205 protein-coding genes (1 of these 205 cut by a window edge) are annotated in these 230686 nt (G+C 67.9%); 106 read left to right on the top strand and 99 right to left on the bottom strand.

The features are described 5' to 3' along the window. A protein-coding gene (tkt, locus tag NJ1_RS11280) for a transketolase (RefSeq protein ID WP_067691504.1) crosses the window boundary here: on the bottom strand, positions 1–142 show its beginning. It extends 2000 nt beyond the left edge of the window; 142 of the gene's 2142 nt are visible here — the first part of the coding sequence; its start codon is at positions 140–142; its stop codon lies off the left edge, out of view. A 522-nt stretch (positions 143–664) separates the two neighbouring features. Between tkt and NJ1_RS11275 the strand changes: the two genes are divergently transcribed. Further along, a complete protein-coding gene (locus NJ1_RS11275; protein ID WP_422615749.1) occupies positions 665–1609 on the top strand; it encodes a heme o synthase in 945 nt (314 codons plus the stop codon). 463 nt (positions 1610–2072) lie between these two features. Here the strand turns inward: NJ1_RS11275 and NJ1_RS11270 are convergent, their stop codons facing one another. Both NJ1_RS11270 and NJ1_RS11265 read right to left on the bottom strand, forming a co-directional pair. Continuing rightward, the gene (locus NJ1_RS11270) at positions 2073–3920 is read right to left on the bottom strand and encodes an NERD domain-containing protein (protein WP_067691498.1); all 1848 of its coding nucleotides are present in this window, start codon (positions 3918–3920) and stop codon (positions 2073–2075) included. A 217-nt stretch (positions 3921–4137) separates the two neighbouring features. Continuing rightward, a complete protein-coding gene (locus NJ1_RS11265) occupies positions 4138–5745 on the bottom strand; it encodes an FAD-dependent monooxygenase (RefSeq protein WP_067691495.1) in 1608 nt (535 codons plus the stop codon). Positions 5746–5832: 87 nt separating this feature from the next. On the opposite strand from NJ1_RS11265, the gene NJ1_RS11260 reads away from it, so the two are divergent. Continuing rightward, positions 5833–6438, top strand: coding sequence for a TetR/AcrR family transcriptional regulator (locus tag NJ1_RS11260; RefSeq protein WP_067691492.1), 606 nt, complete (start codon positions 5833–5835; stop codon positions 6436–6438). A 15-nt stretch (positions 6439–6453) separates the two neighbouring features. Here NJ1_RS11260 and NJ1_RS11255 read toward each other — a convergent pair whose 3' ends face one another. Both NJ1_RS11255 and NJ1_RS11250 read right to left on the bottom strand, forming a co-directional pair. After that, complete coding sequence (locus tag NJ1_RS11255; protein WP_067691490.1) at positions 6454–8346, bottom strand: SEC-C metal-binding domain-containing protein; 1893 nt, start codon at positions 8344–8346, stop codon at positions 6454–6456. Positions 8347–8454: 108 nt separating this feature from the next. After that, positions 8455–9420, bottom strand: coding sequence for a quinone oxidoreductase family protein (locus tag NJ1_RS11250; protein ID WP_067691488.1), 966 nt, complete (start codon positions 9418–9420; stop codon positions 8455–8457). Between the two features lie 80 nt (positions 9421–9500). On the opposite strand from NJ1_RS11250, the gene NJ1_RS11245 reads away from it, so the two are divergent. Beyond that, positions 9501–9851 (top strand): hypothetical protein, encoded by a 351-nt coding sequence (locus NJ1_RS11245; protein ID WP_067691485.1) that lies wholly within the window; start codon positions 9501–9503, stop codon positions 9849–9851. A gap of 63 nt (positions 9852–9914) precedes the next feature. Next, on the top strand, positions 9915–10622 hold the full coding sequence (locus NJ1_RS11240) for a GntR family transcriptional regulator (protein ID WP_245717333.1): 708 nt from the start codon (positions 9915–9917) through the stop codon (positions 10620–10622). A 109-nt stretch (positions 10623–10731) separates the two neighbouring features. Here the strand turns inward: NJ1_RS11240 and NJ1_RS11235 are convergent, their stop codons facing one another. Beyond that, the gene (locus tag NJ1_RS11235) at positions 10732–11181 is read right to left on the bottom strand and encodes a PTS sugar transporter subunit IIA (protein WP_067691479.1); all 450 of its coding nucleotides are present in this window, start codon (positions 11179–11181) and stop codon (positions 10732–10734) included. A 4-nt stretch (positions 11182–11185) separates the two neighbouring features. Further along, entirely contained in the window at positions 11186–11416 is a 231-nt protein-coding gene (locus tag NJ1_RS11230; protein ID WP_084477979.1) for a PTS sugar transporter subunit IIB, read from the bottom strand. A gap of 112 nt (positions 11417–11528) precedes the next feature. Here NJ1_RS11230 and NJ1_RS11225 point away from each other — a divergent pair, with 112 nt between their 5' ends. The 5 genes from NJ1_RS11225 (at position 11529) to nagB (ending at position 16805) form a co-directional block, all read left to right on the top strand. Further along, on the top strand, positions 11529–12749 hold the full coding sequence (locus tag NJ1_RS11225; RefSeq protein WP_067691476.1) for a PTS transporter subunit EIIC: 1221 nt from the start codon (positions 11529–11531) through the stop codon (positions 12747–12749). Next, positions 12749–13012 carry an HPr family phosphocarrier protein gene (locus NJ1_RS11220; RefSeq protein WP_067691474.1) on the top strand — a complete coding sequence of 88 codons (264 nt, stop codon included), beginning with the start codon at positions 12749–12751 and terminating at the stop codon, positions 13010–13012. Before NJ1_RS11225 ends, NJ1_RS11220 begins: the two co-directional genes overlap by 1 nt. Beyond that, a complete protein-coding gene (gene ptsP, locus NJ1_RS11215) occupies positions 13002–14657 on the top strand; it encodes a phosphoenolpyruvate--protein phosphotransferase (RefSeq protein WP_067691471.1) in 1656 nt (551 codons plus the stop codon). Before NJ1_RS11220 ends, ptsP begins: the two co-directional genes overlap by 11 nt. A 211-nt stretch (positions 14658–14868) precedes the next feature. After that, positions 14869–16035: an N-acetylglucosamine-6-phosphate deacetylase gene (locus NJ1_RS11210; RefSeq protein WP_067691468.1), complete on the top strand. Its 1167-nt coding sequence runs from the start codon at positions 14869–14871 to the stop codon at positions 16033–16035. Continuing rightward, positions 16023–16805: a glucosamine-6-phosphate deaminase gene (nagB, locus tag NJ1_RS11205; RefSeq protein WP_067691466.1), complete on the top strand. Its 783-nt coding sequence runs from the start codon at positions 16023–16025 to the stop codon at positions 16803–16805. The genes NJ1_RS11210 and nagB overlap by 13 nt, the downstream gene beginning before the upstream one ends. Positions 16806–16911: 106 nt before the next feature. Here nagB and NJ1_RS11200 read toward each other — a convergent pair whose 3' ends face one another. Next, on the bottom strand, positions 16912–17838 hold the full coding sequence (locus tag NJ1_RS11200; protein ID WP_067691463.1) for a helix-turn-helix domain-containing protein: 927 nt from the start codon (positions 17836–17838) through the stop codon (positions 16912–16914). Between the two features lie 38 nt (positions 17839–17876). On the opposite strand from NJ1_RS11200, the gene NJ1_RS11195 reads away from it, so the two are divergent. Further along, positions 17877–18242: a DUF4345 family protein gene (locus NJ1_RS11195; protein WP_084477976.1), complete on the top strand. Its 366-nt coding sequence runs from the start codon at positions 17877–17879 to the stop codon at positions 18240–18242. Positions 18243–18316: 74 nt separating this feature from the next. On the opposite strand, the gene NJ1_RS11190 is transcribed toward NJ1_RS11195, so the two are convergent. Beyond that, entirely contained in the window at positions 18317–20374 is a 2058-nt protein-coding gene (locus NJ1_RS11190; protein WP_245717332.1) for an NAD(+) synthase, read from the bottom strand. 163 nt (positions 20375–20537) lie between these two features. Between NJ1_RS11190 and NJ1_RS11185 the strand changes: the two genes are divergently transcribed. Then, entirely contained in the window at positions 20538–21413 is an 876-nt protein-coding gene (locus tag NJ1_RS11185) for a class I SAM-dependent methyltransferase (protein WP_067691460.1), read from the top strand. Between the two features lie 48 nt (positions 21414–21461). Here the strand turns inward: NJ1_RS11185 and NJ1_RS11180 are convergent, their stop codons facing one another. Continuing rightward, entirely contained in the window at positions 21462–22436 is a 975-nt protein-coding gene (locus tag NJ1_RS11180) for a COX15/CtaA family protein (protein ID WP_157573898.1), read from the bottom strand. Positions 22437–22672: 236 nt separating this feature from the next. Here NJ1_RS11180 and NJ1_RS11175 point away from each other — a divergent pair, with 236 nt between their 5' ends. Beyond that, positions 22673–23137: a DUF6194 family protein gene (locus tag NJ1_RS11175; RefSeq protein ID WP_067691457.1), complete on the top strand. Its 465-nt coding sequence runs from the start codon at positions 22673–22675 to the stop codon at positions 23135–23137. A gap of 21 nt (positions 23138–23158) precedes the next feature. On the opposite strand, the gene NJ1_RS11170 is transcribed toward NJ1_RS11175, so the two are convergent. The 4 genes from NJ1_RS11170 to mptB all read right to left on the bottom strand — a co-directional run bounded on the left by NJ1_RS11170 (position 23159) and on the right by mptB (position 27195). Beyond that, on the bottom strand, positions 23159–23629 hold the full coding sequence (locus NJ1_RS11170) for a nuclear transport factor 2 family protein (RefSeq protein WP_067691454.1): 471 nt from the start codon (positions 23627–23629) through the stop codon (positions 23159–23161). Between the two features lie 163 nt (positions 23630–23792). After that, positions 23793–24572 carry an ABC transporter permease gene (locus tag NJ1_RS11165; RefSeq protein ID WP_067691452.1) on the bottom strand — a complete coding sequence of 260 codons (780 nt, stop codon included), beginning with the start codon at positions 24570–24572 and terminating at the stop codon, positions 23793–23795. After that, complete coding sequence (locus NJ1_RS11160; RefSeq protein WP_067691449.1) at positions 24569–25501, bottom strand: ABC transporter ATP-binding protein; 933 nt, start codon at positions 25499–25501, stop codon at positions 24569–24571. The genes NJ1_RS11165 and NJ1_RS11160 overlap by 4 nt, the downstream gene beginning before the upstream one ends. Next, the gene (mptB, locus tag NJ1_RS11155; RefSeq protein ID WP_067691446.1) at positions 25498–27195 is read right to left on the bottom strand and encodes a polyprenol phosphomannose-dependent alpha 1,6 mannosyltransferase MptB; all 1698 of its coding nucleotides are present in this window, start codon (positions 27193–27195) and stop codon (positions 25498–25500) included. The genes NJ1_RS11160 and mptB overlap by 4 nt, the downstream gene beginning before the upstream one ends. A 332-nt stretch (positions 27196–27527) precedes the next feature. Between mptB and NJ1_RS11150 the strand changes: the two genes are divergently transcribed. Both NJ1_RS11150 and NJ1_RS11145 read left to right on the top strand, forming a co-directional pair. Further along, positions 27528–27983, top strand: a complete 456-nt coding sequence (locus tag NJ1_RS11150) for a DUF5990 family protein (RefSeq protein ID WP_067691443.1) — start codon at positions 27528–27530, stop codon at positions 27981–27983. Between the two features lie 59 nt (positions 27984–28042). Next, positions 28043–29395, top strand: a complete 1353-nt coding sequence (locus NJ1_RS11145) for a TIGR01777 family oxidoreductase (protein ID WP_067691440.1) — start codon at positions 28043–28045, stop codon at positions 29393–29395. A 116-nt stretch (positions 29396–29511) separates the two neighbouring features. Here NJ1_RS11145 and NJ1_RS40415 read toward each other — a convergent pair whose 3' ends face one another. Next, a complete protein-coding gene (locus NJ1_RS40415; RefSeq protein WP_245717331.1) occupies positions 29512–29682 on the bottom strand; it encodes a hypothetical protein in 171 nt (56 codons plus the stop codon). Between the two features lie 300 nt (positions 29683–29982). On the opposite strand from NJ1_RS40415, the gene NJ1_RS11135 reads away from it, so the two are divergent. From NJ1_RS11135 to NJ1_RS11065, 15 genes are all read left to right on the top strand, one after another. After that, positions 29983–31296, top strand: coding sequence for a helix-turn-helix domain-containing protein (locus NJ1_RS11135; protein ID WP_157573897.1), 1314 nt, complete (start codon positions 29983–29985; stop codon positions 31294–31296). Continuing rightward, positions 31296–31877, top strand: coding sequence for a GNAT family N-acetyltransferase (locus NJ1_RS11130; protein ID WP_067691430.1), 582 nt, complete (start codon positions 31296–31298; stop codon positions 31875–31877). Before NJ1_RS11135 ends, NJ1_RS11130 begins: the two co-directional genes overlap by 1 nt. A 152-nt stretch (positions 31878–32029) precedes the next feature. Next, complete coding sequence (locus tag NJ1_RS11125) at positions 32030–32623, top strand: TetR/AcrR family transcriptional regulator (RefSeq protein WP_067691427.1); 594 nt, start codon at positions 32030–32032, stop codon at positions 32621–32623. 124 nt (positions 32624–32747) lie between these two features. Beyond that, positions 32748–34490, top strand: coding sequence for a pyruvate dehydrogenase (locus tag NJ1_RS11120; protein ID WP_067691424.1), 1743 nt, complete (start codon positions 32748–32750; stop codon positions 34488–34490). Positions 34491–34508: 18 nt separating this feature from the next. Next, entirely contained in the window at positions 34509–35081 is a 573-nt protein-coding gene (locus NJ1_RS11115; RefSeq protein ID WP_067691421.1) for a peptide deformylase, read from the top strand. A 157-nt stretch (positions 35082–35238) separates the two neighbouring features. Further along, on the top strand, positions 35239–36099 hold the full coding sequence (locus NJ1_RS11110; protein WP_157573896.1) for a helix-turn-helix transcriptional regulator: 861 nt from the start codon (positions 35239–35241) through the stop codon (positions 36097–36099). Then, complete coding sequence (gene sufB / locus NJ1_RS11105; RefSeq protein ID WP_067691416.1) at positions 36096–37553, top strand: Fe-S cluster assembly protein SufB; 1458 nt, start codon at positions 36096–36098, stop codon at positions 37551–37553. The genes NJ1_RS11110 and sufB overlap by 4 nt, the downstream gene beginning before the upstream one ends. Then, positions 37553–38734 (top strand): Fe-S cluster assembly protein SufD, encoded by a 1182-nt coding sequence (gene sufD / locus NJ1_RS11100; RefSeq protein WP_067691413.1) that lies wholly within the window; start codon positions 37553–37555, stop codon positions 38732–38734. The genes sufB and sufD overlap by 1 nt, the downstream gene beginning before the upstream one ends. 82 nt (positions 38735–38816) lie before the next feature. Further along, the gene (gene sufC / locus NJ1_RS11095) at positions 38817–39590 is read left to right on the top strand and encodes a Fe-S cluster assembly ATPase SufC (RefSeq protein ID WP_067691410.1); all 774 of its coding nucleotides are present in this window, start codon (positions 38817–38819) and stop codon (positions 39588–39590) included. Positions 39591–39602: 12 nt separating this feature from the next. Continuing rightward, on the top strand, positions 39603–40856 hold the full coding sequence (locus NJ1_RS11090) for a cysteine desulfurase (protein ID WP_067691407.1): 1254 nt from the start codon (positions 39603–39605) through the stop codon (positions 40854–40856). Between the two features lie 3 nt (positions 40857–40859). Next, positions 40860–41369, top strand: coding sequence for a Fe-S cluster assembly sulfur transfer protein SufU (gene sufU, locus NJ1_RS11085; protein WP_067691404.1), 510 nt, complete (start codon positions 40860–40862; stop codon positions 41367–41369). Continuing rightward, on the top strand, positions 41362–41799 hold the full coding sequence (locus NJ1_RS11080; protein WP_067691401.1) for a metal-sulfur cluster assembly factor: 438 nt from the start codon (positions 41362–41364) through the stop codon (positions 41797–41799). The genes sufU and NJ1_RS11080 overlap by 8 nt, the downstream gene beginning before the upstream one ends. A gap of 165 nt (positions 41800–41964) precedes the next feature. Further along, complete coding sequence (gene lexA / locus NJ1_RS11075) at positions 41965–42624, top strand: transcriptional repressor LexA (protein WP_067691398.1); 660 nt, start codon at positions 41965–41967, stop codon at positions 42622–42624. Positions 42625–42708: 84 nt separating this feature from the next. Next, positions 42709–43164 carry a DUF4189 domain-containing protein gene (locus NJ1_RS11070; protein ID WP_067691395.1) on the top strand — a complete coding sequence of 152 codons (456 nt, stop codon included), beginning with the start codon at positions 42709–42711 and terminating at the stop codon, positions 43162–43164. A gap of 204 nt (positions 43165–43368) precedes the next feature. Next, complete coding sequence (locus NJ1_RS11065; RefSeq protein WP_067691392.1) at positions 43369–43992, top strand: hypothetical protein; 624 nt, start codon at positions 43369–43371, stop codon at positions 43990–43992. Here NJ1_RS11065 and NJ1_RS11060 read toward each other — a convergent pair. Both NJ1_RS11060 and NJ1_RS11055 read right to left on the bottom strand, forming a co-directional pair. After that, positions 43989–44465, bottom strand: a complete 477-nt coding sequence (locus NJ1_RS11060; protein WP_067691389.1) for a hypothetical protein — start codon at positions 44463–44465, stop codon at positions 43989–43991. The two genes, NJ1_RS11065 and NJ1_RS11060, sit on opposite strands and share 4 nt — an antisense overlap. Next, positions 44434–45657, bottom strand: a complete 1224-nt coding sequence (locus NJ1_RS11055) for an erythromycin esterase family protein (RefSeq protein WP_067691386.1) — start codon at positions 45655–45657, stop codon at positions 44434–44436. Before NJ1_RS11055 ends, NJ1_RS11060 begins: the two co-directional genes overlap by 32 nt. An 82-nt stretch (positions 45658–45739) precedes the next feature. Here NJ1_RS11055 and NJ1_RS11050 point away from each other — a divergent pair, with 82 nt between their 5' ends. Then, positions 45740–46468, top strand: a complete 729-nt coding sequence (locus NJ1_RS11050; RefSeq protein WP_067691383.1) for a TioE family transcriptional regulator — start codon at positions 45740–45742, stop codon at positions 46466–46468. A gap of 127 nt (positions 46469–46595) precedes the next feature. Here NJ1_RS11050 and NJ1_RS11045 read toward each other — a convergent pair whose 3' ends face one another. Continuing rightward, entirely contained in the window at positions 46596–48431 is a 1836-nt protein-coding gene (locus NJ1_RS11045; protein WP_218025167.1) for a protein kinase domain-containing protein, read from the bottom strand. A 122-nt stretch (positions 48432–48553) separates the two neighbouring features. Here NJ1_RS11045 and trpM point away from each other — a divergent pair, with 122 nt between their 5' ends. From trpM to trpA, 3 genes are all read left to right on the top strand, one after another. Further along, positions 48554–48718, top strand: coding sequence for a tryptophan biosynthesis modulator TrpM (trpM, locus tag NJ1_RS38930; RefSeq protein WP_157573895.1), 165 nt, complete (start codon positions 48554–48556; stop codon positions 48716–48718). A gap of 204 nt (positions 48719–48922) precedes the next feature. Next, positions 48923–50176 (top strand): tryptophan synthase subunit beta, encoded by a 1254-nt coding sequence (gene trpB, locus NJ1_RS11040; RefSeq protein WP_067691376.1) that lies wholly within the window; start codon positions 48923–48925, stop codon positions 50174–50176. Then, on the top strand, positions 50173–51006 hold the full coding sequence (gene trpA / locus NJ1_RS11035) for a tryptophan synthase subunit alpha (RefSeq protein WP_067691373.1): 834 nt from the start codon (positions 50173–50175) through the stop codon (positions 51004–51006). The genes trpB and trpA overlap by 4 nt, the downstream gene beginning before the upstream one ends. Before the next feature lie 71 nt (positions 51007–51077). On the opposite strand, the gene NJ1_RS11030 is transcribed toward trpA, so the two are convergent. After that, positions 51078–52055, bottom strand: a complete 978-nt coding sequence (locus NJ1_RS11030; protein ID WP_067691370.1) for a fused (3R)-hydroxyacyl-ACP dehydratase subunits HadA/HadB — start codon at positions 52053–52055, stop codon at positions 51078–51080. A gap of 219 nt (positions 52056–52274) precedes the next feature. On the opposite strand from NJ1_RS11030, the gene NJ1_RS11025 reads away from it, so the two are divergent. Next, the gene (locus NJ1_RS11025; protein WP_067691367.1) at positions 52275–52775 is read left to right on the top strand and encodes an HD domain-containing protein; all 501 of its coding nucleotides are present in this window, start codon (positions 52275–52277) and stop codon (positions 52773–52775) included. Here NJ1_RS11025 and NJ1_RS11020 read toward each other — a convergent pair whose 3' ends face one another. Further along, a complete protein-coding gene (locus tag NJ1_RS11020; RefSeq protein ID WP_067691365.1) occupies positions 52776–53360 on the bottom strand; it encodes a GNAT family N-acetyltransferase in 585 nt (194 codons plus the stop codon). It lies immediately after the preceding gene. A gap of 75 nt (positions 53361–53435) precedes the next feature. After that, positions 53436–54347 carry a non-homologous end joining protein Ku gene (gene ku, locus NJ1_RS11015; RefSeq protein ID WP_067691363.1) on the bottom strand — a complete coding sequence of 304 codons (912 nt, stop codon included), beginning with the start codon at positions 54345–54347 and terminating at the stop codon, positions 53436–53438. 573 nt (positions 54348–54920) lie between these two features. Between ku and NJ1_RS11010 the strand changes: the two genes are divergently transcribed. Both NJ1_RS11010 and NJ1_RS11005 read left to right on the top strand, forming a co-directional pair. Further along, entirely contained in the window at positions 54921–55628 is a 708-nt protein-coding gene (locus tag NJ1_RS11010) for a TetR/AcrR family transcriptional regulator (protein WP_067691361.1), read from the top strand. A gap of 19 nt (positions 55629–55647) precedes the next feature. Continuing rightward, a complete protein-coding gene (locus NJ1_RS11005) occupies positions 55648–56787 on the top strand; it encodes an FAD-dependent oxidoreductase (protein ID WP_067691358.1) in 1140 nt (379 codons plus the stop codon). Positions 56788–56794: 7 nt separating this feature from the next. Here NJ1_RS11005 and NJ1_RS11000 read toward each other — a convergent pair whose 3' ends face one another. Further along, positions 56795–58279, bottom strand: a complete 1485-nt coding sequence (locus NJ1_RS11000; protein WP_245717330.1) for a PucR family transcriptional regulator — start codon at positions 58277–58279, stop codon at positions 56795–56797. A gap of 439 nt (positions 58280–58718) precedes the next feature. Between NJ1_RS11000 and uraD the strand changes: the two genes are divergently transcribed. The 15 genes from uraD (at position 58719) to alc (ending at position 74371) form a co-directional block, all read left to right on the top strand. Then, entirely contained in the window at positions 58719–59255 is a 537-nt protein-coding gene (uraD, locus tag NJ1_RS10995) for a 2-oxo-4-hydroxy-4-carboxy-5-ureidoimidazoline decarboxylase (RefSeq protein WP_067691352.1), read from the top strand. Beyond that, entirely contained in the window at positions 59252–59551 is a 300-nt protein-coding gene (gene uraH / locus NJ1_RS10990) for a hydroxyisourate hydrolase (protein WP_067691350.1), read from the top strand. Before uraD ends, uraH begins: the two co-directional genes overlap by 4 nt. Before the next feature lie 3 nt (positions 59552–59554). Then, complete coding sequence (gene pucL / locus NJ1_RS10985) at positions 59555–60427, top strand: factor-independent urate hydroxylase (protein ID WP_067691347.1); 873 nt, start codon at positions 59555–59557, stop codon at positions 60425–60427. Between the two features lie 16 nt (positions 60428–60443). After that, entirely contained in the window at positions 60444–61313 is an 870-nt protein-coding gene (locus NJ1_RS10980; RefSeq protein WP_067691344.1) for an FAD binding domain-containing protein, read from the top strand. Continuing rightward, positions 61313–61786, top strand: a complete 474-nt coding sequence (locus NJ1_RS10975; RefSeq protein WP_067691342.1) for a (2Fe-2S)-binding protein — start codon at positions 61313–61315, stop codon at positions 61784–61786. The genes NJ1_RS10980 and NJ1_RS10975 overlap by 1 nt, the downstream gene beginning before the upstream one ends. Next, positions 61783–63132 carry an 8-oxoguanine deaminase gene (locus tag NJ1_RS10970; protein WP_084477971.1) on the top strand — a complete coding sequence of 450 codons (1350 nt, stop codon included), beginning with the start codon at positions 61783–61785 and terminating at the stop codon, positions 63130–63132. Before NJ1_RS10975 ends, NJ1_RS10970 begins: the two co-directional genes overlap by 4 nt. Next, on the top strand, positions 63129–65465 hold the full coding sequence (locus NJ1_RS10965; protein WP_174557067.1) for a xanthine dehydrogenase family protein molybdopterin-binding subunit: 2337 nt from the start codon (positions 63129–63131) through the stop codon (positions 65463–65465). The genes NJ1_RS10970 and NJ1_RS10965 overlap by 4 nt, the downstream gene beginning before the upstream one ends. A 118-nt stretch (positions 65466–65583) precedes the next feature. Next, positions 65584–67032, top strand: coding sequence for an NCS2 family permease (locus tag NJ1_RS10960; RefSeq protein ID WP_067691340.1), 1449 nt, complete (start codon positions 65584–65586; stop codon positions 67030–67032). A 1-nt stretch (position 67033) separates the two neighbouring features. Next, a complete protein-coding gene (locus NJ1_RS10955) occupies positions 67034–68185 on the top strand; it encodes an XdhC family protein (protein ID WP_084477970.1) in 1152 nt (383 codons plus the stop codon). Positions 68186–68203: 18 nt separating this feature from the next. Further along, a complete protein-coding gene (locus NJ1_RS10950; RefSeq protein WP_067691338.1) occupies positions 68204–68584 on the top strand; it encodes an allophanate hydrolase-related protein in 381 nt (126 codons plus the stop codon). After that, positions 68581–69378 carry a hydroxypyruvate isomerase family protein gene (locus tag NJ1_RS10945; protein ID WP_067691335.1) on the top strand — a complete coding sequence of 266 codons (798 nt, stop codon included), beginning with the start codon at positions 68581–68583 and terminating at the stop codon, positions 69376–69378. The genes NJ1_RS10950 and NJ1_RS10945 overlap by 4 nt, the downstream gene beginning before the upstream one ends. Then, positions 69375–70250: an NAD(P)-dependent oxidoreductase gene (locus tag NJ1_RS10940; RefSeq protein ID WP_084478003.1), complete on the top strand. Its 876-nt coding sequence runs from the start codon at positions 69375–69377 to the stop codon at positions 70248–70250. Before NJ1_RS10945 ends, NJ1_RS10940 begins: the two co-directional genes overlap by 4 nt. A gap of 79 nt (positions 70251–70329) precedes the next feature. Then, positions 70330–72132 carry a glyoxylate carboligase gene (gcl, locus tag NJ1_RS10935; RefSeq protein ID WP_067691332.1) on the top strand — a complete coding sequence of 601 codons (1803 nt, stop codon included), beginning with the start codon at positions 70330–70332 and terminating at the stop codon, positions 72130–72132. After that, on the top strand, positions 72129–73304 hold the full coding sequence (locus NJ1_RS10930) for a glycerate kinase (protein WP_245717329.1): 1176 nt from the start codon (positions 72129–72131) through the stop codon (positions 73302–73304). The genes gcl and NJ1_RS10930 overlap by 4 nt, the downstream gene beginning before the upstream one ends. An 11-nt stretch (positions 73305–73315) precedes the next feature. Then, on the top strand, positions 73316–74371 hold the full coding sequence (gene alc, locus NJ1_RS10925; protein WP_067691329.1) for an allantoicase: 1056 nt from the start codon (positions 73316–73318) through the stop codon (positions 74369–74371). 1054 nt (positions 74372–75425) lie between these two features. Here the strand turns inward: alc and NJ1_RS10920 are convergent. Together NJ1_RS10920 and NJ1_RS10915 are read right to left on the bottom strand one after the other, a co-directional pair. After that, complete coding sequence (locus NJ1_RS10920; RefSeq protein ID WP_067691326.1) at positions 75426–76913, bottom strand: HNH endonuclease signature motif containing protein; 1488 nt, start codon at positions 76911–76913, stop codon at positions 75426–75428. 308 nt (positions 76914–77221) lie between these two features. Then, positions 77222–78781: an MFS transporter gene (locus tag NJ1_RS10915; RefSeq protein ID WP_067691323.1), complete on the bottom strand. Its 1560-nt coding sequence runs from the start codon at positions 78779–78781 to the stop codon at positions 77222–77224. A 90-nt stretch (positions 78782–78871) separates the two neighbouring features. Here NJ1_RS10915 and NJ1_RS10910 point away from each other — a divergent pair, with 90 nt between their 5' ends. Beyond that, positions 78872–79303: a MarR family winged helix-turn-helix transcriptional regulator gene (locus NJ1_RS10910; RefSeq protein ID WP_218025166.1), complete on the top strand. Its 432-nt coding sequence runs from the start codon at positions 78872–78874 to the stop codon at positions 79301–79303. Here NJ1_RS10910 and NJ1_RS10905 read toward each other — a convergent pair. Together NJ1_RS10905 and NJ1_RS10900 are read right to left on the bottom strand one after the other, a co-directional pair. Next, complete coding sequence (locus tag NJ1_RS10905; RefSeq protein ID WP_067691320.1) at positions 79241–79789, bottom strand: MepB family protein; 549 nt, start codon at positions 79787–79789, stop codon at positions 79241–79243. The two genes, NJ1_RS10910 and NJ1_RS10905, sit on opposite strands and share 63 nt — an antisense overlap. A 63-nt stretch (positions 79790–79852) precedes the next feature. Beyond that, positions 79853–80971 (bottom strand): lycopene cyclase family protein, encoded by a 1119-nt coding sequence (locus NJ1_RS10900; RefSeq protein WP_067691317.1) that lies wholly within the window; start codon positions 80969–80971, stop codon positions 79853–79855. 88 nt (positions 80972–81059) lie between these two features. On the opposite strand from NJ1_RS10900, the gene NJ1_RS10895 reads away from it, so the two are divergent. Further along, entirely contained in the window at positions 81060–82010 is a 951-nt protein-coding gene (locus NJ1_RS10895; RefSeq protein WP_067691314.1) for a hypothetical protein, read from the top strand. 76 nt (positions 82011–82086) lie between these two features. Here the strand turns inward: NJ1_RS10895 and NJ1_RS10890 are convergent, their stop codons facing one another. Then, complete coding sequence (locus NJ1_RS10890; RefSeq protein ID WP_067691310.1) at positions 82087–82851, bottom strand: SDR family oxidoreductase; 765 nt, start codon at positions 82849–82851, stop codon at positions 82087–82089. Positions 82852–83459: 608 nt separating this feature from the next. On the opposite strand from NJ1_RS10890, the gene NJ1_RS10885 reads away from it, so the two are divergent. Further along, positions 83460–83798 carry a DUF732 domain-containing protein gene (locus tag NJ1_RS10885; protein WP_169813128.1) on the top strand — a complete coding sequence of 113 codons (339 nt, stop codon included), beginning with the start codon at positions 83460–83462 and terminating at the stop codon, positions 83796–83798. Between the two features lie 1251 nt (positions 83799–85049). On the opposite strand, the gene NJ1_RS10875 is transcribed toward NJ1_RS10885, so the two are convergent. Further along, positions 85050–86033: an NAD-dependent epimerase/dehydratase family protein gene (locus NJ1_RS10875; protein ID WP_245717328.1), complete on the bottom strand. Its 984-nt coding sequence runs from the start codon at positions 86031–86033 to the stop codon at positions 85050–85052. Positions 86034–86195: 162 nt separating this feature from the next. Continuing rightward, positions 86196–86762 carry a TetR/AcrR family transcriptional regulator gene (locus tag NJ1_RS10870; RefSeq protein ID WP_067691294.1) on the bottom strand — a complete coding sequence of 189 codons (567 nt, stop codon included), beginning with the start codon at positions 86760–86762 and terminating at the stop codon, positions 86196–86198. A gap of 100 nt (positions 86763–86862) precedes the next feature. Here NJ1_RS10870 and NJ1_RS10865 point away from each other — a divergent pair, with 100 nt between their 5' ends. Continuing rightward, complete coding sequence (locus tag NJ1_RS10865) at positions 86863–87786, top strand: NmrA/HSCARG family protein (RefSeq protein WP_067691286.1); 924 nt, start codon at positions 86863–86865, stop codon at positions 87784–87786. 478 nt (positions 87787–88264) lie between these two features. On the opposite strand, the gene NJ1_RS10860 is transcribed toward NJ1_RS10865, so the two are convergent. The 3 genes from NJ1_RS10860 to NJ1_RS10850 all read right to left on the bottom strand — a co-directional run bounded on the left by NJ1_RS10860 (position 88265) and on the right by NJ1_RS10850 (position 91105). Continuing rightward, on the bottom strand, positions 88265–88783 hold the full coding sequence (locus tag NJ1_RS10860) for a hypothetical protein (protein WP_157573894.1): 519 nt from the start codon (positions 88781–88783) through the stop codon (positions 88265–88267). Positions 88784–89091: 308 nt separating this feature from the next. After that, positions 89092–89919: a hypothetical protein gene (locus NJ1_RS10855; RefSeq protein ID WP_067691271.1), complete on the bottom strand. Its 828-nt coding sequence runs from the start codon at positions 89917–89919 to the stop codon at positions 89092–89094. Between the two features lie 307 nt (positions 89920–90226). Next, positions 90227–91105, bottom strand: coding sequence for an oxidoreductase (locus NJ1_RS10850; protein ID WP_067691265.1), 879 nt, complete (start codon positions 91103–91105; stop codon positions 90227–90229). A 434-nt stretch (positions 91106–91539) separates the two neighbouring features. Here NJ1_RS10850 and NJ1_RS10845 point away from each other — a divergent pair, with 434 nt between their 5' ends. Beyond that, a complete protein-coding gene (locus NJ1_RS10845) occupies positions 91540–92901 on the top strand; it encodes an NAD(P)/FAD-dependent oxidoreductase (RefSeq protein ID WP_174557066.1) in 1362 nt (453 codons plus the stop codon). Between the two features lie 152 nt (positions 92902–93053). On the opposite strand, the gene hpnE is transcribed toward NJ1_RS10845, so the two are convergent. The 3 genes from hpnE to NJ1_RS10830 form a co-directional block, all read right to left on the bottom strand. Beyond that, positions 93054–94493, bottom strand: coding sequence for a hydroxysqualene dehydroxylase HpnE (hpnE, locus tag NJ1_RS10840; protein ID WP_067691261.1), 1440 nt, complete (start codon positions 94491–94493; stop codon positions 93054–93056). Positions 94494–94620: 127 nt separating this feature from the next. Beyond that, complete coding sequence (locus NJ1_RS10835; protein ID WP_067691256.1) at positions 94621–95859, bottom strand: cytochrome P450 family protein; 1239 nt, start codon at positions 95857–95859, stop codon at positions 94621–94623. A 9-nt stretch (positions 95860–95868) separates the two neighbouring features. After that, positions 95869–97173 carry a cytochrome P450 family protein gene (locus NJ1_RS10830; RefSeq protein WP_067691251.1) on the bottom strand — a complete coding sequence of 435 codons (1305 nt, stop codon included), beginning with the start codon at positions 97171–97173 and terminating at the stop codon, positions 95869–95871. Between the two features lie 999 nt (positions 97174–98172). Between NJ1_RS10830 and NJ1_RS10825 the strand changes: the two genes are divergently transcribed. Further along, positions 98173–98991 (top strand): SigB/SigF/SigG family RNA polymerase sigma factor, encoded by an 819-nt coding sequence (locus NJ1_RS10825; protein WP_067691246.1) that lies wholly within the window; start codon positions 98173–98175, stop codon positions 98989–98991. A gap of 130 nt (positions 98992–99121) precedes the next feature. On the opposite strand, the gene NJ1_RS10820 is transcribed toward NJ1_RS10825, so the two are convergent. Continuing rightward, a complete protein-coding gene (locus tag NJ1_RS10820) occupies positions 99122–99577 on the bottom strand; it encodes an SPW repeat protein (protein ID WP_157573893.1) in 456 nt (151 codons plus the stop codon). Positions 99578–99836: 259 nt separating this feature from the next. Beyond that, entirely contained in the window at positions 99837–100442 is a 606-nt protein-coding gene (locus tag NJ1_RS10815) for a helix-turn-helix transcriptional regulator (RefSeq protein WP_067691242.1), read from the bottom strand. Between the two features lie 543 nt (positions 100443–100985). On the opposite strand from NJ1_RS10815, the gene NJ1_RS10810 reads away from it, so the two are divergent. Next, positions 100986–101345, top strand: coding sequence for a MerR family transcriptional regulator (locus tag NJ1_RS10810; protein ID WP_245717327.1), 360 nt, complete (start codon positions 100986–100988; stop codon positions 101343–101345). Between the two features lie 41 nt (positions 101346–101386). On the opposite strand, the gene NJ1_RS10805 is transcribed toward NJ1_RS10810, so the two are convergent. After that, entirely contained in the window at positions 101387–101623 is a 237-nt protein-coding gene (locus NJ1_RS10805; RefSeq protein ID WP_067691233.1) for a DUF4190 domain-containing protein, read from the bottom strand. A 571-nt stretch (positions 101624–102194) separates the two neighbouring features. On the opposite strand from NJ1_RS10805, the gene NJ1_RS10800 reads away from it, so the two are divergent. Genes NJ1_RS10800 through NJ1_RS10765 form a run of 8 tightly spaced genes read left to right on the top strand, consistent with a single transcriptional unit; the run spans position 102195 to position 110425 of the window. Beyond that, positions 102195–103502: a glycosyltransferase gene (locus NJ1_RS10800; protein ID WP_067691231.1), complete on the top strand. Its 1308-nt coding sequence runs from the start codon at positions 102195–102197 to the stop codon at positions 103500–103502. Further along, positions 103499–104605, top strand: coding sequence for a polyprenyl synthetase family protein (locus NJ1_RS10795; protein ID WP_067691228.1), 1107 nt, complete (start codon positions 103499–103501; stop codon positions 104603–104605). The genes NJ1_RS10800 and NJ1_RS10795 overlap by 4 nt, the downstream gene beginning before the upstream one ends. Positions 104606–104619: 14 nt before the next feature. Continuing rightward, entirely contained in the window at positions 104620–106146 is a 1527-nt protein-coding gene (gene crtI, locus NJ1_RS10790; RefSeq protein WP_067691223.1) for a phytoene desaturase family protein, read from the top strand. Then, positions 106143–107141, top strand: coding sequence for a phytoene/squalene synthase family protein (locus NJ1_RS10785; protein ID WP_067691220.1), 999 nt, complete (start codon positions 106143–106145; stop codon positions 107139–107141). Before crtI ends, NJ1_RS10785 begins: the two co-directional genes overlap by 4 nt. Before the next feature lie 8 nt (positions 107142–107149). After that, the gene (locus NJ1_RS10780; protein ID WP_067691217.1) at positions 107150–107500 is read left to right on the top strand and encodes a lycopene cyclase domain-containing protein; all 351 of its coding nucleotides are present in this window, start codon (positions 107150–107152) and stop codon (positions 107498–107500) included. Beyond that, complete coding sequence (locus tag NJ1_RS10775; protein WP_067691214.1) at positions 107497–107829, top strand: lycopene cyclase domain-containing protein; 333 nt, start codon at positions 107497–107499, stop codon at positions 107827–107829. The genes NJ1_RS10780 and NJ1_RS10775 overlap by 4 nt, the downstream gene beginning before the upstream one ends. After that, entirely contained in the window at positions 107826–109415 is a 1590-nt protein-coding gene (locus NJ1_RS10770; protein ID WP_067691211.1) for an FAD-dependent oxidoreductase, read from the top strand. Before NJ1_RS10775 ends, NJ1_RS10770 begins: the two co-directional genes overlap by 4 nt. After that, positions 109412–110425 (top strand): DUF5914 domain-containing protein, encoded by a 1014-nt coding sequence (locus NJ1_RS10765; RefSeq protein WP_067691208.1) that lies wholly within the window; start codon positions 109412–109414, stop codon positions 110423–110425. The genes NJ1_RS10770 and NJ1_RS10765 overlap by 4 nt, the downstream gene beginning before the upstream one ends. 50 nt (positions 110426–110475) lie before the next feature. Here NJ1_RS10765 and NJ1_RS10760 read toward each other — a convergent pair whose 3' ends face one another. Then, a complete protein-coding gene (locus NJ1_RS10760) occupies positions 110476–110970 on the bottom strand; it encodes a DUF6764 family protein (RefSeq protein WP_067691206.1) in 495 nt (164 codons plus the stop codon). Between the two features lie 398 nt (positions 110971–111368). Between NJ1_RS10760 and NJ1_RS10755 the strand changes: the two genes are divergently transcribed. Then, on the top strand, positions 111369–112217 hold the full coding sequence (locus NJ1_RS10755; RefSeq protein ID WP_067691203.1) for a MerR family transcriptional regulator: 849 nt from the start codon (positions 111369–111371) through the stop codon (positions 112215–112217). Positions 112218–112552: 335 nt separating this feature from the next. Continuing rightward, complete coding sequence (locus NJ1_RS10750; RefSeq protein WP_084477967.1) at positions 112553–113329, top strand: ATP-binding protein; 777 nt, start codon at positions 112553–112555, stop codon at positions 113327–113329. Positions 113330–113332: 3 nt separating this feature from the next. Here the strand turns inward: NJ1_RS10750 and NJ1_RS10745 are convergent, their stop codons facing one another. After that, positions 113333–113515 (bottom strand): hypothetical protein, encoded by a 183-nt coding sequence (locus tag NJ1_RS10745; RefSeq protein ID WP_067691200.1) that lies wholly within the window; start codon positions 113513–113515, stop codon positions 113333–113335. 618 nt (positions 113516–114133) lie between these two features. Between NJ1_RS10745 and NJ1_RS38925 the strand changes: the two genes are divergently transcribed. After that, positions 114134–114310 (top strand): hypothetical protein, encoded by a 177-nt coding sequence (locus NJ1_RS38925; RefSeq protein ID WP_157573892.1) that lies wholly within the window; start codon positions 114134–114136, stop codon positions 114308–114310. 119 nt (positions 114311–114429) lie between these two features. Further along, the gene (locus NJ1_RS10740; protein ID WP_157573891.1) at positions 114430–114924 is read left to right on the top strand and encodes a hypothetical protein; all 495 of its coding nucleotides are present in this window, start codon (positions 114430–114432) and stop codon (positions 114922–114924) included. 12 nt (positions 114925–114936) lie between these two features. Here NJ1_RS10740 and NJ1_RS10735 read toward each other — a convergent pair whose 3' ends face one another. Together NJ1_RS10735 and NJ1_RS10730 are read right to left on the bottom strand one after the other, a co-directional pair. Beyond that, complete coding sequence (locus tag NJ1_RS10735) at positions 114937–115218, bottom strand: BON domain-containing protein (RefSeq protein WP_169813127.1); 282 nt, start codon at positions 115216–115218, stop codon at positions 114937–114939. Positions 115219–115417: 199 nt separating this feature from the next. Beyond that, positions 115418–115609, bottom strand: a complete 192-nt coding sequence (locus tag NJ1_RS10730; RefSeq protein WP_067691190.1) for a hypothetical protein — start codon at positions 115607–115609, stop codon at positions 115418–115420. 405 nt (positions 115610–116014) lie between these two features. Between NJ1_RS10730 and NJ1_RS38920 the strand changes: the two genes are divergently transcribed. Then, entirely contained in the window at positions 116015–116164 is a 150-nt protein-coding gene (locus NJ1_RS38920; protein WP_157573890.1) for a hypothetical protein, read from the top strand. 249 nt (positions 116165–116413) lie between these two features. Here the strand turns inward: NJ1_RS38920 and NJ1_RS38915 are convergent, their stop codons facing one another. The 13 genes from NJ1_RS38915 to NJ1_RS10670 form a co-directional block, all read right to left on the bottom strand. After that, positions 116414–116575 (bottom strand): hypothetical protein, encoded by a 162-nt coding sequence (locus tag NJ1_RS38915; protein ID WP_157573889.1) that lies wholly within the window; start codon positions 116573–116575, stop codon positions 116414–116416. 172 nt (positions 116576–116747) lie between these two features. Then, positions 116748–117959, bottom strand: coding sequence for a TetR/AcrR family transcriptional regulator (locus NJ1_RS10725; RefSeq protein ID WP_067691188.1), 1212 nt, complete (start codon positions 117957–117959; stop codon positions 116748–116750). 19 nt (positions 117960–117978) lie between these two features. Then, complete coding sequence (locus tag NJ1_RS10720) at positions 117979–118683, bottom strand: Rv1363c family protein (RefSeq protein ID WP_067691186.1); 705 nt, start codon at positions 118681–118683, stop codon at positions 117979–117981. Between the two features lie 10 nt (positions 118684–118693). Beyond that, positions 118694–119875: an MCE family protein gene (locus NJ1_RS10715; protein ID WP_067691183.1), complete on the bottom strand. Its 1182-nt coding sequence runs from the start codon at positions 119873–119875 to the stop codon at positions 118694–118696. Further along, positions 119872–120996: an MCE family protein gene (locus tag NJ1_RS10710; protein ID WP_067691178.1), complete on the bottom strand. Its 1125-nt coding sequence runs from the start codon at positions 120994–120996 to the stop codon at positions 119872–119874. Before NJ1_RS10710 ends, NJ1_RS10715 begins: the two co-directional genes overlap by 4 nt. After that, positions 120993–122099, bottom strand: a complete 1107-nt coding sequence (locus NJ1_RS10705) for an MCE family protein (RefSeq protein ID WP_067691176.1) — start codon at positions 122097–122099, stop codon at positions 120993–120995. The genes NJ1_RS10710 and NJ1_RS10705 overlap by 4 nt, the downstream gene beginning before the upstream one ends. Further along, positions 122099–123118, bottom strand: coding sequence for an MCE family protein (locus NJ1_RS10700; protein ID WP_067691631.1), 1020 nt, complete (start codon positions 123116–123118; stop codon positions 122099–122101). The genes NJ1_RS10705 and NJ1_RS10700 overlap by 1 nt, the downstream gene beginning before the upstream one ends. Then, entirely contained in the window at positions 123115–124137 is a 1023-nt protein-coding gene (locus NJ1_RS10695; RefSeq protein ID WP_067691173.1) for an MlaD family protein, read from the bottom strand. The genes NJ1_RS10700 and NJ1_RS10695 overlap by 4 nt, the downstream gene beginning before the upstream one ends. A 3-nt stretch (positions 124138–124140) precedes the next feature. After that, a complete protein-coding gene (locus tag NJ1_RS10690; protein WP_067691171.1) occupies positions 124141–125559 on the bottom strand; it encodes an MlaD family protein in 1419 nt (472 codons plus the stop codon). A gap of 9 nt (positions 125560–125568) precedes the next feature. Then, positions 125569–126432 (bottom strand): ABC transporter permease, encoded by an 864-nt coding sequence (locus tag NJ1_RS10685; RefSeq protein WP_067691169.1) that lies wholly within the window; start codon positions 126430–126432, stop codon positions 125569–125571. Between the two features lies 1 nt (position 126433). Further along, positions 126434–127348, bottom strand: coding sequence for an MlaE family ABC transporter permease (locus NJ1_RS10680; RefSeq protein ID WP_067691167.1), 915 nt, complete (start codon positions 127346–127348; stop codon positions 126434–126436). 1 nt (position 127349) lies between these two features. After that, entirely contained in the window at positions 127350–127538 is a 189-nt protein-coding gene (locus NJ1_RS10675; RefSeq protein WP_067691164.1) for a hypothetical protein, read from the bottom strand. Next, a complete protein-coding gene (locus NJ1_RS10670) occupies positions 127539–127763 on the bottom strand; it encodes a hypothetical protein (RefSeq protein WP_067691163.1) in 225 nt (74 codons plus the stop codon). A 177-nt stretch (positions 127764–127940) separates the two neighbouring features. On the opposite strand from NJ1_RS10670, the gene NJ1_RS10665 reads away from it, so the two are divergent. Then, positions 127941–128567, top strand: a complete 627-nt coding sequence (locus NJ1_RS10665; protein WP_245717325.1) for an SRPBCC family protein — start codon at positions 127941–127943, stop codon at positions 128565–128567. A 32-nt stretch (positions 128568–128599) separates the two neighbouring features. On the opposite strand, the gene NJ1_RS10660 is transcribed toward NJ1_RS10665, so the two are convergent. From NJ1_RS10660 to NJ1_RS10650, 3 genes are all read right to left on the bottom strand, one after another. Continuing rightward, positions 128600–130228, bottom strand: coding sequence for an acyl-CoA synthetase (locus NJ1_RS10660; RefSeq protein WP_067691158.1), 1629 nt, complete (start codon positions 130226–130228; stop codon positions 128600–128602). A gap of 96 nt (positions 130229–130324) precedes the next feature. Beyond that, positions 130325–131221: an oxygenase MpaB family protein gene (locus NJ1_RS10655; RefSeq protein ID WP_067691628.1), complete on the bottom strand. Its 897-nt coding sequence runs from the start codon at positions 131219–131221 to the stop codon at positions 130325–130327. Between the two features lie 284 nt (positions 131222–131505). Next, a complete protein-coding gene (locus tag NJ1_RS10650) occupies positions 131506–132294 on the bottom strand; it encodes an oxygenase MpaB family protein (RefSeq protein ID WP_245717324.1) in 789 nt (262 codons plus the stop codon). Between the two features lie 382 nt (positions 132295–132676). Here NJ1_RS10650 and NJ1_RS10645 point away from each other — a divergent pair, with 382 nt between their 5' ends. From NJ1_RS10645 to NJ1_RS10635, 3 genes are all read left to right on the top strand, one after another. Next, positions 132677–133900: an oxygenase MpaB family protein gene (locus tag NJ1_RS10645; protein ID WP_067691153.1), complete on the top strand. Its 1224-nt coding sequence runs from the start codon at positions 132677–132679 to the stop codon at positions 133898–133900. A gap of 135 nt (positions 133901–134035) precedes the next feature. Then, the gene (locus NJ1_RS10640) at positions 134036–134722 is read left to right on the top strand and encodes a TetR/AcrR family transcriptional regulator (protein ID WP_067691150.1); all 687 of its coding nucleotides are present in this window, start codon (positions 134036–134038) and stop codon (positions 134720–134722) included. Between the two features lie 324 nt (positions 134723–135046). Beyond that, on the top strand, positions 135047–135466 hold the full coding sequence (locus NJ1_RS10635; RefSeq protein WP_067691147.1) for a hypothetical protein: 420 nt from the start codon (positions 135047–135049) through the stop codon (positions 135464–135466). A gap of 108 nt (positions 135467–135574) precedes the next feature. Here the strand turns inward: NJ1_RS10635 and NJ1_RS10630 are convergent, their stop codons facing one another. Both NJ1_RS10630 and NJ1_RS10625 read right to left on the bottom strand, forming a co-directional pair. Then, positions 135575–136174 carry a TetR/AcrR family transcriptional regulator gene (locus tag NJ1_RS10630; RefSeq protein WP_067691143.1) on the bottom strand — a complete coding sequence of 200 codons (600 nt, stop codon included), beginning with the start codon at positions 136172–136174 and terminating at the stop codon, positions 135575–135577. Beyond that, entirely contained in the window at positions 136171–137916 is a 1746-nt protein-coding gene (locus tag NJ1_RS10625; protein ID WP_067691141.1) for an N-acyl-D-amino-acid deacylase family protein, read from the bottom strand. Before NJ1_RS10625 ends, NJ1_RS10630 begins: the two co-directional genes overlap by 4 nt. Positions 137917–138292: 376 nt before the next feature. On the opposite strand from NJ1_RS10625, the gene NJ1_RS10620 reads away from it, so the two are divergent. From NJ1_RS10620 to NJ1_RS10610, 3 genes are all read left to right on the top strand, one after another. Then, positions 138293–138898 (top strand): Rv1733c family protein, encoded by a 606-nt coding sequence (locus NJ1_RS10620; RefSeq protein ID WP_157573888.1) that lies wholly within the window; start codon positions 138293–138295, stop codon positions 138896–138898. Positions 138899–138962: 64 nt separating this feature from the next. After that, positions 138963–139895: an NAD(P)H-dependent flavin oxidoreductase gene (locus NJ1_RS10615; RefSeq protein ID WP_067691625.1), complete on the top strand. Its 933-nt coding sequence runs from the start codon at positions 138963–138965 to the stop codon at positions 139893–139895. Between the two features lie 165 nt (positions 139896–140060). Further along, a complete protein-coding gene (locus NJ1_RS10610; RefSeq protein WP_067691136.1) occupies positions 140061–140522 on the top strand; it encodes an SRPBCC family protein in 462 nt (153 codons plus the stop codon). Between the two features lie 93 nt (positions 140523–140615). Here NJ1_RS10610 and katG read toward each other — a convergent pair whose 3' ends face one another. The 3 genes from katG to abc-f form a co-directional block, all read right to left on the bottom strand. Further along, on the bottom strand, positions 140616–142841 hold the full coding sequence (katG, locus tag NJ1_RS10605) for a catalase/peroxidase HPI (protein ID WP_067691134.1): 2226 nt from the start codon (positions 142839–142841) through the stop codon (positions 140616–140618). A 67-nt stretch (positions 142842–142908) separates the two neighbouring features. After that, complete coding sequence (locus NJ1_RS10600; protein ID WP_174557069.1) at positions 142909–143325, bottom strand: Fur family transcriptional regulator; 417 nt, start codon at positions 143323–143325, stop codon at positions 142909–142911. Positions 143326–143665: 340 nt separating this feature from the next. Beyond that, on the bottom strand, positions 143666–145273 hold the full coding sequence (gene abc-f, locus NJ1_RS10595; protein WP_174557065.1) for a ribosomal protection-like ABC-F family protein: 1608 nt from the start codon (positions 145271–145273) through the stop codon (positions 143666–143668). A gap of 156 nt (positions 145274–145429) precedes the next feature. Between abc-f and NJ1_RS10590 the strand changes: the two genes are divergently transcribed. Beyond that, positions 145430–146059 carry a TetR/AcrR family transcriptional regulator C-terminal ligand-binding domain-containing protein gene (locus NJ1_RS10590; protein WP_067691127.1) on the top strand — a complete coding sequence of 210 codons (630 nt, stop codon included), beginning with the start codon at positions 145430–145432 and terminating at the stop codon, positions 146057–146059. Positions 146060–146372: 313 nt separating this feature from the next. On the opposite strand, the gene NJ1_RS10585 is transcribed toward NJ1_RS10590, so the two are convergent. Then, positions 146373–147365: a TIGR03557 family F420-dependent LLM class oxidoreductase gene (locus NJ1_RS10585; protein WP_067691125.1), complete on the bottom strand. Its 993-nt coding sequence runs from the start codon at positions 147363–147365 to the stop codon at positions 146373–146375. Position 147366: 1 nt separating this feature from the next. Next, the gene (locus NJ1_RS10580) at positions 147367–149100 is read right to left on the bottom strand and encodes a thiamine pyrophosphate-dependent enzyme (protein ID WP_067691619.1); all 1734 of its coding nucleotides are present in this window, start codon (positions 149098–149100) and stop codon (positions 147367–147369) included. A gap of 169 nt (positions 149101–149269) precedes the next feature. On the opposite strand from NJ1_RS10580, the gene NJ1_RS10575 reads away from it, so the two are divergent. Continuing rightward, positions 149270–150865: an FMN-binding glutamate synthase family protein gene (locus NJ1_RS10575; RefSeq protein WP_174557064.1), complete on the top strand. Its 1596-nt coding sequence runs from the start codon at positions 149270–149272 to the stop codon at positions 150863–150865. 181 nt (positions 150866–151046) lie between these two features. On the opposite strand, the gene NJ1_RS10570 is transcribed toward NJ1_RS10575, so the two are convergent. From NJ1_RS10570 to NJ1_RS10560, 3 genes are all read right to left on the bottom strand, one after another. Next, on the bottom strand, positions 151047–151319 hold the full coding sequence (locus tag NJ1_RS10570; RefSeq protein WP_067691122.1) for a GlsB/YeaQ/YmgE family stress response membrane protein: 273 nt from the start codon (positions 151317–151319) through the stop codon (positions 151047–151049). Between the two features lie 717 nt (positions 151320–152036). Next, the gene (locus tag NJ1_RS10565) at positions 152037–152483 is read right to left on the bottom strand and encodes an iron chaperone (protein ID WP_067691118.1); all 447 of its coding nucleotides are present in this window, start codon (positions 152481–152483) and stop codon (positions 152037–152039) included. A gap of 47 nt (positions 152484–152530) precedes the next feature. Further along, a complete protein-coding gene (locus tag NJ1_RS10560; RefSeq protein ID WP_067691613.1) occupies positions 152531–152887 on the bottom strand; it encodes a VOC family protein in 357 nt (118 codons plus the stop codon). A 235-nt stretch (positions 152888–153122) separates the two neighbouring features. On the opposite strand from NJ1_RS10560, the gene NJ1_RS10555 reads away from it, so the two are divergent. Continuing rightward, positions 153123–155921: an ATP-binding protein gene (locus NJ1_RS10555; RefSeq protein ID WP_067691611.1), complete on the top strand. Its 2799-nt coding sequence runs from the start codon at positions 153123–153125 to the stop codon at positions 155919–155921. Between the two features lie 91 nt (positions 155922–156012). Here NJ1_RS10555 and NJ1_RS10550 read toward each other — a convergent pair whose 3' ends face one another. The 3 genes from NJ1_RS10550 to NJ1_RS10540 form a co-directional block, all read right to left on the bottom strand. Beyond that, the gene (locus tag NJ1_RS10550) at positions 156013–156681 is read right to left on the bottom strand and encodes a respiratory nitrate reductase subunit gamma (RefSeq protein ID WP_067691108.1); all 669 of its coding nucleotides are present in this window, start codon (positions 156679–156681) and stop codon (positions 156013–156015) included. Positions 156682–156988: 307 nt separating this feature from the next. Next, on the bottom strand, positions 156989–158182 hold the full coding sequence (locus NJ1_RS10545; RefSeq protein WP_067691098.1) for a cation:proton antiporter: 1194 nt from the start codon (positions 158180–158182) through the stop codon (positions 156989–156991). Positions 158183–158187: 5 nt separating this feature from the next. Further along, positions 158188–158670 (bottom strand): cation:proton antiporter regulatory subunit, encoded by a 483-nt coding sequence (locus NJ1_RS10540; RefSeq protein WP_067691089.1) that lies wholly within the window; start codon positions 158668–158670, stop codon positions 158188–158190. Between the two features lie 469 nt (positions 158671–159139). On the opposite strand from NJ1_RS10540, the gene NJ1_RS10535 reads away from it, so the two are divergent. The 3 genes from NJ1_RS10535 (at position 159140) to NJ1_RS10525 (ending at position 162164) form a co-directional block, all read left to right on the top strand. Continuing rightward, entirely contained in the window at positions 159140–160006 is an 867-nt protein-coding gene (locus tag NJ1_RS10535) for an alpha/beta fold hydrolase (RefSeq protein WP_084477995.1), read from the top strand. A gap of 199 nt (positions 160007–160205) precedes the next feature. Continuing rightward, on the top strand, positions 160206–161363 hold the full coding sequence (locus tag NJ1_RS10530) for a fatty acid desaturase family protein (RefSeq protein ID WP_245717322.1): 1158 nt from the start codon (positions 160206–160208) through the stop codon (positions 161361–161363). Between the two features lie 207 nt (positions 161364–161570). Next, positions 161571–162164, top strand: coding sequence for a hypothetical protein (locus NJ1_RS10525; protein ID WP_067691086.1), 594 nt, complete (start codon positions 161571–161573; stop codon positions 162162–162164). Between the two features lie 108 nt (positions 162165–162272). On the opposite strand, the gene NJ1_RS10520 is transcribed toward NJ1_RS10525, so the two are convergent. Continuing rightward, positions 162273–162854, bottom strand: a complete 582-nt coding sequence (locus tag NJ1_RS10520) for a TetR/AcrR family transcriptional regulator (protein ID WP_067691082.1) — start codon at positions 162852–162854, stop codon at positions 162273–162275. 117 nt (positions 162855–162971) lie between these two features. On the opposite strand from NJ1_RS10520, the gene NJ1_RS10515 reads away from it, so the two are divergent. Next, positions 162972–163778 (top strand): class I SAM-dependent methyltransferase, encoded by an 807-nt coding sequence (locus NJ1_RS10515; protein WP_067691079.1) that lies wholly within the window; start codon positions 162972–162974, stop codon positions 163776–163778. Positions 163779–163880: 102 nt separating this feature from the next. Here the strand turns inward: NJ1_RS10515 and NJ1_RS10510 are convergent, their stop codons facing one another. Then, on the bottom strand, positions 163881–164876 hold the full coding sequence (locus NJ1_RS10510; protein ID WP_067691076.1) for a sigma-70 family RNA polymerase sigma factor: 996 nt from the start codon (positions 164874–164876) through the stop codon (positions 163881–163883). A gap of 41 nt (positions 164877–164917) precedes the next feature. Beyond that, positions 164918–165916, bottom strand: a complete 999-nt coding sequence (locus NJ1_RS10505) for a zinc-binding dehydrogenase (RefSeq protein WP_067691599.1) — start codon at positions 165914–165916, stop codon at positions 164918–164920. 368 nt (positions 165917–166284) lie between these two features. Between NJ1_RS10505 and NJ1_RS10500 the strand changes: the two genes are divergently transcribed. Further along, positions 166285–166536 carry a hypothetical protein gene (locus NJ1_RS10500; RefSeq protein WP_084477989.1) on the top strand — a complete coding sequence of 84 codons (252 nt, stop codon included), beginning with the start codon at positions 166285–166287 and terminating at the stop codon, positions 166534–166536. Positions 166537–166603: 67 nt separating this feature from the next. Here the strand turns inward: NJ1_RS10500 and NJ1_RS10495 are convergent, their stop codons facing one another. The 7 genes from NJ1_RS10495 to NJ1_RS10465 form a co-directional block, all read right to left on the bottom strand. After that, the gene (locus tag NJ1_RS10495) at positions 166604–167335 is read right to left on the bottom strand and encodes an anti-sigma factor (RefSeq protein ID WP_067691073.1); all 732 of its coding nucleotides are present in this window, start codon (positions 167333–167335) and stop codon (positions 166604–166606) included. Continuing rightward, positions 167328–167990 carry an ECF RNA polymerase sigma factor SigK gene (sigK, locus tag NJ1_RS10490; protein ID WP_067691070.1) on the bottom strand — a complete coding sequence of 221 codons (663 nt, stop codon included), beginning with the start codon at positions 167988–167990 and terminating at the stop codon, positions 167328–167330. Before sigK (NJ1_RS10490) ends, NJ1_RS10495 begins: the two co-directional genes overlap by 8 nt. A gap of 125 nt (positions 167991–168115) precedes the next feature. Further along, positions 168116–168913, bottom strand: coding sequence for a DUF1295 domain-containing protein (locus NJ1_RS10485; protein ID WP_067691067.1), 798 nt, complete (start codon positions 168911–168913; stop codon positions 168116–168118). Next, positions 168910–170193, bottom strand: coding sequence for an SAM-dependent methyltransferase (locus NJ1_RS10480; protein WP_067691064.1), 1284 nt, complete (start codon positions 170191–170193; stop codon positions 168910–168912). Before NJ1_RS10480 ends, NJ1_RS10485 begins: the two co-directional genes overlap by 4 nt. Beyond that, positions 170190–171464, bottom strand: coding sequence for a class I SAM-dependent methyltransferase (locus tag NJ1_RS10475; protein ID WP_169813126.1), 1275 nt, complete (start codon positions 171462–171464; stop codon positions 170190–170192). The genes NJ1_RS10480 and NJ1_RS10475 overlap by 4 nt, the downstream gene beginning before the upstream one ends. Further along, a complete protein-coding gene (locus tag NJ1_RS10470; protein WP_067691058.1) occupies positions 171461–172204 on the bottom strand; it encodes a DUF1365 domain-containing protein in 744 nt (247 codons plus the stop codon). Before NJ1_RS10470 ends, NJ1_RS10475 begins: the two co-directional genes overlap by 4 nt. Continuing rightward, on the bottom strand, positions 172201–173541 hold the full coding sequence (locus NJ1_RS10465) for an NAD(P)/FAD-dependent oxidoreductase (protein WP_067691055.1): 1341 nt from the start codon (positions 173539–173541) through the stop codon (positions 172201–172203). Before NJ1_RS10465 ends, NJ1_RS10470 begins: the two co-directional genes overlap by 4 nt. A gap of 346 nt (positions 173542–173887) precedes the next feature. Between NJ1_RS10465 and NJ1_RS10460 the strand changes: the two genes are divergently transcribed. The 7 genes from NJ1_RS10460 to NJ1_RS10430 all read left to right on the top strand — a co-directional run bounded on the left by NJ1_RS10460 (position 173888) and on the right by NJ1_RS10430 (position 201854). Next, positions 173888–174529: a fasciclin domain-containing protein gene (locus NJ1_RS10460; RefSeq protein ID WP_067691052.1), complete on the top strand. Its 642-nt coding sequence runs from the start codon at positions 173888–173890 to the stop codon at positions 174527–174529. Between the two features lie 121 nt (positions 174530–174650). Next, complete coding sequence (gene sigK / locus NJ1_RS10455) at positions 174651–175316, top strand: ECF RNA polymerase sigma factor SigK (protein ID WP_245717321.1); 666 nt, start codon at positions 174651–174653, stop codon at positions 175314–175316. Then, positions 175313–176065 carry an anti-sigma factor gene (locus NJ1_RS10450; RefSeq protein ID WP_067691038.1) on the top strand — a complete coding sequence of 251 codons (753 nt, stop codon included), beginning with the start codon at positions 175313–175315 and terminating at the stop codon, positions 176063–176065. The genes sigK (NJ1_RS10455) and NJ1_RS10450 overlap by 4 nt, the downstream gene beginning before the upstream one ends. Before the next feature lie 87 nt (positions 176066–176152). Beyond that, positions 176153–177649 carry a molybdopterin-dependent oxidoreductase gene (locus NJ1_RS10445; protein ID WP_084477964.1) on the top strand — a complete coding sequence of 499 codons (1497 nt, stop codon included), beginning with the start codon at positions 176153–176155 and terminating at the stop codon, positions 177647–177649. Positions 177650–177869: 220 nt separating this feature from the next. Then, positions 177870–201026, top strand: a complete 23157-nt coding sequence (locus NJ1_RS10440) for a non-ribosomal peptide synthetase (protein ID WP_084477963.1) — start codon at positions 177870–177872, stop codon at positions 201024–201026. After that, positions 201023–201265, top strand: coding sequence for an MbtH family protein (locus NJ1_RS10435; RefSeq protein WP_067691029.1), 243 nt, complete (start codon positions 201023–201025; stop codon positions 201263–201265). The genes NJ1_RS10440 and NJ1_RS10435 overlap by 4 nt, the downstream gene beginning before the upstream one ends. Continuing rightward, positions 201255–201854, top strand: a complete 600-nt coding sequence (locus tag NJ1_RS10430) for a fasciclin domain-containing protein (protein ID WP_067691027.1) — start codon at positions 201255–201257, stop codon at positions 201852–201854. The genes NJ1_RS10435 and NJ1_RS10430 overlap by 11 nt, the downstream gene beginning before the upstream one ends. A gap of 35 nt (positions 201855–201889) precedes the next feature. Here NJ1_RS10430 and NJ1_RS10425 read toward each other — a convergent pair whose 3' ends face one another. Both NJ1_RS10425 and NJ1_RS10420 read right to left on the bottom strand, forming a co-directional pair. Beyond that, positions 201890–202699, bottom strand: a complete 810-nt coding sequence (locus NJ1_RS10425) for an alpha/beta fold hydrolase (protein WP_067691024.1) — start codon at positions 202697–202699, stop codon at positions 201890–201892. A gap of 95 nt (positions 202700–202794) precedes the next feature. Then, complete coding sequence (locus NJ1_RS10420; RefSeq protein ID WP_067691022.1) at positions 202795–203439, bottom strand: TetR/AcrR family transcriptional regulator; 645 nt, start codon at positions 203437–203439, stop codon at positions 202795–202797. Positions 203440–203585: 146 nt separating this feature from the next. Here NJ1_RS10420 and NJ1_RS10415 point away from each other — a divergent pair, with 146 nt between their 5' ends. Both NJ1_RS10415 and NJ1_RS10410 read left to right on the top strand, forming a co-directional pair. Next, entirely contained in the window at positions 203586–203960 is a 375-nt protein-coding gene (locus tag NJ1_RS10415) for a nitroreductase family deazaflavin-dependent oxidoreductase (protein ID WP_067691019.1), read from the top strand. Positions 203961–204118: 158 nt separating this feature from the next. After that, a complete protein-coding gene (locus NJ1_RS10410) occupies positions 204119–204541 on the top strand; it encodes a pyridoxamine 5'-phosphate oxidase family protein (protein WP_067691016.1) in 423 nt (140 codons plus the stop codon). Positions 204542–204721: 180 nt separating this feature from the next. On the opposite strand, the gene NJ1_RS10405 is transcribed toward NJ1_RS10410, so the two are convergent. From NJ1_RS10405 to NJ1_RS10385, 5 genes are read right to left on the bottom strand one after another with little or no spacing between them, the layout of a single operon-like run. Beyond that, the gene (locus tag NJ1_RS10405) at positions 204722–205738 is read right to left on the bottom strand and encodes an alpha/beta hydrolase (RefSeq protein ID WP_084477962.1); all 1017 of its coding nucleotides are present in this window, start codon (positions 205736–205738) and stop codon (positions 204722–204724) included. Beyond that, positions 205735–206670 (bottom strand): glucosyl-3-phosphoglycerate synthase, encoded by a 936-nt coding sequence (locus NJ1_RS10400; RefSeq protein WP_084477961.1) that lies wholly within the window; start codon positions 206668–206670, stop codon positions 205735–205737. The genes NJ1_RS10405 and NJ1_RS10400 overlap by 4 nt, the downstream gene beginning before the upstream one ends. Further along, the gene (locus NJ1_RS10395) at positions 206667–208238 is read right to left on the bottom strand and encodes an ArnT family glycosyltransferase (RefSeq protein WP_084477960.1); all 1572 of its coding nucleotides are present in this window, start codon (positions 208236–208238) and stop codon (positions 206667–206669) included. Before NJ1_RS10395 ends, NJ1_RS10400 begins: the two co-directional genes overlap by 4 nt. Next, entirely contained in the window at positions 208235–209725 is a 1491-nt protein-coding gene (locus NJ1_RS10390; protein WP_067691014.1) for an MFS transporter, read from the bottom strand. The genes NJ1_RS10395 and NJ1_RS10390 overlap by 4 nt, the downstream gene beginning before the upstream one ends. After that, on the bottom strand, positions 209722–211140 hold the full coding sequence (locus NJ1_RS10385) for a condensation domain-containing protein (protein WP_067691585.1): 1419 nt from the start codon (positions 211138–211140) through the stop codon (positions 209722–209724). The genes NJ1_RS10390 and NJ1_RS10385 overlap by 4 nt, the downstream gene beginning before the upstream one ends. A 259-nt stretch (positions 211141–211399) precedes the next feature. Between NJ1_RS10385 and NJ1_RS10380 the strand changes: the two genes are divergently transcribed. Both NJ1_RS10380 and NJ1_RS10375 read left to right on the top strand, forming a co-directional pair. Continuing rightward, complete coding sequence (locus tag NJ1_RS10380) at positions 211400–212434, top strand: alpha/beta hydrolase (RefSeq protein ID WP_067691012.1); 1035 nt, start codon at positions 211400–211402, stop codon at positions 212432–212434. 42 nt (positions 212435–212476) lie between these two features. Further along, positions 212477–213736, top strand: coding sequence for a PucR family transcriptional regulator (locus NJ1_RS10375; protein ID WP_067691011.1), 1260 nt, complete (start codon positions 212477–212479; stop codon positions 213734–213736). Between the two features lie 28 nt (positions 213737–213764). Here NJ1_RS10375 and NJ1_RS10370 read toward each other — a convergent pair whose 3' ends face one another. Further along, positions 213765–214298, bottom strand: a complete 534-nt coding sequence (locus NJ1_RS10370; protein ID WP_245717320.1) for a hypothetical protein — start codon at positions 214296–214298, stop codon at positions 213765–213767. 313 nt (positions 214299–214611) lie between these two features. Further along, positions 214612–216072: an MFS transporter gene (locus NJ1_RS10365; RefSeq protein WP_176580406.1), complete on the bottom strand. Its 1461-nt coding sequence runs from the start codon at positions 216070–216072 to the stop codon at positions 214612–214614. A gap of 49 nt (positions 216073–216121) precedes the next feature. Between NJ1_RS10365 and soxR the strand changes: the two genes are divergently transcribed. Continuing rightward, positions 216122–216583 carry a redox-sensitive transcriptional activator SoxR gene (gene soxR, locus NJ1_RS10360; RefSeq protein WP_067691007.1) on the top strand — a complete coding sequence of 154 codons (462 nt, stop codon included), beginning with the start codon at positions 216122–216124 and terminating at the stop codon, positions 216581–216583. A gap of 39 nt (positions 216584–216622) precedes the next feature. Here the strand turns inward: soxR and NJ1_RS10355 are convergent, their stop codons facing one another. The 3 genes from NJ1_RS10355 to NJ1_RS10345 are packed head-to-tail and all read right to left on the bottom strand — an operon-like array spanning position 216623 to position 218777. After that, positions 216623–217360 carry an ABC transporter permease gene (locus NJ1_RS10355; protein ID WP_067691004.1) on the bottom strand — a complete coding sequence of 246 codons (738 nt, stop codon included), beginning with the start codon at positions 217358–217360 and terminating at the stop codon, positions 216623–216625. Further along, positions 217360–218103 (bottom strand): ABC transporter ATP-binding protein, encoded by a 744-nt coding sequence (locus NJ1_RS10350; RefSeq protein ID WP_067691579.1) that lies wholly within the window; start codon positions 218101–218103, stop codon positions 217360–217362. Before NJ1_RS10350 ends, NJ1_RS10355 begins: the two co-directional genes overlap by 1 nt. A gap of 11 nt (positions 218104–218114) precedes the next feature. Further along, on the bottom strand, positions 218115–218777 hold the full coding sequence (locus NJ1_RS10345; protein ID WP_169813124.1) for an LppX_LprAFG lipoprotein: 663 nt from the start codon (positions 218775–218777) through the stop codon (positions 218115–218117). 74 nt (positions 218778–218851) lie between these two features. On the opposite strand from NJ1_RS10345, the gene NJ1_RS10340 reads away from it, so the two are divergent. The 4 genes from NJ1_RS10340 (at position 218852) to NJ1_RS10325 (ending at position 221488) form a co-directional block, all read left to right on the top strand. Then, entirely contained in the window at positions 218852–219205 is a 354-nt protein-coding gene (locus NJ1_RS10340; RefSeq protein WP_067690999.1) for a PadR family transcriptional regulator, read from the top strand. Further along, complete coding sequence (locus NJ1_RS10335; RefSeq protein WP_067690996.1) at positions 219190–219858, top strand: hypothetical protein; 669 nt, start codon at positions 219190–219192, stop codon at positions 219856–219858. Before NJ1_RS10340 ends, NJ1_RS10335 begins: the two co-directional genes overlap by 16 nt. Before the next feature lie 102 nt (positions 219859–219960). Beyond that, on the top strand, positions 219961–220647 hold the full coding sequence (locus NJ1_RS10330; protein ID WP_169813123.1) for a DUF3592 domain-containing protein: 687 nt from the start codon (positions 219961–219963) through the stop codon (positions 220645–220647). Between the two features lie 43 nt (positions 220648–220690). Next, positions 220691–221488 (top strand): alpha/beta fold hydrolase, encoded by a 798-nt coding sequence (locus NJ1_RS10325; RefSeq protein WP_067690991.1) that lies wholly within the window; start codon positions 220691–220693, stop codon positions 221486–221488. A gap of 27 nt (positions 221489–221515) precedes the next feature. Here the strand turns inward: NJ1_RS10325 and NJ1_RS10320 are convergent, their stop codons facing one another. Then, positions 221516–222754 carry a fatty acid desaturase family protein gene (locus NJ1_RS10320; RefSeq protein ID WP_067690988.1) on the bottom strand — a complete coding sequence of 413 codons (1239 nt, stop codon included), beginning with the start codon at positions 222752–222754 and terminating at the stop codon, positions 221516–221518. 220 nt (positions 222755–222974) lie between these two features. Here NJ1_RS10320 and NJ1_RS10315 point away from each other — a divergent pair, with 220 nt between their 5' ends. Continuing rightward, positions 222975–223820: a DUF1206 domain-containing protein gene (locus NJ1_RS10315; RefSeq protein ID WP_245717319.1), complete on the top strand. Its 846-nt coding sequence runs from the start codon at positions 222975–222977 to the stop codon at positions 223818–223820. Positions 223821–224078: 258 nt separating this feature from the next. On the opposite strand, the gene NJ1_RS10305 is transcribed toward NJ1_RS10315, so the two are convergent. Further along, positions 224079–224741, bottom strand: coding sequence for a TetR/AcrR family transcriptional regulator (locus NJ1_RS10305; protein WP_067690983.1), 663 nt, complete (start codon positions 224739–224741; stop codon positions 224079–224081). A gap of 127 nt (positions 224742–224868) precedes the next feature. Here NJ1_RS10305 and NJ1_RS10300 point away from each other — a divergent pair, with 127 nt between their 5' ends. Next, positions 224869–225534 carry an SRPBCC family protein gene (locus NJ1_RS10300; protein WP_084477985.1) on the top strand — a complete coding sequence of 222 codons (666 nt, stop codon included), beginning with the start codon at positions 224869–224871 and terminating at the stop codon, positions 225532–225534. Positions 225535–225555: 21 nt separating this feature from the next. Here the strand turns inward: NJ1_RS10300 and NJ1_RS10295 are convergent, their stop codons facing one another. Further along, positions 225556–226122 (bottom strand): hypothetical protein, encoded by a 567-nt coding sequence (locus NJ1_RS10295; RefSeq protein WP_067690980.1) that lies wholly within the window; start codon positions 226120–226122, stop codon positions 225556–225558. A gap of 31 nt (positions 226123–226153) precedes the next feature. Beyond that, entirely contained in the window at positions 226154–226987 is an 834-nt protein-coding gene (locus tag NJ1_RS10290) for a hypothetical protein (protein ID WP_067690978.1), read from the bottom strand. A gap of 314 nt (positions 226988–227301) precedes the next feature. Here NJ1_RS10290 and NJ1_RS38910 point away from each other — a divergent pair, with 314 nt between their 5' ends. Beyond that, positions 227302–227973: a hypothetical protein gene (locus NJ1_RS38910; protein ID WP_157573887.1), complete on the top strand. Its 672-nt coding sequence runs from the start codon at positions 227302–227304 to the stop codon at positions 227971–227973. Positions 227974–227992: 19 nt separating this feature from the next. Here NJ1_RS38910 and NJ1_RS10280 read toward each other — a convergent pair whose 3' ends face one another. Together NJ1_RS10280 and NJ1_RS10275 are read right to left on the bottom strand one after the other, a co-directional pair. Further along, positions 227993–228817, bottom strand: coding sequence for an enoyl-CoA hydratase-related protein (locus NJ1_RS10280; RefSeq protein WP_245717318.1), 825 nt, complete (start codon positions 228815–228817; stop codon positions 227993–227995). A 164-nt stretch (positions 228818–228981) separates the two neighbouring features. After that, positions 228982–230298, bottom strand: coding sequence for a ferredoxin reductase family protein (locus NJ1_RS10275; protein ID WP_067690973.1), 1317 nt, complete (start codon positions 230296–230298; stop codon positions 228982–228984). 207 nt (positions 230299–230505) lie between these two features. Between NJ1_RS10275 and NJ1_RS40155 the strand changes: the two genes are divergently transcribed. Further along, on the top strand, positions 230506–230686 hold a 181-nt coding region (locus NJ1_RS40155; RefSeq protein WP_218025164.1), incomplete at its 3' end, for a hypothetical protein.

Here is a 230686-nt window from a genome sequence, read left to right as displayed (position 1 = left end):
TGCCGGGGTGTCCGTTGCCCGCGTTCTGCACCGCGTCCGCGGCGAGGACACGACCGGTGTTGACCGCTCTGGTATCCAGATCGGTCCAGTCTGCGGGGTAGTTCGCCTGAGTGAGGGCGCGGATGTCGTCTGTGACTGACACGACCGAGGTTCTCCTGACCTTCTCGTCAACGATGTGGGTTGTCGGCGGCTTGGTGGCGGGGTGGGTGCTCCCAAGGGCTTGCGTGGGCAACCCGAAGGTCTTGCAAGGGAACCGCAGGCGCACCGGTCTACCCACCACCCTAAGGGTGGGCGATTCTCTCCCACGCGGGAACCCATCTTCACCGTGGGCGGTGTCGTATGTCGTATCCGTGCGCGGACCTGTCCGTGATCCTCCACGAGACGGGTCGCGAACGGGTCTCGGACGCGATATCGCACGAGTGGCGCGGCGCACACCGGATGGCGCATCGGCCGGGACTCGCTGCGCGCCATGGGTGGACCTGGGCGAGAGCATGGTCCGCGTGGGTCTACCATGCTCTGTAGTAGTGGCTGCGCCGCCGGGCTGTGCTCAGGAGTCGGCAGAGCGCGCTGCAAGTCCAGACCAGGATCAGAAATGCACGGCGTGCGAGGAGAAACAGTGCGGATTGGGCAACAGCCGGGTGGCGCTCACGGCTCCTCCGGGACGGTGCTGGCCGACCGCATCACGGGCAGCGGGCCGCTGTCCGCAGGTGTGCGGCGCGTGTTCGCCTACATCGCGCTCACCAAGCCACGCGTGATCGAGCTGCTGCTCGTCGCGACGATTCCGACCATGCTGCTGGCCGATCGCGGTCACGCCGACCTCGGCCTGATTCTGGCGACGCTCTTCGGTGGCTGGATGGGTGCGGCGAGCGCGAACACGCTCAACTGCGTCGCGGACGCCGATATCGACAAGGTGATGAAGCGGACGTCCAAGCGTCCGCTGGCGCGCGAGGCCGTGCCCACCCGCAATGCCGCGGTCTTCGGCATCGCGCTGGGGCTGGGGTCCTTCGCCTGGCTGTGGTGGCAGGCGAACCTGCTCAGCGGTGTGCTGGTCGTCGCGACCATCCTGTTCTACGTCTTCGTCTACACCCTCGGCCTCAAGCGCCGCACCTCGCAGAACGTGGTGTGGGGCGGCGCGGCCGGCTGTATGCCCGCCCTCGTCGGCTGGTCCGCGGTGACCGGAAACATCGCCTGGCCCGCCATCGTGCTGTTCCTGGTGATCTTCTTCTGGACACCGCCGCACACCTGGGCGCTGGCCATGCGCTACAAGGAGGACTACAAGGCGGCGGGCGTGCCCATGCTGCCGGTGGTCGCCACCGAACAGGTCGTCACCAAGCAGATCGTCATCTACACCTGGCTCACCGTGCTGGCGACCTTCGCCCTGGCCCCCGCTGCCGGTGTGGTCTACGCCGCAACGGTTCTCGTCGCGGGCGCCTGGTTCCTGCTGATGGCCCACCAGCTCTACTCCGGCGTGCGCCGCGGCGAGCCGGTCAAGCCCCTGCGCCTGTTCCTGCAGTCCAACAACTACCTGGCCGTGGTGTTCTGCGGTCTGGCCGTGGATTCGGTCCTGGGCTGGAACACCCTGGGCCACACCCTCTTCGGCTGGTCCTGAGCCACCCGATCCTCGATACGAGACCGCCGCCGAGTCGAAAGACTCGGCGGCGGTTCTGTATTCGGGTTCGGCCACTCAGTGCGGCTTGAAGGGCCCGGCGGATCAGGAGTCGGCGGTCGAGGCAATCAAGACCATCACGTAGATGGCGACGCTGAGGGACAACGGGCAGAGGTGCGGGAACATCGGCCGCCGCACCAGGGTTCGCGGGGCCGCGCTCATCGCAGTGAGCTCGATCGGGTAGCCGGTGTCTCGTACGCGCCGCAGGGTGCCGACTCGTGCAGCGCCGAATCCTGGCACGTCGGCTTGTGCAACGAGGCATGGTGCGGCCTCGACTCATACGGTGTCGACAAGATTGCCGACCCCGGAGACCTGTACGCGAATCGGACCGCGCCCCTTCGGGAGAGCTATCGGTGCGCCTGGCCGACCGCAACCACCGGTGAAGTCGTTGGCGATGTCACCGGGCTCAGCGGAAGGGTGGGGGCTCGTCGCAGGGGGCGAGGGGGAAGCAGGCGGGGGCGGGGCGTTCGCTCGGGACGGTGGGGTCGGTGGTGGTGCTGGTGGCGCGGTGGGTTGTGGTGGTGGTCAGGGGTGCGGGGTGATCGTTGTCGTCGTTGCGGGTGCTGTGGCCGGAGCACATGACGGCGACGACGAGGACGAGCAGGAGCAGCAGCAGGGCCCCGAGGATGCTGAAGTCGCGGCGGGGGCGGCGGCGTCGGGCGGGTTCGGCGGCGGGGCGCTGGTCCGGCCAGACCGGGAAGCCGGGGGCCGCCGGTTGCGCGGGACCGCCGGCGTAGGCGGTGTGCGGGCTGGATTCGGAAGGTGCGGGGCCGTATCGGCCGGGTCCGCCCGGCGGCGGCATGCCCGGCTGCGCCATCGGTCGTGGGGGAGTGCCCGGTTGCTGCGGGCCGGAATAGGGTGGCTGCCCGCGTTGCGGGCCGCCGGGAGCGAGAGACTGCGGCGGGACGGGCTGATTCGGCGCGGCGGGCTGCCGGGGATCGGCGGACCGGCGGGACTCCGCTGGCTGCCCTGGGCCGCCCGCCGGGCGCGACTCGTCGGGGTGATGGGATTCGGAGCTGCCGGAGATCGCGCGGTACGCGGCGGCTGCCGCGGCAGCCCCTGCGGCGCCCGCGACCACGGCACCGGTGCGGGAGCCACGGCCCGACTTCTTCTCCTCGGGCGGAACCTGTTGTGCGGCGGAAGTGTCGCGGTCGGAACCGGGACCCGCGGCGGGCGGGTCCTGCGGACCCCGGCCACTGCCTCGGACGTTTTCCGCCTCACCAGCGCCCCCGGCTGCTGCGCCACCTCCCGCACCTGTGCCTGCGCCACCCGCGCCTGCAGGGGCTGTCGCGCCAGTCCGGGAACCGGCCTCATCACCACGGCCCGTGCCGGTATCAGCTTCCCGGCCGCTACCGGCACCGGTATCCCCACCCTGGCCTGCGGTGCGGCGCATGCCTGCGGCGGCGCCCGCGCCGAGGACGCCACCCGCGACCGCCGCGCCGGCAGCACCCCGAGTACCCGACGCGCCGCCGGTACCCGGTGCATCCCCGGCGCCCGGTGCACCGGCACCGGACCCGCTCGGCGAACCCGATCGCGGCGAATTACTCGCTGCGGGAGGCGGTTCCGGCTCTTCGGCGGACTGGATCGGCACCGACGGCACCACCACCGTGGGTGCGACCGACATGGGCGGCGGGGCGTTGCGCGCGGACTCCGGTGGTGCGAAGCCTTCGGCGACGAGGTCGGAATAGGTTGCGGCGGCGGCGAATCCGAGCGCTCCGAGCGCCTGGCCGACCTGCGCGGCGTCCCAGGAGGGGTCCGCGCCGTCGGCGATGGTCGTGAAGTACGAGCGCAGCGAGGACGGACCGTCGCCGATCAGTACGTCGATGCCCGGTGGCAGCGCGCCCTTCTCGAGCTTGACCCGGCTGCCGAGCTGGGGGACCAGCAGCACCAGGCCGCTGACCGGAACCTGCTCGCGTCCGGGTGCGGAGCGCAGCTGCCGGGCCAGGTCCGCGGTCTGACGCCGCACCCGCTCCAGCGGATCGGCATCGCCGTCGATGGGGGCGGGCTTGCCCTCGACCGTCCACGGTTCGTCCTGGGCGCAGGCGAGGGTGCCGGTCACGCGCTCGGTGAAACCGTGCACGCCCACCACCACGCAGGTCTGCGGCGTCCACACCACGACATCCGCGTCCTGACACTGCACGATCGCGATTCCGGGCACGGCGTGCGGCCCGCTCCACGACTTGAGCCAGTTCACGACGGTGCGTTCGGTGCTCGACAGCCGCGACGGGTCGTCGTTGCGGACCTTCACCAACATCCCTAGACCACCTCTGACCGATGCCTCTACCTGCCAGCCGCCCCGAACGGTCGCCGCGACAACCTTACGGTGTTCTCGTAACCGGTCGCGGTGAATCGTCCTGTGCGGCAGCAAGATCATTCTGCATGGTCCGCGACGCTACCGCGCCCGGGGCGTCTTTCCGTCCGATCGAGGATGAAAAGGACCAACCGGACGGGATGCGTCGAGGCGGCCGATCTCAGCGAATCAGCTCGCCCACATACCCGTCCGGTCGCACCAGGACCACGGCCGCGCCGGTGATCCCGTACGCCCGGTGCGCATGACCGGCGCCGTCCACGAGCACCTGGTCAGCCCCGTCCGCCGGTGAGTCCGCGGACCCGGCGGCAGCCACCCGCACCACCCGCGTCCGCGGCCATGTCGCGCCGCGACCGCTCTGCGACAGAGCCTCCGGGGCCGAGGCGGTCAGGACACCCCCCGATCCCACGGTTTGCGTTGCCGCATGCCGTGGTTCGTCGATGCCGCGCGCGACGGTCGACGGCGTGGTCACAGCCCTCGAGGTGGCGTCGCCGAACAGCAGCACGGTGGCATGCGGGCCGCGGAACAGATCGAACAGGCGCACAGTGCTCCCGTCGACGTCGATCAACGGCGAGTCCGGCGCTCGGTCCCCGGCTCGGAGCAGACCCGCGCCGTCCCCGGCGGACGCGCTGCGCGGCATCAGGTTCCGATAGGTGAGGTCCAGTTGGTGAGTGTGGTCGCGATCCATGGCGTCCGCCTCCCCGTTGACCGTCTTGTCCAGTAGTTCGGAGCTCACGCCGAGGATCTGGGCCGCGATGGCGCGGCGCTCGGTCTCGTAGGTGTCCAGCAGCGCCGCGGTCGCCGGGCTCGGATCGTGCAGTGCCGCTTCGAGTTTCCAGCCCAGGTTGTACGCGTCCTGCACGCCGGTATTGAGACCTTGGCCACCCGTGGGCGGATGCGCGTGCGCCGCGTCGCCCGCCAGGAAGACCCGGCCGATCCGGAAGCGTTCGGCCAGGCGGATATTCGGCCGCCACACCGTCGACCAGCTCAGATCGGTCAGCTCGATGTCCTCGCGGTGCGAGCGCAGGGTCAGGTAGTCCTGCAGTACCGCCAGGGTCGGCTCGGCCTCGCCGGTCAGTGGGGCGGCGAACTGGAACTTGCGCCCACCGGGCAACGGGGACATGACGATTCCCTCCATCGGCGACTCGGCCTCGGCGAACCAGTACCCGTTGCCGTGATCGAGCGCGTCGGCGCGCACATCGCCGAGCAGCATCCGAATCGATTCGTCGGTGGTGCCCTCGAAGGCGATGCCGAGCGCCTTGCGCACGGTGCTGCGCCCACCGTCGGCCCCGACCAGGTAGTCGGCCCGCACCGATTCCTCGACGCCCTCGTGCGAGAGCCGCACGGTGACGCCCTGCTCGTCCGCCGCGAAATCGACCAGCGCGGTGGCGAGTTCGACCTGCACGCCGAACTCCGCGAGCCGGTCGCGCAGCAGCCCCTCGGTATCGGATTGCCCGAGCACCCACGCATTCGGCTGCGGGATCTCTGGAGTGGGCTCACGCCATTCGCTCATTCGCCGCTCCATGACGAACTGCCCGCCCAGGAACACGTGCATGGCCGGCAGTCGCGTCCCGGCCGCCAGCACCGCGTCCAGCACGCCGAGATCGTCGAACACCTCGAGCGTGCGCGGCTGCAGACCGTCCCCGCGCGATCCGTCGAAGAAGCTCGCGCTCTGCTCGACGATGCGCACACGCACGCCACGCCGTGCGAGATCGATGCCGAGCGTGAGGCCGGTGGGGCCCGCGCCCGCGATCAGTACCTGCGGATTCATACCAACTCCATAAACTGAATTGAGATTCACTGAAGATGGATTCAGTATTGTGAGTGGTACGGTCCGCTGTCAAGGAGGTAGCGAGAATTGGCCGGACGTCGCCAGGAGAAGTCGGCGGAAACCGAGCAGGCCCTCAAGGCCGCCGCCCGGGATCTGTTCGCCGAACGCGGGTATCTCAATACGAAGATCACCGACATCACCGCGGCCGCCGGCCGGGCGGCGGGCTCGTTCTACAACCACTTCGCGAGCAAGGAAGAGATCCTGCAGGCGCTGCTGAAAGAGCTTGCCGAGGAGACCGATGCGGACGCGGACGATCCGGCGCACAGCGCGGACTTCACCGACCCGGACGCCGTGCGGTACCACATAGAGAGCTACTGGACCTGGGCCCGCCGCAACTGGCCGGTGCTGCGCGCGGTCGGCCAGGCCGCCATCGTGAGCGACGAATTCGCTCGTCTGGCAGCGCAGTTCGGCGTACAGCAGCGCACCGACATCGCCGACCACCTCGACACCTTCGCCCCGGCGGGAATCACGCTGCCGGGCTCGCCCGATGTCAGTCTCGCGATGATGTTCATGGTGACCACGAGCCTGTTGCAGGCGGTGGAGGAGGGCACGCTGGCGCTGTCCGACGGCGAGGCCGTGGACACACTGACCAGGTTCGTCTACCGCGGGCTGACCGCCCGCGACCTCGACTGACCCGATGCGGTGCGCTCACACCTCGGGCGACTCACGGACACTCTCGGGCAACTCACGGACACTGAGGAATTCGATGACGTCGGCTCCGTCGGCGTCGGAGTCCAGCAGCCGTAGCAACTCCGCGCAGCGATCTGCCTCGACCTCTTCCACGGACCCGACCAGCATCATCCCCGCCCCGACCGGAACCATTCGGCCGCAATAGAACTCACCAGCCGCCGCGGTGCTCGCATCGGCGGGCACGGTGTGCCGGTCGCCGGTGCGCAGATCCCGCAGCACGACGGTATCGCCCTCCCCGGCGGATTCGACCTCGAAGACCGATCGCCGTGCGTCGCGCCACCGCTCTGCCAGGCTCAGGTCCGCCTCCGGTAGCAGCTCCCCGCGCCGCCGCAGGAAATCCTCGAATCCGCCGCATTCGTCCAGCATCACGTCCACGACCAGCGGATCGTGCAGCACGGCCAGCCATTCCTCGTCGGTCTCCCAGTGCTCGGAGCGGATCTCGGCCAGTTCCTGGCGGACCGGCCACCAATCGACCTGCTCGCAATGCTCGATCGCCTTGAGATAGAGCAGCCGCGCCCGATCCGGCATCGAGAGTCCGCTGTTGCCCAGATGGCAGATCTTGTACTTGCGACCCGACCCGCACCAGCACCGATCGTTGCGGTCCAAATCGGGATGATCGGCCGCGATGATGGCCTGGACGATCAAGTAGGTCGGGGTCGAGGGTCCCTGGGTGGTCCGGTCCAGCAGGGCGATGGTGCGCGCAAGGTCGCCCCGATCGAACGCGTAGCGCGCCAGGTCCGAGGTCGCGGGTTCCCAGTGCGGATCGGCGGTGGTCGCGTCCTGGAAGTACTGCTCGGCCAGGGCGATCAGATCGTCGTCCTCGGCGGCCTTGCCCGCCAGCCACGCGGTCGCGGCCGCGAGCGTGGTCGTGCTGCGTGCTCGCAGGTGTTCGGCGGCCGCGATCACGGCGGACGGGTCGTAATCCGGATCGTCGGTGATCTCCAGATAGGCCGCCATGGCGACATCGGGATCGGAGAACGCCTGAATGCCCGCCACTCCCGCGTCGCGCAGGAACGCCGCTCGCTGGGTCGAGGGCACCGCGCGCAGCGCCCGGACCAGCACCGCGAAGGTCAGTACCGCGTACGCGCCGTCGTTGTCGAGCTGATACTGCGCCATGACGACGCGGATCTCCATCTCGGCGTCGAACTCGTCCCAGTCGAAACCCGTTCGCGCGATATGGATTCCGCGCACCACGAATCCGGCGGCGGCGACGAGCTCGCTGAGGGGAAGGGCCGGAGCGGTGCACAGGGCCGGATCGGCGTGCAGCAGCGCCCAGAGGACCTCGTCCACCTCGTGCGCCGACCCGGAGGGTAGATGCGCCTCGAGCGCCGCGGACAGATCCGGCGCCGACGGGGTCTCGCTCACCGCCCGCAGCCGGGGGACGCCGTTCGTCATCGTCACCGCGATGAGCGATCCCACGCCGAGCGGGGTCAGCTGCGAGGGATCGAGCATGAGCACTTCCTCGACGTGATCCTCGAGCCGTTGCCCGCCGAAGACCTCCGAGCCCAGACCGGCGAAACCCACACGCGCCCCGCCCAATCCCTCCAGTGAGGTGTCCTCGGTCCACAGGATCGGCCCGAGGTCGGCGTCGACCGCGACAACGCCCGAGGCGACCTCGGCGCGGGTGAGCCGGTGGGTCAGCACGCGACCCTCGAGCAGTGTGTCCAGTGCGATATTGCGGCCGTCCGGCAGCATGCCGAGTGCGGGGGAGTCGCAGTTCTGAACGAGGTCGAGCGCCTCGAGCCGATCACCCAGCCGTTCGCGCAGCAGCAGCGCGACCCACTCCTCGTCCCGGAGCGGTCCGTGCGTGCGCAATAGATCGAATGCCCTGTCGGACAGCGAATCGGCCACCTCTCGACGGTAGATCACCGAAGCGCGGGGTGGTCAGGACGAGTGTCCCGTCGGGGCTGGTTCGCACCCCGGTCCCACCGGCGTGTCGTGGGACCGGAGGAGCCCAGGTCAGGGCAGCAGCACGATGGACCCGGTCGTCTTGCGGCCCTCCAGATCCCGATGCGCCTGCTCGGCCTGGGACAGCGGATAGGTCGCGCCGACTCGGATCTGGAGTGTGCCGTCGGCGATGGCGTTCATGATATCGCCCGCGCGCCACAGCAATTCGGCCCGATCACGGGTGTAGTGCACCAGCGTCGGTCGTGTCACGAACAGCGAACCGCCGCCGCTGAGCCGCTGCAGATCGAACGGCGGCACCGGCCCGCTGGCCCCGCCGAACAGTGCCAGCATGCCGCGCACGCGCAGCGAGGCGAGGCTGGCCTCGAAGGTCGCCGCGCCGACGCCGTCGTACGCCGCCGCCGCGCCCGCGCCGTCGGTGAGTTCCCGCACCCGGGCGGGGATGTCGTCCTCGTAGCGCAGTACCTCGCTCGCGCCCGCCTCGCGCGAGAGCTTCTCCTTGTCGCCGGTGGACACGGTGGTGACCACCCGCACCCCGCGCGCGGCCAGCAGTTGGGTGAGGATCAGGCCGACACCGCCCGCGCCCGCGTGCACCAGCACCGTCTCGCCGGACTCGGGCCGATAGATCGATTCGATCAGGTAGTGCGCCGTCATGCCCTGCAGCAGTGCGGAAGCCGCGACCGACGACTCCACTCCCGAGGGGACCGGAATCGCCACGGCCGCGGGCACCGCCACCTTCTGGGCATAGCTGCCCGGCGCGGCCGCCCACGCCACTCGATCGCCGACCGCGAACTCGGTGACGTCCGGGGCCACGGCCGCGACCACCCCGGAGCCCTCCGAGCCCGGAATGTAGGGCCGCGCTACCGGATAGCGCCCGGTCCGGATGTAGGTGTCGATGAAGTTGACACCGATCGCCTCGGTCTCGACCAGCAACTGTCCCGGCCCGATCACCGGGTCGGGGACCTCCGCGGCTCGCAGGACTTCGGGACCGCCGATCTCGGACACCTCGATAGCGCGCATCTCACCGTTCTACACCCGCCGCGCTGTGACGTACGCGGCGGCTCATGGACTCCCGTTTACCCGTGGGTAAACTGCTTCTCATGAGCGCTACCGCCGCCCCGGCATCCGTCAAGCCGTCGCCGTCCGTCGTGGATTCGATCAAGGGATTCGTCGCCGACCACGGTGGTTCGGCCACCGCGGTGCTGCAGCCCATCGGCCGTGTCGGCGTCCGTGTCACTTTGATCGGCGCCGATGGCGTGCTCGGGGACCGGGTCGTCGGTGATCTGGAGACCGCCAAGGCTCTCATCGAGCTCGTCGAGGGGCTGACCGAGTCCGAGGAATGGGATCGCGAACTCGTCAACAAGGTCGATCCGGCCAAGGGTCACTGGGCGAAGATGGCCGGCTGGGTGGCCGGGCAGAAGCGATTCCCCAAGGCGCGCAACGAGAAGTAGCTCGACCATGATCCCGCGGTGTGCGGGAGGCCAGGACAAACAGAGGACGATGTGTCAGGGCGCGTGACTAAACAGGCTCAGTTGCGGTCGACGTTGACGACCCTGTGTGCCCAATTGCGCCCGGGCGAGATGCTGCCCAGCGAACGTCAGTTGTGCGACGACTATCGGGTCAGTCGCATGACGGTGCGCGAGGTGCTGGGCCAGCTCGAATCCGAGGGCGTCATCACCCGGATTCCGGGCAAGGGGACCTTCGTCGCGGAGCGGGTGGCGCGTTCGCGCCTGCACATGGCGTCCTTCAGCGACGATATGCGCCGCCTGGGCCGCACGCCGAGCACCGTGGTGCTGCACACCGATCACGCGGTGCCGCCGCCCGCGTCCACCAGCGCGCTGGGTCTGGGTGCGAACGACAAGGCGTATCACCTGGTCCGGCTGCGATTGGCCGACGGTTTGCCGATCTCGATCGACGACGGCTGGTACCACGGCGAGCTGCTGCCGGGGCTGCTCGATCAGGACCTCACGCAGTCACTCTACGGCCTGCTGGCGAGCGAATACGACTGTCCGATCGACCGTGCCGATCAGACGGTGCGCGCGGTGGCCGCGGACGAGCGTGGCGCGGGCTGGCTCGGTACCGATGCCGGTTCTCCGCTACTGGCTTTCGACCGCATGTCCTATTCGCGTGACCGCTGTGTCGAGCACTGTCAGTCCTGGTACCGCGCCGACCGATACCAGGTCTACATGACGGTGTCGGCCGACGGCGGCCAGAGTCAGTGAGTGCCGAACTCGTTGTGTCCCAGTATTTTCCGGTGACGGCAACCGCGCCTTGATCGTCGCGGTGCGCATCGGTCGCGCACCGCGCCGATCGGGCTCACACGGAGAACGCTCACGCGGAGAACAGGACCGCGCCCGTGGTGACCTCACCGGTCACCGGGTGCTGTGCCGAACCCGGCGCGGTGTCCATCACCACCACCGGCACCGAGGCGCTGAGCCCCAGGCGGCGAATGGCGTTGGGGGAGAAGGTGACCAGCGGGTCGCCGACATTCACGCGGTCGCCCTCGGCGGCCTGGACGGCGAACAGGTCCGGCTTGCCGACGGTGTCGATGCCGACGTGCAGCAGCACGCCCACCCCCTCGTCGGAGACGATGACGGCCGCGTGCGGGTGCAGTTTCACGATGGCGCCCGCGATGGGGGCGACCACGGTGATTTGCTCATCGGTGTCGGCGGGTTCGATCGCGACGCCGGAGCCGACCATTTCGGCCGCGAAGACCGGGTCGGGTACTTCGGACAGGGGCATGGCGCGGCCGTCGAGCGGCGCGAGGATCTGGGTGCTCATGTGTTCAGAGCAGATCGTTGATGTCTTCGGCCAGGGCGTCCGCGGTCGGTCCGACCACGACCTGAACCGCGTTGCCCGCCTTGAGGACCCCGTGCGCGCCCGCGGCCTTGAGGTCGGCGTCCTTGACCAGTCCAGCGTCCTTGACTTCGCAGCGAAGGCGCGTGATACAGCCCTCCACCTCGACGATGTTGTCGATTCCGCCTAGTCCGGCGACGATTCGATCGACTTTCGACATGATTCCTCCGTGCGTGTCGAGTGGACAAAACTGGTTATAACCAGTATTACTCTGGTTATAACCAGTCACCTTACATCCAGGTGACCCTATTCACAGACTGAGGACCACCGCTATGGCCGATCTCGCCCAGGGCCCGCGCAAGAAAATCGATCTATCCGGATTACAGAAGCTCGGCCGCAGCTTGATGCTGCCCATCGCCACGCTACCTGCTGCCGGTTTGCTACTACGGCTGGGCCAGGACGACATGCTCGGCCGCTGGACGGCCACCAAGACCGTCGCGGACGTCATCGGCGGCGCCGGCGGCGCACTGATCGACAACCTCCCGCTGCTGTTCGCCGTCGGTATCGCCATCGGCTGGGCGAAGAAGGCGGACGGGTCCACCGCCCTGGCCGCGGTCGTCGGTTACCTCGCACTCAACGGCGTGTTCAAGGCCATGTCCCCGGTCGTGCTGGACGGCAAGACAGACGCGAAAGGCGCGCAGGCGCTGGTGAACTTCGGTGTCCTGGGCGGCATCGTCATCGGCTTGACCGCCGCCATCCTGTGGCAGCGCTTCCATCGCACGCAGCTGCCGGACTACCTCGGCTTCTTCTCCGGACGTCGCATGGTCCCGATCCTGACCGCGTGCGCGGCCGTGGTGATCGGCGTGGCCATGTCCTTCGTCTATCCCGCCTTCAACTCCGGGCTGACCTGGCTGGGCAATACCGTGGCCGACAATGCCGTCGCCGGTGGCGGCGTCTTCGGATTCGCCAACCGCCTGCTGCTGCCCCTGGGCCTGCACCACATCCTGAACTCGGTGGTGTGGTTCGTGATCGGCGATTACAACGGCGTGCACGGGGATATCCCGCGCTTCCTCAACGGCGACCCGTCGGCCGGAACGTTCATGACCGGCTTCTTCCCGATCATGATGTTCGGCCTGCCCGCCGCCGCACTGGCGATCTGGCGAAATGCCAAGCCGGAGAACAAGAAGATGATCGGCGGCATCATGCTCTCGACCGGTCTGACCGCGTTCGTCACCGGTATCACCGAGCCGCTGGAGTTCGCGTTCATCTTCGTGGCATGGCCGCTGCTGCTCATCCACGCGATCTTCACCGGCTCGTCGCTGGCTCTGACGAACGCCCTGGGCATCCACGACGGCTTCACCTTCTCCGCCGGTGCCATCGACTTTCTGCTGAACTTCGGTAAGGCCACGCATCCGCTCCTGCTGATTCCGATCGGACTCGGGTACGCGGCCCTGTACTACTTCACCTTCAGTTTCATCATCAAACGCTGGAACCTGAAAACCCCGGGCCGCGAGGACGACGAGGCCGAAACCGAGAAGGAGAACGTGGCCTGATGATCACCCGTACCGCTGTCGTCGCGTCCGAGACCGGCCTGCACGCCCGCCCGGCCGCGCTGTTCGCCAAGGCCGTCACCGAATCCGGTGTGCCCGTCCGGATCTCCGTGGAAGGCAAGGATCCGGTGGCCGCGAACAGCCTGCTGCAGTTGATGACCCTCGGCGCCAAACAGGGCGACACCGTCACCCTGCACGTCGAGGACGGCGACGAGGCGGTTCTCGATCAGCTGATCACCATGGTGGAGACCGATCTTGACGCGTGAGATCCGCGGCGTCGCCGCCGCTCCCGGGATCGCGGTGGGGCCGGTGAAATGGCTCGCGTCCGCGCCGGTCACCAGCGCCTCCGATGCCCCCGGTAGTGATGTGGACGCCGAAATCGTGCGTGCCGACGCGGCTTTCGAGGCCGTCGCGGGTCGCTACTCCGCCCAGGCGCTGGACGCGAAGGGGCCCGCGGCGGACATTCTGTTCATGACCTCGGCGCTGGCCGCGGATCCGGCCCTGCTCGATCAAGTGCGCGCGGGCATCCGTGCCGGCGGCCCCACCGCGCACTCGGTCACCGAGGCCGTGACCCACTTCGCGGAGCAGCTCACGGCGCTCGGCGGCATGATGGCCGAGCGAGCCTCGGATCTGCGCGATGTCGGGCAGCGGGTGGTCGCCGAGCTGCTCGGCGTCGACCCGCCCGGGATCCCGCAGAGCGCAACGCCTTTCGTGCTCGCCGCGCAGGATCTCGCGCCCGCCGATACGGCGACGCTGGATCCGGCGACGGTGCTGGGGTTGCTCACCGTGGCGGGCGGGCCGACCTCGCACACCGCGATTCTGGCCAAGGCGCTGGGGATTCCGGCCGTCGTGGCGTGTCCGGACGCGGTCGAGATCGCCGAGGACGTCGAGGTGGTGCTGGACGGAACCGGCGGTCTGGTCGAGCTGGAGCCCGACGCCGGGCGACGGGAAGAGGTGCTCACGGCGAGGGCGCGACAGGCGGACGCCCCCACGGGCCCGGGTCGCACGGCCGACGGGCACGCGGTGCCGCTGCTGGCCAATGTGGGCAGCGCCGCGGACGCCCGGCTGGCGGTGGAGCTCGGGGCCGAGGGCGTCGGGCTGTTCCGCACGGAATTCCTTTTCCTCGGGCAGAAGTCGGCCCCGACCGTCCAGGAGCAGACTGAGCGGTACGCCGAGATCTTCCGGATCATGGGTGATCGTCCCGTCACGGTGCGCACCCTGGACGCGGGCTCGGACAAACCGCTGCCGTTCCTGAATCTGCCCGAGGAAGAGAATCCCGCGCTGGGCGTGCGCGGACTGCGGTTGAGCAGCGTCGATGAGGGGGCGCTGCTCGACCAACTCACCGCCATCGAGGCCGCCCGGGCCGCGACCGGGACTCCGGTGCAGGTCATGGCCCCCATGGTCGGCACGGTCCAGGAGGCCAACTACTTCGCCACCCGCGCCCGCGACGCCGGAATCGACACCCGCGGCATCATGGTCGAAATCCCGGCTGCCGCACTGCGTTCGGAGCACTTGGGCGCGGAGGTCGAGTTCTTCTCCATCGGCACCAACGATCTGTCGCAGTACCTGTTCGGCGCGGACCGCATGTCCTCGACGCTGGCGGCCCTGCACGATCCCTGGCAGCCCGCCCTCGCGGCCACCATCGCGGCCGTGGTCGCCGGCGCGAGCAAATCCGGGGTGAAGGTCGGGGTCTGCGGCGAATCCGCGTCCAACCCCGAATTCGCCTGTGTGCTGGTCGGTCTCGGCGTACACACGCTCTCGATGGCGCCGAGGTCCCTGGCGGGAGTGCGCGCCAGGCTCGCCGAGGTGTCCCTCGATCAGTGCGGAGCAGCGGCCGCCGCCGTCCTGGCGGCCCGCACCGCCGACGACGCCGTCCTCGCCGCGGGCGCCGCACTGGGACGGAACCGATGAGCGCGGAACCGCGTTCGACAAGCGTGCCCCGAACGAAGCGCCCGCCACACCCGGCCATCGAGCCGGATTCCAGTGTGGCGCTCGGGTCGCGCGTGGAACCTCGGGTGGGGGCGACGCCGGGGTTGAGCACCACGGTGCGGTCGGGGCGGGCCCTGCGGTCGCGGACCGAGCCGGATTCGAGCGCGGCGCTGGGGTCGCGGGTGGACCTGTCTTGAGGACGACGCTGCGCGGCCGGGTCGTCACTCTCACCGAGGCGGGCGAACTGGCCGACGGAGTGGTGTCGTTCCACGGGCCGCGACTCGACTACGTCGGCCCGGCAACGAGTTTCGACGGTGAGCTGCCGGAGCTTCCGGAACGCCCACCCGTGATCCTGCCCGGCTTGATCGACGTGCACTGCCACGGCGGCGGGGGATTCGGCTTCCCGGAGACCGACGCCGAGGGCGTCCTCGCGGCGGCGAGCTTTCATCGCGGGCGCGGCACCACCACCCTGGTGGCTTCGCTGGTGTCGGCGACCGAGGCCGAATTGCGCGAGCGCATGGACGTTCTCGCACCGGCGGTCGATTCCGGGCTGCTGGCCGGCATCCACCTCGAGGGCCCGTTCATCAGCGAACATCGGTGCGGCGCACACGATCCCGAGCGCATCCTGCCCGGTGATCCGGCCATGCTCGAGCGGCTCCTCGACTACGCGGACGGCCGCGTCGTCTCGGTGACGGTCGCCCCGGAGATCGACGGGTTCGATGCCGTCGCCGATGTCCTGGCCGAGGCGAATGTGGTGCTGTCGCTGGGGCATACGGTCGCGGACTACGACCGGGCGGTGCATGCCATGGCGCGCGGCCGGCGGGTGTCCATCACCCACCTGTTCAATGCCATGCCCGCACTCGCGCACCGCGACGCCAATTTCCTCACCGCGGCCATGGCGGCCGCCGGACGCGGCGACGTGGTGGCCGAGGTCATCGGGGACGGCGTGCACCTCGCGGACGGTGTGGTGCGCATGGTGTTCGACACCCTCGGCCCCGAGAACCTCGCGCTCATCACCGATGCCATGGCCGCGGCCGGACAGCCCGACGGCCGCTACCAGCTCGGTAGCCTGGATGTCGTGGTGCGGGACGGTGTCTCGCGCCTCTACGACCCGAACGGCGAGGGCGCCATCGCGGGCGGCACCTCATCGGCGTCGGACGTCCTGCGGCACACCGTCTTCGCCTCCGGTGTGGACCTCACCGCGGCGGCCACCGCGGCCGCCGCCACCCCCGCCCGCCTGCTCGGGCTCACCGACCGCGTCGGCGCGCTCCAGCCCGGCATGCAGGCGGATCTGCTCGTGACCGACCACCACCTGAACCCTCTGACCGTGTACAAGGATGGAACGCAATGGAACTCGTGATCACCGAGAGCGCGGCCGACGCCGGGGTACTGGCGGGCCGCATCATGGCCGACCATGTCCGCCGGGGCGCCCGCGCCATCGGTCTGGCCACCGGTTCCTCCCCGCTCGGGGCCTATCGCGAACTCATCCGCCAGCATCGCGACGAGGGCCTGAGCTTCGCCGCGGTGCGGACTTTCAACCTCGACGAGTACATCGGGCTGCCGCCGGCCCATCCCCAGTCCTACAGCCGGTTCATCCGCGACGAGTTCACCTCCCACGTCGACCTGCTCGACGCGAACGTCCACGGTCCCGACGGCAATGCCGCCGATATCCCCGCCGCCGCAGCCGAATACGAGCGCGCCATCGCCGACAGCGGCCCCATCGCGGTTCAGATCCTCGGTATCGGGGCCAACGGCCACCTGGGCTTCAACGAACCCGGTTCTTCGCTGCGCTCGCGCACCCGCGTCAAAACCCTCACTCCCACCACCCGTGAGGACAATGCCCGCTTCTTCGACGACGACCTCTCCCAGGTCCCCACCCACGTCATCACCCAGGGTCTGGGAACCATCGGCGACGCCGAGCATCTCGTCATGATCGCCACCGGATCCGGCAAGGCCGACGCCGTCGCCGCGGCGGTCGAGGGCCCGGTCTCGGCCTTCTGTCCCGCCTCCATCCTCCAGATGCACCCGCACGTCACGGTGCTCGTCGACCCGGACGCCGCCGCCGGCCTCCAAGCCGTCGACTACTACCGCTTCGCGGTCGCGAACAAACCCAGCTGGCAGAGCTTCTGAGCCGAAGACACGACTCCGGCCGAGTTCCCGGGCGTCGAGCACCTCGTCGTTCGCGGAGCGGAAGCAGGTCGGGGAACCGGTCTCCGGCAGCTCGGGTGAAACAGGCTCAGCGCCCTCCTGCGGACGCTGCGACCGCGCGGCCGCCGTACTGCTCGCCGATTCGCACGCGGATTCCCGCCTCCCGCAGACGGGTCGCCGACAGCCCGAACGTGGTGCGGAACCGGTCGGCAAGGTGAGAGGGGCTCGCGAACCCGGATTCGACCGCGGCGGTGGTGAGATCCCGCCCCTCGCCGATCAACGTCGCCGCGTGCATCATCCTGACCCACAATCGATAGCGCCGCAGGCTCGTCCCCGCCTCCTGCCGAAACAGGTGCAGGAAGCGGGATTCCGACAGCCCGACCCGCATCGCCAGCTCGCGAGCGGACAGTGATCCGGCCGGATCCCCGAGCATCCATCGCGTCACATCGGCTATGCGGGAATCGATTCCGCGCCGGTCTGCCGGTGCGGCCAGATCGATCCAGTCACTCGCGGCCGCCGAGAATTCGGAGGATCGATCGATCTCGGCTGCTGTCGTGCGCGCGGCACGGACCGCATCGTCCCCGCGGGCCGTGCGCTCACCGAACGACGGTGCGTCATCGAGGGACTCGACGTCCAGCAGCGCGTTGCCGCGCACCCGCAGGGTCTCCTCGGCGGTGTGCAGCCAGCGTACCGGCCCCTGGTTGTCGGTCATGAGGTCGCCGGCAGCCGATGCCCGGCGCGAGGCCGGGTCCAGATAGCAGAAGATCATCCGGCCACCGGCGCTGATCAGCTGATGCGTGGTGCGCGGGGGAATCAGGGCGGTATGACCGGTGAAGGAGCCGACCCCGGCGACCCGCACCGTGAAGGGCTCGTCCACGCCGACCGCCAGGCACCACACGGACCCGGAATGGGGTCCGAGATCGAGCGATCGTCCGGCGTAGAGTGCGTGCCCGGGCGATAGCCAGACGGTGGGGTAGCAGGTTCGTGGAAGCGCCGATACCGGTTCCTCGGCCACGCTGACCTCCTCGTTCGAATCGACCAGGAGGCAACCCGTTGGCCACTGTCACATCCGTCATCGTCGCCGTGTTCTTTCTCGGCATGGGCGTGTACGCACTCGCATCGCCTGCCGCGATCATGGCACCGTTCGGCATCGGGATGGAAGATCCTCGGGCCAGGTACGAGGTCCGGGCCGTGTACGGCGGGTTCGGCATCGCCATGGCCGGGATCCTCGCGATCGCCGCCACGCACGACGGTGAACTGCGCAGCGGGATCATGGCGACCGTCGGGGTCGCCCTGGGCGGCATGGCGGCGGGCCGGGCCGTCGCGGCGGTGCTCGACCAGCGCGTCGGCTGGTACCCCAACTGGTTCTACTTCGTCGTGGAGGCTGTCGCGGCGGCCGCGCTGCTGCTGACGATGTGACCGAGACGGCCCGGCGGCGAGGGGGTGCGCCGGGCCGAGTCTCGGGGCCCTGCTGACGAGCTGTGCCCGGGCGACTACCGATCCGGGACGTTGCGCTCGAGATCCGCGAGCCACGCCGCGGCCGAGGCGTCGCTGGGTGCACGCCAGTCGCCGCGTGGAGACAGCGAGCCACCGGACCCGACCTTCGGCGCATTGGGCAGCGTCGAGCGCTTGAACTGGCTGGTCTGGATGAACCGGCGCAGGAACACCGCCATCCACCGCTTGATCGCGGGCAGATCGTATTCGTTGCGCTGATCGGCCGACACCAGATCCGGCCACTGCCCCCGGGTGCGATCCCCCCAGGCGTGCTGCGCGAGAAACGCTGTGCGACTGGGTCGTTCGCCGAATCGCAGCAGGTGATACAGATGAAAGTCCTGCAGTTCGTAGGGTCCGATGGTGGCCTCGGAACTCTGCGCGGGCGCGTCGCCGTCGCCGGGAACCAGCTCGGGGGAGATCTCGGTCGCCAGCACCGAGCGCAGCACCTCGCTCGCGTCCGCGCCCAGATTCTCGGTCTCGATACTCCAGGCGACCAGGTATTTGATCAGCGTCTTGGGCACCGAGGCGTTCACGCTGTAGTGCGCCATGTGATCGCCCACGCCGAAAGTGCACCAGCCCAGGGCGAGTTCGCTGAGATCGCCCGTTCCGAGCACCAGTGCGTCGTGCATGTTCGCCAGCCGGAACAGATGCGAGGTGCGCTCCCCGGCCTGCACGTTCTCGTACGTGACGTCGTACTGCGGAACACCTTCCGCGGCTGGGTGTTTCAGATCTCGCAGCATCTGAGTGGCCGAGGGCCGAATATCGATCTCGTGCGCGCTCGCGCCGACCGCTCGCATCAGCCGGCGAGCGTCCTCGAGCGTGCGCGAGCTGGTCGCGAACCCGGGCATGGTGTACGCCAGCACATTCGAGCGCGGCAGCCCGAGTCGATCCATGGTCTTGGCCGCCACGATCAGCGCCACCGTCGAGTCCAGCCCGCCGGACACCCCGATCACCACCCGCTGCGAACCGGCGGCGGTCAAGCGCGTGCTGAGCCCTTCGACCTGGATCCGGTGCACCTCCGCGCACCGCTCGTTGCGACTGCGCGGGTCGGCGGGAACATAGGGGAAGCGCGGGATCTCACGTCGCAGCGGCACCACGCCGCCGGGCACCGGCGCCTCGAGCTCGATCCGCCGGAACCGTGCGAGCCGGTCCCGGAAGTCGTGCACGGTATCGGCGAAGCTCGTGGTCCGCAGCCGATCCGCGGCCAGCCGGCGCAGGTCGATATCGGCGGTGATCAATTGCGCGTGTTCGGCGAACCGCTCACCCTCGGCGAGCAGATCGCCGTTCTCGCAGACCAGCGCCTGCCCGTCCCAGGCCATATCCGTGGTGGACTCGCCGTGTCCCGCAGCCGAATACAGATACGCGGCCAGATACCGCGCCGAGTGCGACGTGCACAGATCGCGCCGATAGTCGGCCTTCCCGACGACGATATTGCTCGCCGACAGATTCACCAGCACCGTCGCACCGGCCAGTGCCGCGAACCCGCTGGGCGGCAGGGGGACCCACCCGTCCTCGCAGATCTCCAGGTGAAAGACGAACTCGTCGAGATTCGTCGCCGTGAACAGCAGATCCGCACCGAACGGCACCCGCTGTCCCGCGATCGCCACGTGATCGTCCAACGCCTCCCGCGCCGCGGCGAACTGGCGCTTCTCGTAGAACTCCCGGTAGTTGGGCAGATAACTCTTCGGCGCGGCCCCGAGCACCCGCCCCTGATGAATCACGATCCCGCAGTTGAACAATCGCCCCTGGGCGCGAACCGGAGCGCCCACCACCAGGATCGTCTCGAGCTCGACGCTCTCGGCGACGATCCGCTCGAGCGCCTCGCGCACCGCCGCGTCCAGCGCGTCCTGCTGGAACAGATCATCGGCGGTGTAGCTCGAGAGTCCGAGCTCGGGGAACACCGTCAGCGCCACGCCGTCCGCCGCTGCCCGCCGCGCCAGAATCAGCGTCTGCTCGGCATTGAACTCCGGATCCGCCACGCGCACCGGCGGCACCGCCACCGCGACCCGGGTGAATCCGTGCCGATACAGCGATCCGAACGGCAATTCCTGCGGCACAGCCGACCCCTTCCACCGAGGTGATCATGGTCGTTCGCAATCTACGACACCACCGGCAACCGGGCGGACCCGGCCACGCCGGGCGCGCCCGGACCGATCCGCCACGTGTGATCTCGAGGCGCAGATCCAGCATGTTGATCACGAGTTGCCGATAATGACCCATATGGCCGAGCGAAAAGCAAGTCGGACAGCGGTGCTGGTATGCCAGGGCCGGGCGGCGGCGAACGAACGCCTGGCGGTGGGGCGGTTCTCCGATCGGGTGGCGGTGCACCTGCTGACCGCCGCCGAGCGCGTGCCGGTGGAGCACGTGCGCGCCGCGCGCAAGCCCTCGGGATTCGGCGAACAGCTGGAATACGAATTGCTCACCGCGACATCGGAAGTGATGGCCACCCGCACCGTCATGATCGACGACGCGGTCCGCGACGCGGCCCACCCTCAGCTGGTCATCCTGGGCGCGGGTCTCGATGCCCGCGCCTGGCGCATGCCCGAACTCTCCGGCACCGCGGTCTTCGAGGTGGACCATCCCGCCTCCCAGCAGGAGAAACGCGAGCGCTTGACCAATCTCGCGCCCAAGGCCGCATCGGTCCGCTTCGTCCCGGTCGACTTCGCGGTGGACTCCCTGGCAGAGGCTCTCGCCGAGGCGGGTCACGACCCGGACCACCCCACCACCTGGATCTGGGAGGGCGTCGTGCCCTACCTGACCCCCGAGGAGGTCGCCGACACCGTCTCGAAGGTCGCGCGGCTCTCGGCGCCGGGCAGCCGCCTCGTCATCACCTATGGAACCCCTTCCCGCACAGCCAGTCTCGGGAGAAAGACCGTCGAGGCCCTACTAGCCCTGGCTCGGCATCCCAATCCGATGGCCGCCGAGCCGAACCGCTCGACCTGGCGACCCGCGCAGTGGCAGGCTCTGCTGTCGGGCAACGGCTTCGGTATCACCGACGACCGCGATCTGCTCACCGTCGCTCGCGACCTGGAGGTCCCCAGCTCCCAGGGCAAATCCCTCGCCGTCGGACGGGTCCTGGTCGCCGATCGCGACTGACCCCGATGTTCCGCCGAGCCGGCTCGTTCACCGGCAGTCGGGGCGCGGCTACGCGGGTTGGCCGACCGGCTCGTCCACGGTCGCGGGGACCGGTTCTCGGGTGCGCAACGAGGCCCACAGGGCAGCGGTGGCGGCGGTGCAGGCGGCAGCGCCACCGACGTGCACCGCGACGAGCGCGCCGGGCACATCGGTGAAGTACTGGACCAGGCCGACCAGAGCCTGGCTGCAGACCAGGGCGATGAGCACGATCACGCGGGCGCGGATGGCGCGGTTCATGCCGACGGCGGCCAGCCCGCAGGCCAGGCCGACCAGCAGTGCCAGGTAGGCGACCAGCAATTCGGCGTGCAGGTGGACCAGGGTGACGATCTCGACCTGCAGGCGCTCGACCGGCTTCTCGATGCTCTTGTCACCCGCGTGCGGACCGGCTCCGGTGACGAGGGTGCCCGCGATCAGCGTGCCCATGAGGGCGACAGCGCTCAGGATGGTCAGCAGCCGTAGGGGTTTGGGCACCTGAACGGTGTCGACGCCGTCGTCGGGCTCGCTGATCTTCGCGTACATCAGCACGGCCAGCCAGACCATCACCATCGAGGCGAGCAGGTGCACCGCGACGGTCCACCACAGCAGGCCGCTGCGCACGGTGATGCCGCCGATGACGGCCTGCACCACGGTGCCGCCGGGCATCAGCCAGGCGTAGAGGAGCACCTGGCGTCGCCGCCGTGCCCGGGTCACCGCGAGCACGATCGCCGCAGCGGCCAGGGTGACCACGAATGTCAGCATGCGATTGCTGAACTCGACGATCTGATGCAGCACCGGCACCTCGGCCACGGCCGTCGGCACGAAGCTGCCGGGGAAGCACTGCGGCCAGGTGGGGCAGCCGAGGCCCGAGGCGGTGACCCGCACGACGGCACCCGTGACCGAGATGCCGGCCTGGGTCAGAATCACCACGAATGCGATCAGTCGCTGCACCCGCAGTGAAGGCATCGGGAACAGATCGGCAAGTCGCTGGAAGGCGCGAGACAGCACGCACAGATGGTAGCGGGAGGGTATTCCGCCCGATGAACCGCCCTACTACAAAGCGTCGTGGGCGACTTCGGCTTTCGATGCGGCGGCACCGGTGCCGCGGCGCGCGGGGCCGGGGATTCGGTGTCCGCGCCCGGCGTCACCCGAGCTCGGAAACACTGATTTGAGAGTTTCCACGGATTCTCCCGCGATCTCGCGGGGAAAAGCTTCATGGGTGCTTCAATGACACGCTTGAACCCATGAGTATCGACGAGATCATCGAGTACATCGAGACGATGGGCGCAGTTCTGACCCTGCGGCCGGGCCCCGAGGACGGCTCGCCCGAGATCGCCTGGGGTGACGTCTTCTTCTACTACGCCCCGGACGGGCGGGTTCCCACCGCGACACAGCCCTTCGCGACGATCGTCACCAAGGACTACCCCGACGACACGACCTCACGCCTGGACCGTCCCGGTGCCTTCCGCCTGAACGTCAGTGCCGGAACGGAGGCCTACACACGGTGGATCGGGCACTCGCCCCGAGACGCCGCCGACCAGGACGCGAGTGTCGCGGACGTCCTGCTCCCGCACCCGGTCTATCGCAGCGCCGCCTGGCTCTCGGTGGTGAACCCGGCCGCCCGAACCGACTCCCCGATCAGGCAACTTCTGGGCGAGGCTCACGCCCGCGCCCGGCGGCGCTACGACCGCCGGGTCGAATCGCACTGAGACGCAAGTGATTCCGTTGCCCTAGACCAGTCCGGTGGCGTCGAAGACCCACGACATGTCCGCCGTCGCGAAGTCCGTGAGCCAGGACGCGGGCGCATGGGCCGATAGTGCGCTCATATCCCAGTAGTCCTTCCAGAGCGTGATCTTCCCGTCCCGGACCCGGTGGACGGTCACGAACTTCAGAACGGCGGATTCGCCGCTGTCCCAATGCCATTCCTCGTGATGCTCGTACATCACATCGGCGCCGTTGTCGAGAATCAGCCCGTCGAAATTCTGGTAGGAGGCCAGCGGCCCCAACCCGATGCGCAACCGCTTGACGATGTCCTCGGGTCCGCGTGCCGCGGCCGCCGGTCCCACCGGCATATCGAGATAGATGCAGTCCTGCGCCAGGTAGTCCCCGACCGAATCCCAGTCCCGCCGCGACAGTGCCCGCCACATGCCGAGTACCGGTTCGATGACCGGGTTGTCCTGTATTTCCTGATCGGCAACCATCGACGATCACACCCTTCCAGGCGGAGGAGACCCGCTCAGCCACCACGGCCGGTGGCGGACGCGATCTCGACCTCGACCCTCCAGAGACCACGGCGCCGCCCCTGCCCGGAACGATCAGTCCCGAAGGGCGGCACTCGCTCTCCGGCCGTGTGGCGGCGTGGCGTCAGTCGAATCGGAAGAAGCGCGTCGCCAGGTACCCGCTGACGCTCGCCCACGCCCCCAGCACCGCGATGCCGTACCAGTCGATGCTGGTGCGCAGCGCCTGGTCGAGACATTCGGCCAGCGCGCCGGAGGGAATGACGCGGGCGATGATGTCGACCGCGCCGGGCAGGTCGTCCACCATGACGAGACTGGCGGTGCCGAGCATGACGAACCACAGGATATTGGCCAGCGCCAGCACGATCTCGGCTTTGAGTGTGCCGCCGAGCAACAGGCCGAGCGCACCGAAAGTGACTGTGCCCAGCGCGATCACGAGCGCGCCGAGCGCGAGCCCGGTGAGCGAGGGTCGCCAGCCGAGCGCGAATCCGATGCCGCCCAGCAGGATCGACTGCAGCGCCACCACGATCAGCACCGCCGTGCATTTGCCCGCGACGATGCCCCAGCGGGGGAGCGGTGTCGCACCGAGGCGCTTCAGAGCTCCGTAGCGACGATCGAATCCGACGGCGATGGCCTGGCCGGTGAACGCGGTGGACATGACCGCCACCATCATCACCGCCGGAACCACGCGATCCACGCGATGGTCGCCGAGCCCGGTGATCGGCAGCAGGGTGAGCCCGATCAGCAGCGTGATCGGAATGAACATGGTCAGCAGCAGCTGTTCCCCGTTGCGCAGCAACAGGATCAGCTCGAGCCGGGTCTGCGCGGTCAGCATCCTGGCCCGGGTGGTGGGCTTCGGCGCGGGCGTGAAGGTGCCGGGCGCGAAACGGTTGGCGGTCTCGGTCATCCCCGAAGCTCCTTGCCGGTCAGTTCGAGGAAGACGTCTTCCAGCCGGCGCTGGTCGATGCGAATATCACTGGGCAGCACGTCGATTCGCGCGCACCAGGAGGCGACGGTGGAGAGCACCTGCGGTGTGATGTCACCCTGCAGCAGGTAGGAGCCGGGCGTGGTCTCGGTGGGGCTGAACCCTTCCGGCAGAGCTGCTTCCAGCAGCGTCAGATCGAGATTCGGTGGCGCGGTGAAGTTCAGCCGGCCCTCGGCGCCGTGCGAGGTGACCTCGGTGGGCGTGCCCTGTGCGACGATCCGCCCGTGGTCGATGATGACCAGCTGATCCGCGAGCTGCTCGGCCTCGTCCATCAGATGCGTGGTCAGCAGCACGCTGACCCCGTCGCGCCGCAGGGCGTCGATGAGTTCCCACACCAGATGCCGCGCCTGCGCGTCCAATCCGGCGGTCGGCTCGTCCAGGAACACGATCTCCGGCCGCCCGACCAGCGCGCACGCCAGCGCGAGCCGCTGCTGCTGCCCGCCCGAGAGCCGTCGATACGGGGTGCGGCGCGCTTCGCGCAGACCGAGCGTGTCCAGCAGCCAGTTCGGATCGATCGGATCCGCGGAGTAGGAGGCGACCAGATCCAGCATCTCCCCGGCCCGCGACCCCGGATACGCGCCGCCGCCCTGCAGCATGACGCCGATCCGCGCGCGCAACTGCTCGGAGTCCGCGATCGGATCCAGGCCCAGCACCCGCACGGTTCCGGCATCGGGGGTGACGAAGCCCTCGCACATCTCGGTGGTGGTGGTCTTGCCCGCGCCGTTGGGTCCGAGCAGCGCGAGCACCTGCGCGCGCTCGAGTTCGAAACTGATGCCGTCGACCGCGGTGATGTCGCCGTACCGTTTCACGACGCCATCGACGTGTACGGCGGGTCCGGAAGCTGCGGTCACGAAGAGACACCGTAAGGCGTGGGCTGCTGTGACCGAGCCGACACCCCCGGCTGATTGCGCCACGGCAGCACATTGCGGGTCAGGAAAATCAACAGCACCGCGACGATGACGACCGCGATCGCCGACTCCACGATCTGGAACACGTAGAAGTCCGCGCCGCGCGGCATCAGGATCACGCTCACCACCGCCGAGAACGCCACCGCGGGCACCCGGAACGCGGGCCGGTTCGCCCATGCCGCCAGCGGCACGATGGCCCACAGCAGATACCAGGGCTGCACCACCGGGAACAGCAGCACGATCGCGCCGAGCGACACGCCCATCGCGCCGATCGGATGCAGGCGTCCGGTCCAGGCGGCGACCAGCATGCGCAGCGTCACGAATCCCGCGATGGTGGCGGCGATCGGGCGGGTGATGCCCAGCAGTGCGGTGGTGTGATCGCCCAGGCCCAGCAGCACACCGCCGAATCCGGCGATGATGCCGAGCGCGGTCGGCACCGACATCCAGCTGCGCACCGTGGTGGCCGCGCCGAGGGTGTCGGTCCAGCCGAAGCCGAGCCCGCTGGCGGTGCTCACGAACAGGGTGGTGACCGCCGCTATCGCCCCGAGCATCGCGCCCGCGAGCAGGACGGTCCGCAATCCACCGCCCCAGCGTTTGGCCAGGCCCATGGTCACGAAGCCGAGCGCGATGATCGAGGTGATCTTGATAGATGAGGACAGCGTGATCACGACCGTGCCGAAAACCAACAGCGCCCAGGCTTTCCGATCGAACGACAGCGTCCCGTCGACCCGCGGGGCCTCGATCGCCCGCATGCAGAATTCCAGTCCCGCCAGCATGAGCCCGAGCATGAGCGCGTCATTGTGCACGCCGCCGACCAGGTGGAACAGCACCAGCGGATTGGCCGCGCCCAGCCACAGCGCGCTCACCGGGGCCACGCCGCAGCGCACCGACAGTCGCGGCAGCGCCCAGACGATCAGGGCCACGCCGGCCAGCGCCAGCAGCCGGTGCATCCATACCCCGGCGATGATGTTGTCGCCGGTCAGTTCCGCGATGCCGCGGCCCATCCAGAGAAACAGCGGACCATAGGGGGCGGGCGTCTCGCGCCAGATGTTCGGCACGTTGTTGGTCAGCACATTGTTGAGCCCGAGACCGTCGGCCGGGCCGACCGCGTACGGATCCAGGCCGCGCGCGGCGATCTCACTCTGCGCCAGATACGAATACACGTCGTTGCTGAACATCGGCGGCGCGACGCTGAGCGGAATGATCCACAGCAGCAGCGTGCGATCGAGCTGCGAGCGCGTCAGCCGGTGTCGCGGATTGCCGCCCCATCCGCCGATCGCGAACCGCCCCAGCAGCAGCCACGCCATCACCACCAGAACGGTGCCGATCATGCACATGGCCAGCGTCGAGGTGTGCGCGCGAGCGAAGAAACCCAGCACCCGCATTCCGGAGGTCGGATTCTGATGCACCGGCTGCGCGCCGACTCCGAGCGCCGCGATCGCCATGATCACCGCGCCGGTCGCGCCCAGCAGCCGGATCCGCATCAGCTGCAGGGTTTCTCGCCGATCCAGTCCCGGCACATCGGTTTCGGTGCTGTGCAGGACGGCGATCGTGTGGTCCGCGGCAGGCACGTCCAGTCCGAGTGCCCGGCGTCCGATCTCGATTACTCGGCGCCGCGCGCCCGCCACTACCGCCACGTTCGCAGAGCCTAGTCGGGCGTGGACCCCTCGACTCGGAGCGCATGGCTGATTCCGGCGGATTGCGTATCCCCCGCGACAGGGGGCTTCCGTCGAGTACGGCATACCCGCAGTACACAGCCGTGCGGTGGAGGTGGACGGCCGTGCGTCGGCGCAGGTGGACGGCTGCGCGTCGGCGCGGGGGACGGTGGTGCGGTGTAGAGGAGTACACCGCCGTGCGGCTGTGCGCGGCAGGGCGGGTCGGTCGGCCTCTGTTCACAGCCTCTGTTCACAGCCTCTGTTCACAGCCTCTGTTCACGACGATCGTCTCGCGTTCGTGCGAGCATGGCAGGGTGCTGCTCCGCATCGAAGGCCGTCACCTCCCCGGCCTGAATTGCCCGCCGTCGCCGACCTTCCCCGGCTACTCGAACATCCACATCGCCGTGCAACGCAAGGATCGCCCGCAGGAGCTGCTCGATCTGCAACCCGGTGACGCTCCGCAGGTGAGCTGGACGCTGGAAGCCGAACCCGCGGATACGTCCGCCGGAATCGTGCTGCGTGGGCCGTACATCCAATCCCGGGGCGGGCCGTTCGTCTATCTGAACTGGGGCGAACTCGCCGCCGACACCACGTTCACCATGTTCCGCCGCGCCAAACTGTGGCTGGACGCGATCGAGCCGGCGACGATGGCGGCGGCCCTGGACGTGGGCACCTTGATCGCCCGGCTCGACCTGACCGACGCCGAAGGCGAGCCGGTATGCGCCAGTGTCCGCCCGCCCCGCCTGGAGCTGAGCGTTCCGCAGTCCTGAGGGAGGCGAATGCCGCGTCGCCGCACCCGAATCGCTTCGCCGTCGTTACAGTCGGAGAGATGGGCCTGGAGTATTCGAGTGTCGTAGCCGCTCCTCGACAGGAAGTCTTCGATTGGTTCGCGCGGCCCGGTGCGTTCGCGCGCCTGACGCCGCCGTGGCAACCGGTCCGGCTCGCCGCCGAGGCGGAGTCGCTGGCGGACGGCACCGCCGTGCTCGAGCTGCCGGGTGGCTTGCGGTGGGTCGCGGAACACGAGTCCGGATCGTTCGCGCCGCCGAGCCGCTTCGTGGACCGGATCGGCGGCGGTGGCGGCCTGGCCGCACTGCCGGTGCGAACCCTGGTGCGCTGGCGGCACATTCACGATTTCGAGGCGGTCGACGCCACCCACACCGAGGTCATCGACAAGGTCGACACGATGGTCCCGGCCGCCCTGCTGCGGCCGATGTTCGAATACCGGCACCGTCAGCTCGCCGACGATCTGCGCGCGCACCGGCTCGCTGCCGCAGCGGGATTCGGCCCCGTGACCATCGCGATCACCGGGGCTTCCGGCCTGGTGGGGTCGGCGCTGACGGCATTGCTGACCACCGGCGGCCATCGCGTGATCAAGCTGGTGCGGCACACGCCCGCGGACGACACCGAACGCCGATGGGATCCCGTCGATCCCGATCCCGCCCTGCTCGACGGCGTCGACGCCGTGATCCATCTGGCGGGCGAGTCGATCGCGGGCCGCTTCACCGATGATCACCGTCGAGCCGTCCGGGAGAGCCGCATCGGCCCGACCCGCAGGCTGGCCCAGCTCATCGCCGCCGATCCGGCCCGGCAGCGAACTCTGGTGTGCGCCTCCGCGATCGGCTACTACGGCCCCGACCGTGCCGACGAGCTGCTCACCGAGGACAGCGATCGTGGCGACGGCTTCCTCGCCGACGTGGTCGCCGACTGGGAAGCCGCCACCGCACCCGCCGCCGAGGCCGGAGCCCGGGTCGTGAATGTCCGCACCGGACTCGTGCAATCCCCGCGCGGCGGCACCCTGCGCCTGATGCGCCCGCTGTTCACGGCCGGACTCGGCGGCAAACTCGGCAGCGGCGAGCAATGGCAATCCTGGATCGGGATAGACGATCTGATCGACATCTACCACCGCGCGCTGTGGGATCGATCCCTGTCCGGACCGATCAACGCCGTGGCCCCGAATCCGGTGACCAACGCCGACTACACCCGGGTGCTCGCGCATGTGCTGCACCGCCCGGCCGTACTTCCGGTGCCGAGCTTCGGCCCACGCCTGCTGCTCGGCGCGCAGGGCGTGCGGGAATTGGCTCTGGCCAGTCAGCGTGTCGACCCCGCCGTCCTGGCCGAAGCCGGACATCGCTTCCGATTCCCGGACCTGGAAGGGGCCCTGCGTCACATCCTGGGCCGCTGAGAATCGTTGCCCGGCACGCGGTGTCGCCCGCGTCGCGATATCGCCGCCCGACGGTCCCGGACGCGCAGCCGTCATGCCGCCCGGGCCACGCGGTCGTGGCCCGGGCGGCTTCTCCGCTAACGCTGACCGAGACCGGAGATCCGGCCGCTTCCGATCCGCGCGAAGGTGCTCTCCGGGCTGACCGTGACGATGTCGGCCCGTCGTACCAATTCCGATGGCACGCTGTTGCTCTGGAAGTGGGCGGTGCTCGGCACCACGACCGCGTCGATCGCGAGTCGGTTCACCATCACCAATAATCGGTGCTCCGGGCGGTCGGTATGCGGCCCGAAAACCACCGTCTTGCGTAACTCGTATCCCAAACGTGCCGCGAGACTTCGAATCTGAGCCTCGTCCCAGGCTTGCCGGGTCCCTGATATGTCGTGGCGGAGGTATCCGATAGCACTCGGTCTCGTCGTCATCCCGCCCCCTTTCTGCTCTCGGTTAGAGCGTGGCTAATCCGTACTCGCGAACCCAGCCACGAAACCGCAACAGAGGTAATACGCTTCCGATACGCAGCGTTGCAGCAGGGACCGGGGATAGCGATGATCGTGAGCAAATGGACTGGGAAGGAAGTCCGTGCGTTGCGCACCGCGGCTTTGCGGATGACTCAGGAGTCCTTCGCCGAGGCTGTCGGATTCGTCGCACCCACCGTCCGCAAATGGGAGCGGGCCACCGTGACCCGCCCCGTCGCCGGTGGATCGGCCGCAGCGCTGGACACCATGCTGACCCGGCTGAACGAGCCTGAGCGAGAACGCTTCCGGACCGCGCTCGATGCGACGGCGACCTCGGCCGAGCCGGCCCCCGCCCCGGCCCTCCCGGGCGCATCCCCGCTCGGTGTCCACCCGTGGGAAGTCGAAGACGACGTGAACCGGAGAGATTTCGCGATTCTGCTGGGCTCGGCGCTCCTGGCCCCGGCGCTGGTGACCGATACGGCGCACCTCGGGGTGAGCGATGCGAATCGTCTGGCCGCCGGCGTGATCGAACTCGCGCGGCAGGAACAGCGCGTCGGCGGCGCGACCCTCGTGCAGATCGCCATCGCCACCCTCGAACGCGCGAAAACCCTGCTCAATACCTGTGCTTTCGACGAACGCTCCGGCCAGGCGTTCATGAGCGCCGCCGGAAATCTCGCGGTGCTGGCCGGCTGGGTCGCCTACGACGCCGACAAGCACGAGCTCGCCCGCCACTGCTACGCCGACGCGTTCGCACTCGCCAATCAGGCCGACGACACCGCACTGACCGTGCACGCCTGCGTGAACGCGGCCCTGCAGTACGCCTCGCTCGGCCGCAAGGGTCTGGCCAATCCGCATATGGCACTGGTCATGACGTCCCGGGCGCGCGACCTCGTGCGCGGCGCCCCGCCGGGGCGTATCCACGCCCTGATCGCCACCCGTGAGGCGCAGGCGTACGGAGTGCTCGGCGATCGCGCCGGATTCCGCCGCGCGATCGCCACCGCGTGGCGTGAACTGGACTTCGCCGCTGCGAGCGAACCACTCGAATCCTGTCCGCAGTGGCTGGGATTCGTCACCCCGACCGAGGTGCGCTTCCACGAGGCGCTGGGTTTCGGCGACCTCGGTGAGCACTCGACCGCGGTCGCACTGGCCGCGCAGGTCGCCACCGAGCAGTCCGGCGCGCGCAATGCGGCGAACTACCGAGCCTGGTGGGCCACCGCCCTCGCGCGACTCGGCGATCTGCCGACCGCCACCGCGGAGGGCTTGGCCGTGCTGGCCGAGTTGGAGTCGCATTCCATCGCCTCGCCGCGCACCCTGCGCGTGCTGTTGCCCGTTCGCCACGCCGTCGGCGACGAAGCAGGTGATTTCGCAACCAGGTACGACGGCATTGCTCGACAGAAAGTCAGTGCGTGATGACCGCTAGCGATCTGCCCGAAAAACTGGAGTTCCACCGCTATTCGGCGCTCGAGGCGCGCCTGCTGCGTGGCGAGGTGGAGGCCGTGTTCCGCAGCTCCTATGCCGAGGCCATCGCCTCGGGGGAGCCCTTCGAATCGCCCGTCGCCTTCATGGCCAGGTTCGAGGCCTACACCTCCGTGAACCGGAGCGCGGGTTTCGAACTGGTGATGGCCCGCCTCGACGGTGAGCCGCTGGGCCAGACGTGGGGGTGGCCGCTACCGCCGAACGCGTCCTGGTGGAACCGATTCCAGCTCGACGAGGGCGATCTGTCGGCGTTCGTCGCCGAGAACGGCTCGCGCACTTTCGCACTCAGCGAGGTGATGGTGACTCTCGCGTTCACCGGCCGCGGACTGGCTCGCGCACTGCACGATACGATCCTCGGCGGCCGGACCGAGGAGCGCGCGACGCTCCTGGTGAACCCGGCCAACGAGCGCGCCTACCGGGCCTATCGGAACTGGGGCTGGCAGCGCGCGGGCACCCTGCGCCCGTCCTGGGAGGACGCCCCGCGCTTCGACGTCCTGATGCGTGACCTACGCTGACCGCCGCTGCCCGAGCGCAAGACGCTGTCCGCCACGGGCATTGACGGCAGCGGCTGCGAGTGTGCATACCGTGCAATGGTTTCGAACCTCGCATCCTCGATTCACAGCCGATTCGGCGCGCTGTTGTCGGACCCTGCTCATACGCTTGAGAGATGGTTTCGGAGTCCAAGCGGCGAATCGAGGTGGCCGCGGCCGGGCTGCTGGCCCGGCACGGCTACCACGGCTTCGGCCTGAAGAAGCTCAGCGAGGCGGCGGGTCTGCCGTACGGGTCGATCTATCACCACTTCCCCGGAGGCAAGGAGGAGATCGCCGTGTCGGCCATCACCGGCACCGGAGTCCTGGTGGGGCACATGATTCGTCAGGCTCCGGGGGACGTGTTCGGCACGGCCGCAGACCTGTTCGACTTCATGGCCGCGAAACTCGCCGAGTCCGACTGGGTGGAGGGCTGCCCGGTGGGAACGCCCGCCCTCGACGGCGGCAGCGACGTCGATCAGGTGCGCACCGCGTGCGTCTCTGCATTCGATGCAATGACAAGGGGTTTCGCGGAGCTGCTCGCCGAAATCGGTCTGCCGCCGGGGGAGTCGCACGAGCTGGCCACCACGGTGGTCGCGGCATACGAGGGCGCGACTGTGCTGGCGCGGGTGCGCCGCTCCGACGAACCGCTGCACACCGTCTCGGCCGCCATGGCCCGCCTGATCCGAATGAGCCTGGCCGGGGTCGCGGATCTCGAAGTGAATTCTCCCTAGGGACGCGGCAGACCGCCGACAAACTCGCAGCTATCGGCTACAGTCCGAACGTGGCCCCGTGGCCACGATCTTCCGCAGTACGCATGCTCGATTCCGCAGTCCGCAGGTGCTGGAACGGAGAGACATGGGCCGGAACTCGGTGGCCAGCCAACTGGTCGAGGTACTCGTCGCTGCCGGAGTGGAGCGGGTGTACGGCCTGGTCGGAGACAGTCTCAATCCGTTCGTCGACGCATTGCGGCGCACCGGCGGCATCGAGTGGGTGCACTGCCACAACGAGGAGAGCGCCGCCTTCGCCGCGGGAGCGGAATCGCTTCTGACGGGCAAACTCGCGGTCTGCGCCGCCAGCTGCGGCCCCGGCAACACCCATCTGATCCAGGGCCTTTTCGACGCTCACCGCAACGGCGCTTCGGTGCTGGCTATCGCCTCGCACATTCCCAGCCGGGAGATCGGCACCGGGTTCTTCCAGGAGACGCATCCGGAGCGACTGTTCGTCGAATGCAGTCACTTCTGCGAACTGATCAGCACGCCCGAGCAGATGCCCAGGCTGGCCTACATCGCCATGCAGACCGCACTGGGCGCACGCGGCGTCTCGGTGCTGGTGCTGCCGGGCGACGTGCTGCACGAGGACGCCGAAAACCGCGGCTGGCGTTCGGATCTGGTGGCCGGGTCCGCGACCGCGGTTCCACCCGCACCGCAGGTGGACCGGCTCGCCGAGGCGATCAACGACGCCGAGACGGTGACCCTGTTCGCCGGTGCGGGCGTGCGCGGCGCCCACCTCGAGGTCATGGAACTCGCCGCCAAACTCCACGCCCCGGTCGGGCACGCGCTCGGCGGCAAGGAGTGGATCCAGTTCGACAATCCGTACGACGTCGGCATGAGCGGGCTGCTGGGCTACGGCGCGGCCTACGAGGCGATGAACGAGGCCGACCTGCTGATCATGCTCGGCACCGACTTCCCGTACGACACCTTCCTGCCCCGGAACGGGCGCATCGCGCAGATCGATCGCGACCCCTCGCGCATCGGCCGCCGCGCGGCCATCGACATCGCGGTGCACGGTGACGTCGCCGCGACCATCGCCGATCTGCTTCCGCTGGTGCAGCAGAAGCCGAATCGCGCGTTCCTGGACGACATGCTGCGCCGGCACCTGTCCTCGCTGGAGAACGTGGTGGACGCCTACACCCACGACATCGACCACCACACTCCCATCCATCCGGAGTACGTCGCGGCCGTGCTGGACGAGATCGCCGCGGACGACGCCGTCTTCACCGTCGACACCGGCATGTGCAACGTCTGGGCGGCGCGCTATCTGAGCCCCAACGGCCGCCGCCGCATCATCGGCTCGTGGCGGCACGGCACCATGGCCAACGCGCTGCCGCACGCCATCGGCGCGCAGTCCGCTTTCCCCGGCCGCCAAGTGATTTCGCTGTCCGGTGACGGCGGTCTGGCCATGCTCATGGGCGAGCTCCTGACCGTGTGGCGGCATCGTCTTCCGGTCAAGATCGTGGTGTTCAACAATTCCTCGCTCGGCATGGTGAAACTCGAGATGCTCGTGGACGGCCTGCCCGACTACGGCACCGACCACGAGCCGGTGAACTACGCCGATATCGCCGCGGCCGTTGGCATCGCCTCGTTCCGGGTCACCGATCCCACGAAAGTCCGTGCGGCGCTGAGCGATGCGTTCGCCGAGCCCGGCCCCGCCCTGATCGACGTCGTCACCGATCCCAACGCCCTGTCCCTGCCGCCCAAGCTCGACGCCAGTCAGGTCAAGGGCTTCGCGCTGGCGGCGGGCAAGATCGTCCTGGCCGGCGGGGTGGGCCGCATGGTCGACCTGGCTCGCGCCAACCTCCGCAATATCCCGCGCCCCTGATTCCCTATCGTGTGACGAATGGCTGTCCGACCCATCCTCATCGCCGGTGACCCCCGGCTGAACACCCCGGCCGTCCCCGTCACCGAATTCGACGCCGAATTGGCCGCGTTCGTGCAGGAGCTGTTCGAGACCAATACCGCAGCCCGCGGGGCCGGGCTCGCGGCGAATCAGATCGGTGATCCGCGCGCGGTGTTCGTCTACGACCTGAGCTCCGATGGCACCCGGCACCGCGGCTATGTGGTCAATCCGGTGCTCGAGACCTCCGAGGTGCCCGAGACCATGCCCGACCCGGACTCCGATATGGAGGGCTGCCTGTCGGTGCCGGGGGAGTGGTATCCCACCGGCCGCGCGGACTGGGCCAAGGTCACCGGCGTGGACGTCGAGGGCAAGCCGATCGAGGTCGAGGGCACCGGTTATCTGAGCCGCTGCCTGCAGCACGAGACCGACCATCTGGCCGGTCATCTCTATCTGCACCGCCTGATCGGCCGCAACCAGCGAGCGGCCCGCAAAATGATCAAATCCAACGGCTGGACCGAACCGGGACGATCCTGGCTCCCCGGACAGGACGCCGACCCGTTCCACGACGAGTAGAGATCGGTCCACTGAACGCGTCGAATCGCGCTTTTCGGTACCCGTCGCTTGCGTAATTGGGCGCAGCCCTTCGCACTCGGGAGTGCAGCAGGTCACACTCGGCCGCATCACCGCTGGTCGAGCGAGATTGGTCAGGCAACCCTTACTGGAATGCGGAATGGAATTCCGTCACACTTGTGTTGTGAAAACCGTGGGTTTGCGGAGCTCGGAAGACGGGACCGGTCGCCGAAATGGCGTCCGGGCCGCTGCCGTGTCCGCTCCGGCGGGTGAGGGGCATACCCGGGAAGCCGTCGTCAAGCTGCTGCTGGAGGACGGGCCCATCACCGCTACCGAGATCGGCAAGCGGCTGGGCCTGAGTCCGGCGGGCGTGCGCAGGCACCTGGACGCGCTCATCGAGTCGGGCGAGGCACGTGCCGCCCGGTCCGCGCCATGGCAGCAGAAGGGCCGCGGTCGTCCCGCCAAGCAGTTCCAGTTGACGGCTACCGGTCGCGGCAAACTGGGCCACGCCTACGATGACCTGGCCGGCGCCGCGATGCGTCAGCTGCGCGAGATCGGCGGAGACAAGGCCATCACCGACTTCGCGCGCAAGCGGGTCGCAGCCATCGTGACCGGCATCGGCCGACTCGATCGGCCCGCGCCGGGCGAGGTGACCGACAAGGCGGAGGAGATCGCGGAAGCGTTCACCGATGCCGGGTTCGCCGCGACCACCCGGAAAGTCGGTGCGGGCGTTCAGATCTGCCAGCATCACTGCCCGGTATCGCACGTCGCCGAGGAATTCCCGGAGCTGTGCGCCGCCGAGCTGGAGGCCTTCCGGGAACTGCTCGGCACCCACGTGCAGCGACTGGCCACCATCGCCAACGGCGACTGCGCGTGCACTACCCATGTACCCCTGATTTTGACAGTTCCCTCGAAAGCCCAGCCCTCGAAAGCCGGGCCCTCGAAAGCCCAGCCCGCAAAAACCCCCGTTGCCCAGCCCGCAACGACTTCTACACACGACTCCGGAAGGAGTGCCGAATGACGACGAGCGCCGCGGTGAGCCGCGATACAGAAGCCGCCCAGGTTCCGCTTACCCAGGAAGAGACGATCGCCTCTCTGGGTAACTATGGATACGGCTGGGCCGACAAGGATGTCGCCGGCGCCAGCGCCAAGCGCGGTCTGTCCGAGGAGGTCGTGCGCGATATCTCGGCCAAGAAGAGCGAGCCCGACTGGATGCTCGACTTCCGGCTCAAGGCGCTGCGCATCTTCGACAAGAAGCCGATGCCGAGCTGGGGTTCGGACCTGGACGGCATCCACTTCGACAACATCAAGTACTTCGTGCGCTCGTCGGAGAAGCAGGCCGCCACGTGGGACGACCTGCCCGAGGACATCAAGAACACCTACGACAAGCTGGGCATCCCCGAGGCCGAGAAGCAGCGTCTGGTCTCCGGTGTCGCGGCGCAGTACGAGTCCGAGGTCGTCTACCACTCGATCCGTGAGGATCTCGAGAAGCAGGGCGTCATCTTCCTGGACACCGATACCGCGCTCAAGGAGCACCCGGAGCTGTTCCGGGAGTACTTCGGCTCGGTCATCCCGTCCGGTGACAACAAGTTCTCCGCGCTGAATTCGGCCACCTGGTCCGGCGGTTCGTTCATCTACGTGCCGAAGGGCGTGCACGTGGACATCCCGCTGCAGGCGTACTTCCGCATCAACACCGAGAACATGGGTCAGTTCGAGCGCACCCTGATCATCGTCGACGAGGATGCCTACGTGCATTACGTCGAGGGTTGCACCGCGCCGATCTACTCCTCGGATTCGCTGCACTCCGCGGTTGTCGAGATCATCGTGAAGAAGGGTGGCCGCTGCCGGTACACCACGATTCAGAACTGGTCGAACAACGTCTACAACCTGGTCACCAAGCGGGCCAAGGCCGAGGCGGGCGCGACCATGGAATGGGTCGACGGCAATATCGGTTCCAAGGTCACCATGAAGTACCCGGCCGTGTGGATGACCGGTGAGTACGCCAAGGGCGAGGTGCTCTCCATCGCGTTCGCCGGTGAGGGCCAGCACCAGGACACCGGCGCGAAGATGCTGCACCTGGCGCCGCACACCTCCTCGAACATCATCTCCAAGTCGGTGGCGCGCGGCGGCGGTCGTGCCTCCTACCGTGGCCTGGTTCAGGTGAACAAGGGCGCGTACGGCTCCAAGTCGACCGTGAAGTGCGATGCGCTGCTGGTGGACAACATCTCTCGCTCGGACACCTACCCGTACGTCGACATCCGCGAGGACGACGTGACCATGGGCCACGAGGCGACAGTGTCGAAGGTGTCCGCGGACCAGCTGTTCTACCTGATGAGCCGCGGCCTCACCGAGGACGAGGCCATGGCCATGGTGGTGCGCGGCTTCGTGGAGCCGATCGCCAAGGAACTGCCCATGGAATACGCCCTCGAGCTGAACCGCCTGATCGAGCTGCAAATGGAAGGAGCCGTCGGCTGATGACGGTCGAGAACGTTGTCGCCGCGGCGGAAGCCCGCACGCCGGCCATCAACAAGGGCGAGGTCTTCGCCTCGTTCGACGTGGACGCCTTCGAGGTGCCCTCGGCGCACGACGAGGCGTGGCGGTTCACCCCGCTGCGCCGGCTGCGCGGCCTGCACGACGGCACCGCCGTGCGTGACGGCAGCGCGGTCGTGGAGGTGACCTCCATCGAGGGCATCACCGTCGAGACCGTGGATCGCACCGACGAGCGCCTCGGCGCCGCCGGTACGCCCACCGATCGTGTTGCCGCACAGGCATACTCGGGCTTCGAGCAGGCGACGGTCGTGTCCATCGCGGCGGAAGCCGAAGTGGCCGACGCGGTTACCCTCACGGTCACCGGCCCGGGTGAGGGCAAGACCGCCTACGGGCACACCCAGGTCCGCCTGGGCAAATTCGCCGTCGCCAATGTGGTCATCGACCAGCGCGGCAGCGGAACCTACGCGGAGAACGTCGAATTCATCCTCGGTGACAGCGCCAAGCTGAACGTCATCGTCATCCAGGACTGGGCCGACGATGCCGTGCACGCCACCGCGCACCACGCCAAGCTGGGTCGCGACGCCACGCTGCGCCACACCAACGTCACCCTCGGTGGCGATCTGGTGCGCCTGACCGCGACCGTGCGCTACGACGGTCCCGGCGGTGACGCCGAACTGCTCGGTGTCTACTTCGCCGATGACGGCCAGCACTTCGAACAGCGCCTGCTGATCGATCACGCGGTCCCGAACTGCAAGTCGAACGTGCTCTACAAGGGTGCGCTGCAGGGTGATCCGACCTCGAATCGCGCCGACGCGCGCACCGTGTGGGTGGGCGATGTGCTCATTCGCGCCGCCGCCGAGGGCACCGAGACCTACGAGGCCAACCGCAACCTGGTGCTCACCGACGGCGCGCGCGCCGATTCGGTGCCGAACCTGGAGATCGAGACCGGCGAGATCGTGGGCGCCGGACATGCCTCGGCCACCGGGCGTTTCGACGACGACGAGCAGCTGTTCTACCTGCGCTCGCGCGGTATCACAGAGGAGGTGGCGCGGCGACTGGTCGTGCGCGGCTTCTTCTTCGAGATCATCCAGAAGATCACTGTCCCCGAGGTCCGGGAGCGGCTCGAGGCGGCCATCGAGGCCGAACTCGCCGCTGTGGGCGTATAGCGGCCGTCCACGATCAGCGGCTCCGCCGCCGGCCCGGCCCCCGACACCAACTTTCCCTCCCCCCTGAAGGAATTCGAATTCGATGACCACCCTGGAAATCAAGGACCTGCACGTCGAGGTCGCCAACCCGGACGAGTCCGGCGAGCCCATCAAGATCCTCAAGGGCGTCAACCTGACCGTGAAGTCGGGTGAGACCCACGCGATCATGGGCCCCAACGGCTCGGGCAAGTCGACCCTGTCGTACGCCATCGCCGGTCACCCCAAGTACACGGTGACCTCCGGCTCGATCACCCTCGACGGTGAAGACGTGCTGGAGATGACCGTGGACGAGCGCGCGCGTGCGGGCCTGTTCCTGGCCATGCAGTACCCGGTCGAGGTTCCGGGCGTCTCGGTCTCGAACTTCCTGCGCACCGCCGCCACCGCCGTGCGCGGCGAGGCCCCCAAGCTGCGCACCTGGGTCAAGGAGCTCAAGACCTCCATGGCCGAGCTCGAGATCGAGCCGACCTTCGTGGAGCGCTCGGTGAACGAGGGCTTCTCCGGTGGCGAGAAGAAGCGCCAGGAGATCCTGCAGCTGGGCCTGCTCAAGCCGAAGATCGCCATCCTCGACGAGACCGACTCCGGTCTGGACGTCGACGCGCTGCGCATCGTCTCCGAGGGCGTCAACAAGTACAAGGAGCGGGAGGACGGCGGCATCCTGCTGATCACCCACTACACCCGCATCCTGCGCTACATCGAGCCCGATTTCGTGCACGTGTTCGTGAACGGCCGCATCGTCGCCCAGGGCGGCAAGGAACTGGCCGACGAACTCGACGCGAACGGTTACGTGCGCTTCACCTCCGCCGCCGCTGCTGTTTAGGAGCCCCCGCCCATGACCACTACGGTGCCCGCCCTGGACGTCGCCCGCATCCGGGCCGATTTCCCGATCCTGAGCCGTACCGTGCGAGACGGCAAACCCCTGGTCTACCTCGACTCGGGTGCCACCTCGCAGCGGCCTACGGAGGTGCTGGACGCTGAACACGTCTTCCTGACCCAGCACAACGCGGCGGTGCATCGTGGTGCTCATCAGCTGGCCGAGGAGGCCACCGACGCATACGAGGACGCGCGTGCCGATATCGCCCGCTTCGTGGGCGTGGACGCACGCGAGATCGTGTTCACCAAGAACGCGACCGAATCGCTGAACCTGGTGACCTACTCGTTCTCCGACAGCCGGTTCCCGTACCACGTCGGACCGGGTGACGAGATCGTCGTCACCGAACTCGAGCATCACGCGAATCTCGTTCCGTGGCAGGAACTCGCGCGCCGCACGGGTGCGACGCTCAAGTGGTACGGCATCACCGATGACGGGCGGATCGATCTCGATTCGCTCGAATTGTCGCCCGCCACCAAGGTCGTCGCGTTCACGCACCAGTCCAACGTGACCGGTGCCGTCGCCGATGTTCCCGAAATGGTGCGCCGGGCAAAGGAAGTCGGCGCGCTGACCGTGCTGGACGCCTGCCAGTCGGTGCCGCACATGCCGGTGGACTTCCGCGAGCTCGGCGTGGATTTCGCCGCCTTCTCCGGGCACAAGATGCTCGGCCCGTCCGGTGTCGGGGTGCTCTACGGCCGCTACGCGCTGCTCGAGGAGACCCCGCCGTTCATCACCGGCGGTTCGATGATCGAGACGGTGACCATGGAGGCCACCACCTACGCCGCCCCGCCGCAGCGCTTCGAGGCCGGTGTCCCGATGACCTCGCAGGTCGTCGGTCTGGGTGCGGCCGTGCGGTATCTGGAAGCGATCGGCATGGACGCGGTCGCGGCGCACGAGCACGCGCTCGTCGGCGCCACGCTCGAGGGCCTGGCCAAGATCGACGGTGTGCGTATCGTCGGGCCCACCGACAACGTGAACCGCGGCGGCGCAGTATCTTTCGTCGTGGACGGCATCCACGCCCACGACGTGGGCCAGATCCTGGACGACGAGGGCGTCGCCATTCGCGTCGGTCACCACTGCGCCTGGCCGCTCATGCGCCGGCTCGGCGTCCCGGCCACCGCTCGCGCCTCCTTCGCCGTCTACAACACCCTCGACGAGGTGGACGCGCTGCTGGCCGCGGTGCGGAAGGCTCAGAGCTTCTTCGGAGTTGCATAGATCATGCGCATGGAGCAGATGTACCAGGAAGTCATCCTGGACCACTACAAGCACCCGCACCACCGCGGCCTCCGCGAGCCGTTCGGTGCGGAGGTGCATCACGTCAACCCCACCTGCGGCGACGAGATCACCCTGCGCGTGAACCTCGACGACAAGGGTGAAGTCGCGGACGTCTCCTACGACGGCCAGGGCTGCTCGATCAGCCAGGCGTCCACCTCGGTGCTCGCCGATCAGGTGATCGGCCTGCCGTTGCAGCAGGCCCTGAAGGTGGTCGAGTCGTTCGACAGCATGATCACCAGTCGCGGCACCATCGAGGGCGACGAGGACGTGATCGGCGACGGCATCGCCTTCGCCGGCGTCGCGAAATACCCGGCGCGCGTGAAGTGCGCCCTGTTGGGCTGGATGGCGTTCAAGGACGCCGTCGTGCGGATAGCCTCCGCGGAAGAGACCAAGTTGCCGGTGACCAACGCCGAAGATGTTGCGGCCGACGGGAAGACGAAGACCGATGAGTGACACCACCGAAACCCAGCCCGAAGCGGCCGAGGCCGTGCAGCCCGAGGCTGTCGCGTCCGAAGCCGGGCAGTCCGTCGCGGTGCCCGAGGGCACCGAGGTCGAGCCCACCGAAGAGGACATCAAGTTCCTCGAGGATCTCGAGGAGGCCATGCGCGACGTCGTCGACCCCGAACTCGGCATCAATGTCGTGGATCTCGGCCTGGTCTACGGCATGTCCGTCACCGAGGGCATCTGCAAGCTCGACATGACCCTCACCTCCCCGGCGTGCCCCCTCACCGACGTCATCGAGGACCAGTCCCGCAATGCCCTGGTCCGCAGCGGCCTCGTCGAGGACCTCCAGATCAACTGGGTCTGGATGCCCCCGTGGGGCCCCGACAAGATCACCGAAGACGGCCGCGAACAGCTCCGTGCCTTGGGCTTCACTGTCTGACAACGACTCCCGCGCGACCACAGCTCGCTGAGACGGACCGGCACCGAAAGGTGCCGGTCCGTGCTGTTTCCGGACGAGGGCGCATATCGGACGCGCGATCCCGGCCGCAGAATGCCCGCGGTGTCGGGGGAGAAGATGGCCGGTGTGGCGTCGTAGGATTCCTCGGTGACCTACGACGACTTCGACGGGTACGACCACCTCGATACCTCGACTCTGCCGCCGCGGCAGCAGGAGATTCTGTGCTCCATTCGGGATTGGGTGCAGCGGTACGGGTATTCGCCGAGCACCCGGGAGATCGGGGATGCGGTGGGGTTGCGGTCGCCCTCTTCGGTGTCCAAGCATTTGAGGGCGCTGGAGGATCGGGGATTTCTGCGACGCAGTGAATCGGTGACTCGGCCGATGGACGTGCGACTGTTCCTGAAGCCGTCGGGCCCGCGCGCGGATTCGGCGGATTCGGTGAGTGTGCCGGTGATCGGCGATATCGCGGCCGGCACGCCGATTCTGGCCGAGCAGCACACCGATGACGTGCTGTCGCTGCCCAGGGAACTGGTCGGGCGCGGGACGGTGTTCGGTCTGCGCGTGCGGGGCGATTCCATGACCGACGCCGCCATCTGCGACGGGGACATCGTGGTCATCCGTCAGGAGAGCGAGGCGCACTCCGGCGAGATCGTGGCCGCCATGATCGACGGCGAGGCCACGGTGAAGGTATATCGGCGTCGCAACGGCCATGTGTATCTGGAGCCGCGTAACGCCGCGTATGACGTCATCGACGGAGATAAGGCAGTTGTTTTGGGCAAGGTTGTATCGGTCATGCGTCGAATGTGACATCGGGCAAGTCTGGATTGGACAATACCGATTGGCTCGACCATGATTCGACCCGTTATCACTATTCATCACGGGGAGTATCGAATGTCGTTGCTGCGCAAGGCCGGAATGGGCCTCGCCATCACGTCGATGGCCGCGATGGGTGCTGTGGCTGCCGGACCCGCCAATGCGGCGGAAGGCGACCCGGTGTTCACCGCGGCCTCAGGCGACCTGTATGGCGCGCTGGCTCTGTCACGGAGCAGCGGAAATGTCGCTTATGCGGTCAATTACGGCAGCTGGGACAGTGCCGACAATGCGGCCGTGAGCAAGTGCGGTGGCGGCGACTGCCAGGTAGTGGTGCACTTCGCCAATGCCTGCGGTTCCGTCGCCCAGGGCGCCGACACCCGCTTCGGCTGGGCGTGGGCGCCGACCAAGGCGGAATCCGAGACCGCTGCGGTGGACGCGCTGGGCACGAGTGCCCCGGCGTTCCCGGACGCGGGTTCGTCTTCGCCGCGCAAGGGGAAGGTCATCCTCTCCGCGTGCACCGATAACGCGCACTGAGCCTGCCTCGACCGCAGGACGGTGAATCCCGGTCGATGTCGGCCGGATCCGAAGGCTTCGTGCCTCCGCATCCGCTCGGCATCGGCCGGGATTTTCCCGTTCCGGGGGAGCTCACCGTTGTTCGGCTGTCCGGGACTCGCCTGATTATGGTTGTCGAGATCGGTTTTCCAGCAACATCGCGCTTCGGGCAGAGATGATTCCGGTGTGGACGACAACACCTACGAGGACACCCGGTTCGCATTGCATGCCGCGGCGGAGCTCCTGATCGCGGGTCCGCAATACCGACGGTTCGGCAGCATTCGCATGCGCATCGTGCTGGGCGGCTTCAGCGGCTTCAAATGGCCCGTCTCGGTGACCGGCGCGGATCTGGTGTGGCCGCAGGGCCGGACTCGCCTGCACGGCACCTACAGCGCCCTGGCCCGCACCGCCGGATTCGAGGCCGACGCCCCGCCCGAGGGTCTCTACAGCGACGGCACCCGCATGGATCCCGACGAGTCCTTCACCGTCGATGCCGAGGCGGCGGCCGTCGTACACGACTGGTTCGCGGTCGGGGATACCGCGCTACGCAGATTCGCTGCCGAGCAGCCGGTGCTGTGGCCCGAGCATTTCGACCTGTCCGTCGCCATCGACGAAGTGAATTACGGTGTGTCCCCCGGTGATTGGGACAACCCGCAGCCTTATGCCTATGTCGGCCCGTGGACCCGCCGCACCGGCGATTTCTGGAATGCCTCGTTCGGCGCGATGCGGCCCCGCGCCGAAGTCGCCACCGTGGCGGGCCTGCTCGAGTTCTTCCGGGAGGGAAAGGAACGCGCGGCCCTGGACGACTAGTGCGTCGGCAGCCGATCGGTGGACCCCGCGGCCAGCGCCGCTTCGACGTGGTCCATCCCCGCCCGCACGCCCGCCCCGTAGCCGTCGTCCGAGAGCGCGTCGAGGCGCTCGCGCGCCGCGTCCAGATGGCGGTGCGCGGTCTCGAACGCCCCGAGCCGCCGGTAGTCGTCCGCCAGATTCAGATGCAGCGACGGATAGAAACCGCGCACGGTCAGGGCCGAATCCTGCTGCTGCGCGCGCTCGTCGGTGAGCAGGTCCGCCGCGTCCAGCGCCCGCACATCCCAGGTCAGGCCGTCGGCCGCGTGGTCGTGCAGGTCTGCCATGTAGTGCGCGAGCACGCACCGGTGCAGCGGATCGCCGTCACCGCCGATCGACGACCACAGCTGGGCCAAGGTCTCGCGAGCCTGCGCGGTATCCCCCTGCCGCCCAAGGGTTACCGCGTCATTGATTGCCGTCATCGTGGCGTCCGTCATGCGGCACACCGTAGCCCCGGGGTCCGACAGATTCAGGGCCTCGGGGTCCGACGGATTCGGTGTCGCCCGCATCGACGTGCAGCACCGCGTCGGCCGCGTCGATGATCGCTCGATCGAGAGGGAAATAACCCTGGGGCGGCGTGGTATCGGTGCGAGTGGTGCCGGAGCCGACCGAGGAGGGTGCGGCCAGACCCCATGTCGCGAAGCGTCCTCGGAGCGACGCCTCGTAGGTGCCCGGCGCGGGATCCGCCAACGCGAGTGTCTCGCTGCGCCCCAGGCTCCCGACGACGACGCCGTACGTTCCCTCGGCCACCGCGTTCACGATCGCCCCGGCACACGACCATTCGAGCCGTGCGTCCCCCAGATCCAGCGAGCTCGAATCCCGCCGCAGATGCAGATTGTGCGCATGGACCACCGTCTTGCCGCGCCGCGCCTCGATCCGCCGGATATCGAGCAGGTTCTCCGCCATGAGCGCATCCCTGGTGGCGAGCAGCAGTCCGATCCGCGCACCCTGATCCAGTCGCTCCGCCGCCCGCCGGTGATATCGCAGCAACGCGAGACCGGCGGTGAGATGCGTTTTCGCCCTTGACCATTCGGCCCGCGAGCCGGCCGCGATCAGCCCGGGCGCGCGGGCATACAGCTCGACGAGCAGATCATCCGCGATCGCGCGCAGCTGCTCGGCCTCGGCGGTGGCGCCGATCGACACGCTCGCGTCCAGAATCGCCTCGGTTCGGTTCCAGAGCTCGTCCGCACCGGCGAGTGTCGCGATATCGAGGTCGAGTCCCAGATAGTCGCGCGCGTACTCGAGATAGACCCGCGGACTCGGCGCCATGGTGTTCTCGGTGGGAATGTCGAACCCGTGGAACGAGAGCCGGTCCTGCGGCTGCCGATCCGCGTTGTACGCACGCATCCAGTCGACGAGCTGCCGATTCGCCTCGAGCTTCCCGAACTCGTGGGAGAACCCCGTGCTCATCGCCCCGTCGAGCGTCCCGATCCCGTTCCGGACGAAGTCGTCCACGACGAGCGCGGCCACCCGATCGGTCTCCAGCGCGATGGATCGGAACCCGTAGGCGGCCGACTGCGCGAACAGCTCGTTCCTGATCCGCCCGAACGCGGGCTCCTGATGCGTCGGCTCCCCGAGCCCCAGCAGTTCACACGAAAGCGGAATGAAGTCACGAATATCCTGGCTCATGAGCCTCAATCGTATCTTTGAAACAACGGTTGAGGGTTGAGTGGTAAACAGGGTGATCATTACCGTGTAAAGTCTCCAACCGGTGATAATCCTGCGTCCCGCCGAACTGGCGCACGAGCACGGCCTCTCCGCTCAGGCCGTGCGCAACTACGAGCGGGACGGCTTCCTCCCTCCCGCTCGTCGCACCGCCAGCGGCTATCGCATCTACACCCGGGTGCACGCCGCCGCCCTGCGGACCTACCTCGCCCTGATCCCCGCCTATGGGCACTCGCGTGCGGGGCGGATCATGAACGCCCTGCACCAGGACGAACTCGATGGCGCTCTGACCCAGATCGACCGCGGCCACGCCCAATTGCTCCAGGACCGCGACACTTTGGCCGTGGTGCGCAGCGCGGTGAACCACCTGCTGGCCGAACCCGCTTCCGGTCCGGACCCGGACCGCTCCTCGCAGCCCGGTCCCCGGACCATCGGTGAACTCGCCCACCGCCTGCGAGTCACCCCCGCCACCATCCGCAACTGGGAGGAGGCCGGAATCCTCACCCCTGCCCGCGATCCCGCGACCGGCTACCGCCTCTACCGCGCGAACGACCTGCGCGACGCCGAACTGACCCACCTGCTGCGGCGGGGCGGCTACCCGCTCGACCAGATCGCCACGGTCGTCGCCCAGATCCGAACCGCCGGTGGCACTGCGGCATTGGCCGCCACCCTGGGTGACTGGCAGCGAAAGCTCACGGCCCAGAGCGTGTCCATGCTCGATGCGGCCACCCACCTCGCCCACTACCTGAACCTGCCCGATCGCCTCGAACCCTGACGAACCGATCACGCCACAGGAACAGCCCAACTCGACCCAGGTAGCTGTGGTGTCGGACGTGCGAGGACCGGGGTGGGATCGACGTGGCGGGGAAGGTCCCGCCCAGCCGCAGCACCTTCGGGGACGTCTACCGGGGAATCATGGTCACGACGGTGCCGTCGACGTCCGCGGCCAGGTACGCGCCGCCGTAGTCGTCCGTCAGGTACACCATGACCGTCGGCTTGTCGTCGTTGAACGTCCACGCCGGATCGACGATCACGTAGCGCAGTGTCGGCTTGGGGACGTTGAGCTTCTGCTCGGCGGTGGCGAACAGGGCGGGCAGCGCGTCCCAGTTGATCGATCGCAGCTTCACGGTCTTGTCGTCGCCGAGTGTGCCGCCGGCTCCGTCTCGCTTGCCGACGCCGTTGCGATAGGAGAACTGGTCGTAGAGTGTCGGCTGCCCTTTGACCGGCGCGCCGGTGTCGGCGTACGTCGGATAGAACGTCGCGCGCGTGAATTCCTCTCCGCCACTGGCCTGTTCGAGGGCGGTGATCGCCTGGCGGATGCCGGTGGGGGTGAGCAGGTCCCCGGCGCCCTGGGTGCCGCTCGCCGGAGGTGTGCCCGCCCTGCTGGTGCCGATGACCGTGCTCGGCGGCGCGGTTCCGCTCAGCACGGTCGGCGGTGTCGAGATGTCCTTGTTCCCACCGGAGTCGGGCCACAGCGTGACGGCCGCGACCACGACGGCCGCGAGGAGGACCGCGACGCCCGCGAGAATCCATGGTCCTCGCGACGGGCCGCCGGGACGAGGAGCCGCATAGGGTGGCGGCGTATTCGACGTCGTGCCGGGGGCCCGGCCCCACTCCGGCTGCCCGGCCGACCCGTGCGGTGCGGTCGGTGCCCACTGGTGTTGCCCGGTCGAACCGTGTGCCGCCGCGGCATCCCACGGCGCCTGCCCGGTCGATCCGTGCGACGCCGAGGCGCCCCACTTCGACTGTCCGGTAGCCCCATTGGTCGAACCAGGCGCCCAGTTCGCGGCCCCGGCGGAGCCGTGCGGTGGCGTTGCCGGCCACTCCTGCTGCCCCGAGAGGTATTGCGGGCCGGACCGGTCCTGCTGGGCGGCCCCACTCGGATGCGGGGTCGGCGGCCAGTCGAGCTGGGCGGTCGCGCCGGCTGCCGCCTGAGTGAGCAGGCGATCCACGTGATCCGCCGACGGCCGCCGATCCGGGTCCGACACCAGCAGCGCAGTCAAAGTCGTGGTCAGCGACCCGGCCCGGCGCGGCGCGGGAACCTCGGCCTGCAACACCGCCGCCAGCGTGCCGACGGTGCTGTCACGCCGCATCGGGTGGTAGCCCTCCACCGCGAAGTACAGCACCAGCCCGAGCGACCACAGATCGGAGGACGGATTGCCCTCCTGTCCGCTGAGTCGTTCCGGCGCAACGTATTCCAGTGATCCGACCAGATGCCCGGTGGCGGTCAGGCCGGTCATCTCCTGGATGGCGGCGATGCCGAAATCGGTCAGCACCGGTGAACCGTCTTCGCGCAGAATCACATTCGCGGGTTTCACATCACGGTGCAGCACCCCGACGGCGTGCGCGGCCCGCAGCGCCGAGAGGATCCCGCGCCCCATCTGCGCCGCGCGCTCGGGAGCCATCGGCCCGGTCTCGAAGTGCTGTGCCAGGGTCCGCCCGCGCACCAGCTCCATCACGATCCATGGATGCTTCTCGGCGGGCGTGTCCACGATGTGGTGGATGGCGACCACATTGGGATGCCCGATCCGGGCCAGCGCCCGTGCCTCGCGCAGCACGCGTTCGCGCTGCACCTCCGGCGGGCTCGCACCGGGGGACTCGTCCGCGCGCACCTCTTTCAGCGCCACCTCGCGATGCAGCGCGATGTCATAGGCACGCCACACCGTCCCCATTCCGCCGCTACCGAGTGGCTCGACCAACTCGAAACGCCCGTCGACCACTGTCCGCCCGGAATTCACGGCGTCAGCTTATGGGCTGCGCCCGGGGGACGCGACGCCGGTCGAAACACTGACGTTCCTGTCACGACGATCACCCCGGAATCGGGTGTGATCGCTCGGTGATCGTGGGCTAGAGTGCGCATATGCCCATCGCCGCCCGTCTCGCTCCAGGCTGCCGCCCGCGCGGCTGCCGGGCGCCTGCGCGACGCGTGCACGGACGACGGGTGCGCTACGTGATCGGCTCGGAACCCGGCCAGGTCAACGGTATGCGATGGCTCGGCGCGCCGCGCACGGTGCGGGGTGCCTGAGGGAGCTTCGTCCTCCCCGGTTCTCTCCTGATCTACTCCTGCCCGATCGACTCCTGTTTCCGCACGCCGGTATTCGGCGTGGCGTCGACATCCGTGTGAGTCGATCCGAGAGTTCGTCACCTCGCTGTGCCCGGCGCGTCCCCCTGGACCATCCCTGCCGGACGACCGGGGCCTCGCGCCCCGGACCAGGAGCGACCACATCCCATGAACACCCACTTCTTCCTGCCCGCACCCGCGGGCCACACTCCGAGCGCCGACGGCTATTTCGGCGCGTTCGGCGGCAAGTTCATCCCGGAGGCGCTCGTTGCCGCCGTGGACGAGGTCGCCGCGGAATACGAAGCGGCGAAGGCGGATCCGAGTTTCGTCGCCGAACTCGAAGATCTGCTGGTGAACTACGCCGGGCGTCCCACCGCCCTGACCGAGGTGCCCCGGTTCGCCGCGCACGCCGGGGGCGGCCGGATCTTCCTCAAGCGTGAGGATCTCAACCACACCGGCTCCCACAAGATCAGTAATGTGCTGGGCCAGGCGCTGCTCACCAAGCGAATGGGCAAGCCCCGCGTCATCGCCGAGACCGGTGCGGGCTCGCACGGCGTCGCGACCGCGACCGCGTGCGCGCTGTTCGGCCTCGACTGCACCGTCTATATGGGCGAGGTCGACACCGAGCGCCAAGCGCTCAATGTCGCCCGGATGAAAATGCTGGGGGCCGAGGTCATTCCGGTGCTCTCGGGAGCGCGCACCCTCAAGGACGCCATCAACGAGACGTTCCGCGACTGGGTCGCCAACGCCGACAACACCCACTACATCTTCGGCACCGTCGCGGGCCCGCATCCGTTCCCCGCGATGATCCGCGATTTCCAGCGCGTCATCGGGGTGGAGTCTCGGCGTCAGATTCTCGAGCGTGCCGGCCGGCTGCCGGACGCCGCCATCGCGTGCGTCGGTGGCGGGTCGAATGCGATCGGGTTGTTCCACGGCTTCCTGCCCGATCGACAGGTGCGGCTGATCGGCTGCGAGGCGGCCGGGCACGGTGTGGAGACCGGCGAGCACGCGGCCACCTTGACCGCGGGGGAGCCCGGCATCCTGCACGGCTCGCGCTCGTTCGTGCTGCAGGACGAGGAGGGTCAGATCATCGAACCCGTCTCGATATCAGCGGGTCTCGACTATCCGGGCGTAGGTCCCGAGCACGCGCACCTGCACGATATCGGCCGGGCCGAGTACCTCCCGATCACCGATGACGCCGCCATGCGAGCATTTCGGCTGCTGTCCAGAACCGAGGGGATCATTCCCGCGATCGAGAGCGCGCACGCGCTGGCCGGAGCCCTCGACGTCGGCCGCGAACTCGGCGAGGACGCCCTGATCCTGGTCAACCTCTCCGGCCGCGGTGACAAGGACATGGCCACCGCCGCAACCTATTTCGGCGACCCCGCCGCCACGAACACCCAGGAGGTGGGCTCGAGATGAGCGGAAACATCCAACTGCTGACCGACACGCTGGCCGCGGCGAAACAGGAGGACCGCGCCGCCCTGATCGCCTACCTGCCCGCGGGTTTCCCCTCCGTGGACACCGGCATCGCCGCCCTCACCACGGTTCTGAACAGCGGCGCCGACATCGTGGAAATCGGTCTCCCGCACAGTGATCCGGTCATCGACGGCCCCACCATCCATACGGCCGTCGACGCGGCACTACGCGGCGGCGTCCGGATCGAGGACGTGCTGCGCACGGTCCGCGAAGTCGTCGAGGCGACCGGCAAGCCCGCCCTGATCATGAGCTACTGGAATCCCATCTCCCGCTACGGCATCGAACGCTTCGCCACCGAATTGGCCGAGGCGGGCGGCGCGGGCTGCATCCTGCCCGACCTACCGGTCCAGGAGTCCGAGTCCTGGAGGCGGCACGCCACCGCCAACGACCTGGCCACGGTCTTCGTCGTCGCCCCGAGCAGCAAGGACGAGCGCCTCGCCGAAATCACCACCGCCGGCAGCGGTTTCGTCTATGCCGCCTCCATGATGGGCGTAACCGGGAGCCGGGAATCCACCACCGAGGCGGCCCACACCCTGGTCCGGCGAACCAGAGCCACCACCGATCTCCCGATCTGTGTGGGCATAGGCATCTCCACCCCCGCCCGAGCCGCCGAGGTCGCAGCCTTCGCCGACGGCGTCATAGTGGGCACGGCCTTCGTGGAAACCCTCCTCGGCGCTCCCGACGACCCCTCGGCCCTGACCGCCCTGCACACCCTGACCACCGCCCTGGCTCGAGGCATACGCACCCCTCGGGGCATACGTACCCAGCCCTGACCGCCCCGCCCGTACGGGATACCCGGTCGTATCCCGTACGGGCCCTTGTTCATCCACCGCCGGACCCGGCACTAGCCGAGGCGGACCTCGATGGTGGCGAGGCCGAAGATCTTGCGGCCGTCGGACTTGGCGACGATGACGACTACCGCCGTTCGAGTGTCGGGGTCCACGGACTTGACGCGGCCGGTGAATTCGACCGTGCCGACCGAGGACGCCTCGACGATCGTGTAGTTCGACAGGCGGACTCCGTACCTGGTCACCGCGCCCGGGTCGCCGAGCCACTGGGTGACGAACCCGGCGCCGAGGCCCATGGTGAGCATGCCGTGTGCGATCACGTTCGGCAGGCCGGTCAGCGCGGCGATGCCGTCGTGCCAGTGGATCGGGTTCGCATCGCCGGCGACGCCCGCGTAGTTCACCAGGTCACCACGGGTGAGCTGCGCGGTGCGCGGCGGCAGCTCGTCGCCGACCGAGACGTCCTCGAACCGAACCTTGGTCTGCGGCTGACGAGTTCGCGTCACCTCGGACAGCGTGGTGCTGATCTCCGGGAGCGTCTGCGTCGGTGGGGCTGCGGCCGCCCGCGTCCGGCCCGGAATCTCGACGCCGTGCATGATCACGGCTTCCATCGCGTCGGTGACGCCGGCGTCGACGTCCTCGCCGGTGATGCCGAGCACGGTCGTGTGCATGATGTGCACGACCTCGCCGGTCTGATCGGTGAAGGTATTGGTGACGGTCAGCAGATCTCGTCCCGCCACCTGGCGCACCGCGGACAGCTCGACATCACTGACGAGCCGATCGCCGGTGACGACGGGCTTGTACAACTCGAAGACCTGATCGGTCTGCACGTACACGTCGTATCCGGTGATCACGCTCTCGAACAGACGCCGGTTCGCCAGCATCGCCGCGATCGAGATGAAGGTGGTCGGCGCGACCAGCCCCGAGTACCCGAGTTCGTCGACCGCGTCCTCACTCCAGTGCGCGGGATGGAAATCCTGTACCGCCCGTGCGTACTCCCGGATCTTCTCCCGGCCCACCTCGTAATAGTCATCCATGCGATAGCGATGGCCTACCAGTCCGGCTACATCGAATGCTGCTTCCACTACGTGCTCCTAGCGTCGAACCCTCCGCGCATAGTAAACGGTGTTCGCCGAATGGAATCCCGATCGACCGGGCTCACCGTCGAATACCGGGAACGGCGGCACTCGTCGGTGCGAATTCACCGTCGCTGTTCGCGCTGAGAGACCGTCGTGGTGTCTGTACGCTGGGGCGCAATGACTTTGAATGAGATCGAGGTGTCGGCTCGGGCGTTCGCCGAGCGGGCACACGGGGCGCAGCGGTACGGGGATCAGCCCTACGTCACTCATCTGGCCGCCGTGCGCGCGGTGCTCGCGGAGTACGGCATCGGCGGGGACACCGGCGTGGCGGCGTGGCTGCACGACGTCGTCGAGGACACCCCGATCACGATCATGCAGATCGACGAGGCGTTCGGGAAACCGGTCGCGGACCTGGTGTGGGCGGTGACCGGAGTGGGGGAGAGCCGTCGCGAGCGCAATGCCGACGCCCAGGCCAAGATCGTCGCGCATCCGCCGGCCGCGATCCTGAAACTCGCCGACCGGATCGCGAATGTCGAAGCGTCCGCCGCGAACAATCAACGGCTGCTGGCGATGTACCGCTCGGAACACACGGCGTTCCGCGCCAAGCTGGCCGGGCTGACCACCGAGGTGCCCGCCGCCGATCAGATGTGGCAGCGCTTGGACGCGCTGCTCGCCTGACTATTCGGTACCGACTCCGGCCGGACCGCGGGGCGTGCGATTTCGGCCGCCTTCACCCGCAATGCGGCCCTTGCGGATGAGGTCGCGTTTGGTGCCCGGCGGCAGTGCCACCTGATCGTCGTCGGAGGCACCCGACTCGGCCGGGTTCGGCCGCACGAACAGCGTGACCGTGGTCCCCTCGGTGAATCCGTTGCGGCGCATCAGCGCCGCCGAGGCGGTGTTGTGGTTCTCGACATCGGTCACGATCCGGCGCGCCCCGCTGTGGAAGAGCGTGTCGCAACACGCGGTCATCAACCGCCCCGCGATTCCGTGCCCCTGCATATCGGGTGAGACCGCGATCCACTCGACGTACGCCCAGTCCTCGCGCAGCTCGAATTCCATGGAACCCAGGACGAATCCGACGACCCGGTCCGAGTCCACCGCCACCCAGCAGGAGCGGCTGGCACTGTCCAGGTGCTCGGCCACCGAGGTGAGCGACCAGGAGGTGTACGGCTTGGTGGTGGTGTCGAACGCCTCGTATCCCAGATCGAGGACCTGACGCAGGTGGCCCAGGCCCATCGGGACGATCGCTATCGCGGGTTCCATATCCGACAGTTTGCCAGGTGGATGCTGTGAGTCCGGTATGCGAGGGGTCGCGAGGCGTAGTCCGATCCCGTGATATCAGGCGCCCTTGCGGGCCTGCTTCGCCGGAGCCTTCTTCGCTGCCTTCTTGGCGGGTTTCGCGGCGGCCTTGGTCGTCTTCGCGGCCTTGGTCGCCTTCTTGGGCGACGCGGGCGCCGACCCACCGCGCCCCGACGCCTCGAGACTGCGTTGCAATGCGGCGACCAGGTCCACGACCTCCGCGTCCATCTCCGGAGCCGACGCCGCCTCGGGGGCGCGGGTGACCTTGCTGCTGCCGCTGGCGATCGCCTCGTCCAGCATCTTCTTCAACTCGGCCTGGTACTCGTCCACGTACAGCGTCGGATCGAAATCGTCGGACAGCGTGTCGACCAGCGTCTCGGCCATCTTCAATTCCTGCGACTTGGGCTCGGGGACGCCGTCGAGCTTGTCGAACGCCACCGCCCGCACCTCGTCCGGCCACAGCATGGTCTGCAGCACCAGCACCCCCTCGCGCACCCGCAGCGCCGCCAGCCGAGTCTTCTGCCGCAGCGTGAAATGCACGAGCGCGACGCGATCCACCTGCTCGAGCGTCTTGGCAAGCAGCACATACGCCTTGGGCGTGGTCGAATCCGGTTCGAGGTAATAGCTCTTGTCGTACAGAATCGGATCGATCTGCTCGGACGGCACGAATTGCAGCACCGGAATCTCGTGTTTCTCCGCCGCGGGGAGCTTCGAGAAATCCTCGTCGGTCAGAATCACCCGGTCACCGTCGGGGGATTCGTAGGCCTTGTCGATATCCGCGTACTGCACCGGTTGCCCATCGATGGTGCACAGTCGCTCATAGCGAATGCGCCCCCCGTCGGCGGCATGCACCTGATGAAACTTGATGTCGTGGTCCTCCGTGGCCGTATAGACCTTCACGGGGACATTCACCAAGCCGAACGCGATGGAGCCCTTCCAAATCGACCGCATGAAACCTACTGTACGGTCGCTCACCCTTCCTCGCCGAGCGAATCGCCGCTGCTCAGTAGATCGCCGGGCGGTGTTCACTTACAGGACGGCTGCCGGTCGGCAGCCGTGGTGCGGCCGCGCAGGGCCTTGCTCTCATGACCTCCTATACCGATGCGGCCTTTCTCGCCTGACGTCCGATATCGATCCGGCCATCGCCGAGTTCCCGGCCTCGGGCTACAAACAGGTTGTGACCCAACAATTTTCCCTGCGGCCGGTGTGTCGCAGGTTCTTCCGGATCCGGAAATGAGCCACGTTCGGCACGATGAACTGTGAAAGATAATTCGAGCAGGTGTTGCGGAACTCGTTCCCGACGGGATCCGGCGCTCGAACTCAGGGTTCGAATCCTCGGTCTTCCACCTTTCTTTCGCACCCGGAAATTCGCGAGGATGCAGGCGCCCGAGCAGTATCTGTCGCAGCGCATCCGAGTCGAGGGAGGATGTGCAGTTCACCTCACGCACGCACTGTGGTGCGACGCACAACGAACATGTTCGTAGCGTACTTGTTCGTAACGAACATGTTCGTTACCCTCGAAACATGCCCACCGACCACGCGCGCAGTCGCCGCGAACGCCCCGCGAAACCGGCCCTCACCAGGTCGGGCATCATCGCCGCCGCACTCGATGTCATGCGTGCGGATGGCCTCGAGCGTGTCACCATGCGGCGGCTCGCCCAGGAACTCGACACCGGCCCGGCGTCGCTGTACGTCTACGTCCGCAATACCGGCGAACTGCACGCCGCGATCCTGGACGAGTTGCTGCGAGAGGTGGACCTGACGCCGGTCACCGCTGCCGGCGCGTGGCAGGACCGCCTGGTCGCGGTGCTCACCTCGTACACGACGGTGCTGTTCGGCAACCCCGCCCTCGCGCGCTCCGCGCTGACCGCCCGCCCGTCCGGTCCCGGCTACCTGAACCTGGTCGAAGCCGTTCTCGCGCTGCTGCGCGAGGGCGGTGTGCCCGATCGCGAAGCGGCCTGGGCGCTGGACCTGCTCCTGCAATACGCCACCGCGACCGCCGCCGAACAGACCGGCCATGACGCCGACCCCGCCGCGGACGCCGACCATCACGCCCTGGCCGCCGCCCTGCGCGACGCCCCGCCCCGGACCCACCCGCACACGGCCGCCCTGGCCTCGGAGATGATGTCCGGCTCCGGAGAAGCGCGACTGGACTGGGGCTTCCGCCTGATCCTCAACGGCGCACTGCACACCCCGCGACCGGATCCACTGCCCGGTAACCACAGCCACTGATTTCGAGGAGGAAAACACGATGTCCGAACATCATTCGATAGCGATCATCGGCGCGGGCCTCGGCGGCCTGGTTCTGGCCCGAGTCCTGCACGTCCATGGAATCGCCTCTGTCATCTACGAACTCGACGCTTCGTCCACTGCCCGCGATCAAGGCGGCATGCTCGACATGCATGTCGAGTCGGGCCAGGCCGCCCTGCGCGCGGCAGGTCTGTTCGAACGGTTCCAGCAGCTGATCCTCCCCGGCGGCGACGCCATGCGCATCGTCGACAAGACCGGCGTCGTGCGCATGAGCGACGACGGCGGCGATGGTGGCCGCCCCGAGATCGATCGCAACGACCTGCGCCGGCTACTTCTGGAATCCCTGCCCGGGAACACCGTTCGCTGGGGCGCGAAGGCGGTGGACATCCGGCCGACCGGCGGCGGCGGACACCGGGTCACCCTGGCCGACGGCACGAGCTTCACCACCGACCTGCTCATCGGCGCGGACGGTGCCTGGTCCAAGGTCCGGCCACTGCTCTCCGCGGCGATCCCGGCCTACTCCGGCATCTCCTTCATCGAGTGCGACCTGTTCCCGGTGCAGGACCATCACCACGCCACAGCCGAATTGGTCGGCCCCGGAATGATGTTCGCGCTCGGCGACGGCAAAGGCTTTCTCACGCATCGGGAAACCGACGGCAGCCTGCACACCTACGCCGCGCTGGCCATCCCCGTGGACTCCCTGCACGCCATCGACTTCACCGTGCCAGTCACCGCGAAAGCGGCTGTCCTGCAACACTTCCACGACTGGGACGAGCGCCTGCGCGCCTTGGTCGCGGATGCCGACGGCGCGCTGGTTCCCCGCCCGATCCACGCTCTGCCGGTCGGTCACAGCTGGTCCCGCGTACCCGGGGTGACCCTGGTGGGCGACGCGGCGCACGTCATGTCTCCGTTCGCGGGCGAAGGAGCCAACCTCGCCATGCTCGACGGCGCGGAACTGGCGACCGCGCTGGCGAACCACGCCGACCCCGAGGCCGCCCTCGCTCGGTACGAGGCGGGGCTGTTCCCGCGCAGCGCGGGCAAGGCCGCCGAATCAGCGGCGAACCTGGCCGCCTCCTTCGCTCCGGATGCCCTGGAACAGCTCCTCGCTCGGATGTCCGACTACGCGAACCAGGCCGGTTGACCCCTCGCTACCGCAGCGCCAGCGCCAGGAAGAAGTCCACTCGATCCTCGAGCCGGGACAGATCACGCCCGGTCAGCTCCTCGATCCGCTGAACCCGATATCGCAGCGTGTTCACGTGCACATGCAGGATCTCCGCGCACTTGCTCCACGATCCCGACTGTTCGAGAAACGCCTCGAGCGTATGCACCAGATCCGCGCGATTGTCCTTGTCGTAGCTGCTCAGCGGGTCCAGCAGTCGCACCCGGAACATTCGCCGCACCTCGTCGGGCACGCTGGCCAGCAGCAGCATGTGCGTGGCCAGCTCGTCGTGCCGCACCACGCTGGTGGGCTGACGTCGTTCCGCCGCCATCCGCCGCGCGTATCGCGCTTCCTCGACCGCGCCGCGCAGCCCTTCGCCGTCCACCGCGCCGCTGATCCCCACCGACAGCCGCGCGCCCTGCAATCCGGGCTCGAGCGCCTCGATCGCACGATGAATCCGGTCATCGAGGCCGATGTCGTCCCCGAGAGCCACCAGCGCGATGGCCTCGCCGTCGACTACTCCGGCGGCCGGGCTTCTGCCGTAAAGGATTTCGCGCAGCACCGCGCGCAGCTCGCCCGGCCGCACGGTCCCCGAATCGGCGGTGGCGGCCACGGCCAGATACTGATCCGCCAGTCGCAGCCCGGTCAGCTCCAGCCGCGACACGATCTCCGAGGGCTTGGCGTCGGACACGATCAACTCGACGAGCTCCTGCGCCAGCCGCCCCTCCGCGCTCTGGCGATCGTCGTGCCGCGCCCGTTCCAGCGAGACCACCGCGGCCAGCTCACCGGCCAGCGCCCGTCGTTCCTCGGACCATTCGCGATGGCTGCCCTCGAACACCAGGAACCAGTCGGCCACTCGCGAGGTCCCGTCCGCATCCACCGCGAACAGCGAATACGCCGTGCCCTCGTGGGTGATCACGGCGGGCAGGCGTGCCGAGCCGAGGATGGCGGTGCGCACCGAATCAGGCAGTTCCGGCACCGGCCCCGCGACCACGCGGCCGGTGGAGGACACCACCCAGGTGTGCGTACCGAGATTGCGATGGATCAGATCGAGTACCGAATCGAGCCCGCCGCCGGACACCAGTTGCCGATGCCGGTCCAGGATGGCGGTCAGATCCGCCGCCCGGCCCGTGGACAGGTTCCGGTTGACGTGCTCGATCACCGTCGCGAACGCCACCTGCTCGGGCACCCGGAACAGCGGAATCCGGTGCCGCTCACATGCTTTCACGATGTCCTCGGGCGTCTCGCCGTACTTGGCGTCACCGGCCGCGAGCCCCGCGACCCGGGCCTTGGACAGCGCGGCCACGAAGGTGTCGCTGTCGCTGGGTGCGCGCCGCCACTGCATCCCCGTCAGCACCAGCTCACCGCCCGAGAGGTACCGGCTGGGATCGAGCATGTCCGTCGTGACGACCCAGCGCACGAACCGGTCCAACTCGTCCGCGCCGGTGACGAGCTCCAGGCCGATTTCCGTCATGTCCAACAGGGAACGTAGTCGCATGATTGAGCGATCAAATCCTGTCTGATCTGCGCCCGAGACCACTCCATCGGGGGTTCGAGGGGCAACCGCTCGGTCGCCTGAGCCCCACCAACCTACACAATTCCCCCCTGGGCAACGGCTGATCGCGAGTGCGGCCAGCTCGGACCGGCGATGCCGCGCGGACCGCTCCCACCTGGGGTCCCTACCCGATTCTGACGGATTCGGACAGGGGCGGGCCCACTGAACGACCGGGCCGGGCGCTGGTCGGGCGCCGTGCGGGCGGGTCAACGCCCGGTGAAGCGCGGGTTACCGGCTTTGGAGATATCTACGAAACCCCCGCTGTGAAGCAGGCCACATCTTCGGAGGTCTCGTCCCTGCCGTTCGGAGCCGCCCAGCGGTTGACTTGTCATCAGCAAGAGCAACGGATGGAGGTCGGATGTCGAGTCGCCTGGATTGGCTCGGGGCGCTGTCGCTGGAAGAGGCCGAGGCGCAATTGCTGACCTGCTGCGCCTCCCGTCGGTGGGCCCGAAAATTGGTCGCGAACAGGCCCTACCTGAACGAGACGGGTCTCATCGAGGCCGCCGTGTCGGGTGTGCGTGAACTCGATTGGGACGATGTTCAGGAGGCGCTCTCGGCGCACCCCCGCATCGGTGAGCGGGCCGAAGCGGTTCGGGGACACGCGGACTCGTCCGCCGAGGCGCGCCGCGAGGCCCGCTGGTCGCAGGACGAACAGTCCGGCGCGGCCGCGGCCGATGCCGACGTGCTGGCCGAGCTGGCCGCCGGAAACCTGTCCTACGAGCAACATTTCGGCCACGTCTTCCTGATCTGCGCCACCGGACGCAGCGCCGCGGAGATGCTGTCGGAGCTCCGGATCCGGATCAACAACTCGGTCGAGGGCGAACGTGCGGTCGTACGAACGGAACTTGCCGATATCGCCGCACTGCGCATCCGAAAACTGCTGGGGCACACATGAGTCTGTCGACCCACGTGCTGAACGCCGCGACCGGGCGCCCCGCGGCCGGGATGGCGGTTCGCCTCGAGAACGCGGCCGGCGCCGTGCTGGCCCAGGGTGACACCGACGCCGACGGCCGCATCGCAGGCCTGCCGGCCCCGGCCGCGGGGGTGCACCGCCTGGTCTTCGACACCGGCGACATCAGTCCTTTCTACCCCTCGGTGACCATCGAATTCACGGTCGCCGATCCAGCCGAGCACTATCACGTGCCGCTGCTGCTGAGCCCCTATTCCTACTCCACGTATCGAGGTAGCTGAACCATGTCGATCAAGCTCGGTCCGAACCGCTACGGCAAGGCGGAGACTCACGTCGTCCAGGTCACCAAGAGCGGAACCAAGCACCAGATCCGCGACCTGAATGTCAGCGTGGCGCTCTCGGGTGACATGCGCGAGGTGCACCTGACCGGCGACAACGGCGCGGTGCTGCCGACCGACACCCAGAAGAACACGGTGTTCGCCTTCGCCAAGCAGTACGGGATCGCCTCGCCCGAGGAGTTCGGCCTGCGCCTGGCGCGGCATTTCGTGGATTCGCAGCCCACCATCGGCCACGCCCGCATCGAGCTCGAGGAGTACGAGTGGGAGCGCAATGTGGTCGGCCTGAACAGCCATCCGCATTCGTTCGTGCGCTCCGGTCGTGAGACCCGCACCGCCACCGTGCATTACGACGGTTCCACCGCGTGGGTGGTGTCGGGGCTCAAGGAGCTCGTGGTGCTCAACACCACCGGTTCGGAGTTCTTCGGCTACATCAAGGACCGCTACACCACGCTGCGCGAGACCCATGATCGCGTGCTCGCCACCGAGGTGAACGCGCAGTGGCGGCATTCGGGCGACGCCGAGGAGTGGGACAAGTCCTACGAGATCGTCAAGCGCGCCATGCTGCAGGCGTTCGCGGACACCCACAGCCTCTCGCTGCAGCAGACGCTGTACGCGATGGGCGAGCGCGTGCTCGAAACCTGCTCGGGCATCGCCGAAGTCAAGCTGACGCTGCCGAACAAGCACCACTTCGAGGTGGATCTCTCACCGTTCGGACTGGTCAACGACAACGAGGTGTTCTACGCCGCGGACCGCCCCTACGGGCTGATCGAAGGCACGGTGGTGCGCGAGGTCCCCGCCGCCGGCCCGGCGTGGGACTGATTTCGGGAGCGATGCGATGGATTTCCTACATCCTGAGAACTGGGCGGACGCGCTGGCACTGCGCGCCGAACGCCCCGACGCCAAGCCGATTCAAGGCGGCACGGACGTCATGGTCGAGCTGAACTTCGACCGCGGCCGCCCGGCGGCTCTGCTGGATCTCAATCCGTGCCGGGAACTCTTCGAGATCGAAGAGGCCGACGGCCGGATCAGGATCGGCGCGGGCGTGCCGTACGTGCGGATCATCCGCAAGCTCGGCAACCGGCTCCCCGCCCTGGCCCAGGCCTCGCGCACCGTGGGGTCGCCACAGATCCGCAATCGCGGCACGGTCGGCGGCAACCTCGGTGGCGCCTCGCCCGCCGGTGACGCGCATCCCGCGCTGCTCGCGGCGAACGCGGTCGTCGAGGTCGAATCCGCCGCGCGTGGCAGCCGCATGATCCCGATCGACGACTTCTACGTCTGGGTCAAGAAGAACGCGCTGGAAGCGGACGAACTGATTCGCGCCGTCTGGCTCGAACCCGCGCCGGGGCCGCAGTACTTCTCGAAGGTCGGCACCCGCAACGCCATGGTGATCGCGGTCTGCTCGTTCGCGGTCGCGCTGGATCCGGTCACCCGCACCGCGGGCACCGGTATCGGCTCGGCCGGGCCGACCCCGCTGCGAGCCCGCGAGGCCCAGGATTTGCTGGCCGAACATCTGCCCTGGGACAACCCGGTTCCACTGGGCGAGAAGCTGCTTCGCGATTTCGGCGCACTCGTCGCCGAGGCCGCCAAACCCATCGACGATGTGCGTGGCACCGCGGACTACCGCAAGCACGCCCTGTCCGTCATGGCCCGCCGCACGCTGGGCTGGGCCTGGAACGACTTCACCGCAGAGAGGAGGGCGGCCTGATGCGCGTCGAATGCACCATCAACGGTTCCCCCGAGACCGTCGACGATGTCTGGGAGGGAGAGAGCCTGCTCTACTTCCTGCGCGAGCGAGTCGGGCTGCCCGGCTCCAAGAATGCCTGCGAACAAGGCGAATGTGGTTCCTGCACCGTGTATCTGGACGGTTCGCCGGTGTGCGCGTGCCTGGTCGCGGCAGGTCAGGTGCAGGGGCGTTCGGTCCGCACCGTGGAGGGTTTGGCCGCCGGTGATCGCCTCGATCCCGTGCAGCAGGCTTTCGTCGAGGCCGGTGCGGTCCAATGTGGTTTCTGCACAACGGGTCTCATCGTCCAGGCGCACGATCTGATCGAGCGCGTGCCCGACCCGTCCGACGTGGAGATCCGCGAGGCGCTGTCCGGAAACCTGTGCCGCTGCACCGGCTACGAAAAGATTCTGGATGCCGTGCGTCTGGCGGCCGAGCGGAAGGTCAGCGCGCAGTGACCAAGATCGTTATCGAGAACGCGTACATCGCACCGGTCGTGGGCGAGGAGATCCCGTCGGGGTATCTGATCATCGACAACGGCCGTATCGAAGCTCTCGGCGCCGGACCGGCGCCGACGGTGGTGGGCGCCGAGCGCATCTCCGGGACCGGCTGCCTGGTGACCCCGGGCCTGGTCAACACCCACCACCACCTCTACCAGTGGGCCACCCAGGGCCTCTATCAGGATTCGACGCTGTTCGAATGGCTCACGGGTCTGTACCGAACCTGGGCCGCGATGGACGCCGACGTCGTCTACGGCGCGGCCACCGCGGGCCTGGGCTGGCTGGCCCTGACCGGCTGCACCACCTCCAGCGATCACCACTACGTGTTCCCCAAGGGCCGCGGTGACCTGTTCGAGGCGGAGGTGCGCGCCGCCCAGGAGATCGGCCTGCGCTTCCATCCGTGCCGGGGTTCCATGGATCGCGGCCAGTCCCAGGGCGGTCTGCCGCCGGACGAGGTGGTCGAGGATCGCGACGAGATCCTCTCCAGCACAGCGGAAATCATCGATCGCTACCACGACGCCTCGTTCGACTCCATGCTGCGCGTCGCCGTGGCGCCCTGCTCGCCGTTCTCGGTCAGCGAAGGGCTCATGCTCGACGCCGCGACCCTGGCCCGCACCAAGGGCGTGCGCCTGCACACCCATCTCGCCGAGACCCTCGACGAGGAGGTGCACTGCCGCGAGCAGTTGGGCCTGAGCCCGGTGGAGTACATGGAGAAGCTCGGCTGGCTCGGCGACGACGTCTGGTTCGCCCACGCGGTGCACCTGCACGACGCGGACATCACCCGATTCGCCGAGACCGGCACCGGCTCGGCGCACTGCCCGAGCTCCAACGCCCGCTTGGGTGCCGGAATCGCCCGTGTCTCGGAGCTTCTCGCGGCCGGCGCACCCGTCGGACTCGGCGTGGACGGCGCGGCCTCGAGCGAACTCACCTCCATGGCCGGCGAGATGCGCCAGGCCATGCTGTTCCAGCGCGCCGTGCACGGCCCGACCGCGCTCACCGCACGCCAGGCCCTGGAAATGGGCACTCTCGGCGGTGCTCGAAACCTGGGCCGCCACAACGAGATCGGCAGTCTGGAGCCCGGCAAGCTGGCCGACATCGCCATCTGGCGCGTCGACGGCTTCCGCGCCGCTGTCCAGGATCCGGTGTGCGCCCTGGTATTCGGCCCCACCCCACCGCTGGCCCGTCTGCTCGTGGGCGGCCGCACCGTGGTCGCGAACGACGAACTGCGCACCCTGCCGCACGACATGGTCGGTCAGGCCGGCGTGCTGGCCCGTAAGCGCCTGCTACGTCAGGAGTCCCGATGACCGCCACCCGCTTTGTCCGCTTCCCGCACGAGGTCGCCGCGCCCGGTCGCGGCGGCATCGGTGAGAGCCCGCTGCGCCCGGACGGCACGCTGAAGGTGAAGGGCGAGTTCGCCTACGCCTCGGACCTGTGGATCGACGGCATGCTGTGGGGCGCGACCCTGCGTAGCCCGCATCCGCGCGCGATCATCCGCAGCATCGATATCGGCCCCGCGCTGGCCATGAACGGCGTGCACGCGGTCCTCACCCACGAGGACGTGCCGGGCCGCAAGATGTACGGCCTGGACCACACCTGGGATCAGCCGGTGCTGGCCATCGGCGAGGTGCGCCACCACGGTGAGCCGATTGCCCTGGTCGCCGCGGATCACCCCGAGATCGCCCGTCGCGCCATCATGGCGATCGAGATCGACTGGGAGGTACTCGAACCCATCACCGACCCGATGGCCGTGATCTCCGCGCCCAAGAAGCTCGCGGTCCAGGAGCGCGGCGGCATCGCCCGCCATCAGCCCGTGCGCGTCGGGGACATCACCGTCGGTCGCGCGCTGGCCTCGGTGGTGGTCACCCAGGAGTACGAGGTCGGCATTCAGGACCAGGCGTTCCTGGGCCCCGAATCCGGCATGGTGATTCCGGCCGAGGACGGTGGCCTGGACTTCTACGTCGCCACCCAGTGGATGCACAACGATCTGTCCCAGATCGGCCCGTGCCTGGGCCTGGCGGACGAGCAGATCCGCATGACCATGGCCGGAGTCGGCGGCGCGTTCGGTGGCCGTGAAGACCTGTCCATGCAGATCCACGCCGGCATGCTGGCCATGCGGACCGGCAAGCCGATCAAGATGATGTACAACCGCGAGGAGTCGTTCTTCGGGCACGTGCATCGGCATCCCGCCAAGATGCTCTACGAGTTCGGGGCGACCGCTGCCGGAAAGCTCACCTACGCAAAGGTTCTCATCGTCCTGGACGGTGGCGCGTACACCTCGGCGACGCTGAACGTCACCGGCAACGCCTCCTCGCTCGCGGTGGGACCGTACGAGATCCCGCACATCGAGATCGATGCGTACGGTGTCTACACCAACAACCCGCCGTGTGGCGCGATGCGCGGATTCGGCGCGGTGCAGGCATGTTTCGCGCACGAGTCGATGATGGACAAGCTCGCCGAGGAGCTGGGGATGGACCCGGTGCTCGTGCGGCAGCTCAATGTCGTGTCCCAGGGCTCGAAACTCGCCACCGGACAGGTGGTTCACGCACCGACCCCGCTGAAAGAGATGCTCGATCAACTGCGCGAGATCCCGCTGCCCGAGGCGGTGGACACCACCGATATCCGCAATCTGCCCGGCGGCGCCTCCCAGACCACCCACGGCGAGGGCGTGGTGCGCGGCATCGGTTACGGCATCGGCATCAAGAACATCTGCTTCTCCGAGGGTTTCGACGACCTCTCCACCGCCCGGGTGCGCCTCGAGGTGATCGGCGGCGAGCCGACCGCGCTGGTGCACACCGCCGCGGCGGAGGTGGGCCAGGGTCTGGTCACCGTCGAGGCCCAGATCGCCCGCACCGAACTCGGCATCGACCGCGTGGTCATCCATCCCGCGGACAACGGTGTCGGTGACTCCGGCAGCTCGTCGGCCTCGCGCCAGACGTACATGACCGGTGGCGCGGTGAAGGCGGCCTGCGAAGCGGTCCGGCAGCGAGTACTCGCCTTGGCGCAGGCCAAGTTCGGCGCACACCGCGGCCTGCAACTGGTCGGCGGGAAGGTCTTCTCCTCCTCGACCGGGGAGGTACTGGCCGCCATCGCCGACGTACTCGGTGACGAGGTCGTCGAGGAGACCCGCGAATACCATCACAAACCCACCACCGGCATGGATCCGGTGACCGGCCAGGGCAACAGCCACACCCAGCTCGCGGTCTGCGTGCACCGGGCCGTGGTGGACGTCGACACCGAACTCGGTTTGGTGAAAGTCGTTGCACTGGACGCTGTTCAAGACGTCGGCAAGATCATGAACCGCCTCTCCCTCGAGGGCCAGATCCACGGCGGTTCGGTACAGGGACTCGGTCTGGCAGTCATGGAGGAAATCCAGGTTCTCGACGGCAAGGTGCGTAATCCGTCCTTCACGGACTACCTGATCCCCACGATTCTCGACACGCCTCCGCAGAAGCTGGAGATCCTCGAGAATCCCGATCCGCACGCCCCCTACGGGCTGCGCGGCGCGGGCGAACCGCCCACGCTCTCATCGACTCCCGCCGTCGTCGCGGCCATCCGCGACGCGTGCGCACAACGAGGCGGCACCGGATACATCAACCGGGTGCCGGTACGACCGGAAGACATCATCCGGAGCAGTTGATCAACAGGGGCAGACCGCACACATCCGAGCGGTAGGGACCCCACAGCAGCGACCGAATCCGCGGTCCGGGCCACGTCTGCCCGGTCCGTTGGTCGGCTACGCCCCGAGGAGGGCAGCCATGACCCAGATCCAAGACCCCGCCACCACGGCAACGACCACTCTCGGTCCGAAACCGTCGGCACTCGATCGATTCTTCAAGATCAGCGAACGCAGCTCCACCGTGAGCCGCGAAATCCGAGGCGGCATCACCACTTTCGTGGCGATGGCCTATGTGATCCTGCTGGTTCCGCTGATTCTGGGCGGAGTCACCGATATCGACGGCAATCACCTGAGCATCGCTCAGCTGACCACCGCCACGGCCTTCTCGGCCGGATTGTCCACCGTCCTGATGGGATTGGTCGGCAATGTACCGCTCGCTCTGGCTGCCGGGCTGGGCGTGGTACCGGTGGTCGCGTTCCAAGCCGCACCGCACATGACCTGGCCCCAGACCATGGGCCTGGTGGTGCTGATGGGCGTGATCATCGTGATCATGGCCGCCACCGGCTTGCGGACGATGATCATCAACGCCATCCCGGTGGCGCTCAAACACGCCATCGGCGTCGGGATCGGCATGTTCATCGCCATGATCGGCCTGGTGTCCTCGGGCGTCGTGGGCCACGGCTCACCCGGCGGTCCGCCGGTCACCCTCGGCGTCGACGGTCACCTACAGGGCTGGCCCGTGGTGGTTTTCGCCGTCGGCCTGCTGCTCATGCTGGCGCTGTACGTCCGCAAGGTGCCCGGCGCGATCCTGATCAGCATCGCGATCGCCACCCTGCTCGGCATCGTGATCAACGCGATGGCGACGATCGATCCCAAGTCCTGGGGCACGGTCGTACCCGAGGCGCCCGACTCACTGTTCGCCTCACCGGATTTCGGCCTCATGTTCGATGTCGATCTGCTCGGCGGCTTCGCCCGGGCCGGCGGCCTGGCCGCGGGCGTGGTGCTCTTCACGCTGGTGCTGACCGGCTTCTTCGACGCCATGGGAACGGTGTTCGGCGTTTGTGACGAGGCGAAACTGCTCGACGAGAAGGGCACCATGCCCGGCATCGGGAAGATCCTGACCGTCGACGGCGTCGCCCAGATCATCGGCGGAGCCAGCGGCGGTGCGGGCAGCACGGTCTACGTGGAATCGGCGACGGGCGTCGGTGAGGGCGCTCGTACCGGACTCACCAGTGTGGTCACCGGCGGATTGTTCTGCCTCGCGGTGTTCTTCACCCCGCTGGCCGCGGTGGTGCCGATCCAGGCCGCGGCCCCCGCGCTGGTCCTGGTCGGGGCGTTGATGATGACCCAGGCCCGCAAGATCGACTGGAACGATCTCGAGATCGCGGTGCCGGCGTTCATCACCATCGTGCTGATGCCGTTCACCTACTCGATCACCAACGGTGTCGGCGCGGGCCTGATCGCCTACGTGGTGATCAAGGCCGCTCGCGGCAAGTTCCGTGAAATCCATTGGCTGGTGGCCGTGGTGAGCGTCGTGTTCGCCGCCTACTTCGGTATCAACGCCATCGAATCGGTCCTGGGAGGCTGATATGCGCGACATCGCGGCACAACTCTTGCAATGGCATGCGGCGCAACAGGATTACGCCATTGCCTCGATCATCGGGATCGGCGGCAGCGCGCCCCGCCCGGTGGGCGCCGCCCTCGCCGTGAACACGGACGGCGTGGTCGTCGGAAGCATTTCCGGCGGTTGCGTGGAGGGCGCGGTCTACGAGTTGTGCCGCGAGTCGTTGCACACCGGACTGCCCGTGCGGGAGTCCTTCGGCTACAGCGACTCCGACGCCTTCGCGGTCGGACTGACCTGTGGCGGAACCATCGAGATCTTCGTCCAGCCGGTCACCGCCGCGAACCGCGCCGCCTTCGAGGCCGTGCTGCGCACCGACGAGCCGGTGACCCTGGTCCGCGACCTGAGCACCGGTGCGGCCACCGCACTCGGCGCCTGGTGGACCGTCGGCGCGGACCCGCACCCGACGGTGGCCGCCGAGGCTCGCGCCATGCTCGAGGTCGGCGCGACCGGCGTGCGGACCATCGGCTGCGACGCCGACGAGACCACGGTCTTCGTGGAGTCCTACGTGCCGCCGCCCCGCATGATCGTCTTCGGCGCAATCGATTTCGCCGCCGCGGTCGCCCGGATCGGCAAGTTCCTGGGCTACCGCGTGACGGTCTGCGACGCCCGCCCCGTCTTCGCCACCCCCGCCCGCTTCCCCGAGGCCGACGAGGTCGTGGTCGAGTGGCCGGACCGCTATCTCGCACGCACCGGTGTCGATGCCCGGACCGTGCTCTGCGTGCTGACCCACGACGCGAAATTCGATGTGCCACTGCTGGAAGTGGCCCTGCGACTTCCCGTGGCCTTTGTGGGGGCCATGGGTTCCCGGCGCACCCACGACGACCGGCTCGCCCGGTTGCGGGAGGCCGGACTGACCGACTCCGAACTGGCGCGGCTGCGTTCGCCCATCGGACTCGACCTGGGTGGACGAACGCCCGAGGAAACGGCGCTGTCCATCGGCGCGGAAATCGTCGCGGTCCGCCGCGGCGGCTCCGGCCTTCCTCTGGGCGCGAGCGGCGGCCCCATCCACCGCGACACCGTCCCGCTGCCCGACCATTCGATCCCGGACGGGCTCGAACTCGCCACGCTGAATTCCTTCACGCTGAATCCATTCACGTCGAATTCCTTCACGCGATAACCGAAAACGGATTCTCACATGCCCTTGATCTTTCTGAACGGCGGCGCCATGCGCGGTGGGCCGCTGAATCATCTGCTGGCCGGCTCGCCTTTCGCGGGCGAGGCGAAAACCTCTCCGCACTACCGTTTCTACTCTGTCGGCGACCGATTCCCGGGCCTGCACCCGGTCCCGGACGGCGGCGTCCCCATCACCGGCGAACTGTTCGACGTCTCGATGGACGTGCTGCGCACCAGCCTGCTGCCCGCCGAGCCGCCCGAACTGGAGCTCGGCGTCATCGAACTCGACGATCAGCGCTCGGTCCTTTCCATGGTGCTGCGCCGCCCGCCCGTCTCCTATCCGCAACTCATCGACATCACCGAATTCGGTAGCTGGTCGACCTATCGCGAAGGAACCCGATGAAGTACACCGCCGGGGGAGCGCCCCGGAAATTCGACGTCAACTGCTCCATTCTCTTCACCGATCTGCCGCTCACGCAGCGGCCCGCGGCGGCCAAGGCAGCCGGGTTCGACGCCGTGGAGTTCTGGTGGCCGTTCGGCGAGGACCCGATTCCCGCCGACCGCGATATCGACGCCTTCATCCGGTCGATCCACGATGCCGGGGTGCAGTTGGTCGGGCTGAACTTCATCGATCTGATTCCCGCCGGGCGAGGTCTCGTGTCGGTCCCCGGTGAGCAGAACCGCTTCCGCGACAATATCGACGTCGTCGTCGGCATCGCCGAACGCACCGGCTGCCGCGCGCTGAATGCCCTGTACGGCAACCGGATTCCCGGCGAGGATCCCGAGAAGCAGGACGAGCTCGCGCTCGAGAACCTCCGCCTCGCCGCGGCCGCCGCCCAGCGCATCGACGCCACGGTCCTGCTCGAGGCCCTCAACGCCCATGAGTCGCAGGACTATCCGATCGTCTCCGCAGCCCACGCGGTGCGCGTCATCGAGCAGGTCGGCGAACCGAACGTGCGCTTCCTGTGCGACCTGTACCACCTGGCCCGGATGGGCGAGAACCTGCCCGCGGTCATCGACACCTGGGCTCGCTACATCGGGCACGTGCAGATCGCCGACTCACCGGGACGCGGCCGTCCCGGTACCGGCGCGCTGGACTTCGAGGTCCTGTTCGCGGCCCTCGACAAGACCGGCTACGACGGCTGGATCGGCCTGGAATACAAAGACCCCGAACTGAACTGGGAGTGGATCAAGTGAGCACCATCGCATTCATCGGCCTCGGCATCATGGGCGGCCCCATGGCGGGTCACCTGGTCGCGGCGGGCCACGAGGTCACCGGCTACGACCTGTCCCCGGCCGGGCTGGACAAGCTGGCGGCCGCCGGCGGCGCCGTGGCGGGCAGCGTCGCGGAAGCGGTGCGCGACAAGGACATCGTGATCACGATGCTGCCGCAGGACGAGCACGTCGAGCAGGTGTTCACGGAGGTCCTCGAGCACGCCGCCACCGGCACCCTCTACATCGACTTCTCGACAATCACCCCGCGCACCTCGGAGTGGACCGCCACCGAAGGCGTGAAGAAGGGTCTGCGCGTCCTGGACGCTCCCGTCAGCGGCGGCGAGCCCGGCGCGGTCAACGGCACGCTCTCGATCATGATCGGTGGTGAGCAGGCCGACTTCGAGTCTGCCCGAGCCGTTTTCGAGGCGGTGGGCAAGACCTTCGCCCTGGTCGGACCCAACGGCGCGGGCCAGGTCGTCAAGGCCGCCAATCAGCTCGTTGTCGGCGGCACCTACGCTCTGGTCGCCGAAGCCATCCTCTTGATGGAGGGCCTCGGCGCGGACGCGGAGAAGGGCCTCGACGTGCTGGCCGGTGGCCTGGCGGGCAGCAGGATCCTCGAACTCAAGCGAAAGTCCATGCTGGAGCGCAGTTTCCAGCCCGGCTTCCGGATCGATCTGCACCACAAGGACATGGGCATCATCCAGCAGGCCGCACGCCAGGCCGAGGTGCCGATCCCGATGGGCGCGCTCACCGCTCAGCTGATCGCCGCCGCCCGCGCCATGGGCCACGGCTCACTCGATCACTCGGCACTGCTGCTGGTCGCGGAGTCGCTCGCCGGGAAGAAGTCGGCATGACGGTGACTTCTCACGCACCCGACACCTTTCGCCCGGACAACCAGCGGGGCCGTCTCGCCGCCGCGACAGGAGTGCTGACATGACCCGCATGCGTGCCGTCGACGCGGCCGTGCTGATTCTCGAAAAAGAACGCGCCACACAGGCATTCGGTCTGCCCGGCGCGGCGATCAACCCCTTCTACAGCGCCATGCGGGCACACGGCGGCATCCGCCACATCCTCGCCCGCCACGTGGAAGCGGCCTCGCACATGGCCGAGGGATTCACCCGCGCCGCGCCCGGCAATATCGGCATCTGCATCGGCACCTCCGGTCCCGCCGGCACCGATATGATCACCGGCCTGTACTCCGCGAGCGCGGATTCCATTCCGATCCTGTGCATCACCGGTCAGGCGCCCGTGGCCAAGCTGCACAAGGAGGACTTCCAGGCCGTCGACATCGCCTCGATCGCCGCACCGGTGTGCAAGTGGGCCGTGACCGTCATGGAACCCGCGCAGGTGCCCGGAACCTTCCAGAAGGCGTTCCAGCTCATGCGTTCGGGTCGTCCCGGCCCGGTGCTGATCGACCTGCCGATCGACGTGCAGCTGGCCGAGATCGAATTCGACATCGACACGTACCAGCCCTTGGAGATCCACCGGCCGACCGCGACCCGGGCGCAGGCGGAGAAGGTGCTCACCATGCTCGCGGCGGCGAAACGGCCGCTCATCGTGGCGGGTGGTGGCGTGGTCAACGCCGATGCCGCGGACCTGCTGCTCGAATTCGCCGAACTGACCGGCATTCCCGTGGTCCCGACGCTGATGGGCTGGGGCACGGTTCCCGACGACCATCCGCTGCACGCCGGAATGGTCGGCCTGCAGACCTCGCACCGGTACGGCAACGCCACCATGCTGGAAGCCGACTTCGTGCTGGGAATCGGCAACCGTTGGGCCAACCGCCACACCGGTGGAGTCGAAACCTACACCAAGGGCCGCACTTTCGTGCACGTCGACATCGAGCCCACCCAGATCGGCCGGGTGTTCGCGCCCGACTACAGCGTGGTCTCCGACGCCGGTGCCGCCTTGGCCGCGTTCCTCGACGTCGCGCACGACCTGAAGCTCGTGGGTGCGCTGCCGGACCGTGCCGACTGGGCCGAGCAGTGCCGTGCTCGCAAGCGAACCCTGTTGCGCAAGACCGACTTCGACGCGGTGCCGATCAAGCCGCAGCGGGTGTACCAGGAGATGAACAAGGCGTTCGGGCAGGACGTCCGCTACGTCACCACCATCGGCCTGTCCCAGATCCAGGCGTCGCAGCTGCTGCACGTGTACAAGCCCCGGCACTGGATCAACGCCGGACAGGCGGGTCCGCTGGGCTGGACCCTGCCCGCCGCCCTGGGTGTCGCCACGGCCGAACCGGACGCCACGGTGGTCGCGTTGTCCGGTGACTACGACTTCCAGTTCCTGATCGAGGAATTGGCCGTCGGGGCGCAGTTCAACATCCCGTACATCCATGTGGTGGTGAACAACTCGTACCTGGGCCTGATCCGTCAGGCGCAGCGCGCGTTCGACATGGACTACTACGTGCAGCTGTCGTTCGACAACATCAACAGCCCCGAGCTCGGCGGCTACGGTGTCGATCACCTCCGGGTGGCGGAAGGCCTGGGCTGCAAGGCGGTTCGTGTCACCGAGCCGGACCGTATCGGCGCGGCGCTCGAAGAGGCCAAGCAGCTCATGGCGAAGCACCGAGTCCCGGTGCTGGTCGAGGTGATCCTCGAACGTGTCACCAATGTGTCCATGGGTCTCGAGATCGACAGTGTCACCGAGTTCGAGGAGCTCGCGGACACCTTCGAGGACGCGCCCACCGCCATCGCGGCGCAGCCCGAGTACGAATCGGCCGGGAGCACACGGTGATCCAGGTGCGCGGCGACTCACGATCGGGATGGCATCGCGGTCACGTGATCGTGGCCCCCGACAAGTTCAAGGGCTCTCTCACCGCCGGACAGGTCGCCGCGCACCTCGCCGCCGGACTGCGCCGGGCTCGGCCGGACATCCCGATAGTCAAGGTCCCCGTTGCCGACGGCGGGGACGGCACCGTGGATGCCATGGTCGATGCCGGATACGCCCGAATGCAGACCGGCGTTACCGGGCCGGTCGGGAACACTGTGGCCGCCTCGTTCGCGATGAGGGGCGAGACGGCCGTGGTGGAGCTCGCCGAAGCCTCCGGGCTCCGGCGACTTCCCGACCGGCCCACTCCCGGGACCGCGCTCGAAGCCACGAGCGCCGGCACGGGCGATCTGATTCGCACCGCCGTGCTCGGCGGTGCGCGCAAGATCATCCTCGGTCTGGGCGGGAGCGCGTGCACCGATGGCGGATCGGGACTGCTGACCGCGCTGGGAGCCCGCCTCCTGGACGCCGACGACCAGCCCTTGCCGCCGGGCGGCGCGGCCCTGCGGAACCTGGAGCGCATCGACCTCACCGGATTGATCCGAGTCCCGGTGACCGTCGCCTCCGACGTCGACAACCCACTGCTCGGCCCGCGCGGCGCGGCGCACGTCTACGCACCCCAGAAGGGCGCGGGACCGGACGAAGTCGAGGCGCTCGAACAGGGCCTCGCACGCTTCGCCGAAATCAGCCGTCGCGACCTCGGCACGGACCTGTCCGAACGCCCCGGCGCAGGCGCGGCGGGAGGCGTGGGCTTCGCCGCCCTGGCCTACCTCGGCGCGCAGATCCGCCCGGGAATCGAAATCATCCTGGAGCAGCTCGATTTCGACACCCTCCTCGGTGGCGCCCGCATGGTCATCACCGGGGAGGGAGCCCTGGATCGCCAGACCCTGCACGGCAAAGCCCCCATCGGCGTAGCCCGTGCCGCCGCCCGCGCCGAAGTGCCCGTCGTCGCCGCGTCCGGCCGACGCACCCTGACCCTGACCATGCTGCGCCGCTTCGGCATCGAGGACGCTTACGCCCTCACCGATATCGAACCCGATCCGGAGCTCTGCATGAGCAATGCCGGACCCCTGCTGGAGCAGCTGGCCGTCCACATCGCGGAGACCCGATTCGATCGCGAAGTCTCCCGAAACCGATAGCGAGAGAACCTATGTCGGACTTCACCACCCTCCCGGACCTGGCGCTGCGCACGCACCGTGCCGCCGTCATCGCCGCCAGCGACGAGTCCTTCGAGGAACGCGAGAACCTCATCCACCCCTGGCAGCCCAGGTTCTCCCCGGAAACCTTCGGGCCCAAGGGCCAGGAGTACGACGGCTGGGAAACCCGCCGCCGCCGCAGCCCCGGCCACGACTGGGCGATCATTCGCCTGGGCATGCCCGGCATCATCCGCGGCATCGTCATCGACACGGCCTGGTTCAAGGGCAACTATCCGCCGTACGCGTCGGTCGAAGCCTGCCGCGCTCCCGGCTATCCCTCACCGGCCCAACTGGATTCGCTGGAGTGGACCGAAATCGTCCCCCGCGCGGCCCTGAGCGGCGACGCTCGCCACGAGCTCCCGGTCTCGGACGAGGCGATCTACACCCACGTGCGTCTCAACATCCACCCCGACGGCGGCGTAGCCCGGCTCCGGGTGCACGGCGAAGTCGTCCCCGACCCCGGCTTGCTCACCGGCATCACCATCGACCTGGCAGCTCTGGAGAACGGTGCCCGAGCCATCTCCTGCTCGGACATGTTCTACTCCGCCCCCGACAACATGCTGGCCCCGGGCTTGGCCCGCAACCAGGCCGAAGGCTGGGAAACCGGCCGCCGGCGCGACGACGGCAACGACTGGGCGGTATTCCGGCTGGCGGCCCAAGGCATTCCCGACCTGATCGAGGTCGACACCACCAACCTGGTCTTCAACTCCCCGGCCGAAGTCCGACTCCTCGCCATCGACCACCCCGCCATCGATCACCCCGCCGCTGACCACTCCGCCGACGCCCCGCTCCCGCCCCACACCGATCCGGCGTGGTTCGAGCTCTTCCCTCGCACCACAGTCCAACCGGACACCCCTCACCGCTTCCGAATCGCCCCCGAAGCCGCACGCCCCGCCACCCACGTCCGCCTGGACATCTACCCCGACGGTGGCATAGCCCGCCTCCGCATCCTCGGCACCCTTACTCCCGCCAGTGAGCAATCCCTCAACTCCCGTTGGGGCACACTCTGATTCACCTCCACGAACTCGCGGCCGTCGACCACCGTGCCTGCAGCAGACCCTCCCGGGCAAGGTCTGCTCCGAAGGCGCGCTGACTTCCGGGTCGATGCCGCGCATGTGTGCGGTGGTGCAGGACACCCCACCCAATCCCTGCACCACCGCACACCTTTCTTGTTGCTCGGTCTGCTGGGCGGGGAGAAGCAAGATTCAAAGAACAAGAGACAAAGACAAGAGATGCCTGGAAGAGAAGGGAAGAAGTGCCCGCGCAACCGGCGGTTTGGAGCTCTGCCGGATGTCTGGTGTGGTGGCTTCCCCGAACGGGGGCGGTGGTGCAGGGTCTCTCCTGTCGTAGGGCAAGCGGTGCAGGGACTTTCGCGTCATAGCGGCAAGCCTCCTGTGTCATAGACACGCGGTGCAGCGTCTTTCGCCTTATGGCGGCAAGCCTCCTGTGCCGTAGGGCAAGCGGTGTAGGGCTTGAAGTGGCATAGGACAGTTTCGTGTCACAGGGCAGGCAGTGCGGGGCTTCTCGCGCCTTAGACCAGGCGGTGTTCGCGTGCCATCGGTCGGGTGGTGCAGGGCTCTCGTGCCAGGGGGCATGCGGGCTAGTAGGGCATGTGGGTGGTGGTGTGGAGTGCTCGAGTGGTGACCACAGCCATCCAGCCCGGCTGGGACGAGAGAGGACGGCTCCCGACTGGGGAGCCCAGGTCGGGTACGGCAGGCGAAATGACCAGCACTGCCATCTTTTCCGCAGCAACACCACAGGGGTATACGAGTGCGGGTGCGGAACCAGCGTCGGCTCTTGTGCCGTGAGGGGAGTACGTGAGAGCGGCAGGCACCGAGTCTTCCGCTCCGGCGGTGTGCGGGGTCAGCGGCAGTCGCGTGTGCGGATCGCGCACTGGCGCACTTTCTTTCATCTCCATGTCCATCTTCCTCTCAGTGCCCGTGCCCGAGTGTGCGTGCGTGCGGTGTGATGTAGGCGCTCGGGTGCCGGGGCTTGCACCGGGCGAACCAGGACAGCACCGGTCCCCGAAAGGGAGCCGGTGTCGCCTGGTGTAGTGGGTGTGGTTCAGCTTCGGTCGACCGGAGAATCACGGTGATCGAGGAACTCCCGATGACGAGCGCGTTCTCGTCGCTCCCGCGCACGCAGTCGTGCTTGGGCGGCGGCGAGCATCTCCCCGGGATGGTGACGGTGATTCACCCTCGGCGTGCGCGTGGGGTCGATATGGATCGGCGCTATCCACCCCGTGCGGCCCGGGAATTCTGAATTCTTGCCCATCACAATCGTTTTCCAGCCACCCGGGCCGTCGTGCACGAGTGCGTGACACGCATCGCACGCCAAGGTCAGGTTCTCGATATCGGTAGGCCCGCCCTTGCTGTGTTCGGTGATGTGATGCACCGCAGCCAACGTCGCAGGAGCACTACACCCCGGACGGGTGCAACCGCGCTCGGCAGCGATCAACACTCGCCGCTGCGCGGGACTGGCCAAACGCTCTCCGTGTCCGAGGTGCAAGGGCATCCCGGTGTGGTCGAACAAGGCCAAGAAGGGCTTGGACCGCTCCGCGAGTTTGAGGGCTTCGGGGATGGACACCGTGCCACCGGAAGCGGTGGTGGCTACACCCGCAGCGTCTTCGAGTTCCGCGAGGGTCATGGTGACGATCGCTTCCACCGGCAGACCGCGATGGGATCCGAGCTTGCCCGGTCCTATTTCCGGGCGCAGGAATGCCAGCAGCGCATCGTGATTGCGTTGCGCGGCCGAGCGCGAGTCCCGTTGGGCGGCGGCGTCGAGGATCTCCCGGGTCACGTGGTCGGTGTCGGCGAACGGGCTGTCGGGGTCATCCGGATTGCACATGCCGGGGCGGGCCAGTTTCGCCAGGACCGGTTCCAGCAGTGCGCGCAGGGCGGGGGTGATCTCGCCTTTGAGCGAGCTCATGCCGTCGAGGCGTTGGTCGCACAACACGATCCCCCGCATGCGGGCGCGGTCGGTGTCGTCGGTGAGGGTCCCGTCGGGGTCCAGGTGCGCGGACAGGGAATTGCCGATCCGGGGCAAGTCATCAGGAGACCCACACCGCGCGTGCTCCGCCATCACTTGCTCGGCGGCTTCCCGGTCTGCACGCGAGATGGCGTGCGGGAGTCGGTGCATGATGTTGCCGATCGTGCGGGCGTGTTCGGCCGAGATTTCCCCGGCGGCCTGGACTTTCGCGGTGTGCGGCAGCATCGGTTCGAGGTCTTGCCCGGTGATGTCGTGCCAGATCCCGAGTTGTTGGGCGGCTTTCATGCGCCCGAACGCTTCCCGGTGTGAGAGCCGCAGTGCTTGTTCGAGGAATCGGACTGCGTCTCGGACTCCTGCGCGTTGCGGGATGGACCGTTCCACGACCTCGATCACCAGCCGATGCTCCAACGCAGCCAAACGTCGTTTGCTGGTTTCGACCGAGCGCATCAGTTCGGTGACCCCGTCATCGGTCAACGGCGCGAGGTTCGCATCGAGCAGAGTGTGGACTGCGGTGGCCAGGTCGGCTCCCGCTGTGTCTCCGATCCCTGTCTCGTTCGAACGCATGTGCTAATTCTATCGTGTGAGATCACGGATGGGAACAGAAAACCCATCTGAACTGCACGTATTCAGACCATGAGACTATTCAGTCTCTTCATATCTCGAGCCCGCGCGCTGGCCTACAGTTCGGTCATGTGATGGCCGCTCTGCCGTATAAAACGCGATTCCGTGCACGGTGTGTGGCGCTGCGAGCGTCCTCTGATCCCCGATGCGTCCGCCAGCGTGTGGTCCGGAACCGCAGGTCAGCGTCAAGGTAGGGCGCGGTGACTGATCGGCCCCACGTGAGCCGATCGAGCCATTTCCGTGCCGTGCGCCTAGTGCGAGGGCGCCGGTTCCGGAACCTCTGTCGCGGCCGGTGTCGCGGCAATAGCATTGGGGCGCATAGTGATTGCCAGCACGCCCGCAGCTAAAAGCGCTATCAGCATCGTCCAGACCGTGCCCACATGCATCGCGTGCATGAAGGCTGAATCGGCGGCCCGGGCCAGGTCGGGATTCTTGGTGGCGGTTGCCGCGTGTCTGGCCAATTCGGCTGAGGCGCGGGCCTTTTCCTGCACCTCGGCGGGCAGGCCGGGAAGCGTCGGCGCTATCGCGCGCCCGTAGGTGATGGACATGATCGTGCCGCCCACCGCGATGCCCAGAACGCTGCCGGTCTGCCGGACCGTATTGGTGACAGCGGAACCCGCACCTGCGCGTTCCAGCGGCAATGTACTCATCAGTGTCCCGGTGACCAGCCCGATCACCATGCCGATGGCGATGCCCTGCACCGACATGGCGATCTCGATCCAGATCAGCGGCGTGTGCAGTCCGAACAATCCGAAACTGCCCATGGCCAAGGCGGCCACGGTGAGGGCGGTCGCGGAGACGGGCCGGAGGCTCCACTTCTGAACGAGGCGAACGCCCAGCGGCCCGCCGATCATGACGCCGACCGCTGCGGGAAAGCTGGCCAGACCCGCTTCGAGAGGTGAAAAGCCGCGCGCGCCTTGCAGATAGAACGCGCCGTAGAACCCGACCGCCGTCATGGCGAAGAAGAGCAGTCCGAGTGCCGCGTTGCCGCCGCCGAAGGTTCGCTCGGCCAGCAGCCTCGGATCGAAACTGGGCTGGCGGCTGCGCAATTCGACGACGACGAACGCGACGAGCAGGATCAGCCCGGCGGCGATCGGTGCCCAGACGTCGGGGCGGCCCCAGGATGCGACCTGTCCGGCGCGGATGAGTCCGTATGCCAGGGCTGCCAAGCCGGTGATGGACAGCAGCAATCCTGCCGGGTCGAGTGGGCGGGGTGCGGGACTGTGGAAGTTCGGGACCAGGGCGGCGATCCCGATCAGCGCGACAGCCACCACCGGCACGTTGACGAGAAACACCGAGCCCCACCAGAAGTGGTCCAGCAGCACGCCGGCCAGCAGGGGGCCTGCCGCCAATCCCACACCGGCGGAGGCGGAGAACAGTCCGATCGCGGTTGCCCGGGCCGGTCCGGTGAACGTCCACGTGAGGATCGCCATGGTGGCGGGCATGATGAACGCGCTGCCCAGGCCCATCGCGGCCCGCGCGGCGATGAGCTGGCCCGCGTCGTCGGCATAGGCGGCCCAGACGGAGGAGGCCGCGAAGACCACCATTCCGGTGGTGAGCACGGTTCGGTGGCCGAAGCGGTCGCCCAGCGCGCCCGCGGTGAACATCAGGGTGGCGAAGACGAGCGTGTAAGACCCTGTTGCCCACTGCAACTGGGCCGGATCGGCGCCCAGTCCGCGCACCGGGTCGGCGAGGGTTTCGAACGTGGTGTTGAGGATTGTGTTGTCCAGCCAGATCAGCAGGGACGACAGGAGTAGGACGGCGAGAATCAGTTGCTGCCTGGACTTCGGCAACGTCGGAGGCGTGTTCATCGAATACCTTCGATACGATTGGCAAGAACCTGACGATTAAGAGTGTGCGTAATCGTCAGGAACCTGTCAATCTCTGAGGAGGGCTGGGTCGTGGGTTCCTATCGGGACGAGGGCGGTTCGCTGACGTTCATGGTCCGGAAGGTCTGGTTGAACATGCGGGCCGCGATCGGCGCGGAACTCAAGGAATTCGGGCTCTCCACCTCGCAGTACGCCACCCTGATGATGACGGCTTCACATCCGGGAATGTCCGTGGCGGACATCGCCCGTGAGGTCGCGAGCACTCGGCAGGCCGCGAACGAGATGCTCGGCGGACTCGAGCAGGAGGGACTGATAGAGCGGCAGCCCAATCCCACGGACCGGCGCACTCATCGAATTCATGTCACCGACGCGGGACTCGCTCGGTTGAAGGAGGCTCGGGTGGCCGTCGCCCGGCGCGAGGCCGAGTTGGAGGCCGGGTTCTCACCGGAGCAGCGTGCGGCGATTCGAGAGTGGTTCGAGGGCATCGCCGACGCTTGTCGGTAGTCGGGCCGAATTCCGGTCCGCGGATCGGAAGTGCTCGAGCTGCCAGGATTGCGATCGCCGGGCCTGGCCGGTGGGCACGGACACCCACGGCGGATACAGGCGGAAACCGCGCTTGCCGCCGATGCCGTTGCGCGACACGATATTTCGCTCGACCAGGGCATCCTGCGAGAAGACGAACCAGCCCTGGTTCGGCCCCTGATGCACACCGATCACGAAGAACCCGATCTGGTCCGCGACATCGAACGGGCGGATCGGGCCCTGGGGCGAGCGCTGCCAGACGGTGACGAACTGCCCGGGCTTGGTGGGGGTGGTCTTCGCGATACGGAATCGAACGGCGGTGCCGTCCACGGAAAACGCGTACGCGCCGTACTTCGCGCTCTCGGGTTCGGCGATCGCCGCCGAACACTGTTGCCCGGTGGACCAGAAGAACTCTCGGGCCGCGTAGAGCTCGTCCGGTAGTCCGGCGGCCCAGCCTGAGCTCGTCACGCCGGAATCCTAGCTGTAAGCCCAGGTATGACGGCCTCGCGGTCGCCGCTCGGCGTGGTGCGCTCAGCGCCGGGCGGGCTGGGGGAGGGCGACCGCGCCGACGAGAGTACGGCGGATTCGCCACGGGAGGGCGGCGAAAAGCGCTGTCATGGCGGTGATCGTGCCGGGGAGATCGTCGCGTCCGGACAGGTATGCGCGCTGCGAATGCGGGGACAGGGTGAAGAACGCGTCGAAGAAGGCCGGGATCTCGTGCGGCGGGAGCGCGAGCAGCGCACGTAGTCCGGCGGCACGCAGGGCGTGGACCGCGCGGGCGGAGGCGGGCCAGATGGTGTCTCCCGCGGCGACGGTGTCCGCCGTGCGCAGCGCGGTCGCGACGCTGTATCCGGTCGCGGGGTGCGTCAATGCGCCTGCGGCGCCGAACCTCCGGTCGTGTGGTCGGCCGCCCTGGACCGGGAAACGCACTCGTTCGACCTGCTCGGTGCCGGTGAGATCGATTCCGCGGGAACGCAATCGATGCTCGAGGCGCTCGCGAAGGACCGCTGGATCGAGTGCCGGCCGTCCGGCCAGGCAGGTTTCCTCGAGCAGAACGGAGTCGGCGCTCACCGGGATCGTGTACAGAAATGACGGTGGCTCTTCGGGTTTCGCGCCGTTGTCGGGGCGCCAGTCCATGAACAGGGTGTCTTCGCCGGTCCACCGGGCTCGGTCGACGATGACGCCGTACGCGGTCTGCTCGGCCAGTGCGGGGGAGCGGGCGATGCCTCGCGCATCGATGACCCGCCCAGCGGGCAGCGTGGGCCCGGAGGCCAGGCGCACCGACGGAAGATCGATTCCGTGGCCCGTCGACCGGGACGGTGCGTCGATCTCGGCAACTCGGTCGCGAATGATCCGCGCACCGCTCAGATCGAGTGAATCCTGCAAGTTCGCGGTGTCGAATACGACATAGCGGCGGGCCAATTCGACGCGATGCGAGGTCCAGGCGACGGGGTTGTCGACGGCGGCGGCGAACACTCGCTCGGACACCCACTCGGGCAGCTCGTCCGCCCAGGCCGCGTAGGTCGCGGTCCAGCGACGCTCGGGCTGCGGATCGATCACGGTGACCGTTTGTCCCTGCGCCAGCGCACGATGGGCCAGCGCGCGTCCTGACGGACCCGCACCGCAAATGAGAAGATCGGACGTCACCAGGTGATTGGATCATGGACGTTGACCGTCATACGCTTCGGTAACGATGACCGGGCCGGGGAGGGTTCGGCAGGCGCGAAAGGTTGAGCACATGACGTATCCACCCGGACCGCCGTCCGGTCCCGGTTTCGGCGGGGATCCGAATGCGCAGGGCCAGCCGCCGGAGAATCCGGCCTGGTGGGATCAGCCCGCGACGCCTCCGGGGCAGCAGCCCGGCGGTCAGGGATGGCAGGGTCAGCCTCAGCCGGGCCAGCAGAATTGGGGCCAGCAACCCGGGTACGCGGCGCAACAGCCGGGGTACCCGCAGCAGCCCGGATATGGCCAGCCCGGGTACGGGCAGCAGCCCGGTTATCCGCAGCAACAGGGCTTTCCGCCCCCGCCCCCGCCGAAGTCCAATACCGGTCTGATCGTGGGCATCGTGCTGGGCGTGGTGGCGGTGCTGGCCGTGGCTATCGGCGCGATCGTGATCGTCACCGGCGGCGACGATTCGTCGCAGGCCGCCACCTCGACGACGACCACGACCACCACCACGACGGCCAAGACCACCACGACCACCCGCACCACCACGACGAGCAAGGCCGCGCCCGCCGGAGGCCGATTCACCTATACCGAATACGGCCAGCCGTGGAACTTCCGCCTCGGTGACGTCGCGCTGCAGGCCGATTGGGTCGAAGGCCACGACTACGACAGCTGCGGGCCGCTCGAAAAGGCCGGCAAGATCACCAGCCTCGGCTGCAAATACGGGTCCGAGCTGGTGTGGAAGTCCGAGGGTGGCGCGCTCATGCTGACCCAGCTGATCTTCACCATGAACAGCGAGAGCTCCGCGTCCGGCGCGTCGGGTCAGTTCGACGACAAGGACATCAACCTGCCCGCGGGCAGCTACATCGCCGACTGGGAGACCGGTAAGTGGCGCGACGGCAGTCAGGGCCAGTTCATGGTGGTCACGTTCGCGACAGCGACCTCGGCGGTCGGTGCCGACGTAGTGGAGAAGTACCTGAAGTACCGGCAGAGCGACACGATCGGCGCGTTGATCTTCCGCTGAGACTCGTCCGATCGAGAATGCCCGGCGTCGCATTGCGCGACGCCGGGCATTTTTCCGCGAAAACTGCTGCGGTGGTTCAGATTCCGCCGGTGGCGAGCAGTCCGCCGTCCACCTTGATGGTGGTGCCGGTGATCCACGAGGACTCGTCCGAGGCCAGGAATCCGATGAGCGAGGCGACGTCCTCGGGGCTGCCGAGCCGCTTCATCGGGTAGACGGCCGCGGCGGCCTCCTCGTCGGCCGAGTACAGCGCATCGGCGAACTTGGTCTTGATAACGCCCGGCGCGACCGCGTTCACCCGAATCTTCGGCCCCAGCTGCCAGGCCAGCTCCTCGGTGAGCCGAATCAGCGCGGCCTTGGACGCACCGTAGGCGGCGATCACACCGGTGGAGCGCAGCCCCGCGACGCTGGCGACATTCACCACCGCGCCGCCGTGCTCACCCATCCACGCCCGGTACGCCTCCTGCACATACCCAAGCGCGGCAACGACATTCACGTCGAAGATCTTCCGCACGGCCTCGAGGTCCGCCTCCATGAGCGACCCGTACACCGGATTGATCCCGGTGTTGTTGATCAGCACATCGAGCGATCCGAACCGCGCCACCGCGGCCCCGACCTGCTCTGCCCGAGCCTCGGCATCCCCGGAGTTCCCCGCGACCGCGACAACCTCCCCGGGATGCCCCAGCCCCCGCAACTCCTCGGCGGCCTTCTCCAGCGCGTCCACCTTCCGCGCCGTCACCACCACATTGGCCCCCCGTCGCAGCAGCTCCGCCGCCACCCCGAACCCGATACCCCGGCTCGCGCCCGTAACCAGCGCGCTCTTGCCCAACAGATCAGCACTCATGTGACGGCACGTTACGTCAGTCACTTGATCTGTGCGGATTCGGCCCTGATCGGGGTCATGCAATCACGTGCTATCGGTGCTGCAGTCACTTGGAACCGCAGATGGGGTGCAGTCGCATGCGGATCCACGCGTAGCTGTCTGACCAGGGCATTCGCCGCGGGCCAGTGAGCGAGGCTGCCCCGTGAACTCCGCCTCGTCGGCAGGCGGTTTCCAGATGCATCCTGACCGCTCATCGTCCATGGCAACGCTGACACCTCGGTGCCGATCGAGGGGACGCGTGAAGCCATCGCTCAGTTCCCCGCACCTGTTGAACTGGTCGAAATCGAAGGCTCAGAACACGGCTTCGCCGTGCGCGGCGAAGCCGCAGTACCTCGATCCACAGACCCAGATCTACCAGGCCGACGTCATCCAGACCGTGGCACCGTGGCTGACAACTGGTTCAACGCTGAGGCATTCAGCTGGGCGCGCACTTCGGTAGTGGGACGTAGATCGGTGGGCGGAACGCAGGGGTGATCCGCCTCAGCCCTGGGGTGGGTTCCTCGGCGGCGTCGGCTGCGGGACCGTTGGTACAACGTCGACAACGGCACCCGAACCCAAGGATGGACATCATGGCTATCAACCGAATCCGGCTCCGCACCTTCGCAATTGCCGGCGCTGCAACACTTGTCGCTCTCGGCAGTGCTCTGGGTGGTGGCGCCGCCGCGACGGCCGACTCCAGGACCGCCGAAGCCGCGTTCGTCGACGAGATCAGCCTGAACAACGCCACCCTGCCCGCACGATCGGCCGCCGAGATGATCACCGCGGGCTACGCGACGTGTGACGACTTGCGTGGGGGTGTGTCGGTTCTCGATGAGATTTCCGCGGTCGAACGGACTTACCGGTTTGACCAAGGTACGTTGTTCGTCAGCGCAGCGACGACGAATTTGTGCCCGGACTTCGTGTCCTGATCGAATATCGCTCTGCGGCGTGGTGCCGGCATTACACCTCGCCGCGGTGAGTCCCGAGCGAATACTCTCTTCTGCCGAATACGAACACCTTGCCCGCGACCGCCGGCGTTCCGGCGTCCTCAGTCGAGTCGGGTCAGATCGGCTGCGAGCTGATCGAGATCGGTTTCCCTGATACGGGTTTGGACATTGTGAGTGTGGCCGAGGTTCCTGTGCTCCATACGATGTCCGCATCGGTCCGTCAGCGCCGATCTTGTGCCCGGAAGTGCGAGTTCAACGTATCGGAGCATGGTGGTCTGCACCGCTAGCGCGAAAGCCAGTGCCCAGTCTGGCTGATGCGTGAGGGCGATGGATACGGCGGTGGCGGTGCTGCAAGAACAACACTGCCATCGTGAGGAATCGTATCCAGGTGGTGCAGGAGGAACTTTCGTGTTCGCCGGTGTGGCCGGCATTGTCGGACATTTCGCATTCGTGTCTGTGCTGCTCCACCGGAATCGGAGCCCGGCGTCGTGGAGTTCGGTCACGTTCGACGGTCCGGGATCGCGCGGGTCCAGGCCGCTGTGCGTGGCGGTCGTGGGGCGAGAGCTGTTGTGAGGGCGCGCGATACGGTTCCCGGCGTGCTGCCTACTTGTCTGCTGTTCGCGGGTCCGATGCTGTGTTGGTCGTTGGCGGCTGAAACCTTCCGGGGTCGCCTCGCCGGACTCGCAGTGCTGGGTGTGCTCGCGGTGGGACAGTGGTTGTTCATCACCGGGCGCCTCGGCCCCGATATTCAGTTCTAGGGTGGACTCGGCCCCATGGGCAACCTCGGTGGGCAGTCGTGCTCGTCCCAGCCGAGGTTGCAGGACCATGACGGCGATGGCCCACCATCGACAGGCAAGGGACTTGTGAGGTCCGCGGAGTTGTCGGTTGGCTCAACAGCTGAACCTCAACTGCGACAAGAGAGTTCGAGTCGCCGCTACATGTGTCGGAGCAGATTTGTCTTTCAGCGCTCAGCGGGTTGGGATCGCGCGGATCACAGCGCAAGCGAGCATCGCGGAGACCGAAACGCGTTCGGTCGCTGGTCAATTCCGGGCCTTGGCGACGTCCTGTTCGGGGTATGCGACGGCGCTGGATGAGGCGCATTCGAATATCCTGAACGAGTTGGCGTCGTTCGCGGCGTGGACGGTCGCGTTCGAGTCGGTCGGGTGATCGTGGTGCCGTTCCTGGTCGATCAGGGGGTCGGCGGGCGGTGTGGCCCGCGTGTAGTTCGGCCGCTCAGTCGGTAAGGATCCGCCGCACTCCCTCCTGATAGGTGGTGACTTGGAAGTGAGGAAAGTGGGCTGCGAATTTGGAGCTGTCGAAGATGTTGTCGGTGCGGTAGCGGTCGAGTAGCTCGTACATCTCGTCGAGCGGTTTGACGAAGTGGCGCCCGAGGCGGAAAGCGAGCATCGGCAGCACCGTGTAGTCGGTTTTGCGGCCGATGACGTCGCCGGCGATCTCGACGAGCTGGGCGTAGGACTGACGGTTCGGGTCGACCGGCAGGTGCCATGTCTGGTTGTAGGCATCGGGGGTGTTGCCGAGCAGGGCCAGCGCCCGGCTCGCGTCGGGAGTCCAGATCAAGGATCGCCTCGTGTGGGCGTTCACCGGGACGAACGGCCGCTTTCCAGCCTTGATCCGGTCGAACACCAGTGAATTGGTGTAGCTCTTGGTCGAGCCGGGCCCGTAGAACTCGGGGGCGCGGCCGATGAGGCCTTGAACGCGGCCGGCCTGCATGGCCTCGAGCAGCATGGTGGCGATCTCGCCGCGGACGCGTCCCTTGCGACCGCCCGGTGCGAATGCTGTCGACTCGGTTTGGGGCTTCGACGTTCCGGGATACATGTAGGTGTTGTCGAAGAAGACGAGCTTGGTCTGGTGTTCGGCGCAGGCATCGATGACGTTGCGCATGATGACGGGGAACTGACGCTCCCACAGCTGCGAGTCCAGGGGCAGCCCGACTGTGAGGTAGGCGATCTCGCTGCCCGCGACAGCACGGCTGGTGGCCTCGGCGTCGGTGAGATCGGCGGGCACGAGTTCGTCCGTAGTGTTGACCCGCGAGGGCTTGCGGCTGACTAGGCGAATATCAGTGGTGTAGTTCCTGTGGATCTCGTTCACGAGCTCGTCGGCGATCGGTCCGCCGGCACCGAGGACGGTTTGCATGTGGTCTCCTCGAGGTGATGGATGGTGTCGACATCGGCTCGGTTGCGAGTTGTGTCCCGCCACCGAATGACGATGGGGTCGGCCACCAATGCAGAGCGCTGATCCAGCCGCTGCGATCGTTGATCGAACCGCGGCGCCTGGTCGCCGATGTGGTGTCTGAATGTCGCTGAGGTCGACGCGGGTCTGAGTTCAATGCCATCTCGTACGGTCTGGTCGCTGGCATGGTTACCTCTGCGGGCTCACACCGGCTACCGACAGTCGGAAGAGTTGCTCCGCGCGGGCGGCGGGGTCCGGGTGGTGCTCTGTGGCCAGGGCGATGCCGACGATCACCGCGATCAGGTCTGCGGTGGTTACACCCTGCGCCACTGCGCCGTCCTCGATTGCGCTGCGCAGCAGAGGATTTCCTGCCTCCTCCAACGCTGCAGAGCAGGCATTGGCGTGCGCGGGATCAGACCCCGCAGCGTCGTAGGCCAACGCTACCGCAAGGCCCCGCGCGTGAACGCAATAGGCGACGACATCGGTCAGCCAATCCAGCAGTGCACCCCGACTGTCACTCGTACCCGCCAGGTCGCGGGCGCGGACGCACAGTGCCTCGATCCGCTTTCGGGAGACCGCCTCCAGCAATGCCTGGCGGGTGGGGAAGTGGCGGCGCACAGTCCCCGAACCGACCTTCGCGATGCGGGCGATCTGTTCCAAGGACGCGCCGGCACCGTGGGTCGCAACCTCTTCCTCGGCCACGGCGAGGACCCGCGCGTAGTTGCGACGAGCATCTGCACGCTGTCGTTCGGGCACGGTGTCACTTCCTGGCTTGCGAAACGGCGGGACCCGCCATATCTTACATTCGGTAAACGGCGGGGTCCGCCGTTTATGAGACGACCATTGGAGGAGTGGCATGTCCACAGATAACTCACCCGTACTGGTCACCGGCGCTACCGGCAAACAGGGCGGTGCCACCGCTCGCGCCCTGTTAGGGGCGGGTGTTCGGGTCCGCGCTTTCGTACGTGACGCTGCCACCGATCGCGCCAAGGCGGTCGAGGCGCTCGGCGCCGATCTGGTAATCGGCGATCTGCACGACCGTGAGTCGGTGATCCAGGCAGCGGAGGGCGCCCGGGCCGTGTTCTCTGTGCAAATGCCCGGCATTACCGCAGGTGCCTTCGATTTCGAAGGGGAGGTGGAACAGGGCGTGAACCTCATCGATGCTGCGAAGGCAGCCGGTGTGCCGCAGTTCGTTCACACGTCGGTGACCGGCGCCGGTCAGCACACCGGCACTCCCGGCTGGGCCGACGGTCGCTGGGCGTCGATGGAACCCTCCATGAACGCTAAAAGCACGATTCAGGATCTGGTTCGAGAAGCGGGCTTTCCTCATTGGACGCTACTCAAACCGGGCACGTTCATGGAGAACTTCTTGCCGTCCATGGCATATATGTTCCCGCGGGGAATCGAGGGCGGCCTCGTGAGCGTCATCAACCCCGATACCCGGCTGTCCCTGGTCGCGGTGGACGACATCGGCCGTGCGGCCGCCGCGGCCATCGCCGCGCCGGAGCGATTCGACAGGGTGGAGTTGGAGTTGGCGAGCGACTACCTGTCGATGACGGAGATTGCCGAGATCCTCTCTCGTGCTCTGGGCAGGCACCTCGCCGCACCGGACATGACCGAAGCGCAGGCGCTGGCTGCGGGGATGCCGCCTTTCGCCGCCGCGCTCGAATGGCTGAACGTCGCCGGCCAGCCAGGCCGCCCGCAGTACGCCAGGGACCTCGGTATCCCGCTCACCACCTTCGAGGAATGGGCGCAGCGATACCTGCGAGCGGATGCCTGACACGACTGCAGAGTGTCGTCGAACGCCAGCAGTCGGGGAACGACCGGCTGGGACGGAGCCGGATGATGGCGGGAGCCCCGTACTGACGTGGAGCGCAGTGACGTTGTGGCCGTGGTGGCGCTGGAATTCGAGTCACACCCGCGGCAATGCCCGTCGCTGGTCCAGGCCTTCCGAATGGGCCGTTCGCCCCGGTCGCCAACCGCGACACCTATGACCCCTGCGTGCCCGGAGCCCACCGGCTACGTCTGAAGTTGTCAGATCGATTCAGCAACAGCGGCTTTCGGTACCGAACGGGCAAGGGCGCCGGTCATCTTCCATCGAAGGATGAGGGCGTGACCACGTACCCGTCCTGCCGTGTGCGAGCTGCGGCTCGTCGAATGACGTGCTCGCAAATCACCGACGCTGTGCGTTCAGGTACGAGCGAGCGGCGACGGTGCACACCCCGGGCTGGGTGAGTCGAACCCACCGGTCCCGCTCGTCACGGTGCGGGAGTGAGATGGAATTTGTCGGCGTAGTGCGGCGTGGGGATCAACACGGTTTGCGGATACAGGACCTGTACCTTGTGATCGTCGAGCGACAGGTACGTCGAGAACCGTGTGTAGAAAATCGGCTGGACCGGAACACCGTTGCGCAGCAGCAGATAGCGGCCGTCACGCACGTGCTCTTCCACCGAGATCTCCCATTCCTGTGGCAGATTCTTCCAGCACACATCGGAAATTCCTGTGGCTGAATTCAACTCGGCGGCACGGGTATCGGCTGGGACCGTCACCCACTGATCCCAGCCCTCGGCAAGCCCGGCGCGGCGCGTGAGTTCACCCACGGTGATCGGTTCCCCAGCGGCCGCGGCACGGCCCGCCTCTTTCTGCAGCGCACCCGCATCGCCCTGTATGCCTCGGTCGGCGAAGTCGAACGTGCGCGGGCAGTCAGCAGGCAGCGCGAGCGGCTTGTCCTGGCGGACACAAGCACCGAGTGCGGCAGCGGAGACCACAACCAGCACAAACCCGAGACAGCGGGAGAACCGCCCGCGACCACGGGTGCACTCAGCGACCGACCCCCTCGACTCGATACCGCCGGACCGTCCCCCGGCCGCACGGCCACCACCTGTATACATCCGCCACCCCGTTCACTGCACACCGAATGATGCTGTGAGCATCTCGATACAGAACCCCTGGTGCGACACGATAACAACATGCTGATTCTGCACGCGGAAGTCGTCCCGTCACGGTTCGGTCAAAAGACCATTTCGCACGAGCGTCACCCGCCAGCTACGCCCAGCGTGCCGGTGTTCCCGGTCGGGCCATCGTTTTATTGAACGGCCGCTGCGATGCGGTCCCACTCGACAACGCCGCCGGGCAGCTGCCACCCCATGGTTCGGCCGAGTTCGTCACCAACTGATGCCGCCATCCGAGCGAACTGACGAATGTTCTTGTCGCGCAATCGATTCGCGCCCGAAAGGCCCGCCGCCACCTGGATGTCGATCAGATCGATCGCCGCCTCGTGCTCGGCCGTCGCCGTCTGCAGCCAGCGGATGTCCTCGGCTCTGGCGAGTATCAGAATCGGGACCTGCACCTGCTCGACTGCCGCCGCGATCAGCCGGTCGTGTCCGTCGAGCACAAGATATCCGTCCAGCCCGGACTGATGCCACAACAACACCGGCGGCAACACTTCGAGCTTGCGATACGCCTTGACGCTGCCGGAAGTCGGCTCGGACAGCCGCCGCAAAGGCACGGCCCCGTTCCAGCCCGAGACGAACCAGTCCAGATAGGCTGCCGGAAACTCGCGCACCAGATCCCCAGCCAAGACATACGGTGGCAGCACCCGAGACTGCAACACCCACTCCCCGTCGTGCAGTGGTGCCCGCAGATGATCGGCGAACCAATGCGCCCAGCGGGTGAGATCCGGCCCGAACGCGCGGGCAACATCTGCCCGGATCGGCGGTACCGGTGATCGCCAGCCAGGTAAGCGGCGCACAGTGACGCCGTAGCGGTTGTCATCGACCCGCGCCAGCAGCACATCGCGATTTCCATGGCGCAGCAGCATTCGCCCACCGGCAGCGACCAGCATCCGCAACTCCGCTATCGGTCGGCCACTGACGGTCAACCAGATCCCATTGGGCAGCGCTCCCCGGTGCATTGACGCAGCCTATTCTCATTCGCCGGTTGGGTTGTCGATGCATCGCGCCCGGCGCAGCCGCTGAGCCTCGAGGCCGTCTTGGGCGAGGCCAACAGCTGAGTGATGTGGTGTCAGCTCTACACTTCGGCAGCGAGAGTTGTTGCGGGACCACGAAGCTCCCGACGGCGTGTATCCCCGTCGGCGGGAGCACTGGCAGACCCGCTTCGTGGAGTGCCGGAGGCGACCGCACCTGAGTAAGGCCCTTTTTGACGGTGCCCCCGCTGCGCGCGCTCGGTGTCACAGCGGATCAACGACATCCGCCGGGCAGTCAGTGCCCGAGTGGGTAGGTGATGCCGGTCAACTTCTCCGACAGCTCCCACAGTTGGCGAGCCTTGTGCACGTCGTGGGCGGCTTTGCTCGAGCTGCAGCGGATCGGGAAACCGCGCAGGCCGCCGATCCCCTCGGGACCGTAGTAGGCTGCGGGCTCCACCGGGGCGGTGGCGGCGTAAAGCTGTGGGAGCGCGCCCATTTCGGCGCTCTGGGCGATGAGTCGATCGAGGAGAGCCACGACGGACCCGATGGGTGCTTCGGTGTGGTGGCCCAGCTCGGTGGTGGCGAAGCCGGGGTGAGCTGCCACTGCGATCTTCTCCGAGCCGGTAGTGGCGAGCCGGCGCTGTAATTCGGCTGTGAACAGCAGGTTGGCCAGCTTGGATTGCCCATAGGCCAGCCAGCGGTCGTAGCGGCGGCGCTGCCAGTTCGGGTCGCCGAGGTTGACGCGGCCGAAGCGGTGCGCCCAGCTCGATACGGTGACGACGCGGTCGCTGATCCGGTCGAGGAGGAGTCCGGTCAGTGCGAAGTGGCCGAGATGGTTTGTGCCGAACTGCATCTCGAAGTCGTCGGCGGTGCGCTGGTGCGGGATCGCCATCACACCGGCGTTGTTCATGAGTACGTCGACCCGGTCCACCGAGTCCGCGAACTCGCGTACAGAGGCCAGATCGGCCAGGTCGAGCTTGCGCACCTGTGCGCGCTCACCGATGGCGGCGGCCACCGGCGCTGCCTTTTCGAGGTTGCGGCAGGCCAGGATCACCTCGGCGCCCGCCCCGGCCAGCGCGCGTGCCGCTGCGGCTCCCAGTCCACTGTTGGCGCCGGTGATGATGACGCGTCGGCCGCTCTGATCGGGGATATCGGGAATGTCCCAGCCACTCATAGTCGGTGAGTCTAGGCGCGTGCCGGTTTCGGGGGGGTCTGTCGGGATCCGCTGTCCTGGGCGTAATCCGCACTGCCCGAGGCGAATACACCCCCGGCTCCTGGTCAGGTGCGAATCGTCCATGCGGGCCAGGACATGCTGAACGAACCGGACCGACCGCAGGGCTACCAGACAGCAGGCCGCCGGATTTCCGCTCGCGGCGTACCCGGTTCAGCCTGCTGGTCGGGGATCTGTGCGGCGAGCTGATCGTGCCGGCGGTGCTTCTCGGCGGGCTCGAGCTCACTGATCGTTTACAGCCGGTTCCGGACCCGAGCGGCCTCACTCGGTAATTCCCCGATCCGGCTCGCCCTGACAGGCCGAAAGCCGGCGAGCGTGCGGTCGATTGTCACCTCGACGATCCACGCACGGCACGGTCCGGTTGTTATGGTGGTGCGATGGAGCCATCGAGGATCGTGATCATCGGCGGTGGTTTCGCTGGTGTCGAGTGTGCCCGGTATCTGGAACGCCATCTGAAGCCCGAGGAAGCGTTCATCCAACTGATCACGCCCGTGGCCGGAATGCTGTATCTCCCCTTGCTGCCGCAGGTGGCGTCGGGCGTGCTCAATCCGCGGTCGGTGTCGGTTTCGCTGCGAAGGGTGTTGCGGCGCACCGAAGTTGTGCCGGGCACCGCGATCGGGGTGGAGCCCGCGACGCGGCAGGTCATCGTGCAGCGGCCCACGGGTGGCGAGTTCGCGGTCGGGTACGACCATCTCGTCCTGGTGCCGGGCAGCATCACCCGGGTGCTCGACGTGCCCGGTCTGGACAAGCACGGTTTCGGAATGAAGACCCTCGCCGAGGCGATGCATCTGCGTGATCATGTGCTGCGGCAACTGGATATCGCCGCGGTGCGCGGTGAGGAGGACGAGGACCGCGAGCGGCTCAACTTCGTGACCATAGGCGCGGGGTACGCGGGCACCGAAACCGCCGCCGTGCTCAACAAGGTCACCCAGGCCGCGGCCCGGCGCTACTTCCCGCGCCTGAATCCGGAGATGGTGCGGTGGCATCTGGTCACCCACGGCGACCGGATCATGCCCGAACTGGGCGAGCGGCTCGGCACCGAGGTGAAGCGGATTCTGGCCGAACGCGGTATCGAATTGATCTCCGGCGCTTCGGCTCAGGAGGTCACCGCCCATGGCGTCACCCTGACCAACGGCCGCTTCATTCGCACTCGCACGCTGGTGTGGACCGCGGGTGTGGCGCCCAGTCCGCTGGCCGGACATCTGGGCGCGGCCACCACGAAGGGCCGCATTGTCGCCGCGCCCGATCTCACCGTGCCGGGACTGGAGGGTGTGTGGGCGTGCGGCGACGCGGCCGCGGTCCCCGACCTGACCGAGGGTGACGGCAAGATCTGCGCACCCACCGCACAGCACGCCATCCGTCAGGGTCGGCATCTGGCGAAGAACCTGCTCGCGACCTTGCGTGGCGGCACGGTCGAACCGTACCGGCATCCGGACCTCGGCATGGTGGTCGACCTCGGTGGACGCGATGCCGTGGCGCGGCCCCTGAAGGTCGGATTGCGCGGGATTCCAGCACAATTCGCCACCCGCGGCTATCACCTGATGGCGCTACGCACCGTCGTCGCTCGCGCCCGCGTCGCCTTCGACTGGACCGTTCACGGCCTCAGCGGCGACGATTTCCTGCGTATCGGCTACGGCGATTACGACACCCACACCATCGGCGGCTTCGAACAGACCAACTGCTATCTGCCCGCCGATGAGGTGCCGGTGGCGTTGAAAGCGATCTGCGAAACCGATTGAGCTTCAACCGGAGCGGATCCGCGTACGAGGGTGCGTACTGAATTCTCCCGTCCACGGGCGATTCGGCGAGTCCAGCCAAGCTGCGATACCTGTCGGGTTATCGGGTGGCATCGCATCGAGCAGGCCTGGATCCCTTTCATAGCTCCCGAGGACTATGGTCCTTCCTTTCGGGCCCGGGATTCGGTGAGGTAGCCCGTGACGGCCCGGACCGCTCGAAGTGCGCTGTCGGCGGCCGATTCCATGGTCGAGGGCAGTTCGGTGCGGGTCCAGTCGCCGGCGAGGAACAGGCCCGGGATCGGTGTCTTCTGCGGTAGGCGCTGCGATTCGAAGCCCGGCTGCGCGGAGAAGGTCGCAGCGGGCTGATGAATCACCTTGGTGCGCAGGACCTGTGCGTCCCGGGACTCGGGGTAGTGCTGATGCAGGGAAGCCACCGCCGCGCTGACGAATTCGGTGCCGCGCAGGTGTACGACATCCCAGGAAGCGCTCACCGCGAGTGAATAGCAGTGCTCCGCCGCATCATCGGTGCCGTGCATGCCGCTGGTGTCGAACACCCACTCGATCGTCGTATCGCGCAGGTTCTCCGCCAGTCGCTGCATCCGCAGCGGGCGGTCGAGCCAGAGGTAGACGCTCGAAATCGGAGACGCCTCGATCTTGCGCACGGGTGAGAAGAACTCGTATCCGCCGAGCGCACCGCGATCGAGCAGCGAGGTAAGTGCCCACGGGGGTAGTGTCAGTACCGCAGCGTCGCAATCGATTACGCGCCCGTCCGCCAGTTCGATCCCGGTGGTCCGTTCATCACGGACGACGACATCGACGACTTTCGCACCCGTATGGATCTCGCCTCCATGCTCGGCCAGAAACCGTTCGGCCGGGGCGACGAACAGTTCGTGCAGGCTGATTCGAGGCCACACCGCGTCGGCCGCACGGGGGTTTCCGGCCAGCGCCCGGCCGCCGAGGAAGCGCAACGCCTGTACGAAGGTGAATGCCGAGACGCGGTCCGGCTTCTCATTGAGCAGGCCGATGACGAATTGATCGAGGGTCAGCCTTCGCAGCGACTCCGGGACCCCGATCTTGCGGAACCAGCGATCGACCGTCATCTCGTCGAGCCGATCGGAGGGCCGTGCGACAGCGGCCGCCAGGTACAGCCATGTTCGCAGTGCGGCGGGCTTGTCCCGCAGCGGAATCGGCGGCCACGCCAGCCACGAGGGCCCCAGCACCCGGCGCGACCACGACGGCAGCCAGGCCGGACCCTGTGCGGTGAGCAACCGATCGGGCCCGGTCCGAATAGCGAGCGGCGGTGCGTCCCAGCGCAATCCCGCGGCGCTGCCGATGGTCTCGACGTACTTCAGCAACGCGTCATAGCATCCCGCGAACAAATGCTGACCGTTGTCCACCAGGCCGTCCACCCCGGTCACCTCGAACGAAAAGGTCCGCCCACCCAGGCGACCTGCTTTCTCCACGAGCGTGACCCGATGCCCACGCTCGGCCAGCCACACCGCCGAGGCCAGTCCGGCCAAACCCCCGCCGACCACGGCGACGTGCGAACCGGACTTGTCCCAGCGATCAAGATGATGAGAAGAATTAAAGCTCATCTTCTCATCCTAGGTATTTGATGGTGCCATCAAGCCGGAACGGAGCTTTCGGCTGCTTTCGGTGGAGAACGTGGATTTCCCACTGCGGATGGAGACGCGCGATGGCTCCCTATCCGCAGTGAGCCGATCACTCGGTGAGGTACACGGGCAGGGAACCGTGCCCGTTGGAGATGAACGAACTGATCGATCCCAGCTCGGTGGGCTCTTTTGCCAAGCGCATCGTCGGGAAGCGTGCGAACAGGGCCGACAGGGCGATGTCGGCCTCCAGTCGGGCCAGTGCCGCGCCCAGGCACAGATGTGCTCCGTATCCGAAAGCCAGGTGCGCCTTGCTTTCTCGTGCGACATCGAAGTGTTCGGCGGTTTCGCCGTGCACCTTGGGGTCGCGGCCCGCGGCGGCGTAGGAGGCGAGGATGGGCTCGCCCTTGCCGATGTGGACCTGACCGGCGTCGGTATCGATGTCGAGGTCCTCGACGGCGTATCGCAGGGGCAGGTGCGCGATCGGCGCTTCGAGGCGCAGTGCTTCCTCGACCACCTCGGCCCACGACACCTCGCCCGCGGTGACCTTGGCCAGCTGGTCGGGTCGGGTGAGCAGCAGGAAGATCGCTTGATCGAGGAGGTTGACGGTCGTTTCGTGTCCGGCGCTGATGACCAGCAGCAGTGTGTCGACGAGTTCTTGCTCGGTCAGGGTCGAACCGTCCTCCTCGTCGCGGTGCGCGATCAGGACGCTGGTCATGTCGTCGCCCGGGTTCTCGGTGCGGTAGGCCACGAGCTCGCGCAGGATGCGCTGCATCTCCAGATAGTTGGCCATGGCCTGCTCCGGAGTCAGGGACGTGTCGAAGATTCCGTCCACGCAGACTCGCAGGCCTCCGTGCAGGAACTCCGGCACTCCCATCAGCTCGGAGATGACTCCGATCGGCAGTGGGTAGCAATAGGTTTCGCGCAGATCGACCGGCTGTCCGGGGGGAGTCTGCGAGAGCCGGTCCAGCAAGCCGGACGCGAGGTCCTGCACAAAGGGGCGCAGCGCCTGGGTGCGCCGGGGGGTGAACGCGGGGCGCACCAGTTTGCGCAGTCGGGTGTGATCGGGGCCGTAGGCGGTGAACATATTGTTCACCGCAACCCAGGTGTACAGCGGCCACTCGGGGCCGATCTCACCGGCGATGAACGGCGGCCAGTGCTGGCGGGCATCCTTGGACACTCGGGGATCTCGTAGTAGGTCGTGCAGGATCTGTTGGTCGGTGACGGACCATGCGTGAACTCCGCCGGGCAGTTGAACTCGGCTGATCACGCCGCGGGCGCGGATCCGGGCCGATTCGCCCTGAATGTCCTTGCCGGTCGGGTCCAGCACCAGCGACTCGATGTGCTCCATCGTTATTCCTTACTCGGGGAAACTCAGCGGCAGTGGCAACGGTGCGGACGCGGGGAAACGGACGGGTAGCGATTCCAGTGCGCGGTGGAATGGGCCCGGACGCCATGTCAGTTCCTCGACGCTCACCGCGAGTTGCAGTTCCGGGAGGGCGTCGAGCAGGTTGTCGATGGCATCGGTGGCGACCTGGTAGCCAAGGTGCTGGGCGGGGCAGCGGTGCGGGCCCGCACCCCAGGCCAGATGCGCGCGGTTCCCGAACTGGTCGAAGCGATCCGAGTGAATGGCGGGGTCGGTATTGGATGCCGCCATGCTGATCACGACCGGTTGATTCGCGGGCAGCCACACCTTGTCGATCAGCGTCGGCTGCGGGGGATAGGTGATGCAGTAGTTCGCCAGCGGTGGATTGGTGAACAGGACCTCATCGAGTGCGTCCCGGGTGGACAGGCTCCCGCCCAGCAGGTCGCCCGCGAACCGCTCATCGGTCAACATCAGCATGAGCGTGCCCGAGATCAGATGCGCGAGCGGCTCACTGCCCGCCCCCTGCAGAGTGACCAGCTGATGGATGAGTTCCTCGGTGCTCAAATCGCTGGAGGCGATCAGGTGGGAGGTGATGTCGTCGCCGGGTTGGGCGCGTTTGCGCTGGATGTGCTCATCGAGCGCGGTGACCATCAGGGCGCCGCCGGCCTCGGCGTCGGCGGCGGCATCGAACATCATCGCCATGCCGAGCCCGACCTGCTCGTTGGTGTCGGCATCGAACCCGAGAACGAAAGCCAGCATCTGATAGACGAGCGGGTAGATGTACTGCCCGAGCAATTCCGCGGAGGCCATGGTCCGAGGCGCAGCGCCGCCGCCGGTGCAGAACTCGTTGATCAGCGGAACTGCCATCTGCTCGAGCACCGCACGCATCTTGTGCTGGTCCACGGTCTCGATCGCGGCGACATTGGCCGCGCGATAGCGCTGATGCGCGTATCCGCTGCTGCGCAACGCGTTCGGACGCCATTCCATCATGGGCAGGATCGGGCAGCCGGAGGGGACCGACGGCTGCCAGGCTCGTGGATCGGCGGGAAAATGGGTCTCGTCGTTGAGTATCTGCAACGCGGTCGAGTGCCCGAGAACGAGCGTGGCCGGGACTCCCGGAGCGAGTTCGACGGGCGCCAGCGACCCATGGGCGCTGCGCCACTGGATGTACGCCGCGTGCGGGTCCTTCGCGAACTCGGGGGTGTACATGGGGTGGGGAGCCTGTTCGCCGAAGCCCTGCTTCACCGCCCGGGAGAGCCATGGGCGCGAGGTTGTGCCGGGCCGTTGCGGCGTGGTCACGTGAGTCCCCCTGTCAGTCGGTGTCGACGAATGGCCTCCCGAAACCGATCAACGGCGCCGGCTCGTATAGCGTTCTCCCGCAAGCCTGTTGACTCCTGCGTCGACCCCGGTGCCTCGGGTCGGAGGCCCCCGGTTGCTATCCCCGCCGATATCCATTGTGCCGGTGAACGTTTCGGTCCATCGACGGTACAGCATCAGTGGGATCGCCGTGCCGCAGCGAGATTCTCGCCGGTGTCGTGCGCGGCATTGGACGGCTCACCGTGACGCGGACCCGGCCGCCACTGCTCAGCGATCGCCGTCGGGCTCCGTGAGGACTGCGCGATGCCGCTCTCGGTCATGCGAGGGCCTGTCGACTGAGGAAACCCTGTATCGGAGTGGGCGCAATATCTATAGGCCGAACAATAGATTTGCCGATCCGGGCGTTTCGTCGCTGACGGACGGGGACCCCGATGCCGCGGAGTGCGCGGCATCGGGGTCCCGGGGTGAATGCGACCGTCCACCGAAGGGGGTGGATTCGGTGGGACCTGCCCGCCAGGAAGATCGGCGCGGGCGATCGGACGGTCGCGTACCTACTCTTTCTTCTGTTATCAGTGCTCGAGGACCGCGCCCAGTTGTTGCGTACCAGCTGTTCCCGCGCGTATGCGGTCCTCGTCCCTTCCTTCACGGGTAGTTCGTCGTCTCCCGTGCTTCAGGATTTCCTGCATTCTCAACGAGGGGAAATCTACCTGATGCACCTACCAATGTCTATAGTGCTCGATGTAGATTTATTCAGTGGCTGTTGGACGACTGATAGGAGTGGGGATCGGATGTGTCTCGGAACCTGACGACGCCGGCGCCGTGCTCGCCGACGAACGGGACCGCCTGTGCTCCGTCGCTCGCACCCCGGCGAGGGCGAAGTCGGAGTCGTGTTCGCGATCGGTTTCGATCCGTTCGGCCTGGGTACCTGTCCCGATAGCCACGCCCACCCCCTGATAACCCGTCGCTCCCAAGGGATTCGATATGTCGACTGAACACGTAGCACGAACCGACAGCACCGACCGCGCGGCGACGAGCGGCGATTCGTACGACAATCTCGAGCCGCGGTTCGGCGCACTCGCGGCCATGGACCCGCACGATCCCGCGCGGGCTCGCCTGCGTGCGGAGATCATCACCGCGGCGATGCCGCTGGGGGAGAATGTGGCCCGCCGGTATGCGGGGCGGGGAGTGGAGTACGAAGACCTCGCGCAGATCGCGGCAGTGGGGGTAGTGCTGGCGGTGGATCGGTTCGATCCCGGCCATGGGGCCTCGTTCCTGGGGTTCGCGATCCCCACGATCATGGGTGAGGTGAAACGGTACTTCCGGGACAGCACCTGGGCGGTGCGGGTTCCGCGCCGCACCAAGGAGATACAGCAGCAGCTGGCCAAGGTGCTGCCGGAACTGGCCCAGCGGCTCGGGCGTGAACCCAAGGCCCGGGAGATCGCCGAGCACCTGGGCGTGGATATCGTCGAGGTCACTCAGGGGTTGATCGCTCGCAACAGTCATACCGCCGACTCGCTGGACGCGATGCTGACCGCCACCGACGACAGCAGCACCTACTCGCCCGCGAACACCCTCGGGAACGTCGATGCCGGGTACGCGTTGATGGAAGACACCCTCACCGCGGGTCCGTTGCTGGCGGCGCTGCCCGAGCAGGAGCGCGAGATCCTGATCATGCGATTCGGGCAGGAGAAATCCCAAGCCCAGATCGCCGCGATCCTCGGGGTGTCGCAGATGCAGGTGTCCCGCATTTTGACCAGGGTGCTGGGCGAACTGCGCGCGCAGTGCCTGCAGCCGGTCTGAGGCCGGTCGACCTTCATCGCGCAGCCGAGGTCATTCAGCAGGTGAGCGCGATTGCTCCTCGAAAGAGGCGGGCCCCGTTGGGGGCCCGCCCTTTTCACGAAGCCACGTGACTCTCACGCGGCCTGCCCGGTCAGCGGATCTGGGGGACGGTGTTCGGCCGGTGGCCGTCGCCGGAGGTGGATGCCACCATCGCGAGCGCCGCCGCGCCGAGGGCGGCGGTCAGTGCTCCCAGGACGATATTGGTCCACAGGACTTCATCGGGTCGATCGGCGATCAGCCAGGGCGCCAGCAGCAGCCAGACTCCGATCGGGATCAGTACCCAGCTCGAGGCGTGTCGCCGGTGTCGCGCGAACGCGAGCACCAGGCCGACGACCGCGATCGCGATCCCCAGGATCAGATTCTGGGTGACCAGTCGCGGGGTGGAGCCGAAATCGTCCACGACCCAGGGGCTTATGGCCGTGAACAGCCCGGTGAGCAGCACCAGGCCATCGACGATCCGTCTCGGCGTGTCGGTGTGTGTATCGGTCCGATGATCGTCGGTGATCGCGCGCTGCTGGGTCGGGGCGGGATTCGCGTAGTTGTCCATGTCGCAGTCCTTCTGGATTCGTCCGTCCCGACGACAGTGGCGGCCCGGAGTGATGTGGGCGAGGACGGCAATGGCCAGGCCTGGGGCGACCTGGTCGTGCCGGAGTGCCGGTGACCGGGTCGGTTCGCTGATACCCGGGTGTTCGAATCTGAACCGGATGCGGTGGGTTTGTTTCGCATGAATTGTGTTGCTGATCAACGGATTCCGTCGCAAACCGGGCCTCACCAGCGGGTCGGCGGCGTTGGTGGGTGCGTGGATTTCAGTCGGCGAGGGTGACGCGGGGGGACCGGCCGTACCGGTCCCGGTACGCGATGGCGAAGCGCCCCGGATTCGAAAAGCCCAGGCCTGTCGAGACACTGGTGACTGTCGAGCCGTCTCCGGGGACGGCGTCCTGCAGTTCGGTGTGCGCGGCGCTCATCCTCAACTCGCGCAGATACGCCATCGGGGTGGTGTCGAACTCGTGGCGGAACGCCAGCTGTAGTGCGCGCACGGACACGAACGCCGCCGCGGCGAGATCGGCGACATCGAGGTCCTCACGCAAATTGTCCGTCATGAACGCCACCGCCCGGGGCACCGGTCCGGTGTCGGGCAATAGCGCGGCCAGTACCTGAGCGGGGGTGGGGTCGGGCGGCAGAATCGTCTGTACGCATGCGGCGAGATACTTCGCGCTCTGCTCGGCCAGGCCGAGCGAGGTGGTCATCGCCTCGATGTCGTGCTGGTGTGCGATCACCGACCGCACCATCGCGACCGCATCCAGATCCGGCGCCGGGCCGTCGTAGCCCGGGGCGGTGACGGTGTGCAGGAAGCGCTCGATCGCGCCCACGTCCCGTCCGGTGAAACTCTGATTCGCACCTGTGCTCTGCACCTGCGTTCAGCTTCCTCGCTCTCGTGGCCGGCGTCCGTGGCCGGCTCGGACCAATATGCCTTCCTGATATACCCGCTGATCTTTCCTGTACGCGGCATCTCGGGCGGTCTGTCAGGTTTCCGCATCGCGCCGTGCAAGAAAATCTGTACTCGAAACTATAGACATGCACTGGTTTGGTGTGTAATTTAGCTGTCGTTCAGGTGAAAGATGCAGTGGCCGGGTAGGTGAACTGCCTGGTGAGGAGAAGTGTTGCCACCTTTCGGTGTAGAGGGGGATCCGGCCCGCTTCCGTGGCCGGCCCGCTACCGGAGGGGCGGCACACAGCACCGGCGAAGGCCCTTCGTCGGTCAGCGGCACCCGAGACGCATGGAGGTGGTCACTGAGCAGCCCGCATTCCTTCCGCAGCCCGAGACACCTCGGTTGCTGTGTACGCGATCGGCCCTCGGGGGCCGATGAGTAGTCCGTTCTCGTATACGTAGATCTCCAGGCCCCGGCGCATCCGCGCCGGGGCCTACCGTCGTTCGATTTCCCTTTGAGAGGTGTTGTGCAGCAATCCGATACGACTCCCACCGGTGAGCCGAGTGGGACCGACAGGCTCGATGATGAGGATTTTCCCGCGTACAGCATGGGTCGCGCGGCGGAGATCCTCGGCGTCACGCAAGCGTTCCTGCGCACCCTCGATGCCGCGAAGCTGTTGACTCCGCAACGCTCCGCGGGTGGGCACCGCCGGTACTCGCGGTATCAATTGCGGATCGCCACGCGGGTGCGTGAACTGGTCGATGCCGGCAATTCCCTCGAGGGCGCGTGCCGGATCGTGATCTTGGAGGATCAGCTTGCCGAGGCGCATGCACTCAATGCCAGTTTGCAGCACGCCTTGGACGAGAACGACTCCCGGGACTCCTAGACTCCCGGAACTCCTAGACTCCCGGGACTCCTAGCGGCGGACTATCCGATCATCGCGAGACCGAGGATCCATGCCAGGCTGGCGAACATCCCGGCGAAGGCCATGCCGCGGCCCTTCTCGCCAGTCTCCCTCATGTGAAGCAGGGCTACGGGGCCGAGCAGCAGCGGTATGCAGCAGAAGCCGAAGAAGCCGGTCAGCAGTGTCGTGAGGGCCAGCAGGCTCGTCTTGCGTGGGGCAGCGTCGTTCGGCCGCGATACGGGGCTCGGGAGGGTGGTCATCGTGGTGCCTTCCGGTAGTGCGCGCAGCTGAGCGCTCGGATCCGGTTCTCGGATCACACAGGCGGGGATGACCGGTGAACGACCGCTGAATCATGTTGCGACGCAGATTGTTCGCAACTACTGAAGGTCCACTACCCGAGCTCGGGCCCCGCCCGCGTGCTCTGCCGGGACGCCACGCGGCGATATTCCGGGCGGAGCATCGCCGACCTGACCGTTTGTGTAATCGCAGCCGGGGTAGGCCCGACCTGTCGACGTGTTCGTTCAGCAGGGGTGGCCTCTGGTGAACCACCCCCGGCACACGCGCCTCGCGTGGCCGGTTCGCGGGCCGCGATGAGTGCGCGGTGTGCGAGGGATACGCGCGGTGCAGGAAATCGCGCTGTCGCAGAAGATGATTCGGATGTGAGAGATCGCTCGCGAAGGCGAGGGATTCACGGTCGCGGGCGAGTGCTCATGGAGCGGGGCGCGCGGCGTCACGCATCGAATATGCATCGTTTGGGGTAGCATCGTCCGCATTCGCACCGAATGGGTCGTGACGGGCTGTACGGCCAATGACCAGCGGAGGAGTCTGCGCATGGCTCGATATCTCGTCGCGGCGAGCCCGATCCCGGGGCATGTCGCGCCGATGCTCGCCGTCGCGACGGAACTCGTGCGCCGCGGACATCAGGTGCGTTTCCTGACCGCATCGAGTTTCCTCGATGCCGCTGCGGCACAGGGCATTTCCTGCGCCAGTCTGGACGCCGACGCGACGGTCGCCGCAGCCCGGCCACCGAACGGCGGGTTCGGGGGGCTGGCACGCCGATGGCGACACGGCCGAGCGGAGCTGCGCTCGGGCTTCCTCGATCCGATCGTCGGGCAATTCCGGGCTCTCACCACCGAGTTGGCCCGCGCGGATTTCGACGCGGTCCTGGTCGATGTCATGTTCACCGGTGCGATCCCGCTGCTGCTGGCGGCGCGTTCGCGCCCCGCCGTGGTGGCCTGCGGCGTTGTTCCCTTGATGCTCTCGAGCGCCCACACTCCGCCGTTCGGTATGGGCTGGCAGCCGCAGGCGGGTCGTGACTACACCCCGATGAATCGATTCGTGAAGAAGGTGCTGTTCCGAGGAGATCAGCGCCGGCTCGATGCGATTCTCGCCGAACTCGGTACGGGGCCGGCGCCGAGCTACCTGCTCGACTGGCCACTGCTCGCGGACCGGCTGCTGCAGTTCACCGTCCCGGGTTTCGAATACCCGCGCGCGGACCTGCCGCGCTCGGTGATTTTCACGGGACCACCGGCGCCCACCGAGTCCGCGGACGTGCGACTGCCGACCTGGTGGAGCGAACTGTCCACCGCGAAAACCGTCGTTCACGTGACGCAGGGGACCTGGAACAACAGTGACCTCGACGAGCTGATTCGTCCCACACTCACGGCCCTGCGCGACCGAGCGGACATCCTCGTCGTGGCGTCCACGGGCGGTTCTCGGAGTCCGGCAGGACAGATTCCCGCCAATGCCCGCATCGCCGATTTCGTCCCCTATGAGCACCTGCTCCCGCGGGTGGACGTGATGATCACCAATGGCGGCTACGGCGGTGTGCAACATGCTCTGCGTCACGGAGTGCCCTTGATCGTCGCAGGGGAGGCCGCCGACAAGCCGGAGGTCGCCGCGCGGGTCGCCTACACGGGCGCGGGCATCGATCTGGGCACCGCACGCCCGTCGCCCGCGATGATCGAGACCGCCGTCGACCGAGTGCTCCAGGGCGGTGAATACCGTTTCGCGGCAGCACGATTGAGTCGAGAGATAGCGAAAAATTCGCCCTACGACACCATTTCGCGTGCTCTTGGTGAGGTGGCGGCGGATCGATCCGGGCCGACGGTCTCCACGCGACAGGGGTTCGGACTATGAGCACGCTGTCGTTCGATCCCGCCCGCGCGTCCCTGGATCCGTCGCTGCCGGACCTTTCCGGCGGGTTCCCACGCTGGCACGCGGACACCCGCTCTCGGGTCCTCGAGGAACTCACCGACTTCCTGCACCGGGTGCGAGTCAAGGAACTCTCCGCCCTCGGTGTGGACGAGGTGCTCACCCAGTACGCCGTCGGCGGAAAGTGCGTGCGCTCGACCTTCATGTACCTGGGTTGGCTGTGTGCCGAAAGGCCGGACGCTGCCGCGCTGCGAGCCTCGGCCAGCTTGGAATTGCTGCATGCGTTCGCGCTGCTTCAGGACGACGTCATGGATGACGCGGTCCTGCGCCGCGGGGCCGACGCCGCCCATGTGCGGCTGAACGACCGGCAGCCCGGACCGGCCGGTGCGGTACCGGGTTTCGGAACCTCGGCGGCGACGCTGCTGGGTGACATGTGCCTGGTGTGGGCCGAACAGATGCTGCGTGAGAGCGGCGTCGGCGCCGACGCGCTCGCGCGATTGTGGCCGCGATACGACGCGATGCGTATCGAGCTGGCGGTGGGCCAGTTCGCGGATCTGGCCAACGATGTACGCGAACGCCCGACCTTGGACGCCGTGGTGAGCATCGCGCGCGCCAAATCGGGCAACTACACGGTGCGCCGGCCCCTGGAGCTGGGTGCGGCACTCGCCGGTGCGAGCGCGTCGACGCTGAACGCCCTGGGCCACTACGGGATCGGAATCGGTGAGGCATTCCAGCTCCGTGACGATCTGCTCGGGATCTTCGGCGCGGACTCGGTGACCGGAAAGCCGCAGGACAGCGATCTGGGGCAGCACAAAGCCACCAGCGTGGTGACCGCGGCGCTGGAGATGACGCGGGCGAGCGCGCATCGGGAGCTCTCGGACCTGGTGAACCTGCCACATCTCGACGTAACCGCGATCGAGCGCTGCCGGAGGTTGATCGCGGACTCGGGTGCACCCGGGCGCATCGAGGAAATGATCACCGAGCGGGTTCGCGATGCGCTGGCGGCGATCGGCGACTGCGAGATCGGCGAGAACCCTCGCGCGGCAATGGAACACATGGCGCTGCTGTGCACCGCACGGCAGTTGTGACGAGAGGGAAATCGATGCGCACGGTCGAAGGACACAGTGACCATGTCGTGGTGGTCGGAGCCGGACTCGCGGGTCTGTCCACCGCGACGCACCTGGCCGGCCGGGGCCGATCGGTGACGGTGCTCGAGCGAGAGCCGGTACCCGGGGGCCGGATGGGACGACTCGACCTGGGCGGGTACCGCATCGATACGGGCCCGACGGTCCTGACGATGCCGGGGCTCCTCGAGGAGGTCTTCGCCGCGGTAGGGGAGCGGATGACCGATCGTCTGGATCTCGTGCCGGTCGACCCCGCCTACCGGGCGCGGTTCGCGGACGGGCGCACGCTGGACGTGCACAGTGACGAAGAACGGATGGCGCGCTCGATCACCGATTTCGCGGGCGTCGAGCAGGCGGTGGGCTATCGCAGGCTGCGCGAGTGGCTGGCGCGGCTGTTCGAGACGGAGTTCGATCGGTTCGTCGCCGCGAACTTCGACTCCCCGCTGTCGATGTCGTTGCCGGCGCTGGCCGGACTCACGGCGCTGGGCGGGTTCCGGCGCTGGGATCGCAAAGTCGGTGAATTCATCACCGACCCGTTGCTGCGCCGGGTGTTCACCTTTCAATCGCTGTACGCCGGTGTCGCACCCGACCGGGCGCTGGCGGCCTATGCGGTGATCGCCCACATGGACACCATGTCCGGCGTCTATTTTCCGCGCGGCGGGATGCGCGCGGTGCCCGACGCACTCGCGGCGGCCGCCGAGGCCGCGGGCGTGGACTTTCGATACGACTGCGCGGTGACCGAGCTCGAGCGCTCGGCGGGGCGTGTGGTCGCGGTGCACACCGCGCGCGGGGAGCGAATCGCTTGTGACGCGGTGGTGTTGACGACCGAGCGGCATCGCGCCTACGAGCTGCTCGGTCACCGTTCTCGCCGACCGCTCGCGGTGCGGCCGGCGCCGTCGGCGGTGGTGCTGCACGTCGCGTGCGAGCGGGATGCGCGAATTCCGCATCACAGTCTGCTGTTCGGGGAGGCCTGGCACACCGCGTTCGCCGAGATCATCGAGCAGGGACGGGTGATGTCCGACCCGTCACTGCTGGTCACGCGTGCCACGGCGGGGGATCCGGGCTTGGCCCCCGCGGGCCGGGATCTGCTGTATGTGCTCGCACCGGTGCCCAACCTCGAACGGGGTGAGATCGATTGGGACCGTACGGGTTCCGAGTACGCGGGCGAGATTCTCGAACTCGCGCGCCGACGCCTCGGCGCGGAACTCAGGGATGCGGAGGTACTTCGGGTGATCACGCCCGCGGACTGGGCTCGTCAGGACATGCTGGCGGGCAGCCCGTTCGCGCTGGCGCACACCTTCGCTCAGACCGGTCCTTTCCGGCCCGCCAATATGATTCGCGGGATCGGGAACGCTGTCCTCGCCGGCGGATCGACCGTTCCCGGGGTGGGAATCCCGCCGGTCCTGCTCTCCGGACGACTGGCCGCGGACCGCGTCACCGGGCGACAACGCCCGAACACCGGAACCCCCACCTCCGGTGACATCGCGGTTCGGATGCGCAAATGACGCGCGCCGAGCTCGACGCGGCGGGCATCACCGACCCGGACCTGCGCGAGTCGTACCGGCGCTGTCGCGAGCTCAACGCCGCGCACGGCAAGACCTTCTTCCTGGCGACTCGGCTGCTGGCACCGGATCAGCGCCCCGCGGTGCACGCGCTGTACGGATTCGCCCGCCGTGCGGACGACATTCTGGACGAGGTCGACCCCGCGCTGACCGGCGCCGAACGAGCGTCCCGATTACGGACCCTCGCCGGGCAATTCGGCTCCGCCGACTCCGGTGGGGATCCGGTGCTGGCGGCCGTGCTGCACACGGCGCGCGCCTACCGGATTCCCGGGGATCTGTTCGATGCCTTCCTGACATCGATGCGGATGGACCTGTCGGTCACCGACTATCCCGACCGCGCGGCGCTGGACCATTATGTCTACGGCTCCGCGGAGGTGATCGGCCTGCAACTGCTGCCGATTCTGGGCACCACCGGGCCGGTGGCCGACGCCGCGCCCTACGCGGCAGCGCTCGGAAAAGCCTTCCAGCTCACCAACTTCCTGCGTGATGTGGACGAGGATCTCGCTCGCGGTCGCGTGTACCTGCCCGCCGATGAACTCGCCGCGCACGGGGTCGACCGGGACCGGCTGCTGTGGTGTCGGAGCCGGGGCCGTGTCGATACCCGCGTGCGGAGCGCACTGGCGGAGCAGCTTCGCATCACCCGGGAGATCTACGCGTACGCGCGTGCGGGGACCGCACTGCTCGCGCCCCGCTCACGGCCGTGCGTCGATACCGCCGCGGTGCTGTACGGCGAGATTCTCGACCGCATCGAGGACAATGATCTCGAGGTGTTCGGTCGCCGGGCCACCGTGGGCACCGGGCGCCGAATCCGGGTCGGGGCACTGGGTTTCGCGCGGGCGTGGCGAGCCAGGCGGATCGCGGGCTCCCAGCCACCGGCCCCGGTGAGCGAAGTCCCGCACGCGTCGTGGGAGACGGCCGATCCGCGTGAGCACAGGTGAGGCAGGACATGGATCATTGGCATTATCTGCTGGCATTGTCGGCGTGCGTCCTGGTGACCGCGCCGCTCGAGTTCCTCGGTCCGGGTGTGTATCGGCGCCCGCGCCTGCTCCTGGGCGCGTTGTGGCCCGCGGCGGCGTTGTTCGTGGTGTGGGATCTGGTCGCGATCGCCGCGGGGGTGTGGGGCTTCGATCCGCGTTTCACCCTCGGGGTGCTGCTGCCCGGTGCGATGCCGCTCGAGGAACTGCTGTTCTTTCTCGTCGTGCCGGTGTGCGGGCTGCTCACCTTCGTCGCGGTCGAGAACCTGCTCGAGCTCGGCAGGCGCCGCATCGCCGGTACCGAACGGGCGGCGCCGCAATGAATCTCACCGGCATCGGGTACACGCTGCCCGCGATCGTCGCGGTCGTGCTGGTGTGCCTGATCGAATCGAAGGTGCTGCACACCGGGCTGTTTCACCGCCCGGCCTACTGGATCACGATGGTGATCGTGTTCGGGTTCCAGATCCTGGTCGACGGCTGGCTCACCGCGGGCCCCACGCCCATCGTGGTGTACAGCCCGAAACACATTCTCGGGCTGCGCTTTCCGTGGGACATTCCGGTGGAGGACTACTTGTTCGGATTTGCGCTGGTCACGGCGGTACTGCTGGGCTGGGAGCGTACCCGGCAACGACAGATCGGTGCTCGACGATGACCGCGCAGCACGAGGGTTACGGACGCGATCGACACCGGGTGCGCTATCCGGCGGCCCCCGGGCATCGTGACCTGTCCCGCGTGGGAACCGCGCCGCGCGTGGCTGTCGTCGGCGCGGGCATCGCGGGCCTGGCCGCCGCGACCGGTTTGGCCGAGCGAGGGTGCGATGTGGAGGTGCTCGAGCGCGAGCGCTATCTGGGTGGTCGTGTCGGCGCCTGGAACGAACAGCTGGCCGACGGGACCGACGTCGCGATGAATCGGGGGTTCCACGCCTTCTTCGCGCAGTACTACAACCTGCGAAAGTTGCTGGGGCGCACCGACCCCGACCTGAGCAGGCTGCGCAGACTCGAGGACTATCCGCTGGTCGATGCGCACGGGCGCCGAGATACCTTTCGCGGTCTGCCGCGCACCCCACCCTGGAACGCGCTGGCGTTCGCGCTGCGCAGCCCCACCTTCCGCATGCGCGATCTGATCCGGATGGATCCGCGCGCGGCCGCTCCGCTGGCGGCGGTGTCGGTGCCGGGAATCTACGAGCAGCTCGATCATCTCGATGCCGATACGTTCCTGCGCGAGATCAACTTTCCCGAGTCAGCCCGGCACCTGGCGTTCGAGGTGTTCTCCCGCAGCTTCTTCATCGAGCCCCGCCGCATGTCCGCCGCCGAGCTGGCGGCGATGTTCCACATCTACTTCCTCGGATCCAGCGAGGGCCTCGTCTTCGATGTGGCCCGGGACAATTTCGACGTCAGTCTCTGGCGGCCGCTCGAGGAGTATCTGAGCGCGCCACCCACACCGCAACGGCCCGGCACCGTCCGGTTCGGCAAGGGCGTGTGCGTCGAGCGCATCGACACCGACGGCGACGGATTTCGGCTGACGACCGACACCGGGGCGAGCACGAGCGTGGACGCGGTGGTGCTGGCACTCGATGTGGGCGGGCTACGCCGCCTGGTCGAGTCGTCCCCGGCCCTCGGCGATGCCCAGTGGCGCGCGCGGGTGGCGGCCTCGGAGATCGCTCCGGCGTTCGCGGTGCAGCGGCTGTGGCTGGACCGGCCGGTGCGTGCGGACCGCACGTGTTTCCTGGCCACCGGTGGTCTGGATCCGCTCGACAACATCAGCGTGGTCGATCGATACGAGCACCAGGCCGCGGAATGGGCCGGTGCCACCGGCGGCAGTGTCGTGGAACTGCACGCGTACGCGGCGGCCGACACAGTTCCGCCACCGGCGGAACGTGCGGCACTGCGCGAGCGGCTGCTGGCGCGGCTGCACGCGATGTACCCCGAGACCGCCGAGGCGACCATCGTCGGGGAGTCGATGCTGTGGCGTCAGGACTGCCCACGCTTCTCACCGGGGGATTTCGCCACCCGCCCCGGCGTGGTGACGCCGCACCCGCGCCTGGCTCTGGCCGGCGACGGCATTCGCGTCGATCTGCCGGTGGCATTGATGGAGCGGGCGGCGACCACCGGCTGGATGGCCGCCAACACGCTGCTGCGCGGGTGGGACGCGGCCGGTCACACCCTGCACTCGGTTCCCGCGCAGGGACGCTCGCGGCTCCTGCGCACCCTCGCGACGCGCGAAAGGCACACCCGATGAGCATTCGCCTCGAACTGGTGAACTGGCCGGAAAAGTCTCCGCTACAACGCTTCACGCCCGAGAAGTGGTCGCGTCAGCAACCCACCTATCGGGATGCGGACCCCGGTCTGATCGCTGCGGCCCTGCGCTGGTCCCAGCAGCGCCCCTCGGGCAACTGGTACGTGGTCGCGGCCAGCGACGCGATCGGCCGCGGCCGCCCGTACGGTGCGAAAGTCGCGGGCAGGGAAATCGTGCTCTGGCGCGACGAGGCGGGCACCCTGCACGCCGGGCCCGGCGCCTGCCCTCATCTGGGCGCGCCGCTGGCGACCGCGCAGGTCGAGAACAACGCGTTGATCTGCCGCTGGCACGGAATGCGGGTCGGACCCGAGGACAACGCGTCACGATGGTGCCCCTACCCGAGCCACGACGACGGAGTGCTGGCCTGGGTGCGAGTGGACTCGGCCGGCGCGGAAACGCCCACCGATGCTCCGATTCTGGGTGAACGACCCGCGGATACGACCGTGCACGCGGTCACCCGGCTGATCGGGGTGTGCGAACCCCGCGACATCATCGCCAATCGGCTCGATCCCTGGCACGGGTCCTGGTTCCACCCCTACTCCTTCGCCCGTTTGGAGGTGACCCGGACGCCTCCGAAAGCGGACATCACCGAGGAGAATCACCGGTTCGAACTGGACGTGACCTTCCGGGTGACCCGAAGCCTGGGAGTTCCGGTGCGGGCGGAGTTCAGCTGCCCGGATCCCCGCACCATCGTGATGCGCATAGTCGAGGGAGAGGGAGCGGGCAGCGTGGTCGAAACCCACGCCACCCCACTGGGTCCGGGCCCGGACGGCCGGGCGCGGACGGCGGTGGTGGAGACCACCATCGCGACCTCCGCGCGTCCCGGATTCCGGCATGCGCGGCGGGCGCTGCCGCTGGTGCGTCCCATGATGAACCGTGCGGCGACTCGGTTGTGGCGCGATGATCTGGCTTATGCCGAACGCCGGTATCTGTTGCGCACCCACCAGAGCTAGAACCGGTCGTGGCCTCGCACGCGCGAGGCCACGACCGGTCGCCGCACAACTCAGCGAAGCGACAGACAACCCTGCAGGGTCTGGAAGTCGCCGGCGAATCCGAACCCGCCGCTGCAGGTGGGCGTGGTGTCACCGGTGATGATCACGTTCGCACCCGGACCGGCGATGCCGATCGACAAGCCCGGGCGCACCCCGGCCGCGGATACGGTCGCGCCCGGTCCGATCGCGATCGCCGCGGGGCCGGAGAGGGTGGACGCCTCGGAGGTGGCTCTACCGCCGCCCTGGGCGATGGCCAGCGACAGGCTGGTCGGGCCCGCTTCGGCTGCCGCGTTGCCGTCGAGTCCGTAGGCGGCTGCCGCACCGCCGGTGCTGGTGGCCGAGCATTGCGCGCCCTCGAGTGCCACCGATGTCGCCGAGGTGCCGGGTGCGGGGCATGCGGTGCTCTCGGCTGCGGCCTGGGGCGAACTCAGGCACAGGGCGAACACGATGGGAGCGGTCCCGAGCAGGGCGGCTCCGCTGCGACGAGTGAGAGTTGAGACGTTCATAGCATTCTCCTACGAGTGATCCTCCCGGGTGGCGGACCGTAGCGTCCGCGCCTCGGCGGACCACGAGAGTTGTTCGTTACCAGGCGATTTCGCCTGCTGTGTGGTGAATGTGCGCACTGTTCGAGTGCCGTGGTGGTCTCCACCTTAGTCAGAATACGATGCAAAAACGATGCAAAGTCCGTACTTCTTTTCGATCGCGCCGTTCCGGCGCACACGGTCGAGGGCGACGAGCATCCCGGTCGGCCCCGGTCGGCTGGACCATCGCCGGGTTCGGCGAGATCCATCGAGGCCGATGAGCGGCTTCTATGCCACCGCTTACCGGTGCGTACCGGGAGAGTTAATCTGACGGGAGCGTGCCGGCCTCGTCAGGCGGCGCAGCCTGGGGAAGGAGAGCGGTCGTGACCGGCGTCCACGAGCAGGAGGCCTACCCGGTCCGGGTGGTAGCCGAAGAACTCGGCATGCCGGTCGCGACGCTGCGAAGCTGGAGCCAGCGGTACGGGATCGGCCCGCAGCGCCATCGGTCCGGTCGGCACCGGCTGTACTCGCGCGCGGACATCGACGTCGCGGCGCGAATGCTCGCGCTCGTGCGCGCGGGCGCCAGCCCGGCGAGCGCTGCCCGCGCGGTCAATCCCGTGTCGGTGGTGCCGGAGCCCGGGCACGGCATCGACGCGCTGCTGGATGCGGCGTTCCATCTGGATTCACCGCGCGTGCTGGATCTGCTCGAATCGCAACTGCGCCGACATGGGGTGGTCGACACCTGGGACGGGCTGTGCCGTCCGGCATTCGCGCAGATCGTCACCCGGCAGGGGCAGGGTGAGGCATGCACCGATGTCGAGCACCTGCTGTCCTGGGCGGTGATCAACGCACTGCATCGCATCACCCCCGCGCCGGATCGCGTGGCGCGCGGTGCGGTCATCCTTGCCTGCGCGCCCGGCGAATTCCACACTCTGCCAATAGAAATACTCCGTGCCGCGCTGGCGGAAAAGGGTGTGCACGCCGATATGCTCGGCGCCTCCCTCCCCGCGGCGGCGCTGCGTGCGGCGCTCGAGCGCCGCAGCCGTCGCAGTACGGCGGTGGTGTGGGCGCAGAGTCCCGAGACCGCCGATCCCGGGCTTCTCGCGGTGGTGGGCGCCGAGTCGGTTCGCCCGGCCGGACCGGGGTGGAGCGATGCGGGCCTGCCGTCCGGAACCCGCGTGCTTCGAACCCTCCCGGACGCGCTGTCCGAACTGCGCTCACCCGGGCCGTGACCTGGGCGCCCGCTGTCCTCGGGCGGTTGACCGCAGGGCGGTCGCCGGCCGGATCACCGCAGGCTCCGCTCAGGTCCGAGCAGGCTTGCGCGAGACCGTGAGCGGTGCCGGATTCCCGCCCGGTTGTGAACGGGGTTTCATCTCGTCGAACCGGGTAGTCGCCGATGACAGAGGGAAGCTCTGGGGTTACACGAGCGCCGCGATCCTCGTTGCGTGGGTCCGGTCACCGAGGCGTCGGTGGCCGACCGAGAGGCGGCCGGACCTGCCGCTGATTCGGGGCCGTCGTTTCAGGCAGCTTCCGACGCGGCTGTACGAGTCGAATCAGGTGATCGAAGGTGCAGGCACACAAGAAGTTTCAGTGGACGGTGACCGAGGTGGACGGTTGCTATGCCGTATGCCCCGAGGGGGATTTGACTCCGATGAACTATCGCGACTTCACCGACACCCTGGTGAAGTACGCGGTGGATGAGCCGGATGCGTTGATCGTGGTCCTGGACGAGCTGCGGGTGCAGGACCGGCCTCTCTATGGCGCGTTCACCAGCGCCTGGATGCGAGTGCGGGAGTGGCCCGGGGTCCCGATCGTGCTGGTGGTCGCCGAGCCGACACGGCGAGCGCGGTTGCGTGCGAGCGCGATACGACGGTCGATCCCCGTATACGAGAGCGTGGGCGAGGCGGTGCGCGAACTCGCGGCCGGACCCGCTCGGCGCCGCGCCGTGCTGGATCTGGCGCCGATAGACAGTTGTGCTCGGTACGCCCGGCGTTTCGTGGAAGCGACCTGCGTGCGCTGGAACATCCTGGAAGTCCGCGTCTACGCCCTGCTGATCATCACGGAACTCATGGAGAACACGCACGTGCACAGCCGAGCGGACGGTGATGTACAGGTGCGTCTGGAACTGCGAAACGGCCTGTTCAGCATGGCGGTCGGCGACGGAGATCCGCGCGAAGCGGTGCTGCGTGAGCCCGGCGCCGACGGCTCCATCCACGACGGCCTGCACGTGGTGTCGCGACTGGCGCGGACCTGGGGGTGTGCGCCGCAGTGGCCGATGGGCAAGGTGGTGTGGGCGGTGCTGGCCATCGACCGGTGCGAAGCTCCGGTCGTCGGCCGAGGTTGATCGTCAGGCCGAAGCGGGCGGCGCGGTCGGGTACATGATCGCGTCCCACCAGGACTCGAGGCGGCTGGGCTCCGGCCAGCGCACCACGGGTCCATCGTCCTCGGACGTGCTCGTGATGGTCGGCGCGGTGCGAGCGGTGGTGCGGGTGCGGACGACGGGTGTGATGCCGCGCTGATCTGAAGTCACTGAAGATCTCCAGTTTCTGCCCGACGCCGGTTCACGGCATGCGGGCTGGGGGTTTCGACTCGCCTCGGCGGTGACGTCGATGTCGAACCGCCCGGATGGCTTCTCTTGTCAGCCCGCGGTTCGCGGGGTGGGACAGGAGCTGAGCCGACCTGCGCCACTCTAGGCGTACAAGATCACCGGCAGGCTACGGTTCGGCCGTTCCGAGTGACAGTTGTCGGTACAGGGACCGACACTGCCTGTTCCGGAGGGTGCGAGTTGGAGCGGGAGGTGAGCAGTGTCACGTGTAGGGGGAGCGGTCCCGGACGCGTCGCGTCTGCGAAACGCCGCGTCCGGGGCCACTGCAGCTCCGGCAGCCATACGACGGCGGCGGCTCGCGATCGGGTCGTGATGCGCCACCGGGGTGCCGGTGCACCGGCACACTGGAACCGGTAATCCGAGTGTGCGGCACCGACCCGGCGCGGTCGAGTCGGGCGGCAGGGTAGGCACGCCAGGACCGACGGTGGCACACACCGTCAGCCCGCATCACGCCCGGGGTGCCCGGGTTGTGAGCCCTCCGGCCCCGGATCGCAGGGCGAACGCTATTATCCTGGGCGACTTAGGATTCGAAGGAGACGGACGATGGCGACGCAGGAACCGGCACAGGAACTGACATTCGGTCAGAAGGCCCAAATGGGAGTGAAGGTGCTCGGGGCGTTCGCACGCAACCCGAAAGCGCTGGTCGCAGTGGTGAAGTACAAGGTCGCGGAGCGCAAGCAGCGCAAGGCCCAGCCCGAGGGCCCCGCTTCGGGGGCGTGAGTCCGTCGGAGGTCGACTCCGAACAGGTCGGGACCGCGTGACGGGTTCCCGCGTGATCACGCGGGGCCTGTGCCTTCCACGTGTTCCGGCCCCCGGCGCGAGGCCTCATCATGGAGGTTGTGATCGCGCACCCACATCTCGCCACCCTGTACTCGTGCACCCTGAATTGTGTTCTGTACGAAAAAGACTCGGGCCCCCAGGAAGCTGCCTCGGAACCGTCGGAGTCGTCTCCGGAGGACCGCACCTGGCGTGAGTACTACGCCCATCACCTGATCACGCAGCTGTCCGCGGATTTCGCGCAGCTCACCGAGTGCGCCGAATGGGCCCGGCAGGAGCACGATCAGGGCGATCTGCCGGTGGAGACGACCGCATCGGAATCGGTGGAGGCCGAGCGGTTCTGGCGGTGCGCGATGGATATCGCGAACACGGCCATCGCGTTCGTCGAGCAGGCCGGCGCGGTGACCGACGACAAGGCACGCCGAGTGCTGCTGGCAGGCAGCCATCACATTCAGATCAGTAACGCCGTCGCCGCGGTTCCCGGTGCTCCGTCGCAGCCCGCGGTCGATTTCGTCGACGAACTGAACCGGGTCGAGCGTGAGGAATCCGGCGACTGATCCGGGCGTAGCTCAGTCGCGGTGAGCGCCTGCCGTCGAGATCAGCGCCGGGTCGATTTTCGTCGCGTGTACCTCGGCCGGCACGGTGTGCGCCGCGGGAGGCAGCACCTGGATCTCGTTGCGAACCCGCAGCGCGGGTAGTGATTCGTGCACGATGCTCTCGGCTCGACGCCGTTGCTGGTCGGTCGATACCCATCCCTCGAGCACGACGACGGCGCCGCGGATATCGACGTCGATGGCCGATCCCGCGGTGCGTTCGTCGCGGGCGAAGGCGCCGCGCAGCGCGGCGATCAAGAAATTGGTGCTCCTGAGCATCGGGAGAGCTCCTTGCCTCGTGCCGGCGGGGTGGGGCCCGGCTCCTCGTCGGTGGGTCGTGCCCACCCGGTGCCGGACGCGCGAACGCGATACCCGGATCGCATCCGGTCAAACCGGGCAGATGTATCCACCCGGTCGAGGTGCCGGTGTCGGTTCGAGGAAGCAAGGAAAGCGGTTGCTACGTGGGCGCGGGTGCCGGTGCGCGCCATGCGGCGACGAACGACACCAGTGCCGCCGCGAGCAGCACCGCCGACATCGACAGCGCTCCCGCCAGGACCGCCGTCACCACGCCGTCGCCACTACCTCCCTGATGCCGGATCCACAGCACTGCGGCCAGGGGCCCGGCGGTGCTGAATACCGGAAACAGCAATAGCAATCCAGCAGTTATCAGAATTTCGCGGGAAAACGGCCCGCTCCCGACCTGTCCCATGTGCGCATCTCCGATCCGTGGAATCGGCGAACCTGCTGCGAATCACGCCCTCGTATCGCAATCGAACCGCGAAAAACGCTTCAGGCGGCGGCTTTACGCCGCACTGTCGAACATCTTATGCGAGCCGCCGGTCAAATTCGGGCATTGGACATCGAATTGATATGGGTGCTTCACAGGTGTGCGACGGCGCCTCCGGCTCGAGGCGAACATTAGCGAGATGATTGCCGAATCCGAGGTGGTTAGCCGGATCACAGTCGCCGATCGGGGCAGAGTTGTTGTGCCGCACGAGTATCGGGGTATAGCGATCGCGATCGAGGCAAGGTGTGTACAGCGGAAGGAATGCTCATGTCGACCACGCAATTCCGCCGGCGCGGCGGTCGCGCCCCGGACTTCGTCGCGCCCTGTTACGGCGATGGACGGTCCGCGCAGCTGATCTGGCTGGTGTGGGTGGCGCTCGTCGCTGCCGCCAGTGTGCTGATGCTGCTGATCCAGTAACCGGCTCCCCGCGGTGCGCGAGCGTGTCGTGGGTGCGCGACCAGCTCGGCACTGGACGAGCCTCGCGCTGCGGCTCCGGGATCGCCGTATCGCGAGGCTCGTATCGGCTTGTTGTCCCAGCCCGCTGTGACGTGCCGACAGCTACCGAGCTTAAGCAGCATGAATACCATTGTCGCTAATTTTCAGCGAACAGTTTTCCGACTGTGACCGACGGTGGCGAACGCGGCAGGGTCGCGTGCTGCCGTCCGATCAGCCGACCGCCTCGACAGGCCCGGTCACGACCGGGAGCTCGGTGGTGGGGTAGTCCAGTCGGCAGTAGAGCTGCGCGCAGAACGCGTCGATACTGCCGTAGCGGGCCAGGACCTGCGCGAGTAGCTGGTGCAGGTTCGCGCTGCTGCGTTGCTCGTTCACCGCGTATCCCTTCCCTGAAGGACCCGTCACGACCACGCCGCGAGCTTCTCCTCCGGCGAACTGTCGTGTGTCGTGCTGTGATAGGGAATCGATATGACCGATCTGTCGAGATGTTCCCCGCCGGAAGTCGCGGGAAACCTCGATTCGGGCACGGGAAATCGCGGGTGCCGTCCTACGTCGTTCGCGGCTGGTGGAACAGGACCGTGCGCATCAGGTAGGCGACATGGGTGGGTGAGCAGTCGGGGTGTCGGGAGCCGAATCGGCGACCCAGATCGACGACCAGGGCGAGCGCGGTGTGCACCAGCAGACGTGCTTCGGCGGGGGAGAGCCTCGGCCTTGCGGCGATCAGGAGCTTGGCCCACTCCTCGACGTTGAGGCGCTGAATGTTTCGCAGTAGCGCTCGTTCACCGGGCTCGACATTGCCGATCTCGGCGTAGTAGACGAAGGTCAGTTCGCGTTCGGCGAAGGAGCCCTCCACGTACAGCTCTATCAGGATGTCCAGGGCTTGTTCCGGGCTGCCGGATCCGGCCACCACGGGGCCGATGGCATCGGAGACCCGTTTGGCCGCGCGGCGGAACGCCGCGGTGAGGATGTCGCTCTTACCGCGGTAGTAGCGGTAGACGGCGGAGGGGGCGGGCAGGCCGGCGGCCTCGGCGATGTCCTCCATGCTCACATTGGGGTAGCCGCGTTCGTGGAAGAGCTCGATCGATCTGTGCAGCAACAGGTCCGGGGTGAAGATCGATACCTCGCCCGCTCGAGGTGGCGCCGCGTCCTCGATCTGCGCGGCCGCCGGTGGGGTGCACCGGGTCACGGCCAGACACGCCGAGGTCAATCGGAGTCGCAGCGTTTTCGCCGGGAGCGGGACGTGGTGGTCGCCGATGCTGCTGATGATGCTGAAGAGCGCTTGCGAGAGCACGACGGTGGTGGATTCGGTCAGGTCGGGCCGCAGCTCGGTGAGCAGTGCCCGCCCGGTGTGGTCCACGACCGCCAGGTCCGCTCCGAGGAGCAGGCGATCCTCCTCGCGGAGGTAGCGGCCCTGCCAGCGCAGCAGGGCCGCGCTGCGCCGGTGGACGATCGAGGCGCCGATGAACGCGTCGGCGATCAGCTGTGCGCGCTCGGCGGCCGGACGCCGCTGATCCTCGACGGACAGTTCCACCACCCGCGCGCACACCGAGCTCAGACGCAGCGTCTCTTCCCGGAAGAGCGCGTACTTGCTCGCATAGTGGCGATAGAGGGCGGCGGAACTGATGTCGAGCTGGGAGGCGATCTCCTCCATGCTGACGCCGTGGTATCCGAGAGTGCTGAAGGCCTCGGCGGACGTGGCGGCGATCATGGCCCGGCGGTTCTTCGGGCGGCGTCGCGTGGCCCGGGGTTCCGTCGTCATGATGACCTGGATCCTCGCGTCACGACTGTGGCGGCTGGACCAGCGGAGAGTTGAGTTTGTTCACCAGCCAGCGATCGCCCGAACGCTGCAACCGCATCACCATCGACAGCTGGCCCGGCGAGGGTTTGCCCTGGGTGCCCAGGCTCGTGATGGTCTGTCCGATGACCACGATGGCCTCGGCGGAGTCCTCGTCACCGCTGCGGATCGCGCACTGCACGTCGTTCGCTTTGGCCACCACCTGCCCCTGAGTCAGGACATCGCGCAAATCCTTGCTGGTGGAATCGAATTGGGTGCGCCAATCGCCCGTCGCGCCCTCCAGGACGGCGCTGAAATAGGCGTCGAGGTTCTTCGCGTCGTAGGTGACGAGCACGGGTGCGTACTTGCAGGCGGCCTCGCGTGCGTCGGCCTGGGCGGCGAGAATGTTCTTGTCGTGCTCGCTGGTTCGGTAGAAGTACACGCTCGAGGCCAGGGAGGCGGCCACCGCGACGCCGGCGGCGACGGCGGCGATGATCCGGCCGGTCCGGCCCAACGGCGGTATCGACAGCGTCCGCAGGCGCGATTTCGGTTCCGGGGCAACCTCTTCCGAGTCTTCGGTCGCCGATTCCTTGTCCAGTGCCACGGCGGTGGTGACCGTCTCGGGCGCATCGTCGGTGACGGTGTCGCCGGACTCGGCGGGACCCTCGGTCCTGCTGCCGTTCTGGTCTTCGAGTTCTTTGTCGCTCATGATGATTCTCCTATCGACCGGGTACGGCGGGCTGGGACAGTTCGTTGCCGCTCGCGCCCGGTGGGGCGCTCACGCCGTTGTCCGGGACGTCGGGTCGCGGGGCGTTGGCGGACCCGCGCACCTGCAGCGCGGGATTGTCGGTGACGCAGTAGTTGTACAGGCGCACACGGGTGTCGGCCTGGGTCTGCGTCGGCACGACGGGGATGGTGTCGTACTCACACCACGGACGCGGCCACGGATCGACGAGCGTGTGGTAACTCCCGTCGTGCGCGGGAATGCCGAGCGCCTCGGTGCCGACCCGAAGCGCCGGGAACAAGGCCGCGATCGCGGGCGCGCGCAGTTTGGCGGCCTTGGTGACGGCGACGAAGTTGGTCACCAGATTCGTGATGGGATCCTGTGTCTCACTGACGAATCCGTCGATGGTGGCGAGCTGTCCCGGGGCCGAGGAGAGCAGATGGCGCACCTCCGCGTCGGCGGCGGTCAGCTGTTGGAACAGGGTCGTGCCCGCCGCGGTGAGCGTGCTCAGGTCCGGCTGCGCGTGCGAGGTGGTCTCGCCGATCACGCTGAGGTTCTCGAGCAGCTGCTTCGTCTGGGGGAGCAGGTCGGTCAGCCCGGACATCGCCCGGCTGATGCCGGACACCATGTTGCGCAGGCGATCCGGTCCGCCCGCGAGCGCCTTGTCCAGCTCGTCGACGATCACGGTGAGCCGGTCGGAGTTCATGCCGCCGATGAAGTCGCTGAGGTTCGACAGCACCGACTGGACCTGCACGGGGGTGGCGGTGCGGGCGCGCTCGACCAGCGCGCCGTCCGAAAGGTAAGGGCCGGTGTCGGATTCGGGGCGGAAGTCGAGGTATTGCTCGCCCGCGGCGGAGAGCCGGCCGACCGCGACGGTTCCGTCCGAGGGGATTCGGGCCGAATCGTCGATCTCGGCGACGGCGGCCACTCCGTCTCCGGCGACCCGGACCTCCTGGACGCGGCCCACCCTCGAACCGCGATACGTGACGTCGTTCCCGGCCAGCAGCCCACCGGAGGTGGCCAGCATGACCGTCACCCGATAGGTGTGCGGAATCGGGTCGAACCGCAGCACGCTCGTGCCGATGTATCCGCAGCCGATCAGCAGGACCACGATCAGCCCCAGGTTGGCGATCCCGATGCGATTGCGCAGAACCCATTGCCACAGTGGAGGATTCATCGTCCGCCCTCCTCGGGCGCCGGGGCGGGAACCGCCTGCGGGAGGCTGTCGAGACGTCCGAACACCTTCTCCAGCACCTGGGTGAAACTGCCGATGAACGCGGGCACGTCGTTCAGTTCGGGCCAGCGGCTGCCGCTGGCATCGCTCAGCGCGCCGATGCTCAGATACGAGACCGTCGCCGCGACCGCGAGGGTCGGTCCACGCAGGCTGTCCATGAGCGAGGGGTAGAGCTGATGCAGCCCGTCCAGCGCCGGTGTCAGGTCGGTCGATTGCGCGAAGCCGGACATGAGCTGCTGAATGCTGGTGAACAGGCTCACGAAGTCGTCACCGGTGGTGTCGCTGAAGTCGTGCAGGGCGGCCATGGTGGTGGACACCTTCGTCAGCAGATCCACGATGCGCTGGTTGTTCTCGGTGAACAACCCGATCAGGCCGGGGAAGGTATCGGCGGCCTGGCCGAGTTCGGCTTTGCGGTGGGCGAGTTCGCCGGTCAGAACGTTCAGGCCCGAGAGCACGCCGTCCAGGTCGCCGGTGCGCTTGTTCAGTGCGTCGATGGAGGCGGTCATCTCGGTGATCAGATGCGCCAATTGCGGTCCGCGACCGGCGAACATGGAGTTCATCTCGCTGGTGATGCGCGCGGCCTGATTGATGCCGCCGCCGTTGATCAGCATGGACACCGACATCATCAGTTGCTCGACCGACGCCCCGGTGCCGGTGTGATCGGTGCCGATGGAATCGCCGTCGCGCAGCGGTGCCCCGCCGTCCTGCGTCGTGGGCAGGGTCAGGGCCACGAACATGTCACCGAGCGGGGTCGCCTGGCGCAGTTCGACCGTGGTGCCGCTGGGCAGCGCGATGTCCTGCCGGATCAGCATCGTCACGTCGGCGATGAAGTTGGTGCTGCTGATATCGGTGACGACGCCGATATCGGTGCCGCCGATCTTCACGTGCGCGTGGTCGGGGAGATTGAGCGCGTCCCGGAACGCCGCGTGAATGGTGTAGCCCGGTCCGTCGATTCCGGGTTTGGGCAGCGGAACGCTGTCGAGGGTGACCGCGCAGCCGGTGGTCCCGGCCAGGGTGGCGGCGGTGAACAGCACCGCCGCAGCGGTTTTCGCGCGTCTGTTCATTTCATCTCCGTGATGCCCAGCAGGGCGGCGGTGAGCCCGAAGTCGGGTCCGAAGTCGGCGATCCTGCCGGTGCGGCAGCCGTCCGAGCGCAACTGGATCCGGTCGCAGAACAGGGACAGGGTTTCCCCGTCGAGCACGGACTTGTCCAGCAGCCCGTGCAGGCGCAGCGCCTGATGCTCGCGACTGGTGGCGTTCGAGATGTTCTGGAACAGCAGCGGTCCCACATCGACGATCTCGGTCAGGGACCGCGCATTGGCGCGCATCTGCGCGGTGATGTCGACGAACCGGGAAAGCGCCCCGGACAACTGGTCCCGGTTGTCGCCCACCAGTGCGGCGGTATTGTTCAGGAAGTCGTTGAGCTGGGTCAAGACCGCCTGCAGGCCGGGGGCCTGCTGTCCCATCAGATCCACCAGCTGGGTGAGCGTGCCGCTGAAGTCGCGCACCGTCGCATCGTTGGAGGCGATGATCTGGGTGATGTCGTTCAGTTTGACGATGGTGTTGGCGATCTGGTCCTTGTTCGCCAGGGTCACCTCGAAGGCCGAGGACAGCGCGTCCAGGGTCTGGCGCAGGCGATCGCCGTTGCCGTCCAGTAGGGGGAAGAGCACCCGGCTGGCCATCGGACCGGTGTCGTTGTCGCCTTTCAGCGCCGCGCCGAGTTGGTCGAAGTTGGCCAGGATCCGATCGAGTTCGACCGGAACCCTGGTGCGCGGCAACGGAATATGCGCATCGGGTGCGAGGGTGGGGCCGTCCCCCGTGTAGGCGGGAGTCAGCTCCACGTGGCGATTGGTGATCAGCTGCGGGTTGACCAGGGCGGCGATGGCGTCGGCGGGCACCTTGACCGTGGCGTCGATGCTCATCACCACCTCCACGTAACTGCCACGGGGAGTGACGGATTCGACCGTGCCCACCGGGACGCCGAGCACCGCGACTTCGTTGCCGGCGTACAGGCCCGCGACGCTCTCGAAGTCCGCGCTGACCCGCATCCGTTGGCCCAGATACTGATCCGCCAGCCCGGTGAGGCTGTCGGGCAGCAGCGAGCAGCCCGAGGCCAGTACCGCCGAGAGGCATACGACGGCCACCTTGCCCATGATTCGGTTCTTCATCACTTGCACCCCTGGGTGACCTGCGCGAAGCACAGCCAGTTGTCCGGGAACAACCACGGTGCGTAGACGTTTCCGTACGGTCCGTCGCCGAGCACATTGTTGAACTGGCGCAGGGTGACCGGCATGATCTGGTAGAGCCGATCGAGATTGTCCCGATTCTTCTCCAGCCCCTGGGACATGGTGTTCAGGTTCTCGATGAGCGGGCCGATCTGGTTGTTGTTCTCCAGACCCATGTCCTGCAGCGTCTTGGACAGCGACGCGACATTGTCCAGCAGCGAGCGCAGCAGTTCCTGGCGCTTGTGCACCGCGGTGCCGACCCGCTGTCCCTGCGTCAGTAGCAGCAGCACGCTGTTCTGATTGTCCGAGGCCAGCTGGGAGACCACGTCCAGGCCTTTGAGCAGGCTGTCCACCGAGTCGCGCCGGTCGTTGATCACCTTGGCCAGCGAGCCGATGCTGTCCAGTGCCTGCACCGCCAGCTGGGGCGAGTCGCCCATCTGCTGGTTGACCGTATCGAGTGCCTGGCGCAGCTTCTTCGGGTCGATGCCTTCGATGCGCTCGAACTGGTTCTTGTACTGCGGATCCTGCACGACCTTGCCGAGGTTGTACGGCACCGAGGTGCGATCGATCCGAATCCGATTGCCGGGCAGGCTGTTTCCGCTTCCCGGTGTCAGGTCGATGTGCAGTCTGCCCAGGATGGTGGAGAGCTTGATCCCGGCCTGCGCATCGGCGCCCAGCCGCAGATCGTCGCGGACCTTCATGTCCACCAGGACCTTGCCGTTGTCCAGCTTCACGGCGCTGACCTGGCCGACCTCGATACCGGACACGTCGACCGTGGCACCGGGGCGCAGACCGGCGGCCTGCGCGAATTCGGCGTGAATGGTCTTGTCGCCCAGGCGGGCCTGCTTGATTGCCGTCGAGCCGATCAGCAGCAGCACCACGGCGCCCGAGGCCAGGACCCCGAGCCGCAGATAGTGGTTGGACCAGGCGCTGGCGAGAGCCCGGCGAATCGTTCCGATCATCGGCACACCTCCGACTGAGCATTGCCGCCGACCTGGGAGAACAGGCCGGGCGGGAGCAGTACGCCCCATAGGGACACATCCAGGCGGCACAGATACGCGTTGCCGTAGGCGCCGTAGCTCGAGAAGCGAGCCACCCCGTTGAGCATGTCCGGCAGTTCCACCGCCGCCTTGTCCAGCGACGCGCCGTTGAGCAGCAGCAGTGCCACTCCGGAGGTCGCGTCGTTCTGCGCGGCGGCCAGACCGGGCTTGACCAGGGACACGATCCGCACCAGTGAATCGGTGGCGGTGGCGACCTCGTCGACCGAGCTCTTGAGCGCCTCGCCCTGGGAGTAGAGACCCTGCATCAGGGTCCTGGACTGGGTGATGAGTGTTTCGAGTTCACCGCTGCGATTGGCCAATCCGGAGATCACGCTGCTCAGGTTGGTGAGCACGTCGCCGAGGATCTGGTCGCGGTCACCGAAGGTTCCCGCGAGTTGCGCCGCCTGGGTGATCAGGGCGGCGAGCGATACGCCGTTGCCCTGCAGCGCCTGAACGAGTGTCTCCGAGAGCGAGTTCACCTGATCCGGTTGCAGGACGCTGAACAGCGGCTCGAATCCGGACAGCAGTGCCGACACGTCGAAGGAGGGTTCGGTCCGTTCGATCGGGATCTCCTGGCCCGGGTGCATCGGGACGCCCGGATCCTGGCCCGGCAGCAGCGCCACGTAGCGCTGGCCGATCAGGTTCTGGTACCGCACAAGGGCTTTGGTCGAGGTGGTGGGGTGCTGATCGTTCTCGATGCGGAAATCCACTCGGGCCCGGTAACCGTCGGTGAAGTCGATCTTGTCTACTCGGCCGACCCGGACCCCGGCCATGCGGATGTCGTCGCCGATCCGCAGTCCCAGCACATCGGTGAAGACCGCGGAGTAACTGTCCGTCTTGCCGGGGATCGAGCGGTGCAGTGTGGACCACAGGATGTAGGACACCGTGATCGCGAGGACCGCGAACAGGCTGAATCCGATGGTCGCCCTACCTGACTTCATCTGTCATTCACCACCTTCGGCGGTATCGGAGATCTCGAGGTGACCGCCGGCGAGTACCGGACTCAGGAGCAGCAGCTGCGCCATGGTCGGCTCGCCGCCGACGATGGCCGCCACCGCGTCCCTGCCGCGCAATGCGATGGGCGCGGCGCCGCCGGCCGCCGGGGTGGTGTCCTGGGCGGCGGGGGCGGTGATGCCGGGAATCGCGGGCAGTCCCGGGATCGACGGCAGTCCCGGGACGGCGGGCAGTGCCGGCAGCCCCGGAACGCTGATCGGGCCCGGTGTCACCGGAGCAGGGCCGGCGGCGCCGAGGTGCTGCGGGAGCTGGGCAGCCGGAAACTCCTGTGCCGGAGCGGAATCGGCGACGCTCGCGGTTCCGCACCGCGGACCGGCCTGCGCCCCGTACTGCGGGCAGTCCTTGGCGGTGTACTGCTGGAACGGCGTGAAACTCACATCCATCGTCCACACCATCTGCCGGTGCGGTCCGAAGGTGAACACCGACTGCAGCCGGTGCAGCGCGGTGTTGAGGTTCGAGATCGCGAACGGGATGGCCTGCGGGTCCTTGGCCAGGCTGCCGAACAGGTCGTTGAGGCCCGACACCAGGAACTTGCCCGAGTCGGGGTTGGCGGCGAAGAGCGTGTTGACCGTATCGATCGCGGAACCGCCGTTGGTCAGCAGCGCCACCAGCGAGGCCCGCTGCTCGGTGAGGGTCTTGGCCGTGGTCACCGATTCCGAGAGCACCCCGACCAGCTCGGGTGCGGACTGGCTCAGCGCGGTCGCGGCGCGACCGAGATCGCCCAGCAGCGTGCCCATTTCGGGAAGGCCCCGGATCTGCGTCATCCAGGTGTCGAGCCGTTCGATGGTCGATCCGGGCACCCGGGCCGAGGGATCGAGCGCGGCGGACAGCGTCGCCAGCACGCGCCCCAGTTTCTCGGGCTGGATGTTGTTCAGGACGTTGCGCAACACATTGAGCGTGGTCTGCAACTGCACGGTGGTCGCACCGGTGTCCTCGGCGATCGTGGCCCCGGACCGGAGCGTGTCGGCGGTGGGGCCGTTGTCGACGAGTTCGACGGCGGTCACGCCGAAGATGTTGTTCGGGATCACGCGAGCGGTCACGTTCGCGGGAATCGTCTGTGCGATACCGGGTTTGAGCCACAGCGAGGCGCGCTGGCTCTCGCCCTTGGACACGATGTCCACGGCCTCGACGCGGCCGACGACCATGCCGCGGAACTTGACGTCGGCATTGGTGGGCAGTCCGTCACCGGTGCTGGTCAGGGTGGCCACCACGGGCACCTTGCTCTCGAAGCGGCCGGTATAGCGCATCGAGAGCAGCAACAGCAGCAGGGCGACGGTGGACAGCACCGCTATTCCGGACAGGGTCAATCGGCGGGCGGTGGGTCCGCGGCCACTGGGATCGAGCAGCATGATGGTCGCCTACCCCGAGATCCGGAATCCGGGGTCGATGCCCCAGATCGCAAGTGTCATGAAGAGATTCGTGAAGACCATCACGACGATGACCATCTTGATGGCCCGCCCGGCCGCGACGCCGACGCCCTCCGGGCCACCGGTGGCGGTGTAGCCGTAGTAGCACTGGATGAAGGTGGAGATCAGCACGAAGATGATCACCTTGAGCATCGACCAGAACACGTCCGGGCCCAGCAGGAACTGGAAGAAGTAGTGGTCGTAGGTGCCCGCGGTGGTGCCGCCCAGGAACAGCACCGAGAGCTTCGTCGCCAGGTAGGCGACCGCCAGTCCGACGCTGTACAGCGGGATGATCGTGAGGGTGGCCGCGATCATCCGGGTGGTGACCAGATACGGCAGCGGGCGGATCGCGATCGACTCGAGTGCGTCGATCTCCTCGGAGATGCGCATCGAGCCCAGCTGCGCGGTGAAACGGCATCCGGACTGGATGGCGACCGCCACCGTCGCGATGATCGGTGCGAGTTCGCGCGTGGTGGCGAATCCGGAGATCGCGCCCGTCAGCGGGCTCATGGTGAGCAGGTTCAGCGCGGTGAACGACTCCATTCCGACTGTGACACCGGCGAATCCGCACAGCATGATCACCACGCCGATGGTGCCGCCGCCGACCACCAGCGAGCCGTTGCCCCAGCCGACATCGGCGGTCAGCCGCAGCACCTCCTTGCGATAATGCTTGAGCACGAACGGAACCGCGGCCACGGCCTGGAAGAAGGTGAAGGCCTGGTGCCCGATTCGCTGATTGACGCGGACGGGCCCGGCCATCGCGCCGCTCACCACGCGCATCGGCCGCAGGGCCGGAGGCGTATAGGTGCTGCCCACCTCAGATCACCTTCGTCGGCAGCAGGGTGTTGTACAGCTGGGTGATGATGACGTTCGTGGCGAACAGCATCAGCGCCGAGGTGACCACCGCCGAGTTGACCGCATTGGCCACCCCGCCCGGGCCGCCCTTGGCGTGCAGGCCGATATCGCAGGCGATGATCGCGGTCAGCACTCCGAAGATCGCCGCCTTGACCAGCGCGACGAGCAGATCGTTGGCGACCGCGAAGGAGGAGAACGAGGTGATGAACGAGCCCGGCGTGCCCGATTGGGCGTACACGTTGAAGGTGTAGGCGGTCGCGAACCCGACGAAGACGATGAAGCCGCACAGCAGCATGCTGACCAGGACCGCGGCCGCGATCCGAGGCGCGACCAAGCGCCGGATCGGGTCGACGCCCATGACCATCATCGCGTCGATCTCCTCACGGATCGTGCGCGAGCCCAGATCGGCGGTGATCGCCGAGCCGACCGCTCCGGCGATCATGAGCGAGGTGACCAGTGGCGCGCCCTGGCGGATGACGCCGAGCCCGGCAATCGCGCCGATGAAGGTGGTCGCGCCGACCTGATTCACCAACGCGCCCAACTGAATCGACACCACGACCGCGACCGGAATGGCCACCAGCGCGGTCGGTGCGGCCGAGACGCTGGTCATGAAGGCGCACTGCTTGATGAATTCGCGATAGGGAAACCGTCGCTGCACGAGCGACAGGATCAGCTGCCGCAGTGCCTCGCGGCCCAGGCTCACCTGGCGGCCGAGGGTTTCCAGCGATTGCTGCGGATGGCGGCGCCACAGGCCGCTCACGCTCGTGCTGAAGGTCTCCAGCTCGCTCGGTTCCCGTACGGGCGGGGTGGCCGGCGCTCTTTCCGAAGTGGTGGTCACTGGTGACCGATTCCTTTCCAGTGAAGTGTCGCCTGACATCTCAGGCCAGGTCCTCGAGCCGGTGTTGCAGCAGGACCAGGCCGAATCCGAGCACGGCGACGCCGGCCGCGACCGCGCACAGCACGGACAACCAGAGGCCTACGCGGAGTAGGGGATTGACTTGCGTTCGCCCACCGAGGATCTTGATGCCGATCACCAGGATGTCGATGAGCCAGACCAGCGCCATCATCTAGGTCATGCACACATTCGCGAAGGTGAGCACGGGCCAGCACACGATGGATCCGAGGAACGACACGACGATGTCGATGCCGTGCATATCTTTCAAATGCGAAGTGTGCGTGAGGGTCCAGACGACCCCGATCAGTCCGTAGGGAATGCCGAGAATGATGATCGTGCCGAGGAACTCCGACACCTTCATCTCGTAGCCGAGCAGTCGATCCAACCGTTTGAGCACGGGCGTGGTCCTTTCGCATACCTGCCTGCCGGCACGTCCGCGCTCGCCCTGCCGACGACTGCGTCATTGCCTCACTGGCTGCCGGCCCCGGGGGTAAGTACGAGGAGCCGCAGCAGCATATGTTACTCATAATTCTAAGAATTGGAAGACTGTTTCGGCAGGCAATTGCGAGCATTTATGCTGGAAAAGACGCAAACTGTCGCGACATTGACCCGGTTCGATCCGGGGTTTAAGTTATGTAATATTCACATTGAAGTGATCCGCTCACCGCCGCCGTTCGGGCAGCAGCGAAGATCGACCGGACCCGAGGGGCGTCGAATGCGCACGGTGGATATCGAGTACACGATCGCGGCGCCGATCGAGGATGTGTTCGACTGGCTCACCGACGCGACGAACTACTGGATGGTGCCGACCGTCCGCGAGGTCACTCTGATTCGCCCCGGCGATATCCAGGGGTCCGGCAACGGCGCGGTGCGGGAGGTGCGCGCCTGGCTGCTGTCGCTCACCGAGCATGTGGTGGAGTACCGGCGACCGACGCTGATGCGCTATCGGATCGAGGGTTCGTGCCCGAAACTTCGACACGACGAGGGGTTCATGGAGTTTCGGGCGGTACCCGGTGGCACCCAGGTGCGGTGGTACACCCGGTTCGAAGTCGCCGCTCCGGTCGTTTCCGGGCCGCTCACGCTGTGGATGCAATGGGTGGTGATCGCCGGGTTTCGCATCGTATTACACACGGCCGCAATAGATCTGCGTCGCTTTCCGCTTTCTCGTGCCCCGGGCGGCGCGAGCGAGGCGCGGGCCTGAGCGCGGCGGCTGGAACGCTCGGCCGCCCATGCTCAGGCATCGCTCGGCTCGACCGGGTCCGAGTGCTCGAGGCGGCGGCGCAGGAGTTTGCCGGTGGCGTTGCGCGGCAGCTCGTCCAGGAAGACCACGTCGCGCGGGACCTTGTGGCGGGCCAGGTTCGCCTTGACGTAGTCCTTGATCTCCTGGGGGTCGGGTTCGGCGCCTTCGGCACGAACGATGAACGCGCGCAAGCGTTTACCGAAATCACGGTCCTCGACTCCGACGACCGCGGCCTCGAGCACGTCGGCCCGGCCGACAAGCAGGTTCTCGACCTCCAGGGGAAAGACGTTCTCGCCGCCGGAGACGATCATGTCGTCGTCGCGACCGTCGATGAACAGCCGTCCGTCGGCGTCGAAATGGCCGATATCGCCGCTGGAGAGCAACCCGTCCACGGTCTCCTTGTTTCGGCCGTCGGTGTAGCCGGCGAAGCTCAGACCGCTCGAGACGAAGATCGTGCCCACCACGCCGGGAGCGGTGACGAGAGTGCGGTGTTCGTCGTAGATCGCCACCCGGCACCCGACCGGTGGGCGGCCGACGGTGCCCGGTGCCAGACGCATGTCCTGCGGGGTCGCGACCGCGGCGACGGCCACCTCGGTCGAGGCGTAGAGGTTGTACAGCACGTCGCCGAAGGCCTCGGCGGTGCGGCGGCTCAGATCGGGGGAGATGGAGGATCCGGCGGCGAAGATGACCCGCAGCGAGGAGGTGTCGACGCCGCCGAGAACCTCGGGGCCCAGATCGACGATGCGTTGCAGCATCGTGGGCACCAGAACCAGTGTGGCCGCGCGATGTTCGGCGATGTTCGCCAGCGTCTTGCGCGGGTCGAATCTGCGTTGCTGCAGGACCACCTTGTTGCCCAGGGCCCACCCGAGCATCAGCTGCGACAGACCGGTGCCGTGGAAGGTCGGGGCGGCCACGACCATGGTGTCGTCGCGCGGCAGCGGGATCCGATCGAGGAACTGCGCGGACTGCAGGGGCGAAACCTTGTCGCGCGGTGCGCCTTTGGGCGTACCGGTGGTTCCACTGGTGAGGATGACCATGCCGCCGGCCTGCTCCGGCGCCGGTGGCGCCTCGCCCGAATTCGCGGTGATCAGCTCATCGATGGTCGCGTACCCCAGCGCCCGGGCGCCGGGATCGTCGATCCACGTCAGTATCCGGGGGATCTGGTGCGGGATCTCGCTGAGCAACTCGATGAACTCGCTGTCCAGCAGTATTCCGTCGACGTGCTCGCGCGCGGCCACATCGGCCAGCTGCGGAGCGGCGAAGCCGGTGTTCATCAGCACCGCCCGCGCGCCGAGCCGGCCCGCGGCGAGCAGTGCCAGCACCATTCCCCGATGGTCACGGCACAGTACGGCGAGCACCGACCCCGGCCCGAAGCCCGCACGGGACAGTCCGTGGCCCAGCGCATTCGAGCGTGCGTCGAGTTCGCCGAAGGTCACGGTGCCGAGTTCGTCGACGATCGCCGGTGCGTCGCGATCGCGTCGGGCCGCGTGCGCGAGCACGGTGACGAACGGTCCGTAGACCTCCGCATCGCGCATCGACTGGATGACCTCGCCGGGCCGCCACGGATCGAACATTCCCCGGCGGTGCAGCACCGCTATCGCCGACGCGGTGTCCGCCATCATGCGGCCCACTCGAAGCAGCGAATCCGTCTTCACCGATACCTCCTGGAACGGTCACGCTCCATCGGCAATATGGAGAATGACGCCTCGTGACGTTGTCTAGAGCAGTGCGCGCTGTGTGCGGATTCGGCGACGCACGTCCTTCATCAAGGTCGCGCTGCCGCCCGCCCGCAGGAATCTGGGAAAGAATCGATTGACGAATGCCACGAACACGAACAGGTGCTCGAATCGGCGTTGATCGGCGGCACTCCATTCGACGCCCATCCGCTCGCGGAAATACGGCGGCAGGTAACCGGCGGTCAGAAAACGAAGCAGGCCACCGAAGATCACCCGCAGGTACCAGTGGATCATTCGCAGATGCAGGAGATCGTCGAGGTAGGCGCGCACGTCCTCGTCCACCGCGAGCCGAGCGCACGCGTCGTTCCAGTACTCGTCGAATTCCACGCGGGTGGCCGGCCACATGTCCTCCCGGACCTGCAGTGTGGTGCCCAGGGTCGACGACGATCGATAGAAGGCTTCGGCCTGTTCGGGATTCATCTTCCCGTTGAGCAGCTGGTACGTGTCCTCGAAGCCGATGAACAGGCATGCGGCCACCCACATCTGGACATTGCGGTCGAAGGCGTTGTACTTCACCTTCGCTCCGGGCCGGGACCGTACCTGCCGATGGGCGACGTTCACCGCCTCCCGGTAGATCGCCTTCTCCTCGGGGGTGCCGAGAATGGCGACGGCGAGGTAGGAAGCCGTGGTGCGCAAGCGTTTCCACGGGTGAGCCATGAGCGCTCCGGATTCGACGGTGCTCTCCACGATGCTGCGCCCCACCTCCGGCCTGCCCATCTGCATGGCCACGTTCGCCGCCGCGCCGGAGAACTGCCAGAAATCCAAGGCGTCCTGCAGTCGGGGGAGCCGCTTGGTTTCGCGGTGAATTCCCGGGATCGGGATTCGGGTCTGCGCGAGTGTGAGCCGAGGCGGCCGACCGGGCTCGGGCGCCACCACCATGACCGAGGGGCCGATGGGAGCGGAGGTTTCCTCCACATACGAATCACCCTGTGGGTCGTAGTAATTCGGCTCCCACGGGTGCGACATGGTGGTCATACGAGTCCTATCTCGATCCGTTCCTGCCGGAATGGGAAGTAACATATCAAATCGTAGGCGTGATGTCGGTGTTTTGTCCGGGCAGCTGCGAGTGCAGATTTCTGGCGAGTATCGCCCGCCGGTCGGAGCATCACGGCGCGGTCATCAAGGGGAATAGTCAATAACTTTACGGTTGATGTGCCCCCGGATCACACGAGCGGTTTGCCCAGCTCTCGTCGCCGGCGCATATCGCGCAGGTAGTTCTCGTACGGGTACAGGCGGTGTCGCTCCGGCAGCCGCGCGAGTACACGTCCGAGGGTGCGCATCGCGCCCTCGAAGAGTCGCTGACGGCGCGGACTCCAGGTCAGGCCCAATTCGTCGCGAAAACGCTGGGGGAGAAAGCCTGTGGTGACGAACCGGTGTGCGGGCCCGAAGACCAGCCGGTACCCGCGCGGGTACGGGCCCAGGTCGATGACCTGCTCCAGCAGATACCTCCTGACGTCCGGATCGATGGCCATCGCACGGACCTGTGCGTCCCAGTACTCGGCGAACGCGACGCGATCGGCGGGCCACAGGTCCTGGCCCATCTGCAATGTGGTGCCGAAGCGTGCCGATTGGAGGTACAGGTCGTCCTCGGTCGCCTGGTCGAGGTCGCCGAAGAACGCGACCTGGCAGTCCCGCACGCCCTGATAGATGCATGCCGCCACCCACAGTTGCAGTCGCGGATCGAAGGCGTTGTAGGTGATCTCGGCGTCGGGGGCCGATCGCACGGACCGGTGTGAGACGTTCGTCGCGGCGCGATAGGCCGCCCGGTCGTCCTCGGTGCCGATCATCGCCACGGCCAGGTAGGTCAGCGTGGTTCGCCCTCTCTTGCGCGGATTCCGGTCGTAGCGGCCACTTTTCACCACGCTCTCGACGACGCCGCGTCCGACGGCGGGGTTGCTCAGCTGCATGACGACATTGGCCGCGCCGCCCAGAAGTGCGCCGGTTCCGACCATGTATCGCCGTCGGCGCGCGAGTGCCCCGGGGTCTGCTGCTCGGGCACTCGCCTTCGCTGAGCGGGCGGATCGAATCGGGTGCGTCATCACGGTCCTAACGAGTCAATGAGACGTTTGTTGTTTCATTATCTCATCAGGACGGTGATCGGACAACCGCTCCGGGTGGCGGAGGTCAGCGAGTGGGGCCGCTGCTGCCGGCGGAGCCGAGATCGAGTTGGTTGAGCAGGTTCTGAATGACGATCCAGGGGTTCATCTTCGGGCCTTTCGCTGGAGGGGAATCTTCGCCATCCGGTTGTGATGGCTGTCACGGTGTGCTGTCATGAAGATACGCGGATACAGATACCGTGTCTTTGTATCAAACTCAACGAAGAGGGACCGTAGCATGGATGCCAACCGGCTCAGCAGACGTGACGCAATCAGGGCAGGTGGCGGGTTTCTCGGGGCGATGGGGGTACTGGCGCTCGGCGCTCGGACCGCCCGCGCGGAACCCTGGACATGGTCGCCGGAGAACTCGGTGGTCGGCAGTGGCGGTGGAGCCGATCCGCTCACGCTGTTCGATCCGGAGGCGGATCCGGTGCTGGCCGATGTGATGGACAACTACGACGTGCCCGGCGTCAACAGATTGCTGGCGACGTGGACGCACAACAACCAGCCCCTGCCCGCTGGGCTGCCGAAAGGGTTGGCGGACTTCATCGAATACGCGCGGCAGCTGCCGTCGTGGGCCGATCAGGGCAAGCTCGCGAGTTCGTTCGAGTTCAACAAGAAGCGCGGGCTCTATCTGGGTGTGCTGTACGCCTTCGCCAGCGGAATGATGTCCACGGTCATTCCTCACGAGGCGCGCGCGGTGTACTACTCCCGCGGCGGGTCGCATCTCAAGGATCGCATCGCCAAGACCGCGAAGTTCGGTTACGACATCGGGACCGTGAACGCCTACGGCGACGGCGGCGAGATGATCGTGACCTGTGTCAAGACCCGGATCATCCACGCGGCGGTGCGGCATCTGCTGCCCCAGTCACCGCACTGGCCGAGTGATGTCACGCCGATCAGTCAGGACGACGTGATGGTCACCTGGCACAGTCTGGCCACCACCATCATGCGGACGCTCAACGCCTGGAAGGTGCCGATCCCGGTCGCGGAATCCGAAGGGTACCTGCACAGTTGGCAGCTGGCCGGGCACCTGCTCGGCGTGCGCGACGAGTACATCCCCGCGACCTGGGATCAGGCCGACGCGCAGGCCAGACAGCAGCTGGATCCGATCCTGGCTCCGACCGCGGAGGGAAACGATCTGGCCAACCAGCTGCTCAATCTCGGTGCCAATCTCGATCTTTCGCTGTTGAGCCGCCCGATCCTGGGCGCCTTCACGCGATTCATCATGGGCGAGAACATCGGTAACTGGCTCAATATCCCACGCGAGCCGGTCTGGAGTCCGCTGCTCGAGGTGGCGTGGGGGCCGTTCGTCGCGGTCCGTGAGGGCGTGTTGCAGGTCGCTCCCGTGATCGACGCTCCCTACTGGATGTTCGACGAGTTCCTGCGCCAATTCGCCATGTGGTACCTGGCCGAGCTTCGCCTGCCGGTGAGCATCGAGATTCCGATGACCAACCGCTGAGGCATCCGGACAGGTGATTCGGCGTGATCGCCGGTCGGGGCCGGTGTCGCAATCCGCACGCGGTTGCGCCACCGGCCCCGACCGGTCCGGCGGGCATGCGAAGAAACAGCAAACGCGGAAACGTATCATCGACATGTGGAATCTGAGCAGCCCGTGAACCCGGCACCGACCGGAAAATCTCTGCTCGAGCGCGCCTACCTCGCCGCCGTCGAGAATGCCGGCGACACCGATCGAACGCGCACCCGCATTCTCGACGCGGCCGACGAGCAATTCCAGAAGTGGGGTGTGCAGCGCTCGACCATGGAGGACGTCGCCCGGCAGGCGGGCGTCTCGCGGATCACCGTGTACCGGCGATTCGCCACCAAGGACGAGTTGGTGGAGCAGGTCATCCTGCGCGAATTCCGCAGGTACTTCGACAGATTCCTCGTCGACATCACCACCGCGGCGACGCCCGGGGACCGGGTCGTGCTCGGTTTCGTGAGCTCGTTGCGCGCCCTGCGCGGCAATCCGCTGATCGGCACGCTGATCACCGCCGAGCCCAATCAATTCGTCAGCTCGCTCATCGGTGACGGCGGGCGGGCGGTGGCCATGGTCCGCGAGTTCGTGGTCATGCAGCTGCGTCAGGAGCAGCGTGCGGGCACCATCGCCCAGGAACTGCGCATCGAGTTGATCGCGGAGTTGATGGTTCGAATCTGCGCATCCTTCCTGGCCATTCCGAGCCAGATCGTCGATCTGGACGACGACGAGCAATTGGCAACGCTCGCTCGCGAATTCCTGGTCCCGATGCTCGAACCCCCGAGCGTGCGCGCCGCGCGGGCCTGAGCGCCGACCGAACCCGGGGCCGCGAACTGTCCTATCTCCGTGGCGGTTCGACGATCTCGATAGCGGCCAAATGACCAATTGTGTTGCCACACAATGGCGCAGGGTGTTTGCTGCGGATTCTTTTGGCACGATTCGTCATGTCTGTGCGGGGTCTGGCGCACAACGGTGTGCCTATAGTTTGCAGTGTTCATTGTAGGTTCAAGCGCTACCCCGCCGAATGATCGACGAGGAGGTTCTGCCTACGGAATTCGCCTAGCCAATCAGTAGCCACATCGAAGTACTTGCTTTTCCGATGGGTAGTGATCGCAGGAAAAAGGAGACCACATGAACGGCATCGATCTCTGCGTCCGGTTGAATCTGGCGATCGACATGTGGGAACGCCGGCATGGACGCCCGCTGGCGGACGAGGAATTGGCCGAACAGCTCACGGACACGGGATGTCCGGTCTCGGGGCTCGATATCACCGCTGTGCGCCAAGGCGAGGAAATCGAGATTCCCGGACCCATGGCCGCCGCGCTGGCGGTCACGTTCGGGGTCGACCCCGAGTATTTCGCGGCTCGACCCGTACTGACGGATTTGCGTGACACCGAACTCACCGCCGCATTCCACAACCGCGCCCTGCGCCGTCTGGGCCAACTGGCACACGGCATGCCGATCAGCACCCTGCTGTATCTCGACACGATCGTGGAGGCCTTGCGGCGGGCGGAGGATCTGCCCGAGACCACCATGACCGCCCGAATCTGACCCGACCTCCGAGGTGCTGTGCGGCAATCCCTTGCCGCACAGCACCTTCGGCGTTCGAGCGCGGGGCGCGCGCACCGCTGAGCCGACCACGGGGTGGTGGTGTGAAGTTCAGGGGGCTTCGCTGCCGGGATCGGCGAGGGCGGCGAAGTAGTGCAGGCGGGCCTCTTCCAGGTCGGGGCGGGGAAAGGTGTGGCGGAAGATGGCCTCGCCGTCGAGCATGTGGATGATCGAGGTGGCGAGCAGCCGGGTGCGGTCGGCGGGCAGGTCGCCGCGCAGGGTGGCGGCGGCGACCTCCTCGACCTGTTTGATCAGGGCCTCGGCGACCGGCGCGAGTCGGCTTCGCAGTTCGGGCTCGGTGCGGGCGGCGACCAGCAGTTCGAACCAGACCGTGTTGGTGTCGTGGCGGATCTGCGCGCGGGTCAGGCGCAGCAGATCGATGATCGGCAATGCGGTGTCGTGTTCGAGCAGGGTGTCGAAGGCCGCGATGTGCCGGCGGCCCACCTCCTCGGCCGCCGCGACCACCAGGTCGATGCGGGAGTCGAAATGCCGCAGGATGCCGCCCTTGGAGACTCCGGATCGCTTGCTGATCTCGCCGAGTGAGGCGCGGTGGTAACCGATTTCGGCGATCGTCGCGATGGTCGCCTCGATGAGCTTGCCGATGGTCGCGGCACGGCGCCCGGCCTGGGTGCGGCGGGCCGGAACCGTCATCGCCGGTCCGCGCGCAGGAATCGCCCTGTGCGCTGGACTCCGAGGATGTCGGTGGGCACTCCGCGATCGACGACCCGCTCGCCGCCGATGAAGACCGCCGTCACCGCGTCCTCGTTGCGATTGACCATGCGGGGGAGGTTACCGTACTGGGGGACAGGACTTTCCGCGTAGGCATCCAGGCTCTCGTCCAGATGCCGGGGATCGAGCACCAGGATGTCGGCGCGGTCGCCTTCGCGCAGATGTCCCGCGTCGAGCCGGTACCAGTCGGCGAGTTCGCCGGTGAGCCGGTGCACGGCGTGCTCGAGCGACAGGAACGGGCGGCCCTGCTGCTCGGCCCGGTGCACCCGGCGCAGGAAACGCAGGCCGAAGTTGTAGAACGCCATATTCCGCAGATGCGCGCCCGCATCGGAAAAGCCCAGTTGCACACCGGGATCCGCGCCCAGCTTCTCCAGGTACTCGGGCCGGTGATTGGAGATGGTGGTGCGCCAGCGCAGCTTCGTGCCGTGCGCGACGACCAGGTCCAGGAACGCGTCGACCGGGTGCAGCCCGCCGCGTTCGGCGCCGACCTGTCCGAAGGTCTTGCCGATGACCTCGCTGTCGGGGCAGGCGACGATTTCGGCATCGAAGAAGTCCCGATGCCACACGCGCAGACCGAATTTCGCGTCGTAGTCCTTGCGGAATCGTCTGCGGTAGGCCTCGTCCTGCAGCAGTGCGTTGCGTTCGATCTCATCGGCCAGATGCAGCGCCGCCGCGCCGGATCCGAACTCCTCGAAGATCACCAGATCGATGCCGTCCGCGTACACCTCGAACGGCACCGGCAGATGTTGCCAGCGGAAATCGCCGCCGAGCCGGTTCATCAGCCGGGCGATCGGGCCCAGGATGTAGACCAGGAACGGGCTGGCCTTGATGTCGGCGGCCGAGAGCAGGGTCGTCTTGAGCGGCTTGCGGAACAGGCCCAGCGTGCTGAGGGTCATCGCGGCGATACTGCGGGGGGAGGTGATGTCCGGCCCGGCCTGCAGCACTCGGCGGCGTTCGCGCAGGATCGCGTTGAGGCTGCGGCGTTCTCGCGCCTTGGCGTAGGTCGAGGGCAGGGTGCGCGAGCGGCAGGTGTCACCGTCGAGCTTGTCGAACATCAGCTGCTGCGCGGACATCCCGACGAAACCGGCGTCCAGCGCCTCGATGAGCCGCGCCCGCATGGCGGCGAGTTCGGCGGCGGTGCTGCGCACGTCCTTGCGGGTGGCGCGGTCGAGTCCCATGATCGCGGTGCGGATGTCGGAATGGCCCAGCAGCGCGGCCAGATTCGGTCCGAGCGGCAGTGCCTCGAGGGCTGCGACATAGTCCTGTGCCGAGGTCCAGGTCTTGGCTTCGGTGAGAGCGTCGATGACATGGTTGCGCGGAATCGCCTCCACGCGACCGAAGAGATCGCCGGCCTGTGTCGCGTCGACATGCACGGTGGACAGCGAGCACGAGCCGAGCAGCACCGTCGTGACGCCGTGTCGCACGGATTCGTCGAGCCCCGGACCGCGCAGGACTTCGATGTCGTAGTGGGTGTGGATGTCGATCATCCCCGGCAGCACCCATTTGCCCTCGGCATCGACGACGGTCGGCACACCGGACTCGTCGAGCGGGACCGCGGACACCGTGGCGACCCGGCCGTCGCGCAGGCCGAGGTGACGGATTTCCGAGGGCGCGCCGCTGCCATCGAACCAGCGGCCTGACTTGATGATCGTGTCGTAGCTCACAACTCATAGCAACCGATCGGTTGCTAAATGTCAAGACCTGTGGGGGGCCCGTGGGAAACGTTGGTATACAGCACAAATGGGACGCGGATTGTCCGGCAGTGCGACCGGGCGGACGGTCGCGCGGCCCGGAAATCGCTCGTGCTCGACGGCGCCCATGGAAACCGGCGGCGTGAACCCCGACACCCGTCCCGGCACCGGAGACGCGCGTGCGGGTGTGAGAGCGGTCCCGCAGCGTTCGCCGTCAGTAGCGCCCCCGCGCGTTTGGGTCGAATTCGGCCGGGTAGTCGCAGGGTGAGGACCGAATTCGCGACCGATCGGATTCGGGCCGCACAGGGGTGACTTCACCAGTCCCGCACTGGGTTCGGAGGTGATCGGGGTGCCGCAATATCCGTCGCGGCTGACGCGCATGCGCCGCACCCTGCCGTGGCGGCGCACTCCTCTGATGCGTCGTTCGGATCGCCTCGAGATGGTGGTCCGCATGCTCGCGGTACTACTCGTCGTGCTGGCCGTGCCCGTGGCGGTGCTCGTGGGTCGTGCCTCGCACTCGGAACTGCTCGCGCGGATCCGGCACGAGGACAGCGGCAAGATCTCGGTCTCCGCCACCGTCCTGGCCGATCCGGCCCACACGCCGATCGATGCCGCAGTGCCACCCGGACCGCCGCGGGCCTGGGTGCGCTGGGAACGAGAAGGGCATGTCTCCACGGCCATGGTCGAGGTACCGAGCACCGCGAAAGCCGGTGATCGACTCACCCAGTGGGTGGGGACGGACGGAAAACCCGCGAACCCGCCGCGTTCGCCCCGCACCGCGGCGATCGGTGCGACCGGTACCGCGCTGACCACGCTGCTGACCACCTGGCTGGGAATCGGCATCGTGCTGTGGTCGGCCCTGTGCGGATTCGGCCACTACCGCAGCGTGCGGTGGGCCCGGGAGTGGTCGGCGATCAGCCCGGCGATCCGCGACCGCAAACAGCACGACGGCTGACCTCCGTCCGGTCGCCGGGACCGATCACTCGCCGCTCGGCCGGGGGAGTAGCAGGATGACTCCGGTGACCAATCGTGTTCAGGAACTGCTCGGCGTCGAGTTCCCCGTCGTGCAGGCGCCGATGACCTATATCGCCCGTGCCGAGCTGGCGGCGGCCGTATCCGAGGGCGGCGGGCTCGGAATGATCGAGACCCTGACCCCCGAGGGACGCGCGGACCTGCTGCGGGTGCGTGAACTCACCGATCGGCCGGTGGCGGCGAACCTGATGATCCAGGGCTGGAAGCGTGACCCGTCGATCGTCGAGGTTCTCGTCGAAGCCGGTGTGCGACATGTGTTCACCTCCGCGGGCGACCCGGCCCTGTTCACCGCGAGGCTGCACGATGCGGGCATGACGGTCGTGCACGTGGTGGGCTCTCTCCGGGGTGCGCGCAAGGCGGCGGACGCGGGCGTGGACGCCCTGGTGGTGGAGGGCGTCGAGGGCGGCGGTTTCAAGTCGGCGCTCGGCGCGTCCACGATGGTGCTGCTGCCCCTGATCGCCCAGCACGTGGATCTGCCGATCATCTGCGCCGGCGGTATCTGCGACGCGCGCTCCGGCGCGGCCGCCGTGGTCCTCGGCGCGGAGGGCGTGCAGATGGGCACCCGCATGCTCGCCAGCGAGGAAGCCTTGGTGCACACCAACTTCAAGGACGCGATCGTCGCGGCCGACGACACCGGGACAATCCTGCTCGACCTACCCGGCAACCCGACCATGCGCGTCCTGCGCGTGGGTATGGCCGCGCGCGTCGGCGATCACGCCGCCGACACGAAGCTGCTCGGCCGCATCACCGATCTCTACTTCGAGGGAGATCTCGACGCCAGTGTGGCCAACACGGGTCAGGTGTCCGCCCGGATCACCGGGCTACAGCCCGTCGCGCACATCGTCCGCGACACCTGGTGCGATATCGAGGCGGTCTTGGACGGAGCCAGGACTCGCCTGGGCCGAACGCCGTCGCACTAGGTTCGATCGCGGCGCAGAGTGTTCGGGACTTCCCTGTGGACTGTGTTTGGGTCCCGCGGCTCCGGGTAGCCGCCACCCGTGCCGGATCGAGTCCGGCATTCACCGACTGAATTGGGCAGCGCGGCCCGATGATCCGGTCCTGCACCGGGGAAGAGGTAGTCAAGCATGAGCACAGTCACCGCATCGACCGATGTCCACGCACCGATCCGAATCGTGTACAACCAGTGGACGCAGTTCGAGTCGTTTCCGAAGTTCATGACGGGGGTCGAGCAGGTCGTCCAGCTGGACGACACCCATACGCACTGGAAGGTGAAGGTCGGTCCCGTCGAGCGCGAGTTCGACGCCACCATCACCGAACAGCATCCCGAGGAGCGCGTCGCGTGGCGGTCCGACAGCGGCCCCGAGCACGCCGGCGTCGTGACGTTCCATCGCATCGATGACGAGACCACCCGGGTCACCACCCAGATGGACGTCGATCCCGAGGGATTCCTCGAGAACGTCGGGGACAAGCTGGGCCTGCTGGATCACCGGGTCAAGGGTGACCTGGAGCGGTTCAAGACGTTCATCGAGGAGCGGCCGCGGGAGACCGGTGCCTGGCGCGGAGATGTCCAGCGTCCCGGGCAGTGATGCGGAACCCGTTGTAGCGGAAGGGGTCCCGGGCAGATGTGCCCCGGGACCCCTTCGTATGCCGGTAGAATGTATGTCGGTAGAACGAGCCGATCAGGCCAGGTCGAACCGATCGCTGTCGGTGACCTTCGCCCACGCGGCGACGAAGTCCTTCACGAACCGCGCACCGGCGTCGGCCTGGGCGTACACCTCGGCCAGCGCGCGCAGCTGCGAGTGCGAGCCGAAGACCAGGTCGTTGGCGGTCGCGGTGCGGGTGGTCTTGCCCGACGCCGCGTCGAAGCCCTCGTAGACGTTCTCCGCGGACTCGGAGGCCTTCCACTCGGTGTTCTGATCGAGCAGGTTGACGAAGAAGTCCGTCGTCAAAACCCCTGGGCGGTCGGTGAATACGCCGTGATCGGTGCCGCCGTGATTGGCGCCGAGCGCACGCAGGCCACCGACGAGGACCGTCAGTTCCGGCGCCGTCAGATCGAGCAGGTACGCCCGCTCCAGCAGCAGCCGCTCGAGCGGAGCCTTCTCCCCGGCGCGCACATAGTTGCGCAGGCCGTCCGCCCGCGGCTCGAGCACCGCGAAGGACTCCACATCGGTGTCCTCCTGCGAGGCGTCGGTGCGTCCCGGTGAGAACGGAACGGTGATCTCGTGGCCCGCGTCCGCCGCGGCCTTCTCGATCGCCGCCGCTCCGCCCAGGATGATCAGATCGGCGAGCGAGACCTGCTTACCGTCCGAGCCGTTGAAGTCCCGCTGGATCTGCTCGAGGACGGGAAGCACCTTGGCCAGCTCGGCCGGTTCGTTGACCTCCCAGCTCTTCTGGGGCTCGAGCCGGATGCGGGCGCCGTTCGCGCCACCGCGCATATCGGTGCTGCGGAAGCTGGACGCGGACGCCCACGCGGTCTTGACCAGCTGCGCGACCGACAGCTCCGAATCGAGAATGCGGCTCTTGAGCGCCGCGATGTCCTGCTCACCGATCAGTTCGTGATCGACCGCGGGAACCGGGTCCTGCCACAGCTGCGCCTCGGGAACCCACGGGCCGAGGTAGCGGCTGACCGGTCCCATATCGCGGTGCAGCAGCTTGTACCAGGCCTTGGCGAACGCGACGGAGAGTTCTTCCGGGTGGTCGAGCCAGCGCCGGGTGATCTCGCCGTAGATCGGATCCTCGCGCAGCGCCAGGTCCGAGGTCAGCATGGTCGGTACGCGCGCCGGTCCGTCGAACGGATCCGGGATCGTGCCCTCGCCCGCGCCGTCCTTGGGCTTCCACTGCCAGGCCCCGGCGGGGCTCTTGGTCAGCTCCCACTCGTAGCCGTAGAGGTTCTGCAGGAAACCGTTGCCCCACTGGGTCGGAGTGGAGGTCCACACGACCTCGAGTCCGCTGGTGATGGCGTCCTTGCCCTTGCCGGTGCCGTAGGTGCTCTTCCAGCCCAGGCCCTGCTGCTCGATCGGCGCGCCCTCGGGCTCGGCGCCGACCAGGTCCGCATTGCCCGCGCCGTGCGTCTTGCCGAAGCTGTGGCCGCCGACGATCAGCGCGGCGGTCTCCTCGTCGTTCATCGCCATGCGGCCGAACGTGTCTCGGATATCGCGCGCGGAGGCGACCGGATCCGGCTGGCCGTTCGGGCCTTCCGGGTTCACGTAGATCAGGCCCATCTGGACCGCGCCGAGCGGGCCCGAGAGCTCGCGCTCGCCGCTGTAGCGTTCGTCGCCGAGCCAGGTGTCCTCCGGACCCCAGAAGATCTCTTCGGGCTCCCAGACATCCGCGCGGCCGAAGCCGAAGCCGAAGGTCTGGAATCCCATCGAGTCCAGCGCCACGTTGCCCGCGAACACCAGCAGGTCGGCCCAGGAGATCTGGTTGCCGTACTTCTGCTTGACCGGCCACAGCAGTCGCCGCGCCTTGTCCAGGTTGGCATTGTCGGGCCAGCTGTTGAGCGGAGCGAAACGCTGCGCGCCCTGCCCTCCGCCACCGCGTCCGTCGGCGATCCGGTAGGTACCGGCCGCATGCCAGCTCAACCGGATGAACAAGCCACCGTAGTTGCCGTAGTCGGCCGGCCACCAATCCTGCGAATTGGTCAGTACCGCAGCGACATCCGCCTTCAGGGCGTTGACGTCGAGCTTCGCGAATTCCTTCGCGTAGTCGAAATCCGCGCCGAGCGGGTTGGACTTGGAGGAGTGCGCGTGCAGAACCGAGAGGTCGATCTGCTCGGGCCACCAGTCCTTGTTGGTGCGGGGACGCTGGTCGGTCTTGACAGTGGGCGAGGGGATTGCCGGGTTCTCGCTCTCGCTTTCGCTGCGAGGGGCACTGTCAGGAGCGACCGGACTGCTATCGGAGGTCACGATATTCCTTCCTGAATGGGTGATGCGGGCTGCGATCAGGTGAGTGACGGATCAGGTGGGTGACGGATCAGGTGAGAGACGAATGAGCTCGGGACGCCGCGCATTCGGGACACAGGCCCCAGTAGATGACCTCGGCCTCGTCGATCGAGTAGCCGTGGTCGTCGGAGGCGGTCAGGCACGGCGCTTCGCCGACGGCGCAATCGACATCGGCGATCGATCCGCACGAGCGGCACACCACGTGGTGATGGTTGTCCCCGACCCGCGACTCGTACCGCGCCACCAGGCCGGACGGCTGGATGCAGCGGATCAGGCCGACCGCGGTCAGGGTGTGCAGCGAGTCGTAGACGGCCTGGTGCGACACCGTGGACAGCCGGTCGCGCACATCACGCAGGATCGATTCGGTATCGGCGTGCGGATGATCGTGCACGGCGCTCAGGACGGCGACGCGCGGAGCGGTCACCCGCAGGGAAACTCCCCGGAGCATCTGCTGGAAATCCGCGGCCGTCGGCACGGTCGAGAGTCTCGTCTGCTTTCTGGAATGAGTCAAGCATTTGCGACACCGTGGTTCACCCCGGCCCGTCTACCGGCCGATCACCCCGGAGCCTCTGCGCATCGGCGTCCTCGTTGTCGATGCGACGGGCATCCCCGAGTTCGAGGAGCCGATCCGAGCTCATGAACCGCTCGCCGCCCTGCGGGACGCGAGCGGGAATCGGACGACGCTCGCGTCGAGTGGGGTGGTAGGGCGTTCGAGGGTGGGAGGGGACACGTCGGGCATGGCGAATCTCCTTTGGGGCGTGGAGTTTCGGAGCGTGGAGGTCGGGGTGTCAGACGGCGGCGGAGGCTCGGAGGGTGAGGCGTTCACCCTGCCATCGCGCGCGCAGTCGCCGGTCATGGCTGACGACCAGAAGCGCGCCCCGGTAGTGCGCGAGGGCGGTGTCGAGGTCCTCGACGAGGCCGGGGGAGAGGTGGTTGGTGGGTTCGTCGAGCAGGAGCAGGTCGACGGGGTCCGAGACCAGGCGCGCGAGCGCCAGGCGCTGACGCTGTCCGGTCGAGAGGCGCTGGACCTGTGTCGTGAGTTGGGTGCGGTCGAACAGGCCGAGGGAGAGGAGTTGTTCGATGCGCCCGTCGAGGTCGCCGGTTCGGCCTCGCGCGAACGCGGTGAGCACCGTCTCGCCGGGGTGGCCCGGGTGTGGATCCTGGGCTAGGTAACCGACTGTGCCGCAGCGGGTTACGGTTCCGGAATCGGGGGTCAGAATGCCCGCCAGCACGCGCAGCAGGGTGGTCTTGCCCGATCCGTTCGGGCCGGTGACGAGCAGCCGTTCGCCCGCCGCGATCGCCAATCCGGTGCGTTCGAGCCGGTCCGTGACGGTGATATCGGTGGCCGTCAGGACGGTGCCGCGGACGGGTCCGGATCGCAGGGCCGGCGCGAACCGCAGCGGTTCCGGCGGCGCGGGCACCGGATCCGCGAGCAGGCGGCGCAGGCGTTCCTCGGCATTGCGGACCCGCCCGGCCAGGGACTGCTGCACCCGTCCGCCGGCCCGGTCGTAGGCCATCTTGTTGTTGTCCTTCATCGCGCGCCCGGGCGCGACTCGGCGGGCGGTGGTGTCGGCGAATTCGCGAAGCCGGTCGACGTCGGCCCGCCACTGCTCGTGCGACTGCGCCCAGCGCTGTCGCGCCGCGGCGCGTTCGATCAGAAATCCCTTGTAGCCGTTGCCATATCGCACGATCCGCTTGCGGTCGGAGTCCACTTCGAGCAGCGTGGTCGCGACCCGTTCCAGGAACGTCCGATCGTGGGACACCATCACCAGGGTGCCTCGGCGGGTGCGCAGATGCTCTTCGAGCCAGGCCACGGCGTCGTCGTCGAGATGGTTTGTCGGTTCGTCCAGCAGCAGCACCTCGGTGCCCGCCGCCAGCACCGCGGCCAGTCGGAGCCGGACCTGTTCACCGCCGGAGAGTCCGCCGACCGTGCGGTCGCGGTCCACCAGGTGCAAGCCCAGCCCGTGTAGCGCTCGCTCGACCCGCGCATCGGCGTCATAGCCGCCGCGCAGCTCGAAAAGACTTGTCGATTCACCGTATTCGAGCAGGCTCGTCTCGTCGCCGTCGGTCATCGACGCTTCGAGGGTGCGCATGCGGTGCTCGATCGCGCGCAGCTCGCTCAGCGCACGGTCGATCACCTGCTGAACCGTCATCCGGGAGGGTAGCCGCTCGTCCTGAGCGAGGTATCCGACGCCGCCGTCGGTCTGAACGGTGATCTCGCCCGCATCGGGGGTGTCCCGCCGGGCGAGCAGCCGCAGCAGGGTGGTCTTGCCGGATCCGTTCTCGCCGATGATTCCGGTGCGCTCACCGGCGGTGAGCGCACATGTCACCTCATCGAGAACGAGACGGCCGTCGAAGGATTTGCTGACCGCGTGCGCGGTGATCTGCGTGGGCATGGAGACACTCCGAAGTATTCGAGGGCGACAGGGCCGGATGCGACCGCTGGATCGGGTGAACACTTCGAATGATCATCGGCAAACCTCACTAGTGCTACGAATGTTGCGTTAACATGGTCGCATAACCCGTTCCCTCGAGCAAGCGAAACCTCGACACTGAGCACCGAACTGCCTCGAACAGGCGAAACCCCGAGAATCCGGCCGGGTGGACGCACGGCACGCATTCGCGCCGACGTTCTCGACGCGGTCAGCGCCGTCCTCACCGAACAGGGCTACGACGCCCTCACCGTGGACGCGGTCGCCGCGCGGTCCGGCGTGCACCGCACCACCGTGTACCGCCGCTGGCGCGATGTCGGCGGCCTGATCGCCGACGTGTTCGCCGCGGCCGCCGATATCGACTGGCATCCGCGCGATACCGGTTCCCTGCGTGGCGATCTGGCCGCGCTCAATCACGAGATCCAGGATTCGCTCACGGCACAGAACTCGATCGCGACGGCCCTGATCGCGGTCTCGTTCCGCTCGCAGGAGGCCGCACTCGCCCTGCGTCGCCTGTGGGAGGACCGATACGCCCAGTCCGAGTGCGTGATTCAGCGTGCGCGGGGGCGTGGTGAACTTTCCGGCGGTATCGATTCGCGCGCGCTGCTGGTCTTCGCGACCGCACCGCTCTACCACCACCTGGTCCTGCTGCGTACCCCACCGGACCCGCGCCTGCCCGAACGCGCGGCCCTCGCGGCCGTGCTGGCGGCCCGGTCCGGCGCGTTCAGCCTCGAGGATTCCGCACCGTGAGCTGATCGATTGCATCGCTTGCTTTTTGGATCGGACACCGAGCAGTTCGATCGGATACCGAGTAGTTCCACGGGTCACCGAGCAGCGATGAGCCCCGAAGGGCTGTGACCAGATCCGATGTACCGCTCGGACCGATAGCGGACTACTCTGGCAAACTATGGGCCCCAACTTGTTGTCGGTCTACACCGACTTGTTCATCGGACTGCTCGTCGACACCTTCTACGGCATTTCCAGCGCGGTCGCGCCACTGTCGAACCTCATCTAGCGAACCGGTTTCCCTCGCGCGTCGCGTTCACGAATCGGCGCGTCACGTTCACGAATCACTGTCTGCCGCACGAAGTGCGGCGAGCAGTGGTCCGGCGGCCTCGGCGAGAAACCGCTCCTGCTGTTCGTCCCCGACCTGAACCAGGGCGATATCGGTGAAACCGGCGTCCTGGAAAGGACGCACCGCCGCGACGACGGCGTCGAGGTCGGGACCGCAGGGGATGGTCTCGGCGATGTCCTCGGGGCGCACGAATTGCGTGGCCGCGGCGAATGCCGCCGGCGTGGGGAGATTGGCATTGACATCCCAGCCGCCCGCGGACCATCGGAACTGCTCATGGGTGCGCTGAATTGCCTTGTCCCGGTCGGTATCCCAGCCGATCGGCAGCTGACCCGTCACGCGGGAGTGCGCCGCACCGGTCGTATTCGCCCGGAAATGCTGCCAGTAGCGCACGGTCTCGGCATCGGGGCTGGTGCTGACCATCTCGTCGGCGAGCGCCGCGAAACGCTCCACCGATCGAGTGCCCGACACCGCGACCGCCAATGGCACCGGTTGCTCGGGAAGGTCCCAGATCTTGGCCGCGTCCACCCGATACCACTGCCCCTGCCGGTTCACCGTCTCACCGGAGTGCAGATCGCGAATGATGCCGATGGCCTCCTCGAGCCGCTCGTGCCGCTCGTCGAGTCCGGGCCACCCCGCGCCGACCACATGTTCGTTGAGGCTCTCGCCGCTGCCGAGCCCGAGGGTGAAGCGCCCCTGCGCCAGGATCTGCAGGGTCGCGGCCTGCTGGGCCACGATCGCCGGGTGATATCGCATGGTCGGGCAGGTCACGTAGGTCATCAGCGGGATCGAGCGGGTGGCCTGCGCGACCGCGCCGAGCATGGTCCACGCGTGCGGCGCGTGGCCCTGCTCCTCGAGCCAGGGCGAGTAGTGGTCGCTGCTGACCAGGAAGTCGAATCCGGCGTTCTCGGCGGCGACCGCGTAGCGGACCAACTCGCGCGGGCCGCTCTGCTCGGTCATCAGGGTGTATCCGAATCGGGTCATCTCATCCCTCGTCTCCGGTGCTGCGGATCATTTCCTTGACCTTCGCGATGGCGAAGCCCCATCCCTGCTCGACCGTCGGCTTGGGCGGCACCGAGATTTCCTCGGGGTTGGTGAGCACATCGAGCAGGACCGGACCGTCGGTCTCGAATGCCTGCCGCACGGCCTCGGTCAGCTGGCCGGGCTTCTCGACCCGGATACCGGTGAGGCCCAGAGCCGTTGCGACAGCGGCGAAATCGGGGTTGTCGAGTTCGGTGCCGAACTCGGGCAGACCGGCCTGCTCCTGTTCGAGTTTGACCATGCCGAGGCGGCGATTGTCGAACACCACGAGCTTGACCGGCAGGTTGTGCGTCTTGATGGTGATCAGGTCGCCGAGCAGCATGCTCAGCCCGCCGTCACCGCAGAAGGCCACGACCTGCCGGTCGCGATCGAGCAATTGCGCGCCCAGCGCCTGGGGCATGGCGTTCGCCATCGACCCCAGGTTGTAGGAACCCAGCAGCCTCCGGGTGCCGCGCATGTGCACGAAGCGGGCGAGCCAGACCGTGGCCATGCCGGTGTCGGAGGTGAATATCGCGTCCTCGGCGGCCGCGGCATCGATGGCCGCGGCGAGTGCTTCGGGCCGGACGAGGTGGGATCGATTGTCCAGTGCCGCACGGGCTTTGCCGATCAGTCCGCGGTCGTGGTCCGGGGCGGCCAGCTTCGCCTGCCCGGCGCGCCAGCGTTCGAAGTGCTCGCGCGAATGCTCGAGGTGCTTGCGCGGATGCTCGGCCGTGATCCGGGTCAGCAGTGCCCGCACGGTCGCGCCGACGTCGCCGACCAGGCCGATGTCCACCGGCACCCGCCGGCCGATGTGATCGGCCGCGGTATCGACCTGAACGACCTTGGCGCCCTTGGGATACCAGTCGCGGTAGGGGAAGTCGGTGCCGAGCATGAGCAGCAGATCCGCGTCGTCGAGCGCGGCCGCCGCCGCGGGATTGCCGATCAGTCCGGTCTGCCCGACCTGGAATGAATTGTCTTGTTCGAAGCCCTCTTTGGCCTTGAGGGTGATCACCATCGGCGCGGCGAGCCGATCGGCGAGCGCCAGTACGTCCTCGCGCCCGGTTCGCGCGCCCTGCCCGACCAGCAGCGTGATCTTCTCGCTGGCGTCCAGCAGCGCGGCGGCCTCTCGCACGGCCTCGTCCTCGGGCCGCACCCGGCGATCCGCGAGTGCGAAACGTGCTGGGCGATCATCGGATACGGTGCGATCGCCGATATCCCCGGGAACCGTCAGCACCGACACCGCGCCGCGCGTGATCGCGGTGCGCACCGCGATCTCCAGCAGACCCGGCATCTGCTCCGGTGAGGTGACCGTGGCTCGGAAGGCCGCCACATCGCTGAACACGAGGTCGTTGTCGACCTCCTGGAAGTAGTCGGTGCCGACCTCGCTGAGTGGGACCTGACCCGCGATCGCCAGCACCGGGGCGTGGCTCTTGGCGGCGTCGTAGAGCCCGTTGAGCAGATGGATCGCGCCCGGTCCGCAGGTGCCCATGCACACCCCGAGCGTGCCGGTCAGCTGCGCTTGCGCGCCGGCCGCGAAGGCCGCGGCCTCCTCGTGGCGGCAGCCGACCCACTCGATGTCGTCGCTGCGGCGGATGGCATCGGTCAGCGGATTGAGCGCGTCGCCGACCACGCCGAACACGTGGCTCACGCCCAGTTCGGCGAGCCCGTCGATGATGATCTGCGCAACCGTTCGTGCCACGAATTCCTCCTCGAGCAGGACGTGGACGGCGAATACCTCGAGGTCCGCCGCTCGGACTCCTGACGCACTACCCGGCGGCATCGTCGGCAAACGGCCGATCCTTTGCATAGCCTGATCGGGAACGGGCCGTTCCCGCGATGGCGCCGTCGAATGCAGTGGAAGGGCCGGGATGTTGCGTTTCTTCGTGGTGGGATTCATCGGGTTCGCGGTGCTGATCGTGGGCGTGGTCGCCGCGGTCGGATCGTGGGCGTGGTGGCTGCTCGCCGCATTGCCGGCCGCGCTGCTGCTGGTCGGGATCTACGACATGGTGCAGCGAAAACACTCGATTCTGCGCAACTATCCGATTCTGGGTCATATGCGGTTCCTGCTCGAGAGCCTGCGCCCGGAATTGCAGCAGTATTTCATCGAGCGCAATACCGAGGGCCGCCCGTACGACCGGGAAGTGCGCACCATCGTCTACGAGCGTGCCAAGGGAATTCACGGTGAACTGTCCTTCGGCACCGAGCGTGATATCGAGGAGGTCGGTTACGAGTACCTGGTGCACTCCACGGTCCCGGTGCCCGAGCCCGAGGAACTGCCCCGGGTGCTGATCGGCGGCCCCGATTGCGCACGGCCGTATTCGATGTCGCTGTTGAACGTGTCCTCGATGAGTTTCGGCGCGCTGTCCGCCAATGCGCTGCGCGCGCTGAATCGCGGTGCGGCCATGGGTGGATTCGCGCACGACACGGGTGAGGGCGGCCTGACGCCGTATCACCTCGACGGTGGCGGAGATCTGGTGTGGGAGATCGGATCCGGGTATTTCGGCACCCGCACGCCGCAGGGCGGATTCGATCCGGATCAGTTCGCCGACAAGGCGGCGCACGATCAGGTCAAGGCCCTCTCGCTCAAGCTCAGCCAGGGCGCGAAGCCGGGCATCGGTGGCGTGCTGCCCGCGGCCAAGGTCACCGCGGAGATCGCCGAGTATCGCGGGGTGCCCGTGCACGAGAAGTGCGTGAGCCCCTCGGCGCATTCGGAGTTCGCGACGCCGCGCGAGCTGATCCGGTTCCTCTCGCGCATGCGGGAGCTGTCCGGCGGCAAGCCCACCGGATTCAAACTCTGTGTCGGATCCCGGGTCGAACTGCTCGCGATCTGCAAGGCCATGCTCGCGGAGGGAACCGCGCCGGACTTCATCATCGTCGACGGTGCCGAGGGCGGAACCGCGGCCGCCCCACTGGAATACGAGGATCATGTGGGCCTGCCGCTCACCGACGGACTGATGATCGTGCACAACGCTCTGGTGGCGACCGGTCTCCGGGACCGGATAAAGATCGGCGCCAGCGGCAAGGTCGCCGCGGGCAACGACATCGTCAAACGGCTGATCCAGGGTGCGGACTACACCAACGCCGCGCGCGCGATGATGATGGCCGTCGGCTGCATCCAGGCCCAGCGCTGCCACACCAACGAGTGTCCGGTGGGAGTCGCGACCCAGGATCCGCGGCGGGCCCGCGCCCTGGATGTCGCGGACAAGGCGGTGCGCACCCAGCGGTATCAGGAGGCGACGGTCCGCCAGGCCGTGCAGCTGATGGCGTCGCTCGGGGCTGCCCATCCGGATGAGCTCACCCCGGACATGCTGCGCAAGAAGGTCTCCCCGACCACCCAGCGATCGTTCGCCGAACTCTACGAATGGCTCGCACCGGGCGAACTGCTGGCCGATCCACCGCAGTCGTGGGCGGTGGACTGGGCGGCCGCGTCGGCCGATACGTTCCGCCCGAAGTCCGTCCGCTGATCCGCCGCCCCCGGAGCTGGGGCTGTGCGATCGGGAGCCGGGGGCCGTGCGTATGGGAGCCGGGGGCTGGGCGAATGGGAGCCGGGGGCTGTGCGTACGGGAGGCTGGGCGTACGAAAACCGGGGCCGAGCGGCGCATCGCCGTTCGGCCCCGGCTCCGGGGTCGGTCTGTGTGGTTGGGGTCAGCGGACGGCGCGACGGCCGGTCACGAGGTTGACCAGGAACAGCAGAATCACCGCGCCGCCCAGGCAGGTGAAGAAGCTGAACCAGAGGCCGCCGCCCTCGACGTCGACGCCGAGCAGCTTGAGCAGGAATCCGCCGAGCAGGCCGCCGACGATACCGACGACGATATTGAGCAGGATGCCCTGCTGCGCGTCCGTCTTCATGAACTTGCTGGCGATCCATCCGGCAAGGCCGCCGATGATGATCCATCCGATGATGCCAAGGCCGAGCATGGGGTCCTCCGATGTTCTGCGCGTGCTCCCAACGAGCGCGTTGTTGGCGCATTACCCCGCTTTACGGACTTCATTCAGCCTCGGTGGCACGGACATGCCCGAGGCGGGTGACGCTGCGGTCACGTGTCGCTGTGCCTCGGCCGTGTCCTGCTGGGCACGCCCCTCCCGGCGGCGGCCGTCGGTGCCGATCATCGCGCCCCGGGCTTCCTCGGCATTGCCTACGCGCCCTCGACCACGCCTTTCAGTCCTTCTCGGGCCCCGCCTTCGTCATGCTGCCTCGGTCAGGTCCGGACATCAGGTGTTCCCCCACTGTCCGGACTGGTCGGACGTTTCGAACCCATTCGGGTGCGAGGATTCGAAACCTTTACTACAGCAGTGTGATTCGCCGCCCGATTGGGGTCCGGACAGACGGTTGTCGATTTTCTCGTCTGGAAGGCGCTGCTCAATTCGGCGGCGCAGGTGCTCGGAAGTGCTGCGTAAACCATGATGTACCAGCCAGTCACACGAGTAGGCCCAGATCGTGCGGGATTCGGGTGCCGATATGGAAGCCCACCGAGGACCGGGGTGGAATTGGTAGAAGGCCGAGCATCAGGCTGTTCTCGCGAAACAGACTGTTTCGGCCGCTCGTTCAGAATACGGTCGGACCCTGTACCGGAGTAGTCGTTTCGCGGTTCATCTACCTGGATTTACGAAACACCGAAATCACCCCGTCGATTCTCAGCCGACCGCCTTGCGCAGGAGTTCACCGATAACGGTCTCGTCGGCGGCGGTCAATGCGGTCAGCGCGAAGGCGTTGGGCCACATGGTGCCCTCGTCCAAGGTAGCGAGATCGCTGAAACCCAGGGTCGCGTAGCGCGCCTTGAACTTCTCCGCGCTCTGGAAGAAGCACACCACCTTGCCGTCCTTGGCGTAGGCGGGCATGCCGTACCAGAGTTTCGGCGACAGTGCGGGCGCGTTGGCCTTGACCAGGGCGTGGATCTTCTCGGCCATGACGCGATCGGAGTCCTGCATGGCGGCGATCTTGGCGAGCACGTCGTTCTCGCCGTCGGCCTTGCTCGCGCGCGAACCGCGGCGAGCGGCCTTCTTGAGATCCTCGGCGTGCTCTTTCATCGCGGCGCGCTCTTCGGCGGAGAAGCCGACGGCGGACTTGGTCTTGGTGGTCATGATGAATTCCTTCGAGTCAGTTCGGATCGATGTCGGGGGTGGGGTGCTCAGCGGTCCTGGATCAGACCCAGGACGTTGCCGTCGGTGTCGGTCACGGTGGCCACCAGACGACCGCCGCCGACCTCCCGCGCGGGGTCCTTCACCGTGGCGCCGGCGGCGGTGAGCTCGGCCAGCTTGGCCTCGATGTCCGGCACGTGCCAGTAGGCCACCGGGGTGGACAGGCTCTGCGGACCGCCGTTGGGCACCAGGCCGATGTGCTGGCCCTCGGCCTCGAAACCGACGTAGTACGGGGAGTCGGTCTGCGGTGAGATGCCGAGCAGTGCGGTGTAGACCGCCTTGGCGGCGGCCAGATCCGCGACGGGATGCAGGACGGTCTTGATTCCCTGGGTGGGCGTTGCGGTCATGGTCACTCCTGGGTGTGGTCGGATCTGCCCTGGTGGACCCCTCGGTGAGGCGTTTCGGGCGTGCTTCCAGCTTCGCCGCCCGGGGGCCGCGCCACATCCGTGCCCACCACGGAATCGGCCACTGAGTGGTGCACCCGGATGCTCCGCGTGGAAGGCCCGTACGCGAGCCCTCGCGGGCCGGGGCTAATACGACTGAACAGTTTGAACGCGAGGCGGATACGGCAGAATGGACGCCATGACGGCGACGGTGGAGATCTCGGCACGCGAAGCCGAAGTGCTGACTCTGGTGGGGGAGCACCTCAGCAACGCGGAGATCGCCGCGCGGTTGTTCATCTCGGTGCGCACGGTCGAGAGTCACGTCTCCTCACTGCTGCGCAAACTGGAGGTCTCCGACCGCCGGGCACTGGCCCAGCACGCCTCCGCGCCGGCGCGGCCCGATCGGTCGTCTCGGCCGCCGGTGCTGCCGGTGCCGCTGACCTCGTTCATCGGCCGGGTTCCCGAGCGCGCCGAACTCGGTGAGCTGCTGCGGAACCACCGCCAGGTGACCTCCGTCGGCCCCGGCGGGGTGGGCAAGACCCGGCTCGCGCTGGCCGTGGCCGCCGAGGCGGCCGACGAGTTCTCCGATGGAGTGTGGTTCGTGGACCTGGTGCCGATCACCAGTCCCGATACCTGCGTCGTGGCCGGAACGGTCGCCGTCGCGCTGGGCATCGGCGAGCAGCCCGGCCGCGGTATGGACGATTCGGTGGTCGCGGCGCTCTCGGACCGTCACGCCCTGCTGGTGCTGGACAACTGCGAGCATGTGCGAGATGGCGTGGCGCCCTTCATCGAACGTCTGCTCGCGGCCTGCCCGCGGCTGACGGTGCTGGCCACCAGCCGTGCCCGGCTGATGGTGCCGTTCGAGCGCGTCTACACGGTTCCGCCGATGTCGCTGACGGGCGAGGGCGATTCCGATGCCGTCGCGCTGTTCATGGATCGCGCGGCGGCGGGCGGATGGCCGCCCAATCACGCACTGCGGGATCAGGTTTCGGCTTTCTGCGGACGGCTCGACGGGGTGGCGCTGGCGATCGAGCTGGCAGCCGCCCGATGGACCACCCTGGGATTGGACGGTCTCACCGCGGGCCTGACCGATCAGCTGCGGATGCTCTCGGGCGGCGCGCGCGCCGAGGACCGGCATCGCTCGGTGCGCGCGGCGCTGGACTGGAGTCATGCCCTGCTCGAGCCCGAGGACCGGGTGCTGCTGCGCCGGATCTCGGTGTTCTCCAAGTCCTTCTCCGCCGAGGCGGCGGCGAAGGTGGCCGCGGCGGATCGCGCGGTGGTCGCGGACGGACTCGCCCGGCTGGTGGAACAGAGCCTGTTGGTGGTGACGGCCGCGCCCACCGGAACCGAATACCGTGCGCTGGAAACGATTCGGCAGTACGGGACCGAGCAGCTCGCCGAGGCCGGTGAACTGCAGGACACCCGCTCCCGGCACCTGCTGTGGTGTCTGGACGCGGGCGCGGACCTGGCCGAGGTCGGCGCGGACTGGCGGCCGCGATTCGACGCGGTGGCCGACGATCTGCGGGTCGCCATGGCCTGGGCCGGAGAACAGCCGCAGCAGCGCGCGCAGGCGCATCGCCTCGCCCGATGCCTGGCGGAGTCGACCTTCACCCGCCACCTGCTCGGTGAATCCCAGTGGCGCTTCGAGCAGGCGGGCGCGCTGGCGGACGATCCGGCCGTGACCGCCACGATGCTGCGGCACGCGGCGGCGGTGGCCGGATGCCAGATGAACGGTGACGACATGTACCGGCTGCACCGCGCGGCCGGGGACGCGGCGCGTGCGGCGCGCGACAGTGGCGGCGCCGCGGTCGATCTCGCGACCGCGGTCAGCAACGCGTACCGGTTCTCGAGCAAGTTCGTCCGCGATCTGCCCACGCAGGAGGCCGACGCGCTCATCGACGAGGCGCGGGAACTGGCCGGGACCGACCCGGCCGCGCAGGCCGCGGTCGCGCTGGCCGAGGCGGGCCGGGCACTCACCGTGGCCTTCGCCGCCGGGGCCGACTCCGAAGACGTTGTGCGAGAAACGATCGCGTGCGCGGAACACGCGGTCGAGCTCGCCCACCGCACCGGCGACCCGCTCGCCGAATCCGCCGCGCTCGACACTCTCACCGGTGCGCAGAGCTGGGCCGGCGACACCTTCGCGGCGGCGGCCACCGCCCGACGTCGCATGACCCTGCTCAAATCCGCGCCCGACACGCCCGCCGGCACCCACGAGGTCATCGAGGCGCTGGGCGAGGCGACCGAGGCGAGTCTCGGCGCGGGCGATCTGCGCGGCGCCCGGAAATGGGCGCGCCGACTCGCGGATCACCCGCTGCTGGCCGAGGTCGGGCACCGCGCGATGAGCGCGCTACTGGTGGCCGACGCGCTCTCGGGCAATATCGATGAAATCGACACGGCGAGTGAGCGTTTCCTGGAAGCCTGGCAGCGTGCGGGCAGTCCCGCCAGATCGGTGCTGGGTCCGGCGGCGGCGGGGGTGGCGATGATCCACGCGCTGCGCGAGGACGATGCGGTGCAGGCGCAGTGGGACGCGATCGTGCGCCGCCTGGACAGCTCGCCCGCGAACACCAGCGGCTACGGTGCGGTCTTCGACGTGATGACACTGCTGCACTTCGGTCAGGCGCGCGACGCGTTCGAGCGGGCGGCGCCCGAACCCGGCGAGGTGTGGATCTCGGTCACCTGGGTGTGGTTGCACTGGTACGTCGCCCTGCGCGCGGAAGCCGCTGTGCTGGCGCGGGATTCCGAGGCCGCGGACCGGGTGACCGAAGCCCGCGCCACCGTCGCGGGAAACCCCGTCGTCGCCGCCATCGTCGAGCGGGCACAGGCGCTGCTCGATGCGGACGAGACACGGTTGCTCGCCATGGCCGCCCTGTTCGACGCCGCGGGTTGCCGCTATCAGTGGGCCCGCACCCTGGTGCTCGCCGGAGGCGAGGAGGCCGTTCGCGGCGCGGCCGTGCTCGCCGAGCTCGGACTGGCTCCCATGGTTCGGGTCGCGCTCTAGAGATCCGCTCTCCACGGCGCGGACCTGCCGATTCGGCTGGGCAGCATGTCGATTCGCGGCGGTGACGCCGCCGCGACCGAGGCCGCGCGGATCAGCCCGGAACGGGGTCGCGCGGGCGGGTGAGGCGGGGGAGCCTGCGCAGGAGCTGCAGGCTCGGAATCGTGAAGATGCCCGCCAGCCGGGTGTACGGCCAGATGGCGATGAGGATCATGATGATGATGCCGCGGCACTGGTACAGCACCGGGGCATGCTGCATCACCTCCGGTTCGGGGTGCAGGGTGACCAGGGACCTGACCCAGGTGAACAGGGTTTCGGCGGTGCGGTAGCGGCTGTCGGTGGAGGTCGGGTCGAACGCCACCAGGACCGCGGACACCATGGCGGCCACCACGATCGGGAGGGTGGCCCGGTCCAGCGGGGTCACGCGGGAGCGGATGTCCGCGGCGATGAGGGGCGGAATCAGAATCAGTCCCGCGCCGACGATCGCCATCGGCACCGCGAGGAACTGCAGGGTCACCAGCAGGGACTGAATGCTCGGCGCCGGGCGCGAATGCGGTCCGGAGGCAATCACTTCGGTGATCCGGACGCTCAACAGGATCAGAGCCCCGACCCGGAAAGTCCGGATGCCGAAGATTTGCGCGGAGTCGGTGTGGGGTCCGTAGAGGGCGCCGAGGAAGCGGTCGTGCCGATAACGCCACATATGGCCCACGACGCAGGAAAGGACAGCGGCGCAGGGAAGTACGACCCACAGCGCATACATCATGATTCGACTTCCTCGTCCATTCCGAACCCGTGGTTGCCGGATCACTGTCGCACGGACATCGCCGTGAGGAAAGAGGCGAAGTTATCGAACCTGTATAGAAGTTTCTGTCGTGATTTCATGCCATCCGGTATGCGGACGGTGTAAGGCAGCTCGAATGCGACAGCCAGTGCTTGTTGGCGTACCGCGCGTTCGGGTCGACGACGAGTGGCGCCGAAATCCGCTGCGCCCATCGTACTTCGGTGATCATCGGTCCTCCGGGAATCGGTGGCGGCGGGTGCGCGATGCGTGATTTGCCCTGTGGCGCTTCTCAGTTCAGCGTGACCGGCGTGGGCTTGCGGCGGGCGTCGATCCAGAACAGGAGTGGCTCGACGATGCGGGCGGCGATGGGACCCAGCACGGCCATCAGCAGGACGTAGGTGGTGGCCAAGGCGGCGAAGGTGGGCGGGACCGCGCCCGCCGAGACGGCCAGTCCGGCGATGACGATGGAGAATTCGCCGTGGGCGACGAGGGCGGCGCCGGCGCGGGCGCGGCCGTTGCGGGAGGCTCCCGCGCGTTTGGCGGCCCACCAGCCGGTCAGCACCTTGGTCGTGACGGTGACGAAGGCGAGGATCACCGCCCAGCCCAGTACCGGCGGGATGCTGGCGGGGTCGGTGGTGAGGCCGAACAGCACGAAGAACAGGGCCGCGAACAGATCGCGCAGCGGTTCGAGAATCTTCAGGGCGCTGTGGGCGGTGGAGCCGGAGATCGCGATGCCGAGCAGGAACGCGCCGACCGCCGCCGACACCTGCAGCGCCGAGGCGACGCCCGCGACCAGCAGGGCGGAGCCGAGCAGCTTGAGCAGGAAGATCTCGCGGTCCTCGCTGTCGACGATCATCGAGACGTAGCGGCCGTAGCGCAGTGCCACCACCAGCACGATCGTGACCGCGGTCAGGGCGATGCCGAGAGTTTGAACACCCGCGGCGAATCCGGCGCCGGCGAGCAACGCGGTCAGCACCGGCAGATACCCGGCCATCACCAGATCCTCGAACACCAGGATCGACAGGATGGTCGGGGTCTCGCGGTTGCCGACCCGGCCGAGATCGCCGAGCACCTTGGCCACGATCCCGGAGGAGGAGATATAGGTGACACCGGCCATGGCCACCGCCCCGACCGGCCCCCAGCCGAGAATGAGCGCGACCGCGACGCCGGGGGTGGCGTTCAACACCAGATCCAGCACACCCGCCGCCCATGAATTGCGCAGTCCGGTGACCAATTCACCGGCGGTGTACTCCAATCCGAGCAGGAGCAACAGCAGGACCACGCCGATTTCACTGGCGAGGTGAATGAACTGGTCCACATGATCCAGTTCGATGAGTCCGCCCTTGCCGAAAACCAATCCGCCGATCAGATACAGCGGAATCGGAGACAATCCGATACGCGCTGCCACTCTGCCCAGCAAGCCCAAGCCGAAAAAGACCGCGCCCAGCTGTATCAGCGCGAGCGCGGTTTCGTGTGCCACCATCTATCTCAGCCGTCCGTCAAAATTCTGGCGGCAGCCGTCAGGCCTTCCGCGGTACCAACAACAACCAAGACATCACCAGCGGTGAAGACGAACTCGGGGCCCGGTGAGGGGACCGCGTGCCCGGCGCGCATGACCGCGACGATCGACGCCGAGGTCCGGGTCCGGATCTGGGTGTCACCCAACCGGCGCCCGTCATAGGGGGATCGAAGGCGGATCGGCATCTGCCGCGTCGTGACGCCCTCGAGTTCGCGGTGCTCCTGCTGCAACTGGGCAACCAACTGCGGTGCGCCGAGCAGATTCGCCAATACCGCGGCTTCGTGTTCGGACAGCGGAATCTGATCGCTGGCATCCGGATTTCCCGGTTTGCTCACGATCAAATCCAGTGTGCCGTCCTTGTAATCGATAATGCCCACGCGACGACGTGAGCCGGACAATGAAAACTCTTTGCGTACACCGATACCGGGCAGCTGTGTAACCTCGACGTTCACGCCACCACCCTAACGGCGGCCGTCGATGCGCCCGATGCCCCGCCGTCTACCAGCGGATAGTGACCGATCACGGCATTCGGCGGACAGGTGTCGACGCCGGCACGCATCGCGAATCGGTGCGGAATATCAGTGCTGCGGAGAAAAATTCGTCTGTACTCGACTGGGCCCGCGAGAAAGGCAGGGCATCTTCGAATACGCAGAGTGCGCGAGTGCCACCGGACAATCTCCTTTCGGTCGATCCATCATGAACGAACTCGTCGAGTCCGTGCCGACCAGACTTCCCGGCTCCCCTGCCCGTAAGGATGCCGTAAAGATGCTGGCGAAGCAAATCGAAAGTGCCGGAAGACGTGCTATAGCGAGATCGAATGAGCTTGTGTGGCAGCCGAATTCATCTCGAGCGGCGGGCCGGGATGTGCTGATATACGCTGCCTGCGCGAGACCGGAGCGGGGACCCATGGCGAAACATTCGATGGTAGAGACGGTTTCGCGCGATGTGCGCCGTCGCCGGCGGCGGTTGCTTGCCCTGTCGATCGTGCTCGGGCTCGCGGGATTGCTGGCCGTGAACACCGTGTCGGTGCTGCGGCAGACCGCCCCGGCCGTGGGCGATCACATCGTGCGGCTCGAGGCCGGCGATCTGCGGGTGATCGAGGACGGACCCCGGTCCGCGCCGGCCCTGCTGCTGATTCACGGTGACGCCGGTTCGCTGAGGTGGTGGGATCCCGTCGTGCCGCGACTTTCGGCGGATCATCACATTGTCCGGATCGATCTGCTCGGATACGGCGAGTCGGCGAAGCCGGACACCGGCTACGACATGCCCGCACAGGGTCGACGGGTCGCCGCGGTTCTGGACCGGCTGGGTATCGACCGGGCGATCGTGGTCGGATACGAGCTGGGCGGGGTGGTCGCCACCGCGCTCGCGGAGCAGCGCCCCGGTCTGGTCGCGGCGCTCGCCCTCATCGACACCGCTCCCAGTGACGCCGCCGTGCTGGATCCGACGCTGGGTGATCGGCTGATGCCGGTGCCGGTCATCGGTGAAGTGGTGTGGCGCCTGCGGGCTCATCGGGGAATGACGTATCGATCGTTCACCGAATCGCCGAAGGAGTCCGCCCGCTATCGGTTCGAACGTCCGCTGCCGAATCGTCTTGCCGGGCTCGGTCTTCCGCTGTTGGTCATCTACGGTGCCGAGGACGCGCGACTGCGCACGGACTCCGCGCGGGATTATTCCTCGGTGCCCGGCGCGCGGGTCGAGACGCTCCCCGGAGCGCTCGCGGACGATCCGCAACCGGCGCTGGATCTGGTGCGGGGTTTCTCCGACGCCGTCGGCGTGCGCCGATAGCCGGACCCGATCGCAGGTGGGCGGTCTCGGCGCATCGGAACTCGGTCGACACACCGCGCACCCGGGTCTCGGACACGCCTCGAAATCGCCCGAACCCGAACTGTTCCGACGGCGTGGGTTCGGTGTTCGATTCGGGCGGCTAGGTTTAGGGCATGCCGACACAATTCCCGAGTGGCGCAGTACCGCCGGAGGCAAGCACGTGACACTGACCGAGTCGGTGGTTCTGGACGCGCCGCCGCGCGATTCCGGGACGACCACCGCCGACCGAGACGAACTTTTCGCCGCTCCGGACAGCGCGACGACGCTCTCCGACCTGCTGATCGACGCCGAGCCGCAGCCGCAGGCGGTTCCCGCCGCCGAGGGGCGCGCGCACGAGCGCGGCAGTGAATACGCCGGGCTGATGCTGCAGGTCCGCCGGGCCGGGCTGCTACATCGGCACCTGGGCAACTACGCCGGGCGGATCGCCGCCATCGCGACGGCGTTCACGGGCGGCTGGGCGGCCTTCGTCCTGCTCGGGGACACCTGGTGGCAGCTGGTCACCGCGGCGTTCCTGGCCGCGGTGTTCGCACAGCTCGCGTTCCTCGGGCACGACGCCGGGCATCAGCAGGTCTTCCGCACCCGCAAGGCCAATTACCTGCTCGGCCTGATCGTCGGAAATCTGGCCGCCGGGTTGAGCATCGGCTGGTGGGTGAACAACCACAACAAACATCACGCCAACCCCAATACCGAGGGCGCGGACCCCGACATCATGGGCATCCTGGCGCATTCGAGCGAACGCGCCCGCACCGGTCGGGGCTGGCGCGGATTCATCTTCCGCAACCAGGCGTGGCTGTTCTTCCCGATGCTGACCCTGGAAGCGGGGAGTCTGCACGGCGCGAGCGTGAAAGCCGTAGTGCGGCGCACGATTCCGAACTGGCGTCTCGAGGGCGGGCTTCTGGCCGTGCACATGGCCGGCGTGGTCGGGATGGCCTTCCTGGTGCTGTCGCCGGGCAAGGCGCTGGTGTTCCTCGCGGTGCAGCAGGGCCTGTTCGGGCTGTACATGGGTTGCACGTTCGCGCCCAATCACAAGGGCATGGAGGTGCTGGAAACCCCCGGGTCCGTGGATTTCCTGCGTCGCCAGGTGCTGACCTCGCGCAATGTGCGCGGTGGCTGGTTCACCGATGCGGCGCTGGGCGCTCTGAACTATCAGATCGAGCATCACCTGTTCCCGTCGATGCCGCGCTCGAATCTGCGGCACGCGCGCCCGATCGTCATCGCCTACTGTGCCGAGCTCGGGGTGCCGTACTGCGAGACGAGCCTGCTCGAGTCGTACGGTCAGGCGCTGCGTCACCTGCACGCTGTGGGCCGCGAGCACTGAGAATCGCGCGCACCGAGAATTCGGCCGGGCCGGACCGACCTTCGAGCCGTCGAGCGGGACGGTGATCGTCTCGTCCGGTCGGCCTCGGTCCCGGCGGATCGGATCGTCGTGCGGGGCGCGGCCGGTCGCGCGTCCCGGCCGGCGTCCCCGACGGTGGCCATCGATTCGTTGACCGGCACGAGGCCGGGGTCGGCTTAGAGTCATCCGATGACCGAACAGTGGGATGTGCTGCTCATCGGTGGCGCTTCGGGAGTCGGCAAGAGCCGGGCGGCGGCGGCCGTCGCCCGGCGTACCGGGGCATTCGTGGTGGAGTTCGACGATGTCGTCGGAGCTCTCGAGGTCCTCACGACCCCGGCGCAGTTCCCGGATCTGCACCACTTCGATCAGGACCTGGACTATTCGGAGCTCTCGGTCCAGGACGTGGTGCGAATGCTCGTGGATACCGCCGTCGCGCTGGAGCCCGCGGTGGTGGGCGTGGTGATCAATCGCCTGACGGTGCCGGTGCGCGCGGTGGTCGAGGGTGACTTCCTGACACCGGCGGTGGCGGCCCGGATGGCCAAAGAGGCTGCGGCACAGGGGCGTACGGTGCGCTCGGTATTCTTGCACGAGCGTGACGCCGACCGGATCATGGCCAACTACGCCGAGCGCGAGCCCGACACCGACGAGCAGCGCCATCGCGCCGAGACCAGTGCCCTCTACTCGCGGTGGTTGGCCGAGGAGGCCACGAGTCTGGGTCTGCCGGTGGTCGAATGTCGTCCGTGGGACACACTGCCCGAACGGATTGCGCGCGCGGTCGACTAGGTCGGCGAGAGGTGCGGTCCGGTCCCGAATGCTCTGTCTCCGAAGCGGACTCGCCGAGGGCGGCGGCGGTCACCGCACCCCTCAGTGGATCCTGGGCCGAGTAGGCGGTCAGTCCAGTAGTCCGCGCTCGATGAGCTCGTGTACCCGGCCGATCGCGAACTTCGCGCCGTTCGGATCGGCGGCGAGTGGACCGTCCAGGAGTAGGCAGGCCAATCCGTGCACGGCGGACCAGGCGGCGAGCTCCGCGCCCGGTCTGCGTTCCGCGGACAGCAGTCCGACCGCGTGTAGTTCGTCGAGCACGCCACCGAGAATCGCGAAAGGTTCGGCGCCCGAGTCGGTGCCCTCGGCGGGCGTGGCATGCGCGCCGAACGCGGTGCGGAACAATCCGGGCTGACCGCGCGCGAAATCGATGTACGCGGAGCCGACTGCGTGCAGCCGTTCACGCGGTTCCCGGGCATTGCGCAGGCGCAGGCTCATCTCGGCGGCGAGTTCGGCCCGGGCCCGGCACGCCACCTCGGCCAGGAGCGCCTCGCGGTCGGTGAAGTGCCGGTAGGCGGCGGAGTGTGACACCTGTGCCGTGCGAGCGACCTCGCGCAGCACGACTCGGCCGGGGCCGCCGTGGCGGGCGAGGTCCACGCCCGCGTCGATCAGAGCCGAGCGGAGCGCGCCGTGGTGGTAGGGCTTGCTCATCTGGTCAGGATCGCATATCGCACGAGATGTTGACGGTGGTCACATTGGCTCGCATACTCGTAGACGGGACCGAAGGTCACTTTCCGGTGTGGTACCCATGAGGCGAAAAGTGCTGACATGAATGAAATTTCGACAGGTATGCCCTATTCGGCGGGCGTGTCCCGTCAGGGGATCGAACGGGCGCTGCTCGCCGCGGGTAAGGATCTCGGGACGCTCGGGCCATCGGATCTCGCGCTGGTGGAGGACTTCCACACCATGGGGCGGCTGGCCACCTACGAGCTGGCGGAACTGGCCGGGCTCACCCCGCACAGCAGCGTGCTCGATGCCGGAAGCGGTATCGGCGGGACCGCGCGGTTTCTCGCGGACCGGTACGGCTGCCACGTGACCGCGGTGGATCTGACCTCCGACTACTGCGACACCTCCGAATGGCTCAACGGGCTCGTCGGATTGTCGGATCGGATCACGGTTCGGCAGGGGGACGTCACCGCGCTGCCGTTCCCCGACGGCAGCTTCGACGTCACCTTCAGCCAGCACGTGCAGATGAACGTGCCGGACAAGGACCTGCTCTATCGAGAGGCGCGCCGCACTCTGAATTCCGCTGGCCTCCTGGCGATCTGGGATATTGTCGCGGGCTCGGGCGATCCGGCCTTCCCGTTACCCTGGGCAGAACATCGGGCCCAGAGTCACGTGGTGTCCTCCGAGACATTGCGCCTGTCCATCGACTCGGCGGGCTTCGTGATCGAACGGTGGGACGACCTCACCGATCCGGCCGCGACGACTATGCGGGCGATTCTGGCCTCCCCGCCGAATCCCGTCGGTCTGCACGCCTTCGTCCCGGATTTCGCGGACAAGGCACAGAACCTCACCAATGCCTTGGCGGACGGGACGCTCCGAGTCGTACGGATACTCGCCCGCGCCGCGTGAGAGCTCCCTTCGCGGCACCGGGGCCCTCGGCCGGAGGCCGCGGCCCGGCGCGGTCGGACGCACGACAACGGCTCTGGCAGCGCCGATCTCGACGATCGGCGTTCAGGCCGCGAGCGTGTCGGGCAGTCCGAACGTCGCGACCAGCGTGGAATCCTGGAACTCGACCACCCGGGAGACGCCCGTGGCGGTCACGCCCAACACCACGATCCCGCTCGCGCGCAGCACACCGTCCGACCCCCGGTGGTACACCGCCGCCGCGGGCTGGCCGTTGGCGGTGGTGGCGATCATCCGCCACGTTCCGGGGGCGCCGAGCACGTACGCGGCCAGTAGCTGCAGACACCGCGCCCGCCCCGCCTGCCAGTCGCGGAACGGTGTCGCTTCCAGGAGGGCGTCGACGCGCAGAACCTGTTCCAGGAGAGCGGCATCGGAGTTTTCGAACGCCGCGATGTAGGCATCCAGAAGCGCACGCGCCCGGTGATCGGTCGGTTCGAGCAGACCGTCGTCGACGGGGTGGAGCTCGTTGAGCCGAGCGCGAGCCCGCTGCAGGCCGCTCTTGACCGCCGCGATCGTGATACCGAGGATTTCGGCGGTGTCCGCGGCGGGGAAAGCCAGCACCTCACGCAGCAGCAGGATCGCGCGTTGCCGGGACGGGAGATGTTGCAGGCTCGCGATGAGCGCCAGTCGCACCGACTCGCGGGCCAGCACCACCGTGACCGGATCGTCGGTGGCCGGTGCGATCCACGCGTCGGGAACGGGTTCGAGCCACGAGATCTCGCCCGGCGCAGCGGGAGTCGGCGCACGGGAGGGTCCGTCGTACGGGCCGCCGAGCCCGGAGGGCAACACCCGAACCCGCCGCGACTGCAGCGCTGTGAAGCACACATTGGTGGCGATCCGATACAGCCAGGATCGAACCGAGGCCCGGCCCTCGAACCCCGCGTACGACCGCCACGCCCGCAGATAGGTCTCCTGCACCAGATCCTCGGCATCGTGCGCCGACCCCATCATGCGATAGCAGTGCGCGAGCAGTTCCCGCCGGAACCGCTCGGTGTCGGCGATGAACTCGTTCGGATCGGGCGCCTCCCGCGGTCGCGAGGTCATCCGCCGAGCGTACGCACGCGTATCGCTTTCTCCGGCACTCCTCACGGCACCAGCGCGAGTTTGCCGACGGTGGCGCGGGATTCGAGTTCCCCGAGAGCCTTCGGGCCCGCATCGAGGTCGTAGTGGGTCGGTCGTCCCGGCGGGAGCACTCCGGCCGTGACGAGTGCCGACAATTCGCCCATCACCTCCCCGAAGATCCCCGGCGCTGTGCGGATCAGCACTCCGAGATTGAGTCCGATGAGCTGAATCTGATTCTTGTAGACCAATTCCCAGTTGCTGATCGACGCCTCTCCGCCGGCGAGTCCCAGGACGATCACCCGGCCCGTGACCCGTTTCGCCGCAGCCATACCGGCGTCGAAACTCGGACCTCCCGCCGACTCCAGCACCACATCCGCACCGGCTCCGCCGGTCAACCTCAGCACCTGAGCCGCGAGATCACCGCCGCGTGAATCGAGCACATGATCGGCGCCGAGTGCCCGGACCGTCTCGTGCTTCTCCGGTGAGGCCGTGCCGATGACGGTCGCGCCGTAGTGCTTGGCCATTCGCACGGCCGCCTGTCCGGTTCCGCCCGCGGCGGCGTGAATCAGCACCGTCTGCCCGGCGGTGACCCCGCCCAGCGGTCGTAGCGCGGCGAGCGCGGCAGGCCAGTTCACCGCCGCCCCCAGTACCTGCTGCTCGGTCCACCCGGACGGCACCGGCATCGCCGCGGCCCCGGGCACGACCATGTACTCGGCGAAGGCGCCGTCCCCGACCCCCGTGACGCGCGCTCCCAGCAGCTCCGCGCCTACTCCGGATCCGAGCGCGACAATCTCCCCGGCTCCTTCGAACCCGGCGACGAACGGTGGGCGCGGCCCACCCGCGAAGGTGCCGTACGCGCGGGAGATATCGCCGAAGTTGACTCCGGCCGCCCGGACCCGCATCAGCACCTCACCGGCGCCGGGGCTCGGCACCGGCACGTCGTCCCGCAGTCGCATGTCCCGTGGGCCATCGAACGACCCCTGCACCAGTGCCCGCATCGTGGCGGGGATTTTCGCGCCCATTCGATTCTCCTCGGCAGTCATGACGTGGGTCCGTCGTAGAACGAACCCCTCGCTCATGTAGACCGGATCGGCCGCGCAAAGGAATCGCACCCGGATGACGGCCGCGATCGGGCGGACGATCGTTCGCGACCGGACGTGTCAGGTCCGCGCCACCGACTCCGGATCCCACCGTGCGTTCGCGGCGCACGATCCGTCCGGGCGAAATGCCCTGGCTCGCAACGGTTGCGCGCGCAGCGGCGGCCGTGTGCCGCGGTGCTCTGGCTATGATCCGGAATTCTGTGGTTCGCGCAGACCGGTCGACCGGGTTTCCGGGGGCGCGGCGTGGGTAGGTCCCCATGGCAATGAATAGTGAAGGCGGAGTTGAGATCATGGGTAGAAGCCGGGGCGGCAGGAGAACTCGCGGCGGGAGCCGGACCGAGTTCGGGGGGATCCTGGTGTTGGTGGTGTTGATCTGGATCATCGTCGGGGCGGTGGCGGCCGGGCAGCGGCACTACTTCGACAGTGGGCCGATGAACTGCGCGAGTTCGGGGACCGTGGCGGCCACTGTGTTCGCCGGGCCGCTCAATTACACCGGGATGAATCCGCGGATCGAGAGTTGCGCCGCGGGAGTGGCGCGGTAGGGGAGCGCTGAGGTGGAACGAGCCGTCCGCGTGGGTCTTTCACGCGAACGGCTCGGTCACACAACGATCATGAAAACGGCACTGCGACAATCGGAGTGGTGGTGGGCTGAGGCGAGCCGCCCGCCGGTTCGATGGACAGGGCTACCGCGCGCGCGTCGCTGAGGCTCATGACGAGAGGGTCGCGATCGGTGGGCAGTGATCCCAGGACGCCCGCCGAGCGCGGGTCACCGACCTCGGGCAGCAGCCACATCTGGAAGGTGCGGCCCTCCGGCAGAGCGCTCACACCCTGGAAGGAGACCGCGGCGGAGTTCAGATCCCTGGACGTGTTCACGGTGACGGTGCCGCCGCCGGTGACCAGACCGGTGGTGGCCCGGGTGTCGGAGTGATCGATCACCTGCTGTGCGGTGATCGCTCCGGAGTCGTCGGGCTGGATGCGATTCACCGCCACCGCCGCGCCGACCCCGATGACCACGACGGCCGCCGCGGCGACCGCGAGCCAGCGCAGCCCCGGAATCCGCCGGGCCCGTGCCGCGGCGAAACTCGAGGTGCCGAGTTGCTCGTCCAGCGCCCGCTGGATGTTCGCCTCCAGATCGGGCGGCGCGGGCAGGGCGTCCACGAGGGTCATGCTCGCCAGCGTCTCGCGAATATCGCGGACGGTGGCGCGGAACGCGACCGCGGTGCCCTCGTCCGCGTGCTCCAGCAGGTGTTCCACCGCGCGCTGGTCCTCATCGGACAGCGCGTCGAGCGCGTACGGGTACGCCAGGTCCGGCAGGTCGTCGTGCGAGTGGATGTCAGGCATCGGCCACCGCTCCCGTCAGACAGTTCTGCAGACGCTTGAGGCCGTCGCGGATCCGAGTCTTGACTGTGGACAGGGGTATGCCCAGATGCGTGGCCACCTCGGAGTACGTGCGCCCGCCGTAATAGGCCAGGGCGACCGTCTCGCGCTGGGTGGTGGTCAGGGTGCCGAGGCAGTCGACGACCGCCTGCTCCTCCGAACGCTGGCCCACGGTCTCGGCGACGATATCGTGATCGCGGCCCAATTGGCGCTGCCCGAAGGCGAGATCGCGTGTGGTGGAAGAGGATTCGACTCGCACCCGGTCGACGGCGCGTCGGTGGGTGATCATCATCAGCCAGCCGATCGGGCTGGCGAGTTGCGCGTCGTACTGCACCGCCGTGTTCCACACATACAGATAGACCTCCTGGGTGATCTCCTCGGCGGCATTGTGCCGTCGCAGGATACGCAGGGCCAATCCGAATACCCGGTCGTGGGTGGAGCGGTAGAACTCGGTGAAGGAATCGCGGTCGCCGGCGGCGATCGAGCTCAGCAGTTCGGCGAGCCGGCGGGTCTGCTCGGGGTCGGGTCCGGGGCGGTTCACCGGACATGCCGGGTCCGGCTCGGGGGTCCGCGCACCTGATTCGGTGCCGACCGAGTGGAATCGCTGTTCGTCCGCCATCGCGGTATGTCTCCGTTGGTTGGGGTAGCTCGCAGGTGACTCGAGTGCTGACCGAGACATTAGTGGTGTGCCGGGAGTCGTGCGTACCACTTCGGCGCGATGCGGGGCGGGGGAAGGGTTTCGCATCACGGGGTCCGGCGCGGTGGGCTGGGGAAGAAATACGACGTGCGCTGCTGATATTCGCGGTAGCCGGGGCGTTCGCCCATGACCCGTTCCAGCAACCGCGCTCCGGTGCCCTGAATGAGCACGTACGCCATCAACAGCGGGGAGATGACGGTCAGTACGCCCGGCCAGGCGCTGGCGGCGATCAGCCAGATGCCCCACCACACGCAGAAGTCCCCGAAATAGTTCGGATGCCGCGTCCAGGCCCACAGCCCGCGATCCATGATCGTCCCGCGATTGGCCGGATCCGCGCGGAACCGGCGCAACTGCAGGTCACCGACCGCTTCGAAGATCACCCCGACCAGCCACACCAGTACGCCCGCGGTCAGCGCGTAGCGGCCGGGGCTGGTGGTCGGCCCGGCGATGGCCGAGACCTGGATGGGCAGCGAGATCACCCACTGCGCCGCGCCCTGGGTCAGGAAGATTCGGCGCAACGCCACCCCGGGCGTGTTCCCGTGCCGCTCCAGCAGCTCGGTGTAGCGCGGATCCTCGCCGTGCCCGGCGGACTTCTGGTGCATGTGCACGCTCAGCCGCACCGCCCACACCGAGACCACCGCCAGCAGCAGCAGGCGGCGATCCAGCGCGCCGCCACCGAAGACCGCTCCGACCAGTGCCACGACCGCGAAGCCGAGTCCCCAGGTGACATCGACGATGTTGTAGCGGCCGATCCGCCGCGCGATCGCGAAGGTGGCCAGCTGCAGCACGCCCAGTGCCAGCAGGCTCAGCACCGCGATCGCGAGAAAACCCCAGTAGCCGTTCACGATACGAGCTCCTGCACGCGCGGGGGTAGCTGGGCCGAGACCGACGCGGACGGGCGGCGAAGCAGAATCTGGTCCACTCCCATGCGCCCCTGCTCGAATGCGAGCGCACCACCGGCCAGATACAACCGCCAGGTCCGCGCCCCCTCGATCCCGAGCAGCGCGACCACCTCGTCCCATCGCTCGTCGAGCCGCCGCAACCAGGCGTGGGCGGTCCAGACATAGTGCTCGCGCAACGCCTGCACCCCGCGCACCTCGAGCCCGGCGCTTTCGAAGTACTCGACGGTGTCACCGACCGGACGCATCGCCATATCGGGTGCGATGAAGGATTCGATGAACGGTCCTCCGCCGGGATGCTTTCCGCGCCTCGACATCTGCTGCACCAGCACCGGGGCTCCGGGTGCCGCGGCGTCGTACAGTGCCCGGGCGTAGCGGCCGTAATTGCGCTCGCCCACATGCTCGCCCATCTCCAGGGAGGCGACGGCGTCGAAATCGTGGTCGGTGAGTTCGCGATAGTCCTGCAGGCGGATTCGCACCCGGTCACCCAGACCGCGTTCGGCGATGCGGGCGTCGATGAAGGTCTTCTGCTCCCGCGCGATGGTGATGCCCACCACCTCGACCCCGTAGTGCTCGGCGGCGTGCAGGCTCAGCGATCCCCATCCGCAGCCGACGTCGAACAGGCGCATTCCCGGTGCGAGAGAGAGCTTTTGGCAGACCAGATCGAGCTTGTCGGCCTGCGCCTCGGCGATGCCGTAGCCCGGATCCGGCGGTGTGCCGGGTACATCGCGGGTGAAGTAGGCGCACGAGTAGGCCATGGCCGGGTCCAGCAGCAGCGAGTAGAACTCGTTGGAGGTGTCGTAGTGATGGTGGATGGCGGCCCGATCGCGCTCGCGCTCGTTGCGCCGTCCGCGCAGTTTCGCCTGGGTGCTCGGCGCGGGCAGTGGTGCCCCGAGGGCGCCGAGGCGGGCCGCGGCGACGGCGAGACGGCCCAGATCGCGGGCGCGCACCCCCGCGATGCCGCGCTCGGCGACCACCTTCCAGACGGTGCTCAGCGCCACGCCGAGATCGCCGTCGATATCGATCTCACCGGTGACGTAGGCCTGTGCGGCGCCGAGTTCGCTGGGATGCCACAGGATTCGGCGCAGCGCACGCGGACTCCGCAGCAGCACCAGGGGTGCGTCGGGCGGCCCCGCGGCACTCCCGTCCCAGGCGACGAGCCGGACCGGCAGGGGGCCTCGCAGCAGAGGTGTCAGGGCGGATTCGAGGCGGGCGGCGACGGTCACGACTGCTCCTTCGGCCGGTCCAGGACGATGTGCTGGACGTCGAGATAGCCGGAGCGGAATCCGGCCTCGCTGTAGGCGAGATAGAACTGCCACATGCGCCGGAAGCGCGAGTCGAAGCCGATGTCCGCGACCTCGGCGGCGCGGCCGTCGAAGCGCTCGCGCCACAGCCGCAGCGTCTCGGCGTAGTGCTGCCCGAAACCGTGCACCTCGCGCACCCGCAGTTCGGTGTGGCGGGCGGCGGTGGTCTCGATGACCCGGGTCGAGGGCAGGAAGCCGCCGGGGAAGATGTACTTCTGGATCCAGGTGTAGGTGTTGCGGGTGGCGCGCATCCGATCGTGCGGCATCGTGATGGCCTGCAGCGCGACGCGTCCGCCGGGCGCGAGCAAGCGGTCCAGGCATTCGAAATAGGTGGGCCAGTACCGGTATCCGACCGCCTCGATCATCTCGACCGAGACGATGGCGTCGTAGCTGCCGCGAATATCGCGATAGTCGAGCAGATCGATGGACACCGAATCGGCGTACCCCGCCGAGGCCACCCGCAACCGCGCGAGCGACTGCTGTCTGCTCGAGAGCGTCACCGAGTGCACGATCGCTCCGCGCGCGGCGGCGCGCACGCACAGTTCGCCCCAGCCCGTCCCGATCTCGAGCAGCCGGGTCCCCGCCCGCACGCCCGCGGCGTCCAGCAGCCGATCGATCTTGCGGCACTGCGCGTCCGAGAGCTGTTCCCACGCAACGGGTCCCGCTTCCATCTCGGCATCCCGGAAGAGCGCGGAGGAGTAGGTCATGGTCTCGTCGAGGAAGAGGTGGAACAGCTCGTTCGACAGGTCGTAGTGCCGCTCGATATTGGTGCGGGCGTTGATCTCGGTGCCGACCTCCTCATCGGGTGGCGGAGCGAGCAGCGCGGCGCGCAGGCGTTGCAGTGGACGGGGAACGAGACCGGCCAGGTCGGTGGCGAGCACCGTGAGCACGGCGGCGGGATCGGGCGCGGTCCAGTCTCCGGCGGTGTAGGACTCGCCGAAACCGATCAGGCCCTGGCTCCCGATCCGGGCGAAGAACGACCGAGGATCGCGAATGATCATGCGCGGCAGTGGATCCGTGTCGGCGTGCGCCCCCAGCACGGTTCCGTCCGGGAACTCCACCCGCAGCGGCAACCGGGTCACCGCCCGCCGGAACAGCGTGGCCGCACCGCCGGCCAACAGGCGTGCGCGCGGCCCCGTCGGCGCGGGCGGCTGCAGGTCGTCGGTGGTGGTGTCCAGGAAAGTCTGAGTCACAGTGCTGTCCTTCGTGGGGAGTGCGCGACGCTCGGTCGCGGTGAGATCGGAAGTCCGCGTGCCCACAGGGCGAGGCCGTGCCGGCGGATGCGTGCCGCGATCAGCCAGGGTGAGAAGGGTGTGCGCAGCTGGGCGCGCAGTACCGTGCGCGCGGTGACCGGCACCCGGTGTCCGGAGACGGAGGCGGTGAAGGGCGCGGTGTGATCGCGCAGCAGCACGATCCGGATGGCCAGTGCGTCGTCCGGTTCGGGGACGCGCAGCACATAGTGTCCGTCCACCGCGTTGAAGGGGGAGACGTACAGCCGCTTGTCGGCGGTCACGCGCCCGAGATCGTCGGGGAACAGGACGTAGGAATGCCTGTCGCCGTAGGTGTTGTGCACCTCGGCGATCACACAGCGCAGCCGATCCCGGTCGTCGTGACACCAGAACAGGGTCAGCGGGTCGAAGACGTAGCCGAGCATGCGCGCGTTCATCAGGGTCGTGATCCGCCCGCCCACGCAGTCCACGTCGTGCTGTGCCAGCAGATCGTCCAGTCGCGCGCGCAGATCCGCGCCCGGCCCGTGCAGGTGGTCGCGCGCCCGGAAATAGGCCAGCGGGCGCAGCGGGAGCGGGAGCCGGGGCGGGTGTTCGACGTCGAAATACCAGCTGTACCCGCGGTATTCGAACTCGTGCCGCACCGGTTCCTTGCGGGCGTGCCGGATTCGAGTGAGGTAGAGCACGGGCTCGGCGACGGTGTTCATCGCGCACCCATCGGCACGGCGTCGGCGATCTCGGCGGGCGCCGGCCAGTGGCCACCGATCCGCTCCGCTGCGCGCAACCCCGACAGCGCGCCGTCCTCGTGGAATCCCCATCCGTGATACGCGCCGGCGAACGCGACCCGGTCGGTGTCCAGCTCGGGCAGACGGCGCTGTGCGGCAACGGATTCGGGTGTGTAGATCGGATGCTCGTAGGTCATCTCGGCGATCACGTGCGCGGGATCGATCAGGTGCTCGCCGCCGAGGGTGAGCAGGAAGCGGCGATCCTGGATGTGGTCCAAGCCCATCAGCCGGGTGAGGTCGTAGGTGACGACCACCTCGGAGGAACTCGTGGAATCGGGCGGCACCAGGTAGTTCCAGGACGCCCGGGCGCCGGGGGTCGCGGGCAGCAGCGACTCATCGGTGTGCAGCCGGGCGTGATTCACCGAATAGGGCATTGCGGAGAGCACTTGCAGGGTCCGGGGGTCGGGCTCGGCCAGCAGACTCAGCGCCTGATGCGGATGCGCCGCGATCACCACGGCGTCGAACCGCCGGAGGCCGGACCCGTCGGTGACCACGACTCCGTCCTCGCGTTCGTCGATCGCGAGAACCTGTGTGCTGGTGCGGATCTCGTCCAGCGTCGCGGCGATCTTCTCCACGTACCGTGCCGAACCGCCGACGACGGTGCGCCAGGCGGGGGAGCCGTACACCGTCAGCATCCCGTGGTGCTGCAAGAACTGGAACAGATAGTGGGCCGGATACCGCCCGGCGATCCGGGGATCACACGACCAGACCGCGGCGACCAGCGGTGTCATGAAGTATCGAATGAAGAACTCGCCGAACCGATTCCGGCTGAGGAACTCCTCGAGTGTCAGGTCGCAGTCGCCGGTGCGCAGCAGTTCGCGCGCGGCGCGATGAAATCGCGGCACATCGGCGAGCATGCGCAGATAGCGCGGCTTCGCCAGCATGCGCGCGGCGGGGAACAGCCCGCCGATGCCCTTCGCGCCCGCGTACTCCAGGCCGATCTCGTCCGCGCGCACCGACATCGACATATCGGTCGCCCGTGTGGCGACTCCGAGTTCCTCGAACAGCCGCAGCAGGGTCGGATAGGTCCGGTCGTTGTGCACCAGGAACGCGGTGTCCACCCAGACTCGCCTGCCGGGCGCGAACTCGACCTCGTGCGTGTGGGCGTGACCACCGAGCCGCGAATCCCGCTCGTACAGCGTCACCCGATCGTGCTTGGCCAGGACGTATGCCGCCGTGAGTCCGGCCACCCCGCTGCCGATCACCGCGATGTCGCGGCGACTGCCGGGGCTGGATTCGGCATCTCGAACTGATCTCATACCTCGATTTCGACATGCTCCCCGGATCGGTTTGGCGGTGGCGGAAGTTTTCTCGCGCGAACCTGTCCGTCACCGGCGGCCGAAGAATTTTCGGGCCGGACCAAACCGGTCGCCGAACCTGGGCGAACCCCTTGTGGTGCTCAACGGTTCTCTCGAGCACCGGGGCCTGAGCTGCCCCGCCCGAAGGAGGTCACCGGTCGAACCCACTCGACCCTCGGCCGGTGACCCGCGCGGCGAATTCCGCCGCCGGAGACCAATCCGAGCAACGGGCTCGGGCGAAACCCATTCCGCAGAAACCATTCGCGGCCCTCGACGGGACCGCGCATCACAGAGGAATCAGACAATCATGAAGCTGATGCAGCGCTCTCTCGTCGTGGCGATCGCCGTGGCCGCCGTCGCGGCCGGAGCGACCGCCTGTTCCGACGACAAGTCCGACACCACCGTGTCCACCTCGTCCTCGTCCGCCGCGGGCGCCACGACCAGCGCGTCGGCCGCCGCCGCGCTGGTCGGACCGGGCTGCAAGGACTACGCCCAGCAGGTGCCGACCGGCGCCGGTTCGGTCAGCGGCATGGCACAGGACCCGGTCGCCACGGCGGCCTCGCACAACCCACTGCTGACCACGCTGGTCGCGGCGGTCTCGGGCCAGCTGAACCCGCAGGTCAACCTCGTCGACACCCTGAACGGCGGCCAGTTCACGGTCTTCGCTCCGGTCGACACCGCCTTCGCCAAGATCCCGGCGGCGACCATCGATTCGCTCAAGACCGATTCCGCGACGCTCAACAAGATCCTGACCTACCACGTGGTGCCCGGTCAGATCGCTCCGGACAAGATCGCCGGATCGCACAAGACCGTCGAGGGCGCGGACGTGACCGTCACCGGCTCCGGCGACAACCTGAAGGTCGGCGACGCCTCGGTCATCTGTGGCGGCGTGAAGACCGCGAACGCGACGGTCTACATGATCGACTCCGTTCTGATGCCGCCGGCCTGAGTCGTCGGGTCTGCTGATGGTTGCCCACGTCCCCCGCACCGTCGGGAAGCGAGCGGCTCATGCCGATCCCGCGAATCTTTTTCATAGCCGCAATGTTTGGAGGAATCCCCAAGGTGCGAGCGTGACGGAAGAAGAGAATTCGACGGTCATTCCGCTGTTCGGCGAGCTCGGCGAACAGGATTCGGCGCTCACCGCCTCCTGTTCGGTCGAGCGGCCGGGGCGTGATATCGAGCTGACCCGGCGGCTGGCCGCCTTGGTCTCGGCGGTGGGTACGGGCGACCAGCAGGCGTTCACCGATTTCTATCGGCTGACCAGCCATCGGGTCTTCGGGCTCGCGGTGCGCATGCTCCGCAATCGGTCCACGGCCGAGGAAGTCACGCAGGAGGTGTACCTGCAGGCGTGGACCCTGGCTGATCGGTACGACGAGCGAATGTCCAGTCCGATGGGTTGGCTGTTGATGCTGACCCATCGGCGGGCGGTCGATCGCATTCGCGCCGAGAGCGCCGCCGTGGGCCGCGACACCGTCTACGGCCAGCTGCATCTGGCCCGGGACCACGATGTGGTGCTCGAGCAGGTCCAGCAGAATTTCGAAGAACGTGCGGTGACGGAATGCCTGGGCAGGTTGACCCCGCTGCAACGCGACACCATCGTCCTGGCGTACTACGGCGGACTCACCTACTCGGAGGTCGCCGAGAAATTGGGCACGCCGGTGCCCACCGTCAAATCCCGTATCCGCGATGGGCTCAAGCGCCTAGCGGCATGCCTGACAGGGAGTGATTTGCTATGAGTACCGCCGAGCAGCCGGATGTGGATCTGCTCGAACTCGCCTACCCGTACGCGATGGACGCGGTCACCGAGCGCGAGCGGGTCGATATCGAGCGCCTTCGGGCGGGGGCGGATCGCCTGACCGCAGCCCAGTTCGATCACATGGTCGCCGAAATCCACGACACCCTGGCCGGATTGACCGTGGTCGACGCCTCGCCGGCGCCTCCGGAGCTGGAGGACCGGCTGCTTCGGGCACTGGATCGGCTGATCGACGCCGCGTGCGGCCGAGGGGTGCATCATCGCCCTGCGCGGCGCCGGTTTCTGGGTTCGATGACGCAGCTCGAGCGCCTCACAGCGGCCGCGGCCGTGGTGATCGCGGTCGGGGCCGGGACGGTCGGGATCGCCAACCGATACGCCGATCATGCTCCCGCGCAGGCTATTTCGGCATCGATCATCGACGAACAGCCCGACGTGCTGACCAGGAACATCGCCATGGCGGGCGGCGAGGTGCAGGTGCGCTCCTCGGCGGCGCTGTCGCTGGCCGCCATCAGTTTTCAGGGCACCGCCGCACCGGGCGAGGGCTTGGCGTACCAAGTGTGGCTGGTGCCGCTGGGTGAGTCGCCACGCTCGGCGGCGATTCTGGACACCCTGCCCGACCATGCGGTGGTGGCCGGATTCCGTTCGGTGGACACGCTCGCCGTCACCATCGAACCGGCGGGCGGCTCACCATTGCCGACGACCACGCCGATCGCATCGCTCAATCTCGGCTGAGAGGTTTCGATGACGTCCCCGAGCAGTACTCTCGCTGAGCCCCGGCATAATTCGGGCCCCCGTCGGCTCGGCTGGTGGTCGGCCGCGATGGCGGGAATTCTCGCCGCCGCGACCGTGCTCGGGGTCGGACATCTGGTCGCGGCGTTCATCGATCCCGCCGCGTCGCCGTTCTACGTGCTGGGTGCGACGATGGTCGATCACACGCCGCACGAATTGAAGGACGCCGCGATTCGCCGGTTCGGCAGTCATGACAAGCAGGCGCTGTTCGCCTCGATGTCGGTCGTGATGCTGCTCGGCGCGGCGGTGGCGGGAGTGCTGGAGCGCCGCCGATCCTTCTGGGGCTGTGCGTTATTGGTGATCCTGGGTGGTGTGACAGTGGTCGCGGCGATGCAGAGGCCTACTGCGACGGTGCTTTTCGTGATTCCCGCCTGCGCGGGTGTGGTCGCCGGGGTGTCTGCCCTGCGACTGCTGATCGGAGGTTCGATTCCGGGGCGCCCGCCGGTCCAGGAGGGGATGTCGCGGCGGCGCTTCCTGATCGCCGCGGCGAGCGTGGGTGTGGTGGCCGCCGGCGCCGCCGCGGCCGGACAGTGGGTGAGTGCGCGATTGCGTGACGTGAGCGCGGACCGTGCGCGATTCCTGCTGCCCCGCCCGCGTTCGGCTGCCCCGGCGGTGCCGGCGGAGGTGCAGGTGCCGGTCGAGGGCATCACCTCCTTCCTCACTCCGTCCGATCGCTTCTACCGAGTCGACACCGCGCTGCAACTTCCCGCGCTCACCAGCGACGACTGGCGGCTGCGCATTCACGGAATGGTCGATCACGCCGTCGAATTCGATTTCGACAGGCTGCGCATGCGCACACCGGTCGAACGGATCATCACCCTGACCTGTGTCTCGAACGAGGTCGGCGGCGACCTGGCCGGAACCGCGCGCTGGCTCGGGTATCCGCTCGCGGAGCTGCTCGCCGAGGCCGGGGTGCGGCCCGACGCCGATATGATCCTCTCCCGCAGTATCGACGGATTCACCGCCAGTACACCGCTTTCCGCGGTGATGGACGGACGCGACGCGCTGCTGGCCGTGGGAATGAACGGGGAACCCCTGCCCATCGCGCACGGGTATCCCGCGCGCATGATCGTTCCGGGCCTGTACGGCTATGTCTCGGCCACCAAATGGGTCGTCGAGCTCGAGGTGACGCGCTTCGATCGCGCCAGTGCCTACTGGACGGATCGGGGGTGGGCAGACCGCGCCCCGATCAAAACCGCTTCGCGCATAGACGTTCCCGCCGCTTTCGCCACCGTGCCGGCCGGGCCGGTGGTGGTGGCCGGAGTGGCCTGGGCTCAGCGACGCGGCCTCGACCGCGTCGAGGTGCAGGTGGACGATCAGCCGTGGCAGCCCGCCACTCTCGCCGGTGAATACTCCACCGATACCTGGCGGCAGTGGACCTGGACATGGAATGCCGAGCCGGGCACGCACACCGTGCGCGTGCGCGCGACCGACCGTGACGGTCGGCCCCAGCGTGAGGAACGCACACCGCCGTTCCCCGACGGATCGACCGGCTGGCACAACCGGGTCGTCACCGTTCGTCCATAATTCTCTCCGCAGCAGCCGCGCACGCCGTCCCTTCGCAGGTACGGCGTGTGTTTTGCGTATCTCACGTGGCTAGCCGGAAATGTCTGAATATCAACTGATTTCGTATTTGGACCAATCCGGTCGACCGGTCTGCCCGAACCCTAACTAGATCGTTGCAGGGATGTTGCTGTCGTGCGTTGGTTAGTGTCCGCAGTTTTCTATCGGCGAATGGAGTGTTTGAATGACCGCCCTGGCCTCAGAGCCTGCAGGTCGTGACGCATCGGACATCGCTTCCTCTTTCCCCTTGTCGGCAGCTCAGATTGGCATTTGGAACGCCCAGCACATCGCCCCCGATGTCCCTTTGACGGTGGCGCAATACCTCGATATCCACAGCTCGCTCGATGTTGTTACCCTTGGGCACGCGGTACGTCTATGTGCTGAAGATTTGCAGAGCCTCCGCTTGACGATCGCTGAAGTGGACGGCAGCCCAGTCCAACTGGTCGGTCCCGCTGACGACATCGAAATCCCGTGCCATGACTTCCGGGCCTGCGACGATCCGCGCGGCGCCGCCATGAGCTGGATGCGCGCCGACGCGGCCGTGCCGATTCCGCTGCTGGGCGAGTGCTTGTTCGTCTCCGCCGCCCTGCGGGTCGGCGACGACGAGTACTTCTGGTACGCGAAGATGCACCACATCGCCATCGACGGTTACGGTGCGATGTTGCTGGTCGCGCGAATCGCAGAGCACTACAACGCGATCGTCGACGGCCGCGCACCCAGCCCCTCGAACGCAGCGGACCTGTACTCGATCTACGAGGCCGAGTCCGCCTATCGCGAATCGCCGGAATTCGCTCAGGACCAGCAGTTCTGGCGCGGGCGCCTCGATGCCATCGGCTCGGCGTTCAGCCTCAGCGATCGTTACGGTCCGCCCGGGGCGGACCGTTCGGTCGAGAGCGGATTGCTCGCTCCCGCATCCGCGGCCGAACTCGGCGCGGTGCGAGAGCGATTCGGCGCCTCACGCCCGGCGCTGCTGACCGCGGCCGTGGCCGGATATCTGGCGGGGGTGACCGGTAGGGAAGCGGTCACGCTCAGCCTTCCGGTCACGGCACGCACCACCCCCGAACTGCGCATGTCCGCGGGCTACGTGTCCAATGTGGTTCCGCTGCACATCGATATCGCCGCGGAGGCGACGGTCGCCGATCTGGTCGGCCAGGTGGATCCGGCCATCCGCGAGGCCCTGGCGCACCAGCGCTACCGGCACGAGGACATGCAGCGTGACCGGGGCGCGGTGGGCGAACACCGCAGCTTCTTCGGACCCGTGGTCAATGTCATGCTGTTCCACAACGGGATTCGCTTCGGCGGCACCGACGCCACCATGCACCTGCTCTCGACCGGGCCGGTCGAGGATCTCTCGATCACCATCTACAACGGTTCGGGCGAAGGCGATCTGCACGTCGACTTCCTGGCGAATCCGGCGCGATACACCGCGGACGAACTGCGCGCGCACCACCGGCGCTTCCTGGACTACCTCACCGAGTTCCTCTCCGCCGCACCGGAAGCGGCCCTCGGCGAACTGACCGTGATGGGCTCGGCGGAACTGGATCTGGTGCTGCGGGACTGGGCTTCGGTCCCGGCGCACGCCGCACCTACCGGAACGATCGCCGAGGTCTTCGACGCGGCCGTTGCCGCGCATCCGGAGACGACCGCCGTGACCCACGACGGCGTGGCACTGACCTATCGCGAGCTGGACGGGCGCGCGAATCGCCTGGCGCGCGAACTCATTCGGCGCGGAGTCGGCCCCGAGACGCTCGTCGCGGTCGCATTGCCCAGATCGATCGATCTGGTCGTCGCTCTGCTGGCCGTGATCAAGTCGGGCGGCGGCTATCTGCCCGTCGACCCGGACTATCCGGCCGACCGCATCGACTACATGCTCGACGATGCCCGCCCCGCCTGCGCGATCACCTCCTCGGCGCTGCGCCTGAACCTGCCGGACACGCTGCCGACGGTGGATCTGGACGCCTTCGATCTGCTTTCCGGACAGCGTGATCCGATCACCGCCGCCGAGCGGATCGGCACGCTGACCGCGGGCAATGTCGCCTATGTCATCTACACCTCTGGTTCGACCGGACGCCCCAAGGGCGTGCAGATCCCGCACGCGAATGTGCTGACCCTGTTCGCGAACACCCAGCCCGCGTTCGAGTTCGATCATCGGGACGTGTGGACGCTGTTCCACTCCTACGCCTTCGACTTCTCGGTGTGGGAACTGTGGGGTCCGCTGCTGTACGGCGGCACGCTCGTCGTGGTCGACTACGAGACCTCGCGCTCCCCGGCGCAGTTCCTCGAGTTGCTGCGCCGCGAGCGCGTGACCGTGCTCAACCAGACGCCCTCGGCCTTCGCGCAGCTGGTGGACGCCGATCGGGACGAGTTGGAGCAGAACCCGTCGGCCGAGCCACTGTCGTTGCGCTACATCGTGTTCGGCGGCGAGGCGCTGGATCCGCGCCGGCTCGTGGACTGGTACCGGCGGCACGAGGAGCGCGCGCCGCGACTGGTGAACATGTACGGCATCACCGAGACCACCGTGCACGTCACGCACCGCGTGCTCGATCGCGCCGCCGCGGAGTCCGGTGGCGGCGGCATCGGCCGGGCCATCCCCGGACTGGGAATCTTCCTGCTGGACAGTCGCTTGCGGCCCGCGCCGATCGGCGTCGCGGGGGAGATCTATGTCTCCGGCGCGCAGCTCGCCCGCGGCTACCTCGGTAAGTCGGCGCTGTCCGCGGGACGATTCGTGGCGGACCCGTTCGGTGCGCCCGGGTCCCGGCTCTACCGTGCGGGCGACCTGGGCCGCTGGACCGCCTCGGGTGAACTCGAATACCTCGGCCGCGCGGACGATCAGGTGAAGGTGCGCGGTTTCCGCATCGAACTCGGCGAGATCGAAGCGGCGCTGCTGGCGCTCGAGCAGGTTCGTCAGGTCGCGGTGATCCTGCGCGCGGACAATCCGGCCGATCCCCGGATCGTGGCCTACCTGGTGCCGGAATCGGATGTGACGCTTGATCTTCCGTCGCTGCGCGAGGCTCTGTCCGAGCGCCTACCGGACTACATGGTGCCCGCGGCGCTGGTGCCGATCGACGCGATTCCGCTGACGTCCAACGGCAAACTGGATCGGCGCGCACTGCCCGAGCCCGTCGTGACCACCATCGAGTACCGGGCTCCGCGGACGCCGGCCGAACGCGTGGTGGCGACCGTGCTCGCGGAATTGCTCGAGGTCGAGCAGGTCGGTCTGGACGACGGCTTCTTCACCCTGGGCGGCAATTCGCTCATCGCGACCCGGGTCGCGGCGCGGATCGGCGATGCGGTCGGCACCAAGGTGCCGGTGCGTCTGGTGCTCGAGGAGTCCACGGTGGCGGCCCTGGCCGCTCGGGTGTCGGAACTCACGCCCGACACCGGAGGCACCGCGCTGACGGCTCGCGTACGGCCGGAACGCATTCCGCTCTCACCCGCGCAGAAACGGGTGTGGTTCATCAACCGGTTCGACCCGAGCGCGTACACCTACAACATTCCCTTCGCGCTGCGCCTGCGGGGCGATCTCGACGTCGCGGCGCTGCGCGCGGCGGTCGCGGACCTCGTCGCGCGGCACGAGCCCCTGCGCACGGTATTCCCCGACAGCGCCGACGGGCCGTGGCAGCGGATCCTCGACGCGGATGCGGCCACGCCCGCACTGGTACCGCTCGACGTGCCCGACACCGGACTCGAGGCCGCACTCCGGGCCATCGCGGCCCGGGGCTTCGACCTGACCGACGAGACGCCCTTCCGGGTCGAGTTGTTGCGCAGCGCCGCAACCGAATCCGGTGGTGGCCCGGTGCACGTGCTGGCCGTGGTGATCCATCACATCGCGGCCGACGGCTGGTCGCTCGCTCCGCTGTTCGCCGATCTGTCCGTGGCCTACGGCGCCCGGCTCGCCGGCCGTGCTCCGGAGTGGACCGCACTGCCGGTGCAGTATGCCGACTACAGCCTGTGGCAGGCCGAACTGCTCGAGACCGGACAGGACTCCGGTCCGGCGGCGACCGAGCTCGAGTACTGGCGGGCCCAGCTGGCCGATCTGCCCGACGAGCTGTCTCTCCCGTACGACCGCCCGCGCCCCGCGGTGCAGTCCTTCCGCGGCGCGAAGGTGGATGTCGCGGTGGACGCCGCGGTGCACGCCGATCTGATCCGGCTCGCGCGCGAGACGGACGCCACCCTGTTCATGGCGGTGCACTCGGCGTTCTCGGTGCTGCTGGCGCGGCTCTCGGGCGGACTCGACATCGCGGTCGGCACTCCGGTGGCCGGGCGCGGCGAGCGCGAGCTGGACACCCTGATCGGCATGTTCGTCAATACGGTCGTCTTCCGTGCCCGGCTCGACGCGGGCGAGTCCTTCCACGCCCTGCTGGGCCGGCAGCGCGAGACCGACCTGGCGGCGTTCGCGCACGCGCAGGTGCCGTTCGAGCGCCTGGTCGAGGAGTTGAATCCGGTCCGTTCCACCGCCCGGCATCCGCTGGTGCAGATCGGTTTCTCCTTCCAGAACCTCGGCCGGGTATCGGTGGAACTGCCGGGACTCGAGGTGTCCGGCCGTGAGATCGAAACCGGCGTAGCGCAATTCGATCTGCAGCTGGTCCTGACCGACACCTACGACGAGCACGGCGCACCGGCCGGGATCAGCGGCCATTTCGTCTATGCCGCCGATCTTTTCGACGCCTCGACCGTGGCGAGCTTCGCGGGCCGCTTCACCCGTCTGCTGACCGACGCGGCCGCTCACCCGAGCCGGGCAGTCGGCGACCTCGAGGTCCTGGACCCGTCCGAGCGCACGCGAATCCTGCACGGCTGGAACGCGACCGGAAATCCGGTGGACACCCGGCAGACGCTGGCCTCGCTCTTCCTCGCACAGGCCACCCGCACCCCGGCGGCGGTGGCGATCGTGGCCGATCGAGGTCGCGACGCCGACCCCGCGGCCCTGACCTACGGCGAGTTCTCCGACGAGGTCAATCGCCTTGCCCGGCACCTGATCTCGATCGGCGTCGGCCCCGAGGTCCGGGTCGCCCTCGCCGTGCGCCGCTCGGTGGAGCTGCTGATCGGCATGTACGCCGTGGTGGTCGCCGGTGGCGTGTACGTCCCGCTGGATCCGGATCAGCCCTCCGAACGCCTGCAATACATTCTCGACACCGCGGCGCCGCTGTGTGTGCTCAGCACCGGCGCCGACGTCGCCGCCCTGCCCGCGGCCACCGCGCCGATCATCGAGATCGACTCGCTGGACCTCTCGGGGCTGCCGTCGCACGCCGTTCTCGATCGGGAGCGGCGCACGCCGCTGCGCCCGCATCACACCGCGTACATCATCTTCACCTCCGGCTCGACCGGGCGCCCCAAGGGCGTGGCCGTGCCGCACCGGGCGGTGGTGAACCAATTGCTGTGGAAGCGTGCGACATTCGGGCTGGACGGCGACGACACCGTACTGCTCAAGACCGCCGCCACCTTCGATCTGTCGGTGTGGGAGTTCTACTCGGCCATGCTCGTCGGCGGCCGGACCGTGGTCGCGGCGCCCGACGGGCATCGCGATCCGTCCTACCTCGCCGCCCTGATCGGCAAGCAGCGGGTCTCGGTGCTGCACCTGGTGCCCTCGCTGTTGTCCACCCTGTTGACCGAACCCCAGGCCGAGTTGCCCGCGAGCGTACGGCTCGTGCTCGCCATCGGCGAGGCTCTGCCCGCGGCGACCGCACAGCGATTCCGGCGTGCCAACCCGCACATCGAGCTGTGGAACCTGTACGGCCCCACCGAGGCCGCGGTCTCGGTGACCGCGCATCGGGTCGATGCCGTCGACACCGAGACGGTGCCGATCGGGCGGCCGGAGTGGAACACCCGGGTCTACGTGCTCGATTCGCGACTGCGCCCGGTGCCCGCGGGCGTGGTGGGAGATCTGTACCTCGCGGGAGCTCAGCTCGCGCACGGTTATTCGGGCCGCGGCGTGCTCACCGCCGAGCGGTTCGTGTCCGATCCCTTCGCCTCGGCCGCCGGTGAGCGGATGTACCGCACCGGCGATATGGCGTCCTGGAACACCTCCGGGGAGCTGCAGTACCACGGCCGCACCGATTTCCAGGTCAAGATCCGCGGCTTCCGCATCGAACTGGGCGATATCGAGGCCGCGCTGCTGGCGCAGGACGATGTCGAGACCGCGGTGGTCGTCGCGCGCGCCGATGCGTCCGGCGGCGATCAGCTGGTGGCCTACCTCGCGCCCGTCAGCGGGCGCGCGGTGGACGCGGACGCGGTCAAGGCCCGGCTGGCGGCCGTGTTGCCCGCCTACATGATTCCGGCCGCGCTCATGGTGTTGGCGGCCCTGCCGATGACGAGCACCGGCAAGGTCGACCGCCGCGCGTTGCCCGAGCCGGTGTTCGCCTCGGCCCTGTACCGGGCCCCGGCGACACGCGTCGAACGCCTGGTGGCCACGGCCTACGAGGAGTTGCTCGGCGTCGATCGGATCGGCCTCGACGACGACTTCTTCGGCCGCGGCGGCAATTCGCTGCTCGCGACCAGGGCGGCGGCGCGACTGAGCGTTCTGCTCGAGACCGCGGTGCAGGTGCGGACGCTCTTCGAGGCACCGACCGTGGGTGCGCTGGCCGCGCAGCTGGAATCGATCGCCGGCACCGGTGGCCGTGTGGCGCTGCGGGCCGGGCAGCGGCCCGCGCGGGTGCCGCTGTCTCCGGCGCAGCAGCGCCTGTGGTTCCTGAACCGCTTCGACACCGATTCCGGCGCGTACAACATCGCGGTGGGATTGCGCCTGTCGGGCCGGTTGGACACGGCCGCACTGCAGTTCGCGCTGTCGGACGTGGTCGACCGGCACGAGGTGCTGCGCACGATCTTCCCCGAGGATGCCGAGGGTCCGCATCAGACGGTGCGGACGAGCGTCACGGTGCCCTTCGCCCAGATGGTCTCGGACGAGGCCACCCTGGAGACCGATACGCTCGATTTCGCCTCCAGCGGTTTCGATCTCGCGGAGCAGATCCCGATCCGCGCGGGCCTGTTCACGCTCACCGCACAGGACCAGGTGCTGGTCGTGGTGATCCATCACATCGCCGCGGACGGCTGGTCCCTCACGCCGCTGGCCGCGGATCTGGTGGCGGCCTACGAGGCCCGGCGCTCCGGCGCGGGGATCGCCCGTCCGGCGCTGCCGGTGCAGTACGCCGATTTCAGTGTGTGGCAGCGGGAATGGCTCGGCAGCGAGGACGATCCGGCGAGCCCGATCGCCCGTCAACTCGGCTACTGGCGTGAGCGGCTCGCGGATCTGCCCGAATGCCTGGAACTGCCGACCGACCGGCCGCGCCCGCTGGTGGCCACCCATGGCGGTGCGACGCTGCGTGATCGGATGGACGCGCGAGCGCACGCCGCGCTGACCGAACTGGCGAAGCGGCACGGCGTCAGCGTGTTCATGGTGCTGCACGCGGTGCTCGCGACGATGCTGGCCCGCCTGGCCGCCACCGACGACGTGGCGATCGGCACGCCGATCGCGGGCCGTGCGGACCCGCAGCTGGACGAGCTGGTCGGTATGTTCGTCGGCACCCTCGTGCTGCGCACGGCAGTGGACGGCAGCGCGTCGGTCGCGGATCTGCTTCGCTCGGTGCGTGATTCGGATCTGGACGCGTTCGCGCACGCGGACCTGCCGTTCGAGCGCCTGGTCGAGGTGCTCGAGCCGGTGCGCTCGACCGCGCATCACCCGCTGTTCCAGGTCATGCTGTCGGTGCACAACTCCGTCGTGGAGACCGTCGAGCTGCCCGGATTGCGGTGCACCGCAGCGGCGATCGACACCAGTGCGGCCCGCTGGGATCTGCAGTTCACCCTCGTGGAGACGCGCACGGCACAGGGCGATCCGGCCGGGATCGACCTGAGCCTGACCTACGCCACCGACCTGTTCGACGAGTCCACCGCGCTGCGGTTCATCGAACGCTTCACCCGGATGCTCGCCGCCGCGGCCGCGGACCCCACCCTGCTCATCGGTGATCTGCCGCTCCTGACGGCGGTCGAGGCGCACGCCCTCGCGCCGGTGACCGGACCCCACTCGGGCCCGGTGCTGACGCTGGCGGAGATCTTCACCGCCGCCGCCACGCTCGATCCCGGCGCCGTCGCGGTGCGCTGCGGCCGCCGCGAACTGACCTACGCCGAGCTGGATCGGATGACCGACCGGCTCGCACGGGTGCTCATCGCCCGCGGCGTCGGTCCGGAACACACCGTGGCACTGGGCATTCCGCGCTCCCTCGAATCGGTCGTCGCTACCATCGCGGTGACCAAGGCCGGAGCGGCGTTCCTGCCCGTCGATCCGGCCTACCCGATGCAGCGCAAGCAGCACATGCTCGACGACTCCGGTACGCGGTTGGGCCTGACGATCGCCGAGCAGCACGGCGAGCTGCCCACCAGCGTGCACTGGCTGACTCTGGACGATCCGGAGTTCGCCGCCGTCATCGCGAGCCACTCGGACGCGCCGATCACCGACGCGGATCGCGTCGCGCCGCTGCGGCACTCGCATCCCGCGTACCTCATCTACACCTCGGGCTCGACCGGAACACCCAAGGGCGTCGCGGTCCCGCACACCGGTATCGCGAACTTCGCCCGCACCATGGCCGGTCGTTTCGATGTCGACGGGACTTCGCGCACACTGCATTTCGCCTCGCCGAGTTTCGACGCCTCGGTGCTCGAGCTGCTGCTGTCCTGGGGTGCGGGTTCCACCATGGTGGTGGCCTCGCCGCAGATCTACGGCGGCGACGAACTGGCCGATCTGCTCGAACGCGAACAGGTCACCCACGCGTTCCTCACCCCGGCCGCGCTGGCGACCGTGGACGCCGAACGCCGCCTGCCCGCCCTGCGCAGCCTGATCGTGGGCGGTGAGGCCGTCGGCGCGGAACTGCTGGAGCGCTGGGCCACCAGCCGCGCCATGTTCAATGCCTACGGTCCCTCCGAGGCGACCATCGCCGCCGCCGTGTCCCATGCGCTGGTGGCCGGGCAGCAGGTCGTGCTGGGCGGCCCGATCCAGGGTGCGGGGCTGGCGGTGCTGGATCGCCGGATGCGGCCCGTCGCGGTCGGCGTGATCGGCGAGCTGTACCTCAGCGGAGCCGGGCTGGCGCGCGGCTATCCGTCGCGGCCGGATCTGACCGCGTCGCGCTTCGTGGCGGACCCGCACGGCATCGCCGGTGAGCGGATGTACCGCACCGGTGACCTGGTGCGCTGGACCGAGGGCGGCGAACTCGTGTTCGTCGGCCGCGGCGACGACCAGGTGAAGGTGCGCGGCTTCCGCATCGAGCTCGGCGAGATCACCTCGGTGATCGCGGGCTATCCGGGAATTCGATTCGCGCACACCGAGGTTCGTGACGACGAGGCCGGACGCGCGCAGATCGTGTGCTACGTCCGGGCCGATACGGGCGCCCTGGATGTTCCGGCGCTGCGCGCGCACGCCGGGGCTCACCTGCCCGCCTACATGGTGCCGTCCGCGGTCGTCGCGCTGGACTCGATTCCGTTGTCGCCCAGCGGCAAACTCGATCGGCGCGCCCTGCCCGAACCGGCGTGGTCCGAGCCGGTCGACGGCCGTGAGCCCGCGACGCCGACCGAGATCCTGGTGGCCGCGGCCATGGCCGCGGTGATCGGGCGCGAACGGGTCTGCGCCGATCACAGCTTCTTCGAGCTGGGCGGTAACTCGCTCTCGGCGACCCAGTTGGTCGCGCGGATCGCGATCGCCTGCGGACATCGGCTCGCGGTGCGCGAGGTCTTCGAGCACCCGACGCCCGAGGGACTGGCCCTGCTGGTGGATCGCGCCGCGGGCGAGATAGTCCCGGACCGACCGCGTCTGGGCACGCTCGCGCGTCCCGGCCGGGTGCCGCTGTCCTCGGCACAGCGGCGACTGTGGTTCCTGAACCAGCTCGACACCGGTTCGGGCGCGTACAACATTCCGGTGGCGCTGCGTCTGCGCGGCGAACTGGACGAGTCGGCGCTGCGTGAGGCGCTCGCCGACGTGATCGCGCGCCACGAGATCCTGCGGACGCTGTACCCCCAGGATGCCCAGGGACCGCACCAGGTCGTGCGGCCCGCGGACGAAGTGCCGGTGACGCTTTCGCGCATCGAGGTGAGCCCGCTCGAGGTCGAGTACCACATCGAGATCTCCACCGAGGCGGGCTTCGACCTGACCTCGGAACCGCCGCTGCGGATCGAACTGCTGCGCAGCGGCGGCGACGAGTACATCGTGGTGCTGATCCTGCATCACATCGCGATGGACGGCTGGTCGCTGGCGCCGCTGGCGGCCGATCTCATGACCGCGTACGAGGCCCGCCGCGCGGCCCGCGCGCCGCAGTGGGCCCCACTCGCGGTGCAGTACGCCGATTTCGCGATCTGGCACGGTGAACTGCTGGGCAGCGAGGACGATCCGGACAGCGTGGCCGCGAAACACCTGCGGTACTGGCGGACTCGACTGACCGGACTCCCGGACTGCCTCGAGCTGCCGCTGGATCGTCCGCGCCCGGCCGTCGCCACCCATCGCGGGGCCTCGATCCGCACCCGGGTCGACGGCGATGTGCACAAGCGGCTGATCGCGCTGGCGAGGCACTACGACGTCAGCGAATTCATGGTGCTGCACGCGGTGCTCGCGGTCGTGCTGGCGCGATCGGGCGGCGGCTCGGACATCGCCATCGGCACCGCGATCGCCGGACGTTCCGAACCCGAACTCGATCACCTGATCGGCGCGTTCGTCGGAACCCTGGTGCTGCGCACCACCATCGAGGGCGGAAGTTCCTTCGAGGACCTGCTGCGCTCGGTGCGCGAGACCGATCTGGAGGCGTTCGGGCACGCCGAGCTCCCGTTCGAGCGGCTCGTGGAGGCGCTGAACCCGGCGCGCTCCAGCGCGCATCACCCGCTCTTCCAGGTGTCGTTGTCACTGGACAACTTCGCCGCGCCGACCCTGCGGCTGCCGGACCTGAGCGTATCGGTGCATCGCGTCGATCCGCTGGTGGCGAAGTTCGATCTGCAGTTCGCCTTCGGCGAGGCGCCGGCGGGGGATCCCGTCGGCGGGCTCGAACTGTGCCTGACCTACGCCACCGATCTGTTCGACGAGACCACGGCGGTGAGCTTCGGAGACCGCTTCGTGCGGGTGCTCTCGGCGGCGGTGGCCGCACCGGAGATCGCGGTGGGCGATCTGGAACTGCTGGCCGCCGAGGAGTTCCGGGCGCTGGCCCCCGTACCCGGGCCGGACTTCCAGGACATCCGCACGCTGCCGGAGCTTTTCGCCGCCGCGGCCGGGGACCCCGATCGGATCGCGATCGTCGCCCAGGCGCGGAGCCTGACCTATCGCGAACTCGACGAGTGGTCGAATCGATTGGCGCGCACCCTGATCGCACAGGGTGCGGGCCCCGGAACCGTCGTGGCCCTGGGCTTGGCGCGATCGCTGGAATCGGTGGTCGCCACGGTCGCGGTCGCCAAGACCGGTGCGGCCTATCTGCCCGTGGACGTGCGGCATCCGGCCGAGCGGATTCGGCACATGCTCACCGACTCCGGCGCGCGGATCGGTCTGTCCATGCCCGCGGATCTGGCGCTGCTGCCCGGTGATCTGCCGGTGCGCTGGCACTTCGTGGATGCCGATCCGGTGCACGAATCGGCTGCGGCGGTGACGGATTCGGATCGGATCCGCGCGCTGGCCGTCGAGGACGTGGCGTACGTGATCTACACCTCGGGTTCGACCGGTGTGCCCAAGGGCGTCGCGGTCACCCATCGCGGCCTGGCCGGCTTCGCCTTCGAGCAGCGCGATCGCTACGGTGTGGATTCGGATTCGCGCACACTGCATTTCGCCTCGCCGAGCTTCGACGCGTCGGTGCTGGAACTGCTGCTGTCCTGGTGCGCGGGCACGACCATGGTGGTCGCCTCCGCCGACACGTTCGGCGGCGACGAGCTGGCCGAGCTGCTCGAGCGCGAGCGCGTGACGCACGCGTTCATCACCCCGGCCGCCCTGGCCAGCATCGACGGTGAGCGCCGGCCGCTGCCGGAACTGCGCTGCCTGGTGGTCGGCGGCGAGGCCGTCGGCGCGGAGCTGGTGGCGCGTTGGGCCCCGAACCGGTCGATGTTCAACGCGTACGGACCGTCGGAAGCCACGGTGGCGCCGGTGATCTCGGACGCGCTGGCGGTCGGCGGGCCGGTCCTGCTCGGCCGTCCGATCCGGGGTGTCGCGGTCGCGGTGCTCGACGCGCGCCTCCGGCCGGTTCCGGTCGGGGTGGCGGGTGAGCTCTACGTGACGGGTGCGGGTCTGGCCCGCGGTTACGTGGACCGCAACGCGCTCACCGCACAGCGTTTCGTGGCGAACCCGTTCGGGGCGGTCCCGGGGGAGCGGATGTACCGCACCGGCGACGTGGTGCGCTGGACGGCGTCGGGGGATCTGGTCTTCGTCGGTCGCGGCGACGATCAGGTGAAGATCCGCGGTTTCCGGATCGAGCTGGGCGAGATCAATGTCGCCATCGGCCGATTCGCGGGAATCCGGTTCGCCCACACCGAGATCCGGCAGGACGACAACGGCACGCCGCGAATCGTCTGCTATGTCGCGACGACCGCCGGGACGCTGGTCGAGACCCAGGCGGTGCGCGCGCACGCGGCCGCGGAACTGCCCGGCTACATGGTGCCCTCGGCGATCGTGGTGCTGCAGGACATCCCGCTGTCGCCCAGCGGAAAGCTGGACCGGCGCGCGCTGCCGGAGCCGACCTGGGAGGTATCGGAGGCCGGACGGGTTCCCGAGACCCCCAGCGAGGTGCTGGTGGCCTCGGCGATGGCCGAGATCATCGGCCGTGATCAGGTCTGCGCCGATCACGACTTCTTCGAACTCGGCGGCACCTCGCTCTCGGCCACCCAGCTGGTGGCCAGGATCGCCGCGGCCACCGGCCGCAATCTGGGCGTGCGCGCGGTCTTCGAGCATCCGACGCCCGAGCGATTGGCGCGGATGCTGGATCAGGCTCTGGCACAAGGTGACTCGGGCCTTCCGGAGCTCTCGCGCGGCAATCGCCCGGAGCGGATTCCGCTGTCCCCGGCGCAGCAGCGACTGTGGTTCCTGAACCGGTTCGACACCGGATCGGGGGCCTACAACATCCCGATCGCGCTGCGGTTGCACGGTGCGCTCGACACCGCCGCGCTGCACGCGGCCCTGGGTGATGTGGTGGCCCGGCACGAATCGCTGCGCACCCTGATCCCGCAGGACGCACAGGGCCCGCACCAGGTGATCCAGCCCATCGAGAACGCGGCGTTCGCGCTGCCGGTCGTGGACTCGGCCCCCGGTGAGGTCGAGGATCGGCTGCGGACCCTCGCGGCCGCCGGATTCGATCTGGCCGTGCACCTTCCGCTGCGCGCGGAACTGCTTCGCCTCGCGCCGGACGAGCACGTGCTGGTCGTGGTGATGCACCACATCGCCGCCGACGGCGGCTCGGCCGCACCCCTGGCGGCGGATCTGGCCTTCGCCTACGCCGCCCGCCGGTCCGGCAACGCTCCGGAGTGGATCGAATTGCCGGTTCAGTACGCCGATTTCAGCCTCTGGCAGCGCGAACTGCTGGGCGAAGAGGGCGATTCCGACAGCGTCGCGGCCGGTCAACTGGCCTACTGGCGCGAAAAGCTCGCGGCACTGCCCGAACGCCTGGAACTGCCGATCGACGGGTCACGTCCGGCGACGCAGTCCTACCGGGGTTCGACGGTGCTGTCGCGGCTGGACGGGTCCTCGCACGCGGCGCTGGTGCGGCTCGCCCGCGATCACGACGTGAGCCTGTTCATGGTGCTGCACGCCGTGCTCGCGGTCCTGCTGGCCCGCCTGGCCGGAACCGACGATGTGACGGTGGGTACGCCCATCTCGGGTCGCGCGGATTCGCGACTGCATCCGCTGATCGGCATGTTCGCGGGCACGCTGGTGCTGCGCACCCCGATCGACCGGTCGGGCTCGTTCAGCGATCTGCTGTCCGCGGTGCGCGATATCGACCTGGACGCGTTCGCGCACGCCGACATCCCCTTCGAGCGGCTCGTGGAGGCACTGGACCCACTGCGGTCGACCGCGCATCACCCGCTGTTCCAGGTGATGCTGTCGGTGCACGACGCCATGCCGCGGCTGCCGAAGCTGGGTGAGGTGCGGGTCGAGATCGAGGAGATCGCGCTCGAGATCGCCAAGTTCGATCTGCAGTTCACCTTCACCGAATCGCATACCGCACAGGGCGATCCGGAGGGCATCGACGTCTGCCTGACCTATGCCACGGACCTGTTCGAGGCCGACACGGCCCGGCGGCTCAGCGATCGGTACCTCCGGTTGCTGGCCGGGATCAGCAGCCGGCCCTTCGCGGCGGTCGGCGATATCGACCTGCTCTCGGTGCCGGAGCGTTCCACCCTCGCCCCGGCGCGCGGGGTGGGCAGCCCGGTCACCGCGACCCTGCCGGAGCTGTTCACGGCCGCGGCCGCGGACCGCGATCAGATCGCACTGGTCTCCGACGAGGGCTCGATGACGTACGGGGAGCTGGACGAGCGCTCGAACCGGATCGCACGGGCCTTGCTCGCCCGGGGCGTCGGCCCCGGCGACATGGTCGCGCTGGGACTGCCCCGTTCGATGGAATCGGTGCTCGCCACCGTGGCGGTCGCCAAGACCGGCGCGGCCTTCGTCCCGGTGGACGTGCGCTACCCGGCCGACCGGATCCGGCACATGCTCACCGATTCCGGTGCGCTGCTGGGCGTGAGCGTCGAGGCAGAGGTCGGCGCGCTGCCCGCGGAGCTGAACTGGCTCTCGCTGGCCGAGCTCGAGACGTTCGAATCGGCTGCGCCGGTGTCGGATTCGGATCGGGTGCGGTATCTGAGCGCCGATCACGTCGCATACGTCATCTACACCTCGGGCTCGACCGGTGTGCCCAAGGGCGTCGCGGTGACCCACCGCGGCCTGGCCGGATTCGCGGCCGAACAGCGCACCCGCTACTCTCTCGATTCCACTTGCCGGACACTGCATTTCGCCTCGCCGAGTTTCGATGCCTCGGTGCTCGAACTGCTGCTGGCATGGGGCGGTGCGGCGACCATGGTGATCGTGGCACCGGGGGTGTACGGCGGCGAGGAACTCGCCGCGGTGCTCGATCGCCGAGAGGTGAGCCATGCGTTCATCACCCCGGCCGCCCTCGCGAGCATCGACGTCGTGCGCTGGCCGCTGCCGAAGCTGCGGACCCTCTCGGTCGGTGGTGAGGCGGTGGATCCGAACCTGGTCGCGCGCTGGGCGCCCGGCCGGGAACTGCACATCGGCTACGGTCCGACCGAGACCACCATCATGAGCACGATCTCCGATCCGATGTCCTCGGATCCGACGGTGGTGCTCGGCGGCCCGATCCGCGGCACCTCGCTGGTCGTGCTCGACGAGCGCATGCGCCCGGTCCCGCCGGGGGTCTCCGGTGACCTGTACATCGGCGGCGAGGGCCTGGCGCGCGGGTACCACCGCCGTTCCGGCCTGACCGCGCAACGCTTCCTGGCCAACCCGTTCGCCACCACGCCGGGGGAGCGGATGTACCGCACCGGTGACGTGGTGCGCTGGATGACCTCGGGTGTGCTGACGTTCGTGGGGCGCAGTGACGATCAGGTCAAGATGCGCGGCTTCCGGATCGAGCTGGGCGAGATCAGCACCGTCGTCACCGATGTCGAGGGAATCCGCTTCGCCCACACCGAGATTCGGAACGATCCCCGCGATCGTCAGGCCATCGTGTGCTACGTCGTCGCGGAGAGCGATGATCCCGCGCTGGTGGATCCGGCCCGGCTGCGCACGGCCGTGGCCGACCGGCTGCCGGTGCACATGGTGCCCTCGAGCTTCACACCGCTGTCCTCGATCCCGTTGTCGCCCACCGGCAAACTGGACCGCCGGGCACTGCCCGAGCCGGTCTGGTCGATCGGGGAGTCCGGGCGTGCGGCCCGCACCCCGAACGAGAAGCTGGTGGCGATGGTGATGGCCGACGTGCTCGGCCACGACCAGGTGCACGCGGACAGCAGCTTCTTCGAGATGGGCGGCAACTCGCTGTCGGCGACCCAGCTGATCGCGCGCATCGCCGCCGAATCGGGTCATCAGCTCGCGGTGCGCGCGGTGTTCGAGCATCCGAGCACCGCCGGCCTGGCCGCGCTGCTGGACGAGGTCGCCGGTTCGGGGCTCGCACCCCGGCCGACTCTGGTGGCCGGTGAGCGCCCGGATCGGGTGCCGCTGTCGCTGGCGCAGCAGCGCCTGTGGTTCCTGAACCGCTTCGACACCCAGTCCGGCGCCTACAACGTGGCTGCGGGACTGCGACTTTCGGGCCGGGTGGACATGGCCGCCCTGCAGTCGGCGGTCACGGATCTGGTCGGGCGGCACGAGGTGCTGCGCACCGTGTTCCCCGAGGACGCGCAGGGTCCGCACCAGGTGGTGCGGCCCGAGGCGGCGGTGCCGCTGGTGCAGATCGTGTCGGGGCCCGGATCAATCACCGAGGATGTCATCGAGTTCGCCAGTGCCGGTTTCGATCTCGCGATCGAGATTCCGATCCGCGCGGCGGTGCTGCGCGTCGGCGTGGACGAGCACGTGCTGGTGATCGTGGTGCATCACGTGGCGGCGGACGGATGGTCGCTCTCGCCGCTGGCGACCGATCTGATGACGGCGTACGAGGCGCGCCGCAAGGGCGCGGCCCCCGAGTGGGCGCCGCTCGCGGTGCAGTACGCCGATTTCAGTGTGTGGCAACGGGATCTGCTGGGCTCGGAGGACGATCCGGACAGTCTGATGACGCGCCAGCTCGCGTACTGGACCGAGGCACTCGCGGATCTGCCCGAATGCCTGGAGCTTCCGGTCGATCGCCCGCGTCCGGTGGTGGCCACCCACCGCGGGGCCTCGACCTCGGTGCGCATCGACGCCGAATCACACACTCGCCTGGTCGAACTGGCACGCCAGCACGAGGTGAGCGTGTTCATGGTGCTGCACGCGGCACTGGCGATCCTGATCGCCCGCACCACCGGCACCGGCGATATCGCGATCGGCACGGCGGTCGCCGGGCGCGGCGCGGCCGCGCTCGACGACCTGATCGGCATGTTCGTCGGCACCCTGGTACTGCGCACCCGGATCGACGGCGCGGCCTCTTTCGACGAGGTGCTCAGGTCGGTGCGCGATACCGACCTGGACGCGTTCGCTCATGCCGACCTGCCGTTCGAGCGGCTGGTCGAGGTGCTCAACCCGGTGCGCTCCACGGCCCATCACCCGCTGTTCCAGGTGAGTCTCTCGCTCACCAACATGGGCGTGCCCACGGTGGCGCTGCCGGACCTGACGGTCGCGGACTTCCCCGTCGATCCCGGTCTGGCCAAGTGCGACCTGCAATTCACCTTCACCGAGGCGCAGACCGCGCAGGGTGATCCGGACGGCGTCGAGATGTGCCTGACCTACGCCACGGACCTGTTCGACACCGCGACCGCCGATCGCATGAGCCGTCGGTTCGTGCGGCTGCTCACCGCCGTGCTGGCCGATCCGCGGATGTCGGTCGGCGACGCGGATCTGCTCAGCGCGTGGGAGCGGTCGGTGCTGGCTCCGGGACGCGGCGCCACCGCGGCGGCCCCGGTCACCCTGCCCGAGATGTTCGCGCGGGTGGTGGCTCCGGAGCATCCGGCGCTGGTGTCCGGCGACCGCACGGTGACCTACGGCGAACTCGACGAGTGGTCGAATCGCTTGGCGCGCAAACTCATCGCCCGTGGCGTGGGCGCCGGTGAGATGGTCGCGCTGGGTCTGGCCCGCTCGATCGAGTCGGTGGTCGGCGCGATCGCCATCGCCAAGACCGGCGCGGCGTTCCTGCCGGTGGACGTGCGGCATCCGGTGGATCGGATTCGGCACATGCTGACCGATTCGGCGGTGCGGTTCGGTCTCACGGTCGAGAAGGACCGCGATGTGCTTCCGGCCGATCTCGGCATCGAGTGGATGATCGCCGACGCCGCGACCGAGGAATCCTCCGCAGCGGTCGGCGCGGCCGAGCGGGTACGTCCGCTGAGCATCGAGAACGTCGCGTACGTCATCTACACCTCCGGTTCCACCGGACTGCCCAAGGGCGTCGCGGTCACCCACCGTGGTCTGTTCAACTGCGCCGAGGTGCAGCGGATCAGCTTCGGTGTCGAACGTGGTTCGCGCACCATGCATCTGGCCTCGCCGAGCTTCGACGTGGCGGTGCTGGAGTTGCTGCTGGCCTGGAGTGCGGGCGCGACGATGGTGATCGTCCCGATCGACGTCTACGGCGGCGACGCGCTGGCCGAGCTGATCGACGCGCAGGCGGTGACCCACGCGGTCATCACCCCCGCGGCGCTGGCGAGCATGGACGCCGAGCGCTGGGCGCTGCCCGGGCTGCGGGTGCTGGTGGTCGGCGGCGAGGCCTTCGATCGCGAACTGGTGGAACAGTGGGGACGCGGGCGGGCCATGATCAACGGCTACGGTCCGTCCGAGGGCACCATCGCCACCACCTTCTCCGAGCCGATGCATCCCGATCGGCCGATCGTGCTCGGGCGGCCCATGCGCGGTGTGACCGCGATGGTGCTGGACGCGCGCCTGCGGCCGGTGGCTCCGGGCGTGGTGGGCGAATTGTTCACCGGCGGAATCGGTCTGGCGCAGGGTTATCATCGCCGGCCGAGCCTGAGTGCCGAGCGCTTCGTGGCCAATCCGTTCGGCGGGACCGGTGAGCGGATGTACCGCACCGGAGATCTGGTGCGCTGGAACGTGGACGGCGAGCTGGTGTTCGTGGGCCGTGCCGACGATCAGGTCAAGGTGCGCGGCTTCCGGATCGAGCTCGGCGAGATCTCCGCGGTCGTCGCGGGGTGCGAGGGAGTTCGCTTCGCGCACACCGAGGTTCGACGTGACGACGGCGGTCGCGCGCAGATCGTCTGCTATGTGGTGGGATTGGACGGAGCGGCGCTGGACGTGCGCGTCTTGCGTGACAATGCCGCGCAGCGCCTGCCGGCGCACATGGTTCCGGCGGCCTTCCCGGTGCTGGACGCGATCCCGTTGACCCCCAACGGAAAGCTGGATCGGCGTGCGCTGCCGGAACCGGCCTGGATGATCCCCGACACCGGGCGCGCGCCGCGCACTCCCGGCGAGACGCTGGTGGCCGAGGCGATGGCCGAGGTGGTGGGACGCGAACGGGTCTGCGCCGACCACAGCTTCTTCGACCTGGGCGGCAACTCGCTCTCGGCGACGCAGCTGGTGGCGCGGATCAGCGCCCGGTCCGGTCATCGGCTCGAGGTGCGCGCGGTGTTCGAGCATCCGACTCCGGCACAGCTGGGCGCGCTGATCGATCGTGCGCTGGCCTCCGGTGGCGGGGATCGGCCCGCGCTCGCCGCGGGGGTGCGCCCCGCGCGCATTCCGCTCTCCCCGGCGCAGCAGCGGTTGTGGCTGCTGAACCGTTTCGACACCACCTCCGGCGCGTACAACATTCCGCTGGTGCTGCGCCTGCGCGGTGCGCTGGACGCGGCCGCGCTGCAGGAGTCGGTCGGCGATATCGTGGCGCGGCACGAGGTGCTGCGCACGGTGTTCCCGGTCGATGCGCAGGGACCGCACCAGGTCGTGGTGCCCGCTGCGGACCCGGCGTGGTCGGTGCCGGTGCTCGATATCGATCCGGAAGACGTCCCAGAGTTCGTGCGCACCTTCACCGGTGCGGGTTTCGATGTGACGCAAGAGGTTCCGATTCGCGGCCGGGTACTGCGGATCGACCGCGACGAGCATCTGCTGGTGCTGGTCATGCATCACATCGCCGCGGACGGCGGCTCGGCCGGACCCCTCGCGATGGATCTGGCCACCGCGTACGCGGCCCGCTGCCGGGGCGGTGCGCCGCAGTGGGCGCCGCTGCCGGTGCAGTACGCCGACTTCAGCCTGTGGCAGCACGAGGTGCTGGGCAGCGAACAGGACCAGGAGAGCACCGCCGCACAGCAATTGGCCTACTGGACGACCATGCTGGCCGATGCGCCGGACTGCCTCACCCTGCCGACCGATCGTCCTCGCCCGGCGGTGCCCTCCCAGCACGGTGCGACGGTGTTCGCGCGGATCGACGCCGATCTGCACGAGGAACTGATCGAACTCGCCCGCATGCACGGCGTCAGCCTGTTCATGGTGCTGCACGCCGCGCTGGCGGTCCTGCTGGCCCGGCTCGGCGGCACGAAGGACGTGCTGGTGGGCACGCCGATCGGTGGACGCGTCGATCCACAGCTGGACGCGCTGATCGGCATGTTCGTCGGCACCCTGGTGCTGCGCACGGCGGTCGAGGGTGATCGGTCCTTCGAAGCGCTGCTCGATACCGTGCGCGAAACCGACCTGGACGCCTTCGCGCACGCGGACGTGCCGTTCGAACGTCTGGTGGAAGCGGTGCAGCCGACCCGATCGGCCGCGCATCATCCGCTGTTCCAGGTGATGCTCTCGGTGCACAACACGATCCCGGCCATGCCGCGCCTGTCGGACGTGGAGGCGATCGTCGAGGACGCGGCGTTCGAGGTGGCCAAGTTCGATCTGCAGTTCACGCTCGCGGAATCGCATACGGCACACGGTGTTCCGAACGGCATCGACGTCAGCCTCACCTATGCGACGGACCTGTTCGACGCCTCGACCGCGGCCGGGCTGCGAGATCGGTTCCTGCGGGTGCTGCTGGCCGCGATCGCCCGGCCCGGTATGGCGGTCGGGGATTACGAGCTGCTCGACGAGCAGGAGGAGCAGTTGCTGGCTCCGGCCCGCGGGCGGGAATCGGCCGCGCCGTCGAGTTTCCCGGAGCTGTTCGCGGCCGCGGTGGCCGCCGCTCCCGGCGGTGTCGCGCTGCGCGACCGGGAGATCCAGATGAGCTACGACCAGCTCGATCGCTCGACCAACCGGTTGGCGCGAGCGCTGCTGAGCCGTGGAGTCGGACCGGAAGACTGTGTGGCGCTGGGTATTCCCCGTTCCATCGAGTCGGTGCGGGCCATGCTCGCGGTGATCAAGACCGGCGCCGCGTTCGTGCCGGTCGATCCCTCGTACCCGGCACAGCGCAAGGCGCACATGATCGCCGACTCCGAGGTCCGGATCGGCCTGACCGTCGAGCGCAAGCGGGCCGATCTGCCCGAGGGGCCGGCGTGGCTGGCACTGGATGATCCGTCCTTCGCGGCGGATGTGCGGTCCCGGTCCGATGCGCCGATCGGCGACGCGGAACGGGGCGGTCCGCGGATCGAGAATCCGGCGTACCTGATCTACACCTCGGGCTCGACCGGACTTCCCAAGGGCGTGAGCGTCACTCACGCGGGTCTGGCGAACTTCACCAGGGAACTGGCACAGCGCTGCGGCGTCACCGCCCGATCCCGGGTGCTGCACTTCGCCTCGCCCAGCTTCGATGCCGCGATCCTCGAGGTGCTGCTGGCACTGGGTTCGGCCGCGACGCTGGTGCTCGCCGACGCGTCCATGTTCGGCGGCCGGGAACTGCGCGAGTTCCTGAGCGCGGAACGGGTGACGCACGCGTTCATCATCCCGGCGGCGCTCTCGACCGTGGACCCGGCCGGTCTCGGCGACCTGGAGATGATCATGGTCGGCGGTGACCGCACCGGATCCGAGCTCGTCGAGCGCTGGGTCTCCGCGGCCTCACCGCAGCGGACCATGCTCAACGCGTACGGTCCGTCGGAGGCCACCGTGGCCGCGACGATCAACAACCGGCTGCGGCCGGGGGTGCCCGTCACGATCGGCGGTCCGCTGCGCGGATTCGCGGTCACCGTGCTCGACACCCGGCTGCGGCCGGTGCCGATGGGCGTGCCCGGCGAGCTGTATCTGGCCGGTGTCGGACTCGCTCGCGGATACCACCGCAGGCCGGGACTGACCGCGGAACGGTTCGTGGCGAACCCCTTCGGTGAGTCCGGGGAGCGGATGTACCGCACCGGTGACCTGGTGCGGTGGATCTCCCGGGCGGGCCAGCGCGAGATCGAATACCTCGGCCGCAGTGACGATCAGGTGAAGATCCGCGGGTTCCGCATCGAGTTCGGTGAGATCGACGCCGCGCTGGCCGGGCATCCGGACGTCGCCGCCGCCACGACCATCGGCTACGAGATGGACAACGGCGCGACGATTCTGGCCGCGTACGTGTGCGGTGAGCCGGGAGTCGAGGTGAACGCCGCCGAGCTGCGCCGGCATGTCGCGGCACAGGTGCCGGGATACATGGTGCCGCAGGCGGTCACGGTGCTGGACGCACTGCCGATCACCCCGGCGGGCAAGCTGGATCGGGCGGCGCTGCCCGAACCGGTGCTGCTCGCCGCGGCGGCCTACCGGGCACCGGTGACCGCGGGCGAGACGCTGGTGTGCGCGGCCTTCGCCGAGGTGCTCGGCGTGGAGCAGGTCGGCGTCGACGACAACTTCTTCGAACGCGGCGGCAACTCGCTGCTGGCGACGAGTGTCGTTGCGGCCCTGCGGGACAAGCACGGCGTCGAGGTGCCGATGCAGGCGCTGTTCCTGGATCCGACACCCGCCGGTATCGCCGCGCGGATCGACGGGCCGGTCGGGGTGGACGCGGTCGAGGCGGCGCTGGATCCGCTGCTGCCGTTGCGCGCCGCGGGCACCCTGCCGCCGCTGTTCTGCGTGCACTCGGTCAGCGGGGTGGCCTGGAGCTACACCGGATTGCTTCCGCACCTGGAACCGCAGCGGCCGGTGTACGGTCTGCAACTGCCGCACCTGACCGAGGACGAGTGCGGGATCGAGTCCATCGAGCAACTGGCCCAGCGCTATATCCGCGAGATGAAGACCGTGCAGCCCGAAGGGCCCTATCTGCTGCTCGGGTGGTCGCTCGGCGGTCTGATCGCGTATCAGATCGCGCTGCGGCTCGAAGCGGAGGGCGAGCAGGTGCAGCTGCTGGCCATGCTCGACAGCCGCATTCTCGCCGACGAGCCGGAGATCGCGGATCCGAGCGCCGGGGAACTGCTGGCCGCTCTGCTGGGCGATGCCAGCTTGGCCGCGTCGAACGTGACGGCCGAGCGGGCGGCGGAACTGCTGCACGAGCATCAGGGCCCGATCGGCTCGCTCAGTGCCGCGCACGTGGAGCGGATGTACGCGGGCTATCTGGCGGGCACCAGCATGGGCTACCGCTTCCAGCCCGCGCCCTACGATGGTGATCTGCTGTATTTCACTGCCACGGAAGACAGTTCGACGATGTCCAACGGCAGCCGCGAGGTGCCGACCTGTGGCGCGGACCCCTGGCGGCACTTCGTCCGGGGTGAGATCTTCGAGCACTTCATCGCGTGCTCGCACGTCGATATGGGTACCCCGGAGGCGCTCGCCAAGATCGCGCCGCTGCTGCGCCGCCATCTGGAACAGAGCGGCGAGCAGTCCTCCACCGCGAACCGGCACTGGTCGGCCTCGCACGCAACCACCGGAACACGAAGGGACAGCAAATGAGTGACAGCAATCCGTTCGACGATGAGGACGCCCGCTTCTCGGTCCTGGTGAACGAGGAGGGCCAGCATTCGCTGTGGCCGGACTTCGCGCCGGTTCCGGACGGCTGGCAGTCGGTGCATCAGGGCAACCGCGACGAGTGCCTGGCGTACGTGGAGCAGAACTGGACCGATATGCGTCCGCTGAGCCTGATCGCGGCCATGGCCTCGGACGCGGAGAAGTCCACGGCGCATGCCAACTAGTCGTTATCCGGCCGCCGCGGCGATCACACTGATCGTCGCGGTGGCCGCCACCGGCGGATGCCGATTCGATCCCCGGGATTTCGCGACCGATTTCTCCCCTGTGGCAGTGCGGGATTCGGCGACCGCGCCCGAAACGGTGCTATCGCCGCAGTCCGCCGAACCCAGCGAACTGACCGGGCCGGGCTGCGGCAGGTTCACCGACGGCGCCACCTTGGACGGTCTGCTTCCCTCGGAGCTGAAGGGGGCGGGCGCGTCGATGAACCAGGGGGACGGTCCGCAGTTCACGCTCTTCGTGCCCGACGAGTCGGCGTTGACGAAGCTGGATCCCGGCACCGTCGATCGGCTCCGGACCGACGCCTCGGCGGCGCTGAAACTGCTTGCGTACCACATGCTTCCGGTCGCGATACCGCCGAAGATGCTCGACGGCCACTATCGCACCGTTGAGGGCGGTGAGGTGACCGTCTCGCGCTCGGACACCGGAATCGACATCAACGACGCGACGGTGGTGTGCGGGGGCTTCCATGCCTCGAACGCCACCGTCTACATGATCGACCGGGTGCTCGTGCCGCCGATGCGCCCGACGGCCTGAGCTCGCCGGGCGATGCCGATGGTGGTGACCGCGGCTCATCCGGCGGCGGTGAGGAACTCGACGATCGTCGAGTTCACTTCCTCCGGACGCTCCAGATAGCCGTAGTGGCCACAGTTTTCGATCTCCGCGTAGCGCGCGCCGGGAATGACGTCGGCGACCTCGCGCCCGGCGGCGGGGGTGGTCATGCGGTCGTCGCCGAAGCCCACGATCAGGCTGGGCACGCGGATGCGGGCGTAGGCGGGGAGCCGGTCCTGTGAGCGATCGATGCCGATCTGGGCGCGCACGCCGGGGGAGGGTTTCAGCGTCGCGGTGTACTCGAAGATGTCCAGCCACTCCTGGGCGCGCGCGGGATCCTCGAGGGTGTGCGGTGAGAGGTTCAACATCGCCTTGATCGCGGCGGCGTACTGCGGCGGCAGCTGGACGCCCTCGTCCTGCAGGGCCCGCTCACCCCGGTTGAGCATCGTCGAGAGCGGATGCGGCCTGCCGACCGCGCCGAGGGCGACGACCGTGCGCAGCAATTCCGGTCGCGCCAGCGCCAGTTCCAGCACGACCCGCGATCCCAGGGAGTGACCGACCACGTGCGCGGGCGCGCCGAGTCGCTGGATCAGTGCGGCGGTGTCGCCGACCATATCGCCGATCCGGATGCCGCCGGCGCTTTCGTCACTGGGCGCGATGCCGCGATTGTCCATGGTCGCCACCCGGAATCCGGCCTTGACCAGAGCCGGCACCTGATAGGTGCGCCAGACTCGCCCGGGACTTCCGGTTCCCATCACCATGACGACGAGCGGCCCGTCCCCGGTGACGTCGTAGTTGATTCGGATCCCGTTGAGGGTGTCGATGGGCATCGGCACAGCATCGCGGCTGCCTCCGAGATTTCGCAAATGCGGGCGGGAATTCGGGGACGGAGGAATCGGCCGGCATGCGAGGAATCGCGTGATCGTCACTTTCTCCGGAGTTCCAGGGCGTCCAGGATCAGGTCGAGGCCGTAGTCGAATTCGGTGCTGGGGTCGTAGTCCGGTCGCAGGGCGTGGTCGGTGATCAGCTCGCGCAGGTGCGGTAGGTCCGGCGGCAGGTGCGCGAGGATGTCGCCCGCGACCTGCTCGAGTTCGGCGGGGGAGGACGCGGGCAGGCTCGATTCCTGCAGCACGTAACCGCCGATGTAGCTGTCGATGAGCGAAACGGCGTGTGCGGCAATCGGTAACGAGAAACCGCCGGTGCGCAGCACACCCAGGACCGCATCGTGGTGACGCAGGGTGGCGGGGCCCGGATTGCGGCGCGAATCCATCAGGCCCAGGGCCCATCGGTGCCGAGACAGCACCGCCCGCGCGGAGAACGCGCGTTGTCGCAGGGCATCGCGCCACCGCAGGTCGGTACTCGGCAGATCGATCGCCGCGAACACCGCATCGACGACCCCGTCGAGAATCGCTTCCTTGTTCGGCACGTGGTGGTAGAGCGACATCGCCTCCACGCCGAGCTCCTGGGCCACCCGTCGCATCGAGATCGCCTCCACGCCACCGCGATCGCCCACTCGCACCGCGGCGTGCAGCACGCGTTCCCGGCTCAGCGGTTGCGACGGTCGTGGCACGGCGGCTCCCGGTTTCGAATCTCTTGACAGTCTTACGACCGTAAGCCTACCTTACGTGTGTAAGGCAATCTTACGGTCGTAAGGTGCGTGCCGGAATTTTCGATCATCGCGGTCGGGTTGCCCGGATCCCAGGACAGGAGACGCCGATGCCGATGCCACGCTGGTGGGGCCGAATCAACAAACGAGTGTTCAACCCGCGGGCGATCGCGGGCGGCACCTGGCCCGTCCTCACCCATACCGGTCGCACCTCGGGCGCGACCTACCGCACGCCCCTGGACGCCTACCCGGTCGAGGGCGGCTATCTGTTCGTCCTCGTCTACGGCTCGGGGGCGGACTGGGTCCGGAACATCCTCGCCTCGGGCGTGGCCGAGCTGCGCGTCGGCGGCGAGGACCTGCGTCTCGGGTCGCCGCGTCTGATCTCGGAAACCGAAGCGTTCCAAATTCTTTCGGACGATGCCGGATGGCCGCCGAAGATCATGCGCATCACCGAATTCCTGCGCATGGACCTGGTCCCGGCCTGAGAATCCCGGCCGCGTGCCCTGGCCGTCGGCGTACGACATTCCGCCGGGGTGCGGGAATCTGTGACACCCGCGAGGCGTCGGTCGGCGGGCGTGGGCGCGCTCCCCGGATCGTCCGGGGCCGATGGTCGAGTTCGCGAGGTGCACGTACGGTGGAACCCATGGCACTGACGTTGGAAGATCGACAGAAGTTCCTCGCCCAACCGCACATCGGTGCGCTCGCGGTGGCCTCGAGCCCCGGACGAGCGCCGCTCAATGTGCCGATCTGGTACCAGTACGCCCCCGGTGGCGAGCTCTGGCTCCTGACCGCCGCCGACTCCAGGAAACTCCGGCTGCTCGAATCCGCCGGCCGCTTCAGCATCATGGCCCAGGTGCTCACCCCCACCGTTCGCTATGTCACCGCCGAAGGCCCGATCACCCGCACCGAACCCATGACCGATGCCATGCACCGGGAGATGGTCTCCCGCTACTTGGAGCCGGACAAGGTGGACGCCTACCTGAAAGTCGCCGACACCTACGGTCCGCAAACCGCCGTCTACATGCGTCCCGAACAATGGCTCTCCGCCGACATGGGTGCACTCTGACCCGTTCCCGCTGAGGCGAATCGGCTGTGGGCGAGCAGGATTCGCCACGACCCGGCCGGCCGGCGCGCACCCGTCGACATTCGTGTCGACGGTGCGCGCCGGTGCCTGGCGACAGGCGTGTGCGCGCCCTGAACGGGTGAACCCGACGAGAAGCTCGCGCATCGCGCCTCGGCCGCTGAGCTACTTGGTGAGAGCCGATTCGAAGGCGGGCCAGGAATGGTGGAGGTCTTCCTGCCAATATCCCCAGGAGTGGGTTCCGGTGGGACGAAGATCGACGGTGGCGGGGATGTCCAGTTCGTGCAGGCGGGCCTGGAGGGCGCGGGTGCACTGGTTCATGATCGCCTCGAGCGGGGTCCCGAACAGGAGTTGCCAGGTCAGCTGGAGGGGGTCGTCGTGGGTGCCCTGAAGGGTGTCCAGGGGGCCCGGGGCGCCGGTGCCGCTGGAGATGTAGATGGTTGTGCCGCGTAGGCCCTCGGCGTTCAGATAGGGGTCGTGGGCGGGCCAGGCGGGATCCCCGGCTGGGCCCCACATGTTGAAGGCGTTGCCGCGCCAGCGCGCTACGACGGCGGCCACGAAGGCTTGGCCCTGGGGGTCGCTGGTGCGCACGCATCCGCTGTAGGAACCGACGGCGCGGTAGAGACCCGGTGCGGCCAAAGCCAATTGGAACGCTGAGGTCCCCGCCATGGAGATGCCGGCGATGGCGTTCGCGCCGGAGCCGTGCAGGGTGGTGTCGACGATCGGGGGCAGCTCCCGGGTGAGGAAGGTCGTCCAGCGGGGGCGCCCGAGTAGTGGGTCGTCGTGTTCCCAATCGGTGAAATAGGTTCCGGCGCCGCCGATCGGGATGACGACGTTGACCTGCTTGTCGCGGAAGAACTCCGCGACATCGGTCTCGTCGTACCAGCTGCCGTCGATACCGCCGTTCGCGCCGTTGAGCAGGTAGAGGGTGGGGGCGGGGGTATCGGGGTCGGCGGCGCGCAGCACCCGCGCGCGGATGACTGTGTTCATCGCGGCGGAGTACACGAACATGTCCGAGACCCGCTCGCGCACCGGCGCGAAGTGATCGAGACGAGACCCCGGTGCGTCCGGGGGCTGAGCGTGACCCGTGACCGAGGTCAGGATCTGCAGTGCGATCACGAGCCAGAACGCGATATGCCTCGACACGGTTGCGCGTCTGCGTGGTTCGCGCGGTGCGCTCATGGCAGCACCTCGTCGAGTGCGGGGAGGCTGCCCATGGGTGGCCTGTCGATGAGCGACACGGTGCTGACCGTGCGCTCCCAGATCGCCCCTTCCGGCCGGTATCTGGAGAGCCCCAGACCCGAATCGCGGATGCCGAGCCGATCGAGCATGGTGGCGATGAGCTGCCGGCTCATATCGGCCAGCTCGTGGGTGGGCCGGTTGCGATGGATCCGCGTGCCCAGATCGACCTGCGCGATGGCCTGGGCCCCGTGTCGCTGCCAGGTATCGAGCAGAATGCCGATCTCGACCCCGTAACCCGGTGCGAAGGGGATGGTGGACAGGAGTTTTCGGGTCGCCGCGTACTCGCCGCCGAGTGGTTGCAGCACCTCGCCGAGCTCCGGGGCCAGCGCCGTGAGCAGCGGCCGCGCCACCAATTGCGTCACCCGGCCGCCACCCTCGGGATCGCCGTGCAGGTCCGCGGCCAATGGCCGCCGGTAGTAACCCTTCACCAGTTCGATGCCGTCGTCGAAGAGCATCGGCGCCAGCAGGGCGGGGACGAACCGCGGATTGGGGGCCAGCAGATCCGAATCGATGTACACGACCAGATCGCCGGTGGTCACCGCGAGCGAGCGCCACAGCACCTCACCCTTGCCCGGCCGAGCCGGAATGCCCGGGAGTACCTCCTCGCAGCTGTATACCGCGGTGGCGCCCGCTGATTCGGCCACCCGCACGGTCTCGTCGGTGGAGCCCGAATCCACCACGACCAGCTCGTCGACGAGGCTGCCCACCAGGGGTCGAATCGAGGCCAGCACCCCGGCGACGGTGTCCTGCTCGTTCAGCGCCGGCAGCACCACCGACACGGTGCGGCCGTCCTTGCGTTCGATCAGTTCCCGCTGAGACCAGTCCCGGTGGAACCAGGTGACCCCGGGGGAGTGCATATTCCGATGGATCATGGGTGTATTCCTCTGTCCGGCACGAAGGTATCGGTGCGCCATCGCGGCCACACGGTGGTCCAGGGTGCGCGCGGCTGGTCACAACGCCAGATCACGACGTCCCGGGTGATGCCCGGGAATCCCAGCCGATCATCCAGGTGGGACACCGCCGTGACCGATGAAAAGGTCTGCCGCAGAGTGTTTTCCGCAGACTCGCCGCCGACGTAGAGCGCCGTGGTGGCGTTCTCGGGCGGAATCCCGAAGTAGGCGAACCCGCGATTCGGGCTGTACACCGCAGGCAGGTCGTTCCCGAATCGGTCGAGAGCCGCTGCCTGCCAGTAGTTCTCGGTGATGAGGACGGCGTGCTCGCGCGCATCGGCCGGAAGGTCGCGCGCGGCCCGGGTGACCGCCTCGCTCAGCGCCGCCCACCCGTTCACACCGAACAGACGTGACCGCTCGGAGATCGCCCGCTGACTCTCGGCGGGTTCTCGCAGATCCGACAGTGGCCGAGGCAGTAGGCATATCGCGGCGACGGTGACGACCACCGACACCGCGGCGGACCCGAAACCGGTCACCGTGAACCACTTCGATCGGTGGCGACTGCCGGCCCACACCGCGCCGGCGGCCACGAGCACGGGAAACACCCCCGCGAGGTAGTAGGGGCGGGAGGATGTGACGACGACGAAGGTCAGCTGTGTGAGCGTGGCAACGGCGGTGAACCGATAGGCCCGCAGCGCCGGGAAGCACAGCAGCGCACACAATCCCACACCGGCCAGCACCCCGCCGAGCACCCCGAGCAACAGCGCCAGCTGGAGCGGAAGCCCGGCGGCGCCGCCGGTCGCGGCCCGCTGTTCCTCCGCGATCACCGAGCCCATCGCCAGTTGCGGCCACCCGTGCCGAGCCTGCCAACCCAGCGCCGGAATCGCGCTGAACGCGACGATCGCCACCGTCGCCCCCGCCGCCGTGCGCCGAAAAACGGCCCGCGGCCCGCAGAGCAGCAGCCCGAACGCCAACCCCGCGACCAGCACCGGGAGCAGCAACTTCACCTGGAGATCGACCGCCGCCAGCACACCCACCGCGATGAACAGCCGATCATCGCGAATCCGGCACCACCGCACCACCATCCAGAGCATCGCCGCCGAGAGCGTGGAGTCCAGCGCGAACGTCGAGAGCGTCGCGGCCTGCGTGATCAGGAACGGCATGGTGGCTCCGGCGAGCGCCGCCGTCACCTGCGCGCGGCGGCCACCCCCGAACTCCCGGGCCAGCGCCGCGCAGATCCAGATCGATGCCACCGCGCACGCGATCGCTGGAAGCCGCAGCACCAGCAGCGAATCCGGTGCGAGCCAGGCAGCGCACCGGGCCAGCACGGGCACCAGCGGCCCCTGGTCGACATAGCCGACCGCGAGCCTGCGTCCCGCCGCGAGAAAATACAGTTCATCGCCGAAGTAGCCGTACCTCCCCGCTCGTGCGCCCAGTAGCGCCGCCACCGCCGCCGAGAGAACGGCAACGTCGCGAACAGCCCACGGGTGCAACAGATCCTGGTGCGGATCGCTCGTGCGCCGATGGACGTCCAGGGAGCCTCGCGTCATGATCGCGACCTCGGCAGTGCGAAGGTCAGCACGGCCAAACCCGCCGATATTCCCGACATGATCCACAGGACAGTGGTGATCGCGGCCGTATACGACTGCGCCGCGACCCGGTCGAAGAACACCATGCCCAGTACCGCCGCTCCGAGGCAACTGCCCACCTGCTGCACAGTCGGCACCAAGCCCGACGCCGACCCCGCCAGCCGATCCGCGACCCCCGCCAGCATGAGCGAGGGCAGCGGCGCGGCGAACCAGCCCATCCCGGCACCGGCCGCGAACACCGGCCAGGCCAGCACGCCGATTTCCAGTGCGGACCCCCGCGTGTGCACGGTCTCTGCGAGCGCCCCCAGCGCGACCGCGAACACCGTGACACCGAGCGTCAGTGCCCGAGGTCCCCACCGCGACACCAGCAGCGGCGAAGACAGCGCCCCGGCGATCGCGCCGACCGCGAACGGCAGCATGAGCAGCCCGGTATGGGAGGCCGACCAGCCCAGCCCCGTCTGCACGGTCACCGATACCGTGAACAGCAGTGCGGTGAACATGCCGAAGAACACCGCTGTCAGCACGGTGCCCACCGCGAAGGACCGATCGGCGAACACTTGCGGCCGCACCAGCGATTCGGCCCCGCTCGCCGCCCGCCGTCGCTGGTCCCGCACGAAGATCGCGAGCACCGGAACCGACAGCGCGAGGAGCGCGAACATGCCCGGTGGCCAACCCATTTCGCTACCGGAGGTCAACGGGTAGACCAGCAGGCCGAGCCCCACCGCGGACAGCAGCGCGCCCCGCACATCGAGGCGGTCCGCGATGCCCGCCGGCACGGGGCCGCCCGTGTGCGCCCGGGCATCACCCTCGACCGCCCGTATCCTTCTGCCGCCGCGAACCCCGACGTACCGGTACCCCAGCAGCACCGCCACCCCGCCCAGCGGCACATTGATCAGAAAGATGGTCCGCCACCCCATCCCGAGCGCATCCGCGTCCACCAGCGCGCCGCCCACGAGCGGTCCCGCCATTCCCGCGAGTCCGGCCACCGCGCCGTACACCCCGAACGCCACGGTTCGCCCGCGGTCGGTGAACGCCCCGGTGATGATCGCGATGACCTGCGCGGAGGCCGCCGCCGCCGCCACTCCCGCCACACCCCGCGCCGACACCAATTCGACTGCGCCCGTAGCCAGTCCGCACCACAACGAGGCTCCGGCGAAGCCGGTCATGGCGACCAGGAACACCGCCCGCCTGCCGAGCAGGTCCCCGACCCGTGCCGCGGTGAGCAGGGTGCAGGCGAACGCCAGCCCGTACCCGGTGACGATGAGCAATTGCGCCGAACCACCCGCGCGCAGATCACGCGCCACCGCGGGCACCGCGGTGTGCACGATGGTCAGATCCAGCATCTGCATGAATACCGCCACCAGGCACGCCGACAGCGCACCCCACGGGTTCGGCGTCGTGGCCGGACACTCGGGGCCCCCGGTGGCTCCCGAGATCCTGACCGTCATGACAGCGCCGGCACGCGGACCGCGTGATCCCCGTCGGTGACCACGGCCGTCACGACCTCGATCAGCGTCCGGACATAGCGATCCACGGCCGCGCGCGCCTGCGGCGTATCGGGGAACAGCAGGGTGAGCGTGCTGACCTCGGGCAGGCGATTGACCCACATGTAGACCTCGCCCGAACTCGCCCGGCTGCCGTAGAGGCCACCGTTGATGGCGTCGAACATGTCCGCACCGGCCATCTTTCGCACATCGACGTAGGACAGCATGGGGGCCGCCCAGCCCGGCCGGGTTCGAATGCCCAGCTCGGGCGTCACCAGTTCCAATACCCGGTGCAGCGAGATGTCCGTCAGATCCTTGGCCCGCTCGGCCGCCTCCTGCGCCACCGTCACCAGCGAGGTGAAGCTGTCCTCGGGATGTACCGAGATCGCCACCGGGATCAGATTGGTGTACCAGCCCACCGACCCCGACTCGCCGGGCAGGAAACGGGTGTTGGCCGGGGTGAGACCGAAATAGTCCTGATTGCCGGTCAATTCGAATTCGACCGCGGCCAGCGCCGCGAACAGACCGCCGAGGAAACGTCCGCCGTGCTCCGCGCACACCTGCTCGAAGCGCAGGGCGTCGGTTTCGGTGAACAGGGGCAGGGTGACCTGCGCACCCTGGGTGTATCCGAGTCCCGTCCCGAGTTCGAGCGGGAACTTCGGCAGGTCACCGTCGTTGCGCCGCAACAGGTCCACCCAGCGGCGGATCGGGGGCGACTCGAGGGTGAGCTGCTCGTTGAGCGTCCGCTCGCGCGCGCAGTAGCCGATATGCCCGTCCACCGGCGGTAAAGGCGTTGCCCCACCGGACAACTCGTTGCCGTACAGCAGCAGCAGATCCATGCAGGACAACGCCTGCGCCACACCGTCGGTGTGCAGATGGTCCACGACCGCGTACATGGTGAACGACTCCTCGCGCTCGATGACGCCGAAGGAGAAGCAGTCCCATTCGAACGGTCCCGGCGTCTCGGCCTCCACCCGCTCGCGCAGTGCCTCGACATCGGTGAACTGCCCGTATTCGGTGGCGGCGAAGTCGATATCGGCGGGATCGGCGACATGGCGCACGATGCGCCCGTCGGCCTCGCGGGCGAACCAGCTGGAGAAGGTGTCGTGCCGGCGCAGGAACGCGTTGATCGCCGCGGTGAGAGCCGGGTGGTCCGGCGCCGCGGCGATATCGAAGGAGATCAGGCACAGTCGTGAAACCCGCAGTCCCGCAGCGCTGTTACGGCCGACCGTGCGCAGGTACGCCTCCTGTTGGTAGGACGGCCCGACCTCGTGTGCCGAAGCCCGCCCCACCGCGACCCGCGACTGTGGCGACGCGGTCCAGGTGGTGAGCCGGCCCGGCTCGGGATGCCAGTCGTCGAAGAGGCCGAATGCGACCATGAATTCCCTCGATCCGTGCAGCTGATGACTCTGTCCCGTCACCGCGGCCCAATTGCCCGCAGGTAACAGGCTTTCGAGTGAACGGCACCCGCGAACCCTCCGGCCAGAGCCGGAGCGGAATTCTGTGACGAATCCCAAACCTGTGAGTGATCCTCCCGAGGACCTCCCAAAGTGCGGCGATACCCGTTGTCCGGGGTGATCGGTGGGCCTAGCGTCACCAGCCGAACGGCCGTACCCGGCCCAATCGGAGGCTTCTCGGATGAAATCAGCTGGTCTGCTCCTGGCGCTCGTCTCGGTCGTCGTGGCGCCCTGGCTGTGGGCGGCTCCGGCGGCGCGCGCCGAGCCGATCACCCCGGGTGCCGTCCTGGACGCGGCGCGCCCGGCCGCCGACGGATCTCACCTGGTCGCCGCGTCCGAAGCTCCCGGCGGCCTGCTGGACCTGCGGGTGTACTCGAGTGCCATGGACGCCGAGCTCACCGTGAAAGTGCTTCGCGCCCAAGACGGTTCGGTGCCGTCCCCGGTCGTCTACCTGCTCAACGGAGCGAACGGCGGCCTGGACGGCAGCAGTTGGCCGGACCGGACCGATATCGTGGACTTCTTCCGCGACAAGCAGGTCACCGTGGTCACGCCGCTGGGTGGCAACGGCAGCTATTTCACCGATTGGCGGGCCGATGATCCGGTGCTGGGACGACAGCGCTGGAGCACCTTCCTCACCAGGGAACTGCCGCCGATCATCGATTCGGGTCTGAACGGCAACGGCGCCAACGCGATAGCGGGCATCTCCATGTCGGGCACCTCGGTCTTCCAGCTCGCCATCGGCGCTCCGGGGCTGTACCGCGCCATCGGTTCCTACAGCGGGTGCGCTCGCACCAGCGACCCGTTCGGCCGGTTCTTCGTCGATGCGGTGGTGGTGCGGTGGCGCGGTAATCCCACCAATATGTGGGGCCTGCCCGATGATCCGGCCTGGCTCGCCAACGATCCCTATCTGCACGCGGATCAGTTGCGCGGCACCGCCGTCTACGTCTCGACCGGCACCGGTGTTCCGGGACCGCTCGACACCCTCGACGGCCCGGGAATCCGCGACAATCCGGTCACTCTCATCGGCCAGCTCACCAGTGGCGTTGTCCTGGAAGCGATCACCGACAGGTGTGCCCGTGCGCTCGCCGAGCGGATGCGGGATCTGGGCATCCCCGCGACATTCAATCTGCGCCCCAGCGGAACGCATTCCTGGGGCTACTGGCAGCAGGACCTGCATGATTCCTGGCCGATGTTCCAGCGGGCCCTGGAGAGCTAGCCGGGTGGTCCGACGACGCCGCGCGAGCGGAAGGAGTGTGCGATGACATTCGACAACGGCGAGCGCCCTGGCCTGAGCGTATCGGGTAAGCCGATGTCCGCCGCGCTCGAGGACATCCTGGCGCTCTCGCAGCACATGGTCGGGCATTTCGTGGAGCACGTCGCGCCCTGCGGCACCCTGCCCAGCGACGCGATCCACGGCGACGTCACGGCGATCACCCGGATCTGCCTGGAACTGGCGATCGGCATGCTCGACGGCGAAGACCTACCCGCCGAGACCGAAAGGCTGCGGGATGCCGCGGCCCAGTGGGCGCGCGAGGGCGTGCCGATCGACACGATTCATCACGCGGTCCACGAGGGCTTCAGGATCGGCGTCGACGTGGTGGTGACGAACGCGGCGTCGCGACAATTGCGCACCGACGCCACCGGACCGGTGCTCACGGCGGGCGACTACGAAAACCTGCTCTACGGATTGCGATTGGTGGTCCGGATGCTCGACCGGATGACCACGGAGATCTCCCTCGCCTACGTCCGGGAGCTGCGATCGGTGGTGAGTGAACATCACACCGCCGTGCACACGCTCACCTCGGCGCTGCTCGGCGGCCACTCCACCTCCACCATGGCCCGCGAATGCGGTATCGAGATCGCGCCGTCGTATCACGTTCTGGCCGTGTCGATCCCGCCGCATCCGCAGGAATTCGACATCCGGGTCGACGGCAAGGTGGTCGCGCGCCGCAAGTTGCGCCGGGTGCAGGCCGAACTCGCCACCCGCTGCGGGGCCTCGGCGTTGTCGTTGCTGAGCGTGGACGGCGGCACGATCCTGATTCCGTCGGGCGCGTCGTCCCCCGCGGATCTGGACGAATTGATCGCGGGGTTGTCCGAGGCCGCCGAGGTCTCGGTGATGGCCACTGTCGTGACCGCCGTGCCGCGAGAAGTGCCCGGGGCCGTCGAACAGGCCCGTGAACTGCTGGACATGGTCCAGCGCCTGCAGTGCGAGCGCGGGCTGTACGGTTTCGACGAGCTCGCACTCGAATTCCAGCTCACCCGGCCGGGTCCGGGCCGCGAATACCTCGGATCGCTGCTCGATCCACTCGACGCGTACCCCGAACTCGTGGACACGTTGCGGCGGCACATCTCCAACAATCTCAACCGCCGCCGCACCGCGCGGCTGCTGCACGTGCACACCAACACGATCGACTACCGGCTCAAGCGGATCGGTCACCTCACCGGATTCGATCCGACCCAGCTGACCGGGCTCTGGTACCTGCGCTCTGCCCTGGTCGCCCGCAGCTACCGCACCTGAGCGTGGGATCCACCGGCCCGCGCGCCCTTCAGCAGGCCAGCCGACCGGATCGCGACAGGGCGCGCGCGCTCACCGCGCGCACCGCCGCCGAGATCGCGACCAGCGGCGGCACCCACCGAGCCTCGTCGGGAGCGATACCCCAGTCGACGGATCCGCCGGCGAGTGGGAGCGGGAAGCTCGCACCACCGGTGTGCACGATCGCACCGGCCTCGCGCAGCATCTCGATCGCCCGCGCGGCCTTGCCCGCACCCACGACCAGGTGGATCTCACGCCGCTGCGCACCCCGAATCTCGATCACGGGTCCGGACAGGTTGTTGGCCCGCAGATATCGACGGACTCCGGCGGCCAGCGGGCCGGTGAGTTCGACGGCCGCGATCCGCTCGTCGGTGATCAGCCGGAGTCCATCGAACGCTTCGGTCACCGTCCACCCATGGCGGCCGTAGTCCTGCACCGTGTGCGGCGTCGCCGGAGAAACCGTTCTCGGAAGCGTTGCGGGCACTGTCTTCTCCCATTCACCAGGTCGATCGAGTTCACGCGGCGGGCGCGCATTCACCACCCTCACACCCGCACCTGTGCATCAGATCCGTTGCGACTGTGAGGTTCCTGAAGGGCACCTGTGATCGCGCACCGCCCACGAAATTCTGCGCCGGATCCGGTGTCGATACATCGGCCGCTGGTAGCCGCCCGTATACCTCTGAGGTCGGACCCGGGTATGACGGACGCTGGGCCGGTTCGGGGTTTCGCTCACGTCGTGAGCGCGTGCGCGCGGCCGCGCACGCGCGGGACCAGCGACGGCGCATCGCGAGTGGGGCGGTACGGGCCTAAGGGAAAACCCTCAGCCGAAGTAATGACTTCGTCGCCCCCCGCTCACGTCGTCAGTGCGTGCGCACGCGCGGGGATGTCGGCCGTCCGCGCGTTGCCAGGACCGCGGTGGCGATGCCCAGTGCGGTCAGCACGGCGATGCCGAGGGTCATGATGCGGGCCGAGTCGACCAGCGAGGCGTCGCCCAGCCGGATGAGAGTGCCCGCGATAGCCGAGGTCACCGCATAGGAGATCAGCTGGGTGGTGTTCAGCGCGGCGGCTGCCTTCGCGCCCTCGGCGGGATCGGTGGTGCTGCTCATCGCGGCCACACTCAGATGCGGGAAGGCCAGACCGATGCCGGCGCCCGCGACGAACAGCACCAGTGCCCAGACGATCACGAGCGGCCCGGGAGCCCCATCCGACTGCAGGAGCGCGTAGGCCACGAGCCCGCCGGTCAGCAGCAGGGGTGCGATCCGGATCGCACGATGCGCGCCGCGCGGGGACAGCCCGACACTGACGAGCTGGGCCAGCACCCACCCGACCGAGAGCGCCGCGCCCAGCAGCCCCGCGACCAGTGGCGTCAGTCCGCCCAGATCCTGACCGAACAGCGGCACGAAGTTCTCCGTCATCACCCCCGCGCACAGTGCCGCGACGGTGAGATAGATCCACTTGAGGGGATTGCCCCGGGTGTAGGTGAGCCGGGGGAGCACCCGCACCGAGCCCCTGATCTCCGCGACCACGAACGCCGCGAGCAGCAGGACGCCGATGGCCAAGGCGATGATGGTCGAGAGTCCTTGCGGGACGGTCGAACTCAGGCTGAACGCGCTCGCCGCCAGCGTCAGCAGCACCAGCGACAGCACCGGGACGGGCGAGCGGTCGGCCGTGCCCCCGGACTCGCGAGGCAGTGCCCGCCGGGTCAGCGCGGCCAGGATCAACGCCACTGCCAGCAGCAGGGCGTAGGCCCAGCGCCAGCGGCCCAGCTCGGCGAACACGCCGCCCAGCGCCGGACCGATCAGCGTGCCCACGCCCCACATGGCCGAGACCAGGCCGGCGGCGCGGCCCCAGAGGTGTTGCGGCAGTGCGGTTCTGATCACCGCATAGCCGAGTCCGGCGAGCAGGCCGCCGCCGAGACCCTGCACGACCCGGCCCGCGATGAGCAGTTCCATACTCGGGCTCGCGGCGTTGATCGCGGCGCCGGTGGCGAAGACCAGGAAGCCGGTGCCGTAGGCTCTGGCCGCGCCCCAACTGCCGAGCACTCGGCTGACCAGCATGGACGCGATCACCGCGGCCATCAGGAAGGCGGTCGCCACCCAGGCGTAGTACTTCTCGCCGCCGATTTCGCCGACGATCGAGGGCATCAGGGCGGCGGTGAAGTACAGATTCATGGCGTACAGCGCCACGCCGCCGGCCAGGATCGACACCGAGGCCAGGTAGCGTCCCGAGAACAGTTCGGACCATCCGCCGCTGGGCTCGCCGCCGTGGGTATCGGGCGTATCTTCCGTCGTCGCGGTGTCATTCGATGAAGTAGCGCTCACAGTTCGCTAGGCTAGAACTTCAAGTGAACTTGAAGTCAAGAGAGCGGTCATGAGTCAGACACCCACAGATCTGCTGACCATCGGGGAACTCGCGGAGCGCGCGGGCGTCGCGACCTCGGCCGTGCGCTTCTACGAGGAGCAGGGCCTGATCTCGTCGGTGCGCACCTCGGGGAATCAGCGGCGCTACCCGCGTCATGTCCTGCGCCGGCTGTCGCTGGTGCTGTTCGCCAAACGCCTGGGCATACCGCTGATCGAAGTGGCGGAGGTGTTCGCGAGCCTGCCGGAGGACCGGATGCCCGGCAAACGCGACTGGGATCGGATCTCCCGGCGCTGGAGCGATCACCTCGAGGCGCGGCGCAGGGAGATCGAGCAGCTGCAGCACGAACTCACCGACTGCATCGGATGCGGATGCCTGTCGCTGCGCCGCTGCTACGTCCTGAATCCGGCCGACAGCCTCGGCGCGCGGGGTGCGGGCCCGCAGCGACTCCTGCACCCCGAGGGTGACGAGTAGCGAGCGTCGCCCCCGCGGTGGGGCGACGCTCACTGTGGGTCAGCGGCTTTGGCGTCGCAGTGTGGCCGCGCCACCGAAAAGCGTTGCCACGGCGAACAATCCGAGGACGAGCAGATCCAGCCACAACCGGGTGGTCGGCAGCGGAAACGTGCCGACCTCGGCCATGGCATCGGCGGCGTAGCGCAACGGCATCGCATCGCTCGCGATCTGCAGGACGGTGGACATCTCCTCGCGTGGCCAGATCAACCCGCACAGCAGGATCTGCGGGAACACGATCGCGGGCATGAACTGCAGCGCCTGGAATTCCGTGCGGGCGAAAGCACTGGTCAGAAGTCCGGTGCAACACCCGAGAATCGCCGTGGAGACCGCGATCAGCAGGACCGTGGCGATATTGCCCTGCGTGCGCAGACCGAGCAGGCCGTAGGCGACGGCGCACGCGACACAGGCCTGTACGGCCGCCAGCGCCGCGAAGGCGATGGCATAGCCGAAGAGCAGATCGAGTTTGTGCAGGGGAGTGCTCAGCAGGCGTTCGAGCGTGCCGCTGACCCGTTCGCGCAGCATGGCGACGCTGGTGATCAGGAACATCGAGGTGAAGGGGAAGATGCCCAGCAGCATCAGGCCGATCTGATCGAAGATGTCGAGGCGATCGACGAAGATGAACCGCAGCAGTGCCAGCAGCAGACTGGGGACGGTGATGACCAGCGCAATGGTGCGCCGATCGTGCCGGACCTGGGTGAGCACGCGCGCGGTGGTGGCGAAGGTCAGTGAAACAGACATCAGGCGAGCACCTTTCGGTCGTCGTCGGTGTCGGTCCGCTGCAGGATGAGTCGCAGGAACGCCTCCTCGAGATCCTGTGCGCCGGTGGCGGCACGCAGATCGGCGGGGGTCTCGTCGGCGAGCAGCCGCCCGTCACGCAGCAGGAGCAGGCGTTCGCAGCGGTCGGCCTCGTCCATGACATGGCTCGACACCAGCAGCGTGACGCCCGTCGCGGCGAGCGCGTGGAATTGGGCCCAGATATCGCGGCGCAGTACCGGATCGAGTCCGACGGTCGGCTCGTCCAGGATCAGCACATCGGGATGCGCGAGCAGTGCGCAGGCCAGCGACACCCGGGCGCGTTGCCCGCCGGACAGGTCATCGACCATCCGGTCGGCGATATCGGCCAGTCCGACATCGCGAATCGCCTGGTCGGCGGCCGTCGCGCCGGTGCCCTGGATCTTGGCGAAGTAGCGTGCGTTCTGGCGGATCGTCAGATCGCCGTAGACCGAAGGCTGCTGTGTCACATAGCCGACGCGTCTGCGCAGCTCGGCGGTCCCGGCGGGCAGGCCCAGCACGGTGACGCTGCCGGAGCGGATGCGCTGCACGCCGACGATGGCCCGCAGCAGGGTCGTCTTGCCCGAGCCGCTGGGGCCCAGCAGCCCGGTGACGCTGCCGGGCGCCAGCGCGAAGCCGATCTCGCGCAGGATCTCCTGCTTACCGCGGCTGACGCTCAGGTTCAGCACATCGATCGCGCTGTCTGTCATGTCGGGATCCTTCACGATGGGTTGCCCGGTTCGGGGGTCGAATGCGGCCGTGAGACCGCGACGGTGAGCTGAGCGTCGGGATGCTTCGGGAAGCTCAGTGTGCTCTGGAGCGGGAGATGCGCCCCGCGCACGCGCACCCAGACGGTGAGCCTCGCGTCCTCGCGGACGCCGGGCAGCACCGCGGTGAGCGAGTCGGCGGGTACCACGGCCTCGATCTTGAACGCGTCGATGCCGGTGAACTGTTCGCGCCCAACGGTTTCCGGATCGCGGAGCGAGCGCAACAGGGTGGCCAGCCCGCCGTCGCGCCCGATCATGGCGCTCGGACTGGGGAATCCGGACGGCATCGGGATCAGCGTGCCGTTCTCGGATCTGCTGAACAGCGTGCCCTGCCGGGCGAGGAACGGAGTCTCCGATCCGGTCGGCAGCGTCGCGGTGCCGCTCGCGCTCCCGCCGTCGCGCGCGAACACGTCGGCGTCGAGACCGCGCAGCGGGAAACCGGGCACCGCGCCCTGCGCTCGCAGGGCCACATGCGCGGAACCCATCGCGCCGGCGGAGATCGCGGCATCGCGCATCATCAGCGCGGCATCGGGCAGTCCGCCCGATCCGTCGGCGCAGCCGGTGAGCACACCGGCCACGGTGAGCGCGACCAGAGCGCTCGCAGTTCTACAGCGCACCGAAGACCTCCTATGGGTAGGGACGCTATCCATAGGCTAGGCCACATTTCGCTCGAAGGGTAGGCTTGCTACCCATGAGCGCAGAAGTGCTGAAGGGACACCTGGACGGCATGATTCTGGCCGTGCTCGCCGACGGCCCGTGCCACGGCTACGGCGTCATGGAGGCGTTGCGCACTCGCACCGGTGGTCGATTCGACCTGCCCAAGGGCACCATCTATCCGGCGCTGCATCGTCTGGAGCAGGCGGGTCTCATCGATGGCGCGTGGTCGAGCGGGGGCGGCAGGCAGCGGCGCACCTATACTCTGAGCTCGGCCGGGCATCGGCGGCTCGGGGTGGAGCGCGCGTCCTGGCGGGATTTCGTCGCGGCGGTCGGGGCGCTCATGGAGGGGAACGCCGGAATGGGGGAAGAGCCATGTCCCGCAGTGTGATCGACGACTATCTCGATGACCTGAACACTCGCCTGACGGGCACCTGGTCCGAACGCCGGGCCATCCTCGCCGAGATCGGCGACGGATTGCAGGACGCGGTGGATCATCATCGCGCGCAAGGCCTTTCCCTGTCGCAGTCCAGAATCGCCGCCGTCGAGGAGTTCGGCGGCGCTCGGGTGATCGCCGCGGAGTTCGCGCCGGTGCTCTCGTCCAAGCGGATCCACCGCTACGCCTGCGCCTTCACCACGATGGGTCCGGTCATCGGCGTGCTGTGGGGTGGAGCGGCGCTGCTGGGATCCTTCTGTGCGGTACCGAGGTGGTTGACGATCGCGGGGCTCGTGCTCATGGCGGTCGCGGTGGTCATCGGAGTGCCCTTCACCGCCACGGCGATCGCCTCCACCGGCCGGCTCGTGCGGCTGGTCCGGATCCCGACTCGCTTGGCGGCCAAGGCATTGCTGGTCACCGCAACGGTATCGGTGTTCATCGACGCGACATTGCTGCTCACCCTGGTGGTCCTGCTCATGCTGGATTCGCGTGATCTGGTCGTGCTGCCGGTGGCCCTGGGCGCGCTGGCCAGCATCGCGCGCATCGCCGTCGCGGTATCGAGCGTGCCGCGCCTCGCTCCCGCACGCACTCCGGTGCCGACCTCGTAAGAGGTCGTGGCTGGGCGGATCTCAGCGCGCCGGTCGCCGACGGAGGTGCCTGAATGCCCGTCGTGTCCGGTTCGCTGTGTCCGATCTGCCAGGATGAGGGAGATGAGCACCTCCCCGCCCGTTCGACGCCCGCCGGGCCCTGACCGGTCCGCGCCGTCGTTGCGCAAGCAGTTCGTCGTTCTCGCACTGGGAACCGCGTGCGCGGGTGTGATGGCGATATCGGGTGCGCGGATCGCGCGGCCGATCTGGCTGCTGGGGCTCATTCCGCCGCTGCCGCTGCTGTTCCTGGGCCTGCTGGGGACGACCGCGTGGCGGATGCATACGGCGATCGGCGGGCGGGTGCGCACGGCGGTCGGGCCGGTCGAGTATCTCGCCTGCACCACCCTCGCCGCGGGCGTGCTGCTGATCGGAGCCGGTGGGGTGTCGAACGTGGTTGGCCGCGTACTGCTCTCGCTCACCGCGCTCATGGTGATCACGCTGGTGATCTCCACGGTGGCGCGTGCTCGCCGCCGCAGCGAGGCCGCCGCGCTGCGCGCCCGGAGTGTCCGGGTCAGCGGAACTGTCACCGACGACGGGCTGGACCGGTTCCCGCGCACACCCTCGCCCAAGCTCGCGACGGTGACGGTCCGATTCACCGACGACCGGGGCGTGGCCCGCTGGGTCTCACCCACGACACCGCAGTACCCGGCGCGACCTTTCCGGGTCGGTGACCAGGTTCCCGTATGGTTCGACCCGGACGATCCCGGCGACGTTTCCCGCATCGTCGTCGAGTTCGGGCACGCTCGATAGTTGCTCGGCCGGAACGCAATTCACACCCTAGGGAGAATTCGATATGTCCAGCTCGCGTCACCGAATCAGTCGCGCCGCGCTCGCGGCGGCCGCGGCCGTATCCATCGCCGTGGTCCCCGTCGTCTCCGCCACCGCGAACGCCGCCCCGGCCAGACCCACCGTCGTGCTCGTGCACGGCGCGTTCGCCGATCCCTCCAGCTGGAACGCCGTCGCACAGCAGCTGCGGGACGCGGGCTACACCGTGGTGGCTCCGGCGAATCCGCTGCGCGGACTCGCCTCGGACGCCGATGCCATCGCCGATGTGCTGAACGGAATCGACGGCCCGATCGTGCTGGCCGGGCACTCGTACGGCGGCGCGGTCATCTCGCAGGCCGCGGCGGGAAACCCGAAGGTCAAGGCGCTGGTGTACATCGCGGCGTTCATGCCCGACGCGGGGGAGAACCTCGGTTTGCTCACCGCGCGCTTCCCCACTCTGCTGCCGATCGCGCTGCGCCCGGCCCTGGCCGAGGGCGGCATCGACCTGACCATCGACAAGGGACTGTTCCGTCAGTTCTTCGCCGCCGATCTCCCGGTCGAGCGGACCACGCAGATGGCCGAGGATCAGCATCCGGTCAGCGCCACCGCGTTCGTGTCCACGCCGACCGCCGCGGCGTGGCGGACCATTCCGTCCTGGGCCATGGTCGCCACCGAGGATCAGACCCTCGGCCCTGCGCTCGAGCGCTTCGAAGCACAGCGCGCCGGATCGCACACCGTCGAGGTCGCCGGATCGCACGTCGTGATGATCTCGCATCCGGCCGAGGTCACCGACCTCATCGAAGGCGCGGCGGACGCCACCGACTGACCAGCGGGCGAGCCGCTCGGATCATGATCAACGCCGCTCACCGGCCGGGGTCACCCGGCCGGTCCGGCGAGGAACGGGCAACTCCCGCAACGCCGTTCGCAGGCCACGCCGGATACCGGTGACCGGGCCGGTGCTCGGCGCCGGTGCGAAGCGGCACTCGGACGCGGTCTCGGGCGCATCGTCGCTGGTGGCGCTCAGGAACCGGTCCGGAAGCGCGAGTTTGTGGATGGTGCGCAGGGCCAGCAGATACTGACCGGCGAGCGGACCGGTGGTGTAGGGCAGATCGTATTTCTCGCACAGCGCGCGCACGCGGACCGCGATCTCCGCGTAGCGGTTGCTCGGCAGGTCCGGGAACAGATGATGCTCGATCTGGTGGCACAGATTGCCGCTGAGGAAGGCCAGCACGGGTCCGGCCTCGAAGTTCGCGGAGCCGAGCAGCTGGCGCAGATACCATTCGGACCCGGTCTCGTGCTCGAGCACCGCGGGGGTGAATTTCTCTGCGCCGTCGGGGAAATGACCGCAGAAGATCACCGCGTGCGCCCAGAGATTGCGCAGCGCGTTGGCGGCGGCGTTCGCGGTCAGGGTGCGCAGCCAGCGCCGCCCGCTCAGCGCGGGAAACAGCAGGTAGTCCTTGCCGGTCTGGCGCGCGATCTTGGCGATCAGCGCGCGCTTCTCGGCCTTCCTGCCGGCCTCGTCCGAGTGCCGGTCCCGTTCGGCGTAGAAGCCGTGCAGGGCGATGCCCCATTCGAAAGTCGTTGCCAGCAGCAGATGTTGGAGCGGCTGCAGCAGGAATCGGGGCCGCCACTGTTCATCGCGGGTCACCCGCAGCACACCGAAGCCGATATCGTCGTCCATGCCGACGACGTTGGTGAACATGTGGTGGCGGAAGTTGTGCGAATAGCGCCACTGCCGCGACACACCCGCCATATCCCACTCCCAGCTGCGCGAGTGCACCTCCGGGTCGTTCATCCAATCCCATTGGCCGTGACCGACATTGTGGCCGATCTCCATGTTCTCGATGCTCTTGGCCAGGGCCAGACCCGCCACACCCGTGAGCCAGCCCGCGCGATGACCGCTGGCGGCGATCACCAGGCGCGCCACGGCGTCGAGGGTCCGCTGTGCGGCGATGGTGCGATGGATGTAGTTCGCATCGCTGCGGCCACGCGAGGTTTCGATATCGCGGCGAATCAGATCGAGTTCGTGGCCGAGGTTGTCGATGTCCTGCGCGCTGAGATGCGCGTACCGCTCGAGATCGGTGATTGCCATGGCCAACTTCCGGGTGCGATCACCCGATGCGGGTGGCAGTGCGGCGGAGGCCGGTCGGCCGCCGCTCCACCAGTAGAGGCGGTATGCCCCCTGCCGTCAACACGACGGTTCCGGACGCGGTTTGGCGTCCGTGTCACCGGGTATCGCCGCGATACGTTCAGATCGGCATATCGGGCGAATCACCCGGTGGCCGATGCGTTTTGGCAGTGGAGAGGGACCCGTGAGCTCGACGACGCCCGGAAATCACCGAACCGCGGTAGGCGACTCGTCGTCGACCGCGGAGCGCATCGCGCAGCACGACATCTTCGAACGATTCGCCCGCGCCGGATTCGTCATGACCGGCATCGTGCATCTGTTCATCGCCTACATCGCCGCGCGCCTGGCCTTCGGCGGATCCGGCGGCTCGGCCGATCAATCCGGCGCGATGGCCGAACTGGCGGCCAAGCCCGGCGGAACCTTCGCCCTGTGGCTCGGCGCAGTCGCCTTCGTGCTGTTGGCGCTGTGGCGCTTCGCCGAGGCCGCCCTGGGCAAGGCCTCGGAACCGGAGGCCGACAGCAAGAAATCCGAAGCGCTGCATCGAGCCAAGGCGTTCTGCCTGGGCGTCATATACGTCTCGTTCGCGTTGTCCGCCTACGGATTCGCCCGCGGGCACGGCAAGTCCAGCAGCGGTGAGAGCATCGGCCTCACCGCGCGCCTGATGGAATCCACGCTCGGCAAGATCGCTCTGGTCATCGGCGGGCTCGTCATCATCGGGGTCGGCGGCTATCACATCTATAAGGGCGTGAGCCGAAAGTTCCTGCACGATCTGGAGAATTCGCCCGGTGCGTTCGTCCGCCGTCTGGGTTTGGTCGGGTACACGGCCAAGGGCGCTGCCGTCGCGGCCGTGGGTCTGCTGGTCATTCTGGCCACGGTGCAATCGAATCCGAATCGGGCCGCGGGTCTGGACGGTGCGTTGAAGACTCTCGGCGCGCAGCCGTTCGGTATCGCGCTGCTGCTCATCGCCGCCCTGGGCATCGCCACCTACGGTCTCTACAGCTTCGTGATGGCCCGTCACGCCAAGATGTAGGTCGCCGAGATGTAGGTCGCGCAGGCTCGTCGAGCGGGTGCGCCGGGGTTATCGTCGGAGCATGACCAGCGGGTCATTGCGGCCGCCGATATCGCCGCGATCGCGGCCCAGAGCGCGGCCGCGGCTCTGCCCGAGGCGGGTCTGCCCGCGACGTCGGCGGCGCAGGTGCGGGTCGCGATCACGGTGGAGGTCGTGCGGTTGCTCGAATCCGCCTGAAGCAGACGGGTTTTCTCGCCGGATCTCCCACGTCACCGGATGTCACTGCGTCACAAGGGAATCGACTTCCTCGGCGAATAGCAGAGCCGGGTCGAAACCCATGCCACTGAAATGGCCGGCGAGCTCGAGGGAGAGCACGCCGTGCACTCGGGTCCAGAACGACACCGCGCGGTGGAGGGTGGCGGCCGGGACCGAATGGCCTGCGGCCCAGCGGCGATAGTGGTCGAGATGAGTGTCGAACGGTGTCGGCTCGGCGGTGGTGGGTGGGGCGGCGGTGGGTAGGGCGGCGAATGCCTCGATCAGCATCGACATGATCTCGGAGGAGATCGCGGTGGTGTCGTCCGGGGCGTGATAGCCGGGGACCGGTGTGCCGTAGATGAGGAAGTACCGCTGCGGGTCCGTCAGCGCCCACTCTCGCAGCGCGCGAGCCAGTTCGGTGATGTCCGCTCCCGAATCCCGTGCCTGGCCGAGGGTGTCGGCGAGGCTGCGGTAGGCGTCGCGGATGAGTGCGGTGATCAGTTCGTCGCGCCCGGCGAAGTAGCGGTACAGGGCGGGGCCGCTCATGCCGACCTGTTTGGCGATCGCGTTGAGCGAGAGCGCGGACGCGCCCGCCGTAGCGATCTGTTCGCGGGCGCACTGTTTGATCTCCGCCTGCATCTGCGTGCGATAGCGCTCGCGGGGTGTCTTCGCGCTGGTCTCTTCCATCAACGGCTCCTTCCCGGGTGTGCGGCCACTGATTTGGTTAGAGGTTATCACTTTCGCTCTTGCCTCTCACGACAGAGCGTTATAGGTTCTAACTAAATCAAGAGGGACTAACCAATTGGAGAGCATCATGAACGGCACTCATCGCGATCGAAAGGCTGATCGCCAGGTCGAAGCCGGAATCGTTCGCCGCTCCGGGCGTGCGGCGCTGGTCGGCGCGGCACTGACCGCGACCATCCTGGGCATCACCGCCGCACCCGCCGCCGCGGACGGACCGGTGTCCGATCCGGCGCCGCTGACCTGCGCAGGGCAGGGCATCGACCCCGTCGCGCCCATCCACTACCGCACCGAAGCGCTGATCAAGGCCCCGCTGGACACCATCTGGAACCTGCAGACCGATGTTGAGAACTGGCCCGCCTGGCAGCCGGCCGTCACCAGCGCCGAGCGCCTCGATTCCGGTCCGCTGCGGCCCGATTCGCGGTTCCACTGGACCACCCCGGTGCCCGCCACCGAGCACACCCCCGCGACCACCCTGAGCATCACCTCCACCGTGCACCAGGTCGAACCCGAACGGTGCCTGCGCTGGAGCGGCCCGGCGGTCGGCGAGGGCATGGGCATCGACGGCGGCATCCACGTCTGGACCTTCACGCCCGTCGACGGCGGCGTCCTGGTGCGCACCCAGGAGAACTGGAATGGTGCGCAGGTCGAGGCCGACGTCCCGACCTCCACCTACTTCCTGGGCATGGGCCTGGAAACCTGGCTCGCCGACCTGCGCACCGCCGCCGAGGGAGCGTGAACGCTTCGGCTGTACGTGGTTCTACGTCATGAACCTGAGCAGGCCGAGTTGGGGTTCGAGCGCACCGTCCTGCCCGAGGGCCTGGAAGTCCGCTTCCACGCGGGACAGTTCCAGCGTCCCGGCCCGGACCGCGCTGTAGCGGACGTACGACCACAGGAACACGTCGAGGCTGTCGAAGCGGGTGCCGGTCTCGACGACCTCCTCCTCGTGGAACCACACGGCCACTTGGCCATTGGTGAGCACGACGTACAGATTGCCCCCGCCGTCCGCGCCGATCGAGTAGACATCGTCGTCGCTCAGCGCGGTCTCGTAGTCCGAATCCAGGATGCCGCAGTCGTTTCCGGCGAAGTCGAAGCCGTAGGACCAGTCGAAGATATCGAGGAACTGTGGCAGGCTGCCCGAGCGCACCCTGCGGTCGAATGCGGCCAGGGCGGCGGCGTCAGTGGGGGCGAGGCGTTCGAGAAAGGCTGTCACCGAACGGGTTTCGTCCGGAATCCGCACCCGTTGGGTGTCGGGGAACCAGCGTGCGAGATCGGCATCGAGGGCATCTTCGGTGTAACCGGCCAAATCGGCGGGGGAGAGCGTCACGCGCGGATTCTAGATGCGCCGGGCGACAGTCTCACCAGCTGCCGTCGAACAGCGCCGCGAGGGCGGGCGCCGGATCCGCGACCGTCGTCGTATTCGCCACCGCCACAACGATCATCGCCGCGGTGGCCAGCATCGCGAGGGTCGCGGACGCGGCCAGTACCCGCCTGGTTCGACGGTGGCGGGAGGGTGTGTTCGCGAACCGCTTCCAGCACACCACGGCCGCCGCGGCCGAGAGCACCGCCACGATCGAGGCGATCACCAGCATCACCACGTGGTACCGCGAAAAGTCATCGATCATCGCACTCAGGACCGGTGGCGTTCGTTCGCCCGTGCTCACGGCGTCGGCCAGCCGCTGCCTGACGTCCCCCAGTGTCGCGCCGAGCTGGGCGTCGTCCGATTCGCCGGTCAGCATCGGCAGCAATGCGGCGAAGGGCGCCACCGTGCCCTGGATGTTGGCCATCACCAGCAGCAACGCACCCAGTGCCAGTGTCGTGACGGCGATACCCCCGGCGGCGAGTCCGCTCCCGCCGATTCGCAGGAAGCGTCGCCACAGCAGAACGCCGAGCCGGGCCAGCGTGATCAGCGCGAGCGCGGCGATCACCGCTTTGGCCATGTGGTACCGGAACCAGTAGTCGACGATCCGCTGCATATCCGGGGTGTATTCCTGGTCTCCGCCGCGCCAGTACCCCACGAACGCGTTCCGGAATCCGTCCCGAACCGCGGGCTCGTCCGTGAACCCACTGCCGGCCACCCATCGCGGTCCGAGGACGAAGGCGATCCCGAGAGCCGCTGCCAGGCACGCCAGGGCCCCGATCACCCGCCCGGACTCCTGGCCCGATCGCGGTGCGGTTGCGAGAGTGGACATGACGCTCCTGCGGCTCGATCGACGTCTTCCCCCTCAGGGTAGGCGGGGTGCGGGTGCCGCCCGGGATGCGTCGAGCATGGGGCGTCGGCGATCGACATCGAGTGGCGCGCTGTCCAATGGGTTGTGGTCGATGAAAGACGTTCGCCACCAACGGATTGCCTCGACCGCCAACATCGGCGAAATCACGCAAGAGGTGTAATTCGTTCAATTCAGACAGAATTGGGACTTCGGGGGAGAGGTTCTCGGAAATCGGGGAATGAATCTTGTTCGGCCGGGTAGCATCTCGCACGGCTGCCTAATAGTTAGGAACCCTTTTGACTGATTCCGAGAAAGTTTCCCTGTCCTTTCCGCCGGCCGAGCCCCCCTCGTTTCCGGATGCGCAGCCGGTGGAGCGAACCATGTCGCGGCGGAAGTGGGCCGCTCTCGCGGGAGTATTGCCCCTCGGTGCCATAGCTGCCGGGTCTGCGTACTTTGTCCGAAGCGCCGACGATGCTCCAGCCGACCCGGGGCCGGGGCCGACGGTGGGCAATGCGGCGAAATTCGGTGCGGTGCCGACACAGACCGTACCGCCGGAAGGACTCGCACCCGAGATATCCAAGATCGGTAGCAGGCATATCGCGGCATTGCACGCAATTCACCTCTATATGAGCCACGCCTCGACCTATGACCCACAAACTCTCGACGAGTATTTCGCAGGTTCTGTCGAATCGACGACGGGGGCGCTTCGACAGCAATTGATCGATACCCAGGCTGCGACTCGGGAGTTCTTCAAGGCGACCAACAGTCGTAGTGAGGTCGTCGAATTCAATTGCGGGCTACGCGCCATCACCGGGACGACCGCGCTCGGCGTCGGGTACGTCAAACAATCCACGTCGAGTGATGTCACCCCGGGTGCGGCCGTGTCGTTGACCGCGTGGGTGGTCACCGCGGAGGAACAGCCGGACGGCCGCTGGCTGATGAGCGATGCCAGGCATATCTCGACCTAGCGTTCGGCGGCTCCGGTTCTCAGGTGAGGTCGGGCAGGTCCGTGCTGATCCGGCCCGGAAACCGCGGCGTGCGCTTCTCCAGAAACGATGAAATGCCCTCGCGGAGATCGGCACTGGTGAGAGCGCCGGAGATCAGTTTCCGGTCCAGTTCGAAGGCGGCCTCCGGGCTGGGCGCACCCGCCATGGTGACCAGGGATCGCCGGATCGCCGCCGCCGACACCGGTGCGACATGGATCGCGATGTCCCGGGCGAGCGCGTATGCCGCCGGGAGCAGCTCCTCGCGAGCATGCAGGCTGGTGACGAGTCCGGCCGCCAGCGCCTCGTCCGCATCGAAGACCCGGCCGCTGACCATCCACTCCTTCGCCTTGGCCAGCCCCACGATGCGGGGCAGGAACCACATCGATCCACCCTCGGGAAACAGGCCGCGCCGGCCGAAGACGAACCCGAAACGGGAATCGGTTGCGGCCAAACGGAAGTCGGCTGCGAGCGTCATGGTGATACCCACCCCGATCGCGGCGCCGTGGATCGCGACGATCACGGGCTTGTTCAGATTCGTCATCGGCCGGACCACCCGGGTCGCGGGCTCGATCCAGGCCGGATCGGTGGCGTCGTCGGTGCCCTCGTCGTCGGACATGTCCATGCCGACGCAGAAATGCGGTCCCGCACCCGCCAGCACCACCACCCGGATGTCGTCGTCCGCGTCGGCGACGGCGAGCGCTTCGCCGAGCTCGTTCGCCATCCGCGTGGTGAATCCGTTGCGCGCGTGCGGACGGTTGAGCGTGATGGTGGCGATGCCGTCGTCGACGGTGTACTCGATGGTGCTCGGCTTCGATGAGAAGATCACTGACGAACGGTCTCATTGCCTCGAGTCGGGTGTCAATGACCCGTCCCGCCGTCGGTCGGCGCTCAACTCGTCGCCAGGCCGAACCAGACCGATGCGCCCAGCAGGATCAGCGCGATCACCAGAACCGCTCGCGTGGTGTAGACATGGCGCATGCCGGGCTCCCGTCAGACGAAGTCGAAGCGTTCGGTGTGTACCTTCTCGGCGGGCACGCCCACCGCTGCGAGCGCGTCATCCACGGCGGTCACCATCGGGCCCGGCCCGCAGATGAAGTACTGCATGTACTCGAAGCGCGACGGCAGATTTCGGGTCAGGACCGCTTCGTCGAGGTAGCCGCTCTCGCCCTCCCAGCCCGCGGGCGGATGCTCGAGCACGTAGACGACGCGGACGTCGAGCCGCTGCCGCAGCGCCTCGAGCTCGTCCGCGAAGGTGGCGTCGTCTTGCGAGCGGCTCGCGTAGAAGAGCGTGAACGGGCGGCGATCACCGCGATCGGCCATCGTGCGCAGAATGCTCACCATCGGGGTCATCCCGACCCCGCCCGCGATCAACACGAACCCCGGCCCCTCGTTGCGGTCGGGCGTGAAGACGCCGTGCGGGCCGTCGAGATAGGCGCGGGTGCCCGGCGACAGCGCGCCGACCGTCGCGGTGAAATCTCCGAGCGACTTGATCGTCATGTCGACCGCGTCGGTGCGTTCCGCGCTGGAGGAGAACGAGAACGGATGCGCCGTCACCGCGAACGGTGATCGATCGACCATCAACCACCCGAACTGCCCCGGCTGGAATCGGAAACCGGAGTGGCCGACGGGCTTCAGCGTCACCGTGTGTGCGTCGCCGACCTCGGGCGTGACCCGCACGACCTCCCACGAGCGTCGAATCCGCATCCACGGCTTGATCACTCGAACCCACAGCAGCAGCGAGATCAGCCCGACCGTCATGACGCCCCAGAGCCACTTCTTCCACGGATTGTCGACGTAGTACCCGACCAGCAGCACATGCGCGAGCGCGAGCGCGACCACCGCCACCGCGAGGACGCCGTGCAGGATCTGCCACACCTCATAGCGCAGCCGAAAGCGCCGCCGCCAGAGGGAGGTTGCGATGAGGACCAGCAGCAGAACCGTCGAGGTCACCGCGAATCGGGCCCGCCACGGCGCCTGTGCCAGGTTCAACAGCCCGATGATGTCGACGCCCGCGAGCTGCAACAGGATCGGGTGCGCGAGGATGAACGCGAGCGCCACATAGGACACCTGCCGGTGGAACATCACCAGGGCGTCTTCGCCGAAAGGCGCCGCCGCCGCCTGGAATCGGGCCACCAGTGCGAACTGCATCCCCATCATCGACAACCCGACGAATCCCAGGGCCACCGAGAATCCGGTCAGGAATCCGCGTCCCGGCGGGCCACCGCCGATCACCGCGAACACCAGTGGCGCGACGGCCACCGCCAGATAGACCCCGATCCAGCCCACGCCACGCGCCACGAGAGACATCGCGTGCTCTCCTCACTGCTTCGGACGAAACCTTCCGACAGATGAACAGCTAACCCGAGGTTATTGCACCGTATGCCAGATCGAGGCATACCGGTGCACGCTCTACGCGAGCATATGGGTGAAAGCACCGCCCAGTGGTCACATGATCAACCGTGTAGATCGTCGTGATGCGATCGGTGCAAAGTTTCAGCGAATGCAATTCAGGCGATGTGTTCGACGCGCGTGCCGGGAATCGCGCACTTCGAGAACCGCGACGTCCCCGGAAACGCGGAAACCCCGCGCCGTGTGGGCGCGGGGTCTCCGGTGTGTTCGGATCGATCAGGCGCGACGGCCGCGTGCACCGCCGCCGGAGCGGGAGAACCCGGCCAGGCCGCCGGTGCTGCCCGCC

Source organism: Nocardia jejuensis NBRC 103114 (assembly GCF_001613145.1).
Taxonomy (GTDB): Bacteria; Actinomycetota; Actinomycetes; order Mycobacteriales; family Mycobacteriaceae; genus Nocardia; species Nocardia jejuensis.
This window is presented reverse-complemented; position numbering and strand designations above follow the sequence as displayed.

Excerpts from the sequence above, each read along its gene's own strand:
- gcl (WP_067691332.1), top strand. The coding sequence starts at position 70,330 with ATGACCCGCATGCGTGCCGTCGACGCGGCCGTGCTGATTCTCGAAAAA.
- NJ1_RS11235 (WP_067691479.1), bottom strand. The coding sequence starts at position 11,181 with ATGAGCACCCAGATCCTCGCGCCGCTCGACGGCCGCGCCATGCCCCTG.
- NJ1_RS10520 (WP_067691082.1), bottom strand. The coding sequence starts at position 162,854 with ATGAGCAAGCCCTACCACCACGGCGCGCTCCGCTCGGCTCTGATCGAC.
- NJ1_RS10950 (WP_067691338.1), top strand. The coding sequence starts at position 68,204 with ATGCCCTTGATCTTTCTGAACGGCGGCGCCATGCGCGGTGGGCCGCTG.
- NJ1_RS10410 (WP_067691016.1), top strand. The coding sequence starts at position 204,119 with ATGGCACTGACGTTGGAAGATCGACAGAAGTTCCTCGCCCAACCGCAC.
- NJ1_RS38920 (WP_157573890.1), top strand. The coding sequence starts at position 116,015 with ATGTCGACCACGCAATTCCGCCGGCGCGGCGGTCGCGCCCCGGACTTC.
- NJ1_RS10800 (WP_067691231.1), top strand. The coding sequence starts at position 102,195 with ATGGCTCGATATCTCGTCGCGGCGAGCCCGATCCCGGGGCATGTCGCG.
- NJ1_RS10430 (WP_067691027.1), top strand. The coding sequence starts at position 201,255 with ATGCCAACTAGTCGTTATCCGGCCGCCGCGGCGATCACACTGATCGTC.
- NJ1_RS10495 (WP_067691073.1), bottom strand. The coding sequence starts at position 167,335 with ATGCCTGACATCCACTCGCACGACGACCTGCCGGACCTGGCGTACCCG.
- NJ1_RS10600 (WP_174557069.1), bottom strand. The coding sequence starts at position 143,325 with ATGCTCCGGGGAGTTTCCCTGCGGGTGACCGCTCCGCGCGTCGCCGTC.
- NJ1_RS10775 (WP_067691214.1), top strand. The coding sequence starts at position 107,497 with ATGAATCTCACCGGCATCGGGTACACGCTGCCCGCGATCGTCGCGGTC.
- sufB (WP_067691416.1), top strand. The coding sequence starts at position 36,096 with ATGACGACGAGCGCCGCGGTGAGCCGCGATACAGAAGCCGCCCAGGTT.
- NJ1_RS10385 (WP_067691585.1), bottom strand. The coding sequence starts at position 211,140 with ATGGTCGCATTCGGCCTCTTCGACGACTGGCATCCCGAGCCGGGCCGG.
- hpnE (WP_067691261.1), bottom strand. The coding sequence starts at position 94,493 with ATGAGCTTTAATTCTTCTCATCATCTTGATCGCTGGGACAAGTCCGGT.
- NJ1_RS10850 (WP_067691265.1), bottom strand. The coding sequence starts at position 91,105 with ATGAGTGGCTGGGACATTCCCGATATCCCCGATCAGAGCGGCCGACGC.
- NJ1_RS10470 (WP_067691058.1), bottom strand. The coding sequence starts at position 172,204 with ATGAACACCGTCGCCGAGCCCGTGCTCTACCTCACTCGAATCCGGCAC.
- NJ1_RS10650 (WP_245717324.1), bottom strand. The coding sequence starts at position 132,294 with ATGGTCGGAACCGGCGCACTTCTGGGCGGCGCGGCCAATGTCGTCATG.
- NJ1_RS11025 (WP_067691367.1), top strand. The coding sequence starts at position 52,275 with ATGACTTTGAATGAGATCGAGGTGTCGGCTCGGGCGTTCGCCGAGCGG.
- NJ1_RS11020 (WP_067691365.1), bottom strand. The coding sequence starts at position 53,360 with ATGGAACCCGCGATAGCGATCGTCCCGATGGGCCTGGGCCACCTGCGT.
- uraH (WP_067691350.1), top strand. The coding sequence starts at position 59,252 with ATGAGTCTGTCGACCCACGTGCTGAACGCCGCGACCGGGCGCCCCGCG.
- NJ1_RS10770 (WP_067691211.1), top strand. The coding sequence starts at position 107,826 with ATGACCGCGCAGCACGAGGGTTACGGACGCGATCGACACCGGGTGCGC.
- NJ1_RS10440 (WP_084477963.1), top strand. The coding sequence starts at position 177,870 with ATGACCGCCCTGGCCTCAGAGCCTGCAGGTCGTGACGCATCGGACATC.
- NJ1_RS11000 (WP_245717330.1), bottom strand. The coding sequence starts at position 58,279 with ATGACGGAAATCGGCCTGGAGCTCGTCACCGGCGCGGACGAGTTGGAC.
- NJ1_RS38925 (WP_157573892.1), top strand. The coding sequence starts at position 114,134 with ATGGCGACGCAGGAACCGGCACAGGAACTGACATTCGGTCAGAAGGCC.
- pucL (WP_067691347.1), top strand. The coding sequence starts at position 59,555 with ATGTCGATCAAGCTCGGTCCGAACCGCTACGGCAAGGCGGAGACTCAC.
- NJ1_RS11145 (WP_067691440.1), top strand. The coding sequence starts at position 28,043 with ATGGGCCTGGAGTATTCGAGTGTCGTAGCCGCTCCTCGACAGGAAGTC.
- NJ1_RS10710 (WP_067691178.1), bottom strand. The coding sequence starts at position 120,996 with ATGAACAGACGCGCGAAAACCGCTGCGGCGGTGCTGTTCACCGCCGCC.
- NJ1_RS10460 (WP_067691052.1), top strand. The coding sequence starts at position 173,888 with ATGAAGCTGATGCAGCGCTCTCTCGTCGTGGCGATCGCCGTGGCCGCC.
- NJ1_RS11010 (WP_067691361.1), top strand. The coding sequence starts at position 54,921 with ATGCCCACCGACCACGCGCGCAGTCGCCGCGAACGCCCCGCGAAACCG.
- sufU (WP_067691404.1), top strand. The coding sequence starts at position 40,860 with ATGCGCATGGAGCAGATGTACCAGGAAGTCATCCTGGACCACTACAAG.
- NJ1_RS10585 (WP_067691125.1), bottom strand. The coding sequence starts at position 147,365 with ATGACCCGATTCGGATACACCCTGATGACCGAGCAGAGCGGCCCGCGC.
- NJ1_RS10300 (WP_084477985.1), top strand. The coding sequence starts at position 224,869 with ATGAACGGCACTCATCGCGATCGAAAGGCTGATCGCCAGGTCGAAGCC.
- NJ1_RS10965 (WP_174557067.1), top strand. The coding sequence starts at position 63,129 with ATGACCGCCACCCGCTTTGTCCGCTTCCCGCACGAGGTCGCCGCGCCC.
- NJ1_RS10555 (WP_067691611.1), top strand. The coding sequence starts at position 153,123 with ATGACGGCGACGGTGGAGATCTCGGCACGCGAAGCCGAAGTGCTGACT.
- NJ1_RS10340 (WP_067690999.1), top strand. The coding sequence starts at position 218,852 with ATGAGCGCAGAAGTGCTGAAGGGACACCTGGACGGCATGATTCTGGCC.
- NJ1_RS10320 (WP_067690988.1), bottom strand. The coding sequence starts at position 222,754 with ATGGCAATCACCGATCTCGAGCGGTACGCGCATCTCAGCGCGCAGGAC.
- NJ1_RS10330 (WP_169813123.1), top strand. The coding sequence starts at position 219,961 with ATGAGCACCTCCCCGCCCGTTCGACGCCCGCCGGGCCCTGACCGGTCC.
- NJ1_RS10290 (WP_067690978.1), bottom strand. The coding sequence starts at position 226,987 with ATGTCCACTCTCGCAACCGCACCGCGATCGGGCCAGGAGTCCGGGCGG.
- NJ1_RS10700 (WP_067691631.1), bottom strand. The coding sequence starts at position 123,118 with ATGATCGGAACGATTCGCCGGGCTCTCGCCAGCGCCTGGTCCAACCAC.
- NJ1_RS10865 (WP_067691286.1), top strand. The coding sequence starts at position 86,863 with ATGTCCACAGATAACTCACCCGTACTGGTCACCGGCGCTACCGGCAAA.
- NJ1_RS10525 (WP_067691086.1), top strand. The coding sequence starts at position 161,571 with ATGACCGAACAGTGGGATGTGCTGCTCATCGGTGGCGCTTCGGGAGTC.
- NJ1_RS10780 (WP_067691217.1), top strand. The coding sequence starts at position 107,150 with ATGGATCATTGGCATTATCTGCTGGCATTGTCGGCGTGCGTCCTGGTG.
- NJ1_RS10760 (WP_067691206.1), bottom strand. The coding sequence starts at position 110,970 with ATGAACGTCTCAACTCTCACTCGTCGCAGCGGAGCCGCCCTGCTCGGG.
- NJ1_RS11115 (WP_067691421.1), top strand. The coding sequence starts at position 34,509 with ATGGCTGTCCGACCCATCCTCATCGCCGGTGACCCCCGGCTGAACACC.
- nagB (WP_067691466.1), top strand. The coding sequence starts at position 16,023 with ATGGAACTCGTGATCACCGAGAGCGCGGCCGACGCCGGGGTACTGGCG.
- NJ1_RS10715 (WP_067691183.1), bottom strand. The coding sequence starts at position 119,875 with ATGAATCCTCCACTGTGGCAATGGGTTCTGCGCAATCGCATCGGGATC.
- NJ1_RS10960 (WP_067691340.1), top strand. The coding sequence starts at position 65,584 with ATGACCCAGATCCAAGACCCCGCCACCACGGCAACGACCACTCTCGGT.
- NJ1_RS11070 (WP_067691395.1), top strand. The coding sequence starts at position 42,709 with ATGTCGTTGCTGCGCAAGGCCGGAATGGGCCTCGCCATCACGTCGATG.
- crtI (WP_067691223.1), top strand. The coding sequence starts at position 104,620 with ATGCGCACGGTCGAAGGACACAGTGACCATGTCGTGGTGGTCGGAGCC.
- sigK (WP_067691070.1), bottom strand. The coding sequence starts at position 167,990 with ATGGCGGACGAACAGCGATTCCACTCGGTCGGCACCGAATCAGGTGCG.
- uraD (WP_067691352.1), top strand. The coding sequence starts at position 58,719 with ATGTCGAGTCGCCTGGATTGGCTCGGGGCGCTGTCGCTGGAAGAGGCC.
- NJ1_RS10565 (WP_067691118.1), bottom strand. The coding sequence starts at position 152,483 with ATGACCACCAAGACCAAGTCCGCCGTCGGCTTCTCCGCCGAAGAGCGC.
- NJ1_RS11130 (WP_067691430.1), top strand. The coding sequence starts at position 31,296 with ATGACCGCTAGCGATCTGCCCGAAAAACTGGAGTTCCACCGCTATTCG.
- NJ1_RS10335 (WP_067690996.1), top strand. The coding sequence starts at position 219,190 with ATGTCCCGCAGTGTGATCGACGACTATCTCGATGACCTGAACACTCGC.
- NJ1_RS11170 (WP_067691454.1), bottom strand. The coding sequence starts at position 23,629 with ATGGTTGCCGATCAGGAAATACAGGACAACCCGGTCATCGAACCGGTA.
- NJ1_RS10415 (WP_067691019.1), top strand. The coding sequence starts at position 203,586 with ATGCCGATGCCACGCTGGTGGGGCCGAATCAACAAACGAGTGTTCAAC.
- NJ1_RS10575 (WP_174557064.1), top strand. The coding sequence starts at position 149,270 with ATGTTGCGTTTCTTCGTGGTGGGATTCATCGGGTTCGCGGTGCTGATC.
- NJ1_RS10765 (WP_067691208.1), top strand. The coding sequence starts at position 109,412 with ATGAGCATTCGCCTCGAACTGGTGAACTGGCCGGAAAAGTCTCCGCTA.
- NJ1_RS10695 (WP_067691173.1), bottom strand. The coding sequence starts at position 124,137 with ATGAAGTCAGGTAGGGCGACCATCGGATTCAGCCTGTTCGCGGTCCTC.
- ku (WP_067691363.1), bottom strand. The coding sequence starts at position 54,347 with ATGCGGTCGATTTGGAAGGGCTCCATCGCGTTCGGCTTGGTGAATGTC.
- NJ1_RS11080 (WP_067691401.1), top strand. The coding sequence starts at position 41,362 with ATGAGTGACACCACCGAAACCCAGCCCGAAGCGGCCGAGGCCGTGCAG.
- NJ1_RS10675 (WP_067691164.1), bottom strand. The coding sequence starts at position 127,538 with ATGATGGCGCTGGTCTGGCTCATCGACATCCTGGTGATCGGCATCAAG.
- NJ1_RS10630 (WP_067691143.1), bottom strand. The coding sequence starts at position 136,174 with ATGACGGTTCCGGCCCGCCGCACCCAGGCCGGGCGCCGTGCCGCGACC.
- NJ1_RS10795 (WP_067691228.1), top strand. The coding sequence starts at position 103,499 with ATGAGCACGCTGTCGTTCGATCCCGCCCGCGCGTCCCTGGATCCGTCG.
- NJ1_RS10980 (WP_067691344.1), top strand. The coding sequence starts at position 60,444 with ATGGATTTCCTACATCCTGAGAACTGGGCGGACGCGCTGGCACTGCGC.
- NJ1_RS10505 (WP_067691599.1), bottom strand. The coding sequence starts at position 165,916 with ATGGGCGCGAAAATCCCCGCCACGATGCGGGCACTGGTGCAGGGGTCG.
- NJ1_RS10400 (WP_084477961.1), bottom strand. The coding sequence starts at position 206,670 with ATGATCCATCGGAATATGCACTCCCCCGGGGTCACCTGGTTCCACCGG.
- NJ1_RS10665 (WP_245717325.1), top strand. The coding sequence starts at position 127,941 with ATGCTGGAAAAGACGCAAACTGTCGCGACATTGACCCGGTTCGATCCG.
- NJ1_RS10855 (WP_067691271.1), bottom strand. The coding sequence starts at position 89,919 with ATGCACCGGGGAGCGCTGCCCAATGGGATCTGGTTGACCGTCAGTGGC.
- NJ1_RS11110 (WP_157573896.1), top strand. The coding sequence starts at position 35,239 with ATGGAATTCCGTCACACTTGTGTTGTGAAAACCGTGGGTTTGCGGAGC.
- NJ1_RS10395 (WP_084477960.1), bottom strand. The coding sequence starts at position 208,238 with ATGACGCGAGGCTCCCTGGACGTCCATCGGCGCACGAGCGATCCGCAC.
- NJ1_RS10510 (WP_067691076.1), bottom strand. The coding sequence starts at position 164,876 with ATGACCTCGCGACCGCGGGAGGCGCCCGATCCGAACGAGTTCATCGCC.
- NJ1_RS10560 (WP_067691613.1), bottom strand. The coding sequence starts at position 152,887 with ATGACCGCAACGCCCACCCAGGGAATCAAGACCGTCCTGCATCCCGTC.
- NJ1_RS10305 (WP_067690983.1), bottom strand. The coding sequence starts at position 224,741 with ATGGAAGAGACCAGCGCGAAGACACCCCGCGAGCGCTATCGCACGCAG.
- NJ1_RS11120 (WP_067691424.1), top strand. The coding sequence starts at position 32,748 with ATGGGCCGGAACTCGGTGGCCAGCCAACTGGTCGAGGTACTCGTCGCT.
- NJ1_RS10785 (WP_067691220.1), top strand. The coding sequence starts at position 106,143 with ATGACGCGCGCCGAGCTCGACGCGGCGGGCATCACCGACCCGGACCTG.
- NJ1_RS10610 (WP_067691136.1), top strand. The coding sequence starts at position 140,061 with ATGAGCACAGTCACCGCATCGACCGATGTCCACGCACCGATCCGAATC.
- NJ1_RS10725 (WP_067691188.1), bottom strand. The coding sequence starts at position 117,959 with ATGACGACGGAACCCCGGGCCACGCGACGCCGCCCGAAGAACCGCCGG.
- NJ1_RS10465 (WP_067691055.1), bottom strand. The coding sequence starts at position 173,541 with ATGAGATCAGTTCGAGATGCCGAATCCAGCCCCGGCAGTCGCCGCGAC.
- NJ1_RS10405 (WP_084477962.1), bottom strand. The coding sequence starts at position 205,738 with ATGAGCGCACCGCGCGAACCACGCAGACGCGCAACCGTGTCGAGGCAT.
- NJ1_RS11005 (WP_067691358.1), top strand. The coding sequence starts at position 55,648 with ATGTCCGAACATCATTCGATAGCGATCATCGGCGCGGGCCTCGGCGGC.
- NJ1_RS11185 (WP_067691460.1), top strand. The coding sequence starts at position 20,538 with ATGGCCGAGCGAAAAGCAAGTCGGACAGCGGTGCTGGTATGCCAGGGC.
- NJ1_RS11060 (WP_067691389.1), bottom strand. The coding sequence starts at position 44,465 with ATGACGGACGCCACGATGACGGCAATCAATGACGCGGTAACCCTTGGG.
- NJ1_RS10550 (WP_067691108.1), bottom strand. The coding sequence starts at position 156,681 with ATGATGTATGCGCTGTGGGTCGTACTTCCCTGCGCCGCTGTCCTTTCC.
- NJ1_RS10705 (WP_067691176.1), bottom strand. The coding sequence starts at position 122,099 with ATGAAGAACCGAATCATGGGCAAGGTGGCCGTCGTATGCCTCTCGGCG.
- trpB (WP_067691376.1), top strand. The coding sequence starts at position 48,923 with ATGAACACCCACTTCTTCCTGCCCGCACCCGCGGGCCACACTCCGAGC.
- NJ1_RS10570 (WP_067691122.1), bottom strand. The coding sequence starts at position 151,319 with ATGCTCGGCCTTGGCATCATCGGATGGATCATCATCGGCGGCCTTGCC.
- NJ1_RS10375 (WP_067691011.1), top strand. The coding sequence starts at position 212,477 with ATGACATTCGACAACGGCGAGCGCCCTGGCCTGAGCGTATCGGGTAAG.
- NJ1_RS10645 (WP_067691153.1), top strand. The coding sequence starts at position 132,677 with ATGGATGCCAACCGGCTCAGCAGACGTGACGCAATCAGGGCAGGTGGC.
- NJ1_RS10445 (WP_084477964.1), top strand. The coding sequence starts at position 176,153 with ATGGCGGGAATTCTCGCCGCCGCGACCGTGCTCGGGGTCGGACATCTG.
- sufC (WP_067691410.1), top strand. The coding sequence starts at position 38,817 with ATGACCACCCTGGAAATCAAGGACCTGCACGTCGAGGTCGCCAACCCG.
- NJ1_RS10350 (WP_067691579.1), bottom strand. The coding sequence starts at position 218,103 with ATGACAGACAGCGCGATCGATGTGCTGAACCTGAGCGTCAGCCGCGGT.
- NJ1_RS10955 (WP_084477970.1), top strand. The coding sequence starts at position 67,034 with ATGCGCGACATCGCGGCACAACTCTTGCAATGGCATGCGGCGCAACAG.
- NJ1_RS11270 (WP_067691498.1), bottom strand. The coding sequence starts at position 3,920 with ATGTTGGTGAAGGTCCGCAACGACGACCCGTCGCGGCTGTCGAGCACC.
- NJ1_RS11055 (WP_067691386.1), bottom strand. The coding sequence starts at position 45,657 with ATGAGCCAGGATATTCGTGACTTCATTCCGCTTTCGTGTGAACTGCTG.
- NJ1_RS10450 (WP_067691038.1), top strand. The coding sequence starts at position 175,313 with ATGAGTACCGCCGAGCAGCCGGATGTGGATCTGCTCGAACTCGCCTAC.
- NJ1_RS10390 (WP_067691014.1), bottom strand. The coding sequence starts at position 209,725 with ATGACGGTCAGGATCTCGGGAGCCACCGGGGGCCCCGAGTGTCCGGCC.
- NJ1_RS10820 (WP_157573893.1), bottom strand. The coding sequence starts at position 99,577 with ATGGACAACTACGCGAATCCCGCCCCGACCCAGCAGCGCGCGATCACC.
- NJ1_RS10635 (WP_067691147.1), top strand. The coding sequence starts at position 135,047 with ATGAACGGCATCGATCTCTGCGTCCGGTTGAATCTGGCGATCGACATG.
- NJ1_RS10535 (WP_084477995.1), top strand. The coding sequence starts at position 159,140 with ATGGTAGAGACGGTTTCGCGCGATGTGCGCCGTCGCCGGCGGCGGTTG.
- trpM (WP_157573895.1), top strand. The coding sequence starts at position 48,554 with ATGCCCATCGCCGCCCGTCTCGCTCCAGGCTGCCGCCCGCGCGGCTGC.
- NJ1_RS10380 (WP_067691012.1), top strand. The coding sequence starts at position 211,400 with ATGAAATCAGCTGGTCTGCTCCTGGCGCTCGTCTCGGTCGTCGTGGCG.
- NJ1_RS11220 (WP_067691474.1), top strand. The coding sequence starts at position 12,749 with ATGATCACCCGTACCGCTGTCGTCGCGTCCGAGACCGGCCTGCACGCC.
- NJ1_RS10835 (WP_067691256.1), bottom strand. The coding sequence starts at position 95,859 with ATGGAGCACATCGAGTCGCTGGTGCTGGACCCGACCGGCAAGGACATT.
- NJ1_RS11245 (WP_067691485.1), top strand. The coding sequence starts at position 9,501 with ATGAGCGCTACCGCCGCCCCGGCATCCGTCAAGCCGTCGCCGTCCGTC.
- NJ1_RS10975 (WP_067691342.1), top strand. The coding sequence starts at position 61,313 with ATGCGCGTCGAATGCACCATCAACGGTTCCCCCGAGACCGTCGACGAT.
- NJ1_RS11165 (WP_067691452.1), bottom strand. The coding sequence starts at position 24,572 with ATGACCGAGACCGCCAACCGTTTCGCGCCCGGCACCTTCACGCCCGCG.
- NJ1_RS10690 (WP_067691171.1), bottom strand. The coding sequence starts at position 125,559 with ATGCTGCTCGATCCCAGTGGCCGCGGACCCACCGCCCGCCGATTGACC.
- NJ1_RS10825 (WP_067691246.1), top strand. The coding sequence starts at position 98,173 with ATGTCGACTGAACACGTAGCACGAACCGACAGCACCGACCGCGCGGCG.
- NJ1_RS10655 (WP_067691628.1), bottom strand. The coding sequence starts at position 131,221 with ATGGTGGTGGCGCCCGAGCCCGGTCGGCCGCCTCGGCTCACACTCGCG.
- NJ1_RS10845 (WP_174557066.1), top strand. The coding sequence starts at position 91,540 with ATGGAGCCATCGAGGATCGTGATCATCGGCGGTGGTTTCGCTGGTGTC.
- NJ1_RS10660 (WP_067691158.1), bottom strand. The coding sequence starts at position 130,228 with ATGATGGCGGACACCGCGTCGGCGATAGCGGTGCTGCACCGCCGGGGA.
- NJ1_RS10325 (WP_067690991.1), top strand. The coding sequence starts at position 220,691 with ATGTCCAGCTCGCGTCACCGAATCAGTCGCGCCGCGCTCGCGGCGGCC.
- NJ1_RS10885 (WP_169813128.1), top strand. The coding sequence starts at position 83,460 with ATGGCTATCAACCGAATCCGGCTCCGCACCTTCGCAATTGCCGGCGCT.
- NJ1_RS10895 (WP_067691314.1), top strand. The coding sequence starts at position 81,060 with ATGACGTATCCACCCGGACCGCCGTCCGGTCCCGGTTTCGGCGGGGAT.
- NJ1_RS10275 (WP_067690973.1), bottom strand. The coding sequence starts at position 230,298 with ATGTCTCTCGTGGCGCGTGGCGTGGGCTGGATCGGGGTCTATCTGGCG.
- trpA (WP_067691373.1), top strand. The coding sequence starts at position 50,173 with ATGAGCGGAAACATCCAACTGCTGACCGACACGCTGGCCGCGGCGAAA.
- NJ1_RS10545 (WP_067691098.1), bottom strand. The coding sequence starts at position 158,182 with ATGGTGGCACACGAAACCGCGCTCGCGCTGATACAGCTGGGCGCGGTC.
- NJ1_RS10355 (WP_067691004.1), bottom strand. The coding sequence starts at position 217,360 with ATGTCTGTTTCACTGACCTTCGCCACCACCGCGCGCGTGCTCACCCAG.
- NJ1_RS11265 (WP_067691495.1), bottom strand. The coding sequence starts at position 5,745 with ATGAATCCGCAGGTACTGATCGCGGGCGCGGGCCCCACCGGCCTCACG.
- NJ1_RS10945 (WP_067691335.1), top strand. The coding sequence starts at position 68,581 with ATGAAGTACACCGCCGGGGGAGCGCCCCGGAAATTCGACGTCAACTGC.
- NJ1_RS10805 (WP_067691233.1), bottom strand. The coding sequence starts at position 101,623 with ATGACCACCCTCCCGAGCCCCGTATCGCGGCCGAACGACGCTGCCCCA.
- NJ1_RS10720 (WP_067691186.1), bottom strand. The coding sequence starts at position 118,683 with ATGAGCGACAAAGAACTCGAAGACCAGAACGGCAGCAGGACCGAGGGT.
- NJ1_RS11030 (WP_067691370.1), bottom strand. The coding sequence starts at position 52,055 with ATGGATGACTATTACGAGGTGGGCCGGGAGAAGATCCGGGAGTACGCA.
- sufD (WP_067691413.1), top strand. The coding sequence starts at position 37,553 with ATGACGGTCGAGAACGTTGTCGCCGCGGCGGAAGCCCGCACGCCGGCC.
- NJ1_RS11175 (WP_067691457.1), top strand. The coding sequence starts at position 22,673 with ATGAGTATCGACGAGATCATCGAGTACATCGAGACGATGGGCGCAGTT.
- NJ1_RS11230 (WP_084477979.1), bottom strand. The coding sequence starts at position 11,416 with ATGTCGAAAGTCGATCGAATCGTCGCCGGACTAGGCGGAATCGACAAC.
- NJ1_RS10515 (WP_067691079.1), top strand. The coding sequence starts at position 162,972 with ATGAATGAAATTTCGACAGGTATGCCCTATTCGGCGGGCGTGTCCCGT.
- NJ1_RS11125 (WP_067691427.1), top strand. The coding sequence starts at position 32,030 with ATGGTTTCGGAGTCCAAGCGGCGAATCGAGGTGGCCGCGGCCGGGCTG.
- abc-f (WP_174557065.1), bottom strand. The coding sequence starts at position 145,273 with ATGCCCACGCAGATCACCGCGCACGCGGTCAGCAAATCCTTCGACGGC.
- NJ1_RS11250 (WP_067691488.1), bottom strand. The coding sequence starts at position 9,420 with ATGCGCGCTATCGAGGTGTCCGAGATCGGCGGTCCCGAAGTCCTGCGA.
- NJ1_RS11090 (WP_067691407.1), top strand. The coding sequence starts at position 39,603 with ATGACCACTACGGTGCCCGCCCTGGACGTCGCCCGCATCCGGGCCGAT.
- NJ1_RS10920 (WP_067691326.1), bottom strand. The coding sequence starts at position 76,913 with ATGCGTTCGAACGAGACAGGGATCGGAGACACAGCGGGAGCCGACCTG.
- alc (WP_067691329.1), top strand. The coding sequence starts at position 73,316 with ATGTCGGACTTCACCACCCTCCCGGACCTGGCGCTGCGCACGCACCGT.
- NJ1_RS11225 (WP_067691476.1), top strand. The coding sequence starts at position 11,529 with ATGGCCGATCTCGCCCAGGGCCCGCGCAAGAAAATCGATCTATCCGGA.
- NJ1_RS10435 (WP_067691029.1), top strand. The coding sequence starts at position 201,023 with ATGAGTGACAGCAATCCGTTCGACGATGAGGACGCCCGCTTCTCGGTC.
- NJ1_RS10425 (WP_067691024.1), bottom strand. The coding sequence starts at position 202,699 with ATGCCCATCGACACCCTCAACGGGATCCGAATCAACTACGACGTCACC.
- NJ1_RS10890 (WP_067691310.1), bottom strand. The coding sequence starts at position 82,851 with ATGAGTGCTGATCTGTTGGGCAAGAGCGCGCTGGTTACGGGCGCGAGC.
- soxR (WP_067691007.1), top strand. The coding sequence starts at position 216,122 with ATGAGTCAGACACCCACAGATCTGCTGACCATCGGGGAACTCGCGGAG.
- NJ1_RS10680 (WP_067691167.1), bottom strand. The coding sequence starts at position 127,348 with ATGTCAGGCGACACTTCACTGGAAAGGAATCGGTCACCAGTGACCACC.
- NJ1_RS10500 (WP_084477989.1), top strand. The coding sequence starts at position 166,285 with ATGGGTAGAAGCCGGGGCGGCAGGAGAACTCGCGGCGGGAGCCGGACC.
- NJ1_RS40415 (WP_245717331.1), bottom strand. The coding sequence starts at position 29,682 with ATGGTGAACCGACTCGCGATCGACGCGGTCGTGGTGCCGAGCACCGCC.
- NJ1_RS10915 (WP_067691323.1), bottom strand. The coding sequence starts at position 78,781 with ATGAACACGCCTCCGACGTTGCCGAAGTCCAGGCAGCAACTGATTCTC.